The organism is Neorhizobium sp. T25_27 (assembly GCF_002968565.1).
Taxonomy (GTDB): Bacteria; Pseudomonadota; Alphaproteobacteria; order Rhizobiales; family Rhizobiaceae; genus Neorhizobium; species Neorhizobium tomejilense.
In genome coordinates, this window is the sequence record NZ_PVBJ01000002.1 from 1 (window position 1) to 224325 (window position 224325).

215 protein-coding genes, 2 tRNA genes, 1 other RNA gene and 3 pseudogenes (1 of these 221 only partly in view) are annotated in these 224325 nt (G+C 62.5%); 108 read left to right on the top strand and 113 right to left on the bottom strand.

Going from position 1 to position 224325, the window contains the following annotated elements:
- The first annotated feature begins 36 nt into the window (after nucleotides 1-36).
- Nucleotides 37-113: transfer RNA gene (locus tag C5J24_RS06750), tRNA-Met, on the top strand.
- 59 nt (nucleotides 114-172) lie between these two features.
- Here the strand turns inward: C5J24_RS06750 and C5J24_RS06755 are convergent.
- From C5J24_RS06755 to C5J24_RS31780, 3 genes are read right to left on the bottom strand one after another with little or no spacing between them, the layout of a single operon-like run.
- Nucleotides 173-1033 (bottom strand): DUF3313 domain-containing protein, encoded by an 861-nt coding sequence (locus tag C5J24_RS06755; RefSeq protein ID WP_105416731.1) that lies wholly within the window; start codon nucleotides 1031-1033, stop codon nucleotides 173-175.
- A gap of 38 nt (nucleotides 1034-1071) precedes the next feature.
- Nucleotides 1072-2241: a patatin-like phospholipase family protein gene (locus tag C5J24_RS06760; protein WP_105416732.1), complete on the bottom strand. Its 1170-nt coding sequence runs from the start codon at nucleotides 2239-2241 to the stop codon at nucleotides 1072-1074.
- 2 nt (nucleotides 2242-2243) lie between these two features.
- Nucleotides 2244-2522: a hypothetical protein gene (locus C5J24_RS31780; RefSeq protein ID WP_172723879.1), complete on the bottom strand. Its 279-nt coding sequence runs from the start codon at nucleotides 2520-2522 to the stop codon at nucleotides 2244-2246.
- A 177-nt stretch (nucleotides 2523-2699) separates the two neighbouring features.
- Between C5J24_RS31780 and C5J24_RS06765 the strand changes: the two genes are divergently transcribed.
- Entirely contained in the window at nucleotides 2700-2945 is a 246-nt protein-coding gene (locus C5J24_RS06765; protein ID WP_105416734.1) for a hypothetical protein, read from the top strand.
- Between the two features lie 33 nt (nucleotides 2946-2978).
- Here the strand turns inward: C5J24_RS06765 and C5J24_RS06770 are convergent, their stop codons facing one another.
- From C5J24_RS06770 to C5J24_RS06790, 5 genes are all read right to left on the bottom strand, one after another.
- Complete coding sequence (locus tag C5J24_RS06770) at nucleotides 2979-4346, bottom strand: HAMP domain-containing sensor histidine kinase (RefSeq protein ID WP_245446559.1); 1368 nt, start codon at nucleotides 4344-4346, stop codon at nucleotides 2979-2981.
- 38 nt (nucleotides 4347-4384) lie between these two features.
- Nucleotides 4385-5140: a response regulator gene (locus tag C5J24_RS06775; protein WP_105405012.1), complete on the bottom strand. Its 756-nt coding sequence runs from the start codon at nucleotides 5138-5140 to the stop codon at nucleotides 4385-4387.
- 144 nt (nucleotides 5141-5284) lie between these two features.
- Complete coding sequence (locus tag C5J24_RS06780; protein WP_105416738.1) at nucleotides 5285-8353, bottom strand: efflux RND transporter permease subunit; 3069 nt, start codon at nucleotides 8351-8353, stop codon at nucleotides 5285-5287.
- Complete coding sequence (locus tag C5J24_RS06785) at nucleotides 8350-9450, bottom strand: efflux RND transporter periplasmic adaptor subunit (protein WP_105416740.1); 1101 nt, start codon at nucleotides 9448-9450, stop codon at nucleotides 8350-8352. The genes C5J24_RS06780 and C5J24_RS06785 overlap by 4 nt, the downstream gene beginning before the upstream one ends.
- A gap of 222 nt (nucleotides 9451-9672) precedes the next feature.
- On the bottom strand, nucleotides 9673-10539 hold the full coding sequence (locus C5J24_RS06790) for a MipA/OmpV family protein (RefSeq protein ID WP_245437305.1): 867 nt from the start codon (nucleotides 10537-10539) through the stop codon (nucleotides 9673-9675).
- Between the two features lie 246 nt (nucleotides 10540-10785).
- On the opposite strand from C5J24_RS06790, the gene C5J24_RS06795 reads away from it, so the two are divergent.
- Complete coding sequence (locus tag C5J24_RS06795) at nucleotides 10786-11265, top strand: hypothetical protein (RefSeq protein ID WP_105416741.1); 480 nt, start codon at nucleotides 10786-10788, stop codon at nucleotides 11263-11265.
- On the top strand, nucleotides 11252-11698 hold the full coding sequence (locus C5J24_RS32265) for a hypothetical protein (RefSeq protein WP_245446561.1): 447 nt from the start codon (nucleotides 11252-11254) through the stop codon (nucleotides 11696-11698). The genes C5J24_RS06795 and C5J24_RS32265 overlap by 14 nt, the downstream gene beginning before the upstream one ends.
- A gap of 52 nt (nucleotides 11699-11750) precedes the next feature.
- On the opposite strand, the gene C5J24_RS06805 is transcribed toward C5J24_RS32265, so the two are convergent.
- The 7 genes from C5J24_RS06805 to C5J24_RS06835 all read right to left on the bottom strand — a co-directional run bounded on the left by C5J24_RS06805 (nucleotide 11751) and on the right by C5J24_RS06835 (nucleotide 18985).
- On the bottom strand, nucleotides 11751-12590 hold the full coding sequence (locus tag C5J24_RS06805; protein ID WP_105417610.1) for a MurR/RpiR family transcriptional regulator: 840 nt from the start codon (nucleotides 12588-12590) through the stop codon (nucleotides 11751-11753).
- Between the two features lie 98 nt (nucleotides 12591-12688).
- On the bottom strand, nucleotides 12689-13366 hold the full coding sequence (locus tag C5J24_RS06810) for an aspartate/glutamate racemase family protein (protein WP_105416743.1): 678 nt from the start codon (nucleotides 13364-13366) through the stop codon (nucleotides 12689-12691).
- Nucleotides 13367-13435: 69 nt separating this feature from the next.
- Nucleotides 13436-14401, bottom strand: coding sequence for an ABC transporter ATP-binding protein (locus C5J24_RS06815; RefSeq protein ID WP_371674053.1), 966 nt, complete (start codon nucleotides 14399-14401; stop codon nucleotides 13436-13438).
- A gap of 2 nt (nucleotides 14402-14403) precedes the next feature.
- Nucleotides 14404-15465, bottom strand: coding sequence for an ABC transporter ATP-binding protein (locus C5J24_RS06820; protein ID WP_105416745.1), 1062 nt, complete (start codon nucleotides 15463-15465; stop codon nucleotides 14404-14406).
- Nucleotides 15462-16355, bottom strand: a complete 894-nt coding sequence (locus C5J24_RS06825) for an ABC transporter permease (protein WP_105416747.1) — start codon at nucleotides 16353-16355, stop codon at nucleotides 15462-15464. The genes C5J24_RS06820 and C5J24_RS06825 overlap by 4 nt, the downstream gene beginning before the upstream one ends.
- Nucleotides 16356-16358: 3 nt before the next feature.
- The gene (locus C5J24_RS06830; protein WP_105416749.1) at nucleotides 16359-17312 is read right to left on the bottom strand and encodes an ABC transporter permease; all 954 of its coding nucleotides are present in this window, start codon (nucleotides 17310-17312) and stop codon (nucleotides 16359-16361) included.
- A 77-nt stretch (nucleotides 17313-17389) separates the two neighbouring features.
- Nucleotides 17390-18985, bottom strand: coding sequence for an ABC transporter substrate-binding protein (locus tag C5J24_RS06835; RefSeq protein WP_105416751.1), 1596 nt, complete (start codon nucleotides 18983-18985; stop codon nucleotides 17390-17392).
- Nucleotides 18986-19385: 400 nt separating this feature from the next.
- Between C5J24_RS06835 and C5J24_RS06840 the strand changes: the two genes are divergently transcribed.
- On the top strand, nucleotides 19386-20207 hold the full coding sequence (locus tag C5J24_RS06840) for a bifunctional allantoicase/(S)-ureidoglycine aminohydrolase (protein ID WP_105416753.1): 822 nt from the start codon (nucleotides 19386-19388) through the stop codon (nucleotides 20205-20207).
- Nucleotides 20208-20253: 46 nt separating this feature from the next.
- Here the strand turns inward: C5J24_RS06840 and C5J24_RS06845 are convergent, their stop codons facing one another.
- From C5J24_RS06845 to C5J24_RS06870, 6 genes are all read right to left on the bottom strand, one after another.
- Nucleotides 20254-21090 (bottom strand): GNAT family N-acetyltransferase, encoded by an 837-nt coding sequence (locus C5J24_RS06845; RefSeq protein ID WP_105416755.1) that lies wholly within the window; start codon nucleotides 21088-21090, stop codon nucleotides 20254-20256.
- Entirely contained in the window at nucleotides 21087-21833 is a 747-nt protein-coding gene (locus C5J24_RS06850) for an aspartate/glutamate racemase family protein (protein ID WP_105416757.1), read from the bottom strand. Before C5J24_RS06850 ends, C5J24_RS06845 begins: the two co-directional genes overlap by 4 nt.
- A gap of 5 nt (nucleotides 21834-21838) precedes the next feature.
- A complete protein-coding gene (locus tag C5J24_RS06855; RefSeq protein WP_105416759.1) occupies nucleotides 21839-22657 on the bottom strand; it encodes an ABC transporter permease in 819 nt (272 codons plus the stop codon).
- Between the two features lie 19 nt (nucleotides 22658-22676).
- The gene (locus C5J24_RS06860) at nucleotides 22677-23591 is read right to left on the bottom strand and encodes an ABC transporter permease (protein WP_105416761.1); all 915 of its coding nucleotides are present in this window, start codon (nucleotides 23589-23591) and stop codon (nucleotides 22677-22679) included.
- 147 nt (nucleotides 23592-23738) lie between these two features.
- A complete protein-coding gene (locus C5J24_RS06865) occupies nucleotides 23739-25028 on the bottom strand; it encodes a PotD/PotF family extracellular solute-binding protein (RefSeq protein WP_105416763.1) in 1290 nt (429 codons plus the stop codon).
- A gap of 37 nt (nucleotides 25029-25065) precedes the next feature.
- Nucleotides 25066-26157, bottom strand: coding sequence for an ABC transporter ATP-binding protein (locus tag C5J24_RS06870; RefSeq protein WP_105405001.1), 1092 nt, complete (start codon nucleotides 26155-26157; stop codon nucleotides 25066-25068).
- Nucleotides 26158-26397: 240 nt separating this feature from the next.
- On the opposite strand from C5J24_RS06870, the gene C5J24_RS06875 reads away from it, so the two are divergent.
- Nucleotides 26398-27126, top strand: a complete 729-nt coding sequence (locus tag C5J24_RS06875; RefSeq protein WP_105416765.1) for a GntR family transcriptional regulator — start codon at nucleotides 26398-26400, stop codon at nucleotides 27124-27126.
- On the opposite strand, the gene C5J24_RS06880 is transcribed toward C5J24_RS06875, so the two are convergent.
- The gene (locus tag C5J24_RS06880) at nucleotides 27123-27680 is read right to left on the bottom strand and encodes a nucleoside 2-deoxyribosyltransferase (RefSeq protein WP_105416767.1); all 558 of its coding nucleotides are present in this window, start codon (nucleotides 27678-27680) and stop codon (nucleotides 27123-27125) included. The two genes, C5J24_RS06875 and C5J24_RS06880, sit on opposite strands and share 4 nt — an antisense overlap.
- A gap of 228 nt (nucleotides 27681-27908) precedes the next feature.
- On the opposite strand from C5J24_RS06880, the gene C5J24_RS06885 reads away from it, so the two are divergent.
- The 6 genes from C5J24_RS06885 to C5J24_RS06910 are packed head-to-tail and all read left to right on the top strand — an operon-like array spanning nucleotide 27909 to nucleotide 32554.
- Nucleotides 27909-29000 carry an ABC transporter substrate-binding protein gene (locus C5J24_RS06885; protein WP_105416769.1) on the top strand — a complete coding sequence of 364 codons (1092 nt, stop codon included), beginning with the start codon at nucleotides 27909-27911 and terminating at the stop codon, nucleotides 28998-29000.
- A gap of 3 nt (nucleotides 29001-29003) precedes the next feature.
- Nucleotides 29004-30065 carry an iron ABC transporter permease gene (locus C5J24_RS06890; RefSeq protein WP_105416771.1) on the top strand — a complete coding sequence of 354 codons (1062 nt, stop codon included), beginning with the start codon at nucleotides 29004-29006 and terminating at the stop codon, nucleotides 30063-30065.
- The gene (locus C5J24_RS06895; protein ID WP_105416773.1) at nucleotides 30062-30823 is read left to right on the top strand and encodes an ABC transporter ATP-binding protein; all 762 of its coding nucleotides are present in this window, start codon (nucleotides 30062-30064) and stop codon (nucleotides 30821-30823) included. Before C5J24_RS06890 ends, C5J24_RS06895 begins: the two co-directional genes overlap by 4 nt.
- A complete protein-coding gene (locus C5J24_RS06900; RefSeq protein WP_105416775.1) occupies nucleotides 30820-31434 on the top strand; it encodes a hypothetical protein in 615 nt (204 codons plus the stop codon). Before C5J24_RS06895 ends, C5J24_RS06900 begins: the two co-directional genes overlap by 4 nt.
- Nucleotides 31434-32054 carry a hypothetical protein gene (locus C5J24_RS06905; RefSeq protein ID WP_105416777.1) on the top strand — a complete coding sequence of 207 codons (621 nt, stop codon included), beginning with the start codon at nucleotides 31434-31436 and terminating at the stop codon, nucleotides 32052-32054. Before C5J24_RS06900 ends, C5J24_RS06905 begins: the two co-directional genes overlap by 1 nt.
- Nucleotides 32051-32554, top strand: a complete 504-nt coding sequence (locus tag C5J24_RS06910; protein ID WP_105416779.1) for a hypothetical protein — start codon at nucleotides 32051-32053, stop codon at nucleotides 32552-32554. Before C5J24_RS06905 ends, C5J24_RS06910 begins: the two co-directional genes overlap by 4 nt.
- A gap of 4 nt (nucleotides 32555-32558) precedes the next feature.
- On the opposite strand, the gene C5J24_RS06915 is transcribed toward C5J24_RS06910, so the two are convergent.
- Nucleotides 32559-33662, bottom strand: coding sequence for an NADH:flavin oxidoreductase/NADH oxidase (locus tag C5J24_RS06915; RefSeq protein WP_105416781.1), 1104 nt, complete (start codon nucleotides 33660-33662; stop codon nucleotides 32559-32561).
- A gap of 121 nt (nucleotides 33663-33783) precedes the next feature.
- The gene (locus tag C5J24_RS06920) at nucleotides 33784-35658 is read right to left on the bottom strand and encodes an adenine deaminase (protein WP_245446563.1); all 1875 of its coding nucleotides are present in this window, start codon (nucleotides 35656-35658) and stop codon (nucleotides 33784-33786) included.
- Nucleotides 35659-35926: 268 nt separating this feature from the next.
- Between C5J24_RS06920 and C5J24_RS06925 the strand changes: the two genes are divergently transcribed.
- The 8 genes from C5J24_RS06925 to ccoP all read left to right on the top strand — a co-directional run bounded on the left by C5J24_RS06925 (nucleotide 35927) and on the right by ccoP (nucleotide 43289).
- Nucleotides 35927-36967: an ABC transporter substrate-binding protein gene (locus C5J24_RS06925; RefSeq protein WP_105416785.1), complete on the top strand. Its 1041-nt coding sequence runs from the start codon at nucleotides 35927-35929 to the stop codon at nucleotides 36965-36967.
- Between the two features lie 90 nt (nucleotides 36968-37057).
- On the top strand, nucleotides 37058-37882 hold the full coding sequence (locus tag C5J24_RS06930) for an ABC transporter permease (protein ID WP_105416787.1): 825 nt from the start codon (nucleotides 37058-37060) through the stop codon (nucleotides 37880-37882).
- The gene (locus tag C5J24_RS06935) at nucleotides 37879-38670 is read left to right on the top strand and encodes an ABC transporter permease (protein WP_037086550.1); all 792 of its coding nucleotides are present in this window, start codon (nucleotides 37879-37881) and stop codon (nucleotides 38668-38670) included. Before C5J24_RS06930 ends, C5J24_RS06935 begins: the two co-directional genes overlap by 4 nt.
- 6 nt (nucleotides 38671-38676) lie before the next feature.
- A complete protein-coding gene (locus tag C5J24_RS06940) occupies nucleotides 38677-39735 on the top strand; it encodes an ABC transporter ATP-binding protein (protein WP_105416789.1) in 1059 nt (352 codons plus the stop codon).
- A 136-nt stretch (nucleotides 39736-39871) separates the two neighbouring features.
- A complete protein-coding gene (ccoN, locus tag C5J24_RS06945; RefSeq protein ID WP_105416791.1) occupies nucleotides 39872-41497 on the top strand; it encodes a cytochrome-c oxidase, cbb3-type subunit I in 1626 nt (541 codons plus the stop codon).
- Nucleotides 41498-41511: 14 nt separating this feature from the next.
- Entirely contained in the window at nucleotides 41512-42243 is a 732-nt protein-coding gene (ccoO, locus tag C5J24_RS06950) for a cytochrome-c oxidase, cbb3-type subunit II (protein WP_105416793.1), read from the top strand.
- Between the two features lie 12 nt (nucleotides 42244-42255).
- Entirely contained in the window at nucleotides 42256-42408 is a 153-nt protein-coding gene (locus tag C5J24_RS06955) for a CcoQ/FixQ family Cbb3-type cytochrome c oxidase assembly chaperone (RefSeq protein WP_007762698.1), read from the top strand.
- Nucleotides 42409-42425: 17 nt separating this feature from the next.
- Complete coding sequence (gene ccoP / locus C5J24_RS06960; protein WP_105417612.1) at nucleotides 42426-43289, top strand: cytochrome-c oxidase, cbb3-type subunit III; 864 nt, start codon at nucleotides 42426-42428, stop codon at nucleotides 43287-43289.
- On the opposite strand, the gene C5J24_RS06965 is transcribed toward ccoP, so the two are convergent.
- Both C5J24_RS06965 and C5J24_RS31785 read right to left on the bottom strand, forming a co-directional pair.
- The gene (locus tag C5J24_RS06965) at nucleotides 43290-43706 is read right to left on the bottom strand and encodes a type II toxin-antitoxin system VapC family toxin (protein ID WP_172723880.1); all 417 of its coding nucleotides are present in this window, start codon (nucleotides 43704-43706) and stop codon (nucleotides 43290-43292) included.
- The gene (locus tag C5J24_RS31785) at nucleotides 43696-43983 is read right to left on the bottom strand and encodes a hypothetical protein (RefSeq protein ID WP_172723881.1); all 288 of its coding nucleotides are present in this window, start codon (nucleotides 43981-43983) and stop codon (nucleotides 43696-43698) included. The genes C5J24_RS06965 and C5J24_RS31785 overlap by 11 nt, the downstream gene beginning before the upstream one ends.
- A 144-nt stretch (nucleotides 43984-44127) precedes the next feature.
- Here C5J24_RS31785 and ccoG point away from each other — a divergent pair, with 144 nt between their 5' ends.
- The 5 genes from ccoG to C5J24_RS06990 all read left to right on the top strand — a co-directional run bounded on the left by ccoG (nucleotide 44128) and on the right by C5J24_RS06990 (nucleotide 49206).
- A complete protein-coding gene (gene ccoG, locus C5J24_RS06970) occupies nucleotides 44128-45708 on the top strand; it encodes a cytochrome c oxidase accessory protein CcoG (protein ID WP_105417614.1) in 1581 nt (526 codons plus the stop codon).
- Complete coding sequence (locus C5J24_RS06975; RefSeq protein ID WP_245446565.1) at nucleotides 45705-46214, top strand: FixH family protein; 510 nt, start codon at nucleotides 45705-45707, stop codon at nucleotides 46212-46214. Before ccoG ends, C5J24_RS06975 begins: the two co-directional genes overlap by 4 nt.
- Entirely contained in the window at nucleotides 46211-48505 is a 2295-nt protein-coding gene (locus C5J24_RS06980; RefSeq protein WP_105416797.1) for a cation-translocating P-type ATPase, read from the top strand. The genes C5J24_RS06975 and C5J24_RS06980 overlap by 4 nt, the downstream gene beginning before the upstream one ends.
- Complete coding sequence (gene ccoS, locus C5J24_RS06985; protein ID WP_105416799.1) at nucleotides 48502-48648, top strand: cbb3-type cytochrome oxidase assembly protein CcoS; 147 nt, start codon at nucleotides 48502-48504, stop codon at nucleotides 48646-48648. Before C5J24_RS06980 ends, ccoS begins: the two co-directional genes overlap by 4 nt.
- A 165-nt stretch (nucleotides 48649-48813) precedes the next feature.
- Nucleotides 48814-49206, top strand: a complete 393-nt coding sequence (locus tag C5J24_RS06990) for a VOC family protein (RefSeq protein WP_105416801.1) — start codon at nucleotides 48814-48816, stop codon at nucleotides 49204-49206.
- 67 nt (nucleotides 49207-49273) lie between these two features.
- Here the strand turns inward: C5J24_RS06990 and C5J24_RS06995 are convergent, their stop codons facing one another.
- Together C5J24_RS06995 and C5J24_RS07000 are read right to left on the bottom strand one after the other, a co-directional pair.
- Entirely contained in the window at nucleotides 49274-51196 is a 1923-nt protein-coding gene (locus tag C5J24_RS06995) for a PAS domain-containing sensor histidine kinase (RefSeq protein ID WP_105416803.1), read from the bottom strand.
- An 11-nt stretch (nucleotides 51197-51207) separates the two neighbouring features.
- Nucleotides 51208-51963 (bottom strand): cyclic nucleotide-binding domain-containing protein, encoded by a 756-nt coding sequence (locus tag C5J24_RS07000; RefSeq protein WP_105416821.1) that lies wholly within the window; start codon nucleotides 51961-51963, stop codon nucleotides 51208-51210.
- 119 nt (nucleotides 51964-52082) lie between these two features.
- Here C5J24_RS07000 and C5J24_RS07005 point away from each other — a divergent pair, with 119 nt between their 5' ends.
- On the top strand, nucleotides 52083-52808 hold the full coding sequence (locus C5J24_RS07005) for a response regulator (protein ID WP_105416823.1): 726 nt from the start codon (nucleotides 52083-52085) through the stop codon (nucleotides 52806-52808).
- On the opposite strand, the gene C5J24_RS07010 is transcribed toward C5J24_RS07005, so the two are convergent.
- From C5J24_RS07010 to C5J24_RS07040, 7 genes are all read right to left on the bottom strand, one after another.
- Entirely contained in the window at nucleotides 52809-53972 is a 1164-nt protein-coding gene (locus C5J24_RS07010; RefSeq protein ID WP_105416825.1) for a CapA family protein, read from the bottom strand. It lies immediately after the preceding gene.
- Entirely contained in the window at nucleotides 53969-55873 is a 1905-nt protein-coding gene (locus tag C5J24_RS07015) for a CocE/NonD family hydrolase (RefSeq protein WP_245446568.1), read from the bottom strand. The genes C5J24_RS07010 and C5J24_RS07015 overlap by 4 nt, the downstream gene beginning before the upstream one ends.
- Before the next feature lie 120 nt (nucleotides 55874-55993).
- A complete protein-coding gene (locus C5J24_RS07020) occupies nucleotides 55994-57568 on the bottom strand; it encodes an ABC transporter substrate-binding protein (RefSeq protein WP_105416827.1) in 1575 nt (524 codons plus the stop codon).
- Nucleotides 57569-57588: 20 nt separating this feature from the next.
- Nucleotides 57589-58656, bottom strand: coding sequence for an ABC transporter ATP-binding protein (locus tag C5J24_RS07025; protein ID WP_105416829.1), 1068 nt, complete (start codon nucleotides 58654-58656; stop codon nucleotides 57589-57591).
- Complete coding sequence (locus C5J24_RS07030; RefSeq protein WP_105416831.1) at nucleotides 58653-59624, bottom strand: ABC transporter ATP-binding protein; 972 nt, start codon at nucleotides 59622-59624, stop codon at nucleotides 58653-58655. Before C5J24_RS07030 ends, C5J24_RS07025 begins: the two co-directional genes overlap by 4 nt.
- 5 nt (nucleotides 59625-59629) lie before the next feature.
- A complete protein-coding gene (locus C5J24_RS07035) occupies nucleotides 59630-60529 on the bottom strand; it encodes an ABC transporter permease (RefSeq protein ID WP_037086447.1) in 900 nt (299 codons plus the stop codon).
- A complete protein-coding gene (locus C5J24_RS07040; protein WP_046638255.1) occupies nucleotides 60526-61500 on the bottom strand; it encodes an ABC transporter permease in 975 nt (324 codons plus the stop codon). The genes C5J24_RS07035 and C5J24_RS07040 overlap by 4 nt, the downstream gene beginning before the upstream one ends.
- Before the next feature lie 209 nt (nucleotides 61501-61709).
- Between C5J24_RS07040 and C5J24_RS07045 the strand changes: the two genes are divergently transcribed.
- From C5J24_RS07045 to C5J24_RS07075, 8 genes and pseudogenes are all read left to right on the top strand, one after another.
- The gene (locus C5J24_RS07045; protein ID WP_105416833.1) at nucleotides 61710-62606 is read left to right on the top strand and encodes a LysR family transcriptional regulator; all 897 of its coding nucleotides are present in this window, start codon (nucleotides 61710-61712) and stop codon (nucleotides 62604-62606) included.
- 84 nt (nucleotides 62607-62690) lie between these two features.
- Nucleotides 62691-62966 (top strand): annotated as a pseudogene (locus tag C5J24_RS32270) (IS481 family transposase); the annotation flags it as partial.
- 71 nt (nucleotides 62967-63037) lie between these two features.
- Nucleotides 63038-64849 (top strand): hypothetical protein, encoded by a 1812-nt coding sequence (locus tag C5J24_RS07050; RefSeq protein ID WP_105416835.1) that lies wholly within the window; start codon nucleotides 63038-63040, stop codon nucleotides 64847-64849.
- Nucleotides 64850-65175: 326 nt separating this feature from the next.
- On the top strand, nucleotides 65176-66708 hold the full coding sequence (locus C5J24_RS07055; protein WP_105404974.1) for an acyl-CoA carboxylase subunit beta: 1533 nt from the start codon (nucleotides 65176-65178) through the stop codon (nucleotides 66706-66708).
- Between the two features lie 87 nt (nucleotides 66709-66795).
- Nucleotides 66796-67695 (top strand): glutathione-dependent disulfide-bond oxidoreductase, encoded by a 900-nt coding sequence (yghU, locus tag C5J24_RS07060; RefSeq protein WP_105416837.1) that lies wholly within the window; start codon nucleotides 66796-66798, stop codon nucleotides 67693-67695.
- A 23-nt stretch (nucleotides 67696-67718) separates the two neighbouring features.
- A complete protein-coding gene (locus C5J24_RS07065; RefSeq protein WP_105405017.1) occupies nucleotides 67719-68096 on the top strand; it encodes a hypothetical protein in 378 nt (125 codons plus the stop codon).
- A complete protein-coding gene (locus C5J24_RS07070) occupies nucleotides 68096-70108 on the top strand; it encodes an acetyl/propionyl/methylcrotonyl-CoA carboxylase subunit alpha (RefSeq protein ID WP_105416839.1) in 2013 nt (670 codons plus the stop codon). The genes C5J24_RS07065 and C5J24_RS07070 overlap by 1 nt, the downstream gene beginning before the upstream one ends.
- On the top strand, nucleotides 70108-70506 hold the full coding sequence (locus C5J24_RS07075) for a hypothetical protein (protein ID WP_105416841.1): 399 nt from the start codon (nucleotides 70108-70110) through the stop codon (nucleotides 70504-70506). The genes C5J24_RS07070 and C5J24_RS07075 overlap by 1 nt, the downstream gene beginning before the upstream one ends.
- Nucleotides 70507-70532: 26 nt before the next feature.
- On the opposite strand, the gene C5J24_RS07080 is transcribed toward C5J24_RS07075, so the two are convergent.
- Together C5J24_RS07080 and C5J24_RS07085 are read right to left on the bottom strand one after the other, a co-directional pair.
- On the bottom strand, nucleotides 70533-70898 hold the full coding sequence (locus C5J24_RS07080) for a type II toxin-antitoxin system RelE/ParE family toxin (RefSeq protein ID WP_105416842.1): 366 nt from the start codon (nucleotides 70896-70898) through the stop codon (nucleotides 70533-70535).
- Entirely contained in the window at nucleotides 70888-71157 is a 270-nt protein-coding gene (locus tag C5J24_RS07085; protein WP_105416844.1) for a type II toxin-antitoxin system ParD family antitoxin, read from the bottom strand. Before C5J24_RS07085 ends, C5J24_RS07080 begins: the two co-directional genes overlap by 11 nt.
- Nucleotides 71158-71262: 105 nt before the next feature.
- On the opposite strand from C5J24_RS07085, the gene scpA reads away from it, so the two are divergent.
- A complete protein-coding gene (gene scpA, locus C5J24_RS07090; RefSeq protein WP_105416846.1) occupies nucleotides 71263-73401 on the top strand; it encodes a methylmalonyl-CoA mutase in 2139 nt (712 codons plus the stop codon).
- A 3-nt stretch (nucleotides 73402-73404) separates the two neighbouring features.
- On the opposite strand, the gene C5J24_RS07095 is transcribed toward scpA, so the two are convergent.
- On the bottom strand, nucleotides 73405-74343 hold the full coding sequence (locus tag C5J24_RS07095; RefSeq protein ID WP_105416848.1) for a sugar-binding transcriptional regulator: 939 nt from the start codon (nucleotides 74341-74343) through the stop codon (nucleotides 73405-73407).
- 150 nt (nucleotides 74344-74493) lie between these two features.
- Here C5J24_RS07095 and C5J24_RS07100 point away from each other — a divergent pair, with 150 nt between their 5' ends.
- The 11 genes from C5J24_RS07100 (at nucleotide 74494) to C5J24_RS07150 (ending at nucleotide 85976) form a co-directional block, all read left to right on the top strand.
- The gene (locus C5J24_RS07100) at nucleotides 74494-75819 is read left to right on the top strand and encodes an extracellular solute-binding protein (protein WP_105416850.1); all 1326 of its coding nucleotides are present in this window, start codon (nucleotides 74494-74496) and stop codon (nucleotides 75817-75819) included.
- Complete coding sequence (locus C5J24_RS07105; protein WP_105416852.1) at nucleotides 75806-76783, top strand: ABC transporter permease subunit; 978 nt, start codon at nucleotides 75806-75808, stop codon at nucleotides 76781-76783. The genes C5J24_RS07100 and C5J24_RS07105 overlap by 14 nt, the downstream gene beginning before the upstream one ends.
- Before the next feature lie 2 nt (nucleotides 76784-76785).
- On the top strand, nucleotides 76786-77706 hold the full coding sequence (locus tag C5J24_RS07110) for an ABC transporter permease subunit (protein ID WP_105416854.1): 921 nt from the start codon (nucleotides 76786-76788) through the stop codon (nucleotides 77704-77706).
- 16 nt (nucleotides 77707-77722) lie between these two features.
- Nucleotides 77723-78475: a glycerophosphodiester phosphodiesterase family protein gene (locus C5J24_RS07115; RefSeq protein ID WP_105416856.1), complete on the top strand. Its 753-nt coding sequence runs from the start codon at nucleotides 77723-77725 to the stop codon at nucleotides 78473-78475.
- On the top strand, nucleotides 78462-79988 hold the full coding sequence (locus C5J24_RS07120) for an alkaline phosphatase (protein ID WP_105416858.1): 1527 nt from the start codon (nucleotides 78462-78464) through the stop codon (nucleotides 79986-79988). Before C5J24_RS07115 ends, C5J24_RS07120 begins: the two co-directional genes overlap by 14 nt.
- 23 nt (nucleotides 79989-80011) lie before the next feature.
- Nucleotides 80012-80695 carry an HAD family phosphatase gene (locus C5J24_RS07125; RefSeq protein ID WP_105416860.1) on the top strand — a complete coding sequence of 228 codons (684 nt, stop codon included), beginning with the start codon at nucleotides 80012-80014 and terminating at the stop codon, nucleotides 80693-80695.
- Nucleotides 80696-80808: 113 nt separating this feature from the next.
- A complete protein-coding gene (locus C5J24_RS07130; protein WP_105416862.1) occupies nucleotides 80809-81942 on the top strand; it encodes an ABC transporter ATP-binding protein in 1134 nt (377 codons plus the stop codon).
- Nucleotides 81943-81984: 42 nt separating this feature from the next.
- On the top strand, nucleotides 81985-83118 hold the full coding sequence (locus C5J24_RS07135; protein ID WP_105416864.1) for an extracellular solute-binding protein: 1134 nt from the start codon (nucleotides 81985-81987) through the stop codon (nucleotides 83116-83118).
- Between the two features lie 179 nt (nucleotides 83119-83297).
- A complete protein-coding gene (locus tag C5J24_RS07140; protein ID WP_105416866.1) occupies nucleotides 83298-84119 on the top strand; it encodes an ABC transporter permease in 822 nt (273 codons plus the stop codon).
- Entirely contained in the window at nucleotides 84116-84955 is an 840-nt protein-coding gene (locus C5J24_RS07145; RefSeq protein ID WP_105416868.1) for an ABC transporter permease, read from the top strand. The genes C5J24_RS07140 and C5J24_RS07145 overlap by 4 nt, the downstream gene beginning before the upstream one ends.
- 7 nt (nucleotides 84956-84962) lie before the next feature.
- Nucleotides 84963-85976 carry a LacI family DNA-binding transcriptional regulator gene (locus C5J24_RS07150; RefSeq protein WP_105416870.1) on the top strand — a complete coding sequence of 338 codons (1014 nt, stop codon included), beginning with the start codon at nucleotides 84963-84965 and terminating at the stop codon, nucleotides 85974-85976.
- Here C5J24_RS07150 and C5J24_RS07155 read toward each other — a convergent pair.
- Genes C5J24_RS07155 through C5J24_RS07165 form a run of 3 tightly spaced genes read right to left on the bottom strand, consistent with a single transcriptional unit; the run spans nucleotide 85973 to nucleotide 88137 of the window.
- On the bottom strand, nucleotides 85973-86848 hold the full coding sequence (locus C5J24_RS07155) for an amidohydrolase family protein (protein WP_105416872.1): 876 nt from the start codon (nucleotides 86846-86848) through the stop codon (nucleotides 85973-85975). The genes C5J24_RS07150 and C5J24_RS07155 overlap by 4 nt on opposite strands.
- Before the next feature lie 25 nt (nucleotides 86849-86873).
- On the bottom strand, nucleotides 86874-87329 hold the full coding sequence (locus tag C5J24_RS07160; RefSeq protein ID WP_105402219.1) for a MarR family winged helix-turn-helix transcriptional regulator: 456 nt from the start codon (nucleotides 87327-87329) through the stop codon (nucleotides 86874-86876).
- Nucleotides 87330-87342: 13 nt separating this feature from the next.
- Entirely contained in the window at nucleotides 87343-88137 is a 795-nt protein-coding gene (locus C5J24_RS07165; protein WP_046600458.1) for a crotonase/enoyl-CoA hydratase family protein, read from the bottom strand.
- 133 nt (nucleotides 88138-88270) lie between these two features.
- Between C5J24_RS07165 and C5J24_RS07170 the strand changes: the two genes are divergently transcribed.
- The 7 genes from C5J24_RS07170 to C5J24_RS07200 all read left to right on the top strand — a co-directional run bounded on the left by C5J24_RS07170 (nucleotide 88271) and on the right by C5J24_RS07200 (nucleotide 96771).
- Nucleotides 88271-90127 (top strand): feruloyl-CoA synthase, encoded by a 1857-nt coding sequence (locus C5J24_RS07170; protein WP_105416874.1) that lies wholly within the window; start codon nucleotides 88271-88273, stop codon nucleotides 90125-90127.
- A complete protein-coding gene (locus C5J24_RS07175) occupies nucleotides 90124-90885 on the top strand; it encodes an SDR family NAD(P)-dependent oxidoreductase (RefSeq protein ID WP_105416876.1) in 762 nt (253 codons plus the stop codon). The genes C5J24_RS07170 and C5J24_RS07175 overlap by 4 nt, the downstream gene beginning before the upstream one ends.
- A gap of 6 nt (nucleotides 90886-90891) precedes the next feature.
- Nucleotides 90892-92499 carry an acyl-CoA dehydrogenase family protein gene (locus C5J24_RS07180; RefSeq protein WP_172723883.1) on the top strand — a complete coding sequence of 536 codons (1608 nt, stop codon included), beginning with the start codon at nucleotides 90892-90894 and terminating at the stop codon, nucleotides 92497-92499.
- Nucleotides 92500-92615: 116 nt separating this feature from the next.
- Nucleotides 92616-93524, top strand: a complete 909-nt coding sequence (locus C5J24_RS07185; RefSeq protein ID WP_046637950.1) for a LysR family transcriptional regulator — start codon at nucleotides 92616-92618, stop codon at nucleotides 93522-93524.
- 181 nt (nucleotides 93525-93705) lie between these two features.
- On the top strand, nucleotides 93706-95043 hold the full coding sequence (locus C5J24_RS07190; RefSeq protein ID WP_105416878.1) for an FAD-dependent oxidoreductase: 1338 nt from the start codon (nucleotides 93706-93708) through the stop codon (nucleotides 95041-95043).
- Between the two features lie 10 nt (nucleotides 95044-95053).
- A complete protein-coding gene (locus tag C5J24_RS07195; RefSeq protein WP_105416880.1) occupies nucleotides 95054-96325 on the top strand; it encodes an aconitase X catalytic domain-containing protein in 1272 nt (423 codons plus the stop codon).
- Nucleotides 96325-96771 (top strand): aconitase X swivel domain-containing protein, encoded by a 447-nt coding sequence (locus C5J24_RS07200; protein WP_105416882.1) that lies wholly within the window; start codon nucleotides 96325-96327, stop codon nucleotides 96769-96771. The genes C5J24_RS07195 and C5J24_RS07200 overlap by 1 nt, the downstream gene beginning before the upstream one ends.
- Before the next feature lie 2 nt (nucleotides 96772-96773).
- On the opposite strand, the gene C5J24_RS07205 is transcribed toward C5J24_RS07200, so the two are convergent.
- On the bottom strand, nucleotides 96774-97586 hold the full coding sequence (locus C5J24_RS07205) for an NmrA family transcriptional regulator (protein WP_105416883.1): 813 nt from the start codon (nucleotides 97584-97586) through the stop codon (nucleotides 96774-96776).
- Nucleotides 97587-97706: 120 nt separating this feature from the next.
- Here C5J24_RS07205 and C5J24_RS07210 point away from each other — a divergent pair, with 120 nt between their 5' ends.
- From C5J24_RS07210 to C5J24_RS07220, 3 genes are all read left to right on the top strand, one after another.
- Nucleotides 97707-98321, top strand: a complete 615-nt coding sequence (locus tag C5J24_RS07210; protein ID WP_105416885.1) for a TetR/AcrR family transcriptional regulator — start codon at nucleotides 97707-97709, stop codon at nucleotides 98319-98321.
- Between the two features lie 66 nt (nucleotides 98322-98387).
- A complete protein-coding gene (locus C5J24_RS07215) occupies nucleotides 98388-99128 on the top strand; it encodes an SDR family oxidoreductase (protein ID WP_105416887.1) in 741 nt (246 codons plus the stop codon).
- Nucleotides 99129-99202: 74 nt separating this feature from the next.
- Nucleotides 99203-100249 (top strand): NAD(P)-dependent alcohol dehydrogenase, encoded by a 1047-nt coding sequence (locus tag C5J24_RS07220; protein WP_105416889.1) that lies wholly within the window; start codon nucleotides 99203-99205, stop codon nucleotides 100247-100249.
- Here the strand turns inward: C5J24_RS07220 and C5J24_RS07225 are convergent, their stop codons facing one another.
- From C5J24_RS07225 to C5J24_RS07275, 11 genes are all read right to left on the bottom strand, one after another.
- Nucleotides 100250-100954 (bottom strand): ParA family protein, encoded by a 705-nt coding sequence (locus C5J24_RS07225; protein ID WP_046669009.1) that lies wholly within the window; start codon nucleotides 100952-100954, stop codon nucleotides 100250-100252. It abuts the gene before it with no gap.
- A gap of 116 nt (nucleotides 100955-101070) precedes the next feature.
- Complete coding sequence (locus tag C5J24_RS07230) at nucleotides 101071-102153, bottom strand: chemotaxis response regulator protein-glutamate methylesterase (protein WP_105416891.1); 1083 nt, start codon at nucleotides 102151-102153, stop codon at nucleotides 101071-101073.
- A 3-nt stretch (nucleotides 102154-102156) separates the two neighbouring features.
- Entirely contained in the window at nucleotides 102157-103002 is an 846-nt protein-coding gene (locus tag C5J24_RS07235; protein WP_105402231.1) for a protein-glutamate O-methyltransferase CheR, read from the bottom strand.
- 57 nt (nucleotides 103003-103059) lie between these two features.
- Entirely contained in the window at nucleotides 103060-103551 is a 492-nt protein-coding gene (locus C5J24_RS07240) for a chemotaxis protein CheW (RefSeq protein WP_105416893.1), read from the bottom strand.
- Nucleotides 103551-105473 (bottom strand): methyl-accepting chemotaxis protein, encoded by a 1923-nt coding sequence (locus tag C5J24_RS07245; RefSeq protein ID WP_105416895.1) that lies wholly within the window; start codon nucleotides 105471-105473, stop codon nucleotides 103551-103553. Before C5J24_RS07245 ends, C5J24_RS07240 begins: the two co-directional genes overlap by 1 nt.
- 181 nt (nucleotides 105474-105654) lie before the next feature.
- Nucleotides 105655-107466, bottom strand: coding sequence for a methyl-accepting chemotaxis protein (locus C5J24_RS07250; protein WP_105416897.1), 1812 nt, complete (start codon nucleotides 107464-107466; stop codon nucleotides 105655-105657).
- Between the two features lie 183 nt (nucleotides 107467-107649).
- A complete protein-coding gene (locus tag C5J24_RS07255) occupies nucleotides 107650-109356 on the bottom strand; it encodes a methyl-accepting chemotaxis protein (RefSeq protein ID WP_105416899.1) in 1707 nt (568 codons plus the stop codon).
- Nucleotides 109357-109380: 24 nt separating this feature from the next.
- On the bottom strand, nucleotides 109381-109896 hold the full coding sequence (locus C5J24_RS07260) for a chemotaxis protein CheW (protein WP_037080182.1): 516 nt from the start codon (nucleotides 109894-109896) through the stop codon (nucleotides 109381-109383).
- Complete coding sequence (locus C5J24_RS07265; protein WP_105416901.1) at nucleotides 109893-111905, bottom strand: chemotaxis protein CheA; 2013 nt, start codon at nucleotides 111903-111905, stop codon at nucleotides 109893-109895. The genes C5J24_RS07260 and C5J24_RS07265 overlap by 4 nt, the downstream gene beginning before the upstream one ends.
- Nucleotides 111902-112270, bottom strand: a complete 369-nt coding sequence (locus tag C5J24_RS07270; RefSeq protein WP_046637913.1) for a response regulator — start codon at nucleotides 112268-112270, stop codon at nucleotides 111902-111904. The genes C5J24_RS07265 and C5J24_RS07270 overlap by 4 nt, the downstream gene beginning before the upstream one ends.
- Entirely contained in the window at nucleotides 112267-112596 is a 330-nt protein-coding gene (locus C5J24_RS07275; RefSeq protein ID WP_105402238.1) for a hypothetical protein, read from the bottom strand. Before C5J24_RS07275 ends, C5J24_RS07270 begins: the two co-directional genes overlap by 4 nt.
- 335 nt (nucleotides 112597-112931) lie before the next feature.
- On the opposite strand from C5J24_RS07275, the gene C5J24_RS07280 reads away from it, so the two are divergent.
- The 6 genes from C5J24_RS07280 (at nucleotide 112932) to C5J24_RS07305 (ending at nucleotide 120178) form a co-directional block, all read left to right on the top strand.
- The gene (locus tag C5J24_RS07280; protein WP_105416903.1) at nucleotides 112932-114665 is read left to right on the top strand and encodes a hypothetical protein; all 1734 of its coding nucleotides are present in this window, start codon (nucleotides 112932-112934) and stop codon (nucleotides 114663-114665) included.
- 176 nt (nucleotides 114666-114841) lie between these two features.
- Entirely contained in the window at nucleotides 114842-115249 is a 408-nt protein-coding gene (gene rbfA, locus C5J24_RS07285) for a 30S ribosome-binding factor RbfA (protein ID WP_046611492.1), read from the top strand.
- A gap of 12 nt (nucleotides 115250-115261) precedes the next feature.
- The gene (gene truB, locus C5J24_RS07290; RefSeq protein WP_105402240.1) at nucleotides 115262-116191 is read left to right on the top strand and encodes a tRNA pseudouridine(55) synthase TruB; all 930 of its coding nucleotides are present in this window, start codon (nucleotides 115262-115264) and stop codon (nucleotides 116189-116191) included.
- A gap of 151 nt (nucleotides 116192-116342) precedes the next feature.
- Complete coding sequence (gene rpsO, locus C5J24_RS07295) at nucleotides 116343-116612, top strand: 30S ribosomal protein S15 (RefSeq protein WP_038547700.1); 270 nt, start codon at nucleotides 116343-116345, stop codon at nucleotides 116610-116612.
- A 335-nt stretch (nucleotides 116613-116947) separates the two neighbouring features.
- Nucleotides 116948-119080, top strand: coding sequence for a polyribonucleotide nucleotidyltransferase (gene pnp, locus C5J24_RS07300; RefSeq protein ID WP_105402241.1), 2133 nt, complete (start codon nucleotides 116948-116950; stop codon nucleotides 119078-119080).
- A gap of 90 nt (nucleotides 119081-119170) precedes the next feature.
- Complete coding sequence (locus C5J24_RS07305) at nucleotides 119171-120178, top strand: class I SAM-dependent methyltransferase (protein WP_105416905.1); 1008 nt, start codon at nucleotides 119171-119173, stop codon at nucleotides 120176-120178.
- Between the two features lie 7 nt (nucleotides 120179-120185).
- Here C5J24_RS07305 and C5J24_RS07310 read toward each other — a convergent pair whose 3' ends face one another.
- From C5J24_RS07310 to fabA, 5 genes are all read right to left on the bottom strand, one after another.
- Nucleotides 120186-120581: a type II toxin-antitoxin system HicB family antitoxin gene (locus tag C5J24_RS07310; RefSeq protein ID WP_105416907.1), complete on the bottom strand. Its 396-nt coding sequence runs from the start codon at nucleotides 120579-120581 to the stop codon at nucleotides 120186-120188.
- On the bottom strand, nucleotides 120578-120772 hold the full coding sequence (locus C5J24_RS07315) for a type II toxin-antitoxin system HicA family toxin (RefSeq protein ID WP_105402244.1): 195 nt from the start codon (nucleotides 120770-120772) through the stop codon (nucleotides 120578-120580). The genes C5J24_RS07310 and C5J24_RS07315 overlap by 4 nt, the downstream gene beginning before the upstream one ends.
- 79 nt (nucleotides 120773-120851) lie before the next feature.
- Entirely contained in the window at nucleotides 120852-121658 is an 807-nt protein-coding gene (gene fabI, locus C5J24_RS07320; protein ID WP_105417622.1) for an enoyl-ACP reductase FabI, read from the bottom strand.
- Between the two features lie 4 nt (nucleotides 121659-121662).
- Nucleotides 121663-122886 (bottom strand): beta-ketoacyl-ACP synthase I, encoded by a 1224-nt coding sequence (gene fabB / locus C5J24_RS07325; protein ID WP_046602824.1) that lies wholly within the window; start codon nucleotides 122884-122886, stop codon nucleotides 121663-121665.
- 47 nt (nucleotides 122887-122933) lie between these two features.
- Nucleotides 122934-123449 (bottom strand): 3-hydroxyacyl-[acyl-carrier-protein] dehydratase FabA, encoded by a 516-nt coding sequence (gene fabA, locus C5J24_RS07330; RefSeq protein WP_037080143.1) that lies wholly within the window; start codon nucleotides 123447-123449, stop codon nucleotides 122934-122936.
- Between the two features lie 316 nt (nucleotides 123450-123765).
- Between fabA and irrA the strand changes: the two genes are divergently transcribed.
- Complete coding sequence (gene irrA / locus C5J24_RS07335) at nucleotides 123766-124182, top strand: iron response transcriptional regulator IrrA (protein WP_105417624.1); 417 nt, start codon at nucleotides 123766-123768, stop codon at nucleotides 124180-124182.
- Nucleotides 124183-124187: 5 nt separating this feature from the next.
- On the opposite strand, the gene C5J24_RS07340 is transcribed toward irrA, so the two are convergent.
- Entirely contained in the window at nucleotides 124188-124844 is a 657-nt protein-coding gene (locus tag C5J24_RS07340; RefSeq protein ID WP_046637907.1) for a trimeric intracellular cation channel family protein, read from the bottom strand.
- A gap of 116 nt (nucleotides 124845-124960) precedes the next feature.
- Between C5J24_RS07340 and C5J24_RS07345 the strand changes: the two genes are divergently transcribed.
- Nucleotides 124961-125437, top strand: a complete 477-nt coding sequence (locus C5J24_RS07345; RefSeq protein ID WP_105402248.1) for a hypothetical protein — start codon at nucleotides 124961-124963, stop codon at nucleotides 125435-125437.
- A gap of 17 nt (nucleotides 125438-125454) precedes the next feature.
- Here C5J24_RS07345 and C5J24_RS07350 read toward each other — a convergent pair whose 3' ends face one another.
- The 4 genes from C5J24_RS07350 to C5J24_RS07365 form a co-directional block, all read right to left on the bottom strand.
- The gene (locus tag C5J24_RS07350; protein ID WP_105402249.1) at nucleotides 125455-126243 is read right to left on the bottom strand and encodes a YdcF family protein; all 789 of its coding nucleotides are present in this window, start codon (nucleotides 126241-126243) and stop codon (nucleotides 125455-125457) included.
- Between the two features lie 18 nt (nucleotides 126244-126261).
- Nucleotides 126262-126978 (bottom strand): YoaK family protein, encoded by a 717-nt coding sequence (locus C5J24_RS07355; RefSeq protein ID WP_046602828.1) that lies wholly within the window; start codon nucleotides 126976-126978, stop codon nucleotides 126262-126264.
- 110 nt (nucleotides 126979-127088) lie between these two features.
- Nucleotides 127089-128297: a TIGR03862 family flavoprotein gene (locus C5J24_RS07360; protein ID WP_105416909.1), complete on the bottom strand. Its 1209-nt coding sequence runs from the start codon at nucleotides 128295-128297 to the stop codon at nucleotides 127089-127091.
- 19 nt (nucleotides 128298-128316) lie between these two features.
- On the bottom strand, nucleotides 128317-131943 hold the full coding sequence (locus C5J24_RS07365) for a hydantoinase B/oxoprolinase family protein (protein ID WP_105416911.1): 3627 nt from the start codon (nucleotides 131941-131943) through the stop codon (nucleotides 128317-128319).
- 203 nt (nucleotides 131944-132146) lie between these two features.
- On the opposite strand from C5J24_RS07365, the gene C5J24_RS07370 reads away from it, so the two are divergent.
- Genes C5J24_RS07370 through C5J24_RS07385 form a run of 4 tightly spaced genes read left to right on the top strand, consistent with a single transcriptional unit; the run spans nucleotide 132147 to nucleotide 135642 of the window.
- Entirely contained in the window at nucleotides 132147-132731 is a 585-nt protein-coding gene (locus C5J24_RS07370; RefSeq protein ID WP_046602831.1) for a TRAP transporter small permease, read from the top strand.
- A gap of 3 nt (nucleotides 132732-132734) precedes the next feature.
- A complete protein-coding gene (locus C5J24_RS07375; RefSeq protein ID WP_105416913.1) occupies nucleotides 132735-134048 on the top strand; it encodes a TRAP transporter large permease in 1314 nt (437 codons plus the stop codon).
- A 35-nt stretch (nucleotides 134049-134083) separates the two neighbouring features.
- Nucleotides 134084-135064: a TRAP transporter substrate-binding protein gene (locus C5J24_RS07380; RefSeq protein ID WP_105417626.1), complete on the top strand. Its 981-nt coding sequence runs from the start codon at nucleotides 134084-134086 to the stop codon at nucleotides 135062-135064.
- A gap of 56 nt (nucleotides 135065-135120) precedes the next feature.
- The gene (locus C5J24_RS07385; protein ID WP_046600437.1) at nucleotides 135121-135642 is read left to right on the top strand and encodes a winged helix DNA-binding protein; all 522 of its coding nucleotides are present in this window, start codon (nucleotides 135121-135123) and stop codon (nucleotides 135640-135642) included.
- On the opposite strand, the gene C5J24_RS07390 is transcribed toward C5J24_RS07385, so the two are convergent.
- Nucleotides 135639-136502, bottom strand: coding sequence for an alpha/beta hydrolase (locus C5J24_RS07390; protein ID WP_245446570.1), 864 nt, complete (start codon nucleotides 136500-136502; stop codon nucleotides 135639-135641). The genes C5J24_RS07385 and C5J24_RS07390 overlap by 4 nt on opposite strands.
- Nucleotides 136503-136668: 166 nt before the next feature.
- Between C5J24_RS07390 and C5J24_RS07395 the strand changes: the two genes are divergently transcribed.
- The 8 genes from C5J24_RS07395 to C5J24_RS07430 all read left to right on the top strand — a co-directional run bounded on the left by C5J24_RS07395 (nucleotide 136669) and on the right by C5J24_RS07430 (nucleotide 144409).
- Nucleotides 136669-138294, top strand: a complete 1626-nt coding sequence (locus tag C5J24_RS07395) for an AMP-binding protein (protein WP_105416915.1) — start codon at nucleotides 136669-136671, stop codon at nucleotides 138292-138294.
- A gap of 142 nt (nucleotides 138295-138436) precedes the next feature.
- Nucleotides 138437-139573: an ABC transporter substrate-binding protein gene (locus C5J24_RS07400; RefSeq protein WP_105416917.1), complete on the top strand. Its 1137-nt coding sequence runs from the start codon at nucleotides 138437-138439 to the stop codon at nucleotides 139571-139573.
- A 9-nt stretch (nucleotides 139574-139582) separates the two neighbouring features.
- The gene (locus C5J24_RS07405; protein ID WP_105416919.1) at nucleotides 139583-140506 is read left to right on the top strand and encodes a branched-chain amino acid ABC transporter permease; all 924 of its coding nucleotides are present in this window, start codon (nucleotides 139583-139585) and stop codon (nucleotides 140504-140506) included.
- Nucleotides 140507-140519: 13 nt separating this feature from the next.
- Nucleotides 140520-141500, top strand: coding sequence for a branched-chain amino acid ABC transporter permease (locus C5J24_RS07410; protein ID WP_245446571.1), 981 nt, complete (start codon nucleotides 140520-140522; stop codon nucleotides 141498-141500).
- On the top strand, nucleotides 141493-142242 hold the full coding sequence (locus tag C5J24_RS07415; RefSeq protein ID WP_105416923.1) for an ABC transporter ATP-binding protein: 750 nt from the start codon (nucleotides 141493-141495) through the stop codon (nucleotides 142240-142242). Before C5J24_RS07410 ends, C5J24_RS07415 begins: the two co-directional genes overlap by 8 nt.
- On the top strand, nucleotides 142242-142925 hold the full coding sequence (locus C5J24_RS07420) for an ABC transporter ATP-binding protein (RefSeq protein WP_105416925.1): 684 nt from the start codon (nucleotides 142242-142244) through the stop codon (nucleotides 142923-142925). Before C5J24_RS07415 ends, C5J24_RS07420 begins: the two co-directional genes overlap by 1 nt.
- 2 nt (nucleotides 142926-142927) lie before the next feature.
- Nucleotides 142928-143440, top strand: a complete 513-nt coding sequence (locus C5J24_RS07425) for a MarR family winged helix-turn-helix transcriptional regulator (protein WP_037080105.1) — start codon at nucleotides 142928-142930, stop codon at nucleotides 143438-143440.
- A gap of 39 nt (nucleotides 143441-143479) precedes the next feature.
- Nucleotides 143480-144409: a glutaminase gene (locus tag C5J24_RS07430; protein ID WP_105416927.1), complete on the top strand. Its 930-nt coding sequence runs from the start codon at nucleotides 143480-143482 to the stop codon at nucleotides 144407-144409.
- 47 nt (nucleotides 144410-144456) lie between these two features.
- Here the strand turns inward: C5J24_RS07430 and C5J24_RS07435 are convergent, their stop codons facing one another.
- The 4 genes from C5J24_RS07435 to C5J24_RS07450 form a co-directional block, all read right to left on the bottom strand.
- Complete coding sequence (locus C5J24_RS07435; RefSeq protein WP_105402259.1) at nucleotides 144457-145974, bottom strand: tripartite tricarboxylate transporter permease; 1518 nt, start codon at nucleotides 145972-145974, stop codon at nucleotides 144457-144459.
- A gap of 21 nt (nucleotides 145975-145995) precedes the next feature.
- Nucleotides 145996-146490: a tripartite tricarboxylate transporter TctB family protein gene (locus tag C5J24_RS07440; protein ID WP_105416929.1), complete on the bottom strand. Its 495-nt coding sequence runs from the start codon at nucleotides 146488-146490 to the stop codon at nucleotides 145996-145998.
- Nucleotides 146487-147431 (bottom strand): tripartite tricarboxylate transporter substrate binding protein, encoded by a 945-nt coding sequence (locus C5J24_RS07445; RefSeq protein ID WP_046637889.1) that lies wholly within the window; start codon nucleotides 147429-147431, stop codon nucleotides 146487-146489. Before C5J24_RS07445 ends, C5J24_RS07440 begins: the two co-directional genes overlap by 4 nt.
- Nucleotides 147432-147668: 237 nt before the next feature.
- Entirely contained in the window at nucleotides 147669-148739 is a 1071-nt protein-coding gene (locus tag C5J24_RS07450; RefSeq protein ID WP_105416931.1) for an ABC transporter substrate-binding protein, read from the bottom strand.
- A 181-nt stretch (nucleotides 148740-148920) separates the two neighbouring features.
- On the opposite strand from C5J24_RS07450, the gene C5J24_RS07455 reads away from it, so the two are divergent.
- The 3 genes from C5J24_RS07455 to C5J24_RS07465 all read left to right on the top strand — a co-directional run bounded on the left by C5J24_RS07455 (nucleotide 148921) and on the right by C5J24_RS07465 (nucleotide 151600).
- The gene (locus C5J24_RS07455; protein WP_105416933.1) at nucleotides 148921-149430 is read left to right on the top strand and encodes a DUF1993 family protein; all 510 of its coding nucleotides are present in this window, start codon (nucleotides 148921-148923) and stop codon (nucleotides 149428-149430) included.
- 83 nt (nucleotides 149431-149513) lie between these two features.
- Nucleotides 149514-150191 (top strand): response regulator transcription factor, encoded by a 678-nt coding sequence (locus C5J24_RS07460; RefSeq protein WP_105416935.1) that lies wholly within the window; start codon nucleotides 149514-149516, stop codon nucleotides 150189-150191.
- Nucleotides 150188-151600: a sensor histidine kinase gene (locus tag C5J24_RS07465; RefSeq protein ID WP_105416937.1), complete on the top strand. Its 1413-nt coding sequence runs from the start codon at nucleotides 150188-150190 to the stop codon at nucleotides 151598-151600. The genes C5J24_RS07460 and C5J24_RS07465 overlap by 4 nt, the downstream gene beginning before the upstream one ends.
- A gap of 3 nt (nucleotides 151601-151603) precedes the next feature.
- Here the strand turns inward: C5J24_RS07465 and nagA are convergent, their stop codons facing one another.
- From nagA to C5J24_RS07485, 4 genes are read right to left on the bottom strand one after another with little or no spacing between them, the layout of a single operon-like run.
- On the bottom strand, nucleotides 151604-152764 hold the full coding sequence (gene nagA / locus C5J24_RS07470) for an N-acetylglucosamine-6-phosphate deacetylase (RefSeq protein ID WP_105416939.1): 1161 nt from the start codon (nucleotides 152762-152764) through the stop codon (nucleotides 151604-151606).
- Nucleotides 152761-153792: an SIS domain-containing protein gene (locus tag C5J24_RS07475; protein WP_172723884.1), complete on the bottom strand. Its 1032-nt coding sequence runs from the start codon at nucleotides 153790-153792 to the stop codon at nucleotides 152761-152763. The genes nagA and C5J24_RS07475 overlap by 4 nt, the downstream gene beginning before the upstream one ends.
- A gap of 17 nt (nucleotides 153793-153809) precedes the next feature.
- Nucleotides 153810-154574 carry a GntR family transcriptional regulator gene (locus tag C5J24_RS07480; protein WP_105402267.1) on the bottom strand — a complete coding sequence of 255 codons (765 nt, stop codon included), beginning with the start codon at nucleotides 154572-154574 and terminating at the stop codon, nucleotides 153810-153812.
- Nucleotides 154571-155458: an N-acetylglucosamine kinase gene (locus tag C5J24_RS07485; RefSeq protein WP_105402268.1), complete on the bottom strand. Its 888-nt coding sequence runs from the start codon at nucleotides 155456-155458 to the stop codon at nucleotides 154571-154573. Before C5J24_RS07485 ends, C5J24_RS07480 begins: the two co-directional genes overlap by 4 nt.
- Nucleotides 155459-155667: 209 nt before the next feature.
- On the opposite strand from C5J24_RS07485, the gene C5J24_RS07490 reads away from it, so the two are divergent.
- The 6 genes from C5J24_RS07490 to C5J24_RS07520 all read left to right on the top strand — a co-directional run bounded on the left by C5J24_RS07490 (nucleotide 155668) and on the right by C5J24_RS07520 (nucleotide 162167).
- Nucleotides 155668-156582, top strand: coding sequence for an N-acetylmuramic acid 6-phosphate etherase (locus C5J24_RS07490; protein ID WP_105402269.1), 915 nt, complete (start codon nucleotides 155668-155670; stop codon nucleotides 156580-156582).
- A gap of 25 nt (nucleotides 156583-156607) precedes the next feature.
- A complete protein-coding gene (locus C5J24_RS07495) occupies nucleotides 156608-157876 on the top strand; it encodes an ABC transporter substrate-binding protein (RefSeq protein WP_105402270.1) in 1269 nt (422 codons plus the stop codon).
- Between the two features lie 206 nt (nucleotides 157877-158082).
- Entirely contained in the window at nucleotides 158083-159033 is a 951-nt protein-coding gene (locus C5J24_RS07500; protein ID WP_105416941.1) for a carbohydrate ABC transporter permease, read from the top strand.
- A gap of 14 nt (nucleotides 159034-159047) precedes the next feature.
- Nucleotides 159048-159887 (top strand): carbohydrate ABC transporter permease, encoded by an 840-nt coding sequence (locus tag C5J24_RS07505; protein WP_105416943.1) that lies wholly within the window; start codon nucleotides 159048-159050, stop codon nucleotides 159885-159887.
- Nucleotides 159888-160077: 190 nt separating this feature from the next.
- Nucleotides 160078-161139: a Gfo/Idh/MocA family protein gene (locus tag C5J24_RS07515; RefSeq protein ID WP_105416947.1), complete on the top strand. Its 1062-nt coding sequence runs from the start codon at nucleotides 160078-160080 to the stop codon at nucleotides 161137-161139.
- Between the two features lie 26 nt (nucleotides 161140-161165).
- Nucleotides 161166-162167, top strand: a complete 1002-nt coding sequence (locus tag C5J24_RS07520) for an ABC transporter ATP-binding protein (RefSeq protein ID WP_105416949.1) — start codon at nucleotides 161166-161168, stop codon at nucleotides 162165-162167.
- Nucleotides 162168-162228: 61 nt separating this feature from the next.
- Here C5J24_RS07520 and C5J24_RS07525 read toward each other — a convergent pair whose 3' ends face one another.
- Genes C5J24_RS07525 through C5J24_RS07550 form a run of 6 tightly spaced genes read right to left on the bottom strand, consistent with a single transcriptional unit; the run spans nucleotide 162229 to nucleotide 168768 of the window.
- Nucleotides 162229-163128, bottom strand: coding sequence for a carbohydrate kinase family protein (locus C5J24_RS07525; RefSeq protein WP_105416951.1), 900 nt, complete (start codon nucleotides 163126-163128; stop codon nucleotides 162229-162231).
- Nucleotides 163125-164165 (bottom strand): ABC transporter ATP-binding protein, encoded by a 1041-nt coding sequence (locus C5J24_RS07530; RefSeq protein ID WP_105416953.1) that lies wholly within the window; start codon nucleotides 164163-164165, stop codon nucleotides 163125-163127. Before C5J24_RS07530 ends, C5J24_RS07525 begins: the two co-directional genes overlap by 4 nt.
- Nucleotides 164165-165679 carry an argininosuccinate lyase gene (argH, locus tag C5J24_RS07535; protein WP_105416955.1) on the bottom strand — a complete coding sequence of 505 codons (1515 nt, stop codon included), beginning with the start codon at nucleotides 165677-165679 and terminating at the stop codon, nucleotides 164165-164167. Before argH ends, C5J24_RS07530 begins: the two co-directional genes overlap by 1 nt.
- Nucleotides 165680-165694: 15 nt before the next feature.
- On the bottom strand, nucleotides 165695-166537 hold the full coding sequence (locus C5J24_RS07540) for a carbohydrate ABC transporter permease (protein WP_105402279.1): 843 nt from the start codon (nucleotides 166535-166537) through the stop codon (nucleotides 165695-165697).
- Nucleotides 166534-167487, bottom strand: coding sequence for a carbohydrate ABC transporter permease (locus C5J24_RS07545; protein ID WP_105416957.1), 954 nt, complete (start codon nucleotides 167485-167487; stop codon nucleotides 166534-166536). Before C5J24_RS07545 ends, C5J24_RS07540 begins: the two co-directional genes overlap by 4 nt.
- A 15-nt stretch (nucleotides 167488-167502) precedes the next feature.
- The gene (locus tag C5J24_RS07550; protein ID WP_105416959.1) at nucleotides 167503-168768 is read right to left on the bottom strand and encodes an extracellular solute-binding protein; all 1266 of its coding nucleotides are present in this window, start codon (nucleotides 168766-168768) and stop codon (nucleotides 167503-167505) included.
- Between the two features lie 250 nt (nucleotides 168769-169018).
- Here C5J24_RS07550 and C5J24_RS07555 point away from each other — a divergent pair, with 250 nt between their 5' ends.
- The 3 genes from C5J24_RS07555 to C5J24_RS07565 are packed head-to-tail and all read left to right on the top strand — an operon-like array spanning nucleotide 169019 to nucleotide 173575.
- Nucleotides 169019-170245 carry an ROK family protein gene (locus C5J24_RS07555; RefSeq protein WP_105417629.1) on the top strand — a complete coding sequence of 409 codons (1227 nt, stop codon included), beginning with the start codon at nucleotides 169019-169021 and terminating at the stop codon, nucleotides 170243-170245.
- A 19-nt stretch (nucleotides 170246-170264) separates the two neighbouring features.
- Nucleotides 170265-172667 carry a PIG-L family deacetylase gene (locus C5J24_RS07560; RefSeq protein ID WP_105416961.1) on the top strand — a complete coding sequence of 801 codons (2403 nt, stop codon included), beginning with the start codon at nucleotides 170265-170267 and terminating at the stop codon, nucleotides 172665-172667.
- Nucleotides 172664-173575 carry a DMT family transporter gene (locus C5J24_RS07565; RefSeq protein WP_105416963.1) on the top strand — a complete coding sequence of 304 codons (912 nt, stop codon included), beginning with the start codon at nucleotides 172664-172666 and terminating at the stop codon, nucleotides 173573-173575. The genes C5J24_RS07560 and C5J24_RS07565 overlap by 4 nt, the downstream gene beginning before the upstream one ends.
- A 128-nt stretch (nucleotides 173576-173703) precedes the next feature.
- Here the strand turns inward: C5J24_RS07565 and C5J24_RS07570 are convergent, their stop codons facing one another.
- The 4 genes from C5J24_RS07570 to C5J24_RS07590 all read right to left on the bottom strand — a co-directional run bounded on the left by C5J24_RS07570 (nucleotide 173704) and on the right by C5J24_RS07590 (nucleotide 175953).
- On the bottom strand, nucleotides 173704-173910 hold the full coding sequence (locus C5J24_RS07570) for a hypothetical protein (protein ID WP_105416965.1): 207 nt from the start codon (nucleotides 173908-173910) through the stop codon (nucleotides 173704-173706).
- A 524-nt stretch (nucleotides 173911-174434) separates the two neighbouring features.
- Entirely contained in the window at nucleotides 174435-175010 is a 576-nt protein-coding gene (locus tag C5J24_RS07580; RefSeq protein ID WP_051899934.1) for a Panacea domain-containing protein, read from the bottom strand.
- Nucleotides 175011-175318: 308 nt separating this feature from the next.
- Nucleotides 175319-175394, bottom strand: a tRNA-Ala gene (locus C5J24_RS07585).
- 169 nt (nucleotides 175395-175563) lie between these two features.
- Nucleotides 175564-175953 (bottom strand): TIGR02300 family protein, encoded by a 390-nt coding sequence (locus tag C5J24_RS07590; RefSeq protein WP_037080075.1) that lies wholly within the window; start codon nucleotides 175951-175953, stop codon nucleotides 175564-175566.
- A 249-nt stretch (nucleotides 175954-176202) separates the two neighbouring features.
- Here C5J24_RS07590 and C5J24_RS07595 point away from each other — a divergent pair.
- The 3 genes and pseudogenes from C5J24_RS07595 to rpsA form a co-directional block, all read left to right on the top strand.
- Nucleotides 176203-176298 (top strand): annotated as a pseudogene (locus C5J24_RS07595) (FMN-binding negative transcriptional regulator); the annotation flags it as partial.
- A gap of 11 nt (nucleotides 176299-176309) precedes the next feature.
- Nucleotides 176310-176969: a (d)CMP kinase gene (gene cmk, locus C5J24_RS07600; RefSeq protein ID WP_105416969.1), complete on the top strand. Its 660-nt coding sequence runs from the start codon at nucleotides 176310-176312 to the stop codon at nucleotides 176967-176969.
- Between the two features lie 152 nt (nucleotides 176970-177121).
- Entirely contained in the window at nucleotides 177122-178828 is a 1707-nt protein-coding gene (gene rpsA / locus C5J24_RS07605; RefSeq protein ID WP_046602871.1) for a 30S ribosomal protein S1, read from the top strand.
- A 76-nt stretch (nucleotides 178829-178904) separates the two neighbouring features.
- Here the strand turns inward: rpsA and C5J24_RS07610 are convergent, their stop codons facing one another.
- From C5J24_RS07610 to rimP, 13 genes are all read right to left on the bottom strand, one after another.
- Nucleotides 178905-180563 carry a hypothetical protein gene (locus C5J24_RS07610; protein ID WP_172723885.1) on the bottom strand — a complete coding sequence of 553 codons (1659 nt, stop codon included), beginning with the start codon at nucleotides 180561-180563 and terminating at the stop codon, nucleotides 178905-178907.
- A gap of 239 nt (nucleotides 180564-180802) precedes the next feature.
- A complete protein-coding gene (locus tag C5J24_RS07615) occupies nucleotides 180803-181846 on the bottom strand; it encodes a hypothetical protein (RefSeq protein ID WP_105416973.1) in 1044 nt (347 codons plus the stop codon).
- Nucleotides 181847-181993: 147 nt separating this feature from the next.
- On the bottom strand, nucleotides 181994-182617 hold the full coding sequence (locus C5J24_RS07620; RefSeq protein ID WP_105416975.1) for a ribonuclease D: 624 nt from the start codon (nucleotides 182615-182617) through the stop codon (nucleotides 181994-181996).
- Between the two features lie 460 nt (nucleotides 182618-183077).
- Nucleotides 183078-184067 carry an Ldh family oxidoreductase gene (locus C5J24_RS07625; RefSeq protein ID WP_105417630.1) on the bottom strand — a complete coding sequence of 330 codons (990 nt, stop codon included), beginning with the start codon at nucleotides 184065-184067 and terminating at the stop codon, nucleotides 183078-183080.
- A 51-nt stretch (nucleotides 184068-184118) separates the two neighbouring features.
- Nucleotides 184119-185105 carry an energy transducer TonB gene (locus C5J24_RS07630; protein WP_105416977.1) on the bottom strand — a complete coding sequence of 329 codons (987 nt, stop codon included), beginning with the start codon at nucleotides 185103-185105 and terminating at the stop codon, nucleotides 184119-184121.
- Nucleotides 185102-185617, bottom strand: coding sequence for a TonB system transport protein ExbD (gene exbD / locus C5J24_RS07635; RefSeq protein ID WP_105416979.1), 516 nt, complete (start codon nucleotides 185615-185617; stop codon nucleotides 185102-185104). Before exbD ends, C5J24_RS07630 begins: the two co-directional genes overlap by 4 nt.
- A gap of 1 nt (nucleotide 185618) precedes the next feature.
- Nucleotides 185619-186785 carry a tonB-system energizer ExbB gene (exbB, locus tag C5J24_RS07640; protein WP_205836932.1) on the bottom strand — a complete coding sequence of 389 codons (1167 nt, stop codon included), beginning with the start codon at nucleotides 186783-186785 and terminating at the stop codon, nucleotides 185619-185621.
- Between the two features lie 294 nt (nucleotides 186786-187079).
- Nucleotides 187080-187838, bottom strand: a complete 759-nt coding sequence (gene kduD, locus C5J24_RS07645; protein WP_105416981.1) for a 2-dehydro-3-deoxy-D-gluconate 5-dehydrogenase KduD — start codon at nucleotides 187836-187838, stop codon at nucleotides 187080-187082.
- Between the two features lie 135 nt (nucleotides 187839-187973).
- Nucleotides 187974-188105, bottom strand: a complete 132-nt coding sequence (locus C5J24_RS32550; RefSeq protein WP_256427135.1) for a hypothetical protein — start codon at nucleotides 188103-188105, stop codon at nucleotides 187974-187976.
- 38 nt (nucleotides 188106-188143) lie between these two features.
- A complete protein-coding gene (gene infB, locus C5J24_RS07650) occupies nucleotides 188144-190945 on the bottom strand; it encodes a translation initiation factor IF-2 (protein ID WP_105416983.1) in 2802 nt (933 codons plus the stop codon).
- Between the two features lie 100 nt (nucleotides 190946-191045).
- A complete protein-coding gene (locus C5J24_RS07655) occupies nucleotides 191046-191750 on the bottom strand; it encodes an RNA-binding protein (RefSeq protein ID WP_046667181.1) in 705 nt (234 codons plus the stop codon).
- Nucleotides 191747-193363 carry a transcription termination factor NusA gene (nusA, locus tag C5J24_RS07660; protein WP_046667182.1) on the bottom strand — a complete coding sequence of 539 codons (1617 nt, stop codon included), beginning with the start codon at nucleotides 193361-193363 and terminating at the stop codon, nucleotides 191747-191749. Before nusA ends, C5J24_RS07655 begins: the two co-directional genes overlap by 4 nt.
- 67 nt (nucleotides 193364-193430) lie before the next feature.
- A complete protein-coding gene (gene rimP / locus C5J24_RS07665) occupies nucleotides 193431-194021 on the bottom strand; it encodes a ribosome maturation factor RimP (RefSeq protein ID WP_038592094.1) in 591 nt (196 codons plus the stop codon).
- 240 nt (nucleotides 194022-194261) lie between these two features.
- Between rimP and C5J24_RS07670 the strand changes: the two genes are divergently transcribed.
- Nucleotides 194262-195893: an MFS transporter gene (locus C5J24_RS07670; protein ID WP_105416985.1), complete on the top strand. Its 1632-nt coding sequence runs from the start codon at nucleotides 194262-194264 to the stop codon at nucleotides 195891-195893.
- A gap of 5 nt (nucleotides 195894-195898) precedes the next feature.
- Nucleotides 195899-196354, top strand: a complete 456-nt coding sequence (locus C5J24_RS07675; RefSeq protein WP_105416987.1) for a GNAT family N-acetyltransferase — start codon at nucleotides 195899-195901, stop codon at nucleotides 196352-196354.
- Here C5J24_RS07675 and C5J24_RS07680 read toward each other — a convergent pair whose 3' ends face one another.
- Both C5J24_RS07680 and recR read right to left on the bottom strand, forming a co-directional pair.
- Nucleotides 196355-197632, bottom strand: a complete 1278-nt coding sequence (locus tag C5J24_RS07680) for a lytic murein transglycosylase (RefSeq protein WP_245446573.1) — start codon at nucleotides 197630-197632, stop codon at nucleotides 196355-196357. It abuts the gene before it with no gap.
- A gap of 203 nt (nucleotides 197633-197835) precedes the next feature.
- The gene (gene recR, locus C5J24_RS07685) at nucleotides 197836-198441 is read right to left on the bottom strand and encodes a recombination mediator RecR (protein ID WP_046638126.1); all 606 of its coding nucleotides are present in this window, start codon (nucleotides 198439-198441) and stop codon (nucleotides 197836-197838) included.
- 52 nt (nucleotides 198442-198493) lie between these two features.
- Here recR and C5J24_RS07690 point away from each other — a divergent pair, with 52 nt between their 5' ends.
- Complete coding sequence (locus C5J24_RS07690) at nucleotides 198494-199105, top strand: MOSC domain-containing protein (protein ID WP_105416991.1); 612 nt, start codon at nucleotides 198494-198496, stop codon at nucleotides 199103-199105.
- Here the strand turns inward: C5J24_RS07690 and C5J24_RS07695 are convergent.
- Nucleotides 199102-199713 carry a LysE family translocator gene (locus tag C5J24_RS07695; protein WP_105416993.1) on the bottom strand — a complete coding sequence of 204 codons (612 nt, stop codon included), beginning with the start codon at nucleotides 199711-199713 and terminating at the stop codon, nucleotides 199102-199104. The two genes, C5J24_RS07690 and C5J24_RS07695, sit on opposite strands and share 4 nt — an antisense overlap.
- A 37-nt stretch (nucleotides 199714-199750) precedes the next feature.
- Between C5J24_RS07695 and C5J24_RS32275 the strand changes: the two are divergent.
- A pseudogene (locus tag C5J24_RS32275) lies at nucleotides 199751-199951 on the top strand (MOSC domain-containing protein); the annotation flags it as partial.
- A gap of 52 nt (nucleotides 199952-200003) precedes the next feature.
- Here C5J24_RS32275 and C5J24_RS07705 read toward each other — a convergent pair.
- From C5J24_RS07705 to ffs, 4 genes are all read right to left on the bottom strand, one after another.
- A complete protein-coding gene (locus C5J24_RS07705; protein WP_105416995.1) occupies nucleotides 200004-200573 on the bottom strand; it encodes a hypothetical protein in 570 nt (189 codons plus the stop codon).
- A gap of 163 nt (nucleotides 200574-200736) precedes the next feature.
- On the bottom strand, nucleotides 200737-201060 hold the full coding sequence (locus C5J24_RS07710) for a YbaB/EbfC family nucleoid-associated protein (RefSeq protein ID WP_038547916.1): 324 nt from the start codon (nucleotides 201058-201060) through the stop codon (nucleotides 200737-200739).
- Nucleotides 201061-201077: 17 nt separating this feature from the next.
- On the bottom strand, nucleotides 201078-202964 hold the full coding sequence (locus C5J24_RS07715; protein WP_105416997.1) for a DNA polymerase III subunit gamma/tau: 1887 nt from the start codon (nucleotides 202962-202964) through the stop codon (nucleotides 201078-201080).
- Between the two features lie 86 nt (nucleotides 202965-203050).
- Nucleotides 203051-203147, bottom strand: an RNA gene (gene ffs, locus C5J24_RS07720) — signal recognition particle sRNA small type.
- 86 nt (nucleotides 203148-203233) lie between these two features.
- Between ffs and C5J24_RS07725 the strand changes: the two genes are divergently transcribed.
- The 4 genes from C5J24_RS07725 to C5J24_RS07740 all read left to right on the top strand — a co-directional run bounded on the left by C5J24_RS07725 (nucleotide 203234) and on the right by C5J24_RS07740 (nucleotide 205773).
- Nucleotides 203234-203641: an HIT domain-containing protein gene (locus C5J24_RS07725; protein ID WP_105416999.1), complete on the top strand. Its 408-nt coding sequence runs from the start codon at nucleotides 203234-203236 to the stop codon at nucleotides 203639-203641.
- Nucleotides 203638-204597 carry an NAD(+) diphosphatase gene (gene nudC / locus C5J24_RS07730; RefSeq protein ID WP_105417001.1) on the top strand — a complete coding sequence of 320 codons (960 nt, stop codon included), beginning with the start codon at nucleotides 203638-203640 and terminating at the stop codon, nucleotides 204595-204597. Before C5J24_RS07725 ends, nudC begins: the two co-directional genes overlap by 4 nt.
- Before the next feature lie 4 nt (nucleotides 204598-204601).
- Nucleotides 204602-205297, top strand: a complete 696-nt coding sequence (locus C5J24_RS07735) for a YafY family protein (RefSeq protein ID WP_105417003.1) — start codon at nucleotides 204602-204604, stop codon at nucleotides 205295-205297.
- A gap of 101 nt (nucleotides 205298-205398) precedes the next feature.
- The gene (locus tag C5J24_RS07740; RefSeq protein WP_105417005.1) at nucleotides 205399-205773 is read left to right on the top strand and encodes a VOC family protein; all 375 of its coding nucleotides are present in this window, start codon (nucleotides 205399-205401) and stop codon (nucleotides 205771-205773) included.
- A 166-nt stretch (nucleotides 205774-205939) separates the two neighbouring features.
- Here the strand turns inward: C5J24_RS07740 and C5J24_RS07745 are convergent, their stop codons facing one another.
- A complete protein-coding gene (locus C5J24_RS07745; RefSeq protein ID WP_105417007.1) occupies nucleotides 205940-206803 on the bottom strand; it encodes a prephenate dehydratase in 864 nt (287 codons plus the stop codon).
- A gap of 11 nt (nucleotides 206804-206814) precedes the next feature.
- Nucleotides 206815-207573, bottom strand: a complete 759-nt coding sequence (locus C5J24_RS07750) for a 3-deoxy-manno-octulosonate cytidylyltransferase (RefSeq protein ID WP_105417009.1) — start codon at nucleotides 207571-207573, stop codon at nucleotides 206815-206817.
- A 151-nt stretch (nucleotides 207574-207724) separates the two neighbouring features.
- Here C5J24_RS07750 and C5J24_RS07755 point away from each other — a divergent pair, with 151 nt between their 5' ends.
- Nucleotides 207725-208306, top strand: coding sequence for a cytochrome c family protein (locus tag C5J24_RS07755; RefSeq protein WP_105402304.1), 582 nt, complete (start codon nucleotides 207725-207727; stop codon nucleotides 208304-208306).
- Nucleotides 208307-208395: 89 nt separating this feature from the next.
- Here the strand turns inward: C5J24_RS07755 and C5J24_RS07760 are convergent, their stop codons facing one another.
- Complete coding sequence (locus tag C5J24_RS07760) at nucleotides 208396-209340, bottom strand: AEC family transporter (protein ID WP_172723887.1); 945 nt, start codon at nucleotides 209338-209340, stop codon at nucleotides 208396-208398.
- Between the two features lie 388 nt (nucleotides 209341-209728).
- Here C5J24_RS07760 and C5J24_RS07765 point away from each other — a divergent pair, with 388 nt between their 5' ends.
- Entirely contained in the window at nucleotides 209729-210721 is a 993-nt protein-coding gene (locus C5J24_RS07765) for an adenosine kinase (protein WP_105417011.1), read from the top strand.
- Nucleotides 210722-210739: 18 nt separating this feature from the next.
- Here C5J24_RS07765 and C5J24_RS07770 read toward each other — a convergent pair whose 3' ends face one another.
- Nucleotides 210740-211282, bottom strand: coding sequence for an SH3 domain-containing protein (locus C5J24_RS07770; RefSeq protein WP_046667197.1), 543 nt, complete (start codon nucleotides 211280-211282; stop codon nucleotides 210740-210742).
- Nucleotides 211283-211534: 252 nt separating this feature from the next.
- Here C5J24_RS07770 and C5J24_RS07775 point away from each other — a divergent pair, with 252 nt between their 5' ends.
- Nucleotides 211535-212539 (top strand): D-glycerate dehydrogenase, encoded by a 1005-nt coding sequence (locus C5J24_RS07775; protein ID WP_105417013.1) that lies wholly within the window; start codon nucleotides 211535-211537, stop codon nucleotides 212537-212539.
- Here C5J24_RS07775 and C5J24_RS07780 read toward each other — a convergent pair whose 3' ends face one another.
- Genes C5J24_RS07780 through recF form a run of 3 tightly spaced genes read right to left on the bottom strand, consistent with a single transcriptional unit; the run spans nucleotide 212540 to nucleotide 214978 of the window.
- Complete coding sequence (locus C5J24_RS07780) at nucleotides 212540-213025, bottom strand: GNAT family N-acetyltransferase (RefSeq protein WP_105417015.1); 486 nt, start codon at nucleotides 213023-213025, stop codon at nucleotides 212540-212542. It abuts the gene before it with no gap.
- Nucleotides 213025-213810: a molybdopterin-synthase adenylyltransferase MoeB gene (locus tag C5J24_RS07785; protein WP_105417017.1), complete on the bottom strand. Its 786-nt coding sequence runs from the start codon at nucleotides 213808-213810 to the stop codon at nucleotides 213025-213027. Before C5J24_RS07785 ends, C5J24_RS07780 begins: the two co-directional genes overlap by 1 nt.
- 43 nt (nucleotides 213811-213853) lie before the next feature.
- A complete protein-coding gene (recF, locus tag C5J24_RS07790; RefSeq protein ID WP_105417019.1) occupies nucleotides 213854-214978 on the bottom strand; it encodes a DNA replication/repair protein RecF in 1125 nt (374 codons plus the stop codon).
- Nucleotides 214979-215277: 299 nt separating this feature from the next.
- Here recF and C5J24_RS07795 point away from each other — a divergent pair, with 299 nt between their 5' ends.
- The 3 genes from C5J24_RS07795 (at nucleotide 215278) to C5J24_RS07805 (ending at nucleotide 217619) form a co-directional block, all read left to right on the top strand.
- Nucleotides 215278-216777 (top strand): globin-coupled sensor protein, encoded by a 1500-nt coding sequence (locus C5J24_RS07795; protein WP_105417021.1) that lies wholly within the window; start codon nucleotides 215278-215280, stop codon nucleotides 216775-216777.
- Between the two features lie 97 nt (nucleotides 216778-216874).
- Nucleotides 216875-217420 carry a cupin domain-containing protein gene (locus C5J24_RS07800; RefSeq protein ID WP_105417023.1) on the top strand — a complete coding sequence of 182 codons (546 nt, stop codon included), beginning with the start codon at nucleotides 216875-216877 and terminating at the stop codon, nucleotides 217418-217420.
- Nucleotides 217413-217619 (top strand): SlyX family protein, encoded by a 207-nt coding sequence (locus C5J24_RS07805; protein WP_105417025.1) that lies wholly within the window; start codon nucleotides 217413-217415, stop codon nucleotides 217617-217619. Before C5J24_RS07800 ends, C5J24_RS07805 begins: the two co-directional genes overlap by 8 nt.
- A gap of 92 nt (nucleotides 217620-217711) precedes the next feature.
- Here C5J24_RS07805 and C5J24_RS07810 read toward each other — a convergent pair whose 3' ends face one another.
- Nucleotides 217712-218314: a TetR/AcrR family transcriptional regulator gene (locus C5J24_RS07810; protein ID WP_105417027.1), complete on the bottom strand. Its 603-nt coding sequence runs from the start codon at nucleotides 218312-218314 to the stop codon at nucleotides 217712-217714.
- 172 nt (nucleotides 218315-218486) lie between these two features.
- Here C5J24_RS07810 and C5J24_RS07815 point away from each other — a divergent pair, with 172 nt between their 5' ends.
- From C5J24_RS07815 to C5J24_RS07825, 3 genes are all read left to right on the top strand, one after another.
- Entirely contained in the window at nucleotides 218487-218735 is a 249-nt protein-coding gene (locus tag C5J24_RS07815) for a hypothetical protein (protein WP_105417633.1), read from the top strand.
- Nucleotides 218736-218824: 89 nt separating this feature from the next.
- Nucleotides 218825-219406 (top strand): LysE family translocator, encoded by a 582-nt coding sequence (locus C5J24_RS07820; RefSeq protein WP_205836924.1) that lies wholly within the window; start codon nucleotides 218825-218827, stop codon nucleotides 219404-219406.
- Nucleotides 219407-219622: 216 nt separating this feature from the next.
- Complete coding sequence (locus C5J24_RS07825; RefSeq protein ID WP_105417031.1) at nucleotides 219623-220606, top strand: carbon-nitrogen hydrolase family protein; 984 nt, start codon at nucleotides 219623-219625, stop codon at nucleotides 220604-220606.
- 67 nt (nucleotides 220607-220673) lie between these two features.
- Here C5J24_RS07825 and dnaJ read toward each other — a convergent pair whose 3' ends face one another.
- From dnaJ to C5J24_RS07840, 3 genes are all read right to left on the bottom strand, one after another.
- Nucleotides 220674-221804: a molecular chaperone DnaJ gene (gene dnaJ / locus C5J24_RS07830; RefSeq protein ID WP_105417033.1), complete on the bottom strand. Its 1131-nt coding sequence runs from the start codon at nucleotides 221802-221804 to the stop codon at nucleotides 220674-220676.
- A gap of 97 nt (nucleotides 221805-221901) precedes the next feature.
- On the bottom strand, nucleotides 221902-223803 hold the full coding sequence (gene dnaK, locus C5J24_RS07835; protein ID WP_105417035.1) for a molecular chaperone DnaK: 1902 nt from the start codon (nucleotides 223801-223803) through the stop codon (nucleotides 221902-221904).
- A 196-nt stretch (nucleotides 223804-223999) separates the two neighbouring features.
- On the bottom strand, nucleotides 224000-224325 hold the end of the coding sequence (locus tag C5J24_RS07840; RefSeq protein ID WP_105417037.1) for a transglycosylase domain-containing protein. Its footprint extends 2152 nt past the window's final position; only the last 326 of its 2478 coding nucleotides appear in the window; its start codon lies beyond the right edge, outside the window — the gene reads right to left on this strand; the stop codon is at nucleotides 224000-224002.

A 224325-nucleotide genomic window follows, 5' to 3' on the forward strand; every position in this document is an offset into this window, starting at 1 on the left:
CGCACCGCGATAAATCCCGCAGGGATTTACGCTTAACGCGGGGTGGAGCAGCCCGGTAGCTCGTCAGGCTCATAACCTGAAGGCCGCAGGTTCAAATCCTGCCCCCGCAACCAAATTCCAAAAACTCCCGAAGCAATCGCTCCGGGAGTTTTTTGTTGTCGAGCGATATGGTCTACCGGTTCTGTGCCGGAAGCTGCTTGTCGGTCCAGGTGGGCGGCATCCCGACCTGGGAGGCCGCAAAATCCACCAGACCGGGCGACCGGCCAAATTTCTCGCAGGCAGGGTATTTCGGCTTTCCACCAAGTCCCGACTTGATCCTCTGCCCAGAAGGGATCTTGGGCAGACCCTTGAACGGCGTCTTGCCGCTGACGAGCATCCTGGAAAAATCACTGCCGAAGCTCGCCGCAAGCGAGTAGGCGTCCCCGATCTGCGAAACGCGCGCACTGGTGGTCACGAAGTTCGCTCCCTTTGCCCATACCATCGCACCGACTTGCTTGCCGTCCCTTGTGGTTGCCTCGGCCTCCACGGCAAGACCTCCAAGCCCGATAGGCAACCGCGGGACGGGCACCGGAGCGACGAAGTTGGCTCCGAGCGACGTTGCAGTCGACAGGGCCGCCACCGCGGTATTGGTCGGCACAATGCGAGTGATTGTGGCGTGAACGACGAGATCCGCTTCCTCTTTCCGCTCCACAACCATGAAACGATCGCTGGCGCCGACGCAGAGGGCGCGGCTGATCACATTCGCGACCAGGGCGCGATCGGAAGATTTGCTGATGGATAGTGCAGCACCGTCCGAAACCTTGGTTGGCTCGATGTAGATCGTTCTGGCGGATACAAGATCGGTTGATGCGACTCGATAATTTGCCTTGGTCATTCGCCCGTTGTTCGATGTCAAACTGTCATAGGACGTGAGCGAACTTGCCCGTTCGAGCGGCACGGCGGCGCAACCGCCAAGCAACAACACAAGGAGAGCGGGCGCAATCAGCCGATGGCACGGCTGGATGCCTGCCAAGCCAAGGCGGGGATGTAACATTTGGTTCTCCTATTGGATTTAGGGGGAGGTCGGCGCGGCTATCGCCACTGTGCCGTCTGTGCGGCTGTGAGCGTGTCGGCGAACGAAGGCCTGTCTTTCCACAGGTTGCCGCTCGCCATTTTTGCGTATCCGAGGTTGAAGACCGCACGCATGTAGTTGGTGTTGAACGGATCGGTCATATTGTAGGCGAGCTGCGCATCGATCGAGGCCACGCGGAACCGAATGCCGCTCCTTTGAGCATAGATGTAGGTGGCCACCAGCGCGCTACGTGTCTGCGCCTTGATGAGGGAGGAATTCGCCCTGGCCATGACCGTAAACGTGTTGTTCGTGGTGGTTGAAAATTCAGACATCAGCGCGTTGTTGATGATGATGTACATGTTCAGCTTCACGCCCTTGGGCCACTCGACCTTGTCCGAATTGGCCATCCATCCCTCCGGAATCGTCAGGATTTGGGACGCCGCGCCTCCGTCGGAATGCATTTCCTCGAAGGACTGATCGCCTGACTTTGCCTTGATGAGTACCGCCGGATAAAGGCCGGGGATGCTTGCCGAGGCGATGACAACGTCGCGGAAGAGTTTTAGGGCGTCGGGCCGACCGCTGTCGGCGATGGCGCCCATGTTCCAGATCACCGCTCTTTGGGAATCGAGGTTCGAGGTCAAGACAAGCAGGCGCCGGCCCTTGCGGTGTTCTGCGGCAATCTTCGCCAGCACCTCCTGCGTCAGGTACCGCTCGACCATCGTTCGAAGAGGCTTCTGCTTCAGGAGGCTCGCGCCGAGAAGGCCCTGGGGCAGGAAATCGGCATCGACCAATGTCTTGGCGACCCCGCTCGTGTACAAGTCGACGAGGGTATTGTCATAGCCGGGACCGAGGAAGGCGTAAGGCGCGATCAATGCGCCGGTGCTGACGCCGCTGACAATGTCGAATTCGGGCCGCTGTCCGCTATCCGACCAGGCCTTCAGCGCCCCGACGCTGAACGCGCCTCCGGCGCCACCGCCCGACAACACGAGGTAGTTGACTTCCTTGTGTCTCGGGATGGGCAGCCATGCACGTGTTTCAGGCAGGCTCCGGCTTGCATCCGCGTAGATACGGACATCGCCGAACCCCTCGATACCGGCGGTCGCGGCGGCTTTCGGCCCATAGGCAATACGGTCCGGCGCCATGCAGCCGGCGAGAAAAGCCAGCAGGAAGATAGCTACCACGTGATACACGGCTATAGCCTTGCGCCGGGCGAATATCTGGAGGGGACGTTGAAATTTCCACCGACCGTACAGCCGATGTCATCCGCGGATGTTGCCTGCGGACTCCATGATGGACCGATCGCCCAACGCGGCGGGCTCACCAGATAACCTTTGAAATTCACGGTAACTTCCTTCGGAATCGAATCTGGCGGTATCAATGCAGAGTTCGTCGTTGCCTTGGGTTTTGTAATGTTAAGAATCATTGGCCGCTGCGATCGGGTGTTCACCACCGGCTCGGCGGCGGGCTTCATGGATTGCCGACGCCTGGCAGTTGTCCATGTGGCGGCCGGCTGACGAACAACGGCCATGCATTCCCGATTGATATCCCGCAACAAAACTTCATCGATCGCCTTGGTTTCGTCCCTGTTCTGACATCGCGCGGTTGCTTGCCGCGGTTATCGATCGCGACAGCAAAACGGGAGGTCGTTATGACCGATGATGAGATGACGATTGCCGAGGTCCTGAAGGATCCTCTGATCCGGCTAATGATGCGGGCAGACCGGGTGTCTTTGAGAGAGATGGAAAAACTGCTTCGGGAGGCAGCATTGGGGATTCCGCTGGCTCTCTCCGAAGACCGCCGGGGTGACATGCACTACCTCGTCAGGCCGGCAATCCTTGAGCCCAAGTTGCCGTCGATATCGTCAGCGGCACCAGCTGATCGGCAGCGCGTGTGACCATCATCGGGGATTGCGCCAGCATGTGGTCGATTACCTCTGCTTGACGAGAGCCTCTTGAGCTAGCGCCTGTTCTTTCGCAGATGAAGCCTGGCTGCTTCGATGCGGTGCGGTCTCCACCGGCGGCAACTGTAGCGTCACCCGCAGACCATGCGGCAATACGTTTTCAAGTAGCAGCGAGCCACCGTGGCCCTTTGCAATTTCATCCGCAATCGAAAGCCCCAGCCCAAAACCGCTGCTGGAATTGAGTGACCGGGCCTCGTCAACCTTGAAGAAGGGCTCCAGGACCTTGTCCTCAAGCCCTTCTTCAAGGCCTGGGCCGTTGTCGCTCACAATTATTACCGCTCCACCCTGCGGGCTATTGCGCAACTCGACAGCTACCTTCGTGCCGAACCTTACCGCGTTCTCCACGATATTGGTGACAGCGCGTATGAGAGCCTTTTGTTGGCACACGTATCCAAACCGCTCGGGTCCGCAGTAAATTACGTCATGGCCGAGGTCACAAAATTCCGACGCGATAGTCCGCAGAAGGCTGGAAATATCAACCTTTCGAGGCGGTTCGGCTGTAACGGTGCTGCTTAAATACTGAAGGCTTTCCTCAATCATGGTGGTGAGGTTGTCAATATCCGCCAACATTGCTTCCCTGGAGGCGGGGTCCTTCGAACGCTCCACGCGCATTCGCAGTCGTGTCAGCGGCGTCCTGAGATCGTGGCTCACAGCCGTCAGCATCCGTGTGCGATCATCGACCATCTTACGGATGCGGTGGCGCATGTTGTTGAGTGCCGTCGCAAGTGTGCGAAGTTCCCTGGCGCCTTCGGCGGTAAATTGCTCTTCTTCGTTACCGTCGAGGCGCAGTCTCTTTGCCGCGTCGGCAAAGCGGACGAGAGGCGACGTGATCATGCGGCTTATATAGAGCACCAGGAGGAGCATCGGCAGCATCAGGATGTTGGCCTTGGCGATGAACTCGGCGACTGCGCTGAAAGACGAGGGGGAAACATCGGCACCGGTGAACCCGATAACGAGGGCACGGTGCGCGTCAAGGCGCACCGCAACCGTACTGTGTCCCCCGCCGTCCGAACTGTCTTTAAGAACCACCACCTCAAAATCGGCAGGCAAGACATCCTGAAGCGCGTCCGAGATGAGGGGATCACCCGTTTGACGCGCCAATTCGCTACGGACGTCGCTCCATGGCAGAACCTTCAATTCGAAATTGCCGGAGGCGCTTGCCCTCACCAGATGCTCGATTTCGTCGTCATTTCTGGCGCTTCTGACCTGATGCACAAGCAGCTCGATTTGAGCGCCTTTGCCCATAAGCATTTTTTCATTCTGGAAAATGAATGGCTCAGGGAGAACAGCGATAAGAAAGATAACGAGCAGCGGAACAATAGATGCGAACACCATGAATTGGGTTCGTATGGATGCCCTGCGCAAGCGGCCAATCATGGTGCTATCGCAACCTCCGGAGTGAAAACATATCCGCCCAGGCGCACGGTTTTAATAAATGTCGGCTCCTTGTAATTAGGTTCGATTTTCTGCCGGACACGACTGACATGGACATCAATGCTGCGTTCGACAGGTCCTGCAGAGCCTGCGTGGGTACGGGCCAGTATTTCCTGGCGGTTCATTACCTGCCGGGGGTTCTGGCAAAACACCAGCAGCACATCAAATTCCGCCGTCGTGAGCGACACATGAAAACCATCGCGGTCGGTCAATTCACGCGTGACCGGGTCGATCCGCCAGCCCGCAAACGTCATGGGTGCCTGCTGTGGCTTGACCTGCGCTGAATACGACGACCGCCGCAGAAGCGCCTTTATCCTCGCCAGAAGTTCCCTGGATTTGAACGGCTTCGTGACGTAGTCATCGGCGCCCAGCTCCAGTCCGACAACCCTGTCTATCTCTTTCGTTCGCGCCGTCAGCATGAGGATGGGTATCGTATCAGACGACCTGATTCTTCTGCATATGCTGAAACCATCCTCACCCGGCAGCATTCCATCCAGCACTATAAGGTCGAATTCCTTCTTCTTCAGGACACCGTCCATTTCAACCGCAGATCCGACCGCCTCTGCGGCATAACCCGCCTCCTTGATCAGATCGATCAGCATGCTGGCGATATCCCGATCATCCTCGACGACCAGGATTCGGGCTGACCCTTGTACAAGAACATTGGATGCGACGTTATTCATAGGCTTGGCCATTCGTGCCGGAATCCCGATTATCAGTTAGCCCGTTTCGCAGCATGGTTGTCAGCAACAATTATGCTTAATTTTGTTTTTGCGCTTCCGCCACGGACTCTGATTCGATGGGTTCGTCAGCACTGGCGGCCAGCCTCAATCTTCGGTTCATGGAGCACGGCCTCGCGGTTCTCGTCCCTCCCGAAGCTTTAGAAGCAGCAGGAAATCGTCGACAAAGGTGAAGATCACGGGAATGACGACGAGGCTGAGGACGGTGGACGTCATTAGGCCGCCGATCACGACGATCGCCATCGGTTGACGGAAGCTTGCATCGCCGCCGCTGAGGCTCAGGGCCACGGGAAGCATGCCGCCGCCCATGGCGATCGTCGTCATGACGATCGGGCGGGCGCGCTTATGGCAGGCGTCGACCAGGGCGTCGAAGCGCGAAAGACCTGCGCGTCGCGACATGATCGCATATTCGACCAGCAGGATCGAATTCTTCGTGACCACTCCCATCAGCATGAGCAGGCCGATCAAAACGGGCATGGAGAAGCTGGTTCCGGTCAGCACGAGCGGCAGCAGCGCTCCGCCGAGCGATAGCGGCAGCGCCATAAGGATCGTCAGCGGCTGGAGGAAGTCATGGAAGAGCAATACCAGAACCGCATAGATGCAGAATACGCCTATCCCCATGGCGATGGCGAAGTTGTCGAAGAGTTCCGAGCTGCGCTCCAGTTCGCCCTGTTCGACGAGCCTGACGTCGTCCGGAAGGTTTTGGAGGGCGGGCAGCGCCTGCGCTTCGCGATAGACCTCGCCGAGGATGCGGCCGTTGAGTTCGACCGACAGCGTAACGTTTCGCGAGCGGTCGATGCGGCTGATCTCGGACGGACTGCCCCCGATGCGGATGTCGGCGACCGAACCGAGATCGACGCTGCCCCTGGCACCGGCAACGCGAAGATTTGCAATGTCGTCAAGCGTCGTCCGGTTACCGGGATCGAACCGGACGCGGATGGGAAGCTGGCGCTGGGGCAGGTTGAGCTTGGCAAGCGAGGAGGAATAATCCCCGCTCGTGGCCACGCGAACCGCTTCGGAAATCGCTTCTGCCGTGACGCCGAGGGCGGCGGCGCGATTGAGGTCCGGGACGATCTGGACTTCCGGGGCCTGCCGGGAGGCGCTGGACGTCACTGCGCCGATGCCTTGAAGGCCTCGCAGCTGTTCTTCGAGTGCTCCCGCCGCCCGGTCGAGTGCTCCGGAATCGTCGCTGGCGAGCGTTATTTCCAGCGTCGTACCGCTGCCGCCCGTACCCACTTCGATCCTGACGCCTGGGAGAACCGCGAGCGCCCGTCGGATCTCGTTTTCGATCTCGGCCTGCTTGCGGCTGCGTTCGCCGATCTTCTTCAAATCGGCGACAAGCGAGGCGGTCGCCGTATCGACGGTCGTCGATGAATCGATCATGTCATCCGACGAGGCGCTTCCGACGGCGGAAAACACCCGCGTGACGTCCGGCAGGCCGGAAACGATATCCGCCGCCCGCCGCGTCATGGCGTCCGTTTGTTCAATCGGGCTGCCGGGCTGAAGCGTCAGAGTGACCTTCGTCTGCGAATCGTCGGATGCGGGCAGGAAGCCAGCGCTGAGCATGGTAATCGTCGAGAGCGAGAGCCCGAGGAATATGCAGACGCCGAGGACCGTCAACTTGCGATGGTGCAGGCAGGTTTTGACGACGGCCATGTAGGCGCGCATGATCGCGCCGTCCCTCTGCTCGATGGGACGCGCCTTCATCAGATAAGCGGCCATCATCGGCGTCAGAAGGCGTGCGACGACCAGTGAGGCGAGAACGGCCACCGCTGCTGTTATGCCGAACTGGCGGAAGATCAGGCCGGGAATACCGCTCATGAAAGCGGTCGGCAGGAAGACCGCGACGAGCGTCAAGGTCGTTGCGACGACGGCTAGGCCAATTTCATCGGCGGCCTCGAGCGCAGCCCCCTTCGGAGTTTTTCCCATTTGCAGGTGGCGCGCAATGTTCTCGATCTCGACGATCGCATCATCGATGAGGATGCCGACCACGAGCGAGAGGGCGAGCAGCGTCACCGTATTGAGGCTGAAATCCGCCAGATACATCACGAGAAAGGTCGGGACGACCGAGAGCGGCAGCGCCACCGCCGAAAGCAGGGTCGCCCGCCAGTCGCGCAGGAAGAGCCAAACCACCACGACCGCCAGGATTGCACCTTCATAGAGCATGTTCATGGAGCCGTCGTAGTTTTCGATGATCGGCCCGACCGTGCTGTAGGCCTGAACGATCTCGACATCGGGGTTGGCTGCGGCAAAGTCCTGCATGGCCGCTTCGATGGCGGCCGCGACGCCCGTATCCGAAAAGCCGTTGGATCGTTTCACCTCAACAGCGATCACGGGTTCGCCATCGAGATAGGCGATCGACGAGCGGTCGGCAAAGCTGTCCGCCACCGCGCCAATCTCGGCCAGCTGCACCAGCTCTCCGCTCGGAAGCGGGATTGCGAGCGCTTTCAGTTCCTCGACCGACGAAACCGCCCCAAGCGTGCGGATCCCCTGCTTGCCGCCGCCGATCTCAGCCCGGCCGCCCGATGTGTCCGACTGCACGGACTTGAGCTGCGAGGAAACGGTAGCAGCGCTGAGGCCGAGCGCGCTCATGATCTGGGGGGTGAGGTCGATGTGCACTTCGCGCTCGATGCCACCGATCCGGCTGGCCTCGCCGACGCCGGGTACGGAAAGCAGGGCCTTTGTCATGTCGTTGTCGACGAACCAGGAGAGTTCCGTCTCGTTGAGGCGGGCGGAGCGCACCGCGTAGGTGAGAAGGGTGGAGCCCTGCACTGTCACCTTGGTCACGCCCGGCGCCTGCATCTCGGAAGGCAGGTCGCCGCTCGCACTATCGACGGCATTGCGCACCTCGTTCAGTGCTTCCTCGCTGTCCTTTCCCAACTGGAACGAGACATTGATGATGACCGATCCGTCCGTGACCGTCGTTGTGATGTGGTCGAGGAGGCTCAGCGATGCAAGCCTGTCTTCGATCTTGCGCGCGACTTCCGTTTCGAGCTGCGCCGGCGCGGCGCCTTCAAGCGAGGCGCTGATCTTGATCGTCGGCAGATCCATGTCGGGAAAGTTCTGTACAGCGAGCCGGTCGAACGCAATGAGGCCGCCGACGGTCAGCAGGATGAACAGAAGGATGGCGGGAACCGGATTGCGGATCGACCAGGCGGAGAAGTTCATCGCGATTCTCCCTTTTCGAGCTTGACGAGCGCGTCTCCACCCACCCGGACGAAGGCCTTGTCCGAAAGGAAAGCACCACCCGTCGTCACGACGGCGGTCGAGCGGTCGAGGCCAGAGAGGATTTCCACTTCACTGCCATTGCGGCGGCCGGTTTCCACGCGAATGCGTGACGCGCGCCTGTCTGCATCCACGGTGAAGACGTAAGCGATGCCGTCACGCAGGACGAGCGCCGTCTCGGGTACGGCGAGCGCCGTGGTGGTCTCAAGCTCGATCTGGCCGGTGACGTACAGACCGATGGGCGGGCGCGCCGCCGCCGGCAGCGCCACGTAGGCGAGCGCCCGTCCGGTATCGGTGCTGACCGTCGGAGCGACAAGCCGAACGGTTCCTTTGACGCGTCGATCACCAGGACCGACGATCGTGGCTGTGAGGCCTTGCCTGATGCGAGGCAGATAGCGCGCGGACACTTCCGCCTGCCATTCGACGCGTTGCTGGCGGATCATGCGGAACAGTTCCGTGCCGGAAGAGACGACGGCGCCGAGCTGGGCCGAGCGGGATGTGATCAGTCCATCGTCCACGGCCAGGATAGTCGTCTTGGCGAGTTTGATCTTCTGGCCTTCCAGCAAGGCTTCGGCGGATCCCACCCCTGCCATCGCCGTCTGTTCGGCGATCAGGTATTCGTTGATCTTTTCATCCGACAGCACGCCGCTTCCCTGCACCTTGCGCGCCCGGTCGGCATTCGCCGTCGCCTTGGCGAGGTCCGCCCTGGCGCTTGCCAAGGCGGCCTCTTGGTTACGCAGTTCTGCACGCACGGCTTCGTCGGCAAGCCGGACGAGGGGCTGACCCTTCGAAACGACCGATCCGACATCGACAAGGACGGCGGTCACGCGCAGGCCATCGATTTCCGCGGCGATCACCGCTTCATGCCAGGGCTTGAGCCAGCCGCTGGCCGGTATCGTTTCAGGCCATCGGCGTTCTGCGGGATTGGCCACGGCGACGGTAAGCGCTGCCGCCTTGTTCTGTTGCGCAAGCACAGGCTCCGCTGCGGAAGCAAGGTTCACGCTCACGAACAGGGCGAGAAGAAGAGTTGTCGGTCGCATCGGTTGAATCTGCTTTTCTGGCATCGCGCTTACTGCCCGTAGTCATCAGCCGCGATTTCATGTCCGACCAGTTGGGCCGGCCTGCGGCTCCAGACCCGGCCAGATGGAATGCCTGCTCGCCGGGAGGGAATGACCGCGATGTGGAGTTGACTGCGAGAAGCCGAGGATAAGAGGCCGGCGAACGGAGAGGATGTCTGCGGCTTCTCTGCGCCTATTGGGTTCCTAGAACTTGTACCCGACCATCAGCATCGCAGATGGCTGAACGTCGTTCTGAACGATCGGACTATCCTTCGCATCGCCGGTCAGGAAACCGACCGCTGCCTGGCCACGAATAACCCAGTGTTCGGTCGCCATATATGTGACGGACGCCTCGATATCGAAGCGCTTCAGGCCAGCGCCTGCCTCGTATTGCCGTAATCCCGATCTCGCAGACTGGGCGGCGGTTACCCCAAAATAGCTTTCCATGTGATTGTCGTCGGCGAACGTCGCGGAAGCGCCCGCGGAAAGAATAAAGCGATCATAGTGATGCGAGACATTCGCACCGACCTGACCGATCAAGCCGTCGCTGCCCCCGATTGTCTTGTCGACAGACGCATAAAATTCCAGCGGACCCATTTCATACGAAAGCTGCGCTCCGACGACAGCCCCAGCGTCGATGTCACCCAGTCCCTTCAGGTGATCGGAATCGTCTTCATCGCGCCCGCCCCCCATGTCGTAACCGCCTTTCACCGTGAGCTTAACGCCGTTGGACTTCAGCACATCGATTTCCAGCCCGCCCGGATCGACCGTGACGCGATCGCCGAAGGTGGCGGAAATCATGGGAATGGGGACCAGTTCGAACTCGTCCGATCCTTCGAATTTAGGTGCATACATGGCTCCGGCGCCAACCATGACGTTCCAGTCGGAAAGCTTCTGGCGTATCCCGCCAAACCGTCCCTTGTCGAAATTCTCTGTCGCGGGGATAGCAGCCTCTTCACCTTCGTAAGGGTCGGCCGCGCTCGCCTGGGTAAGGGGGCAAGCGACAACCGCGAGCCCCGCAGCGATGGCGACGCGCCGCGGATGGCTTAAGAAGGACTTGGTCAATGACATTCGAATTGGCTCCTGGGATCCGGTAGAGAGTTTTTGGCGTGCAGGTGTAAGCCCGACGCGCCAGCCTCTTGCGGAGCGCACTGTCCCAGACGACGCCGTTAACTTGGGTTTTGTGATGTTAAGAAATGTTGTCCCGGTCGATACCGCTGAACCGCGGACGGCGGCTGCAACAAAATCAAACAAAACCAAACACACTCTTGCACCGGCAAAAGCTAGGTTTTCTCATCTCCGTATGAGGAACTCGCTATGTCTATCGAAACCATTCACCCCAAGAGAATTCTTGTGTTTCTGCCCGTGGCGGCGGCCAATGCGATCGTCGCGATACTGGCGGCCCACGGATATGAGTCCGTTGCGGTGTCGACGTTTCCGGAGGCTTTTACGGCACTCCGTTCGGACAATTATTCCTTCGCCATAACGACCCGACCTGAGATCGATCTCGTGCGCAATATCCGCTCCATCCCGGTGGTCAATCTCGAGGTTTTCTTCCACACGGAGCCTTCCGGCGATGGTCCGTTGATAACGTCGAAACGGTTCGACAGCAGCGCATTCATGAAACGGATCGAGTTCCTTGTTCAGCCTCTGGCAACGAGAGTTGAACACGCTGGCATCGAGCAAACAAAGAATGAAGGGATGCGAGAACCGATGGTGCCCCGATGGCGGGTGGCGTTGAAGTCCGTCTTTGGTTTGCTCCGTCGGCGAGAAGGATTGAAGGATGTTCGATCCTGAGAGGCTTGCAGCGGTCGCGCCCGGCTTCAATCCGGCGATAGAGAGAAACACCAACAGAAAAAGAATAACCGCAGCCGGACAGGAGCCTTGGACGATGGAGCTCTGGCGGATTGCAGTTCCACGGCAGGAGCAGGCTTTTTTCGGGATATGTCTTTTGGTTCACTGGCTGATAAGCGCCGCCTCGTTGAGCGGGTACATCATAGTAGTTCTGTTTCTGATCGTGGCAGTGGGCCGGCTTGTGCGGAATGCCGCGACGCTTTTTGCATCAACACTGCCAAGGAGGTCGCAACTCAGACACTATATCGTGCTGTGTACGTCAGTGGCCTTCTTTTTCCTGCTGGCCGTCCGAGGTTGTTACCTCGCTGCTGTGATCGTGGACGTCGGATTTCATTCCGATCCGTTTGAAGCCCGTGGCGATATCGGTCAGCATTGATTGGCAGCCGGATTGAGTGTCGGGGGTCTTCTCGCCATCGGCGCTGACCGCATCAGAGTTCGTCGAGCCCTTCATTCAGCGTCTCGATGTGGCGTAGCCGCTTTCTCCCCTCGACGCCTGCCTTCTCCAGGCATCGGGTGATCAGCAGATGGCAGAGGGCCATGACCGCCGTGTGGTTGAAGAGCGGGCCAGGCGCCAGGGTCTGGCATTGGAAATGCCAGGTTGCCGACGTCTCGAACGCGGCACCCTCGTCGGTGATGTAGAGGAATTTCGCTTTTGACTTCCGGAGCTGGGCGAGGATGGCGTCCACCTGAGCAATTCTTCGGCGCATGGCGAAGAACACGACCACATCGTCTTCCCGCAGGCTGACAAGATGTTCTCCAAGCGTCTGCCCCGCGCCGGGGATTGCGACGATATCCTCGATGACCTGGGTCAACTGCCATTGCAGGTAGGAGGCAAAGGGATGGCTGCTCCGGAAACCGAGCACCCAGACCTTCCGCGCCGCTATCATCGCTTCCGTCACGGCCTCGATCTGGCCCTCGGAAATGGAAAGGAACGTTGCTTCAAGATTGGCGACCCCCTGGGCGACATGCGCCTGCATCGACTGGGCGGCCGCGGCGTCGGCAGCGGCCGTCAGGAAGAGCCGGGAGCCGGTCTGCCTTTCGGCCCGGGCATGGCGACGGGCTTCCTCGTAGTTTTCGTAGCCGAGGCGCTGGATGAAGCGCGTCACCGTGGCCTTGGAGACATGCGCAAGCGCGGCAAGCTCCTGCGCCGAATAGCTGGCAAGTTCGCCGGGAAAGTCGCAGACGAACTCCCCCAGACGCTTCTCGGCAGGGTGCATCTGGGGAATTGCCTGCCTTACGCGATACAGGAACGATTTATCCTTCGGCACGGGAAGCTCCGCCAAGACATCAGCGCGCGGACTTTCCGGTGGGATGCCGCGACTTGCAACAGAAAAAACGACCTCTCCATGCCTGGGAGATGCCCCCATCAGTTCGCCCTCGATCCGGCTTCAGGAGGATGGGCGATCCGGGAAAGCAACAGTTCGACAGCGGAGCGGATAGGCGCAATCACAGGTGAAGAGAGAGCCCGCTGAAGATCGTCCGCCGCCTGGCCCAGCGGGCCGCCGCCGATGATGACGGCTTCAGCGCCATCCCGTTCGAGACATTCGCGAACCGCGATCTCAAGGGCCGCGTGCAAACGCGCGGGGTCGGAGGCAAGCACCAGCGGATCGCCGCTGGTCAGCCGCGTCCCGGTAAAGAGGTGGGCAAGGCCAAGCGTTTCAGCCTTGGCGGCGAAGCTCGCCACGAGGTCGGGGGTGACCGTTGCGATGCCGAACCGCCGGCCTCCGGCGGAGGCTTCGTACATGCTCGCCTCGCAGATGCCGACTGTCGGCAGGCTGGACAGGGCCTTCAGGCGATCGAGGCCCGGATCGCCGAATGCGCTGACGATCAGCCCATTGCTAAATTGCTCCGCGGCCAATCCCATTTCGACGACGCCGCCGGCCGATGCAGCAAGCTCCTCGCCATTCAGGATCATCGATACTCCTCTCGTGGCGGTGACCCCCTCCACGGAGAAATTTTCCGGCAGGTATTTCCGGGCGATCTCGGTCATCATGACCGTCGTCGCACGGGACGTGTTCGGGTTGATCAATGTGATACGCGTCATGTCTCGTTCCGTGCGCGATTGCACGGGCGCCCTCCCTGCCTTGTCATCGTCTCTCATCATCTTTGGCGTTCAGGCACATTGCACACAAGCGACGCTGCCGGCCCCGCCGACCGGCATCAAGGCCGGTACTTCCGTGCGGCAGAGATCGGAAACCTGGGCACAGCGCGGCGCGAAGGCGCAACCGGGCGGCATGGCGGCCAGGTCCGGCGGTGCCCCGGGGATGGTGATCAGGCGGTCGCGTCCGTGGGCCAGTTCGACGCGGGCGCCGAGCAGACCCTTGGTATAGGGGTGCCTCGGTTCGCGGATGATGTCGGCGACCCTGCCTTCCTCGACGATCCGCCCGGCATACATCACCGCGATCCGGTCCGCGACTTCCGCCGCAACGCCGATATCATGCGTGACGAAGATGACGGAGAGCCCGTATTCCTTCTGCAGATCGCGGATCAGCAGGAGGATCTGGATCTGGACCGTCGCATCGAGAGCCGTGGTCGGTTCGTCGGCGAGCAGGACCTTCGGATTGCAGGCGAGCGCCATGGCGATCATCGACCGCTGCAGCATGCCGCCGGACATTTCATGCGGATAGTTTTGCAGCCGGCGCTCCGGGGAAGGGATCTTGACCTTCTGGAAGAGGGCAAGCGCGCGCGCCGCCGCTTGCGAGCGCGATATGCCCTCATGCCGCATGATGGTTTCTTCTATCTGGCGGCCAAGCGTGTAGACCGGGTCGAGTGCCAGCCGCGGCTCCTGGAAGACCATCGAGGCGACGGCGCCGCGAAAGGCACCGAGATCCTTGGCCGTCAATCCCGTCACATCGCGGCCGGCGACGGTCATCGAGCCTTCGATCGTTGTGCCTTTTGGGTGCAGGCGCAGCAGTGAGCGCATGGTGACGCTCTTGCCAGACCCGGATTCGCCGAGCAGCGCAACGACCTCGCCCGGCTGGACCGAAAGGCTGACGCCGTTGACGGCTTTGACGGGCTTTCGGCCGCGGTTGAACGTCACCGAAAGATTGCGAATATCGATCATCGCGGCGGTTTGCATGGTCATGCCTCCATCAATGCCGGCGCACGGCTGTGGCGTGAGCCCGGTACGGACATCAGGCAGGCTGCGGACTGGCTTTCGGAAACGCTGGCGAGCGGTGGCAAATTCTCGCTGCAGATGCCCTCGGCGAACGAACAGCGGGTATGGAACCGACAGCCTGACGGCGGATCGATCGGGTTCGGCGGGTCGCCCGAGAGCGGCGGCTCGGAGGTTCTTTCGGCGGGGTCCATCTTTGGCATCGAGGCCAGCAGCGCCGCCGAATAGGGATGCCGGGTGTTCTCGAAGATCGCATCGCGGCTGCCGATCTCGGCCACCTTGCCGAGATACATGACCATCACCCGGTCGCACATGAAGCGCACGACGTTGAGGTCGTGGGAGATGAACAGGTAAGTCAGGCCGAAATCCCGCTTCAGGTCGAGGAGCAGGTTCAGGACCTGGGCCTCTACCGACTTGTCGAGCGCCGACACGGCTTCGTCGAGGATGATGAGCCGCGGTTCGAGCGCGAGCGCCCGGGCGATGTTGACGCGCTGCCGCTGTCCGCCCGACAGCTCGTGCGGATACCGGCCGGCAAAGCGCGATGGCTCCAGCCCGACCCGGTGCAGCAGGTCGTGGGCCCTGGCGATCGCCCTGCCCGCGGCAATGCCATGCACGCGCGGCGCAAAGGCGATGGATTCTTCAATCGTCAGCCTGGGGTTGAGCGAGGCGTAGCTGTCCTGAAAGACCATCTGGACCTGGCGGCGGTAGTCGGAAAGCGGCAGCGCGCCGCCAACCGTCTCACCGTCAAACAGTATATCGCCTCGGTCGGGCAAGATGAGCTGCATCAGCAGCCGCGCCGTGGTGGACTTACCGCAGCCGCTTTCTCCGACGACCCCGAGCGTCTCGCCCTTGAAGATATCGAAATCCACGCCGTCGACGGCGCGGACGACCTTCTTCGGCTTCATGAAGCCGCTGCCCTTGACCGGGAAATGCTTGATCAGGCCGCGCGCGGAGATGAGCGGCTGCGCGGGCCCGCCCCTTTCGCCGACGGGAAGATCGTAGGCGGGTTCTTCGACGATGCTGATCATGACTTCACATCCATGGCTGAGCGCAACCCGTCTGAGAAAAGGTTGAAGCAAATCGAGGTGATGAAGATCATCAGGCCGGGCAGGGCCGCGACGAACGGGTTGTTGTAGATCGCCGTGCGAAGCGTGTTCAGCATCAGCCCCCATTCGGCGTCCGGCGGCCGCACGCCGAGGCCAAGGAAGGAGAGGCCCGAGGCGAGGATCATCGAGACGGATATCAGGCTTGTGGCAAAGACGAAGATCGGGCCGAGCACATTGCCGAGGATATGGACGCGGATGATCGTCATCGGCGGGGCGCCGGAGGCACGCGCCGCGTCCACGTAGTCGAGCTTGCGGACCTGGGTGGTGACGCTTTCGGCGACGCGGGCGATCTGCGGGATGAAGACGACTGTCAGCGAAACCAGCGCATTCGTGAGCCCCGAGCCGAGTGCGCCCGACAGCGCCACGGCCAGAAGGACCGACGGAAAGGCGTAGAAAACGTCGACCGTGCGCATGATCAGCGTGTTGACGATGCCGCCGGCATAACCGGCGACGATCCCGATCGTCGAGCCGATGATGAAGGCAATCGGTACCGGAATGACGCCCATGATCAGCGAGAGCCGCGCGCCATAGATCAGCCGGGAGAGCATGTCGCGGCCGAGTTCGTCGGTGCCGAAGATATAGCCTGGCGTGCCGATCGGCTTGAGGCGACGGATGACGCTGCCCTTGGAGGGATCGTAAGGCGCGATATAGGGAGCGAAAATCGCGATCAGCACCAGGATCAGGAGAATGAAGAGGGCCGTCATGGCGACCGGGTCACGGGAGATGCGGCGCAGCACGCCGCTCCAGAAGCCGGGGGACTTGGCGATGGCGGCAGGAGAAGGGGCCGCGATGTCTGCGGTGACGACAGCCATGTGTCAGCTCCTCTGGATGCGGGGATCGATCGCGCTCTGCAGCACGTCGACGACGAGGTTGAGGAAAACGAAGAACATGGCGAGCACCAGGATCGTGCCCTGCAGGATGGGCAGATCGCGGGTGAAGATCGCGCCGTTCAGCAGGAAGCCGGTTCCCGGCCAGGAGAAAACCGTTTCGATCAGGATCGAGCCGCCGAGCAGGTAACCGAGCTGCAGTCCCATGACCGAGAGCGCGGTCGGCGCGGCGTTGCGCACCACATGGCGCAGGATCTGCGGTGTCATCAGCCCTTTGGCGGCGAGTGCCTGGGTGAAATCCTGGGAGAGGATATCGGCGACCAGCGAGCGGATGGTGCGGGCGATGATGCCCATCGGGATGACCGACATGGTGACCGCAGGCAGGATGAGGAACTGCAGATATGCCCAGCTTAAGGCTCGGCCCGACGATCCCTCCGGCCCGCCGCCCATGGCCGGCAGCCAGCCGAGGGTGACGGAAAAGGCGATGACCAGCACCATGCCGAGCCAATAATGGGGCACGCTGACGCCGAGCATCGAAACAGCCGACGCCAGGCGATCCACCCAGCCTCCGCGGAAGACGCCGGCAAGGAAACCCAGGGAAGAGCCTGCCACGAAGCCGATAACGGCGGCAGCCAGGGCAAGGATGATGGAATTGACGGATGCATCGAGGATCTCGTTCAGCACCGGCCGGCCGCTGGCGATCGAGGTACCGAGATCGCCCTGCAGCGCATGCCATGCCCAAAGGGCATATTGGACCGGAAGCGGCCGGTCGAGGCCGTAGAAGCTGCGCATCTGTGTCTGCAGTTCGGCGGAGGCATCCGAAGGCAGGATCGCTGCGAGCGGATCGCCAGGCGCGATATGGATCAGCATGAAGCATACGATGCTCACGCCGATCGTGACGGGAATGACGTGCAGAAGCCGTTTCAGGGCATAGAGCAGCATGGTGTCCTCACCGGGGAGGTTGATCGGGCATCATGAAAGGCGGCGCGCCGATCGCCCGGCGCGCCGCCTGCTCGGGATTACTCCATGGTAATCGTCGAAAAATCCTGGAACCAGTTCTGTGCCTGGACGAAGCCCTTGACCTTGGCGGTCATGGCGCGCGGGTTGACGTCATGCGTCACCATCAGGAACAGCGCATCGTTCACGTACTTCTCGTGCACCTGCTGCATCACCTTGTCCTGCTCCACGGGATCGAAGGTGTTGCGCACCTTGTCGAACAGCGCGTCCATGTCCTTGTCGCAATAATAACCCCAGTTGGTGCCGGTCGGCGGGGCGAGCTTGCACTGCGACTGGCGGATCATTGCGGTGAAGGGGTCCTGGATGAAGTAGCTGTAGTTGACCGCGGTGGCGCCCTTGGCGCTCGGATCCTTGGCACCCGCCCGCCAGATGTTGATGACGGTGTTCCAGTCGGCGACCTCGTATTCGATATTGATGCCGACTTCGGCAAGCGTCTGCTGGATATATTCGTTCATCTGCAACGGCAGCATCTGGCCAGAGCCGGACGAGGAAATGATGACCTTGGTCTTGAGCGGCTTGTCGGGGCCGTAACCCGCTTCCTTCATCAGCTTCTTGGCTTCCTCGACATTGTATTCCACCTTGAAGGTCGGCTTGCCGAACCACTGGTGCCCGGGCGGCATGTAGCCTTGCGCGGGAACGGAAAGGCCGCCGAGAAGCTCGTTGAGGCCAGCGCGGTCAACGGCAAGGTTTGCGGCCTTCCGGACGCGGATATCGTTCCACGGGGAACCGTCGATGCGCGACAGGTGCCAGGTCCAGTTATGCGGATAGGAATTGGTGATGATCTTGAGACCGGCCTCCTTCAGTGATTTCACCGAATCCGGGGCGGGAGCCTCGATCCAGTCGACCTGGCCGGAGCGAAGCGCCGCGACACGGGTATTGGGTTCCGGCAGCGGGATCAGAACGAGCTTGTCGAGCTTGGGAACGCGCGCCTTGTCCCAGTAGTCCTTGTTGGGCGTCAGTTCGGCCCGTTCGCGCGGCGTAAAGCCGCTTTCCATCTTCCATGGGCCGGTGCCGGAGGGCTTCTGGGCAACCGTATCCCAGTTCCTGCCCTGCTTTTCCCAGTTTGCCGGCGACGAAATCAGGATCCAGCTCAGCTGGTAGGGAAGCGTCGCATCCGGCGTGTTGGTGGTGATTTCGACCGTCAGAGGATCCACGACCTTGTAGGAAACGACCGCCGGAATGCGAGACTTGCCCTGGGCCGCCTGGCGCTTGTCGAACTGCGGCGCATCCGCCTTCAGAAGCTTGTCGAGGTTCCAAACGACTGCATTCGCGTCGAAGGCGCTGCCGTCATGGAATTTGACGCCGTCGCGGAGCTTGAAGGCCCATTTGGTCTTGTCGGCCGGATCGACCTGCCAGGATGTCGCAAGGCCCGGAATGAGGGCGGATGGCTTGTCGGCTTTCGAAAGGTCCCATTCGATCAGAGAATTGTAGACCGTATAACCCATGAAGCGCTGGCCTTCGCCGCCCTGGTCTGTCTGGCCGGTGGTGAGCGGGATATCGGAAGCGGTCATGCCGATGCGCAGCGTTCCAGCCGCCAGTGCGGGGGTCGCGGCGGCTGCAAGGAGTGCTGCCGCAGTCGCGCCAAATACCGTCGTCATCCGCAGGTTCCGGAAAATGCCGAGGCCGTGCCGGCTACTCGATGATGTGTTGGTCATGCTGTTCCCTCTTTATTGAAGTCGCTGGACTTTGAGCCAGTCATCAAAGGAGAAGCAGATTTCATGCCAATTTCTGTGAAACCAGGATTTCACTTATCTCCAAAAGGAATAGCGCAGATAGATGAGCTCGATTTCGAGATGCGGACGGCTCGTGCCGAATTCTGTGGCGAGAATGCGAGGCGTCTGCCGAAAAATGCCGCGCCGCTAGCCGCAGCGGTCCGATGTGTGGCGGAAATCTTGGAGCCGCGGCTTGCCGGGGCGAATTTATTGGTTGCTTAGAGGCGCGCGGCGCTTAAAGCATATGCGTATCAGACGCCGCGAAATTGGACCGCAAAACAGACCCATGACCAACAGAGATTATTATTCGAACCTCGGCGGTTTGCCGCCGCAGACCGATCTTCTTTCCAGCAAGGCTGTTTTCACGACATCCTATGCGGTCATTCCTCGAACCGTCATGTCGGACATCGTGGCCAGCCTGCTTCCCCATTGGCAGGGAACCCGGGTATGGATCATCTCCCGCCCAATGACGGGATTTTCGGAGACGTTCTCGCAATACATCGTGGAAGTTCAGCCCGGAGGCGGAAGCGACCGGCCGGAACCCAACGCACGCGCCGAGGCGGCAATCTTCGTCGTCGAGGGCGAGATGTCGATCGAGTTCGCCGGAAGCGATCATGCGCTGAGGGCAGGCTCCTTTGCCTATATCCCGGCCGGATCGCCGTGGAAGCTGCGCAATCGCGGCACGGCGCCTGTCAAGTTCCACTGGGTTCGCAAGGCCTTTCAGGCGGTCGAGGGCCTGGAAGCTCCGCCGGCGGTCTTTACCCATGAAGACGAGCATCCGATTTCATGGATGCCGGACACCGGCGACCGTTGGGGGACAACCCGTTTCGTCGACACTTCCGACGTCCGCTACGATATGCATCTCAACATCGTCACCCTGGAGCCGGGCGCGACCATCCCCTTCATGGAGACCCATGTGATGGAGCATGGCCTCTACGTTCTCGAAGGCAAGGCGGTCTACAGGCTCAATCAGGATTGGGTCGAGGTCGAAGCGGGCGACTACATGTGGCTGCGCGCCTTTTGCCCGCAGGCCTGTTATGCCGGCGGCCCCGGCCGCTTCCGTTACCTGCTCTACAAGGACGTCAACCGCCACACCGAACTGTGGTAGTCGCTGCTTAACGAGCGCGAGCGGCGTCCTCATCGGGGCGCCGCCGTCAGCCGAGTTCGAGAGTGGTAATCCCGAACACGCCCGGCATACGAACCGCCGGCACTGGCCCGCGATACATCCGCGCGGTCGTGAAGCCTTTCACGAAACGATGGGCCTCGAGATAGGCTGAAAATTCCGTCTGCAGGGCCGGGACGTCGACATGCATGGTTTCGTTGCCGATCTCCGCGGCGCAGGCGTTCAGCAGCTTTTGCGCGTCGTCGGCGGTCTGCGCAAACAACGGGCCGATCTTGTAGCCGTCATGGCATTTGCGGCAGACCGCATAGCCGCAGACATTGCCGTCACGGATGATGACCTTGGCAGCCCGCGGCGGCTTCAGCCAGGCGGTCAGGAAAGCGCCGCGCTCCGCAGGGAAGAAAGCTTGGTCATAACCAAGAATGGCGGGCACAAGATCGTCAGTGATCGCGGTTACATCGGCATCGCGGCTTCCGGCAAGGCTGCCGCTCCAGCGAAACGTCTCGTAGGCCAGCTCGAAGCCCATGCTGCGATAGTTCGCCTGCTGTTCCGGCACGCCGTCGAGGCCGATCGTCCGGCCGTCGAGATGCGCCATGCCGGCATCCCAGACCTTTCTGCCAAAACCTTTGCCGCGAAAATCGGGATGGGTGATGTACAGGCCGATAAAGCCGAAATCGGAACAGTAGCGGACCGCGGATATGCCGGCCACCATCTGCCCGTCCACAAAGCAACCGATGAAACCTTGAGGATCGGCGGCATGAAGAGCCGGCGCATCGGCAAGGCCCGGGTTCCAGCCCTCGATCCGCGCCCAGTCGATAAGCTGTTCGGCCTCGGAGGAGGTGAGTACGCGAATGGTCGAGTGAGTCTTCATTTGGCGGCGAGTTTCCCGGGCTCGAAATCTTCGAGCAGGCCTTTATAAGGTTTGCGGACCGGCGAAGCATAGGCTCCTCGTTTGGCGGTCGACAAGCCCAATGTCACCAGCGCCTCGGCCTGTTTCACCGCCGCCGCGACGCCGTCGACCACAGGCACGCCGAATTCGCGGCGCAGTTCGGCCGTGAGATCGGCCATGCCGGCGCAACCGAGCACGATCGCCTCCGCCCTATCCTCGCTGAGTGCGGCCGAGATCTCTTTGCGCAGCCGGTCGCGGGCATTGGAGGCCGGGTCTTCCAGTGACAGGACCGGAATATCGGCGGTCCGCACCTTGCATCGTCCGGCCATGCCGTAACGATGAACCAGATGTTCGAGCGGCAGGCGCGAGCGTTCCATGGTGGTGACGATGGTGAAGCGCTGGGCGATGAAGGCGGTGGTCGCGAGTGCCGCTTCGCAGATGCCGACCACAGGAATGCTGGCCAGTGCCCGTGCGGCGTCGAGCCCCGTGTCGTCGAAACAGGCGATGATCGCCGCATCGGCACCGGCCTTCTCGCCCTTGGCGATCTCGATCAGCAGGCCGGGTACCGCGAAGACCTCGTCATAATAACCCTCGATCGAGACCGGCCCCATGGAGGAGGTGACGGCAAGGATTTCGGTGCCGGCGTTGGCGACGCGCATGGCGGAATCGGCGATCGTCGCCGTCATGCTGGCGGTGGTATTCGGGTTTACGACAAGAATGCGCATTCTGTTCACGACCGCAGGCGGCGGCGATTGAGGTGGACGATCAGGCCGAGCGTGCCGGCGATGACGAGGAAGGAGAATACCGTCGTCACCGTGCCGAGCGCGTAGAGCACCGGCGTCGTGACATTGGTCGTCATGCCGTAGATTTCGAGCGGCAACGTGTTGAACGAACCTGCCGTCATCAGCGTGCGGGCGAATTCGTCATAGGACAGCGTGAAGCCGAACAGGCCTACACCGATGAGGCTCGGCGCGATCATCGGCAGCACGACATGGCGGAAGGTCTGCCAGGACGAAGCGCCGAGATCGCGCGCGGCTTCCTCGTAGGCGGGCGAAAAGCGGTTGAAGACGGCGAACATGATCAAGACGCCGAAGGGCAGCGTCCAGGTGAGGTGTGCACCGAAGGCGGACGTATACCAGGAGGGCTGGAAACCGAGCTGCTGGAAGACGACGCCGATGCCGAGCGAGATGATGATCGACGGCACGACGAGGCTCGCGACGGCGAGATAGAACAGCGCGGTCGACCCGATGAAGCGGCGGCGGAAGGCGAGGCCCGCCAGCAGCGAAACGACGACCGTGACGCTCATCACCATGATGCCGAGCATGGCGGAGCGACGGAACGAACCGCCGAAATCGCCGACCGCCTGGGTCTCGAACAGGTTGGCGAACCAGCGCAGCGACACGCCGTTCAGCGGGAAGGTGAGGCCGCCGTTCGGCCCCTGGAAGGAGAGGATCAGGATCGCTGAAAGCGGGCCGTAAAGGAACAGCACGAAGACGATGAAGAAGATGGCGAGAAGGTAGAATTCGCGGCCGCGCTTGTCGCTGTGCATCTCAGAGCTCCCCTTTTTCTTAAAGTTCTTTGCGGATGTCGACGATGCGAAGAATGCCTGCGACCATCAGGAGAACGAGGACAAGCAGCACGACCGCGTTGGCGGCGGCTGCCGGGTATTGGAGCAGCGACATCTGGTTTTTCATCATCAGTGCCACCGAAGCGCTCTGACCCCCGGACATCACCTGAACCGTCGAAAAGTCGGCCATGACAAGCGTCACGACGAAGATGGTGCCGATCGCCATGCCGGGCTTGGCAAGCGGAATGATGACGTTGGTGAGGATCTGGGTGCTCGTGGCACCGGCATCGCGCGCGGCTTCTACCAGCGACTTGTCGATGCGCATCAGCGTGTTGAAGATCGGCGTCACCATGAACAGCGTGTAGAGATGCACCATTGCGAGCACCACTGCGAAGTCCGAATAGAGCAGCCATTCGATCGGTTCCGGGATAATCCCCGCATTGATCAGCGTCGTGTTGACGAGACCATTGCGGCCGAGCACCGGGATCCACGAGATCATGCGGATGATGTTCGACGTCAGGAACGGCACGGTGCAAACGAGGAAGAGCACCATCTGCATGGCGGTGGTGCGGATGTGGAAAGCGAGGAAATAGGCGACCCAGAACCCGACGAACAGCGTGATCGCCCAGACCAGGAAGGCAAATTTCAGCGTGTTCAGATAGGTCTTCCAGGTCACCCAGGAGCCGAGCGTCTCGGCATAGTTCATCGACAGGAAATCCGGATACATCTGGGCGAAGTCGTAGTCCCAGAAGCTGACGACTGTAATCATCAGGATCGGCAGCAGCAGGAAGGCCCCGAGGATCAGCGCCAGCGGCGTCGCTTGAAGATAGGAGACCAGCGCCGGCGACAGGCGAAAGCTCCTGGGCTTGGTGTTCTCTTCGGCCGTTTCCGGCTCGGATGATGCAATCGTCGCCATGTCTTGTCTCCCTCTGGAGGCTTCAGCGGTGCAGCGGGTTTTCACTCCCCCTTGTGGGGAGGGTGGCCGGCAGGCCGGGAGGGGTTTCAGGAGAAGGCCCCTCCCTAACTCTCCCCACAAGGGGGAGGGGACAGGTCGGAGAACGCCTTACGCCGCGATGAATTCGTTCCAGCGGCGGACCATGTAGCGGTCCTCGTCCATCACCGAGTTCCAGCAGGCCACGTGGCCCATGCGTTCCTCGAAGGAGCCGCCGTCACGGACTGCGCCGGCCTTTTCCATGACCTTGCCGTCCGGAGCGACGATATCGCCCTTGGCAGCCTTGCCTTCGATCCAGTAGCCCCATTCGTCGGCAGACATGTGTGCCTTGGCGGTTTCCATCGCAGCCGAATAGTAGCCCTGGCGATTGAGATAGGCGCCGACCCAGCCGGACGTGTACCAGTTGATATACTCATAGGCAGCGTCGAGCTTGGCACCGGAGAGGTGCGCGGCAAGTCCCAGACCGCCGCCCCACGAGCGGTAACCTTCCTTGAGTGGCTGGTATTTGCAGGCGATGCCCTTGGAGCGGACGGCGGCGACGGCCGGCGACCACATGGACTGGATGACGACCTCGCCTGAGGCCATCAGGTTGACGCTCTCGTCGAACGACTTCCAGAAGGCGCGGAACTGGCCTGCCTGTTTGGCCTTGATCAGGAAGTCGATCGTCTTGTCGATTTCCGCCTTGGTCATGTTGCCCTTGTCGGCATACTTGATGTTGCCCATGGCTTCCATAATCATCGCGGCATCCATGATGCCGATCGACGGGATGTTGAGGATCGAGGCCTTGCCCTTGAACTTCGGGTCCATGATGTCGGCCCAGGTCGAGATTTCGCGGCCGACCAGGTCCGGGCGGATGCCGAGCGTGTCGGCGTTGTAGATGGTCGGAACCATCGTGAACCACTTGGTCTCTTCCTTGGCGAACGTCTTGTCGCCGGGCTTTGCGACATAACCGACCGTGTGCGGCGCAGTGCCTTGCGCGATCACGCTGTCCGGCTTCAGCTTGCCGTTTTTGAACAGCGGCACGATCTTGTCGTAATATTTGAGTTTGGTCGTATCCATTGGCTGGATGACGCCGGCCGGATAGACCTTCTTCAAGATCCAGTACTCGATATCGGCGATGTCGTAGGAGTTCGGCTGGGTGACGGCGCGCTGGGCGGCCGCGTCAGAGTCCGTCGCGGTCATTTCGAGCGTGATGCCGAGGTCGGCCTTGCACTTCTCGGCGATCGCATTGAGGTTCGAAACGCCGGTCCCGAACTGGCGCAGCGTGATCGGGTTCTGGGCCCAGATGGTCGGGAAGCCGGTGATGGCGCCGGAGCCGGCGGCAAGACCGGCGGCCGCGGACGCCGTCTTCAGAAGCGTGCGGCGCGAAATGCCCTTGGTTGGTTTTTTGGTCTCAGTCATTGCCATGTTCTCCTCTGTTGAGTTTTTGTGTTTGGCATCAGTTCTTGAGGCGGCCGAGGACGATGGCGTCCTCGCGGCCCCAGGAAAGGGGGATCGCTTCTCCGACCTTGACCGGATTGGCGAAAAATTCGGCGTCGGTCAGGATCGCGGTGAAATCCTCGATGCCCGCGCCGTTGACCGAGAGTTTTACCGAAGAACCGCGATATTCGACGTTCGAGACGGAACCGGTGAAGCCGAGGCCCTTTTCCGAAGGCTCGCCGATGCGGACATGGTCGGTGCGGATGGCGATGTCGGCCGTGTCGGTCAGCCCGGCGGCGCCGTCGTCGGTGGCGAGGAAATCTCCGCCCGCGGGCACCGACAGCATCAGCTTGTCGCCGGAACTCTGCGCCACCCGGCCGGAGATGACGTTGTGATCGCCCATGAACTTGGCGACGAAGGCGGTCGCCGGTTTTTCGAATACCACGCGCGGATGGGCGGCCTGCTCGATGCGGCCGTCGTTCATCACGACGATCAGGTCGGCGAGCGCCATCGCCTCTTCCTGGCTGTGCGTCACATGCACGAAGGTGATGCCGAGCGAGGTCTGCAGCTTCTTCAATTCCGCGCGCATGCGGATCTTCAGGAACGGATCGAGCGCCGAAAGCGGTTCGTCGAGAAGCAGCGCTTCCGGATCGGTGATCAGCGCGCGGGCAAGTGCCACGCGTTGCTGCTGGCCGCCAGAAAGCTGGGCCGGGCGGCGGGTCGCATAGGCTTCGAGCTGCATCAGCCGCAGCATGTCCATCGCCTTGGCGCGCCGCTCGTCCTTGTCGACCCCCTTCATCTTCAGGCTAAAGGCGATGTTGTCGACGAGGTCGAGATGCGGGAATAGGGCGTAGGACTGGAACATCATCGCCGTGCCGCGTTTCGCCGGCGGCAGGTCGGTGACGACGGTGTTGCCGAGGCGGACGTCGCCCGAGGAAATGCTCTCGTGCCCGGCGATCATCCGCAGCGTCGAGGTCTTGCCGCAGCCGGAAGGGCCGAGCAGGCAGCAATAGGTTCCGGCCGGAATCTTCAGGCTGATCGCATGAACGGCCGTGGTTGTCCCGTAGATCTTTGAGACTGAAGCGATGTCGATTTCGGCGGCTTTGCTCATCAGGCGCTCCCTTGCGTCTGATATGTCTATGCATCAGCCATGCCAACTCGATTAAACGTCTAGAAAGACTTGAATTTACCTGAAAGGGTCAGTGGCCGGGCTTTGCCGGTGCGCAAAAATCAGGCGATCGTTTTCGATCCATTGGGCAAATCGTATGCAATCTTGGCATTGGATCAAAAACAAGTTGCTTGGCATCCTGTAGACACTCGGGTTACAAAGGCCGTACATTGGACCGCAGCAATGAATATCAGCGAAAAAATCAATTTTACCGATACCGCGCCAGAGGATCGCTCCCAGGAAGATCGCTCCATGGCGATTCGGGAATCCTTGCGGAATGCGATCATCGACCGCCGTCTGGCGCCCGGCACAAAACTTTCCGAAAGCGAAGTCGGATCCCTGTTCGACGTCAGCCGCACGGTCGCCCGCGCCGCCCTGCAGATGCTCGCCTTCGAAGGCTTGGTGAAGACCGAGCGTAATCGCGGAGCCTTCGTCTCCAATCCGTCGCCGGAGGAGGCCCGGCAGATTTTTGCGTCCCGCCGGCTGATCGAGCCCGGCATCGTCGCGGCCGCGGTCGAGCGCATCACGCCTGAGGACATTGCGAGGTTCCGCCGTCAGCTCGACGAGGAGCAGCGTTTTCTGAACGAGCGCGGTCCGGCCGCCCGCCGCGCCGAGATCAAGGCGTCCGGCGATTTCCACCTCATGCTGGCCTCCGTTGCCGGCAATGTCATCCTGCAGCGCTTCATGGACGAGCTGGTTGCGCGTTCATCGCTGGTGATCGCGCTCTATGGCCGTTCCGGCGTATCGAGCTGTGGGCATTCGGAACATACCGCCGTTCTAGATGCCCTGGAAAAAGGCGAGGGCGAGCGTGCCGCCAAGCTTATGATCCACCACATCGACCACATCGAAGCGGATCTTGATCTTCAGTTGAAGCAGGGCTCGGGTCTCAAGGACGCCCTGTCGCTCGCCTAACCGCGCAAGTGTCGCAAGGCCTCGGTATAGGCGGCCAGGTCCCGTTCCGGGTCGGCCGGCAGTGCGGCGGCGCGAGTGACCCTGCCGCCACCTTCCTCGATGCCGATATCGATCATCAGATTGTCGGCCTTGCCGTGGTTCTCGATCGAGATGCCGTCCGGACCGCGAGGTCTCCCGCTGCTCTCATCGATCTCGAGCCCGGAATACCAGATCGACCGCACGCGCGTTCCATAGTCGTCGGGATGGTTGGTATAGGCCCACACCCGTTTGCCGAGCGCGATCATGAAGCCGATTTCGTAGACGGTACCGGGATCGGCGCTGATGCCGCGAAACGGCGTGATATTGGCGAGGCAGACATCCGCACGCCGCATCGCGCCGTCGTTGCGCTGGTAGATCGCGGCTGCCGCCAGCTGGCCTACGGGCGCCTGATTCTCATCGCTGCCGGGACCGGTCGGCTCGAAGCCGAAGCTGCGGGCGAGTCGGCGTTTCTCGCCCATGACGATCTGGGCGTCGGGCAAAAATACTTCGGGGCCGGCGAGATAGATGGTCGGCATGAAAATCCTTTGATGAATCGGTTGGTACCAATGTTCCATAGCGTCCTGTCCGATGCATTGCGAGCATGAATGCGCCGGGCGACCGGCTTGAGCCGCCGGGAGACTGTTCATTTCATCTCTTTGCGCCAGGTTGGGCGAAAGCGCATTTTAAAAGTGGAGATTTGTAGACAAGTTTAATCGCGCGCATTAGGAATGCTCCCCGACGACGTTACCGGCAGGGGATAGATCATGGTTTCGCTCACTCGTTTCGCTTCGCGCGGCCTTCTGGCCGCCGCACTTTCCAGCCTGCTGGCGCATGGCGCCGCGGCGCAGGAGATCGTCTTCAAGGATCAGGAAAACCGGGAGATAAAGCTCGCCAAGGCGGCCGAACGCATCGTTTCGATCGTCATCCCGATGGCTTCCACGGTGATCGCACTCGACGGCGGGACGAAGAGGCTCGTCGGCATGAACCCGACCGCCAAGAGCGCAGTGCTCGAGGGTATCCTGAGCAAGATCTTTCCGGAAACCAGGGACATTCCGTCCGACGTGACCGCTCCGAATTTCGTGCCGAACATCGAGGCGCTGACGGCGACCAACCCCGATCTCGTCATCCAGTGGGGCGGCCGCGGCAACGATATCGTCGCGCCGATCACCAATGCCGGCCTCAACGCCATGCTGATCCTCTACGGCACCGAGCAGTTGACCCGCGACTACATGACCATGACCTCCCGGGCGATCGGCAAGCCGGAGCGCATCAAGGAACTGGTCGAGTGGCGCGACCGGGTCCAGAAGGACATCGAGGCGAAAGCCAAGGCGATCCCGGAGGACAAGAAGCCGACCACGCTTTATATCGCCCGCGCTCTGACGGAGATTGCAACGACCGGAACCAAGGGCAGCTATAACGCCTGGTACATGGAGCTCGTCGGCGGCCGGAACGTCTCGGCCGAACTCAACGGCACGGTAACCATCAACAAGGAGCAGATTGCCCAATGGGATCCGGAAGTCATCTTCCTCAACGCCTTCGAAGCCAGGCTCAACGTCGATTGGGTCTATAACGACCCGATCCTGTCGCTGACCAAGGCGGCCAGGAACAAGCGCGTCTACAAGATGCCGCTCGGCGGCTATCGCTGGGATCCGCCGAACCAGGAATCGCCGCTGGCCTGGATGTGGACGGCCAACCTGACCCAGCCGGACGTCTTCAGATACGATCTGCGTGCCGAGATGAAGACCGCCTACAAGACGCTCTACAACTACGACATCACCGATGCCGATATCGACGGCATCCTGTGGATCAAGGAACAGAGCGGCTCGGCCAACTACGCTCAGTTCAAGGCGAAGTAGGTCATGGCGGCGCTGACTGAAAACGAGGCGGCTCCGATAGTCCGTTCGCATCTGGCCCGGCAGACGCTGGTTTTCGCAGCGTTGCTGGCGCTGTTTGCGGTCGCCTTCGTGGTCAGTCTCTGCGTCGGCCGTTTCTCGGTTCCGGCCAGCCGGGCGCTGGAGTTGATCTGGCTCGGCGCGACCGATCCATGGCGGGAACTGACCACGATCGAGGAGCGCATCGTTCTTCTGGTCCGGGCGCCGCGCGTCGTGCTGGCGGCGCTCGCAGGCGCCGGGCTCGCCCTGTCGGGTGCGGCCCTGCAAGGCGTTTTCCGCAACCCGCTGGTCTCGCCGGATATCCTCGGCATCTCGCAGGGAGCGGCCTTCGGCGGCGCGCTCGGCATCATGCTCGGCATCTGGGGTTTCCCGCTGATAGCCATGGTGTTCATCTCCGGCATGGCCGCCGTCATCCTCGTCGGCCTGATTGCGCGCGTCAACGGCCGCAGCGAAACGATCACCGTGATCCTTTCTGGCCTCGTGGTCAGCTCGATGTTCTCGGCCGTCGTCTCGCTGCTGCAATTCATCGCCGACCCGAACACCTCGCTTCCCGCCATCGTCTACTGGCTGATGGGATCCTTCGCGACCGCGACCTGGGAGCGCACCCTGATCGCAGCACCCGGCCTCATCATCGGCGGCGCGCTCCTCTGGATGCTACGTTTCCGGCTCAACATCCTGTCGCTAGACGAAGCGGAAGCCCAGAGCCTTGGCGCCAGGACGAACCGCGAGCGCTGGCTGATCTTCGGGCTGATCGCCGTCATCGTCGGCAGCCAGGTGGCCGTCTCCGGCATCATCGGCTGGATCGGCATCGTCATTCCGCATGCCTCCCGACTGCTGGTCGGCCACGACCATCGCGCGCTCTTGCCTGCCTCGGTCATGCTCGGCGCCGGCTTCATGGTGATCATCGATACGCTTGCCCGCACCGCGACTGCCGCCGAAATCCCGCTCGGGGTCATCACCGCCCTGGTCGGCGCGCCGATTTTCGCGATGCTCCTGCGCAATCACTACCGCGAAAGGAACGGCTCATGATCGGCCTCGAAGACGCCACCGTCCGCTTCGGTTTGCGCACCATCATCGAGGGCTTGAGCTTCTCGGTTCCGGTCGGCCGCACGCTCGCCGTCCTCGGTCCGAACGGACGCGGCAAGACCACGACGCTGAAGGCGATGCTCGGTTTCCAGCAGCTCGATGCCGGCCGCAGGGTCGCGCCCGATATTGTCGGTTATGTCCCGCAGACCGGCACCAGCAACCAGCGTTACCGCGCGCTTGACGTCGTGGTCATGGGCCGTGCCGCTCATCTCGGCATTTTCGGCCAGCCGGGACCGGAGGATTTCGGGATCGCCCGTTCGGCGCTGGACCGGGCCGGCGCCGCGCGTTTCGCCGATCACTATTTCGACCGCCTTTCCGGCGGCGAGCGCCAGCTCGTGCTGCTTGCGCGTGCGATCGCCACGGGGTCGCAGGTGCTGGTTCTCGACGAACCGGCGGCAGCCCTCGATCTGCATAACCAGGAACGGCTGCTGGCGCTGCTCAACACGCTGCGTCGGCCGCGCGACAAGGCGATCGTCTTCACCACCCACGATCCGAACCATGCGCTTTCGTCCGCCGACGATGCATTGCTGATGATGCCGGGCGGCCAGCCGCCGCTGTTCGGCCCGGTCGCCGAGACGATCACGCCGGAGCACCTGGAAAACCTTTACGGCGTGCCGATGCGCGTCGTCGAGCTGGCTGGCCCCTCCGGCGAAACCCATCGGGCAGTTCTGCCCGCCTTTGCAGGAATTCGTGCCGCATGACCATCCTGATGATCCAGTCGCATTACCAGGAGCCGTACTCGATGACCCCGCCGGCGTTTGCAGATGCCATCGCCTCCGGCCTCATGAAGGTCGTGCGCGAGATGGAACTGACCGGCGGCGATTTCGCGGCGGCGCGCGGGCTGATCACCACCACCCATCTCGATCAGGTCGGTTTTACGCGTTTCGCGGCCGACGTTACCGCTTTTCTCGATCGCGGCGGACGGTGGATCTATCATGGTCATATTCTCCGCCCGATCCTGGCCGAACTCGGCACCTACCGGCCGATCCCCGATCCAAAGCGGGTGGATCTCGTCCAGTCCCGGCTTTACGAGCACCCGATCTTCGCCGGCATCGACCAGAAGATGCTGGAAACCAACCATGGGGTCGCCGGCTTCTATGGCCGCGGCTACAATCCGCCGCCGGAAGGCGCTGTCGTCATCAATGCGCTCGGCCCCGCAAAAGCCCCGGTCGATTGGGTATGGGCGAGGCCTCAGGGTGGGGAATTCCTCTCCCACGCGGGCAACGAGTTCTGGGGCTGCGGCGACGATCCCGAAATCAAGAAGCAGTTGGCGAGCCGCGCCGTTGCCTGGCTTGCCGGAGAGCTGAACTGATGAGCATTCTCGCGATCCATCCCGGCGCCTATTACCATATCGAGACCCTCGAAGCGCCGCGTTACGCCCACCATTTCGACGTGCTCGTACGGCCGGAGGACCTGGCCTCCGTGGATCTTGCCGAACACGCTGTCGTCTTCATTCCCTGCCGCACGCCGGCCGATCGCCTGGCGCCGGATGCCGCGCAGCTTCGCGCCTATCTCGACCAGGGCGGCACGATCGTCTCGACCGGCGAGACGAACTGGGACGTCTTCCTGCCCGGCATCGCCTTCACGCCGCAGCCCACGAACTGGTGGTGGTGGCTGACGCCTGGTGCCGATCTCGGCGTCCGCATTGCCGCGCCCGGCCACACGCTGTTCAACCGGCTTGGACAAGACGACCTCACATGGCATCTGCATGGCTGGTTCGACCCGCCTGATGGTGTCGACGTGCTCGCCGTCAACGGCGAGGGAAAACCCATTCTCTATGTGGACGAGGTGACGACGCCCGGCCGCATGATCATCACCAGCCTCGACCCGTGTTTCCATCACGGGTCACATTTCATGCCGGCGACGACGCGTTTCCTGGACGGTTTCCTGCCCTGGATGCGCGAAGAGCTGGACGGAGCAAGGACAAAATGACAGACAAAATCAACGTTCTCGAAGACGGTAAGCCGCTTTCCTACACCTATGCGGACATGATGCATTTCCACGGCTTCGGCTATCCGGGCGGTGTCGCCCACGCCTTCAAGGTGATGCAGCGGGCCATGCCGCTCTTGAGCCCCGACGGCCCGCCGGAGCGCCGCGAGATCACCATTCGCACCGCGTTTCGCGGTCCGGGCGCCCGCGATGCCTTCGAAATGGTGACGCGCGGCCTGACCGAAGGCCGCTATACGGTCGACCACGGGTTCGAAAAGCCCGAGCGCGGCAATATTCTCGAACGCTACGTCTTCGAACTCAGCTATCGCGGCAGGACGGTGACGCTGCAGCTTAAGGAAGGCCATGTCCGCGAGGAATTCATTATCGTCAGCCGCAAACCGGACCGGACGCCGGCCGAAGAGGAACGCCTGGTTTGGCTGAAGCAGGAGATGGCCGACCGGCTGCTCCTGGCGCCGGCCGAGGCCGTTTACGAAGAGGCCTGAACCCTCAGGAGGTAAACAGGTTCCTGAGCTGCGACGGCTGGCAGCGGAGATATTGCGGTGCCGGCTTCACCTGGGCACCGAGTTCCGCTGCCGCATGCCACGGCCAGCGCGGATCATAAAGGACCGCGCGGGCGATCGCGACGATATCCGCGTCGCCGGTCGAAACGATCGCTTCCGCCTGCGTCGGTTCGGTGATCAGCCCGACGGCCACGACCGGCATCTTCACCACGGCCTTGACGGCGCGCGCCAGCGGCACCTGATAGTTCGGGCCGAGCGGGATTTTCTGTTCGATATGCAGCCCGCCGCTCGACACGTGGATCGCGTCGCAGCCCTTTTCATCCAGCATCTGGGCAAAGGCGATGGTCTGGTCGATGTCGAGGCCGCCGTCGACCCAGTCGGTTGCCGAAACGCGCACCGTCACCGCCTTGTCGGACGGAAAGGCCTGGCGCACGGCATCGAAAACTTCGAGCGGAAAGCGCGCCCGGTTCTTGAGCGAGCCGCCGTATTCGTCGGTGCGCTGGTTGGAGAGCGGCGACAGGAACTGGTGCAGCAGATAGCCATGCGCTGCGTGGATCTGGATCGCATCGAGGCCGATCCTTGCCGCCCGTACGGCGGAAGCCGCAAACGCGTCGCGCACCTTGTTCAGGCCTTGCCTGTCGAGCGCGACGGGGGCCACGTATTTCGGATTGAAGGGGATCGCCGAAGCCGATTGGGTCTGCCAGCCGTTCGGTTGGTCCGGCGCGATCTGGCTGCCGCCGAACCAGGGCGTGTCGGTCGAAGCCTTGCGGCCGGCGTGGGCGAGCTGCACCGAGATCGGCATGTCCGACCATTTGCGGATGCTGTCGATCGTGCGGCCCATCGCCTTCTCGGTGGCGTCGTCGTAGAGCCCGACATCCGCATAGGTGATGCGCCCCTCCGGGGTTACTCCTGTCGCCTCGATCGTCAGAAGCGCTGCGCCGGAAAGCGCGAGCTGGCCGAGGTGGATGAGGTGCCAGTCGGTCATGCAGCCGTCCTCGGCCGAATATTGGCACATGGGCGCAATGACGATGCGGTTCGAGAGTTCGAGATTGCGGACGCGGATCGGAGAAAAGAGAGCAGGCTGGGCCATGATTGAGTTCCTTTGCGCGATCGTTGGCGCCGAGGAGGGAGGATCGGTGACGCCTGAAATCGATCCCCGCGTTTTTGGCAAATCAACCGGGTCTCATCAAGTCACGCTGACGAGAGCGGCCCTACCAGACGACCGGATGCGTTTCGCCGGTGAGCACGTTGACGAATCCCTGCGGCGCCCGCTCCGATGGCGCCACCAGCACCCAGCGCCAGGGCGAACAGGTCAGCGTCGCAAACGACAGCCGCTCCGGGAAGCCCGGCCACCAGCGCGGCGAGAAGGTCGGCTCGTACATCCAGTCGATCGTTTCGCCGGCCTTGTAGAGCGCCTGCATTTCCGCATCGAGTTCCGCGGCCGAGCGCGCCGTCATCAGCCCGCCGACTTCGTAATGGACGCGGGCGACCACCTTGCCGCCGGAGACGAGAACCCAGCCGCCCTGCTGTTCGGCGAGCGCATTGGCCACCATTGCCATCGCCTCGTCCGAGGAGCCGACCACCCAGATATTGTGCTTGTCATGCCCGAGCGTCGAGCCCAGCGCCGTATCCGGCGTGCGCGGCCCGGTGCCGAGCCAGAACATTTTCGACACTTTCGCCTCGCCGGAGAACCGATCGACGATCGAGAATTTCGTGACGTTGCGGTCATGGTCGCGCTGGACGGCGCCATCCCTGACCGGCAGTTCCATGGTGATGAATTCGTCCGACCAGTGGAAGGGCCGCAGCAGGGCGGCATTCGCCGTGGCGCGATCCGCCGGCGCCTCGATGCGGAAATCGGCGGCGGTCACCTGCCGGTCGATCTTCACCGTCTTGATCGCCCATTCAGGCCAATCGATCTCTGGCCGCGCGCCGATAAACATCCTGCCTGCCGATACCGGCCCGCCATCCGCCCAGACCTTGGCGATCGACAGCTTTTCGACGTCGTCGAGCAGCACGACATCCGCGAAACGGCCGGGCGCGATCGACCCAACCCAGGGCGTCAGCCGCATATGCCGCGCCGGGTTGAGTGTCACGCACTGGATGGCGATTTCCGGCGAAAGGCCGTTCTCGATCGCAAGGCGGACATTGTAGTCCGTCGCGCCCATTTTCAGCGTGTCGGAGGCGCTGCGGTCGTCGGTGACGAAAGCCACCTGGGACCAGTCTGCGAGCTTCCTCTCGATGAGCCCCTGAATCACCTCCGGCAGCGAATGCGGCCGAAGCTCGATGAACAGCCCGTGCTGCAGCTTCTGCCAGATCTCCTCCAGGAACCAGCCTTCGTGATCGGAGGCAAGGCCCGCGGCGGCAAACGCGTTGATCGAGGCCAGGTCGCGCAGGCCCGCGCCATGTCCCTCGACCACGCCGCGCTGTTCGAAAGTCGCGCCGATCATGCCCCAGAGCCGGTCGTAGGAGGGGTTTGAGGGATCGGAGATCGACGGCCAGTCCATTACCTCGTCAAGGCCGGCGACCATCAGGCTTTCGCTCATGAACTGCTTCTGCTCGTCATAACCGAAATAGCCGCCGCCCCATTCATAGGCCGTCGGCGGCACGGCCGAACCCGGCAGCGGAAAGATCTTCATCGGCGACCCACGGCGGCGGGCTTCCAGCCAGAATTCCAGGTTGCGGGCACCGTTGACGTTCGAGAATTCGTGGCTCGCCTCGCAGGTCCAGGTGACCCCGTGCGGCATGACGAGAGCCGCTTCCCATTCCGGCGTCAGATGCGAGCTCTCGATATGCTTGTGCGCCTCGCCGAAACCTGGAACAGCCGAGAGATCGGGTTCGTGGCTACGTTCCGCCACCTCGCCTGCAAAACTGGCGGCCGGTCCCACATAGGCGATCCGCCGGCCCTTGATGACGATCTCCTGGTCCTCGAGCCATGTCCTGCTGTGGACGTCGAGCAGTCTGCCAACTCTCAGCAGCCGGTCCGCAGGCCGTTTGCCGAGCGCCGTCAGCACTAGGTCCTGGCGGATGCGGACTTCTTCGGCCGCGTTGATCAGCAGGTCGTCGGGGAGGCGCGGGGAAACTGTCATCGGAGGAATGCCTGTCGGTTCTGATCGCCGGACCCTAAAGACGATGCCCGGACGTGTAAACCATCGCAAACCGTGCATCGGTTATCGCCTGAGGCCCAAAATCAACCTCCGGTATAGGATGGTTCAAGCCTAAAGAAATTTGTCTCTCTAGGGGTCTATGCCTAATAATTGGGCTTGCGGCGGGACCGTTCAAAAAATAGTATCACCCCCAATTCCCGGGGGTGCCCCAGGGGAGCATCAACGCCGCTTTCGCAAAAGGACCCGCCTCATGAAGGCCATTCGTTTCACCCAATTGGCAACTCTTGCTCTCCTGGCAACGCTCGGCGGCACGGCAACGGCAAGCGCCCAGTCGAAGACGCTCACCATCTCCTGGTGGGGCTACAACGGCGAGAAGATGACCGCCAACATCATCGACCCGTTCAAGAAGATCTGCGGCTGCGACATCGTTTTCGAAACCGGCAACAATGCCGACCGCCTCAACAAGCTGAAGCTGCGTGACGGCAAGGGCGTCGATGTCATCTACCTGACCGACAGCTTTTCGCAGCTCGGCATCGAGCAGGGCCTGTTCCAGCCGGTCGATCCTGCAAAGATCCCGAACCTCTCCGAAATCTATGAGCTCGGCCGTGCGCCGCAGGGCAAATACGGCCCAGCCTATACGATCGGCCGCATCGGCCTCGTTTACGACTCGGCCAAGGTCAACCCTCCGATCACCTCCTGGAGCGATCTGTGGCGTCCGGACCTGAAGGGCTCGGTTTCGCTTCCGGGCATCACCACCACGGCCGGCCCGATGGTCGTGGTGCAGGCCGGCAAACATGCCGGCGTCGATCCCTATACCGGCACCGACAAGGCGTTCGAAGCCGTCGAAGCCCTGAAGCCGAACGTGGTCAAGAACTACAATACCGGTTCTGAACTGGTGAACCTGATCTCGACCGGCGAAGTGCGCGTCGCAATCGGCCAGGACTTCACGCTCGCCTCGATGCAGGCCGCGGTGAAGACCATGACCTGGGCAAAGCTCAAGGACGGCGATATCGCCACGCTGAACACGGTCAACATCCCGAAGGGTTCGACAAACGCCGAACTGGCCCACCAGTTCATCAACTTCATCCTGTCGAAGGACGTGCAGCAGAAGGAAGCCGAGCAGGGCGTCGATGCGCCGATCTCCACCAAGGTCCAGCTCACCCCGGACCAGGCGAAGATCTGGACCTACGGCGCCGATCAGGTTTCCAGCCTGACCCGCATCGACTACGCCAAGATGAACGCCGCCAAGACCGACTGGATCGACCGCTGGAACGAGGTTTTCGGCAAGTAGTCCCGGACGTCGCCTGACTGGTGATATGTTTGCATTGAGAACGGAGCGCCGCCACCAACGCGGCGCTCCTGCCTTTGAGAAAGACTGTCGATGAACAAGCTTGCCAGATGGGGTTTGACGATGCCGGCGACGATCGCCGTCGTCCTGCTTCTGGTCATCCCCGTCGTGCTGACGATCGCCACCACATTCGGCGAGGCGGCCGGTCCGTTTTCCACCTATATGGCCTTCTTCAAGAGCGGCTTTCGCATGGCCGTCCTCTACCGAACCCTTCAGGTCGCCCTGATCACCACGGGCATCGCGCTCGTGGTCGGCTTCATCACCGCATATGTCATCGCCCAGATGCCGGGACGTCTGAAGAGCATCATGATCGTCGCCGCGGTCTTTCCGTTGCTGACCGGCGTCGTCGTCCGCTCCTTCGCCTGGCTGATCATCCTCGGCAAGAACGGCATCATCAACAATGCCCTGATGTCGGTCGGGCTGATCGGCGAGCCCCTGTCGATGCTTTACACCCAAGGCTCCGTCATCGTCGCGATGGTCTATCTGTTCGTGCCGCTGATGATCCTGACGCTGGTCGGGGTGCTGGAGGGGATCCCGCGTGACCTGATCGAGGCCGCCGCCTCGCTCGGCGCAAGGCCGGTCCCGACCTTCCTTCAGGTCATCCTGCCGCTTGCAGCCCCCGGCCTCATCGTCGGCGCGGTGCTGGTCTTTACCGGCAGCTTCACCTCCTATGCGACCCCCCAGCTCCTCGGGGGCGAAAAGCAGATGATGATGGGCACCTTCCTCTACCAGCGCGCCATGGTGACCTTCGACTGGGTCGGCGCTTCGACGATCGCCGCCATCATGGTGGTCATAACCATCGGCGTCGTGCTCATCATGAGCCGCATGGCACGCCGGCTCAACCCGATGGCGGTCTGATGGCGACGCGTATTCACCCCCTTCTCGGCGCTTTCGCCATTCTCGTCTTCTTCTTCCTGCTCGCGCCTCTGGTAATCATCGTCGGCTCGGCCCTCAGCGACACGACATTCCTCACCTTCCCGCCGCAGGGGCTGACGCTGCGCTGGTTCGCCAACATCTTCCAGATGGAGGCCTTCCGCCGCACGGCGATCACCAGCCTGCAGGTGGCGCTTCTCGGCACCGGCCTGTCGCTGCTGATCGGCATTCCGGCCGCTTACGCACTCAATCGCTATCGGGTCGAGCTGCCACGCTGGCTCTCGACACTGTTCGTGTTGCCGATCCTGGTGCCGGAAATCGTCTTCGGCTTCGCGCTCCTGAAGTCGATCACGATAGGCCTCGGCCTGCCGGTTTTCATCAGCCTCGTCGTCGGCCATGCTCTGCTGATCCTGCCCTATTCGGTGCGCGTCGTCGGCGCCAGCCTCGCCTCCTTCGATTTCTCGATCGAGGAGGCCGCGAGAAGCCTCGGCTGCCCGCCGCTCAAAACCTTCATGACTGTGGTGCTGCCGAACATCCGCGCCGGCGTCATTGCCGCCTTTATCCTCGCCTTCATCACCTCCATCAACGACGTGTCGGTGTCGGTCTTCCTGACCGGCCCGGGCATCTCGACGCTGCCGATCCAGATTCTCGCGCATATGGAGCAGTTCTTCGACCCGACGATCGCTTCCGTTTCCGTGCTCCTGATGCTGGTGACCGTCGGCGTCATGGCGATCGTCGAAGCGACGCTCGGCCTCACATTCCTCACCAAGTAGGTTACCGTGACCGTATCCCTGACCATCGAAAACCTCTCCGCCCACTACGGAACCACGCAGGTTCTGAAAGACCTGTCGATCTCCGTTGCGGCCGGCGAACTGGTGTCGCTGCTCGGCTCCAGCGGCTGCGGCAAGACGACGACGCTGCGCCTGGTGGCGGGCTTCCTGCAGCCGACCAGCGGCCGGATCAGGCTCGGCGACCGCGATCTGACGACGCTGCCGGCCCATGCCCGCAATATCGGTCTCGTCTTCCAGAACTATGCGCTTTTCCCGCACCTGACCGTGCTCGACAATGTCGCCTTCGGCCTGAAGCAGCGTGGCCTCGCCAAGCCGGACCGGACCAGGCGGGCGATGGCGATGCTGGAACGCGTCGGCCTTGCCCCGCTCGCCGACCGCCTGCCGGCAGCGCTGTCCGGCGGCCAGAAACAGCGCGTCGCGCTTGCCCGAGCTCTCGTCATCGAGCCGCCGCTCCTGATGTTCGACGAGCCGCTCTCCAACCTCGATGCCAAGCTCAGGATCGACATGCGCGTCGAAATCCGCCAGCTGCAGCGCGCCAACGGCACGACCTCGCTCTACGTCACCCACGATCAGGAAGAGGCGTTTTCGATCTCCGACCGCGTCGCGATCATGAATGCCGGCCGTATCCTGCAGCTCGATACGCCGGAAGTGCTCTACCAGAAGCCGGCCAACGCCTTCGTCGCCCGCTTCGTCGGCTTCGAGAACCTGATCCGCATGAAGGTCGTCGATCGCCAAGCGGCAATCATCACCGCCGAGGCGACCGGCGGCACGCGGCTTCACCTTTCCCAGGATCTGTTTGGCCCGATCAAGGACGATTTCATTCTGGCCTGCCGCGCCGACGGGCTTGCGGTCCGCCGCGAGGGCGAAGGCATCCCGGCAGTCCTCGGGACGCGCACCTATCTCGGTCGCGCCTATCAATACAAATGCGAAACGGCCGCGGGCGAAATCACCGCCAACGGCCCGCTTTCCGACCCGTTGGATGCCGGTGCCCCGGCGGTGCTCACGCCGCTGCCGGAGCAGTGCTGCATCCTCGATCCGGAAAACTGAACCCGAAATAGAACACGAACGGGCCGTTTGCCGGGGGCGTTGACGCAGGTCAAACCCCCGAAGCGGCCCGTATGTCAGCACATCATGGTCACAATCCTTCAACCGGCAGCGTATTTGCGCTGTGAGGCCAAAGACCATGAATTACGTCTCAGAAACACTCTGGCTGTCGATCGGCACCTTCCTGGCGTTGCTCGCGGCCGCCTACACCCATGACAGCCTGTTTGCGGCCCATATGTGGGTCCTGTTCTTCGTGCTGCTGATCAGCACGACCGTCTTGATGCGCAGGATCTCCTTCGCGCCGCAGCCGTCCGCGATAAGCCTGCCGTCAAAATCCGAATATTTCGACGAGGTGGTGAAATACGGCACCATCGCCACGGTTTTCTGGGGTGTCGTCGGTTTCCTGGTCGGCGTCGTCATCGCTCTTCAGCTTGCCTTTCCGGACCTGAACATCGAACCCTGGTTCAATTTCGGCCGCCTGCGGCCGCTGCACACATCGGGCGTCGTCTTCGCCTTCGGCGGCAATGCACTGATCGCCACGTCGTTTTATGTGGTTCAGCGCACCTGTCGCGCCCGCCTTTTCGGCGGCAATCTCGCCTGGTACGTGTTCTGGGGCTATCAGCTTTTCATCGTCATGGCGGCGACCGGCTATCTGCTCGGCATCACGCAGTCGCGCGAATATGCCGAGCCGGAATGGTATGTGGACCTCTTCCTGACCGTCGTCTGGGTCGCCTATCTCGCCGTTTTCCTCGGTACGATCCTGAAGCGCAAGGAGCCGCATATCTATGTGGCGAACTGGTTCTATCTCGCCTTCATAGTAACCATCGCCATGCTGCACGTGGTGAACAACCTGGCGGTCCCGGTCTCCTTCCTCGGCGTGAAGAGCTATTCGGCCTTCTCGGGTGTCCAGGATGCGCTGACCCAGTGGTGGTACGGGCATAACGCTGTCGGTTTCTTCCTGACCGCAGGCTTCCTCGGCATGATGTATTATTTCGTGCCGAAGCAGGTCAATCGCCCGGTCTATTCCTACCGGCTGTCGATCATCCACTTCTGGGCGCTGATCTTCCTCTATATCTGGGCCGGCCCGCATCACCTGCACTATACCGCACTGCCCGACTGGGCCCAGACACTGGGCATGGTCTTTTCGATCATGCTCTGGATGCCCTCCTGGGGCGGCATGATCAACGGCCTGATGACCCTCTCGGGCGCCTGGGACAAGATCCGCACCGATCCGATCGTCCGCATGATGATCATCGCCATTGCCTTCTACGGCATGTCGACCTTCGAAGGCCCGATGATGTCGATCAAGGCGGTCAATTCGCTCAGCCACTATACGGACTGGACGATCGGCCATGTGCATTCCGGTGCGCTCGGCTGGGTCGGCATGATCTCCTTCGGCGCCATCTACTACATGACGCCCAAGCTATGGAACCGCGAGCGGCTCTACAGTCTCGATCTGGTCAACTGGCACTTCTGGCTCGCCACCCTCGGCATCGTCGTCTACGCCGCCGTCATGTGGGTTGCGGGCGTCCAGCAGGGCCTGATGTGGCGCGAATACGATAGCCAGGGCTTCCTCGTCTATTCCTTCGCGGAAACGGTCGCGGCCATGTTCCCCTACTACCTGCTGCGTGCGGTTGGTGGCGCCATGTACCTCGCCGGCGGGCTCATCATGGCCTTCAACGTCACCATGACCATCCTCGGTTACCAACGGCAGGAGCGGGTTCGGGGTGGTGCTTCCCCCGCCGCTCTCCAGCCGGCCGAATAAGGAGGGAACCACTCATGTCCATTCTCGACAAACATCACTACATCGAACGTAATGCGACCCTGCTTCTGGTCGGTTCGCTGCTCGTCGTCTCGATCGGCGGTATCGTGGAAATCGCACCGCTCTTCTATCTCGAAAACACCATCGAGAAGGTGGAAGGCATGCGGCCCTATTCGCCGCTCGAGCTTGCCGGGCGCGACATCTACATCCGCGAAGGCTGTTATGTCTGCCATAGCCAGATGATCCGCCCCTTCCGCGACGAGGTGGAGCGCTACGGTCACTACAGCCTGGCGGCTGAATCCATGTACGACCATCCGTTCCAGTGGGGATCGAAGCGCACAGGCCCCGATCTCGCCCGCGTCGGCGACCGCTACTCAAACGAATGGCACGTCCAGCACCTGATCGAACCGCGCGACGTCGTGCCGGAATCGGTGATGCCGAGCTACGCCTTCCTCAAGGAGACGCCGCTCAAGATCACCGACGTCTCCATGGAGCTGAAGGCGAACCGCGCGGTTGGCGTCCCCTATTCGGACGAAATGGTAGCGAGCGCCAAGGCGGACCTTTCCGCCCAGGCCGATCCGAATGCCGATACGTCCGGCCTGCTCGCCCGCTATCCAAAGGCCAAGGTCGGCGATTTCGACGGCAATGCCCAAAGCCTCACGGAGATGGATGCGCTGGTCGCCTATCTGCAGATGCTCGGCACGCTGGTCGATTTCTCGACTTATGACGACGCTGCCGGTTACCGCTGAAGGAATAAGCTCATGGAATTCTACACGGCCATGCGCCACTTCGCCGATAGCTGGGGTCTGCTTGCCATGACCCTGTTCTTCCTCGGCGTTCTCGTCTTCACCTTGCGCCCCGGCGCGAAAGCCTCTGCAGACGAGGCCGCCCGGATCCCTCTGAAGGAGGATTGAACATGCCAGAAAAACATATGGCGGAAAAACATATCGACCAATTGAGCGGCGTTGAGACCACCGGCCACGAGTGGGACGGCATTCGCGAGCTCAACAATCCGCTGCCGCGCTGGTGGCTCTGGACCTTCTATGCCTGCATCCTGTGGTCGGTCGGATATGCGATCGCCTACCCTTCCATTCCCCTCCTGACCGACGCGACGAAGGGCCTGCTTGGTTATTCGAGCCGCGCCGAGCTTGCGGCAGATCTCGATGGTGCCAAGATCGCCCAAGGCGGCATCCTGGAGAAAATCTCCAGTTCGTCGCTGGAGGAGATCGTCGCCGACCCCCAGCTTAGCCAGTTTGCAACCGCAGGGGGCGCGGCCGCCTTCCGCGTCAACTGCACCCCGTGCCACGGCACGGGTGCCGCCGGCGGGCAGGGCTATCCCAATCTCAATGACAACGACTGGCTGTGGGGCGGCGATGTCAACGCTCTTTATCAGACGATCGCCCACGGCATCCGCGATCCCGCCGACGGCGAGACCCGCATTTCGGAAATGCCGGCCTTTACGGATATGCTGAAGCCGGACGAGGTGCGCCAGGTCGCCGCCTACGTGGTGAGCCTCACTGGAACCCCGCGCGATCCAGCGATGGTCGAGCCCGGAAAACAGCTCTTCACCGACAATTGTGTCTCGTGTCATGGCGAAAAGGCAGAGGGCAACCGCGACCTTGGCGGACCGAGCCTTGCCGACGCGATCTGGCTGAAGGCTCGCGGCGAGGCGGAGATTGCCAGGCAGATCCAGGCCCCGAAACACGGCGTCATGCCGGCCTGGGGAGCCCGCCTCGGAGACGTCGCCGTCAAGCAGCTCGCCGTCTACATTCACTCGCTCGGCGGCGGGGAATGATCAGGCTTCCGCCGACAGATACCGCAGCTCGATACCGGCCGGGGCGCGAATGCCCCGGTCGTTCGTCAGGAAGACATCGCATCCGAGAGCTTCGGCGGTGGCGACGTGGATGGCATCAATGAGCTTCATGTTGAGTTCGGCGCCGAGGGCGGCGGCGCGCTTGATGGGAGCAAGACTGACGGGCGCGAGTGAGATAAACTCAGCATTGCTCAAAATGGCGAGGAAAACAGCCGAGACATCCGGGGCATCGCGAGGTACCCCGCGAAGGCATTCACCGAACGTGATCTCGCTGGAAAATAACCTCCATTCACTTCCGATGAAGGCCATCACGGCGTTTTCAGCCAGGGATTTGAACGCGGGCAAACCATCGACGTAGTAGATCAGGACATTGCTGTCGACATAGACCTTACCGGTCATATTGACGATCTTCGCGGAATTCGCGGATCTGGCGATCGATCTCTTCCGCGGATCGGCCAGGACGTCCCAGCGCATCGATCCGCGCAGACATTTCACGGAGGAAAGCCCGCCGTCTCTCTATCTCCGGCCGATCCGGCGCGTCGACGACGGCTGGGGGAAGATCCTTCAGCTTATCGACGACGACCTCTGCACGTGAACGATTGATACGAGCGGCGGCGGCATCAATCCGCGACAGCATCTCGTCATCCACTTCGATTTCCAGCTTATGCAGGCCCATGGTCTTCTCCCGGTTGCGGTGAAGAATAGTGCATTTTGCACGTCCCCGCCAGAATGTCGCGGTCTGCTGCCTTTGCTCGGGTTGACTTTGGTCAAGGGAGATTGCCTGCCCCGGTGCGAGACTATGGCCACAAAGGATTGGCCAATGAATCTCTACACCGCCTCCCATCTGCAGCAGAACGGTTCTTCCGTTGAGCGTATCGATGTCCAGCCCGTGCATTCGCCGGGCAAGCCGCTTTACGAGAAGCGCAAGAAGATATTTCCCAAAAGGGCCGAAGGGCGCTTCCGTCGCTTCAAATGGCTGGTGATGCTGATAACCCTCGGCATCTATTACCTCACTCCCTGGATCCGCTGGGACCGCGGTCCCTTTGCACCCGATCAGGCGGTGCTCGTCGATCTTGCCAGTCGTCGTTTCTACTTCTTCTTCATCGAAATCTGGCCGCAGGAATTCTTCTACGTCGCCGGGCTTCTGGTCATGGCCGGTTTCGGCCTTTTCCTGGTGACCTCGGCCGTCGGTCGCGCCTGGTGCGGTTATGCCTGTCCGCAGACGGTCTGGGTCGATCTCTTCCTTGTCGTCGAGCGCTTCTTCGAGGGCGATCGCAATGCCCGCATCAAGCTCGACGCCGCGCCCTGGAGCCTCGACAAGCTCTGGAAGCGCATCGCCAAACACGCCACCTGGCTGGCCATCGCGGTGGCGACCGGCGGCGCCTGGATCTTTTATTTTGCCGACGCACCCTCGCTCGCCTTCGATTTCGTCACCGGCCAGGCGGCGCTGGTCGCCTATTCCACCGTCGCCACCCTGACGGCCACCACCTATGTGCTCGGCGGGCTGCTGCGCGAACAGGTCTGCATCTACATGTGCCCCTGGCCGCGCATCCAGGCTGCCATGCTGGACGAGAGCTCGCTGGTCGTCACCTATAACGACTGGCGCGGCGAACCGCGCAGCCGCCATGCCAAGAAGGCTGCAGCAGCCGGCCAGCCGGTCGGCGATTGCGTCGATTGCAATGCCTGCGTGGCGGTCTGTCCCATGGGCATCGACATCCGCGAAGGCCAGCAGATGGCCTGCATCACCTGCGCGCTGTGTATCGATGCCTGCGACGGCGTGATGGACAAGATCGGCAAGCCGCACGGCCTGATCGCCTATGCGACGCTCGACGAATACGACGCCAACATGGCGCTCGCGACAAACGGCAGCACGACGCCGATCGATCCAGCCCGGGTGCGCAATCCGGACGGTTCCTTCATCGACAAAGTCCGCCATTTCGACTGGAGGGTGATCTTCAGGCTCCGCACGCTGATCTATTTCGGTGTCTGGTCGGCCGTCGGTCTCGGCCTCGTCTTCGCGCTCCTGTCGCGCGACCGGCTGGAGGTCAACGTGCTCCATGATCGCAACCCGCAATTCGTGCTGGAATCGGATGGTTCCATCCGCAACGGGTACACCATCCGGCTGCTCAACATGATCCCGGAGCCGCGCACGATCATGGTCTCGATGGAAGGCCTGCCCGAAGCGACGATGAAGATATCCGGCGTCACGGACGTACCGGGCCGCCTCTTCGCGGTGCAGGTGGAGCCCGACAAGACGCTTGCCTTGAAGGTCTTCGTGACCCTGCCCAAGGATGCCGTTTCCTCCGAGGCCGTTGATTTCCACTTCATCGCCGAAGACCGGTCGAGCCACGAAAAGGACAGCTATTCAGCCGTCTTCAACACCCCGGGAGCCAGAAAATGAGCCCGACGAAAATGAACGCGGTCCCTGCAAAATCCTTCGTCTTCACCGGCTGGCACATGGTCGGCGTGCTGGTGCTCTTTTTCGGCACCATCATCTCGGTCAATTTCTACATGGCCTATAACGCGGTTACCAGCTGGAGCGGGCTGGTGGCGGAAAACACCTATGTCGCCAGCCAGCAATTCAACGGCAAGGCGGCCGAGGCGCGGACGCTGACGGCGACCGGCATCACCGGCCGCATCACCGTCAACGGTTCCGATATCCGTTACGAGGTCTTCCACCCGAAAAACGGGCCGGTCGCGGCTGATGCGCTAACGCTGAAGTTCAAACGACCGGTCGGCGAACATCAGGATTTCAAACTCGACCTCGTTCCCGTTGGCCAGGGGATATTCGTAGCCACCCATGAAATCCTGCCCGGCCAATGGATCGTCGATGCGAGCGCCATCCGGAACGGCAAGCGCGTCCTGCATCAGGCCGAACGCATCTCGGTTTCGAGGAGGGCGGAATGAGCTGCTGCGCGCCCGGAGCCGAAGGCTATTCGGACCATCCGCTTCCGTCCTCCGAGGAACTGACGCTGTCCAGCCGGACAATTTCGCCGGGGCTGCGTCAGACCGATCTCAGCGTTCCGCAGGTCCATTGCGGCACCTGCATCGCGACGATCGAAAAGGCACTCAACGCGCTGCCGTCGGTAGAGCGGGCACGGGTCAATCTCTCCACCAAACGCGTCTCGATCGTCTGGCGGGAAAAGGCCGGAGATGTCGACACGGATCCGGTCGAGCTGGTCAGGGCGATCGTCGACGCCACCGGCTACGATGCGCATCTTTTTTCGAATGCCGAGGAGGTCGGCGAAAAGCTGCAGCGCGACCTCATCCGCGCCGTCGCGCTCTGCGGTTTTGCGGCGGCAAACATCATGCTGCTTTCGGTTTCAGTCTGGTCGGGCGCCGATGCCTCGACACGCGACATGTTCCATTGGATATCGGCACTGATCGCCGCGCCGGCGCTGATCTATGGCGGCCGTTTCTTCTATCAGTCGGCCTGGAATGCGCTCAGTCGCCGTCGCACCAACATGGACGTGCCGATCGCGCTCGCCATCACCCTTTCCTATGCGGTGTCGCTCTGGGAAACCATGCATCACGGCGAACATGCCTGGTTCGACGCAACTGTATCGCTGCTGTTCTTCCTGCTGATCGGCCGCACGCTCGACCATGTCATGCGCGACCGGGCGCGGGCTGCGATCAGCGGCCTTGCACGCCTGTCGCCCCGCGGCGCCACGATTATCGGTGCGGACGGCTCGCGCGACTATCGCCCGGTGGACGAAATACGGCCGGGCGACCGGGTGGCGATTGCGGCCGGTGAGCGGGTGCCGGTCGATGGGCTCGTCGAGAGCGGCGCAAGCGATATCGACGTCTCGATCGTCAACGGCGAAAGCGCGCCGAGGCCGGTCCGTGCCGGAGATATGATACAGGCAGGAACGCTCAACCTCACCGGCTCGCTGGTGCTGAGAGCGACGGCCGCGGCGAGGGATTCCTTCCTGTCCGAAGTCATTTCGCTGATGGAGGCGGCCGAAGGTGGACGGGCGCGCTATCGCCGGATCGCCGATCGTGCAGCGCAATATTATTCTCCGGCCGTCCATTTTCTGGCGCTCGCCGCCTTTCTCGCCTGGGGTTTCATCGGCGGCGACTGGAAACACGCGATGCTGGTGGCCATTGCCGTGCTGATCATCACCTGCCCTTGCGCGCTCGGCCTCGCGGTGCCGGTGGTGCAGGTGGTCGCGGCCGGCCGGCTGTTCCGGAACGGCATCATGGTCAAGGACGGTTCGGCCATGGAACGGCTTGCCGAAATCGACACGGTGCTCTTCGACAAGACCGGCACGCTGACCCTCGGCCGGCCGCGGCTGCTGGATGTCGAGCGGTTCGACAGGAAGCAGCTCGCCTTGGCCGCCGGCCTCGCCGCCCATTCGCGTCACCCTCTCTCCCAGGCGCTGGCGATGGCGGTGTCCGGCCCGGTTGCGCCCTTCGAAACGGTCACCGAAATCCCGGGCCTGGGCCTCGAAGCGGCGACACCCGCCGGCGTCTACCGTCTCGGCAACCGGCGTTTTGCCCTATCCGTGCCGGACGACGGAAGCCCGGGCAATAGCGTGACCGAAACGGTTCTCTCGCTCGATGCCAAGGAAATCGCCACCTTCCGGTTCGACGATTCGCTCCGCCCCGGCGCCCTGACCGCCACGGCATCCCTCGTAGCCAGCGGTTTCGAGACGGGTATCCTGTCGGGCGACCGGCGCCGGGTGGTTGCCGATCTCGCCATCCGCCTCGGCCTCGAACATTGGCAGGCGGAGCTTTCGCCGAGACAGAAGGCGGAGTTCTGCACCTCGCTCGAAGCAAGCGGCCGCAAGGTGCTGATGGTCGGAGATGGCATCAACGATGCCCCGGCGCTCGCCGCAGCCCATGTTTCGATCGCGCCGGCGACAGCGGCGGACGTCGGACGTCAGGCCGCCGACTTCGTATTCATGCGCGACAGCCTCGAAGCGGTGCCGCTGGCGATCGATATCTCGCGGCGCGCCGGCCGGTTGATCCGCGAGAATTTCGCGCTCGCCATCGGCTACAATGTCATCGCCGTGCCGATCGCGCTTGCTGGATATGCGACGCCGCTGATTGCCGCCGTTGCCATGTCCACATCGTCGATCATCGTCGTCGCCAATGCGCTCCGGCTCAGCGGATCGCGAAGCGGTGCGGAGGCCGAAGCGGCGGCGGAGAGCCACGGCGAAGCAAAATTTCCTCCCGGTGAGGCCCGCGTCGCATGAACATGCTGATCTATCTCATCCCGATTGCGCTTCTCCTCGGCGGTCTCGGCCTCTTCGCCTTTCTCTGGTCGCTGAAGAGTGGCCAGTACGACGACCTCGAAGGCGCCTCCTGGCGCGTGCTTCGGGATGATCCGCCGGAATGAACCGGCGACCCCCGACAAGCTCCGGCACGCCCTCGAGCTTCTCAGGAGTGGGCGTCGCTGGCGGTTTTCTTGCCGAGAGCACTGTCGTGAGGCATTCTTTTCGTGGAACCGCCAACAAACGGCATCTGCGCCCGCAAGGACTGCGACCTTCACGAAAGGAATTCGATGCGTTTTATCAATCCCATTCCTTTCGTTCGCGACATAAATCACTCGAAAGCGTTTTACCGAGATAGGCTCGGGCTGAGGATACTGGAGGATTTCGGGGGTTTCGTACTCTTCGAAACCGGTTTCGCAATCCACGAAGGGAGTTCGCTTGAGCAAACGATTTGGCGGCAAGGCCCTGTTGCGAACGAACCCTACGGACGGAGAAATTTGCTGCTATATTTCGAACATGAGGATGTCGATGCGGCCTTCGAAAACATCGCGCCGCATGTGGAACTGATCCATCCGGTAGAGCGGCAAGCCTGGGGACAGCGAGTCTTCCGTTTTTATGATCCCGATGGACACGCGATAGAGATCGGTGAACCACAAAGGCTAGGCCCTTCGGGTAGTTTATAGAAACTCTAAGCTCTGCAGCAGAATCTGGGGCGTTGGCCGCGGATGCATCCGTTTTATCAAACGATACTCAGTCCAGCAGTTCCCGAAGCCGCACCGCGAGTTCCCTGGCAGTATACGGCTTCTTTAGCCAGCTACCGGATTGGGCGAGCTCGCGTCCGGCAATGGCCGGTTCGGCATAACCGGAGGTGAACAGCACCTTCATGCCAGGGCGTCTGGCGCGCACTTCGGCTGCCAGTTCGTCGCCCGTCATTCCGCCTGGCATCACGATATCGGTGAAAAGAAGATGGATGCCGTCGTGCTGGCCGAGCTGGTCCAGCGCCTCCCGGCCGTTCGAGGCCTCGATGACGCCGTAACCGAGCTGCGTCAGCCGGGACACGGCGATGCGCCGGACCCGAGGGTCGTCCTCGACGACGAGGATCTTTTCGGTGCCGCCCGGAATGGTGGCCTGCTTCGAGCCGGCCTCGACGGCAAGCGGACCCGCTGCCTCCGTCTTGCGCGCCACCGGCAGGAAAATCCGCACGCTCGTGCCCTGCCCCGGCTCGCTGTAGAGCTGGATATGCCCGCCGGACTGTTTGGCGAAACCGTAGACCATGCTGAGGCCGAGGCCTGTTCCTGCGCCCAGGCCCTTGGTGGTGAAGAATGGCTCGAAAGCCTTGTCCTTGACGTCGGAAGGCATGCCGACGCCCGTATCGGTGACGGAGATCAGCACGAAATCGCCGGTGCGGACATCGGGATACATCTGCGCATAGTCGACATCCAGCCTGACGCGGGAGATCTCGATCGTCAGCTTGCCTCCACGCGGCATCGCGTCCCTGGCATTGAGCGTCAGGTTGAGAAGCGCGTTCTGGAGCTGCGATGCATCGACCAGCGCTTCGTTGGAAACGCCGGCCACGGTGGTACGAAGCTCAATCGTTTCACCGAGGGTTCGCCTGAGAAGCTCCGAGAAGCCGGAGACGAGATTGCCGACATCCGCGAGCTTCGGGTTGAGCGGCTGGCGCCGTCCGAAGGCCAGAAGCTGGCCTGTCAGTTTGGCGCCGTCTTCCGCGGCACCCTGGGCTTCATGCAGCAATTCCAGCAGGCCTGCATCCGCGACCTTGTTCTCGATCATCTCCAGATTGCCGCTGATGACGGTGAGAAGATTGTTGAAATCGTGCGCAAGGCCGCCAGTCAGCTGGCCGATCGCTTCCATTTTCTGGGCCTGGCGAAGTTCTTCTTCGATCTTGTGACGGCTGGTGAGGTCGCGGACGAAGCCGGTGAAAATGCGTTTCCCGTTGGTGACGGCCTCGCCGACCGAAAGCTCCATCGGAAACGTGCTCTTGTCCTTGCGCTGCCCAGTCACGACGCGGCCGTAGCCGATGATCCGGCGCTCGCCTGTGGTGAGGTAGCGCGAGATATATCCGTCATGGGCGTCCCGGTCGGGTGATGGCATCAGCATCTTCACATTCTGCCCGCAGACTTCGTCGGACGAGTAGCCGAACAGCTGCTCGGCCGCGGTGCTGAAGGAGGAAATGCAGCCGACCTCGTCGATGACGATCATCGATTCCGGAACCGTATCCAGAATGGAGCGCAGATGCGCTTCGCGTTCGGCAAGATCGTTCTGCACCCTTTTCATCTCGGTAATATCGTTGTTCGTTTGGATGATGATCGAAGGTCCGTCGCTCGACGGATTGACGGCCACCCAGCGGCTCGCCACGACGACGGAGTGACCGTGCCTGTGGCGATGGACGACCTCTCCCTGCCAGGTATGATAGATCTGGACATGACGGCGGATCCCGTCGAGCGGCTCGGGAAACTGCGTCGCCAGCAGCTCGTGGACGACCCTTCCGAGAGCCTCCTCCCGACGCCAGCCGTAAAGCTGCTCGCAGCCGCTCGTCCAGCGGCTGATAATGCCGTCCACGCCGTGGACGATGAGGTTGGCATCGTCGAGAAGAAGAGTGACGGCATCGAGTTGGCTTTCCGTCGTGGCTTCGGGTCCTGTCTTGCCGATCATGTCCAATCCGTCTAATGGCGCCGTCGCTCGCCGAGAGCGATCAGGTCGCGCCGCATGTCCCCACAGTCATCGTCGTCTCCGGCGAGTTGCGCAAGCATCCCCGGTCGCTCGATTCTTATGGAATGACGGGCAGCCGGGTCCAGAACATTCAACACGCCTTTGCCGATAAGCCTGGTGATAGTACGCGAAACGGTCTCGATCGTCAGTCCGAGATAGTCGGCCATGTCCTGCCGGCTCATGGAGAGCTCGACGACCGGCTGCGCATTGCGTTCGGCCATCGCGCGCTTCAGGTATCTCAGAAGGAAGGTGCAGAGCCGCTCTTCCGCGCTTTTGCTCGACAGGAGCACCATCTGGTCCTGGGCTGCGGCCATTTCGTCGCAGACGCGGGCAAAGACCTTCGGCCTCAGGCTCTCGGAATTGATGACGGCTGCCTCGAATTGCCGACGCGCCAGCCGACGGACCTTCGCCGTGGTGATGGCTTCCGCAGTGTAGATATAATTATCCCGGAACGACACGCCGATCATATCGCCGGCATGCAGAAACCCTGTAATGACCCGGCGTCCGTCCGAAATGATCCGGAAAACGCGCAGCGTCCCCTCCATGACCTCGAAGATATGCCTGGCCTCGTCGCCCTCGAAAAACAGGGCCTGGCCCGCCGACAGATATTCCACAGGCTGCTTGGCGAACAGCGAATGGAGACAATCCGGTTCGTCCAGCGGTCCTGCTGCTGCCGTGTTGAAGGTCTTCGCATAATCCGTGACAAACATGAAACTGCCCCTATCCATTTGGTTAAGGCAGTTGACCGAATCCCGGTAACGCGCGAATGCTAGCCGTGTGAAAGACGGTTCTAATTGGTAACAATCTGTAACACGCCGGTTTCCTGTTGATGTCATCCCCCGCAAGCTCAGCCAACATTCTCGTCGTCGACGACGATCCCCGAATCCGTCAAATGCTGACGCGGTATTTCGAGGGCGAAGGATATGCCGTCAGCGCGGTATCCGACGGGCAGGAAATGCGCGCTCAGCTGAAACGGCAGGAGGTCGACATCATCCTCCTCGACCTGTCGTTGCCCGGCGGCCAGGACGGTTTTGACCTTGCCCGGGAAATCCGGATGCAATCGGACGTTCCGATCATGATGCTGACGGGCCGCGATGATGTGGTCGACCGGATTATCGGGATCGAGATCGGTGCAGATGACTATATAGCCAAGCCGTTTCACCTGCGCGAAGTGCATGCGCGGCTGAAATCAATCCTCAGGCGGCGCCAGCCGGCTCAGCCGAAGCAGGAGGAAAACGAGGAGAAGATCGTCCGTTTCGAAGGATGGACGCTCAATCTTTCGAGGCGCCAGCTGCTGTCTAACGAAGATGGCGAAGTCGAACTGACGACAGGCGAATTCGACATGCTGGCGGCCTTCGTGCAGCATGCGGGCCGGGTGCTGACGCGCGATTTCCTGATGGACGCGACGAGGGGGCGGCAGCTCGATGCCTTCGACCGCACGATCGATGCCCAGATCGTCCGGCTGCGCCGCAAGATCGAGGCGGATGCCAAACATCCCCAGCTCATCAAGGCCGTTCGCGGCGTCGGTTACATTTTCACCGGCAAGCTCGGCTGATCAAAAAACGATCTGCCTGTCCGCCGCGGAAAGCCCGGCAAAGGCTCTTTCCCTGATATCGTCCGCATCGGAGCCCTGCAGCGGAACCGGCCCCAAAGGCAGGTCGTGGTCCACGGGCCTGCCGACCGAAATCGGCAGCAATTCAAGTCTCTTGCACGTACCATCATCCGCAAGCGTCAACCGGATCGCGGCGCTGCGCCAGACATCGACATGCTTTTCGTCATAGGTCGCCGGCCGCCCGGTGTGGAAGACGAAGTTGCCGAGGCCGGCGATGATCACCCGTCCGCGATAAAGGATAAGCGGCTGCATGACCGGCGCGCCGGTACCAAGCACCAGGTCGGCGCCGCAGTCGATCAGGCCGCGACAGAGATCGAGCAGCCAGTCGGGTGTCATTTTCCAGTTCGAATCCCAGTGGTGGCCGTGGAGCGCTACCGCTACCAGATCCCCTATCGCCTTTGCGGCATCGATGCCGTCGACGAGCCGCTGCATGTCCGTCTCGTCCGCCGTCCAGCGTGCGCCGATGGCGTCGCCGGCAGCGACGGGCATGCCGAAGACCTCCAGTTCCGGGCGTTCGCCGACATCATAACCCACGGCGGCACGTGCCGCGCCGCGTTTGTCGTCGCCGAGGGTCCTAACGATCCTCTTCAGCGTCTCGAATTCTTCGGCCGGCACGCTCACCGTCCGTTTCATCCGCAAGGGGGCAATGCCGCCACGCTCGGTCGAGGCATAGTTGATGTCCGGCTGCGGCCCGAGATCGACGGAGAAGATGGCGAGCGACTGCTCAGGTCCCGGCACGATGACCGGCGCAGCAGCCTGCTCGATATCCCGCCCGCTGCCGGCAAGCTTCAGCCCGGCCGCTTCCACTGCGGCGCGCGTCGACGCGATGCCCGGCGGGCCGAGGTCGAAGGCGTGGTTGTTGGCGTGCGTTACCGCGTGAAAGCCGAGTTCCCGGATGGAAATCAGCGCATCCGGGGAAGCCAGATGCAGCGTCTTCGTCTTCGTCGGCCATGCACCGGCAGTCTCCACCGTCGCCTCGAGATTGCCGAAGACCACATCCGCCTCGAGGAAATCCTGGACCTCGGCCTGTCCCTCGCCATGGAGGTCGAGGGGGCCGTGGATCAGGATTTGGCCGGTAACGGCGACGGTGAGCATGGCCTCGTTCATTTCGCGATGGGCTTCAGCGCCGCCATTGCCACTCTACCGACGATCGGCAGGCGGATGGCGGATGCACGCATATCATCGCAGAAAACGGTGTTGCGGGCCACTTGGCTTGTGCGTCCGCGGCCTTCCGGCGCATAGCTATTTGGATTGATGTCGTACTTCGGGAAGTTGGACGAGGAAATGTCCACCCGAATGCGATGACCCCTGGCAAACAAGTTGGCGGTCGCAAACGGCTCGATCGTTACCTTGAACACATCGCCCTTGACGATCGGCTCCGGCTTTTCGAAGGAGTTGCGGTAGCGGCAGCGGATGATCCCGTCGGTGATGTTGAGCGCGTAGCCGGTCGGGTAATCCTTGCTCGGCGGATAGACGTCGACGAGTTTCGCGGTGAAATCCGTGTCCGGCGCATCCGACGAGACATAAAGTTCGACCGTGATCGGCCCGACCACGGCGACATCTTCGGCGAGCGGCGCGGTCTCGAAGGAGAGCACGTCGGCACGCGCCGAAAGCGGCAGGCCCGGATGTTTCGAGCCGTAGAATTTGTCGCCCTCGCGTTGGTCGAAGCCGCCGCCTTCGAAGATCGGCTGGCCGCTCGTCAGCGATCCGCCGATGGTCGGAACCGGGTCCTTCGGGTCGAAGTCGTAGGTGAAGGGGGAAGCTTCCGCTTTCGGCCTGTCGGTCGAAAGCGAGCCGTTTTCATGGATATAGTAGTTTCGGAATTCCGTTCCCGGCAGCGGCCAGTCGGCCGCCTCGATCCAGTGCCCGCCGTGATCCAGCCGGCCGTCCGCGTTGCGCGTGCCCGACCCGCCGCCCATCACGAAGGCGCGAACCACCGGCTCCTGCGCAACCGTGTTGTCCTTGCCCTTCAGCCAGTGGTCGAACCAGTTGCGGCGGAAGGATAGCCAGCTTTCCATCACATTGCCGCCAAGCGGCGCGGCTGGCCCGAAGGAGGTGTCGCCGGCAAGCGTCGCATTGCGGTTGCCGTGCAGCCAAGGACCCATGATCAGTTGCAGCGGCCGGCTGTCCTTGCCGGAAAGCCCGCGATAGTTGTCGAGCGTCGATTTCACATAGGCGTCGTACCAGCTCGACATCAGCACGACAGGCACTTCCGGAAAAGTCTCGTAGAAACCTTCCATGTAAAGCCCGACCCGGCGCCAGCTTTCGTCGAACGTGCCGCTGCGCCACTGGTCGAGCAGGTAGCTTTCATATTCCGGCATCCAGCGCACCGGAGAGTTGCCTTCGCTCCAGGGCATGACGTTGAACCATGCGTGAAGATCCTCCGCTTCGATCGCTGCACGGGCAAACTCGTTGCCCTCGCCGATCGCCTGGTTGTAGGCCCAGGTCGCCTGCTTCAGCTCGAATGCGCCGCCCTGGCGGATGCCGCACTGATAGGCGTTCGAGAACCCGCCCGAATCCATCACCATGCAGGCCAGCCCCGGCGGGTTGAGGCAGGCGAGCGCCGCTTGCGTATGGGCCGCATAGGAAAGGCCCATCGTCCCGAACTGGCCGTTCGACCAGGGCTGTTCCACCAGCCAGCGGGCGGTATCGTAGCCGTCGGCGGCTTCTGAAATGTATTTGCTGAATTCGCCCTCGGAATTGTAGCGGCCGCGGCAATCCTGGTAGATCACGGCATATCCCGCCCGGACGAAATAGCTCGCAACCTCATGGCGCTTCATCGGCTCCGCCATGCCCACTTCGATCTCGGAACGCGAGCGCTCCGCCTTGCCGTAGGGCGTGCGTTCCATGATCGCCGGAAGCCGGCCTTCGATCGCCTTGCCGTCCTTGGCGGGCCGGTAAACGTCGGTCGCCAGCCTCACGCCGTCGCGCATCGTCACCATCACATCCCGTTCGACGACCACGTCGTCGGCAATCACCTCGAAGCGCGATGGCGTCAGAGTATCCATGTCCATATCCTCGAATTTGCAAATCAATTCCGGGCCAGCCCCACCACACGTCAGGCCGGCCCGGGACATGCCGCGGCTCCAGGAGAGAGGGCCGCAGCAAACTGTTGAGTGCGGAAAGACTTACTTGGCGATGCCGGCGAGCGTCGCGGCGGTGTCTTCCGTCATGTTGGCGACATAGGAGAGGTTTGCCTTGCCGGCCCAGTGAACCTTCTGCCAGTAGAGCGGGATGACTGGAATGTCGGAAAAGACCAGCTTGGTCGCCTTCTGCAGCAGTTCCACGCGCTTCTTGACGTCGAATTCGGCGGTGGCGGCACGCATCGCATCGTCGAAGGCCGGGTTCGAATATTTCGTCCGGTTGAACGAGCCGGTGCCCGCATCCTTGTTGGCCGTCATCAGCAGGTTGCGAAGACCCGTGGCGGAGGTTGGCGTAGAGTTGCCGAGCGAGAAGATGAAGGCTGAGAATTCGCCGGCCCCGGCGCCCTTGGTGTAGACGTTATAGGGCTGAGCGACGACGCCGTTCACCTTCAGACCGCCGCGCGCGAACATCTGGCCGAGCGCCTGCGCCACTTCCGCATCGCCCGGGAAGCGGTCGTTGGAGGTGTGGATGGTGATGCCGAAACCGTCCTTGTAGCCGGCTTCCGCAAGCAGCTTCTTGGCGTTTTCAGCGTTCATGGCGGGCGCCGCGATCGACGGATCGTTGCCGGCGACGCCCTTCGGAACCAGCTGGCCTGCAGCTTCCGCCGAACCGTCGAGAATCCGGTCGATGATCAGCTGGCGGTTGACCAGCTCGGAGAGTGCCTGGCGGACCTTGACGTCCTTCAGCGGGTTCTTGTCGAGTGGCTTGCCTTCCTTGTCGGTGATGAAGGGCGTCTTGTCGCGGGCGCTGTCGAGCGCGAGGTAGATCATCCGGGACGAGGCGATCGAGAAGACCTTGAGGCCGGAGATCCCCTGGAGGGTCTTCACGTCGCCTGGCGGCACGGCGTCGATCAGGTCGACGGAGCCGGAGCGAAGGGCTGCGACGCGCGAGGCGTCGTTCGAGATGAACTTGATGGTGACGTTGTCGAAATCCTGTTTCTTGCCCCAGAAGGTATCGTTGCGGGTGAGTTGCAGGTTGTCGCCCGGCGTCCAGGACTTGAACTTGTAGGCGCCGGTGCCGATCGCCGCCTTGCCGCTGTTGAAGTCCTCGATCGAAGCGCCTTCCGCGACCTTCTTTTCGACGATGTAGACGAAGCCGACCTGTTCGATGAAATCGGGCGTCGGCTTCTTGGTCTTGATCTCGACGGTCAGCTTGTCGATCGCCTTCATGCTGTCGATCGCCCCGACATTGCCGGAGAACGGCGCCGGGCTGTTCGGGATATCCTTGGCGCGGGTGAGCGAGAAGATCACGTCCTCTGATGTCAGCGGGTTGCCGTCATGGAATTTGACGCCGTCGCGCAGTTTGATCTGCCAGGTCAGCGGGTCGACATTGGTCCAGGAGACGGCAAGCGCCGGCTCGACATTGATTGCCGGGTCGGTCTGCACCAGGCGGTCGAAGACCTGCATGGCGATGTTCTGGTTGTTGCCGGTGCGCGAAAACTGCGGATCGATCGCCGACGGTTCGGTGGCGCTGCCGAGTATCAGGTCGGCGGCCTGAGCCGAGCTCAGCGCGATGACCGAGGCCGCAACCCCGGCCAGGAGAAATTTCATCAATTTCATTATGTCTGTTCCCTTCCTTTTTAGATGGCCGGTTCGGCCGTCGCATTTGTTGCCTGATGGGCGGCAAGATCGTTCAGGTGGCAGGCGCTGACATGGCGACCAGCGACCTTGGCCGCGTTTTCCTTCAAGACCGGCCGTTCCACGCGGCAGCGGTCGAAAGCCTTGGGACAGCGGGGATGGAAATGGCATCCAGCCGGCGGATGGAGCGGCGAGGGAATCTCGCCCTTGATCGGCGTGAACACCCGGCGGCGATCGGTGACGGACGGCAGTTCGCGGATCAACGCCTGGGTATAGGGATGTTTCGGATTGTCGAAGAGCTCGTCCGGCGTGGCGCTTTCCACCACGCGGCCGAGATACATGACCACAACCCGATCGCAGATATGTTTGACGACGCCGAGATCGTGGCTGATAAACAGATAGGTCAGCCCGAATTCCTGTCTCAGGTCCATGAACAGGTTGAGGATCTGCGCCTGGATCGACACGTCGAGCGCCGCGACGGATTCGTCGCAGACGAGCAGCTTCGGCTTTACCGCGAGCGCCCGGGCAATGCCGATACGCTGCCGCTGCCCGCCGGAAAACTGGTGCGGGTAGCGGTCCAGATAGGACGGATCGAGGCCGACACGCGTCACCAGCGCAGCCACATAATCCCGCATCTCCCGGCCCTTGACGATGCCGTGCACCTTGGGTGCCTCGCCGATGATATCGAGTACTCGCTTGCGCGGATTGAGCGTCGACATCGGGTCCTGGAAGATCATCTGGGCGGAAAGCCGCATGGCGCGTTTGTCGTCACCCTGTAGCGAGGTCAGCGGCCGCCCCTTCCAGCGTACCTCGCCGCCGCTCGCGGGCATGATGCCGGCCATCACCCGGCCGAGCGTCGATTTCCCGCAACCGGACTCACCAACGAGGCCGACCACCTCGCCCGGATAGACCGCGAGATTGACCTCGTCGACCGCATGTACGGTCTTTTCCTCGAGGCCGGCCCCGAAGAGGTTGGCGATCTTTTCCGCATAGTCGAGCTTGCGGGAAAACCGCCGGCTGACATCCACGGCTTCTACGAGGGGCGCGGCTTCCACGAGCGGGTTCGTCATGCGGCGCTCCAGAGGTGAGGGTGGAAACAGCGGAACTCGCGATCGGCGGCGATCGACCGTATCGGTTCGGTGGCGCAGACCTCGGTGGCCCGGGCGCAGCGGTCGCGGAAGGCGCAGCCGGAAGGACGCGACAGCGGCGAGGGCGCGAAACCGGGGATCGGCCGAAGCGGCTCACCGCGCGGCACCGCGGCAGGCACGGCACTGAGCAGGCCGGACGTATAGGGATGGCGCGGCGCGGTGAGCACCCCATCGACCTGCCCCGCCTCGACGATCCGGCCCGCATACATGACCATGATCCGGTCCGCGAGGGCTGCGACGACGCCGAGATCGTGGCTGATCCAGATCAGCGCCATGCCGAACTCGGCCGCCAGCCGCTTGATCTCGAACAGGATCTGCGACTGGATCGTCACGTCGAGCGCCGTCGTCGGTTCGTCGGCGATGATCAGGTCCGGCCGGTGCAGGAGTGCGATCGCGATCGCCACGCGCTGGCGCATGCCGCCGGAAAACTGGTGCGGATAGGAATCCAGCCGCTCCTCCGGCGAAGGAATGCCCACGAGGCCCAGTGCATCGCGAGCCCGGGCGCGGGCTTCCGTGCGGGAGACCCTGTCATGCGCCTGCACCGTTTCGATCATCTGGGTGGCGACCGAGAGAACCGGGTTCAGCGTCATCATCGGGTCCTGGAAGATCATCGCGATGCGCTTGCCCCGGATCGTCCGCATGGCGCCCGGCGACATCTTCAGCAGATCCTCGCCGTTGAACAGGATCTGGCCGCTGACCACCCGCCCGGGCGGGTCGACGAGACCGAGGATCGAGAACCCGGTGATCGACTTGCCGGAGCCGGATTCGCCGACCAGGCCGACGATCTCGCGCTCACCGACCGTGAAGCTCACGTCGTCGACGGCCTTCAATATCCCGCGGCGGGTCATGAAATGAGTGGAAAGGTTTTTGACTTCGAGGACGGGTGTCATCGCGCTCACCTTTCACCAAGTCGGGGATTGAGGACTTCGCGCAGCCGGTCCCCGACAATGTTGATCGAAAACACCAGTACGAGCAGAAGGACGCCCGGATAGACGCTGATCCAGTATTCGCCGGACATCAGCAGTTGATAGCCGTTTGCGATCAGCAGCCCGAGCGACGGTTCGGTGATCGGCAGGCCGATGCCGAGGAAGGAGAGGGTCGCTTCCGCCGAAATGGCGTTCGCCACCTGCAGCATGCCGATGACGATCAGCGGCGGCAGGCAGTTGGGCAGGATATGGCCGATCAGGATACGCGGCGTACCGATGCCGAGCGTCACTGCGGCCTCGACATAGTCCTTGTTCTTCTCGACAAGCGCAGCACTTCTGACGGCGCGGGCAAATGTCGCCCATTGCACAAGGATCAGCGCGAAGATCACCTTCCAGAGCCCCTGGCCCAGCAGCGCCAGCAGCATCAGCGCCACGAGGATGGTCGGAAAGCCGAGCATCAGGTCGACGACGCGCATGATCAGCGTGTCGATACGCCCGCCGAAATAGGCGGCGATCAGGCCGAGCACCGTGCCGACCAGAAGCGCGACGATGCCGGAGAATACGCCGACGCCGAGGCTGGTGCGCAGGCCGTAGATCATCGCCGAAAACATGTCGCGGCCCTGGCCGTCGGTGCCGAGCCAGTAGTTCATGCCGTCCATGCTCTGCGAGCCGGGCGGCAGCTTGGAATCGAGGATGTCCAGAACCGCGAGATCGAACGGGTTCTGGGGCGTCAGATAGGGTCCGATGACTGCGGCAAACAGCAGGATGATGCAGACGACGGCGGCAACGACCGCCTTGGGGCTGCGGCCGATGCCGGTGACCAGGCGGCCGAGCAGCATGTCTTCGGCGAAAAGAGCGCGGGCGGTCATTGGGCGCCTCCGAGCCGGACGCGGGGATCGACCAGTGAATAGAGCACGTCGACGACGAAATTGATGAAGATGAACAGGCTGACGATGACCAGCAGATAGGCGACCACGACCGGCCGGTCGAGCCGCATGATGCTGTCAATCAAAAGCTTGCCGATCCCCGGCCAGGCGAAGATCGTCTCCGTCACCACCGCGAAGGCGAGCATGCTGCCGAGTTCCAGGCCGATCACGGTGATCAGCGGGATCAGGATGTTCTTGAACACATGGACGAAGACGATGCGCCGCTCGGAAATGCCCTTGGCGCGCGCGAACTTGACGAAATCGAGCGGCATCGTCTCGCGCACGCCGGTGCGGGTGAGGCGGATCACCAGCGAAAGCTTGAACAGCGACAGGTTGATCGCCGGCAGGATCAGGTGAGTGAGGCCGTCGAGCGTGAACAGGCTGGAACGGAGCCCCAGAAATTCGCCCATCTGGCCGCGCCCGGTGGACGGCAGCCAGCCGAGCCAGACGGAAAAGATCATGATCAGCATCATGCCCTGCCAGAAGCTCGGCAGAGAGAAGCCGAAGATCGAGCCGGTCATGATCACTTCGTCGGTGGCGGTGTTCGGTTTCAAGCCGGACAGGAGGCCGAGCGGGATGCCCAGCAGGAGCGCGAAGACGAGGCCGGTCAGCGTCAGCTCCAGCGTCGCCGGCAGGCGTTCGAAGATCAGGCTGATGGACGGACGGTTGAAGACGAAGGAGCGGCCGAGGTCGCCGTGCAGCGCGTTCCAGGCGAAAGTGAAGAACTGTTCCCAGAGCGGCTTGTCGAGCCCGAGCGAGGCGACGACCTGAGCGCGTTCCGCCGGGCTTGCATCCGGCGAGATCAGCATTTCAGCCGGATCGCCGATCGCATAGATACCGATGAAGACGATAACCGCGGTCACACAGAGGACGGCAATGCTCTGCAGGAAGCGGCGAATGACGAAAACCGTCATGGCGTGCGCTCCTGCTTACCCTTCGTCCCCCAGGGACAGAGAATTCTCATGAAGACGTTCCCTTTTTTCTAGTTGTTGGGGCCGACGATAGCGGGCGGCGCGGGATGCGCAATATTATGCGCGGAATGCATGGTCCTATGCGTTTTGCGCGCGGAACCCTGTTCGATGTCTTTGCTTGTGTTCGCCGCCGCCTTCCGTAGGATCGCGGCATGAATTTCAAGCAGCTCGAAATCTTCAAGACGATCATGGATACCGGCTCCACCATAGCGGCGGCGGCACAGCTCGGCCTGTCGCAGTCGGCGATCAGCCGTCAGCTCGCATCGCTGGAGGAAGAGATCGGCCGCGAGCTTTTCCTGCGCGACAAGGGGCGCCTCATCCCGCGGCCGGAAGCGCATCTCCTGGTCGACGAGGTGGATGATGTCGCGGAGAGCGTCGCCCGGCTGCGCGTCAAGGTCGGCGACGTCCGTTCGGGTGCCTTCGGGGAGGCGCTGATCCGCGTCGCCTTCCCGCACAGCCTCGCGACCACCATGCTGCCGCCGATCCTTGCCCGCTTCAAGGCCGATCATCCGCGCGTGACGGTGGAGATCCTGAGCGGCCCTTATGATGCGATCGAACGCATGGTGCGCGGCCGCGTCGCCGATCTCGGCTTTGTCCGCCTGCCGCCGGAGGAACATTCCTTCGACACCCGCCCACTTTTCACCAGCGGCACCACCTGCGTCATGCCGGTCGGCCACCCGCTGGCCGCCAAGCAGGCCATCGACGTCAACGATCTTGCCCGCAACGACCTGATCCTGCTCGGCCGGCAGCGCGTCAACCGCAACGAACTGGAGCACGAACTGCGTCGCATGGTGCCGAGCTACCGCTGCAGCCTGGAAGTCCATTCGGTCGAAACCGCCTGCGCCTGCGCAGCCCAAGGGCTCGGCATCGCCATCGTGCCGTCGCTGATAGCCGAGTTCTTCCGCAGCGACGCAATCGCCATGCGGCCTTTCCTGCCCGACAAGCTCTCCGAATACGGGATCATCTCGATGCCCGGCACGCCGCTGTCCTGGACAGCCGAGGCGTTCATCAACATCATCAAGGCGGATTCGGGCGAAACCACGCTCTAGGTGTGAGCTTTCAGGAGGCTGTCCATTCGGAGCGGATTTAGGAGACTGGAGTTACCACACCTCAGTTTTCCAGGATCGCTCCGATTGAACATCCATAAGAATGCCCGACCCCGCTGCGTCGAGAGAAATGGCCGTCGCCGTTGCTGGCGGCGCACTCACCAAAGCGCAAGCCGCCCGCGTCTATGCCGCGGCCAAGATCGTGTCGCGCTGGATTGAACGCTTCGAACAGGATGGGTGCGCCATGGCCGCCGCTCGTCGCGGCTCAAGAACAGCTCGCGGCAGAGAGGTCAGGTTCTGAGCGAGCGCATTGTCGCTCTTCGTCGCCAGCGCCTGACCGGCAAGCATAACAGGCTAGATTCCGTAGCCTGTAGTAGCATATTTTTAAACGGCGTTTGCTAAATCTGGCCCAAATTTCGAGCTGGAAAGTCCCCATGGGAGATTTTGCGAAATCGGTTACGGATGACGTAGTTATTAAATGGCGTCCGCCTGTCTTCTGGCGGATCTTTTTGATCGTCTACATCACAGCATTGGCAATGTCCGCACTGGATATAGCAAACGGCCACCTCTTGACGGGTGATATCGACGATCGGATGCGGGCAATCCAGATACGCCAGCTCCTTTCTCCGACCGGTCACTGGTGGAGCCTTGTGCTACCGGTCGTTTCCATGCCTGAACCCTATGTTTCTCCTTGGTCGCGATTGGTCGATCTACCATACGTTGCAATTAGTATCGCTCTGTCGCCGATGCTTGGCCATAACGATGCCATCTCCTGGTCATTCCTGATTTGGCCACCCCTGATGCTCGGCATTTACAGCATACTGGTCAGTCAAATTTTACGGCGCCTGACCGAATTCCACACGACGGCAGATTATCTGCTGCTGGTCGCAACGACTATTTCCATGACCCTGGCCGTGGGCGAATTTGCGCCGGGGCGAATCGATCATCACGGCATGCAGATCCTCGCGTTGATGACGGTCGTGCTTGGCCTTGTCCGCTGGGACCGGTTCGGCGGCATTCTGATAGGACTGGGCAGCGTTACTTCCGTCGCGATAGCATTGGAGGGACTGCCTTTGGTTGTCACCGCCTTTTCGGGGCTGGTGATCTCATATCTGTGCAGAACCCGCGCATCACAACAAGTTCTCGCCGGAGCATCGGCATCTGTTTTACTTTGTACGGTGCCGGTGGCGCTTGTCCTGCTTGGCCCATCGGCTGCTATATCAACGCAATGCGACGCTTTTTCCGCTCCCTATATCTTCTTGCTCGTCGGATGCTCGGCCCCGCTGCTGTTGGTCACTACAGTTTTCCCCCGCATAACAGGGTGGGGGCAATTGGCGATCATATGTGTCGTCGGGGCGGCAGCGGTCGTTTTCGCTGCCTTGCTTTTCCCGCGATGTCTCGCAGGACCTTACGAAGTCATAGATCCCATTTCTCGTTCGCTATGGTTTGACCGTATCCTCCAGGAAAAACCGCTTTGGTCCGCGGCTGCGCACACGCCACCGGCCGTCATCTGGTGGGTTGGGCTCGCGGGGTCTCTTTTGCTGGCTGCCGTGCCACCAATGCTGGGGCCTCGCGGCCGCGAGCAGCCCGGACGGCCAGTCATCTTTGCTATTGCTGCTGCAAGCCTTTTTCTCACGATTGGAATCGCCCGCTACGTCCGTTTCCCATTTGCCTTCATTCCGTTGTTCCTGCCGATCGCCTATCACTATCTGAAGCAGGGGCAGGCAACGCCAGTTGCCTGGTGGCATACCCGCTCAATCTTTCTGGCGTCTCTTTTACTGCCGATCGCGGCCGCCCAATCAGCCAGCATGTTCATGCCACCGATCGAACTGAACTACGACGCGGCCGACTACATGGCGTTTGACGAGTGCCCGCACGGCGATTTCTCCGTACTCGGGAAGGTTACGCCGGGGCGAATTATGGCACCACAAGGATTGTCCCTTCGACTGGCTGAAGGCATGCCCGACGGTTTTTCCGTCGGGGCAATTCCTTTCCATCGGGCGTCTCCTGGCATCAGACGGGCACTGGAATTTTTTATCTTGCCTGGTGCGCATGTCAGGCAACAAGCACTCGAGTCGTTCGACTATGTCGCAATCTGCCGTTTTCCGCTAAAACCGATGCCGGGCGACGCGCCTGTGTATGCAGCGCTCGCAGGCGGCGAAGAATGGCCGGGTCTTGTGCGAATACCAGGCGATGCTTCCAACCCTTTCCAGCTTTTCCGGATTAACTACCCAGCGGTCCAGTAGGAGCCGCGTGATGCCGAACGCGATGAGCTGTAAGCCATTGGCCGCGCAGCTGCGGTCTACCGAGAGAAGGATCGCTTGGCGGTTGATGGGGGCAGAACAAGAGGAATACGAAATCGTAGGCGGCCGTTATCAACCAAAGACAGCTACGGCCGATTTGATGGTGACGAGGCCAGCCAGACCGCCGCTCTAGGCACGGTCATATGGTTTCCGGGCCTTTTTGCATTTTCCGGCCCGCGCTCTTATCAATTCGTATAGATGCGCGTTCCACGGTTTCGCGTAGGCCCGCGAGACGCTAAGTAATGCCCAAGGGAATACCGGGAGCAAACATGCGAGCAGTTCTGGGTGAGGTCGAGAAACGCCGGGCGGAGGCAAGGCTCGGCGGGGGCAAGAAGCGTATTGAGGCACAACATGCGAAGGGCAAGCTGACGGCCCGCGAGCGCCTCGAGGTCCTGCTCGACGAGGGCTCCTTCGAGGAGTTCGACATGTATGTCACGCACCGGGCGGTGGATTTCGGTATGGATAGCCAAAAGGTCGCGGGCGACGGCGTCGTCACCGGCTGGGGCACCATCAACGGCCGCCAGGTCTACGTCTTTTCCCAGGACTTTACGGTTCTCGGCGGCTCGCTTTCCGAGACACATGCGCAAAAGATCTGCAAGATCATGGATATGGCGGTGCGGGTCGGGGCGCCGGTGATCGGCCTGAACGACAGTGGCGGTGCCCGCATCCAGGAAGGGGTTTCCTCGCTTGCCGGCTATGCCGAAGTCTTTCGCCGCAATGCCGAGGCATCAGGCGTCGTGCCGCAGATTTCCGTCATCATGGGGCCTTGCGCCGGTGGTGCGGTCTATTCGCCGGCCATGACCGACTTCATCTTCATGGTGCGCGACAGTTCCTACATGTTCGTCACTGGTCCCGACGTAGTGAAGACCGTGACCAACGAGATCGTCACGGCCGAGGAACTCGGCGGCGCCGGCACACACACGAAAAAATCCTCGGTCGCCGATGCCGCGTTCGAAAACGATATCGAGGCGCTCGAAGCCGTCCGCCAGCTCTTCGATTTCCTGCCGCTCAACAACCGCGAAAAGCCGCCGGTCCGTCCCTTCCACGACGATCCGGCCCGCATCGAGAACCGCCTCGACAGCCTGATCCCGGACAGCGCCGCAAAACCCTACGACATGAAGGAACTGATCTATGCGATCGCCGACGAGGGCGATTTCTTCGAGATCCAGGAAGCCTATGCGAGAAACATCATCACCGGCTTCATCCGTCTCGAAGGCCAGACGGTCGGCGTCGTCGCCAACCAGCCGATGGTGCTGGCCGGCTGCCTCGATATCGACAGTTCCCGCAAGGCCGCCCGTTTCGTGCGTTTCTGCGACGCTTTCTCGATCCCGATCCTGACCCTGGTGGACGTGCCGGGTTTCCTTCCGGGCGTGGCCCAGGAATATGGCGGCGTCATCAAGCACGGTGCAAAACTGCTGTTCGCTTATTCCGAAGCGACCGTCCCCATGGTCACCCTGATCACGCGAAAGGCCTATGGCGGCGCCTATGACGTCATGGCCTCGAAACATATCGGCGCCGATTTCAACTATGCCTGGCCGACCGCCGAAATCGCCGTCATGGGTGCGAAGGGAGCGACCGAGATCCTCTACCGCTCGGAACTCGGCGACCCGGAGAAGATCGCGGCGCGGACGAAGGAATACGAGGAGCGTTTCGCCAATCCGTTCGTGGCGGCCGAGCGCGGTTTCATCGATGAGGTGATCATGCCGCATTCGTCGCGCCGCCGCATCGCCCGCGCCTTCGCCTCGCTGCGAAACAAGCAGGTGACGACGCATTGGAAGAAACACGACACGATCCCGCTGTGACCAGCGGAAATTCGGCTGGCCGCTCTCTATATAGGTGTCGCCCCGCTAAAACCCTTGGGCGCGCCACCTGAATGGAAGGAAGATTTCATGACCGACAAATCCCCCGCCGAGAATTTTCCAGCGGGCTACGAGCTCCCGAAGATCTGGACCTGGGAACAGGGAAACGGCGGCCAGTTCGCCAATATCAACCGGCCGATCGCCGGTCCGACACATGAGAGGGAGCTGCCGGTCGGCAAGCATCCCCTGCAGCTCTATTCGCTGGCGACGCCGAACGGCGTGAAGATCGGCATCATGCTGGAAGAGCTGCTGGCCGCGGGCCACAAGGGCGCCGAATACGATGCCTGGCTCATCAAGATCGGCGATGGCGACCAGTTCGGTTCCGGTTTCGTCGATGTCAATCCGAATTCGAAGATCCCGGCCCTGCTGGACCGTTCCACGCCCGAGCCGACCCGCGTTTTCGAAAGCGGCGCGATCCTTCTCTATCTCGCAAACAAGTTCGACGACGCCTTCCTCCCCAAGGACCACAAGGCACGCACCGAAACGATGAACTGGCTGTTCTGGCAGATGGCCTCGGCACCCTATCTCGGCGGCGGCTTCGGCCATTTCTATGCCTATGCGCCGGTCTATATCAAATATGCCATCGACCGATTCTCGATGGAGGTGAAGCGCCAGCTCGATGTCCTGGACCGGCATCTTGCCGAGAACCGGTACATGGCAGGCGCCGAATATTCCATCGCCGATATTGCCATCTGGCCCTGGTACGGCAACCTGGCGCAAGGCAAGGCCTATGGCGAGGCCGGCACCTTCCTCGACGTCCAGAGCTACAAGAACGTCCAGCGCTGGACGGCCGAGATCGCCGAACGGCCGGCCGTCAAGCGTGGCCGCATGGTGAACCGGGTGAACGGCGATCCGTCCGAACAGCTTCACGAACGCCACGACGCTTCCGATTTCGAGACGAAGACGCAGGACAAGCTCGCCAAGGCTTGAAGAACGACCGCAAGGAGACCAGCATGCCCAGACCGCCCGACATGACGAAACATAGGGGTTTCCCTTCCGGCATGCCGGGCCACGGGCATCATTTCACGATCCGGCGGGCAAACGAAAAGGGGGCGACGCCGCTGAAGCAGCTGCAGCGCCTCGCCCGCCCGGGCACGATCGAACACAAGGTGGATGCCGCCTTCCTGCATGCGCTGTGGCACCATTTCGGCTCTGAGCCGTTCGAGCGGGGCAATCTCGATGCCGGCCGGCTCAACCTTCTGTTCGGCCGCGAGGTCGTTCCGGCCGAAAACGACTTCGACCCGACCTCCTACGACGCGCTTCTCAGGATCGACGAGAAGGTCGCCCGCAGAACGTTCCCCGAATCCTTCGACGACGTCATGGAGGTCTGATGCCGGCGCTCAAGAAAATCCTCGTCGCCAATCGTGGCGAGATCGCCTGCCGGGTCATCAGGACGGCCCGCAAGATGGGCATAAAGACGGTGGCGGTCTATTCGGACGCGGATGCCGAGGCGCTGCATGTACGGATGGCGGACGAGGCTGTTCATATCGGCCCGGCACCGTCTTCCCAGTCCTATATCGTCATCGACAAGATCCTGGAGGCGATCCGGACGACCGGCGCGGATGCGGTGCATCCGGGTTATGGCTTCCTTTCGGAAAATGCCGCGTTCGCGCAAGCGTTGGAAAAGGCCGGCGTCGTTTTCATCGGCCCGCCGGTGAAAGCCATCCAGGCGATGGGCGACAAGATCACCTCCAAGAAGATCGCCGCAGAAGCCGGCGTCTCCACCGTTCCCGGCCATATGGGCCTGATCGAGGATGCCGAGGAAGCGGTAAAAATCTCCGCCTCGATCGGTTATCCGGTGATGATCAAGGCGTCCGCCGGCGGCGGCGGCAAGGGCATGCGCATCGCCTGGAATGATGCCGAGGCGCGCGAAGGTTTCCAGTCCTCCCGCAACGAGGCGAAGAATTCCTTCGGCGACGACCGCATCTTCATCGAAAAATTCGTCGACCAGCCGCGCCACATCGAAATCCAGGTGCTCGGCGATCAACACGGCACCACGCTCTACCTCGGTGAGCGCGAATGCTCGATCCAGCGCCGCAACCAGAAGGTCATCGAGGAGGCCCCGTCGCCTTTCCTCGACGCCGAAACCCGGCGGGCCATGGGGGAACAGGCTGTCGCACTCGCGAAAGCGGTCGGTTATTTCTCGGCCGGCACGGTGGAGTTCATCGTCGACGGCGCCAGAAATTTCTATTTCCTCGAGATGAACACCCGCCTGCAGGTGGAGCACCCGGTCACCGAACTCGTCACCGGTATCGATCTCGTCGAACAGATGATCCGCGTTGCGTCAGGCGAAAAACTGTCGCTCGGTCAGGACGACGTCAAGCTGAATGGTTGGGCGATCGAAAGCCGGCTTTATGCCGAGGATCCCTACCGCAACTTCCTGCCCTCGATCGGTCGGCTGAGCCGCTACCGCCCGCCCGCGGAAGGTCGGCAGGATGACGGCACCGTGGTCCGCAACGATACCGGCGTCTTCGAGGGCGGCGAGATCTCCATGTATTACGACCCGATGATTGCAAAACTCTGCACCTGGGCGCCTGATCGTCTGACGGCGATCGACGCGATGGGCAAGGCGCTCGACGATTTCGAGGTCGACGGCATCGGCCACAATCTGCCCTTCCTCTCGGCCGTCATGGATCACGACCGTTTTCGCTCCGGAAAGATCACCACGGCCTTCATCGCCGAGGAATTCCCGGAAGGTTTTTCGGGCGTGCATCCCGATGAGGCGGCCGCGAGGAAGCTCGCCGCCATCGCCGTCCTGGTCAATCAGGCCCTGCAGGAGCGCGCGGTGCAGATCTCCGGCACGATCGGCAATCATCGCCGGGTAATCGGCAAGGACTGGGTGGTGACGCTCGCAGGCTTCGAAGAGGCCGTGACGCTCAAGACCGGCCCCGACGGCGCCGGCGTCCGCTTTGCCGATGGAGCACAGCTTTCCGTCGCCAGCGGCTGGCTGCCGGGCCAAAGCCATGCCCGCTTCCATGTCGGCGGCGAGACGATGGGGGTCAAGGTCAACCTCATCGGCTCCGCAGTGCGGTTGCGCTGGCGCGGCATGGACGTCACCGCCCGCGTCCGTTCGCCCCGCGTGGCCGAACTTGCCCGCCTGATGCCGAAAAAGCTGCCGCCTGACACTTCGAGAATGCTGCTCTGCCCCATGCCCGGCGTCATTACCTCCGTCTCGGTGAAGGCCGGCGACGCAGTCGAAGCCGGCCAGACGCTCGCGACCGTCGAGGCGATGAAGATGGAAAACGTGCTGAAGGCGGAGAGGAAGGGCGTCGTCAAGCGGGTTGCCGCAAGCCAGGGCCAAAGCCTGGCGGTCGACGAGTTGATCATGGAGTTCGAGGGGTGATGGAGCGAGCGAAGTGGGCGGCAAAGTGGGTTGGCATCTATGTGATCTGCAACCTGATCACTGTCGTCATTGTCTATATTGCCGCCCATATCATCGCGCCGGGAAACCTGACTGAGGTTCAGCTCGTCCAGGCTGCTAGTCGGAAGGCCGTGGAGGATTACAAGGACAATTACATCACGAAACTAATCCACGACCCCGGCACTGTAGCCTGCGACGTTGATCGGGCGGGCGGGCCAGACACTGCGGACGTCACCTGTTCCATTTTCGACGGCGGCAAACTGGTTCAGAAGCGAACATATCTTTACGTCGCGGAGGGATTGTCCGCCGGCAGCGTGGCTGGATTTCAGGATTGGGATATTCAGAGCGAAGCAACGAGCTTGGTGGAGCAGCAGCAATGATTGTGACCTCTCCTCCGGCAAGTCCGTCAGAATCCGCCGCGGCTCGCGGCCACACCAAGACGCTCCAGCATGTGCCGCTGATGGTCCTGCCCGCCGAAGAAAACCGCGATGATCTGGACCAATTCCTGCTGCTCGTACACGTCGAAATATATGATCGCCCGCCCTTTGGTGACGTGACGCAATCCGACCGCCACTTCGGGCGTCAACGTGCCTTTGTATGGAAAACGCCCGATAGAAAATATGTCATCCTCGATCCTGCGTATGCGTGCCGTGGCTCGGGAAATAGCATCTTCGACAGCTTCGCCGAGACTAAGATGCACATCGATCAGATGATCGAAAATCAAAGCGAGGTCGTTCTCACTTTCCTCCGAAAGCCTGACCTCATAGTCCATACTGCGCCTTCTTGGCCGCAATCATCGCGTCAATACGCTGACGACTCTCGTCTTCCGACAAAAATTTGCCGCGACGGCGGCGATCGACGAGAGCCCTCAAAGCTGCAAGCTCCGCGTCCTTTATCTCCGTTTCTTCGCGGACAAGCTCCAACCCACGCTGCACGACGGCGCTCAGGCTTGCGTAACGTCCCTCCTCCACCAGCTTGCGAGCGAATGAGTCCTGTTGGTCGGAGATCGATACGGAGGCTTTCACTGACATGGCACAAGCTCCCTTTCGCGCGCCAGAATACTACTGGGTCGCATACGGGTCAATCCGGAGCGCTTTGTGGCGCCCTACAGCGTGCATCATCGGAGGCATGATCTCATGACCAATAAGAAAATCGCCGACTGGGCGTCCCTGGCGACAAAAGAAATCAAAGCCTCGCCCGACACGCTGACCTGGCACACGCCCGAGGGTATCGACGTCAAGCCGCTCTATACAGCTCAAGATCTCGATGGCATCGAGCATCTCAATTCGCTGCCGGGGATGAAGCCGTTCGTGCGCGGACCGCGCGCCACCATGTATGCCGGCCGGCCCTGGACGATCCGCCAATATGCAGGCTTCTCGACCGCCGAAGCGTCGAACGCCTTCTACCGCCGCAATCTCGCCGGCGGCCAGAAAGGCCTCTCGGTCGCCTTCGACCTCGCCACCCATCGCGGCTACGACAGCGACCATCCGCGGGTCGAGGGCGATGTCGGCAAGGCGGGCGTGGCGATCGACAGCGTCGAGGACATGAAGATCCTGTTCGACGGTATTCCCTTGAAGGAGATGTCAGTGTCGATGACCATGAACGGCGCGGTCATCCCGATCCTCGCCTCCTTCATCGTCGCCGGCGAGGAACAGGGCTGTTCGCGGGCCGAACTGTCCGGGACCATCCAGAACGACATTTTGAAGGAGTTCATGGTCCGCAACACCTATATCTATCCGCCCGAGCCTTCGATGCGGATCGTCGCCGACATCATCGAATATACGGCAAAAGAAATGCCGAAGTTCAATTCGATTTCGATATCCGGCTATCATATGCAGGAAGCGGGTGCGACGCTCGTCCAGGAACTCGCCTTCACGCTGGCCGACGGCCGCGAATATGTCCGTGCCGCACTTGCCAAGGGTCTCAGCGTCGACGAGTTCGCTGGCCGGCTGTCGTTTTTCTTCGCGATCGGCATGAATTTCTTCATGGAGGCGGCCAAGCTGCGCGCCGCCCGGCTTCTATGGTCGCGGATCATGGAGGAGTTCAAGCCGCAAAAGGCGTCCTCGCTGATGCTGCGCACCCATTGCCAGACCTCGGGCGTCTCGCTGCAGGAGCAGGACCCCTACAACAACGTCATCCGCACGGCCTATGAGGCCCTGTCAGCGGTGCTCGGCGGCACCCAATCGCTGCACACCAACGCGCTGGACGAGGCGATGGCTTTGCCGACCGATTTTTCCGCCCGCATCGCCCGTAATACCCAGCTGATCCTCAGCCACGAAACCGGCGTGACCAAGGTCGTCGATCCGCTGGCCGGCTCCTATTATGTCGAGAGCCTCACCAACGAGCTTGCGGAAAAGGCCTGGGCGCTGATCGAGGAGGTCGAGGCGATGGGCGGCATGACCAAGGCTGTCGCCGACGGCCTGCCGAAGAGGCTGATCGAGGAGGCCGCCACCCGCCGCCAGGCCGCCGTCGACCGCGGCGAAGAAATCATCGTAGGCGTCAACAAGTACCGGCTGGAAAACGAGGACGAGATCGACATTCTGGCGATCGACAATACCGCGGTCCGCAAAGGCCAGATCAAGCGCCTGGAGGAAGTGCGCCGCCAGCGCGATCCGAAGCGTGTGGCGGCGGCGCTCGCCGTCCTCGAGGAAGCCGCTGAAAGCGGCGAGGGAAACCTGCTGGAAGTGGCGATCGAGGCGGCCCGCGCCCGCGCCACCGTCGGTGAAATCTCCGACGCGATGCGGCAAGCCTTCGGCGACCACTCGGCGGTGCCGGAAGTGGTCACCGATATCTACGGACCCGCCTACGGGGACGACCCGGAATACAAGACGATCGTCTCGCGGCTTGGCAGCTATGCTCAAGCGCTTGGCAGCAGGCCGAAGATCATGGTCGCCAAGCTCGGCCAGGACGGCCATGACCGCGGCGCCAAGGTGATCGCCTCGGCCTTTGGCGACATCGGCTTCGAGGTTCTCGCCGGCCCGCTGTTCCAGACACCCGAGGAGGCGGCGGACCTCGCGGTCAGGCAAAACGTCCAGGTGGTCGGCATGTCGTCGCTCGCCGCCGGTCACCGGACGCTGGCGCCCCAACTCGTCGAAGCCCTGAAGGCGAAAGGCGCCGAAAACGTCATCGTCGTGGTCGGCGGCGTCGTGCCTCGGCAGGATTACGACTACCTGATGGACCACGGCGTCGCCGCCGTCTTCGGCCCCGGCACCAACGTTCTGGATGCCGCCAATTCCATCATCGACCTCCTGGAGGGCAAGAGGCGGAATATCTGACGGCTATTTCGCTGCCAGCATGGCCTTGGCGCTGTCGGCATCGGTGATCATCACGTTGACGAGCCCGCTCTGCGCCACCGCCTGCAGGATCTTGTGCTTGTGCGCCCCGCCCGACGCGACGATTCGGCAGCCGACTTTTCGGAAATCCTCCATCTCCGGGGCGAGAACCTGGCGGTTCAGCGGATGGTCGATTTCCTTGCCTGTCGCGTCGAGATAACGGCCCATCAGGTCGCCGACCGCGCCGGCTTTCCTGAGGATCTGCTCGTTCATGCCTTCGGGCAGGCCATAGCGCACCTGCAGCGACTGCTGCGATACGTCGCCGACGCTGAGGTAGGCGACATCCACCTCGCAGATCTGCTTGAACGTCCTCTGGAACACCGCCTGCGAAATGATCGCATCGCGCGATTCCGGGCTCTCGGCATAGATCGGCGCCACGAAATAGCGGCACTGAGCGTTCAGCACCTGCGCGAAGCCGCGGACGATCTCGAACGTGTTGATTTCAGAGCCCTGCGTCAGCCCGCCCATCATCGAGCGTACCTTGATCTGCGGTTCGTTGAGCGAGGGGATGTGCTGGATCGTCTCGCGCAGCGTCGAGCCCCAGCCGACGCCGATCGAGGCGGGCTTCTGGGTTTGGATCAGCCGGCCGAGAAAGCCGGCTGCCCCACGTCCGAGCACCGAATGCAGGAGCGCAGGGTCCGCTGGCGTCGGCACCACGACCGCATCCTGCAGGCCGAATCGCTTGCGCAATTTCGCCTCCAGCTCGACGCTTTCCGCCAGCACGGAATCGAAGCTGATCCTGACAACGCCTGCTTCCAGCGCCTCCGAGAGGATCTCGTTGACGCGCCGGCGGGTGATATTCATCCGCTCGGCGATCTGCTGCTGGGTAAGGCTTTCCACGTGATAGAGCCACGCGGCCCGCACCATCAGCTCACGATATTCCATTGTCCCCACCTTTGAAGTATCATATGTCACATGTGTGTAACATGTGTAACATAACCCATCCATGTCATGGCTAACCCAGACTGATGGAGATGGCCAGAACCGAAACAGGGCGGGTCGTGCGAAAGACCCGAATATCGAGGGATCCGAAACATGGCTTCGACATATCTGAAATCGATTACCGGCCTTCTTGCCGCAAGCGCACTTTTGATGGGCGCGACGGGAGCAACTGCCGCCGACCGCGTCAAGATCGAGTGGTGGTATGCGATCTCCGGCAAGCTCGGCGATACCGTCCAGAAGCTGATCTCCGACTTCAACAAGTCCCAGGACAAGTACGAGGTCGTCGGCACGTTCAAGGGCAATTACGAAGAGACCATGGCGGCCATGGTCGCCGCCTACCGCGTCAACCAGCAGCCGGCTATCCTTCAGTCGGCCGAGCGCGGTTTCATGACCATGCTGAATTCCGGTGCGGTCATCCCTGTCGACCAGCTGATGGCCAAGCAAGGCTACAAGATCGACTGGAGCGATTTCGTCAAGCCGGTCGCCGGCTTCTATATCGTCAACGGCAAGCCGGCGGCGCTTCCCTTCAACTCGTCGACGCCGATCCTCTGGTACAATGCCGATGCCTTCAAGGCCGCCGGCTTCGATGCGCCGTCGGATACCTGGCAGGGTCTCGAAAAGCAGCTTTATGCGCTGAAGGAGAAAAAGGTCACCGATTGCCCGATGGCGCTGCCGGGCGATTTCCAGTGGAGCCTGATCGAGAACTATTCGGCGATCAACAACTACCCCTTCGCCACCAAGGCCAACGGTTATGCCGGTCTCGATACCGAGTTCGTCTACAATAAGACCGGCGTGGTCGGTCAGGTCGCGCGGCTGAAGAAATGGGTCGATGACAGCGTGCTGAAGATCGCCGGCCAGGGCGTCGCTCCGATCAGCCTCTTCACGTCAGGCACCTGCGCCACGATCATCAACTCCACCGCCAGCCATTCCGGCGTCGAAGCGGACGCGAAGTTCAAGTGGAGCGCCGCGGTCATGCCGCACGAGGAAGGTGCGGACGTCAAGAACGGTACGATCGGTGGCGCATCGCTCTGGGCGGTCAAGGGCAAGTCGGAAGAGGTTCAGGCCGGCGTCGCCGCCTTCTTCAACTTCGTGGCTCAGCCGGCAACCCAGGAATGGTGGAGCAAGGCGACTGGCTACGTTCCGGTCACCAATGCGGCCTACCAGAAGATGAAGACCGATGGTTATTTCAAGGATCATCCGACCCGCGAAATCGCCATCGAGCAACTGTCGCGTGGCGAGCCGACGGATAATTCCCGCGGCTTCCGCTTCGGCAACCACAACCAGTCGACTTCTATCCTCATCGAGGAAATCCAGGCCGTCTGGACCGGCAAGAAGACCCCGCAGGAAGCGCTGGACTCATCCGTCAAGCGCGGCAACGAGATCCTGCGCCAGTACGAGAAGCTCCATGCCGGCAAGTGATGCCATCGTGATCAGGAACGAGGGCGCGGCGACGCGCCCCCGTTTGGCCTTGCCCCTACTCGGGACGTCGGAAGCGGGGCTCAAGGCCTCGCATTTCCGGCGGCCCTGGCTGGCGGCGGGCCTGCTCGCGCCGCAACTGCTGATCCTGCTCTTCTTCTTTTTCATCCCCACCTGGAAGGCGCTGTCGCTTGCCTTCGTGCAGGTGGATCCGTTCGGCGGCACGATGATCTTCGTCGGCTTTGAGAATTTCACCACCCTGTTTTCAAGCCCCGAATACCGTGACAGCGCCATCCTCACGCTGTGGTTCACGGTAGTGCAATGCGTCGCCACGCTCGTCATCGCCGGGTTATTGGCTTTCGCAACCGAAAACGTCATGCGCGGCAGGGCGATCTACAAGGGCGTCATCCTTCTGCCCTACGCCATCGCGCCGGCGATATCCGGCGTGCTCTGGGCCTTCCTGTTCAACCCGACCGTCGGCCCGCTCGCCCAGATGCTGCATGAGATCGGTTTCGCCTGGGACCCGAACCGTCGGCCGTTCGATGCGTTGCTGCTTGTCTCGGTCGCGGCGGTCTGGAAACATGTCTGCTACGATTACATCTTCCTCGTCGCGGCGTTTCTGGCGGTGCCGGCCTCGGTGATGGAGGCAGCCGCAATCGACGGCGCCCGTCCGGTCCGCCGCTTCTTCACGGTGACTCTGCCCATGGCGGCGCCGACGATTTTCTTCCTGATCGTCATGAACTTCGTCTACGGCCTGTTCGAGACCTTCGGCATCATCGACACGGTAACCCACGGTGGACCCGCCGGCAGCACCAACACGCTGGTCTACAAGGTCTACCAGGATGGCTTTCGCCAGCTCGACCTCGGATCGTCGGCCGCTCAGTCGGTGATCCTGATGGCGATCGCCGTGCTCTTCACCTTCCTGCAGTTCCGCGCCGTCGAGCGCAAAGTCAATTATCAGGTGTGACCATGGTCGAACGTCACACGGGCCTCTCGATCTTCTGCCACGTCATTCTGCTGATCGGCGCGGCCGCCGTCTGCATGCCGCTCTATTTCGCTTTCGTCGCCGGTTCGCTGACGGTCGGCGAGGTGCAGCAGGTGCCGTTTCCGCTGGTCCCGGGCGGCCATTTCGTCGAGAACACCGTCCTCGCCTGGAACGAAGGCCAGTTCAGCCGTCTCTACGTCAATTCCCTCATCGTCACCATCGGCATCGTCGTCGGCAAGCTGACGGTCTCGCTGATAGCCGGCTTTGCGGTCACCTATTTCCGGTTTCCCTTCCGCATGACCGCTTTCTGGCTGATCTTCATCTCGCTGATGCTGCCGGTCGAAGTGCGCATCATCCCGACCTACGAGGCGGTGGCCGATGCCGGCGGCCCGCTACGATTAATGTTCGAGGCGATCGGCCTGACCGGGTTCATCGCCGACAGGACCGGCTATCAACTCGACGCCGCGCTGCAATGGAACATGATCAACAGCTACGGTGGGCTGATCCTGCCGCTGATAGCCTCGGCGTCCGCGACCTTCCTGTTCCGGCAGTTTTTCCTCACCGTACCGGACGAGCTCTGCGAGGCGGCCAAGCTCGACGGCGCCGGGCCGTTGAAATTCTTCTGGGACGTGCTGCTGCCGCTGTCGCGCGCCAATATCGCGGCGCTGTCGATCATTCTCTTCCTCTATGGTTGGAACCAGTATCTCTGGCCGCTCCTCTTCACCACCGAAAAGGCGATGGCGACGGCGATGATCGGGTTGAAGGACCTGATCCCGGTCGCCGACGCCCAGCCGGCCTGGAACATCGCCATGGCTGCTTCCTTTTTTGTGATGGCGCCGCCGGCTCTCGTCATCCTTCTGATGCAACGCTGGTTCACCAAGGGCCTGGTGGATTCCAGCAAATAGACAAGAGGTATTTCCAATGACCAATCCCATCATCGTCGGCCATCGAGGCGCCCGCGATCTCTGGGCCGAGAACAGCCTGACTGGCTTTCGCAACCTTCTCGACCTCTCCGTCGAATCGGTCGAATTCGACGTGCATCTCAGCGCCAGCGGCGAACTCCTCGTCATCCACGACGCGACGCTCGACCGCACCACCGAGCGTTCCGGCCGCGTGGCGGATCTCGCCGCCGGCGAATACCGCTCGGTGATCCTCAAGGGCACCGATGAGCACATCCCGACGCTCGAGGACGTGCTCGAAATCTACGCGCCGACCGGCCTCGAACTGCATGTGGAACTGAAGGCCGATGCCGACGGCAAGCCCTATCAAGGCCTCGAAGCCAAGGCCGCGGCGATGATCGACCGCTTTGGCGTTGCGGACAATTCCTTCCTGACCAGTTTCAGCGGCGAAGTCCTGAAGACGATCGGGCAGGTCGCGCCGCATATCCGCCGGCTCTCATCGCTCAATCAAAAATCCGTCCAGGCTCTCGGCCTGCGCCAGTCCGTCGAAGCCATGCTGCGGGTTTCCGACGTGCTGGCGATCGAAAAGGCTCTGCTGCTCGAGGAATGGGAACTGCTCTCCGCGCTCGTCCCGGCCGAAAAGCTCGGCGTCTGGGTTCCGAACGAGGTGGAAGACCTGTCCTTCTGGCTAAAGCGCCCGCTGCGCCAGATCACCACCGACCGCCCGGACCTCGCCGTCAAGGCACGCGAAGGGCTGTTCGATGCCGCTCATTGATCGTCGAAGCCTGCTGGTGGGCGGGCTGGCGGTAGCTGCCGTCTGGCGGCCGCTCGGCTCCGCGCGTGCGGCGAGCTTCAAGACCGATCCCTTCGCTCTCGGTGTCGCCTCTGGCGCGCCGAGGGCCGACAGTGTCGTCCTCTGGACCCGGCTGATCCTCCAAGACACATCGGCCGCCACCTCCGCCGATCCTTTTGCCCCGGCGCCGAAGCAGAACCTCGATCCGATCGACGTGGAATGGATGGTTGCCGAGGACGAGGCTTTTTCAAAGCCGGTCCAGTCGGGCCTGTTCCGCGCGGTCCCGGGATTCGCCCACTCTGTGCATGTGGAAGTGACGGGTCTTCTGCCCGGCCGCTGGTATTTCTACCGTTTCCGGTCCGGCAATGCGGAAAGCCCGGTCGGCCGCACCCGCACGGCGCCGGCGGGCAATGCCGATACGCTTCGCCTCGCCTTCGCCTCCTGCCAGCAATACGAACAGGGTTTCTACAGCGCCTATGCCGACATGGCCGGCCGTGACCTCGATCTCGTCGTCCATCTCGGCGACTATATCTACGAGCGCAGTTACGGCGCGCAGCTGGTGCGCAAGCACGAGACCGGCGTGCCGTCGATGCTCTACGAATTCCGGGATCGTTATGCGCTCTACAAATCCGACCCGCAGTTGCAGGCCGCACACGCCGCCTTTCCCTGGCTCGCCGTCTGGGACGACCATGAAGTCACCAACAACTACGCCGCCGACCGTGCTCCCGACGCACCGAACCGTGACGAATTCCTCGCTCGCCGCCGTGCCGCCTACCAGGCCTGGTTCGAGCACATGCCGGTGCATCCAAGCCTCGCCGCCGGCTTCGATGCGCTACGCATCTACGACCACTACCGGTTCGGCAATCTAGCCGGCGTGACGCTCCTCGACACCCGGCAATATCGTTCGCCGGAACTCCAAGGGTCGGCAGGCGACGACCGGCCGGAGCGGACCATGCTCGGCCCGGCACAGGAACAATGGCTCGGCAATACGCTCGGTGCCAGCCGGGCGAAGTGGAACCTCATCGCCCAGCAGACGCTGCTTGCCGAGCGCGACACCAAGGCCGGGCCGGCCACGGCTTACAATCTCGACGGTTGGGACGGATATCGCGCTGCCCGCACGCGCCTGCTGGGGGCGGTGCAGACCTCGGCGGTCCAAAATCCGCTGATCATCGGCGGCGACCTGCATGCCTTCTATGCGGCGGACGTGAAGCGCGACTTCACGGAGGAGAAGGCTCAGGTCATCGCCAGCGAATTCGTCTGCGGCTCGGTCACCTCGGACGCGCCGTCAGCCGCAAGCCTTGCGACGGCGCTTGCCGAAAATCCGCACCTCAAGTTTGCCTCGGACAAGCATGGTTATGCGATCATGCGCTTGAGCGAGCGGTCGGCCGAGGTGGATTTCATCGGGATCACCGACCGCAAGCAGCAGAATTCCCCTGCTGCCGTTTTCCAGAGCTTTGCCGTCGCCGACGGTTTGGCCGGCGTCAATCGGCTTTGACGCCTCATTCAAATTGGACTTTCATGCAGATAGATCTCCTGATTTTCGATTGTGACGGCGTCCTGATCAACAGCGAGCCGATCGCCAGCCGCACGCTGGCCAAGGCCCTGCAGGATGCAGGCGCAGCCATCACCGCCGACGAAGTGCTGGTCCGCTTCACCGGCAATTCGGCCAGCGCCATCCGTCGCATCTGCACCGAAGAGCTCGGCGTCACAGATCTGGATGCGGTCTTCGAGGCCTGGCATCTCGATATCTATCCGGAATTCGCCCGCTCGCTGGAGCCGATGCCCGGCATCGAAAAGCTCGTCCATGCCCTGCCGCATCGCAAATGCGTCGCCTCCAACAGCTCGACGGACCGGCTGTCGAAAAGCCTCGGTCTTTTGCCGCTCTGGAACGCTTTCGCGCCCTCGATCTTCAGCGCCGACATGGTGGCTCGGCCGAAACCGGCGCCGGATCTCTTCCATCTCTGCGCGGAAACCCTGTCGGCCAAACCGGCCCGTTGCGTGGTGATCGACGACAGCGCCCACGGGGTCACCGGGGCGATTGTGGCGGGCATGACGGCGATCGGCTTTGTAGATCCCGCCGATCCGCGACCTGGCCGCGCGAAAATCCTGGCGGAGGCCGGAGCCGTTTTCGTGGCGACCGGAGCCGAGGAGCTTCAGGAAGCACTCGCCCGGCTCGAAGCCCCGTTCTCCGTGGACGCCTGAGCGGCCACCTCACGAGCATCCGGCAATAAAAAATTTGAGGTGTCATCCGCCTGTAAAACTCCGGCCCTAAGAAACGCCCAGCAAGATTGCACGGCTGTGCAAAAGGGGGTTCGATGGAACGGGACGGTTTTCTGGAATTGCGCGGTGTCGCCAGCCGTTATGGCGCCACGCAGGTTCTGACCGATATCGATCTGTCGATCGCCAAGGGCGAATTTGTGGCGCTGCTCGGTTCGTCCGGCTGCGGCAAGACCACGCTTCTGCGCCTGCTGGCGGGTTTCATCAGCCCGTCGGCTGGCGAAGTGAAGGTGCGCCATCGCGATGTGACTTACCTGCCACCCGACAAACGCGGCATGGCGCTGGTTTTCCAATCCTACGCGCTGTGGCCGCATATGACGGTGGCGCAGAACATCGGCTACGGGCTGAAGCTGAAGGGTATTTCTCGAACTGAGATCGCGGCTCGCGTCGCTGCCATGCAGTCGCTGCTCGGTCTCGACGGGCTGGAAGCGCGCAAGCCGCTGGCGTTGTCGGGCGGCCAGCGCCAGCGCGTCGCGCTCGGTCGGGCGCTCGCCATCGATCCGGAAATCCTGCTGCTCGACGAGCCGCTGTCGAACCTCGATGCGCGCATCCGCCTGACGGTGCGCCACGAGTTGCGGGCGCTGCAGAAGCGGCTTGGCATCACCGCCATCCACGTCACCCACGACCGCGAGGAGGCCATGGTGATGGCCGACCGGATCGTCATCCTCAATGCCGGCAGGATCGCCCAGCAGGGCACGCCGGAAGATGTCTATAACCGCCCCGCCTCGGCCTTCGTCGCCGCCTTCATGGGCGCGGAAAATGTACTTTTCCTCAACGGCGCGCCGCAGGGCGACCAATTTGCGATCGCTGCCGGCCCGGCCAATGCGGCCGGTACCGTACCGCTCCTCGGCCGTCCGCTGGCCGCCGGTTCGGTCGAGGCCCGCTTCCGCCCGGAGGCCGCCCGCCTTTTCCCGGCCGATGATATCGCCGCGATCGGTCCCGGCATCACCTTTCGGGGCGAGGTCGCCGCCGTCAGTTATCCCGGCGGCCATTGGCGCCACGTCATCAAACTCGGCGATCACGAAATCATGGCCGATGCCGACCGCGCCTTCGAGCCGGGCGCCCGCGTTGCTGTGTTCGTGCCGGCCGAGGCGCTCTTTCTGTTCAGTTCGCCGAAGGCTGCTTCGGCCTCCCCCATTTCTCGGGCGCCATCCGGGAAAGTCCACGCCTGACCCTTCGATACCTCTGCCTTTTCAACTCACGGAGAAGCACTCATGAAGAAGATGTCCTACGCAGCCTTCACCGTCGTTTTCGCAGCCCTTCCGGTCCATGCCGAAGAGCTGACGGTTGCGACTGCCGGCGACCAGAACATGGTCGACTACATTAACCAGTATCTCGGCCCGCTGTTCGAAAAGACCTATCCGGGCAACACCGTTCGCGCCGTCGGCACCGGCCCCGGCGATGCGGGCTCGCAGAAGATCCTCGAACGCTTCGACGCCCAGGCTGCGGCGAAGTCCGATAAGTGGGACGTCGACGTTGCGGTCGTCCACGAAAAATTCGTTGGCCCGATGGTGACCAAGAACTATCTCGACAAGTACCGCAGCGACATCGAAACCGGCAAGCTCGTCACCCGTGCCAACGCCAAGATGGCGCTCGGCACCAATGTCGACGGTTATGTCATGCCGATGTTCAACAGCCAGACCGCGATTGCCTACAATCCGGCGCTCGTTCCGAACCCGCCGAAGTCCTATGCGGAACTCGCAGACTGGGCCAAGGCCCATCCGAAGCAGTTCGGCTATAATGGCATCAAGGGCGGCGCGTCCGGCGTCTCGTTCGTCATGGGCTGGATCTACGCCTTCGGCGGCGGCGATGCCAACACCCTGATGAACGGTCCGTTCAAGGAAGACGAAACCAAGAAGTGGGATGCAGCTTTCAAGAGCCTCGCCGACTTCACGACCAACGCGACGCTGACGCCCGGCAATGCCGGCACGCTCGACCTTCTGTCGCGTGGCGAGATCGCCATGGGCCCGGTCTGGGTCGACATGTTCTACTCCTGGCAGGCCAACGGCCAGCTGCCGCCGACCATGAAACTCGTCCTGCCGGCTCCGGGCATGCCGGGCCAGCCGATGCATTACGTCATGCCGGAAAAGGCTGCCCACAAGGCGCTGGCCGAGAAGTTCATCGCTCTCGCCACCAGCCCCAAGGTCCAGGCCGAAGGCATCGTCAAGCGCTTCAACTGGTATCCGGGCATTGACGCCGACAACGTCAAGCGGGAACTGGACGACGCCACCTGGAACAAGCTGTTCGTCGATATCTCGCCGGCCGACCTTGCCGCCAAGGGCAAGCCCTTCCCGATCGCGCCCTACAACACCGCGATCCTCGAAGCCTATGAGAAGTCCGTGAAGTAATCCGGGATTCCCTTCTCCCCTTGGGGAGAAGGTGGCCCAACGGGCCGGATGAGGGAGCTGTGGCACGGCATACAAGGCCTTACGGCCGCGTCTGTAGCTCACCCCCCTCATCTGTCCTTCGGACATCTTCTCCCCGAGGGGAGAAGATAGTGCCCATCATCCCTCCGAACGGTCGAACCATGTCAAAACGCCTCCTCGGTCTCCTTCTCGTGCTACCGGCACTCGCGGTGATCGCCTTCCTCTTCATCCTGCCGCTGATCATGTCGGCAGTCGGTGCCTTCCAGGTGGAGGGGACGTTCGGCTGGGGCAATTTCACCAAGACTTTCGACCTTTACACCAAGGACATCATCTTCACCGTCGTGATCGTCAGCCTGTCGACGGTGCTGATCGGCATCGCCTCGATCGCGATCGGCGGCTATCTCACGCTCGGCGAACATCCGGTGGCCGTCGCCATCCTGCGCTGGCTCTATCGTTGGCCGATGTTCATTCCCTTCATCGTCGTCGGCCAGATTCTCCGCACGTTTCTGTCCAAGAACGGCATGATGAACAACACTTTCATCAATCTTGGACTTATGACGCCGCTCGATGCGGTGAGCTTCCTCGATTGGCGCGGCATCGTCATCGCCTTCGTCTGGAAGCAGACGCCATTCGTGGCGCTGCTCGTCGCCGGCGCCATGGCCTCCATGAACCGCGACACCATCGAGGCGGCCCGCAATCTCGGCGCCTCGCGGCTCCGGCTGCTCTTGGAAATCGTCGTGCCGCAGGTGGCGATGACGTTGACCGTCGGCCTCATCCTTTCCTTCGTCACCATGATGTCGGTTCTCTCGGTGCCGCTGATGATCAACGCCCAGTCGCCGACCATGCTGACCGCCGATATCGCCTTCCGGGTCAATTCCTACGGGGATTACGGCGTTGCCAACGCGCTCGGCCTGATCTCGCTCGTGCTCGCCGCCTCCGTCGCATGGATCTACCTGCGCGCCAGCCTCAAGGAGCGCGCATGACAGCCGCCCATAATCCCGCCGCCCGCAGTCCTCTCGCCGCGCTCTGGTGGGTGCCGCGCGGCATCATCTTCGGGCTGATGGCCTTCTTCATCTTCGGGCCGCTCTTCAACCTCCTGCTCTGGACAGTGGCTGAGAAGTGGTATTTCCCCCACAGCCTGCCGCTCGAATACGGCTTCAGTTCCTGGGCGCGGGTGTTTGCACCGCGCGGCGGGGCGATGGAATCGCTGACCAATTCGCTGGTCGTGGCCCTGCTGACCGTTGTCGTCTCGCTCTTGCTGGCGATCCCTGCCGGCTACGCGCTGGCGCGCCTAAAACTGCCGTTTCGGGGCCTCATCCTGCTCGCCTTCCTCATTCCGCAGGCCTTTCCGAACCTGACGGTCTACGTCAACGTGGCCCGCATCTTCTACGAGATCAGGCTCAACGGCACGATTCCCGGCGTCGTGCTGGTGCATGTCTCGCACGGCCTCGTTTATGCGGTGTGGATCGCGACGGCCGCCTTTTCGGCGATCGACGCGGAGCTTGAGCAGGCGGCGCGCAATATCGGCGCTGGCGCCTTCCGGGCCTTTCTCGACGTGACGCTGCCGTTGGCGGCACCGGGCCTGATGGCAAGCGCCATCTTCGTTTTCCTGGAATCGCTCGACGAATTCACCGGCAGCTATTTCGTCGGCGCGCCCGATGTGAACATGCTGCCGCTGCTGCTCTATACGACCGCTGCCGGCGGCAACTATCAGATCGCATCGATCACCGCCCTCTTGCTGCTCGTTCCCTCTCTGGTGTTCATGTTGATCGTGGAGCGATTCCTGAAGGCGGACGTCCTTTCGCGGGTGGGGCATTGAGGAAAGCATGAGGGACGAAAAACGGATGCGCTTTGTCAGCGCCGAACAGGTCGCCCGCCTTGCCGGTGTCTCTCGCTCGGCCGTTTCCCGCACGTTCACGCCAGGCGCCAGTGTCGCGCCGGCGACGCGCGAAAAGGTGCTGCGGGCGGCGGAAGAGCTTGGCTATCATGTCAACGACCTCGCCCGCGGCGTGCTTGCCAACCAGAGCCGGCTTGTCGGTATCGTTGCGACCAAGCCGGAACTCGGTTTCCGTGCCCATCTGACCGCGGCGCTCGCCAAGGCGCTGATCCAGCGTGGCAGCATCCCGATCCTCATCAATACCGGGCAGGCGGAAGAGGAATTGCTGGCCGCCCAGAAGATGCTGATCGGCCACCGCGCCGAGGCGACGATCATCCTTTCCGGCTCGCCTCCGGCAAGCTTCTTCGAACTCGCCCAGCGCAACGGCCAGCCGCTGGTGGTGATCGGCCGTTCGGAACCGGATGCCGATCATGTCCGCGCCGGCAATTCCGAGGCCTCGCGCAAGGCCGCCAATGCCTTTTTCGATGCCGGCCGTCGGCGCCTCGCTGTTGTCGGTTCGCAATCGGGGACGCCGAGCATCGTCGAACGCGAAAATGCCTTCACGTCGGCGGCGCGATCGCTCGGCGCCGAAGTGCAGTCGGCCGGAGGGCCGGATTCCGACTATGACAGCGGCATCGCCGCCGCACGCGAGCTGTTCGCCGGTGGCGAACGCCCGGACGCGGTGTTCTGCGCTAACGACCAGATCGCCTTCGGCCTCATGGATTTCATCCGCATCGAGAAGAAGCTGCGCATCCCGGAGGATGTCGCGGTGATCGGCTTCGACGACGTGCCGGAAGCGGCTTGGCTGAGCTACAGCCTCACCACCTTCCGCCAGGACCCGATCACCATGGCGCTGCGGGCCGTCGAGCTTCTGGAGCGGCGCCTCGAAAACCCGGACGCTTCGCCGGGTTACGAGCGGGTCATCCCCGAACTGGTGGTGCGAAAGAGTTTCGTCCCGGTTTAAAGCTTCAGCAGCTTGCGGGCGTTTTCCTTGAGGATCAGCGGCCGCACCTCGTCCTTGATCGAGATCGCTGCAAAATCCGCCATCCAGCGGTCCGGTGTGATCGCCGGCCAGTCCGAGCCGAACAGCATTTTGTGCTTCAGGATCGAGTTGGCGTATTGCACCAGGATCGACGGAAAATATTTCGGCGACCAGCCGGACATGTCGATATAGACGTTCGGCTTGTGGGTCGCGACCGAAAGCGCCTCTTCCTGCCAGGGGAAGGAGGGATGCGCGAGAATGATCGGCATGTCTGGAAAATCCGCCGCCACGTCGTCCAGATAGATCGGGTTGGAATATTTCAGCCGCATGTTCATGCCGCCGCGCATGCCGGCGCCGACGCCCGTCTGGCCGGTATGAAACAGCGTGATCGCACCCTCTTCGGCAATCGCCTCGTAGAGCGGATAGGCCATCCGGTCGTTCGGATAGAAGGCCTGCATGGTCGGGTGGAACTTGAAACCCTTGACGCCGAATTCCCGCACAAGCCGACGCGCCTCGCGGGCGCCCATCTTGCCCTTGGCGGGGTCGATCGACGCGAACGGGATCATGATGTCGCTGTTTTCGGCGGCGATCATCGCCACTTCTTCGTTGTTGTAACGCCGGAAACCGGTCTCGCGCTCCGCATCGACCGGAAAGATCACGCAGCCGATCTTGCGTTCGCGGTAATAGACGGCGGTTTCGTTCACCGTCGGCAGCATGCCCTTGTGGCCGGCCGGGTTCTTGAAATATTTGGCCATACCGGCCTGGAATTGGTCGTAGCCGTCGTCGCGCGGGCCGCAGCAGGGTTCTTCCGCATGGGTGTGGACGTCGATGGCGATCAGCTCGTCGATGTTCAAGGTTCGCTCCTCCCGATCCTTAAATTCAGCCCAGGCCTACGAATTTCCGCAGCAGGGCCGTCAGTTGTTGGCGCTCGTCACCGGTAAGGTTGGCGCCGACCGACTCTTCGTAGGTGAAGAACCATTGGCTCGCCTGCTTCACCCTGGTCACCGCTTCCGGCGTCAGCGTGATCTCCACGGCGCGGCGATCTCCATCCGGCACCTTCCGCGAAACGAGGTTCTGGTCCTCCAGCGCCCGGATCAGCTTGGTCATATGAGCCCGCTTGATCATCAGCCGTTGGCCGAGCACGCTTTGGCGGATGCCGGGATTGTGGAGAATGACCCAAAGCACGGAGAATTCCCCCGGCTTCAGATTATGCTCGCCGACCTCTTCGAAAAACCGCTCGTAGATCTTGAGCTGCGCCAGCCGCATCAGGAAACCGAGTGCTGAATTGAGCCGGTCGAGTTCGACCTGGTCTGCGGTGCGGATCGGCATGTCCATGGGCGTTCCCCCCTTATGCCGAGCCCGGCGCCTTCAGCCGCGCGGCGCGTTTTTCCAGGAAGGCGCGCAGACGCTCTTCGGCCTCCGGGCTGGTGGCGGTGAAGGAGGCGATGAAGGATTCGACGAAAAGTCCGTCTTCCTTGGCCATGTCCTGGATTCGCGGCAACGCGTTGAGCACCGCGTAGTTGGAAATTTCGGCGTTGCTGGCGGCGGCTTCCGCAAGCTCATGCGCCTTTTGCCGGGCCATGCCCTTTTCGACGACGTATTGCGCCAGGTTCCAGCGTTCGGCCTCTTCCGCAGAAGCGACGCGGCCGGTCAGCATCATGTCGGTCATGCGGGCAACGCCCATCAGCCGTGCGGCCCGCACCGAGCCGCCGCCGCCGACGAAGATGCCGCGCTGGCCTTCCGGCAGCGCGAAAAAGGCGGACTTGTCGGCAACGCGGATATGGGTGGAGGATGCCAGTTCGAGGCCACCGCCGACCACCGCCCCGTGCAGGGCCGAAATCCACGGGATCGTGCCGTGTTCGATGCCGGCAAACACCGCATGCCAGCGGCGCGAACCGCGCACGCCTTCGATCGGCGTCTTCTTCACATGTTCGGCAAGGTCGAGCCCGGCGCAGAAGTGATCGCCATGGCCGAACAGCACGACGGCTTTCGCCTCGCTTTCGGCACGCGCCACGGTCTCGGCGATCGTTTCGACGAAACGGTCGCTGATCGCATTGCGCTTTTCCGGACGATTGAGACCTATATGGGCAACATTGCCCTTGAGCTCATAGGTCACGAAGCTGGTTGCCGTCTGATCGGCCATTTTATGCATTCTCCTCCAGCAACGGACGCTCCCCAGCCCGTCATCAGTTTTTGATCGTTTACAGGGAGATTGTTTCTTTGTAAACAAATTTTGGGAGCCCGATAGGGAGCATTGACGTCTGGGAGGAGAAGTCATGAGCGGAAAACCTGTGCGTGACGTGAAGCTGTGGTCGCCTGTGGTCGGCTGGGAAGAACGGCCGAACGGCGAGTTCGTAGTCTGGCGTGAGGATCCGCTCGGACCTTATCCCGACAAGCTCAACGAGCGGCTGATCCATTGGGCAGAAACAGCACCCGACCGCACCTGGATGGCGGATCGGGAAGGGACGGCCGAGTGGCGCAGGGTGAGTTTTGCTGAGGCGCTGGATCAGGTGCGCCGCATCGGCCAGTTCCTGCTGGACATGAAGCTCTCGGCCGAAAATCCGCTTGTCATCCTTTCGGAAAACTCGATCGAGCATGCGCTGATGGCGCTGGGCGCCCAGCATGTCGGCATCCCGTCGGCGGCGATTGCGCCGGCCTATGCGACCATCTCCTCCGACTTTTCCAAGCTGCACGACATCGCCAGGCAGATCACCCCCGGCCTGATCTTCGCCGACGATGCGGGTGCCTTCCGCAAGGCGGTCGATACGGCTTTCGGGGCAGACATTCCCTTTGCCGGGATGCGCAACCTGCCCGAGGATAGGTCCGGCACCTATCTCCTCGACGACATCCTCAGGACCGAGCCGACCGAGGCCGTGGACAAGGCTTTTGATGCGGTCGGGCCGGATACGGTCGCGAAATTCCTGTTCACCTCGGGCACGACCGGCTCGCCCAAGGCGGTGATCCAGACCCAGCGCATGCTCTGCTCCAACCAGGAGATGGTGACGGACTGCTACTCCTATTTCCGCGACGAACCGCCGGTTCTGGTCGACTGGGCGCCCTGGAACCACACCGCCAGCGGCAACAAGGTGTTCAACATCGCCATCTATAACGGCGGCACCTATTACATCGACCGCGGCAAGCCGAGCCCGGCGCTGATGGCCCAGACGATCGCCAACCTGAAGGAAATCTCGCCAACCTGGTATTTCAACGTGCCTGCCGGCTATGAAATGCTGATCCAGGCGATGCGCGAGGACGAGGGGCTTCGCAAGACCTTCTTCAAGGACCTGAAGCTCCTGATGTATGCCGGCGCAGGCATGGCGCAGCACACCTGGGACGCGCTGATTGAGCTTTCCGAGATGACGATCGGCGAACAGGTGCCGCTCGGCACGGGCATAGGCTCAACGGAGACCGCGCCATTCGCGATCTTCTGCACCGAGCCGCAGGAAAAGCCCGGCAATATCGGCGTCCCCGGCCAGGGTGTCACCATGAAACTGGTGCCGATCGACGACAAATACGAACTGCGCCTCAAGGGTCCGAACGTCACCCCAGGCTACTGGCGCAACGAGAAGCTGACGAAGGAGGCCTTCGACGAGGAGGGTTTTTACCGGATAGGCGACGCGGTAAAGTTCGCCGTGCCGGGCGATCCGCGCCAGGGGTTCTATTTCGACGGCCGTACGGCTGAAAACTTCAAGCTTCAGACCGGCACCTGGGTGGCGGTCGGCGTGTTGCGGGCACAGCTCGTCAACCAGTTCGGCGGGTTGATCCGCGATGCAGTCATCACCGGCGAGAACAGGGCCGAGCTCGGGGCGCTGGCGGTGCCCTTCATGCCGGCACTGCGCGAACTGATCGGCGGCGACACTGCCCTTTCCGACGAGGCGGTGGTTGCCCATCCGAAGGTGAGGGCGGCGATCATCGAGCGGCTGAAGGAACATCAGCGCCAGTCGAGCGGCTCGGCGACGCGCGTCATGCGCATGATGCTGATGACCCAGCCGTTGCGTTTCGAGAAGGGCGAGGTGACCGACAAGGGTTCGATCAACCAGCGCGCCGTGCTCGCCCATCGCGGCGATCTCGTCGAGGACCTGTATGCGGATGCGCCGGGCGTCATCCGGGTCGGCAAGGAGCTGGCGGCATGAGGATCGAAGGAACAAGCGCTGTCGTCACCGGCGGCGGATCGGGGCTCGGCGAGGCGACGGCACGGCTGCTCGCGAAACTCGGGGCCGTGGTGCATGTCTTCGACCGCAACCAGGCCGCAGCCGAAAAGGTCGCGACCGAGATCGGCGGCGTGGCGCTCTCGGGCGACGTGACCAGCGAGGACGATGCATCCAAGGCGCTCGACGTTGCGGCGAAGGCCGGTGACGGCTTGCGTATCCTCGTCAACTGCGCCGGTATCGGCACGGCGGGGCGCATCGTCGGAAAGAACGGCCCGATGCCGCTTGCCGATTTCGAGCGGGTCATCCGCGTCAACCTGATCGGCACGTTCAACATGATGCGGCTTGCGGCCGATCGCATGTCGGGCCTGCCCGAGCGCGACGACAAGGCGCGCGGCGTGATCGTCAACACCGCCTCGGTCGCAGCCTTCGAAGGGCAGATCGGCCAGGCCGCTTATGCGGCCTCCAAGGGCGGCATCGTTTCGCTGGCTTTGCCGGCGGCGCGCGAATTCTCCCGTTTCGGCGTACGGGTCAACACTGTAGCACCCGGCATCTTCCTGACGCCGCTGCTTCATGAGCTGCCGCAGGAGGCGCAGGACAGTCTTGCCAGCGCGATTCCCTATCCGTCCCGGCTCGGCGACCCCGGCGAGTTTGCCGATGCGGTGCGGTTCGTGATCGAGAACCAGTATGTCAACGGCGAAGTGATCCGGCTCGACGGTGCGCTGCGCATGCAGCCGCGGTAACCGCCGATGTCGTTTGCGGATCAGGCCGACCGAACGCTGGACATCCTGGCTCTGACGCCGGGCTGGCACCGGCTGAAAGAGCTCCGTGAAGATTGCGACGACGAGACGGTTGCCGCGATTATCGAGGAGGCGGCAAGTTTTGCCGAGGGCGTGCTGGCGCCGCTGAATGCGGTCGGCGACCGGAGCGGCGCGAAGGTGATCGACGGTCGGGTGAAGACACCAGACGGTTTTGCCGACGCGTTCCGGCAATATGCCGAGGCCGGCTGGCTCGGCATGGACGTGGCCGAGAAATTCGGCGGCCAGGCCGTTCCGCTGACCTTGCATGCTGCCTGCGCGCCGCTTTTCGAGCGCGGCTGCGTGGCGCTGATGATGGGGGCCGGCTCGACCCGTGCGGCGGCCCATCTTCTGACGGAAGCCGCCGACGAAACGACTGCAAACGAATGGGTGCCAAAACTCAGCACCGGCGAATGGGCGGCGACGATCTGCATTTCCGAATCGGACGCGGGTTCCGACGTCGGCCGGCTGCGCACGAAGGCCGAACTCAACGATGGCGAATGGCTGATCACCGGCCAGAAGATCTGGATCTCCTTCGGCGACCACGACATGGCGGGCCGTATCGGCCACTGCCTGCTCGCCCGTACCAACGACCAGCCGGGCACGCGCGGCATCAGCCTCTTTCTCGTGCCGAACCTCATCGACGGCCAGCCGAACGGCGTTTCGGTCGATCGCATCGAGGAGAAGATGGGCCTTCACGGCTCTCCCACCTGCGCCATGCGCTTCGACAACGCCCGGGGCATCATGTTGGGCCGCGAAGGGCGCGGACTGCCGCAGCTTTTCACCATGATCGAGTTGATGCGGCTGCTCACCGGCTGCCAGGGGCTGGGCATAGCATCTGCTGCGGCCGATATCGCCGAAGACTATGCGAAGGAGCGCCGCCAGGGCGGACGGCCTGACCAGCCGCCGGTACCGATATCGAGCCATCCGGATGTGCAGCGCCAACTGCACGAGATCCGCAGCTCCACGGAAATCCTGCGCGCCGCCATTCTCGAACTCGCCACGACCATGGATATCGCCCGACTGGAGCCTGAATCCGGGCTGGAGGATTTCACCGGCTGGATGCTGCCGCTGATCAAGAATTTTGGCGCTGCGGCCGGGTTCGAGGTGGCGAATGCGGCGATCCAGGTACTCGGTGGCGTCGGCTATACTCGCGACTGGCCGCTCGAGCAATATCTGCGCGATGCCCGCATCATGACCATCTACGAGGGCACGACGGGCATGCAGGCGCTGGATTTCCTGACCCGCCGCCTCTGGCGTGACGAGGGGCGGGGGCTCACCCTTTTCCTGGAGAAGGCGCGAGACGAGATCGACGCCTACATCGCCGAACACCCGGCGGAATCGGAACAGGCTCTCGCGGTCCTGGAGGGATTCGAGCGCTTGAGCGGGCGGATGGCGGCGCTTCAGAGCGATCCGGATGCTGCCCTCTACCGCGCCGACAGCTATATGCGGGCCGCCTGGTCGGCGGTGTCCATATGGATGGCATTGCGCATCTCGGAAACCGGTGCGGTCGGGAAACTCGCGGCGGAATTCGATTTCCATAGCGCCCGTTGCGGCTGATCTATCGAGAATGATCAGGCAAATAGGACGTCGGCTATGGAACGCGGCAGGAGTTGCGAAACCCCGGAAAATATGCGCGTGATGCCGGTTCGGATTTTCTCGAAACGAGAAAGACAGTGAATATACTTCTCGATATCGGTGCATTCCTGGCAACCGCACGCGCCGGCAGTTTTTCCGCCGCCGGCCGTGACCTGGGTGTCGCGACCTCGGTCATTACCAAGCGCGTCAAGCGGCTCGAAGAGCACCTCAATACCCAGCTGTTCGTGCGCACCACAAGGCGATTGGCCCTGACGCTCGACGGAGAGCGGCTGCGGCCCCGCCTGCAGCTCCTGGTCGGCGAGATCGAGGAGACGCTGGCGACGCCGAATACCCACGAACTGGGGCTGACCGGCTCGCTGCGCATCAAGGCACCGACGACGCTGACCTCAATGTTCTTCGGTGATATCTGCGCCGCGTTCCAGGCCGCCAATCCGCGGGTGAAGATGGAGATCGTGCTGATCGACCGCTCGGTCAATCCGCTGGAAGAGGGGTTCGACGTGGCGATCGGCGCCCTGCCGCAATCCTACGCCTATGTGATCGATCATCCGCTTTGTCCCTATCCGCGGGTGCTGTGCGCATCGCGAGGTTATCTGGCGGGGCGCAAACGGCCGAAGACGCCCACCGAACTCGTCGGCCACGAATGCATCACCTTCCACACGATCGGCACGACCTGGACCTTCCAGATGGAAACGAGCACGCTCAACGTGGAGATCACTTCGAATTTCACGGCCAACGATAGCCGGGTCCTGCTCGCCGCTGCCCGGCAGGGATTGGGATTGGCGATCCTGCCGAGGTTCCTCGCCCGGTCGGATCTCGATAGCGGCGCGCTTGAAGAGGTGATGCCGGAATTTCCGGTCGAGCCGCTCTGGGTGAAGGCGTCCGTGCCCAGGATCAAGATGAACAAGGTCGTGGTGTCCGAGTTCATATCCTACGTGCAGAAGCGGTTTTCGGAAGGGGTGCCGGATCAGGTCATTCCGATGTTTTGAGAAGAAATCTGGACCTGCCTCAAGCGCGCCGTTTCGCTGACGCCAAAACCGCTGAAATCCGGCGGGACCTTTCTCGAAACAAGAAAGCTGATCGCATCACTTGCCGGGTTCAAGGCGAGGCGGCTTGGGTTACGATCATGGCCAAAGCGCCGGGAGGGCGCAGGCCGTACGGGAGGGTTCGATGGCGGAGACGCTGAGCAGGGAAACGCGGATTGTCCGGCGCGAGAAGTCGGCGCCGTTCCGCAGGCTCAAGGCGGATATCTGCGTCGTCGGCGCCGGCATCGCCGGCATTTCCGCAGCACTCGAAGCCGCGAAGCTCGGTCGCAAAGTGGTGATTGTCGATGGCCAGGCGGCACTCGGCGGGCAGGCGGTCAACTCGATCATCGCCACGTTCTGCGGCCTGTTTTCGAACGGCACGCATGGCTATCAGTTCACCTATGGCGTTGCCGACAGGTTGCTCGCCCATCTCGAAAGTCAGGACCAGTCGATCTATTACCGCCACGGGCCGAACACCACGGTCGTCTATTACGACGAGGTCGTCCTCGGCCGCTGGATGGAACAGAGTATTCTGGACGCCGGCATCGAGGTCGTGCTCGGTGCGCAGATTCTCGACGTGCATGTCGAAGGCCGGCGCGTCGTCCAGACCGATTTCATGACCCGTTACGGCGGCGTGTCGATCGAGGCGGCCGGCTGGGTGGAGGCGAGTGGCGACGCGGCGCTCGTCTGGCAGGCCGGTTTCGCCTGCCGCCAGCCGGAAAAGGGCGGCGTCTTCGGCACCCAGATGGTGGTGCTGGAAAATATCGACGAAGCGAATCAGCCGACCCGCTACGAGATCGGCGACCGGATGAAGGAAAAGGCCGCGAGCTACGGCCTGCTGCGCCGCGAAGGTCTCGGTTTCACCATTCCCGGCCGCGGCATTGCCGCCATGAACATGACCCATGTGGAAACGCCGCTCGATCCGGTCGAGGCTTCCAGGAAGGCGCTGGAAGGCAAGGACCAGGCGGCCCGCGCCGTGGAGTTCCTGAAGGCGGAATTCCCGGAATGCTTCGGCAATGCCCGCATCCGCTCCTTCGGCCTGCCGGGCATCCGCCAGACCCGCTGGATCGCCGGCAGCCATCACCTGACGGTCGACGAGATCAAGGCCGGCACCAAGTTCGACGACGCCGTTGCCCGCACCGCCTGGCCGATCGAGCTGCATGACCACGGCGACGGCCACCACTGGATCACTTTCGACGAAGAGCATGCCCACTATATTCCGCTTGGTAGCCTGACGCCGGACGAGTGCGACAACATTGCCGCCGCCGGCCGCTGCGTCGATGCGGATTCGGCAGCACTTTCGAGCATCCGCGTCATGGGGCCGTGCATCGCCATGGGCATGGCGGCCGCCAACGCGCTCGACCTTGCCGGAACAGGCAGCGTGCACCAGATCGATCGCGATGCGCTGCGCGAGCGGGTTTCCGACAACGTCGAAAAGAAGCATTATCGGTGGGCCGACGCGAAAATGCGCGCCGCATCGTGAGGAGGATGCGATGAACCTGACGGATCACGAAAAGGCGATGTATGACGGCGAGCACGGCCGCGCCAAGGCGCGCGCCATGGACCTGCTGGTTCGCTACGGCGAAGCGCTCGGCGCCGAGCGTCTGGTCGAGACCAACAACGTCGCCGGCGCTTTCAACGCCTCGACGCCCTCGGTGCAGGCGATTGCCGAAAAGGGCATGGAACACGTCTATTCCGAACTCAACCTCGACAGCGACGAAGTCGTCGAGGTGCCCCATATGGTGGCGCATACCTGCCAGCTGATCACCGGCATCGACAACGACAACTGGGAACTCCAAGGCGTCGATAAGGCGCTTGTGGACATGCAGCGCGCCAATGAGAAGTACCTGGGGCGACGCGGCGTCAACATGTTCGCCACCTGCACGCCCTATCAGGTGGGTAACGTGCCGGTGAAGGGGGAACACTGCGCCTGGATGGAATCGTCGGCCGTCATCTACTGCAACTCGGTTCTCGGCGCCCGCACCAATGTCGAGGGCAAGGAAAGCACCGGCGCCGCGGCGCTCACCGGCCGAATTCCCTACTGGGGTTTCCACATTACCGAAAACCGTCGCGGCACCCATCTGGTCGAGCTCGATATCGAGGTCGACGACATGATGGATTGGGGCCTGCTCGGTTATTATATCGGCGAAGTGATCGGTGAGGAGATCCCTGTCCTGAAGGGCACCAGCCGCCAGCCCGACCTCATCAAGCTCAAGCATTTTGGCGCAGCCGCAGCGTCCTCCGGTGGGGTGGAGATGTACCATATTCCCGGCATCACGCCGGAAGCGGACGGCATCGAGGAAGCCTTCGGCGGCCGCAAGGTCAAGGGCACGTTCCGCTACGGCGCCAAGGAACGCCGCGAGACCTATGAGAAACTGCAGAGCTCGACCGAGAAAAAGGTCGATTTCATCATGCTCGGCTGTCCGCACAATTCCATCGACCAGATGGCGCTGATCGCCCACATGCTGGAGAATAAAAAGATCCATTCGAATGTGCAGCTCTGGGTGCATACGCCACGTGCGATCAAGCAGGTCGCCGAGCGCAACGGCTATATCGATGTCATCCGCGAAGCCGGCGGGGTCGTCATGAGCGACACCTGTCCCGCCATTTCCCGCCGTTTGCCGGCTGGGACCAAGGTCATCGCCACGGATTCCGCCAAGCAGGCGCATTACCTGCCGGCGATCACCGGCGTGCAGGGCTGGTTCGGCTCGGTCAGCGATTGCGTCGATGCCGCCTTGACGGGCGAGTGGAACGGGAGAGCCTGATGGATATCGCGACCGAAGCTAAACCCGATACGATCGAGCTCAAGGGCCGCAAGGTGGTGGCCGGCCGTGCCGAGGGCGAGGCGCTGGTCACCACGGAGACGATCTCCGGGTGGGGCGGTATCAACGAGCGCACCGGCACAGTCATCGAGCGTCGCCACGAAATGCGCGGCGTCTCCTTCGCCGGCAAGATCCTGGTTTTCCCCGGCGCAAAAGGCTCGTCCGGCTGGTCGGCCTATTTCCATATGACGCGGCTGAACGGCGTCCAGCCGGCGGCGATGATCTTTACCCGGATGACCACCAAGATCGCGCTCGGCGCCGTCGTCACCCGGGTTCCGGCGATCACCGAGCTGGACCAGGACCCGCTTGACGTGATCGAGACCGGGGATTGGGTCGTGGTCGATGCGGATGCCGGCACAGTGACAGTGACCAAGAAAAAACCCGCCTGAGATCATGCCCAGGCGCCGCGGGCCGCGGCGTCTCTCGCATAATCGGCGAAGCTCCTGGCCGGCCGGCCGAGGGCGCGCATCACGCCGTCCGACAGGTATTCGTTGCGGCCGTCGAGCACGACGGTGAACAATTCCACCAACAGTTCGGCAACATCGGCGGGCACTTCGGCCTGTTTGAGACCTTCCACAAACGCCTCATCGGAAATTGTCTGGAAGGCGATGGCGCGCCCGCTTGCTTTGCCGATTTCCGCCACGGCTTCGGCAAAGGTCAGAAGCTGCGGGCCGGTCACTTCGTAGAGTTCGCCGATATGCCGAGCGTCGGTGAGAGCGGCAGTGACCACGTCGGCGATGTCGCCGGCATCGATGAACGGCTCGCGCACGGTGCTGACCGGCAGCGCCAGTTCCCCTTCAAGGATCATCGGCAAGAGTTGTCCCTCGTCGAAATTCTGGTCGAACCAGCTTGCCCGAACGATCGTCCAGTCGGCACCCGAGGCGATCATCCGCCGTTCGCTTTCCTGCGCCGCGGGTTCGCCCCGGCCTGACAAGAGAACCAGCCGCTTGACGCCCAGCGATACCGCGAGCGTCGCAAGCGCGTCGATATCGTCCGGAGCGCCCTTCACCGCGAGATCCGGGTAATAGGTGATGTAGGCGGCCGACGTTCCCTCCAGGGCCGGCGCCCAGGTGCTGCGGTCCGTCCAGTCGAAACCGGTGGAGCGCGAAGCGAAACGGACAAGCCTGTTCAATGCCTGCAGGCGCTCTGCAACCCGAGAGCCGGTCTTGCCCTTGCCGCCGATGATGAGAATGGGGTTTTCCATGGGACGCCTCCTTTGACATGAATTTTCCTCATGTTCTAAAGCGATAAATCCTCATGTTGCGCTTGTCAACAAAAAATGCGAATATTCCTCGCGTTAAAAAACTCAAGGTACGGAAAGACAATGGAGATTTCTGCATCGACGCCACGCCAGCCCCAGCAGAAGCGCAGCCGGGAGCGGGTGGAGCGGATTCTCGCGGCGGCGAAGGAGCTGATCGCCCGCGGCGGCAGCGACGTGATGAAGATGGGTGAGCTGGCGGAAAAGGCAGGCGTGCCGATCGGCTCGCTCTACCAGTTCTTCCCGGACAAGGGGTCGGTGGTCCGCACGCTCGCCGAACGCTACAACGAGGAAGGCCGCGCCTGCATTCGCGAGGCGCTGGAGCCGGTCCGGAACGAGGCTGCGTTTTCGCAAGCGTTCAGAGAGCTGATCGACATCTATTACGGCTTGTTCCTCGCCGAACCCGTGATGCGCGACATCTGGTCCGGCACCCAGGCAGACAAGGCATTGCAGGATATCGATCTCGCCGATGCCCGCGAAAACGGCGCGATCGTCGCGGCAGCGCTGGCGCATATCCAGCCCCACGCCCCTCCGGAAGAACTGTTCAACCGGGCCATGCTGGTCATGTATCTCGGCACGTCGACAATGCGGCTGGCGATCTCCGTCGAGCCCGCCCAAGGTGCAGCCATGGTGGAGACCTACAAGCGGCTCGCCCTTCGCGAACTGCTGGCAAAGGACTGATGGGCCTCGACGGCCATGCCGATCGCCGACTATAAGATGCGGCGAAACGGACAAGGAGGAGTGGACATGTCGAAAGTAGCGATCGTAACGGGCGCGGGCTCGGGCGTTGGCAGGGCCGTCGCCATCGGGCTTTTGAACGCAGGTTATAGGACCGTGCTTGCCGGCCGGCGCGAGAGCGAGCTGCGGGGCACGGCGGAACTGGCTGGCGGTGAGTCGCTGGTGGTGCCGACGGACGTCACCGATCCGGCAGCCGTCGACGCCTTGTTTGCAGCGACGCAAGAGGCCTATGGCCGCCTTGATCTTCTGTTCAACAATGCCGGACGCGGCACGCCGGCGGTTCCGATCGACGAATTGCCGCTTGAAACCTGGCGGGCTGTCATCGACCTCAACCTCAACGGCGCCTTCTATTGCGCCCGGGCGGCCTTCGGGATGATGCGGCGGCAAAACCCCGGCGGCGGGCGTATCATCAACAACGGTTCGATCTCGGCGCACGTGCCGCGTCCTTTCCAGGCCGCCTACACCGCCACCAAACACGCCATTACCGGCCTGACGCGCCAGATCGCGCTCGATGGGCGGCCACTGAACATCGTCTGCGGCCAGGTGGATATCGGCAATGCCGACACGCCGATGACGGTGCGGATGAAGGAAGGGGCGCTGCAGGCGGACCTCACGACTGCTGTGGAGCCGGTCATGGACACCAAGCACGTGGCTGATGCGGTGCTCTACATGGATGGATTGCCGCTGGAGGCCAATGTCCTGTTCATGACGGTGATGGCAAACGGCATGCCTTATGCCGGCCGTGGCTGAAAGCGGCAGATGGCTGCCTTGATCTCGCCCGGAAGCTCGGCCAGCGTCAGGAAATAATCGGAAGGAAACATCGCATGCAGCAGGCACTGGTGCTCGAGAAAAAAGGCGTTCTCGCGTTGAGGGAGATAGATCTTCCGACCGAGGTTGGGCCGAGCGACGTGAAGATCGCCATCGATACGGTCGGCGTCTGCGGCAGCGACGTCCACTATTACACCCACGGCGCGATCGGTCCCTTTGTTCTGCGGGAGCCGATGGTGCTCGGCCATGAGGCGGCCGGCATCGTCGTCGAGGTCGGTAGCGAGGTGAAGACCTTGAAGGTCGGTGACCGCGTCTGCATGGAACCGGGCGTACCGAACCTGTCGTCACGTGCCTCCAAGCTCGGTCTCTACAACGTCGATCCGGACGTCCGTTTCTGGGCGACGCCGCCGGTCCACGGGGTGCTGACGCCGGAAGTCATCCATCCTGCGGCCTTCACCTACAAGCTGCCGGACAACGTCTCCTTTGCCGAGGGCGCCATGGTGGAGCCGTTCGCGATCGGCATGCAGGCCGCCAGCCGCGCCCGTATCCAGCCCGGCGATGTCGGTGCGGTGATCGGTGCCGGCCCGATCGGCATCATGGTGGCATTGGCGGCACTCGCGGGCGGCTGCGCCCGCGTCTTCATCTCGGATCTGAGCCCCGACAAGCTGAAGATCGCCGGCCAGTACCCCGGCATCATCCCCGTCAACATCACCGAACGGCCGTTTGCCGAGGTCATCGCCGAAGCGACCGGCGGCTGGGGTGCGGATGTCGTGTTCGAGGCGAGCGGCAGCCCGAGGGCCTATGCCGGCATGTTGGACCTGGTGCGGCCCGGCGGTGCCTTCGTGCTGGTCGGCCTGCCGGTCGAGCCGGTTCCATTGGACGTCTCGAGCGCCATCTCCAAGGAAGTTCGCTTTGAGACCGTGTTCCGCTACGCCAACATCTTCGACCGGGCGCTGGAGCTGATTGCGTCCGGCAAGGTCGACCTGAAGCCGCTGATCACCGGCGTCTTCGATTTCAAGGATTCGATCAAGGCCTTCGAGCGGGCCGCCGCCGGACATCCATCCGACGTCAAGCTGCAGATCCTGATGAACGGCAAGGCGTGATCAGGCGGCGCGGACGAAGCGCTTCGAAAGCGAGGCCGGCTTGTGGAGTGGCACGCGGCGGAGCATTTCGAGCGCGAACAGGCGGGCGTTCTGCCGGGCCTTGTCGAGATTGCTGATGCGGTTTTCGTCCATCGTGTAAAGCGTGCCGCCGAGATCGAAGATATCGCGGAAGGCGGCGCGTTCGATGATCGGAGTGTCCAGCACTTCGACCTTGCGCTCGGCCAGCAGCATCTTCACCGCAAGCAGGGCACGGGTCGTCACCATTGAGTTGACGCGGGTCAGAACGACCGAATGCGGCACGCGGAGATTGGCCTTTTCTTCGAGATAGCGCAGCAGTTCCAGCACGTTTGCACCGCCCTGGGCATCCATGGCGCAGCCCTGGATCGGGATCAGTACGTGGTCGGAAAGGCCGATCGCCTTGGCAAGCAGCGGGCTTTGGGCGCCGGGCAAGTCGAGCACGAAATAATCGGTCTTGTGGCGGTTCTCGGAAATATGCCGGTCGATCGAAGCCTGCGTCACGTAGGAAATGACGTTGAGCTTGTCATCGCGCGGGGAGAGCATGTGCCAGCGGGTGATCCAGTATTGCGGATCGGCATCCAGGATCGTCACACGGTAGCCTTGCTCAACGAGTTCGGTTGCAAGAAGAAGCACAGCGGTGGTCTTTCCCGCTCCGCCCTTGGTGTTGGCAAAGGTAATGACTGGCATCTTGGGTCCCTGTCCGGCTACGAGCGTAAGATTGCTCTCTCACCGCACCCTCATGATGCGTTGCCCCATTCTTGCCAAACATGGTTAACGAGCCGTGAAAAATCCGTTGCCAGATCTTACCGCCGACGATCGGCGGCGAGGATTTCCCGGGCGATCTGTTCGAGCGAAACGACCTTGTCGACACCGCCATGGGCGATGGCTTCCTTGGGCATGCCGAACACCACGGACGACGCTTCGTCCTGGGCAACCGTATAGGCGCCCGCCTGATGCATCTCATTCATGCCGCGGGCGCCGTCGTCGCCCATGCCGGTCATGATGACGCCCATCGCATTGCTGCCGGCCGAGCGTGCGGCGGACCGGAATAGCACGTCGACGGACGGACGATGGCGGCTGACCAGCGGGCCTGAGCGGATCGAGACCTCGTAACGCGCGCCGCGCCGCTCTAGCAGCATATGCTTGTCACCGGGGGCGATCAGCACGTGGCCACGCAGCACCGGATCGCCGTCGGCCGCCTCCTTGACCTCGACTTCGCAGAGGCTGTTGAGCCGTTTGGCGAAGGCCGCGGTGAATTTTTCCGGCATATGCTGGACGATGACCATGCCCGGAGAATTGGCCGGCAGGGCTTCGAGAAGCTCGCGCAGGGCCTCGGTTCCGCCGGTCGAGGCGCCGACGCAGACGACCATTTCGGTGGTCTTCGCCATGGCGCCGGCCTTGGGGGGCGGAAGCACCGCGTCGGCCGTCAGCTTGGCGGTCGTTCCGCCTTCGGAAATGCGTGATGGGCGCAGCCGGCCGACCCGGGCGCGCGCCGCTCCCTTGACCGCGGTGCGGATTCTTTCGCCGGATTCGGCAAGGTGGTCGGCCGCGCCGATCTTCGGCTTCAGGATGATATCGACAGCGCCCGCCTCGAGCGCCTGCATCAGCGTTTCCGAGCCGCTTTCGGTCAGAGACGAGCACATCACCACCGGAATGGGATGCTGGGACATCAGCTTGCGCAGAAAGGTGATGCCGTCCATCTGCGGCATTTCCACATCGAGCGTGATGACGTCGGGGATTTCCTCGCGCAGCTTTCGCGCCGCCATGAAGGGATCGCTGGCCGCGCCTATGACTTCGATGTCCGGATCTGCCGACAGGACGGCTGTCAGGGTCTGGCGGACGCTGGCGGAGTCATCAATGATCAGAACACGAATTTTGCCGCTCATGGTTCATACTCGCTTGAACACAGTATTTGCCACCTGACGGATCGGCAGGTCGAAGCCAGTCACGGTTTCCGAATGACCGATGAACAGATAACCTCCGGGGAGCAGCGTCTGGCAAAGGCGGGACAGCACATGCTGCTGCGTCGGCTTGTCGAAATAGATCAGTACGTTGCGGCAGAAGATCATGTGCATCAGGTCGCCGACGGGGTAGGCCTCGTCCATCAGGTTCAGCCGGGCGAAACCGACGCGGGAGCGCAGTTTCGGTGAAATCCGAACGTCCTGCCGCCGGCTGTCGGACGAACGCATGACATATTTGCTCATCATGTCGGCCGGGACGGGGGCCAGGAGATCGCTCTGGTAGATGCCGCGTTGGGCCTTCTGCAGCACGTCGGTCGAAAGATCGGTGGCAAGCACGAAATAGTCACGTTCCGGCGTCGACGAGCTCAGAAATTCCGAAAGCACCATGGCTATCGTATAGGGCTCGGCGCCCGTCGAGCAGGCCGAACTCCAGGTGCGGATGCGCCGGTCCGCGTAGGTTTTCAGGATGTCCGGCAACGCCGTCTGCATCATGTAGTCGAAATGCTTCGGCTCGCGGAAGAAGTCAGTCTTGTTGGTGGTCACCGCATCGATGAGGAAGATCGATTCGGCCTCGATACCTCCGTGTTTGAAGAGGTAGTCGCAATAACTGTCGAAAGTCGGCATGGCCGTGACGCGCAGGCGCCGGCGAAGCCGTCCTTCGAGCATGGTCATCTTGCTGTGCGGCATCTTGATGCCGCTATAGTCGTAGATGTACTTCGAAAGCAGATCGAAGTTGCGCTTGCTCAGCCGGTCGTCGAGCGGCTGGCTCCTCATTGCTGCACTCACGCGCGTGCCCCCCGTACAAGAACCTATTCGGTTATGCGAATTCCGTCATGCGACCTGGGACTGCGGCCCGACATCGGCGAGCGCCGATCCGGAATCCGAAAACAGCCGTGCAAGGTCGACAACGACAACGAAGCCGCTCTCCCGGCGCACCACGCCGGCGATATAATCGGAGCGCCAGCGCACCCCGATATCCGGTGCCGTTTCGATCTGTTCCTTGCGGAACGGCACCACTTCGAAGACCCGGTCCGCGACGAGGCCGAGCACCAGGACGCGATCGGCGACCGGCACGTCGAGCACCAGGATGCGCGTATGCGGAGTCTTGACCGTCCTCGTCAGGCCGAGGCGAAGACGAAGGTCGATCACCGGCACGCCCTGTCCGCGCACATCGCGCAGGCCGAGCAGGTATTCCGGGCCGTGCGGGATCTTGAACGGTTCCTCGTGGTCGAGGATCTCGCGGACCACCTCGACGGGGACCGCGAAAACCTCATCGCCGAGGCTGAAGGTTACGAACTGGGATTCGGAGGATATGCCTGCCATTACGCGCTCTCCCTGAAATCGTCATCGTCCGCGTCGGGGCCGCCCATCGATAGGTCGAGGGCAAAACCTTTCACGCGGGCCTGTTGTGCGTTGACTGAATGACCGGCCGAATAGGCCTTGGGCGCCGGCTGGGCTCTGGATTTGGCCGGTGCGGGCTTGGCGGTTGGGACCGGCTGGCTCCGCTGCTTGGATCCCGCCCGATCGACCTTGAAGAACGCGATCGAGGCCTGCAGTTCTTCGGCCTGGGCGGCGAGTTCTTCGGACGTCGCCGACATCTGTTCGGAGGCGCCGGCATTCTGCTGGGTCACCTTGTCGAGCTGCTGGATCGCTTCGTTGATCTGGCTGGCACCGATATCCTGCTCCCGGCAGGCGGCCGAGATTTCCGAGACGAGCTCCGCGGTCTTGTGGATCGCGGGTACCAGCTTGTTCAGCATCTCGCCGGCGTCGGTCGCGACCTGTACAGTTTCGCCCGAAAGCGCGCTGATTTCGGCAGCGGCAGCCTGGCTGCGTTCGGCGAGCTTGCGCACTTCCGATGCGACCACCGCAAAACCCTTGCCGTGTTCACCGGCACGGGCGGCTTCCACCGCAGCGTTTAGGGCGAGCAGATCGGTCTGTCGGGCGATCTCCTGGACGATCGAGATCTTCTCGGCGATCGTGCGCATCGCGCCGACGGCACGACCGACGGCCTGGCCGGAGGCTTCTGCGTCTCGCGACGATTGGCGGGCGATCTTTTCCGTCTGCGCGGCGTTGTCGGCGTTCTGTTTGATGTTCGCCGCCATCTGTTCCATCGAGGCGGAGGCTTCTTCGGCTGAAGAGGCCTGTTCGGTGGCACCCTGGCTCAGCTGCTCCGAGCTTGCCGAAAGCTCCTGGCTGCCGGAGGAGACGTTGCTCGATGCCGCAAGTGCGTCGGCGACGACGCCGCGAAGGCGTTCACCCATGCTCTGCAGCGCAAGCCCGAGCGTGTCCTTGTCGGAGAGCGGTTTTGGCGAGACGGTCAGGTCGCCGTTGGCGATCTGGTCGGCGACATGTGCCGTGGTGCGCAGGTTGGCCACCATGCTCTGCATGGCGAGCCCAAGCGTATCCTTGTCGGAAAGCGGCTTGACGTCGACGGCAAGGTCACCCTCCGAGATGCGCTCGGCGATCGCCGCCGTATTGCGCAGGTTGCCGGTCATCACGTTGACGGTGTCGATCAGATCCTTGACCTCGTCATTCGTCTTGACCTCGACTTTCTGGTTGAGGTCGCCGATGGCCACTGCGTTGGCGACGGACGCGATCTTCTTGAGGCCGTTGTTGATGCCGAGCGTGATCCAGAAGGCGGCGCCGATGGCGATCAGCACGGCCGCAATCGAGGCGACGCTCAAGACCATCATCGTCGAGGCGAACAGATCCTGGTTCGCTTTTTCGGTATTTGCCATTCCCTTGCGCTGGATATCGAGGAGAACCTTGATGGCCTCGCCCATATCGGCGGTCATGGTGCGCAGATCGCCCATGGAGAGCGCCAGAGCGCCGGCCTGATCACCGCGTGCCTGAACGGCCTGCAAGTCGTTGGACTTCTGCTGGAACTGCTTGCCGATCGTCAGCAGTTTTTCCCAGTACGGCTTGCCTTCCGGAGAGGCGATCGAAAGCCCTTCCTGAACGGCCTTGAACATCAGTTCCGTGTTGTCGTCCGCTTCCTTGTGGAATTTCGCGGCATCCGCGAGATTGGTCGCAAGCAGCGCGTTTTTCTGGGCGCGCACGGCGTCCACTTCGTTCACATTGGCGGTGAGCGCAAGTTCCAGACGACGAACCGGCCCGTCGACCATCTTGACGCTGGCGTCGTTGAGGCCGCCAAGGCTCAGGCTGCCGTAGACTGCAATGCCGACCAGCAGCAGCGTCAACAGGGCGAAAGCCAATCCCAATTTCAGTTTGATTGTAAACCGCATCTTAAGTCCCCCGAATTTCTTGAAACAACCGGCAGAGCCGCTCTATCCTCAGATGCGACCGGGAAAAGTCTGGCCGAAAGGCCGGTAGGCCGACCGCCGGGACTTTTCATGGCTCGCATTAACGCAGTTACGCTGGCCATTGACGGGACCTGACGGCCCCGCTCATGTGTCTGAAAGCCGCTCAGGCACTTTCCCTGAAATCATCGTCATCCTGGTCGGGGCCACCCATCGAAAGATCAAGCGCAAACCCCTTGGCGCGGGACTGCTGTGCCTTGACGGGATGTTCGGCTGGCCGGGAAGCGGCGAACTTCGACATCTGTTTCGCGCCGGGTTTTGCCGGTGCGTGGGCTTTGGTCCCGGGCTGGGTCCGAGCCTTTGCGGTAGCGCGATCGACCCTGAAGAAGGCGATCGAGGCCTGCAATTCTTCGGCTTGCGAGGCGAGTTCTTCGGAAGTCGCCGACATCTCTTCGGAGGCGCCGGCATTCTGCTGGGTCACCTTGTCGAGCTGCTGGATCGCTTCGTTGATCTGCGAAGCGCCGATGTCCTGCTCGCGGCAGGCGGCGGAGATTTCTGAGACCAACTCAGCGGTCTTCTGGATGTCCGGCACCAGCTTGTTGAGCATCTCGCCGGCTTCCGTTGCGACCCGCACCGTTTCGCCCGAGAGCGCGCTGATTTCGGCAGCGGCAGCCTGGGACCGTTCGGCAAGCTTGCGCACTTCCGATGCGACCACCGCAAACCCCTTGCCGTGTTCGCCGGCACGGGCGGCTTCCACCGCGGCGTTCAGGGCGAGCAGATCGGTCTGGCGAGCGATTTCCTGGACGATCGAGATCTTCTCGGCGATCGTGCGCATGGCGCCGACGGCGCGGCCGACGGCCTGGCCGGAGGCTTCGGCGTCCCGTGACGACTGGCGGGCGATCTTCTCGGTCTGCGCGGCGTTGTCCGCATTCTGCTTGATGTTCGCCGCCATCTGTTCCATCGAGGCGGAGGCTTCTTCGGCCGAAGATGCCTGTTCGGTCGCGCCCTGGCTCAGCTGCTCCGAACTTGCCGAAAGCTCCTGGCTGCCCGAGGATACGTTGTCGGATGCGGCGAGCGCATCACTGACCACGCCGCGCAGGCGTTCCACCATGCTTTCGAGCGCCAGGCCGAGCGTATCCTTGTCGGAGAGCGGTTTCGGCGAGACGGTCAGGTCACCGTTGGAAATCTGGCTGGCGATAGTCGCCGTATTGCGCAGGTTCGCCGTCATCGTGTTAATCGTGTCGACCAGATCCTTGATCTCGTCGTTTGTCTTGATCTCGATATTCTGGTCGAGATCTCCGATCGACACTGCCTTGGCGACGCCCATGATCTTGGTGAGGCCCCTGCCGATCCCGAGGGCGATCCAGAACGCCGTTGCCGCTGCGGTGATGACGGCCACCACAGCGATCGCGATCATCAGGCTGCGCGTCGTCCAGTAGCTGGCTTCCGCTTCGTCGTTCGCCTTCTGCATCCGGTCGCGGTTGATCTGTACGGCCTCGTCTAGTTGCGCGGAAAGTTCCATGATCGCCTTGCGGCTTTCTCCGGCCGAGAGGGCGATCGCCTCCTGCATGTCGCCGCGCTTGACGGCGGCGTCGACCTTTTCGTTCGCAGCGTGATTGGTCGTCGAGAGTGCTCGCGTCTCATCCCAGAACTGCTTCTGGTCTGCCGATGCCGTCGAAGCCAGCTGGTCCAGCAACGTGGTGAACTGCAGCTCCAGCTTGTCGCCGTCGACGTAGAACTTTTCGATCTCCTGCGGCGAGGTGGCGAGCAGCATGTTCTTCTGTGCGCGGATGCGATTGAGTGACAGGATGTCCATCTGCTGGACGCTATCGAGGCGCTTTGCCGCGACCTCTGTCACGTAGGTCATGGAATCATGCGCGGCGCCGAGGCTGTATATCCCATAGCCGGCCGTGCCAATCAGCAGGCTGACAAGAAAGCCGAAAGCCAGTCCCAGCTTGGCCTTGATCGTAAATCGCATAGCCCTATCCCCTCGAGGCGGTGAAGTGCATCAGTCAGTGCTTCCTCCGGCGGAGGAAAGCGGTTGGAACGAGAAGACCGATACATTCACCCTTCTGCGATGGTCCGGCAGCCCGGACATTCTCCCGCTTACATGCGAGAGGCGATCCCGGATCTCTGTTGATCCGGGACCGTTTCAATTCCTTCAGGCGCTTTCACGGAAGTCCGCGTCGTCGGCATCCGGTCCGCCCATTGACATGTCGAGGGCAAAACCCTTGGCGCGGGCTTGCTGGCTGAGCACCGAATGATCAGCCTTGTGAGATGGCTGTCCCGCAGCGCGGCGCATCGGGGCCGGCTTGCCAATCGGCTTGTGGGCCGCAACGGTAGCCGGAGCCCGCTTGGTCGGCTTTTTGCCGCCGGCCTGATCGACCCTGAAGAAGGCGATCGAGGCCTGCAATTCTTCGGCTTGCGAGGCGAGTTCTTCGGAAGTCGCCGACATCTCTTCGGAGGCGCCGGCATTCTGCTGGGTCACCTTGTCGAGCTGCTGGATCGCTTCGTTGATCTGCGAAGCGCCGATGTCCTGCTCGCGGCAGGCGGCGGAGATTTCTGAGACCAACTCAGCGGTCTTCTGGATGTCCGGCACCAGCTTGTTGAGCATCTCGCCGGCTTCCGTTGCGACCTGCACCGTTTCGCCCGAGAGCGCGCTGATTTCGGCAGCGGCAGCCTGGGACCGTTCGGCGAGCTTGCGGACTTCCGAAGCGACCACTGCAAAACCCTTGCCGTGTTCGCCGGCACGAGCGGCTTCCACCGCGGCGTTCAGGGCCAGAAGGTCCGTCTGGCGGGCGATTTCCTGGACGATCGAGATCTTCTCGGCGATCGTGCGCATCGCGCCGACGGCGCGGCCGACGGCCTGGCCGGAGGCTTCGGCATCACGCGAGGATTGGCGGGCGATCTTTTCCGTCTGCGCGGCGTTGTCGGCGTTCTGCTTGATGTTCGACGCCATCTGTTCCATCGAGGCAGAGGCTTCTTCGGCCGAAGAGGCCTGTTCGGTCGCACCCTGGCTCAGCTGTTCCGAGCTTGCCGAAAGCTCCTGGCTGCCCGAGGAGACGTTGTCGGACGCGGCGAGCGCATCGCCCACGACGCCGCGCAGACGCTCGATCATCGTGTTGACATAGCCAAGCAGTTCGCCGATCTCGTCCTTGCTGGTGATCGAGGCAAACCTGGTCAGGTCACCGTCGGCGACGTTCTGAACTGCCGTTACAGCATTGCGCAGACCCCTGTTGATCGAAAGCGCGATCCAGAGCGCGGCCAGCACGGCGATCAGGAAAGCGACGCTGGCGACCGAGATCATGATCAGGCGGGTCTGGGCGTAATCCAGATCGGTCTGTTTGTCGGCCTCACTGAGGCGGCTTTCCTCGAGCTTGACTACATCCGAGAGCAGCGTGTCGATGTCGTTGGTGACAGCGCGGGCCTCATTGTTGGAAATGTGCAGCGCGGAGGCTGTGTCGCCGCCGAGCATGGAGTTGCGGATCCGGTCGTCCTGCTTGCGGAATTCTGCCGTGAAGCCGCCAAGCTTCGCCCACAGAGCCTTGCCCTGCTCGGTTGCACGGGCTTCAACCGCCTTGAGCGTCTCGTCGAAAGTGCGTCGAGCCTCATCGCCCTTGGCGATATATCCCTGCATCTCTCCAGGATTTGCAGCCAGGAGCAGGTTCTTCTGCTGACGGGTCTGCTGGAGCTGCTCGTTGTTCAGGTTCTGGGCCAGTTTCAGGCGCAGGGCCGGCCCCTGCAGCACATTCTCGAGCGTGTCGTTCATGTTGCCAAGGCTGACGATGCCGTAGGCGGCGGTCGCGAGCAGCATGATGATGATGAAACCGAATGCTGAAGCCAGCTTAAGCTTGATCGAAGCGTGCATTTTTTTCGTCCATCGAAAGGGTGATCAACCGTGGGAAGCCCCGGTCGCGGAATGGTCGTGTTGGGCGGAGAAGATCGCCTGGAGATTGGGGAGAATGATGAACTCCGCCCCCCGCTTGACGAGGCAATCGATGAAATCCGGCCGCCAGCGCATGCCCACGCTCGGCGGCGGTTCGCCGGCGGCGCGGAGCAGGGTGGTGACCTCATGCACTTTGTCTGTACGGATGCCTGCAAGAACCGGCTCGCCGCCGATGTTGATCGCGATGACGATGATCCGGCTGTCGATCGTCGGCTTCGTTGCTTCCATGCCGAATGCGAGCCGGATGTCGGCTAGCGGAATGACCTTGCCGCGGAAGTTGATGACGCTGCCGACAAAGGCTTTTGCGCCGGGAACCATGGTCTCGGGCAGGAGATCGAGGATTTCCTGTACGCTCACGGCTTCCAGCGCGAACATCTCGCCGGCGATGTCGAATGTCAGGACTTCCAGCTCGTCGCGGCCGCCCCAGAGGTTTTCGGAGATCTTTCTGACTGCTTCGTTCATCCGGCCGCGCGCAGATGCGCCTCCTGTTGTTGTCCTTCGGCCACGAGATGGCCGACATCGAGGATCAGCGCCACGTCCCCGTCGCCGAGGATGGTCGCACCCGAGAAGGTGGCGACGTCATGGTGCAGCTTCGACATTCCCTTGATGACCGTCTGGTGGTCGCCGATGATCTGGTCGACGACCAGGCCCACCCGTTCGGAACCGGTCGAGATGACGACCACCTTCTGGAAGGGATCGGGCTTGGTGCCGGTGCGGAAGAGGTCGCGAAGCCTGAGGAAAGGCACCAGACTGTCGCGCAGCGAGATGAAGCTGCGGCCGCGCGAGCGCATGTCTTCTTCGATCGGGAGCTCGAGGCATTCCTCTACCGCCGAAAGCGGAATGACATAGCGGCCGTCGCCGACCCGCACGAGCAGTCCGTCGATGATCGCGAGCGTCAGCGGGATGGCGAGCGAGATCTCTGAACCCTTGCCAACGTGGCTTGTGACGTTGATCGTGCCGCGCAAAGCGTCGATCGTCCGCTTGACCACGTCCATGCCGACGCCGCGGCCGGAGAGGTTGGTGACCGTCTGGGCCGTCGAGAAGCCGGGCTGGAAGATCAGCTGATAGAGTTCCTGGTCGGTGAGGTTGGCATTGGATGCGATGAGACCGGAGGATTCCGCCTTGGCCCGCACCCGCTCCTTGTTGATGCCGCGGCCATCGTCCTTGATGGTGATGATCACTTCGCCGGCCTGCTGGCGGGCGGTGAGCAGGATATGGCCCGCCTCCGGCTTGCCGGCGGCACGCCGTTCCTCGGGTGTCTCGAGACCGTGGTCGCAGGAGTTGCGCACGAGATGCACGAGAGGATCGGCAAGGCGTTCGATCACGCTCTTGTCGACTTCCGTCGTTTCGCCCTCGGTCAACAGCTCGATCGTCTTGCCGGTTTCACGCGCCAGATCGTGTACAAGCCGGCGGAAGCGGCCGAACAGCTGGGTGACCGGCACCATGCGCAGCACCATCATCGTATCCCGCAACTCGCCGGACAAGCGTTCCACGTCTTCCGAGACGGCCCGCAGCTGCAGGTCGCCGCTGCCGCCTGCAAGCTGGCTAAGGCGCGACTGGGCGATCACGAGCTCGCCGACGCGGTCCATCAGCTCGTCGAGCTTTTCGGCCGGTACACGGACGTTTTCAGAGGTCTTTTTCTGCTTTGCATCGACGAGTGCCGGAGCGGTCGGTGCAGGGGCTGGGGCGGTCGGTGCCGCTGCAACGGCCTGGGCTGCCGGGGCAGGCAGGGCTTCGGCGATAGGGGCTTCGGTCTTGGCCGGCGTGCCGGCGGTGAGCGGAGGCTCCACCGTGACGACGTCGAGCTGCATTTCGTCCATGACGAAGATGAACACGTCGTCGATCGCCGAACGCGGTTGGGTGGTCACGAGCTCGACTTGCCAGGAGACATGAAGATCGGTCGGGGCGAGAAGTTCGAGCGATGGGATGGCGGACCGGTTTGCCACGATCTCGCACTCGCCGAGCTCGCGCAGTTCGTCGAGAAGCGGCAGCGGATTGGTGCCGTTTGCCATCGCGTTCTGCGGCAGGCTGAAGCGGATCTTGAAATGGTTGCGGCCCGGCGTAGCCTTGGCGAGGCTGGCCGCGCCCGGGCTGTTGGCGCCATCGACGGCGGCGCGCAGATTGGCGAGAAGCGCTTCGCCCGTAGCCTCATGGTCGCCATTCGGCGTGTCGACTAGGGCACGCATGTGGTCCTTGGCTTCCAGGACCGCGGTGACCAGTTCCCGGGTTGCCGGAACTTCGCCCTTGCGAACGCGGTCGAAGGCCGTCTCGCAGTGATGGGTGAAGGCGGCAAGGGCATCGAAGCCGAACATGGCTCCCGATCCCTTCAACGTGTGGAGGCCGCGGAAGACCGCGTCCACCTGATCCTTGTCACCGAGGTTTACATTCAGGTCGAGAAGCCCTGCTTCGATCAGTTCCAGAAGCTCGGCCGCTTCTGTCCTGAAAACCGCGATAGGATCGGGAAAACTCATCTGCCAAGTACCTTCCGAACGATCTTGACCAGGCTTTCCGGGTCGAATGGTTTGGTGAGCCAGCCGGTGGCACCGGCGGCCTTGGCTTCCTGCTTGATGTCGCTGTCGGATTCCGTCGTCAGGAAGATGACCGGAACGCCCATATGGGCCGGCATCTTGCGCAGTTCCCGGATCATCGTCAGGCCGTCCATGTTCGGCATGTTGAGATCGGTGACGATCAGGTCGAACTGGCCGGCCTTGAGCTTGGCAATGCCGTCCAGTCCATCGACTGCCTCGGTGATCTGATATCCGGCATTGCTGAGGGCGACGCGCGTCGTCAGCCGGATGCTGGCGGAATCGTCGACTGTTAGGATGCTGGCGCTCATTGAATACCCCCTTGATGAAGCCAGAATTTCAGGTCTTCAGCAGACATCCCTTCGAGGAAGCCGCTGCGCTTCAGAACATCGAGCGTCGAGCCGCTGGCGGGACGGGCCAACGCGATGTGCTTTCCGGCTGTATCGGCATGAATGCGTGCCGCTTCCATGAGCTGGATGAAGCTGATGTCCACCTGGCAGTCATCGTCGAGTTCGATGGTTGCGGAGGCGGTCTTGTCGAGAAACTGCAGCATTTCCTGCTGGACGATGGTGATCGCGCGAACCGTCAGGTTCTGCGGCAGGCGAAGGCAATCTTCTTTAACATCGGAAGCAGGCATTCTTACCTCAACGTAATTCCGAAAGAGCTGAAATAGCTGGCAGAATTTGGACTTGCATCGTTAATGGGGAGTTAATCGCGTATGGCGACTTTTCGCGAAACAATACTTATAGGTTGTATTTTGGCCCACCGAGGAGGCGGAAAAATTAACCACAAGTCGCAAATGAGACCGCGGATTCTGCGAGAATTAACCCCTGGGCGCTCACAGTCCCTCTCGCACGGGACAAACCGTATCGGCGACTTGCCGATGCGGGCCGTCCCAAAACAATACAGACGAGTTCATCGTCGTTATCGTCAGCAGGCAGAGGTCCCGCGGGACCCGAAAGGTGAGGCAAAGTGGCTGTCAGGGCACCCATTTTTGACGTCGCAGACAATTCGACGGGCGTTCTGGTCTTTGTCGACCGGATGGAAACGGCACGGTCACGTATCGAGGAACGCTTTCTCGATGGCGGGGCTGCACTTCTGTCGATCCTCGACGTGCTGAACAAGCTGATCAGCTCTCTCGACCAGTTGACCGGTTCGCTGGATGAAGGAACGGCAAACGCCACGATGGCCGAACTGAAGAGCACGGTCGAGCGCCTGTCGCACCTGACCAGGCTCGAATCCGGACGCCAGATCGGCTTCCAGGAAATCGCCTGTGCCGAGCGCAAGCTCCGGCCCCAGATCGAAGAGATGCAAGAAACCCTGCGTTATCTGCGCACCTTCGCGGTGACCGCAAAGATCACCGGTGCCGGTATTGCCGATTTCGCCGGCTTCGCAGAGGAAATTCTCGCAAGAATCCAGGAGGGCTCGCGCCAGGTCAACGATCTGGCCGGCAAGCTGAGCACCCTCGGCCACGGCCTTGGACCGGTGATGGTCAAGGGGAAGGCGATCCTGGCACGCTACGATCAAACGGTGCCGCAGATCGTTGTCGGCCTCTCCAACGGCGCGGCGGAGATCGGCAAGCACCGCAAGCTGCTGGTCGAGCGCGCCGCGAGGGTGCGTACCGTTGCAGGCGGCATCCAGTCGAAGCTCGCCTCGACGCTGTCGGCCATGCAGGTCGGCGACATCACCCGCCAGCGCATCGAACATTGCCAGTCGGCCCTGCGCATCCTTTCCGACTATCTGGAGTCGCCTGCGGCCGCCAGGCTGACCGGCGACCAGCGCGAAAGCCTGTCGCTAATCATCCGCAAGCTCGTATCGTTGCAGCTCAATCAATCCGTCTCCGACTTCGATCGCGATACTGCAAAGATCGTTGCCATTGTCGCAAGCTTCCGGTCCGATCTGTCACAGATCGAGGCCCTGCGCGCGACGATGACCGACGCTGACAGCGGCGACAACGACAATGCGATCCGGCAGCTCGAGAGCGGCGTGGCCGCAGCTCGCGGTGCCGTGCGCGAAATCGAGGAGGTTGCCCACCACGCCGGTGAACTCAGCCGGTCGACCAGCGATACCGTCGGGGAACTTGTCGAGGGCATAGGCATCGTCAAGGTCGTGCGCACCGACATTCACTATATGGCGCTCAACACCAACCTGCGTTGCGGCAAGATCGGTGAGGAAGGCAGGGCGATCAATGTCGTGACCGCCGAACTGCGCAACTTCGCCGCGGTGCTCGACGAGACGGCCGAAAAGATCCTGATCGAACTCCAGACGCTTGAAATCGCTGCCAACAAGCTGACCAGCGTCCACGGCGAAGAGAGCGAACAAAGCCTCGACCAGCGTTTGGAAAACGCGCTTGAAAACATCCGCTCGGTCGGCGACCGGATGGATGCCCAGATGTTGGCACTCGGCGATCAGAGCAGGACGGCGGTCGGCGAGATGGATATCTCGCTCGCCCGGCTGAACTTCAACGCCGAGCTCGGCGAGGTGCTGCGCTCCTGCGCCAATGAGATGGAACTCGATGAAGACATCTTCGAAGCGCCGGGTCTCGAAGAAGCGCTTGCCGATGTCGGTGGCCGCATTGCCCGCCTTTATACAATGGTGAGCGAACGCGAGCTGCATGCCGCACTGCTCGGCACCCAGCCGCCGGTGGAAGCCGCTGCCGTCACGAACACCATGTCCGACGACGATATCGACGACGCTCTGTTCTGATCGGCCGTCACCTGCGGGAGCCGGGTTTGGGGGCTGCATCAGGCAGCCCGTCCTGTTAAGATAAAGCGAAGGCCGCGCCTTGACCTTTGGGCGCGCCTGGGTCATGTGACCGCCTTTGCTGACGCAGCGCTTGGAATACGGGACGAACCCCGCAAGTGCTCTAGAAGAGAAATAAAATGACCAAGGCATCATCCTCGGCGCCGTCTCAGCGCATGCTTCGCGTTGGCGAACAGGTCCGCGCCGCCATAACCCAGGTCCTCCAGCGCGGCGAAGTGCGCGACGACCTGATCGAGAAGACCGTAATCTCCGTGTCCGAAGTGCGCATGTCGACGGACCTGAAAGTCGCCACGGCCTATGTGACACCGCTCGGCGTGCCGGATCACGCGGCAGTCATCGAGGCGCTGAACCGCAACGCGAAATACATTCGCGGCCGTATCGGCGGCCAGCTCCGGCAGATGAAATACATGCCGGAAGTCCGTTTCCGCGACGATACCAGCTTCGATAACTACAAGAAGATCGATGAGCTGCTGCGCTCGCCGGAGGTCCAGCGGGATCTCGATGGCGGCAGCGAAGACAAAGAATAGTCAAGAGAACGCATGTCCAAACCCCGCAAACCAAAGGGCCGCCCGGTTTCCGGCTGGCTGATCCTCGACAAGCCGGTTGATTTCGGCTCGACCGAAGCCGTCTCCAAGATCAAATGGCTGTTCAACGCCCAGAAGGCCGGACACGCCGGCACGCTTGATCCGCTCGCTTCCGGCATGCTGCCGATCGCGCTCGGCGATGCGACCAAGACCGTGCCTTACGTCATGGATGGCCGCAAGATTTATGAATTCGCCGTCAGCTGGGGCGAAGAGCGCTCGACCGACGACCTCGAAGGCGAAGTCACGGCCGCTTCGGATATGCGTCCCGACGAGCAGTCCATCCGCGATCTGCTGCCGAAATACACTGGCACGATCAGCCAAATCCCGCCGCAGTTCTCGGCGATCAAGATTGCCGGCGAGCGGGCCTATGACCTTGCTCGCGATGGCGAGACGGTCGATATCCCTTCCCGCGAAGTGGAGATCTTCCGGCTGACGCTGCTCGGCGTCACCGCGGACAAGGCGCATTTCGAGGTGGAATGCGGCAAGGGCACTTATGTGCGTGCGCTCGCCCGCGATTTCGGCCGCGATCTCGGCTGCTATGGCCATATTTCCGAACTGCGCCGCACCTTCGTCGCACCGTTCGCCGAGGAAAAGATGGTGCCGCTCGCCGATCTCGTGGCGCTTGAGGAGATCGAGGACCGCGACGAACGCCTGGCGGCGCTCGACGAGTTCCTGATCGATACCGCCGAGGCGCTGTCCAGCCTGCCGCACCTGCCCGTCACCGACGATCAGGCGCATCGGCTGAAAATGGGCAATCCGGTCATCCTGCGCGGCCGCGATGCGCCGCTTGCTGAGGCGGAGGCCTATGCGACGGTGCGCGGCAAGCTGATCGCCATCGGCGAGATCGGCCAGGGCGAATTCCGGCCGAAGCGGGTCTTCGGCTGATCGGCGGACGCCTCTTCCAATTGCAACGTGAATGGTCTATAGGCAGCGCCAGCATCAGGAGCCTATAGGCATCCTACTGCATTCATGGCCGAAGCTGAACGACATCTCGGCTTCTGGCGTCTCGTTCTCCTCTTTACGAAAGGATCGTAAGATGTCGATCACTGCCGAGCGCAAGACTGCGCTGATCAAGGAATATGCAACCGTCGAAGGCGACACCGGTTCTCCGGAAATTCAGGTCGCAATCCTGACGGAACGCATCAACAACCTGACGGGTCACTTCAAGGATCACAAGAAGGACAACCACTCGCGTCGTGGCCTTCTGACCATGGTTTCCACCCGTCGCTCGCTTCTTGATTATCTCAAGAAGAAGGACGAGGCCCGTTACAGCAAGATCATTGCTGCTCTGGGTATTCGCCGCTAAAAATTTCCGGCGGGCGCTCTTGGGGCGCCTGCCGGTTCTTTATTCGGGCCAAGGTCCGATGAAATGTTTGCGCTACGCCCTAGTTCGCGTGGTGACTGCCCGCAGACCCGGATGGGCCGGATCTGCCAAACAAACCGTTGACCTGTCATGGGGCAGGATTGCCGGATGCTTTCGGCCAAAGCCCTCGGGGCTTTAGCCGCGGCTCCTTTTCCAGGATGCCGGTGATGCAAAGCCTCCCGTTGTCTTGCCCATGATGTGTCACATTGATTGCGGTCGACTGTGCGCTGCGCCCGATATCGGCGATGCGTGTGCTCCCGCATTGAAGGACAAGACATATGTTCAATACTCATTCCGTCGAAATCGAATGGGCAGGCCGCCCGCTGAGGCTGGAAACGGGCAAGATCGCCCGCCAGGCTGACGGCGCTGTTCTCGCGACCTACGGCGAGACCGTCGTTCTCGCGACCGTCGTTTCCGCCAAGGCTCCGAAGGCTGGCCAGGATTTCTTCCCGCTCACCGTCAACTACCAGGAAAAGACCTATGCCGCCGGCAAGATCCCGGGAGGCTATTTCAAGCGCGAAGGCCGCCCGTCGGAAAAGGAAACGCTGGTTTCCCGCCTGATCGACCGTCCGATCCGCCCGCTCTTCCCGGAAGGCTACAAGAACGACACCCAGGTCGTCGTTACCGTCGTGCAGCACGACCTTGAGAACGATCCGGACGTCTTGTCGATGGTTGCGGCTTCCGCGGCGCTGACTCTCTCCGGCGTTCCCTTCATGGGCCCGGTTGGCGGCGCTCGCGTTGGTTACATCAACGGCGAATACGTTCTGAACCCGCATCTCGACGAGATGGACGAGTCGGTCCTCGACCTCGTCGTCGCCGGTACGGGCGATGCCGTTCTGATGGTTGAATCCGAAGCCAAGGAACTCAACGAAGACATCATGCTCGGCGCCGTCATGTTCGGCCATCGCGGTTTCCAGCCGGTCATCGACGCGATCATCAAGCTCGCTGAAGTTGCTGCCAAGGAACCCCGCGAATTCGAACCGGAAGACCATTCCGCGCTCGAAGCCGAAATGCTCCAGCATTTCGAAGCCGAGCTTCGCGAAGGCTATAAGATTACCCAGAAGGCCGACCGTTACGCGGCCGTCGACGCCGTCAAGGCGAAGGTGAAGGCCCACTTCTTCCCCGAGGGTGTCGAGCCGAAATACAGCGCCGAAGTCATCGGCGCCGTCTTCAAGCACCTGCAGGCCAAGATCGTTCGCTGGAACATTCTCGACACCAAGAGCCGCATCGACGGCCGTGATCTCGAGACCGTCCGCCCGATCGTCTCGGAAGTCGGCATCCTGCCGCGCACCCACGGCTCTGCCCTCTTCACCCGCGGCGAGACCCAGGCGATCGTTGTCGCCACGCTCGGCACCGGCGAAGATGAGCAGTACGTCGACAGCCTGACCGGCATGTATAAGGAGCGCTTCCTGCTCCATTACAACTTCCCTCCCTACTCGGTTGGTGAAACCGGCCGCATGGGCTCCCCGGGCCGCCGCGAAATCGGCCATGGCAAGCTCGCATGGCGCGCCATCCGTCCGATGCTGCCGACTGTCGAGCAGTTCCCCTACACGCTGCGCGTCGTCTCCGAGATCACCGAGTCTAACGGCTCGTCTTCGATGGCGACCGTCTGCGGCACCTCGCTCGCACTGATGGACGCCGGCGTACCGCTGGCCAAGCCGGTTGCCGGCATCGCCATGGGCCTCATCCTCGAAGGTGAACGTTTCGCGGTTCTATCCGACATCCTCGGCGACGAAGACCACCTCGGCGACATGGACTTCAAGGTCGCGGGTACTGCCGACGGCATCACCTCGCTGCAGATGGACATCAAGATCGCCGGTATCACCGAAGAGATCATGAAGGTCGCACTCGGCCAGGCACAGGGCGGCCGCAAGCACATCCTCGGCGAGATGGCCAACGCTCTTTCCGAAAGCCGTGGCCAGCTGGGCGAATTCGCACCGCGCATCGAAGTGATGAACATCCCGGTCGACAAGATCCGTGAAGTCATCGGTTCGGGCGGCAAGGTCATCCGCGAAATCGTCGAAAAGACCGGCGCCAAGATCAACATCGAAGACGACGGCACCGTCAAGATCGCTTCGTCTTCCGGCAAGGAAATCGAAGCGGCCCGCAAGTGGATCCACTCGATCGTTGCCGAGCCGGAAGTTGGCGCTATCTACGAAGGCACGGTCGTCAAGACCGCCGACTTCGGCGCTTTCGTGAACTTCTTCGGCGCCCGCGACGGCCTCGTGCACATCTCGCAGCTCGCCTCCGAGCGTGTTGCCAAGACCCAGGACGTCGTCAAGGAAGGCGACAAGGTCTGGGTCAAGCTGATGGGCTTCGACGAGCGCGGCAAGGTTCGCCTGTCGATGAAGGTCGTCGACCAGGCCACCGGCCAGGAAGTCAAGAAGGCCGAAGGCGAAGCCGCCGAATAAGGCCTTCTTCCTTCCGAGACATCGAGGCGCGGAAGCTCTTCCGCGCCTTTTGTTTATCTGCTGTCACGAGACGAACCGACGAGACTAGCCATGAGCCGAGACGCCCTGAAAACCCTGTTCCACCCCTTCGACACCGAGGCTGTTCCGATGCCCGGCGAAGGCGAGCGTGTGCTCTTCCTGGGCGCCGAGGCAGGCAATGCCATGCCCGAAGGGTTCGCGGCCGAGGTCACAGCGGTGCAGCCGTTCCGACCGTTGTTCCGAGGCTTGCGCGAAGGCGCGTTTCCCGAGGCCGAGGGCGATAGCTACGACGTGGGGCTGGTGCTCTGCGGCAAGCATCGCGGCGAGAACGAGAACCGCGTTGCCGAGGCTCTGGAGCGCGTCAGAACGGGTGGCGTCATCATCGTGGCCGGCGGTAAGGAAGACGGCATCCAGCCGCTCCGCAACACGCTCCTGAAGCTCGGCATCGAACTCGACTACACTCCGAAATATCACGGCGTCGCGATATGGTTCGCCAGGCCCGCCAATGCCGATGCGGCGATCAAGGCGTTGAAGAAGTCGACCGTGGTGATCGACGCACGGTTCGAGGCAGCGCCCGGCATGTTCTCCCACGAGCGTGTGGATGCAGGCTCCGAACTGCTCGCAGGCCGTCTGCCGACCGATTTCGACGGCAACGCCGCCGACTTCGGCGCCGGCTGGGGTTATCTCTCGGTGATGCTGGCCGAAAAGTCGAAGCGCGTGAACCGCATCGATCTTTTCGAAGCCGATTATCAGGCACTGGAATTTGCTAAGCGCAATCTCGCGCGTAACTGCCCGGATCTCAACGCCCGTTTCTACTGGCAGGATCTCGGCGCCGAGCCACCGAAGGAAAAATACGACCTCGTCATCATGAACCCGCCGTTCCACGAGACGCAGGCGACGGATCCGGAACTCGGCAAGACGATGATCCGCACCGCCGCTGCGGCACTCAAGAACGGCGGTCGCCTGATGCTGGTCGCCAATCGCGGCCTGACCTATGAGCCGGTCCTGGCCGAAGGTTTCCGCCAAAGCGGCGAGACTTGCCGCAACGCCCGCTTTAAGGTTCTATGGGCGAAGAAGTAAGGCAGTCCTAAGCCGCCTCGATATCCTTGCGAGCGGCGCTGGCCAGGAAGGCTGAGCGCGTCAGCCCGCGCTCTTTTGCGACGGCGTCGATCGCGTCGAGCATGCCTTTTTCGAAAGTCACGTTGGCGCGGACGACGCGCGTATCATCCTCGATGAAGGGAATACGCGCCAGGAACGCGCCCTTGGAGAGTTCTGCGCGAATCTCGCTATGGGACATTAGTTCTTCATAGGAGGAGGGAGCCGGCAGTGCGTCATCTTCCGCCCAGAGCCGAAGCGCTTCGATCGCATTTGCAGTCAGGTCGTCCTCGATATCTGCTGCAGAAAAAACCGACGGCAGGTCGGGGAAGCTGATGCCGAAAGCGCTGTCGCTGTCTTTATGCACGAGCGCAATGAAGTATTTCATCGGTCTACCTCAACCCATCCTGCCTGCTTGGCAATCGCAAGGGCGGTCCCAACAGGCAGGTCTTTCTTCGGGTGCGGAACGATGATGGTTTGCGCACCCCTGCGGAGCTTGTGGTGTGAGCCTTTGATGGAGACGAGCTCGTAACCGTCGCGTTTCAACCTCGCGATGATCTTGTGACTGTTCCGCTCCACGGGCACACCTTTGCTATGCGAAGAACATAGCGCGGCCGAGATGAGGGATCAAGATACGCATTATTATGCGCATCTTGTTTTATTCCGAATCAGCGTTCCGCAGCCGGTCGAGGCTCGGCAGCGAGGTGATGTTGTAGCCGGCGTCCACGTAGTGGATTTCCCCGGTGACGCCGCGGGAGAGGTCCGAGAGCAGGTAGAGGGCCGAGCCGCCGATGTCCTCGATGGTCGCGGTGCGGCGCAACGGCGCGTTCTTCTGGTTCCAGGAATAGATCGCACGCGCGTCGGAAATGCCGGCGCCGGCAAGCGTGCGCACGGGGCCTGCCGAGATCGCGTTGACGCGGATATCGCGCGGGCCGTAATCGGCAGCGAGATAGCGTACCGAGCTTTCCAGCGCCGCCTTGGCAACGCCCATGACGTTGTAGTTCGGGATGACCCGCATCGAGCCGCCATAGGTCAGCGTCAGGATCGCGCCGCCGTCGATCATCAGGTCCGCCGCCCGTTTGGCGATTTCCGTGAAGGAGAAGCAGGAGATCACCATGGTGCGGCTGAAATTCTCGCGCGTCGTGTCGGCGTAGAGGCCTTTCAGCTCGTTCTTGTCGGAAAAGCCGATGGCGTGCACCAGGAAGTCGAGCTTGCCCCAGCGTTCCTTGATCGCCGCGAAGGTCGCGTCCACCGAGGCGATATCCTCGACATCGCAGGGCACGACGAAATCCGAATTGACCTCGGCTGCGAGCGGCTTTACCCGCTTGCCGAGCGCGTCGCCCTGGTAGGTGAAGGCGAGTTCCGCGCCCTGCGCGGCGACAGCTTTCGAAATCCCCCAGGCAATAGAGTGATTGTTGGCGACCCCCATGATCAGGCCGCGTTTACCCTGCATGATTTCGGTCATGGAATTACCCATTAAAGCGCTGGAAGACGAGCGTGGCATTGGTGCCGCCGAACCCGAAGGAATTGGAAAGAACCGTGTCGATCTTGGCGTCGTCGATCCGCTTGCGCACGATCGGAACGCCTTCAAATTCCGGGTCCAGGTTTTCGATATGGGCGCTTTCGCCGATGAAGCGTTCCTGCATCATCAGAAGGCCGTAAATCGATTCCTGCACGCCCGCGCCGCCGAGCGAATGGCCGGTCAGCGACTTGGTCGACTGGATATGCGGGATCTTGTCCCCGAAGACCTGGCGGATCGCGCCGATCTCCTTCGAGTCCCCGACCGGGGTCGAGGTGCCGTGGGTGTTGATGTAGTCGACATCGCCCTTCACGGTCGCCAGCGCCTGGCGCATGCAGCGCATCGCGCCTTCGCCCGACGGGGCAACCATGTCGTAGCCATCCGACGTCGCGCCGTAACCGACGATTTCCGCGTAGATCTTGGCACCGCGAGCTTTCGCATGCTCGAGTTCTTCGAGAACCAGCACGCCGGCACCGCCGGCGATGACGAAACCGTCGCGGTCGACGTCATAGGCGCGCGAGGCCCTGTCGGGGTCGTTGTTGTACTTGGTGGACATGGCGCCCATGGCGTCGAACAGGTTCGACATGGTCCAGTCGAGGTCCTCATGGCCCCCGGCGAACATCACGTCCTGCTTGCCCCACTGGATCATCTCCGCCGCATTGCCGATGCAATGCGCCGATGTCGAGCAGGCGGACGAGATCGAGTAGTTGACGCCGTGGATCTTGAACCAGGTGGCAAGCGTCGCGGATGCTGTGGACGACATCGCCTTCGGCACGGCGAACGGGCCAATCCGCTTCGGGCTGTTGTTCTTGATGGTGATCTCGGCGGCTTCGATCAGCGTGCGAGTGGAGGGGCCGCCCGAGCCCATGATGATACCGGTGCGTTCGTTCTCGCCGATGTCCTTGTCTTCAAGGCCGGAATCGGCGATCGCCTGTTTCATGGCGACATGGTTCCAGGCGCCGCCCTGGCTGAGGAAGCGCATGGCGCGGCGGTCCACCAATTCCGTCGGATCGAGCGTCGGCCGACCCCAGACCTGGCACTTGAAGCCGTGCTCGGCGAAATCGGGAGAGAAGGAAATGCCGGACTTTGCCTGACGCAAGGACTCTGTGACTTCGGCGGCGTCGCTCCCGATCGAGGATACGATACCGAGACCCGTTACAACTACCCGTCTCATCTCATCAAAACCTTTTCTGCTTGTTCTTCTTTGGCCGCGAAGCAGGATCAGGCGGCCTTTTCCTTCGACAGGCCTACACGAAGGTCTGTTGCCTGGTAAATGGTTTCGCCGTCCGCCTTGAGCCAGCCATCTGCGGTGCCAAGCACCAGACGACCGCGCATGACGCGCTTGAAGTCGATGCCATACTCGAGCAGCTTGGTGTCCGGACGGATCATGCCCTTGAACTTCACTTCGCCGGTCGACAACGCCATGCCGCGTCCGGGCTCGCCGAGCCAACCGAGGAAAAACCCGGTCAATTGCCACATGCCGTCAAGGCCAAGGCAGCCCGGCATGATGGGATTGCCTTCGAAATGACAGGGAAAATACCAGTCGTCGGGCTTAACGTCGTATTCGGCGCGAAGATAACCCTTGTCGAAGGCCCCGCCTGTTTCCGAAATGTCGGTGATGCGGTGGACCATCAGCATCGGCGGCAGCGGAAGCTGCGCATTGCCGGGTCCGAACAGCTCGCCATGGGCGCAAGAGAGAAGTTCTTCGTAAGAGAAGCTGGACTGCCTGGGTGCCATAAATTTCCGTTCCCCCCGTTGAACCTTAGACCTTTTGTTTCAGCAGCTTTAGTGCAAGATCGGTCGGAATTGAAGCGTAACGATGAACTTGCGCTCCGCCTGGGGATGGCAGCCGAGCCACTGGAACATGCGTTTGTTCTGGTCCGCATATAGGAAGCTACAGGCGCAAACCAGAGGCTTGTAGCGAAATTGCGCGTTTTTGGCGCTCTCGCGTCAGGTATCCTGCGGAAACTGTTGAAAGTCCCCGCCGTAAAAGTTATATCCGAAAGTCAAGATACCTTATATGGGCGTGAAACGGCAGGAGCTGACGGGCAATATGGCAGAAGCCATGACGGACATCGAGACGAGACTGCGCCATTGCGGCCTGCGTCCGACGAGGCAGCGCGTTGCGCTTGCCGACCTGCTGTTCGCCAAGGGTGACCGCCACCTGACCGTCGAGGAACTGCACGAGGAAGCCACCTTTGCCGGTGTCCCGGTTTCGCTCGCGACCGTCTACAACACGCTGCACCAGTTCACCGAGGCCGGCCTTATCCGGGTGCTGGCGGTCGAAAGCGCCAGGACCTATTTCGACACCAACATTTCCGACCATCACCACTTCTTCGTCGAGGGTCGCAACGAGGTGCTCGACATTCCGGTCAGCAACCTGCAGATCGACAATCTGCCGGAAGCGCCGGAAGGCATGGAAATCGCCCATGTGGATGTGATCATCCGCCTGCGCGAAAAGAAAAGCTGACGCTTCTACTCTTTCCCTTTGTTTCCCCTCATAGCCTCGTCTTGCTCCCGGCCGGGCCGTGGCCTGTAGCGCGGCAATGTCCATCCGTAGTGGATCGCGCCGCCGCGAAGGCCGAAGGCCAGCGCCGCGCCGAGGCCCGAACTCGCGTAGAGCGGCAAGCCGAGCGCATTTGCCGCGGTAAACCCGCAGGCGCCTGCCAGCGCGGCAGTGATGTAGATTTCCGGCCTCAGCAGCACCGAGGGTTCGTTGGCGAGAAGATCGCGCAGGATGCCCCCGAAGGCAGCCGTCAGCGCCCCGGTGACGATTGCGATCGTCGGTGATCCGGTGGCGGCAAGCCCTTTTGCCGCGCCGAGCACGCTATAGGCGGCGAGCCCTACCGCATCGAACCAGATCAGCAGGCGATAGCGCCATTCCACCCGATGCGCCGTGCAGAAGACGAAAGCACCGGCAATCACGCAGATCAGGATATAGGTCGGATCGAGCACCCAGAAGACCGGCATTCGTCCGAGGATGATGTCTCTGAGCGTGCCGCCGCCGAGCCCGGTGACCGCCGCGAAAAACAGGAAGCCGACGAGGTCGAGTTGTTTTCGCGAAGCCGCCAGCGCGCCGGTCGCGGCAAAAAGTGCGATGCCGGCGTAGTCGAGGATCATCAGCAGTGACATGTCAGACCTTGTGATCCAGCGTCGCGCAAGTGCAGGCCGTTAGCATAACCGCCGATCGTTGCGTGCGTCACCCTTCCGCGCGTGCCGTGAACAGATGAATTTGCAGAGGTCGGCCTGTGAAAAAGCTCTTGATCATCGTCGTGCAGACGCTCGTCCTGGCGTTTGCGCCAACACTTGCTTTTGCTCAGCAGCCGCAGCGTTTCAGCGATCCGGAAATCTACGAGAGGGATTACTTCCGCAAGGAATGCAAGATCGTCGATTTCGGACCGGCCTTCATCAAGCGCTTCGATATCAACAATGACGGCATGATTGACCTCGTTTCCAACCAATCCGAGGTCACCTGCGACGGGGTCAAGGGACCGCGCTGCGCCAGTGAAGGCTGCCGCTACAATTTTTATGTCCAGATCAAGGAAGGCGGCTACGTGATGGTCGCCACCGCCCAGCTTTATAAATACGATTTCGTTCAGTATTTCGGCAACATGGTCTTTGAATTGACGATGCATCCCCGCTTCTGCGGTCGAAACGACGCCGCGCCCTGCGAAATGCGAGTTCGGGTGCGCGGCCTTGATTTCAATATCCTGTCGAAGAAATAGAACGGCCCGGAGATGGCTCATCCCGGAAAGATCCTGGCGATCCGCCCCGTGAGGTAATAGGCGGTCAGGCTCATCCACTCCCGCGCCGCGGTCGTCGCCAGCTGCGCATTCAGCGCCGGCTGGGTGAAATCCAGCGACGGGCGGACGATGCCGCTGGTGCGGTAGTCGACCGGCCACGGCGTGACCGTGATACCGGCCGCCCGGAACAGGCCCATCGAGCGCGGCATGTGGAAGGCCGACGTGATCAGCAGGCAGTTATCGAGCCCCTGAGCCTTGAGAAGCCCGGCCGCATTCACCGTATTCTCATAGGTCGTGCGGGACGCGTTTTCCTTCACCAGCCGATCGGCCGGGATGCCGAAGGCGGAGAAGAACCGTTCCGAAGCCTGCGCCTCGCCTTCATAGGCGCCGCTGATCGAACCGTCGCCGCCAGAAATCAGAATGCGTGCTTGCGGATGATTGCGGGCGAGCCGCAGAGCCTCCACGAACCGGTCGGCCGCCTGGTTGAGCTCGATGCCGCCGCGCACCGTCGTCACCTCGTTTTCCAGCACGCCGCCGAGCACGATCATGCAGGAAACCGCCGGTGGATCCTGGGTAGGCTTCGGAAAGCGATCTTCCAGCACCTGCAGCGCCACCGTGCCCGTCGTGGTAAAAAGCGTCAGGAACAGCACCAACCCGGTTAGGAATGCGGCTACCCCGCCGAGCCTGCGCCAGCCAACGAAGACCAGAAATGTGGCGAGAGCCGCGAGCAGGAAGGCAATCGAGAGAGGCTGGACAAACACCCAGAAGAGCTTGGAAAGCAGGAACATTAAAAACTTTCGGAACGATCAGGCGCGGCGGCGGGCGGAGACGATCGGCTGCTGGAAATGCAGGTGCAGCGGGCGCGGCAGAAGCGCCGTCGCCAATGCCACCGCAAGGGCCAGAACCGAAACAATCCAGAGCGCATGGCTGCCAGCATATTTCGTCAAAAAAGCGCCGGTCACGGCACCGCATGCCATTCCGGTCCAGGGCACCGTCTGGATCAGCCAGCCGGTCGGGTTGCGGTCGCCGATTAGCCAGCGGCCGATGCCCCGGCCGAAGCGGGAAAGCGCGCCGGTCACATAGGTGAGGCCGATCGGCAGCCCTTCGATATGCTCGACCGTCGCGTTGATCATGCCCATCGACAGCACGATCAGATAGAATTGAAGCCTCGGATAACCGGCCGTGGGAACGATGGAAGCTGCGGCCAGCAGGAGCGAAACGCCTGACAGCACGACGAAGGTGCGGCGCGCCGAAACCGTATAGGCAAGCACGATGCCGAGCGCGTTGCCGAGGATGAAGACCCAGAGCGCGATGAAGAGGATGATCGCATGGCTATAGTCGCCGTCGGCGAAGGAGATGGCCGCGCGGGTCGTGTTGCCGGTCATGAAGGACACGAAGTCGCCCGAGAGCAGCAGCCCCACCGCATCCGTCATGCCCGCCACGAAGGAAATCGCGGCAACGAGCGCAAGACCCGTCACGGTCCGCCGCCTGCGGATGATGCGTCGTCGTCTTTCCCTGGTCATGGAGGTCCTTTCCTCCGCGTAAATCTGCGCGAATCACGCCTCGAGGCGTTGATCCAGGACAATGTCGGATAACTAGGAAAGAAATCGCAAATCGAGCGCCGAAGCGAGTCCTATTGCGCGCCAAGCCACGCCTTGAGGCCGTTTGCCGCGGAGCGGCCCGTCGCGAGGCAGGCGGTCAGCAGGTAGCCGCCGGTCGGCGCTTCCCAATCGAGCATTTCCCCGGCGGCGAACAGGCCGGGAAGCGGCTTCAGCATGTAGTTTTCACCGAGATCGCTCCAGGCGATGCCGCCGGCGGACGAGATCGCTTCTGAAATCGGCCGGGGACGGAGAACCGGGATCTGCAGAGACTTGATCAGGCGCGCCAGTTTCTCAGGGGACACGCGGTTGGCGTCCGGAACAAGTTCCCGAAGTAGCGCAGCCTTCACGCCCTCCAGCGCTGCTCCCTTGCGCAGGCGGTTGGAGAAACTCGCCTTGGCATCCTGCCGGGCAAGGTCGCGGCCAAGTCGCTCCAGCGTGCGGCCGGGCGCGAGATCGACGGTCAATGCCGCTTGGCCTTGCGAGAAAAGCCGGTCGCGAAGCGCTGCCGAATGGGCATAGACCAGGCTGCCCTCGATCCCGTGTTTCGAGACCACGAATTCGCCCTGGAACGTGCCGGCGTCGGAAGTGGTCGAAACAGATTTCAGCGGCTCACCGGCGAAACGGTCGCGAAATGCCTCGCTCCAGGCGACATCGAAACCGCAATTGGCCGGCTGCAGGCCAGCGATATCAACGCCCTTGGCGCTCAGCCACGGCACCCAGGCGGCATCCGAGCCGAGCCGCGGCCAGCTGGCGCCGCCCAGTGCCACAAGAGCTGCATCGGGCCGGACGGTAACCGGCCCTTCCGGCGTTTCGAACCGGTACCCGTTTTCGGCAAACCCCACCCAGCGATGCCGCGTCCTGAGCGCCACGCCCTGCGCCTCCAGCCGCCGCAGCCAAGCGCGCAAGAGCGGCGAGGCCTTCATGGCTTTCGGAAACACGCGACCGGAGGTCCCGACGAAGGTTTCCGTGCCGAGACCCGCTGCCCATGCCCGCACGTCGTCCGGCGTGAATGCATCGAGGGCAGGGCGCAGGCGCGCGGAGGCGTTTCCGAATCGCTCCGCGAACTTTGAAAAATCTTCCGAATGGGTGATGTTCAGCCCGGACTTTCCGGCGAGCAGGAATTTCCGCCCGAAGGTCGGCATCGCCTCGTAGACGGTCACGGCATGGCCGGCAGCGGAGAGAACCTCCGCCGCCATCAGCCCTGCCGGGCCGCCACCGATGATCGCGATCTGCTTTGTCATGCCTCTCGGTTACGGCAGATCAGTCCGCTTTGCCATAGCCTCCGGCGGTCGGTGTCTGAACGGTCACCGCCTCGCCCGCCTCGATCACCGTCTGGGCGCAGCCGCCAAGCTCTTCGAGCGTGCCGTCGAGGCGCCGCACCGTCGTCTTGCCGAGCTCGCCGGTTTCGCCGCCGGCAAGCCCGTGCGGCTTGATCGTCCGGTGCGAGGAAAGGATGGCGCAATCCATCTTCTCGAGGAAACGGATGGTGCGCTTCGTGCCGTTGCCGGCCGAGAACATGCCCCTGCCGCCGGAATTGTCGCGGATGTGAAAATCTTCGAGCAGCACCGGATAACGGGTTTCCAGGATTTCCGGATCGGTGAGGCGGGAATTGGTCATGTGCACATGCACCGCATCCGTGCCTTCGAAACCGGTCCCGTCGTTGAACACGCCGGCCGGCGAGCCGGAGCACAGCGTCTCGTAATACTGGTAGGTCGCATTGCCGAAGGTGAGGTTGTTCATCGAACCCTGGCTTGCCGCCATGGCGCCGAGCGCGCCGAACAGCGCATTGGTCACATGCTGGCTGGTCTCGACATTGCCGGCGACGACCGCCGCCGGATATTGCGGCTTCAGCATCGATCCTTCCGGGACGATGATGCGGATCGGCCGCAGGCACCCCGCGTTCATCGGAATGGAGCTTTCGACCATGACTCGGAAGACATAAAGCACCGCGGCCCGGGTGACCGGTTCCGGCGCGTTGAAGTTATTCTTCTTTTGCGGGCTCGTTCCGGTGAAATCGACGGTCGCCTCGCGCTTGGCCTTGTCGACGGTGATTTTCACATTGATCACGCTGCCCTGGTCGGTCGGATAGGAGAATTCGGAATTTCCGAGCTTCTCGAGGACCCGGCGGACACTCTCTTCCGCATTGTCCTGCACATGGCCCATATAGGCCTGGACCACGTCCAGCCCGAACTGCGTGATCATCTTGCGCATCTCGTGCACGCCCTTTTCATTGGCGGCGATTTGGGCGCGCAGGTCGGCGACGTTCTGGGCGACGTTGCGGGCAGGGTAGGGATGGTTGGAGAGGAGATCGGTGATGCCGGCCTCGTCGAACCGGCCGCGATCGACGAGCAGCACGTTGTCGAACAGCACGCCCTCTTCATCGACGGTGGTCGCAAGCGGTGTCATCGAACCCGGCGCCGTACCGCCGACATCGGCATGATGGCCGCGCGAGGCGACGTAAAACAGGATGTTCCGGCCCTCGGCATCGAAGACCGGCGTGACGACGGTGATATCCGGTAGGTGCGTGCCGCCGTTATAGGGGGCGTTCAGCGCGAACACGTCGCCGGGGCGGATCCTGCCCTGGTTCTGAGCGATGACGCTTTCGACCGACCGGTCCATCGAGCCGAGATGCACCGGCATATGCGGAGCATTGGCCACCAGCGCGCCGTCCGCATCGAAGACGGCGCAGGAGAAATCCAGCCGTTCCTTGATATTGACCGAAGACGCGGTGTTCTGCAGCGTCACGCCCATCTGTTCGGCGATCGACATGAAGAGGTTGTTGAACACTTCGAGCAGCACCGGATCGGCCTGCGTGCCGATGGGCTTGGCGCGGGAGAGTTCCGCAACGCGCTTCAGAACAACGTGGTTCAACCCGGTGATCTCGAAAGCCCAGCCGTCTTCGACGACGATCGTCTGGTGCGGTTCGACGATCAGGCACGGACCGTTGGCACGCGAGCCCGGCTTGATGTCGGCGCGGCGGTAGACCGGCGCCTCCCGCCAAGCTCCGCCGGAGAAGAATTTTGTCTGTTCGGCGGCCTTTGGCGCGCTATTGTCCAATTCGAATTCAGGTTCGTCGGAATCGGCACCGCCCCCGATCGCCTCGACCTCATAGGCCTCGAAAATGATCTCGCGGTTTTCGAAGATGAAGCCGAACTGCTTCGTGTGTGCCGTCTCGAAGGCAAGCGTCATCTCTGCCGCATTGGCGAGAGTTACAGGCAGGGTGGTGTCGGTGCCCTGATAGCGCAGATGAGCGCGGTGCAGCACCTCGGTTCCGGATGCGGTCACGCCCTGCGACGCCATTTCTTCCAGCACGCTGGCAGTCAGATCGTCACGGATCGGTTGAAGAGTTCCCAGCGCGGCCGCAAGCTCTTGCGATACCGTGCGCTGGCGGCTGGCGCGGATGTCGGCAAGGCCCATGCCGTAGGCGGAAAGGATGCCCGAGAACGGATGGATCATGACCGTCGAGATGCCGAGTGCGTCGGCCGTCAGGCAGGCATGCTGGCCGCCGGCGCCGCCGAAGCAGGTCAGCACGTAATGGGTGACGTCGTAGCCGCGCTGGACGCTGATCTTCTTGACCGCATTCGCCATGTTCTCGACGGCGATCGCCAGGAAGCCGTCAGCCACTTCTTCCGGCGAACGGCCGTCGCCGATCGCCTTGGCCATGTCCTCGAATGCGGCGCGCACGGCATCCGCATCGAGCGGCTGGTCGCGGTTGGGGCCGAAGATCGCGGGAAACAGTTTTGGCGAGAGCTTGCCGAGCATGACGTTGGCGTCGGTCACGGTCAGCGGTCCGCCACGGCGATAGGCCTTCGGACCGGGATTGGCGCCAGCCGAATCCGGGCCGACACGAAAACGGCCATTCTCGAAATGCAGGATCGAACCGCCGCCGGCAGCGACTGTGTGGATCGACATCATCGGCGCGCGCATGCGAACGCCCGCCACTTCGGTTTCGAACGAGCGTTCCAGCTCGCCGTCATAATGGGAAACGTCGGTCGACGTGCCGCCCATATCGAAGCCGATCATCCGGTTGAAGCCCGCCAACCGCGAAGTCTCGACCGCCCCGACCACGCCGCCGGCAGGCCCCGAGAGGATCGCATCCTTGCCCTGGAACAGCCGTGCCGCAGTCAATCCGCCCGAGGACTGCATGAACATCAGCTGCGCGCCTTGGCTGTCGGCGACGTCGAGCCCGGTTCCGAGCTCGCCGGCAACCTGCTCCACGTAGCGGCGCAGGATTGGCGACAGATAGGCGTCGACCACAGTCGTGTCGCCGCGACCGACCAGCTTGATCAGCGGCGAGACCTCATGGCTGACGGAAACCTGGGTAAAGCCGATGTCGCGTGCGATATTCGAAATCAGCTGCTCATGCGCCGGGAAGCGATAGGCATGCATCAGGACGATCGCGACGGCGCGGAAGCCCGCGTCATACTGCTCCTGCAACTGGCCGCGGATCGTCTTTTCGTCCGGTGCCGCCTCGATCGTGCCGTCGGCGCGGACCCGTTCGTCCACCTCGACCACGTGCTTGTAGAGCAGCTCCGGCTTGATGATCTTCTTGGCAAAAATGTCGGCGCGGGCCTGATAGCCGATCGCCAGCGCGTCCCGGAAGCCGCGGGTCGTCACGAGCAGCGTGCGCTCGCCCTTGCGCTCCAGCAGCGCATTGGTGGCGACCGTCGTACCCATCTTCACAGCGCCGATCGCATCGGCGGGGATGGCGGCGCCGGCGGGCACGCCGAGAAGCTCGCGGATCCCCTGCACGGCGGCGTCGCGATAGGCTTCCGGATTTTCGGACAAGACCTTATGGGCGACGAGCGATCCGTCCGGCTTTCGGCCGACGATGTCGGTGAACGTGCCGCCGCGATCGATCCAGAAATCCCACTTAGCCTCGGTCATGTTCCGCCCCTCAAATCAAATTGCGTGCACTAACGAAAACATTTCGTCGATAAAACGTCAATGATTAGTTGACAGGAAAATGCACATTGAAGCATCATGCTTGCTGAACGGGCAGGAAGCCGCCAAGAGCTCCACCCGGATAACCGGCAACCGAGGGGAGCCGACCATGCCGTTTTCGAGATCCTGTAACGGGAGGGCCATCCATGTCCTCCGTTGATCCCCGCCACAGCATATTCCCGGATTGGCTCCGGAAGGTGCTGGATGGACTTTATCTGTTTTCCGGTTATCTCGCCGGGCTTTTTCTCGTCGCCATTTTCCTGATCATGCTGGGGCTCTCGGCCGGGCGCCCGCTCGATATCGACGTGCCGTCCGGTGACGACTTCGCCTCCTGGTGCATGGCCGCAAGCGCCTTCCTCGGCCTCGCCCACACGTTCCGCTCCGGAGAGATGATCCGTGTCGGATTGCTGATCGAGCGTTTCAAGGGTCGTCTGCGGCAGGTCATCGAAATTGTTGCCTTGGCCACGGGCACTGCCGCCGCGGTTTATTTCGCCTGGTTCGCCTATGATATGACGAAGACCTCCTGGCAGTTCAACGACCTGTCGCAGGGCGTCATCGCGGTGCCCTTGTGGATCCCGCAACTCGGCTTCTGCGGCGGCCTGATCATCCTCGCGATCGCCTTCGTCGACGAACTCCTCCATGTCCTTTTCGGCGGCTCGCCGCGCTATGAGAAACCGGAGCCGCAAACGGCCGAGGAAGTCATCGAGCGCGCCATGCAGAGCGGAGCGTGATCCATGAGCACGATCGAACTCGTTGAAATCGCCGGCGTCGTTCTTGTCGCCCTTCTGGCGCTGCTGGCCGGCGGGGTATGGATCGGCATCTCGTTGCTGATCTGCGGCTTTATCGCCATGCTCTTCGTTCCGGGCATCCCCATCGGCGCCGTGCTTGCCACCAATTCCTGGAGCGGCGGCGCATCCTGGTCGCTCGCGGCCCTGCCTCTGTTCGTCTGGATGGGAGAAATCCTGTTCAGGACCCGGCTTTCGGAAGAGATGTTCCGCGGCCTGGCTCCCTGGCTCGGCTGGCTGCCCGGCCGCCTCATGCATGTCAACGTGCTCGGCTGCGGCCTGTTCGGCTCGATCTCGGGTTCGTCGGCCGCCACCACCGCCATGATCGCCAAGATCGCCCTGCCGGAATTGAAGAAGCGCGGTTACGACGAGATGGTCAGCCTCGGTTCTCTCGCCGGCGCCGGCACGCTCGGCATCCTTATCCCGCCGTCGATCACCATGGTCGTTTATGCCGTCGCGGCGAATGTCTCGATCATCCAGATCTTCCTCGCCGGCTTCCTGCCGAGCATCATCGTCATGGTGCTTTATTCCGGCTACATCATCGTCTGGTCGCTTCTGAACCCGGACAAGCAGCCGCCCGCACCGCCGAAGATGAGCTTCATGGAGAAGCTCAAGGAATCGGCCAACCTCATTCCCGTCACGCTGCTCATCGTGCTCGTCTTCGCGACCCTAATCCTCGGCTGGGCGACGGCGACGGAATGCGCGGCCTGGGGCGTGCTCGGTTCGCTCGCCATCGCGGCCTGGTCACGCACGCTGACGATAAAAGCCTTCTGGGACAGCGTCATGGGGGCGACCCGGCTCACCTGCATGATCATGCTGATCCTGACAGGCGCCGGCTTCATGTCGATTGCCATGGGTTATACCGGTATTCCGAACGCGCTCGCCGCCTGGGTCGACAGCTTCAATCTCAGCCCCTATGCGCTTATCGCGGTGCTGACGGTGATGTATATCCTGCTCGGGGCAGCGCTCGACGGGCTGTCGATGATCGTGCTGACCACGATCGTGGTGTTGCCGATGGTCCAGCAGGCCGGTTTCGACCTTGTCTGGTTCGGCATCTTCCTGGTGCTGATCGTCGAGATGGCGGAAGTCTCGCCGCCGGTGGGCTTCAACCTCTTCGTGCTGCAGACGATGAGCGGCCGCGACAGCCTGACCGTTGCCCGCGCCTCGCTGCCATTCTTCTTCCTGCTTGTGGCGACTGTCGCCATCATCACGGTCTTCCCGGAAATCGTGATGGTTCTGCCGAAAATGGCATTCCCGGGCTAACCACAGTGACAAAAAAGGGGACTGATATGAAAAGCTTGCTTTCCAATCTCGTGCGCACCGGCCTTGCGGGCGCAGCGCTGCTCGCCGCCAGCGGCGCGGCCTTCGCCCAGACCGCCTGGGTCCTTCCGTCGGCCTATCCGCCGGCCAATTATCATGTCCAGAACCTGAGCCAGTTTGCCTCGGACGTGGATGCCGCCAGCAAGGGCGCTCTCAAGATCACCATCCATCCCAACGCTTCGCTCTTCAAGGCGCCGGACATCAAGCGCGCCGTCCAGACCGGACAGGCACAGGCCGGCGAAGTGCTGATCTCGCTGCACGAAAATGAAAACCCGGTCTTCGGCATCGACGTCGTGCCGTTCCTGGCGACCAGCTTCGACGCATCGAAGAAGCTCTATGCCGCCTCCAAGCCTGCAATCGAAAAGGCGCTCGACGCCCAGGGTCTCAAGCTCCTCTATGCGACTCCGTGGCCGCCGCAGGGCATCTTCACCAAGAAGGACGTCAACAGCACGGCGGATCTCAAGGGCCTGAAATGGCGCGCCTACAACGTCGGCACGTCGCGCATCGCCGATCTCGTCGGTGCCCAGCCGGTCACGGTCCAGGCGGCCGAACTGCCGCAGGCGCTGGCAACCGGCGTCATCGATGGCCTGATGACCTCGAGCGCCACCGGCGTCGACAGCAAGATCTGGGAATCGCTCACCCACTATTACGACACCCAGGCCTGGATCCCGAAGAACGTCATCTTCGTCAACAAGGCCGCCTTCGCAGCGCTCGACCCGGCTGTCCAGAAGGCCGTCACCGATGCGGCGGCTGCCGCAGAGACCCGCGGCTGGGCGCTCGGTGCCGAAAAGACCGCCGCCTACATGGAAACCCTCAAGAAAAACGGCATGAAGGTTCTCGAACCGAGCGCCGATCTCAAGAAGGGTCTGGCCGATGTCGGCGCCAAGCTGACCGAGGATTGGTCGAAGAAGGCCGGCGCTGATGGCGCCGCCATTCTGGACGCCTACAAGAAGATGTGATTTGAGGGGCGCCGCAGGCATCCGCCTGCGGCGCACTCGTCCCGGGAGGAAAAATCATGGCATCGGAAAAGAGTGAATTCGGCCCGATCGTATCCTCCGGGCACCTGGCGAGCGGCGCATTGCCGGCGCTCTCCGAGATCGAATTCGGCATGATCATGCTGAACCACGCATTCAGCCGCTGGATGGTCCGGTGCATGTCGGCTGCCGGCGTGCCGGATCTCTCGCCGATCGATATCCTCGTGCTGCACAATATCAACAGCCGCAACAAGGCAAAGACGCTGGCCGATATCGCGCTGGTCCTCAACATCGAGGACACGCATGTGGTGACCTACGCGCTGAAGAAACTCGAACGGCTGAAACTGATCAAGTCCGGCCGTCGCGGCAAGGAAAAGCTGGTCATGGTAACGGAAGCGGGCGCCGAAGCCTGCAGGCGTTATGCGGCGGTGCGCGAGGAGTTGCTGGTCAAGTCGGTGCTGGCCACCGAGGTTTCGGGCGAAACCCTGTCGGCCATGGCGGCCCGCCTGCGCGCCCTCTCCGGCCATTACGACCAGGCCGCCCGCGCGGCGGCTTCGCTTTAGGAAAACAGCGCATCCATCAGCGGATGGGCGGGATCCTCCATGCCATCGAGGATGGTGAAGTGATGCTTGTCCGGCTCCTCGACGGCCTCCGTCTCGGCGCCCAGCCCCTTCCATATGCTCGCAAGCAGCGCGTTCTGGCGGATGAACTCGGCACGTTCGCCAGCCCCCACCCAGCAGGTCACCCGAGCGCCGGCAAGCGGCTCCAGCAGGGCAGGGCTTTCCGCTTGCGCTTCCTCGGCGTCGACCCGCTGCTTTTCGTTCATCTTCGTCTTCATGATCGGCCGCAGGTCATGCACGCCGGACAGTGAAACCGTATTGACGATGCGGCTGCGCACCGCTTCCGGCAGCGGGGAGGTGGCCGAGATCATCCGCGTCACCAGATGGCCGCCCGCCGAATGGCCGATCAGCCGGATCGGTCCCGCCACGTCCTCTGCAGCAGCCTCGATTGCCTTGCCGATTTCCAGCGTGATGCCTGCAATGCGGTTTTCCGGGGCCAGCGTGTACATCGGCATGGCGACGGCATATCCGCGCTCTACCGAACCCTTGGCGAACTGCGACCAGTAGCTGTTGTCGAGACCGATCCAGAAGCCGCCATGGACGAAAACCACGAGGCCGGCCGGATCGGTTTCAGGCAGGAAAAGGTCGAAGCGGTTGCGCGGCTTCTCGCCGTAGGAAAGGCCGAGCCTGGCGCGGCCGGCTGTGGCGAGCGCCTCGCGATAGCGTCGTGCCGGCTCCACCCATGCTGCCGGCCAGCGGTCGCCCTGGGGAATGTTGATGCCGTTGGCATAGGCATTGTCCCAGTCGCTGATACGATGACGCATCTTCACTTTCCCCTCGATACGGCTGATTTCGAACGTCATACTGTCACCGCATCAGCCGGCATGGAAGCCCGCCGGAGCTTCAAAAAAGTGTCGGAGGAAAAATTATTACAAACTTAAACTTTCTCTCTTGCAACCGAGGGAAAGCAGTGCTTTTCTGGGCGAAAGGCAAAAAGCCGCTATATAAAAAACGCTTGGGAACGAAAATATGCTGGGACCGTCAGGCCATCTGGATACGTTTGCCCGCGACAATCTTCCGCCGCCGGATCAGTGGCCGGAAATCAGACTTGATAGCTTCGATTATCCGGAATGGATGAATGCGGGCGTCGAACTCACCGACCGCATGGTCGAGCGCGGCTTCGGCGACAACACCGCGCTCATCGGCAACGGCCGCCGCCGCACCTACAAGGAATTGTCCGACTGGACGAACCGCATCGCCCAGGCGCTGACCGAGGACTACGGCCTGAAACCCGGCAACCGGGTGCTGATCCGTTCCGCCAACAACCCGGCCATGGTCGCCTGCTGGCTGGCCGCGACGAAGGCCGGCGCGGTGGTCGTCAATACGATGCCGATGCTGCGCTCCGGCGAACTCGCCAAGATCATCGACAAGGCGGAAATCTCGATCGCGCTCTGCGATACGCGGCTGATGGACGAACTGGTCGCCTGCGCCAAGGAAAGCCGGTTCCTGAAACAGGTGATCGGCTTCGACGGCACCGCCAACCATGACGCCGAGCTCGATCGGGCGGCGCTCAACAAGCCGGTCCGTTTCGAAGCGGTGAAGACCGGCCGCGACGACGTCGCCCTGCTCGGCTTCACGTCCGGTTCCACCGGCGTGCCGAAGGCGACCATGCATTTCCACCGCGATATCCTGATCATCGCCGATGCCTACGCGAAGGAAGTGCTGGACGTGACGCCGGATGACGTGTTCGTCGGTTCCCCGCCGCTCGCCTTCACCTTCGGCCTCGGCGGCCTTGCGGTCTTCCCGCTGCGTTTCGGCGCTGCCGCGACCCTTCTGGAGCAGGCGACGCCGCCCAAGATGATCGAGATCATCGAGACCTACAAGGCGACGATCAGCTTCACCGCGCCGACCGCCTATCGCGCCATGCTGGCGGCGATGGATGCCGGTGCCGACCTGTCGTCGCTGCGCATCGCGGTTTCCGCCGGCGAGACGCTGCCGGCGCCTGTCTTCGACGAATGGGTAGCGAAGACCGGCAAGCCGATCCTCGACGGCATCGGCGCCACGGAGATGCTGCATATCTTCATCTCGAACCGGCTCGGCGATTCCAAACCCGCCTGCACCGGCAAGCCGCTTGCCGGTTACGAGGCGATCGTCGTCGACGACGACATGAACGAGGTGCCGCGCGGCACGATCGGCAGGCTCGCGGTCAAGGGACCGATCGGTTGCCGTTACCTCGCCGACGACCGCCAGATGGATTACGTCAGGGACGGCTGGAACCTGACCGGCGACAGTTTCGTCGAGGACGAGGACGGTTATTTCCACTTCGCCGCCCGCTCCGACGACATGATCGTCTCGGCCGGATACAACATCGCCGGTCCGGAGGTGGAAGCAGCGCTGCTAAAGCATGAGGCCGTGCTCGAATGCGCCGTGATCGGCGTATCCGATGAAGCGCGCGGCACCATCGTCGAGGCACATGTGGTGCTGACCAAGGGTACGGAGGCGAGCGAACCGATGGTCAAGATCCTGCAGGATCACGTGAAGACTGTCATCGCCCCTTACAAATATCCGCGTTCGATCGTCTTCACCGATGCGCTGCCGAAGACAGAGTCCGGCAAGATCCAGCGCTTCCGCCTGAAGCAGAAGCCATCGGCTTAACCATGGTGATTAGCGGTTGAATTTCGCCGTATAACCAGAGTGGAAGTTTCCACGCAAATGTGGAAGACAAAGAAGACCCGGCGGATCTCCAAGTCCGTCGAAGGCATCGGGAACGACACAACAACAAACGGGAGTTCGTCACATGAAGAAAATGCTTGCTGCAGCCACTTTGGCGCTGAGCATGAGCACCGCCGGCATGGCTTTCGCCGAGCCTTTGAAGATCGGCATGATCACCACGCTTTCGGGCGGTGGGGCCGGTCTCGGCATCGACACGCGTGACGGCTTCATGCTGGCGATCAAGAATTCCGGCAACAAGGACATCACCGTCGTCACCGAGGACGATGCGCAGAAGCCGGAACTGGCCGTTCAGATCGCCGACAAGATGATCCAGAGCAATCAGGTCGACATCCTGACCGGCATCGTCTGGTCGAACCTGCTGATGGCGGTTGCCCCGAGCGCGGTGGCCCAGGGCAAGTTCTACGTCTCGACCAATGCCGCCCCGGCAGCGCTTGCCGGCGCCAATTGCAACAAGCTCTATTTCAACGCCGCCTACCAGAACGATAACCTTCATGAAGCCATGGGCGAATATGCCAACAAGGGCTACAAGAAGATGTTCATCCTCGCCCCGAACTATCCGGCCGGCAAGGATTCGCTGACCGGCTTCAAGCGTTATTACAAGGGCCAGCTCGTCGCCGAAGTCTACACGCAGGTCGGCCAGACCGATTACGCCGCCGAAATCGCCCAGATGCGCGCTTCCGGCGCCGATGGCATCTTCACCTTCCTGCCGGGCGGCATGGGTATCGCCTTCATGAAGCAGTTCGCCCAGTCGGGCGTCAAAATTCCGGTCATGGGCCCGGGCTTCTCCTTCAGCCAGGACGTCCTGCCGGCAATCGGCGATGCGGCAGTCGGCGCCAAGGCGTCCGGCCAGTGGGCCCCGGATTTCGACAATGCCGCAAGCAAGAAGTTCCTGGCGGATTTTCAGAAGGAATATAACCGCCTGCCGTCCATTTATGCCGTCCAGGCCTATGACGCAGCCCAGCTCATCCTGTCGGCCGCTTCCAAGGCAAGCGTCAAGAACGCCGATGCCTTTGGCGCCGAGCTTCGCAAGGCCGACATCCAGTCCCCGCGTGGAAAGTTCAAGTTCAACACCAACCAGCATCCGATCCAGGACATCTACCTGACGGAAGTGGTGAAGCAGAACGGCGTCATCACCAACAAGACGGTGGAGAAGATCTTTGCCGATCACGGCGATGCCTACGCCAAAGACTGCAAGATCTAAGGTCCGCCCGTGACTTTGGCACTTGCTCTCGAGCAGTTGCTCAACGGCCTGCAGCTCGGCGTCATGTTGTTTCTCATGGCTGCCGGGCTGACGCTGATCTTCGGCGTCATGGGTCTGATCAACCTCGCTCACGGCTCGCTCTACATGGTCGGCGCATTCGCCTGCGCCACCGTGGCGGCGTGGACCGGCTCGTTCTGGATCGGATTGATCGCCAGCCTCGTCGCGGCCGCCGCCGCCGGGGCGATCGTCGAGCTTGTGGTGATCCGCAGGCTCTACGACCGCGATCACCTCGACCAGGTGCTCGCCACCTTCGCGCTGATCCTGATGTTTTCGGAAGGCACGCGCTGGCTGTTCGGCTCCTTCCCGCTTTATCTCGATATCCCGCCTTTGCTGCAGGGCGCCGTCGCGCTGCCTGGCGGCACGGAATATCCGGTCTACCGCCTGGCGATCATCCTTGCCGGAGCGATCGTCGCTTTCGGCCTCTATCTGCTGATCTCCCGGACCCGCCTCGGCATGCGCATCCGCGCCGGCGAAAGCGACCGCGAGATGATCGGCGCTTTAGGCGTCGATATCCGCACGCTCTACACTGTCGTCTTCGCGCTCGGTGCGGCGCTGGCAGGCCTCGCGGGCGCCATGGTCGGCGCGCTGCAGTCGGTGCAGGTCGGCATGGGCGAACCGGTGCTCATCCTCGCCTTCGTGGTCATCGTCATCGGCGGCATCGGCTCGATCAAGGGGGCGCTGCTCGGTGCCCTGCTGGTCGGGGTTACCGATACGATGGGGCGTTTTCTGTTGCCCAAGATCCTGGCGCTGTTCGTCGCCCCGGCGCAGGCCGGCATGATCGGCGGCGCTGCGGCCTCGATGCTGATCTATATCGTCATGGCGGTCATTCTTGCGGTCAAACCGCGCGGCCTCTTCCCCGCGGCGCATGCGTGAGGCCCCTGGTTCAATGATGACCCTGACCCGCGAAAACCTCATCAACCTCATTCTGGCGGCGATGCTGCTCGCCGTGCCTTTTGCGGCGAACGCGCTCGGCCAGCCGTTCTACATCACGCTGGCGACCCGCATCGCCATCCTCGCGCTGGCCGCGACCGGCCTGAACCTGGCGCTCGGTCTCGGCGGTCTCGTCTCCTTCGGCCACGCAGCCTTCTTTGGTATCGGCGGGTATGTGGCCGGCATTCTGGCGGCCCATGCCTTTTCCGGCGATCCGCTGCTGTTCGGCCTCTCCGGCTCGAAGCAGATGTGGGTTATCTGGATCGTCGCGGTGATCCTGTCGGCCCTCGTCGGCCTGGCGATCGGCGCGATCAGCCTGCGCACCTCGGGCGTCTACTTCATCATGATCACGCTCGCCTTTGCGCAGATGGTCTATTATTTCGCGATCTCCTGGCCCGCCTATGGCGGTGAGGACGGGTTGTCGATCCTCGTCCGCAACCAGTTTCCGGGCGTCAATACCATGCGGCCGCTGACCTTCTTCCTGATCTGCTACGTTGTCCTGCTGCTGGCGCTCGGCCTTTTTGCGCTGATCCGCGCCTCGCGTTTCGGCACGGCGCTGCAGGCGGCACGGCAGAACGAGGTGCGCGTCGCGACCGTCGGCATCCAGCCCTATCGCATCCGGCTCACCGCCTTCGCGATCTCGGCGGCGGTCACGGGCCTTGCCGGCGCGCTGTTTGCCGATCTCAACCGCTTCGTCAGCCCGTCCATGCTCTCCTGGCACATGTCGGGCGAGCTGATCGTGCTGATCATTCTCGGCGGCACCGGCCGGCTGTTCGGGCCGCTCGCAGGTGCCGCGCTCTATGTGATCTTCGAATTTGCGCTCGGCGGCCTCACGGAGCGCTGGCAGTTCTTCCTCGGCCTCATCCTGCTCGCCGTTGTACTGTTTGCGCGCGGCGGTCTTCTGGGCCTGCTTGCCGGAAAGGCCAAACATGGTTGAGCCGGTTCTCCAGATCTCCAATCTCGTCAAGAATTTCGGCGCGCTCCGGGCAACCGACGGCGTGACGCTCGACCTGCGTCCGGGCGAAATCCACGCCCTGATCGGCCCGAACGGCGCTGGCAAGTCGACGCTGATCCACCAGATCTGCGGCACGCTCCGGCAGGATAGCGGCTCGATCCGTTTTGCCGGGCAGGATATCGGCAGTCTTGGAGTTGCCCAGCGCGCCCAGTTGGGCCTTGGCCGCACCTTCCAGGTCTCGTCGATCGCGCCGGAATTTTCGGGCCTGCGCAATGTCATGCTGGCGGTCCAGGCAAAGCAGGGCTCAAGCTTCCGCTTCTTCAAACCGGTCATGCGCGACAGGTCGCTGATCGACACGGCGATGGCCATGCTGGAACGCGTCGGCCTGACGGCGCGCGCCCGCATTCCTGCCGCCGAGCTTTCCCATGGCGAGCGCCGGCAGCTCGAAATCGCCATGGCGCTGGCGCTGGGTTCGAAAGCCTTCCTGCTGGATGAACCGATGGCCGGCATGGGTCCGGAAGGTTCGAAATCGCTGACCCACTTTCTCGATACCCTGCGGCATGAAGCACCGATCCTGCTGGTCGAGCACGACATGGACGCGGTCTTTGCGCTCGCCGACCGGATTTCGGTGCTCGTCTATGGCCGCATCATTGCGACCGGTACGGTGGAGGAGATCCGTCGCGACCCCACGGTGCGCACCGCCTATCTCGGAGACCATGCCTGATGCTGCTCGATGTAACGAAGATCGAAGCGTTTTATGGCGCCAGCCAGGCACTGTTCGGTGTGGACCTCTCGGTTGCCGAGGGTGAGGCCGTCGCCCTGATGGGCCGCAACGGCATGGGCAAGACCACGACGATCCGTGCCGTCTGCAACCTCAATCCCCCACGTGCCGGTGCGGTGAAGATCGGCGGCACGGATACGAAGGGCAAGCGGCCGCATCATGTCGCCAAGCTCGGCATCGGCCTGGTGCCAGAAGGCCGCCGTTGTTTTCCGAACCTCACGGTTCATGAAAACCTTGTCGCTGCCGCACGGCCCGGCCAATGGACGCTGGAACGCGTCAACGAACTCTTTCCGCGGCTTGAGGAGCGGCATGGGCAAATGGCAAGATCTCTGTCGGGTGGCGAGCAGCAGATGCTGGCGATCGGCCGTGCGCTGATGACCAATCCGCGCCTTCTCATTCTCGACGAGGCGACTGAAGGCCTTGCCCCGGTCATCCGCCAGGATATCTGGAAGGCGATCAGGCGGCTGAAAGCCGAAGGTCTGTCGATCCTCGTGGTGGATAAGACGCTTTCGGAGCTTTTGCCGGTTGCGGACCGCTGCGTCATCCTGGAAAACGGAAGAAGCGCCTGGAGCGGCAGGCCCGCGGACCTGACGACGGAACTGCAGGATCGATATCTCGGGGTATAGTCATGGAAGCGGAAGCGGCAAGCGCCGACCTGGAACTGATCGCCCATGGCCCGCATGGGAAGAACAAGCCTGAGACGCGGCTCTGGCTGCGCATGCTTTCCACCACCAAGCTGATCACCACCGAAATCCGCCGCCGGCTCCGCACCGAGTTCGGCGCGACGCTTCCCCAGTTCGATTTGATGGCGCAGCTCTATCGCGAAGCGGACGGCTTGAGGCTGGGCGAGCTTTCCAAGCGCACCATGGTGACGAACGGCAACGTGACCGGGCTGGTGGAGCGGCTGGAGACGGACGGTTTCGTGCAGCGGGTCACGCCGGACGGGGACCGCCGTGTTACCGTCGCCAAGCTGACGCCCGCCGGCACCGAGCTTTTTGTCGCCATGGCAGCCGCCCACGAAGGTTGGCTGCGCGACATCATGGCCGATGTGGACCCGGCGATGATCGCCTCGCTGTGGTCGGAGATCGGCGCGGTGAAAGCTTCTGCCAGCAACCATCTTTCCGGCAGCGCCTTCGAATAGTAAGGCTCGTCTCCGGGCGCAACAATTCGGGGTTAAGAGATGGCAGACCTGCAGGCGATCGTCGACGAGATCCATGACAAGCTGACGCCGCGTCTGGGCGAAGGCAAGGTGGCCGACTACATCCCGCAGCTCGCCCATGTCGATCCGAAGAAGTTCGGAATGGCGATCATCGGTGTCGACGGCCAGGTCTTCAAGGCTGGCGATTGCGACGAGCCCTTTTCGATCCAGAGCGTCTCGAAGGTCTTCACGCTGACGCTGGCGCTCGGCAAGCATGGCGAGACCACCTGGAACCGCGTCGGCCGCGAGCCCTCCGGATCGGCCTTCAATTCCATCGTCCAGCTCGAACATGAGGAAGGTAAACCGCGCAATCCCTTCATCAATGCCGGCGCCATTGCCGTCAGCGATCTCGTGCTTGCCGGACACACGCCGCGCGAGGCGATCGGCGAGATCGTCCGTTTTGTGCGTTACCTGGCGGATGACGATTCGATCGCCATCGATCCGGAAGTCGCGAAGTCGGAGCAGGCGACGGGTTTCCGCAATTTCGCGCTCGCCAATTTCATGCGCTCCTTCGGCAAGCTCGACCATCCCGTCGAACACGTCCTCGGCGTCTATTTCCACCACTGCGCGCTGGCAATGACCTGTACCCAGCTCGCCAAATCGGCCCTTTTCCTCGCCGCATCGGGTCGCAATCCGCTGACCGGGCACACCGTGGTATCGAAGCAGCGGGCAAGGCGCATCAATGCGCTGATGCTGACCTGCGGCCATTACGACGGGTCGGGCGATTTCGCCTACCGTGTCGGCCTGCCCGGCAAGAGCGGTGTCGGCGGCGGCATCATGGCGGTAGCCCCTGGCAAGGCCTCCGTCGCCGTCTGGTCGCCAGGCCTCAATCACAACGGCAATTCGCTGCTCGGTTCGCTGGCGCTCGAAATGCTGGCCACCAGAACCGGCTGGTCGGTATTCGGCCAATAAAAAAACCCGGCCGAAGCCGGGCTTTCAGTTTGCTGGCAGCGTTATGATCAGTCTTCGCTGGCTGCCATCTGCGAAAGAGCGTCGCCGCGTCCGCGTGCGCGCAGGACGAGCGGCAGGATGAGGGCAAGCGCTGCCACGCTCAGCAGCACGGCGGCGATCGGCGAGGTGAACAGCACCGTCACGTCACCCTGGCTGATCGCCAGCGCCCGGCGAAGCTGCTGTTCGGCAAGCGGCCCGAGGATGAGGCCGACGATGACAGGCGCGATCGGATAATCGAAGACGCGCATGATATAGGCGACCAGCCCGAAGACCAGCAGCATGCCGAGCTCGAACACCGAGGGGTTGGCGCCGATCGTGCCGAGTGTTGCGAACACCAGGATGCCGGCATAGAGCCACGGCTTCGGAATGGTCAGCAGCTTCACCCACAGGCCGACCAGCGGCAGGTTGAGCACGAGCAGCATCAGGTTGGCGATCAGCAGCGAGGCGATCAGGCCCCAGACGAGCTGCGGGTTGGTCGCAAACAGCAGCGGACCGGGCTGCAGGCCGTATTGCTGGAAGCCGGCGAGCATGATCGCGGCAGTCGCCGAGGTCGGCAGGCCGAGGGTCAGGAGCGGCACCAGCGTGCCCGCGGCGGACGCATTGTTGGCCGCTTCCGGCCCGGCGACGCCTTCAATTGCCCCGTTGCCGAATTCTTCCGGGTGTTTGGAAAGCCGTTTCTCAGTTGCGTAGGAGAGGAAGGTGCCGATCTCGGCGCCGCCGGCCGGCATCGCGCCGATCGGGAAGCCGATCACGGTGCCGCGCAGCCACGCCTTCCAGGAGCGCCCCCAATCCTGCGCCGTCATCCACACCGAGCCCCTGATCGCTTCGATCTTGTCCGGTGCGGCTTCGCCCTGGGCGGCGATATAGAGCGTTTCGCCGATCGCGAACATGGCGACCGCCATGGTGGTCACCTCGATGCCGTCGAGCAGGTCCGGAACCCCGAAGGAGAGACGGTTCTGGCCGGTCAGCTGGTCGATGCCGACGAGCGACAGCGCAAGCCCGATGAACAGCGAGGTGAGGCCGCGCAGCGTCGAATTGCCGAAGGCCGAGGAGACGGTGACGAAGGCCAGAACCATCAGCGCGAAATATTCGCGCGGACCGAAGACCAGCGCCAGCTTGACGATGTAGGGCGCGATGAAGGCAAGCGCCAAGGTGGCGATCAGGCCGGCGACGAACGATCCGATAGCTGCCGTCGCCAATGCCGGGCCGCCGCGTCCCGCCCGGGCCATCTTGTTGCCTTCGAGCGCGGTGACGATCGAGGCGCTTTCGCCCGGCGTGTTCAAGAGGATCGAGGTGGTCGAACCGCCATACATGCCGCCGTAATAGATGCCGGCGAACATGATCAGCGATCCGGTCGCATCCAGCTGGTAGGTCACCGGCAGAAGCAGGGCGACGGTGGTCGCCGGACCGATGCCCGGAAGCACGCCGACCATGGTGCCCAGCGTCACGCCGATCAGCGCATAGAAGAGGTTCATCGGCTCCATTGCCGACACGAGCCCCTGGAGAAGGAATTCGAATGTGCTCATGATCTTACTCTCAGGGTCACGTCACTGGATCAGGTGTTCGAGCGGGCCTGCCGGAAGCGACAGTTGCAGGACGCCGGCAAAAAGCCACCAGATGCCAAGACAGACGATAATGCCGACCGGAATGCTGATCCACAGCCTGCGGGCGCCGAAACCCGCTGCGGCGAGGCCGAACAGCGTGCCCGTGGCGATCGAGAAACCGGCGATCCGAATGAGGATCATCTGCGCCAGAAGGCCGGCGACGACCCAGGCGACAGGACCGAATTCCTGTTTTTCGCGCGCCGGAAAGTCACGACGAAACGCGGCGAATACGGTCCAGATGGCGAGGCCGATCAGTGCGAAGGCGATCCAGTTGGGAACGGTGGCGGGACCGACCTGGCTATAACCGCCCATGTCCCGCAGCCGGTCGACATCCAGGAAGATGACGGCAGCGACGGCGACGAGGATGGCGGCAATAACAAGCGCCGCCCAATCGGGGCGGCGCTGTTCGGTGCTCGTTTTGTTGTTGTCGAGGCTCATTTAACCAGTCCGATGTCCTTCAGGATGGTTTCAGTCGCGGCAATGTCCTTGGCAAGCTGCGCTTCGAATTCCGGACCGGAGAGATAGGTGTCGATCCAGCCCTTGGTCTTCAGGGTGTCCTGCCAGGTCTTGGACTTGGCGAGCTTTTCGACGTCGGCGGTCACAGCCTTCTTCTGCTCGGGGGTCAGGCCGGGAGCGGCAGCGACCATGCGCCAGTTCTGGATCACGACGTCAAGACCGGATTCCTTCAGCGTCGGGGCATTGATGCCTTCGAGCTTCTTGTCGGAGGAGATGGCGAGCAGACGCAACGCGCCGGCCTTGATCTGCGATTCGAACTCGCCGTAGGACGAGATGCCGGCCGTGACCTGGCCGCCGAGGATGGCGGCGAGTGCTTCACCGCCGCCGGAAAACGCGATGTAGTTGACCTTCGTTGGATCAACGCCGGCAGCCTTTGCGATCAAGCCCGCCGTGATGTGGTCCGTACCGCCGGCCGAACCGCCGCCCCAGGAAACAGCGCCCGGGTTTGCCTTCAGCTTGGCGACGAGGTCGGCAACAGTCTTGATCTCGGAGGCTGCCGGTACGACGATCACTTCGTATTCGCCCGTGAGGCGGGCGATCGGGGTGACGTCCTTCAGGGTGACCGGCGACTTGTTGGTCAGGATGGCGCCGACCATGACGTAACCGCCGACCATCAGGGCGTTTGCATTGCCCTTCTGCTGGCTGGCGAACTGGGCGATGCCGATCGTGCCGCCGGCGCCCGGAACGTTCATGACCTGAACCTTGCCGGAGATCTTCTCGGTCTGCAAAGCGGTCTGCATGGTGCGGGCGGTCTGGTCCCAGCCGCCGCCCGGCGCTGCCGGAGCCATGATCGAGTAGTCGGCCGCAGCGGCCGGAAGTGCGATTGCGCCCGCGAGAAGGGAAGCAAGGAAGAAATGTTTCAAGGGTCGATCCTCCGTTGGCGTCGTAATCCGACGCGATATGTTTGTTGGCGGAACGAGGAAGAGGGTTTGGCAAGCGGGAACCGCTTGGCCGATGTCCTCCCATCGTCAATCGGGTCCCCACCTCCAAATGGGGGCCGAATGCCCTAAGCCAGCATATGAAGCTGACATTAACCTGACATTTTCCCTGGACTTGCCATTTGGCAAGGGGTTTCCACCCGCCGCCGCCGAATTTTGTGACTATTGCAGCCTGAGGACCTCGTTCCAGCGGGAAATCAGCCGTGCCCGCTTCACCTGGTCGAGATAGACCATCAGCCCGAGGCTGACCGGAACCGGCTTCAATTGTCCGCCAAGCATCTCCCGCAATGTCGTCGCGGTGTTGTTGCCGGCGACTTCCGGGCTGACGGCGGGGATCTGCAGTTCGCGGGCCATGATCGTCTGGCCTTCCTTCGACATGAAGAATTCGAGGTAACGCTTGCCGAGATCCGGAGCGGCGGCGGCCTGCGGCACCAGGCCGATGCGCGACATCACCACGGTATAGTCCTTCGGCAGCACGATGCCGACATCCGGATGACGGGAAGCCCAGTCGGCGGCATAGGAACCGAGAATATTGTATCCGAGCAGGAACCGTCCGTCGGCGACGCGCTCCAGGATCGCCTGGCTGGTCGAGTAGAGCTTCACGCCTGCAGCACCCATCGCCCGGATCACCGACCAGATATCGCCGAACTGCTCCTGGTCGCGCGCCATGAACAGGAAACCGACCCCGGAACGCTCGATGTCGTAGGTGCCGATCCGGCCGTAGACCGCATCGCCCCGCTTCTGGAGGAAATCGACCAGTTCGGCCCGGGTCGAGGGCGGGGACGAATCCTTGAAGCTCGGCTTGTGATAGACGAACACGGCCGGTTCGAAAGTCAGTGCGTAGGCCGTATTGCGCCAGTTCGCCCAGCCTGGCCATTGCCCGCTCATCGGCAGGTCGCTGCGCTGGGCGTAGCCGTCATTGGCGAGCTTCACCTGCAGGTCCATGGCGGAGGAAAAGGCGAAGTCGGCGGTCTTGCCGCCCGCGTCCGTTTCCCTGACGATCCGGTCGTATATCTCGCCGGTCAGCATGTCCTCGTAGCGCACCGCCACATCCGGATTGGCCGTCTGGAAGCCGGCGATCATCGGCTTGGCGAGCGGCTCGTCGAGCGAGGAATAGACCGTCAGCATCGGCGCGTCGTCCCGCCCGGAAAGCGCTTGGAACAGCTTGGTATCCGCCCCGGCGAGACCTGGCGAGACGGCAAGACAGAGGAGTGAGAAAAGCAGCCTTTTCATGGGCTCACAATGCCCCACCGCGGCGGCCGCGACAAGCCGATCGGGTGAGCCGTAACATTCCCGCCACAGGCGGTTCGATGCAACCGTCTGCCGGCTTGTTTTCCGATGCCCTGCCATTACCTGTGGTCGGTCTTTCGCGCCGGAAGCCCGGCGTCCCGTCCGTCAACGAAGGTTTCGCACCATGTCGCTTACGCTCTACGATATCACGGTACCGGTTTTCATCCGCGCTTTCGGCAACCTCACGGAAATCCTCAAGAAGGGCGAAGCCTTCGCCGACGAGAAGGGCATTGCCCATAAGGAACTGCTGGAAACCCGTCTGGTCCACGACATGTACCCGCTGACCGCCCAGATCCAGCGCGCCAGCGACACGGCGAAATTCGTGCCTGTCCGCGTCGGGCAGATCGACAGCATCGCGATGGCCGACGACGAAGTCACCTTCGCCGATCTGCATGCCCGCATTGAAAAGACCGTGGCCTTCCTGAACAGCGTCGACCCGGCCAGCATGGCGGACCGTGAGGACGCCGAGGTGATCCTGAAAACCCGCAGCGGCGAGACGAAGTTCACCGGCAAGAGCTATGTCCTCGGCTTCGCGCTGCCGAACTTCTATTTCCACGTCGCGACGGCCTACGCCATCCTGCGTCACAAGGGCGTTCCGATCGGCAAGATGGACTATATCGGCCGTTCCCAATAACGGTCGCGGTAACCACCGTATCAGCGCCTCAGTGACATCGCCGCTTCCGCGTTTATAATCGTCTGCGGAAGCGGGGAGATTTCGTGCGTATTCTTCTGGTCGAGGACAATCAGGCGCTGGCCGACGGGCTGTCGAAGATCCTGCGCGGCAGCGGTTATGCGGTCGATGCGGTCGCCGACGGCGCTTCGGCGGAAGCTGTCGCCGCCGCAGAGACCTATGATCTGGTCATCCTCGACCTGAACCTGCCGGAAATGGACGGACTTGACGTCCTGCGCGCCATGCGGGCGCGGGCGAACAAGGCGGCCGTTATGATCCTGACCGCCCGTGGCACGCCCGAGGAGCGAGTGAGGGGGCTCGATCTCGGTGCCGACGACTATATGATCAAGCCGTTCGACATCCCGGAATTCGAGGCGCGCATCCGCGTGCTGCTGCGCCGTCAGGCGGGTCTCCGCAGCTCGATCGTCAACTATGGCGGCATCACCTTCGACCTGAATTCGCGGACCTTTTCGAGCCAGGGCGTGCCCCTGGACCTGCCCGCACGCGAGGTGGCGCTTCTGGAACTGCTTTTCCTGCGCGCCGGCAAGGTGGTCTCCAAGGACGCGATCATGGCTTCGCTGACCGGCTTCGACGACGACCTTTCCGCCAACGCCATCGAGCAATATGTGAGCCGCCTGCGCCGGCGCCTCGCCCCGCACGGGCTTACCGTGAAGACCGCCCGCGGCATCGGGTATTATCTCGAAACCACGGCACCGACCGCATGACATCGGTCTCTCACGGCGCCCAACCCGTCCCGCCGATCGCCGCCTATTCCCTGCGCCGCCGGCTGCTCGCCTGGCTTCTTGTCTCGACGGCGGTGATCGGCACGATCGCCATGGTCGACACCTGGGACGAGGCGGTCGATACCGCAAACGACGTGTCCGACCGCGTGCTGGCCGGCTCCGCGTTGGCGATCGCCGAGCGGGTGATCGTTGCCGAGGACGGTTCTCTCGAAGTGGACATCCCCTACGTGGCCCTGGAGATGCTGACCTCGGCGGCCCAGGACCGCGTCTTCTACCGCGTCGATGGGCCGCCTGGAAAATTCATCACCGGCTATCAGACGCTGCCGTCGATCCCGCGCCGGGAAGGCCAGGCGGCTGCGTTCGAGAACGCCACGTTCCGTGGCGAGCCGATCCGCGTCGCTGCCCTTGCCCGCTCCGCCTCCACCGGCATCAATTCCGTGCCGTTCACGGTGACCGTGGCGGAAACCACCATCGCCCGCCAGCAGCTGACGCAGACGATCCTGATCCGCTCCGCGCTGCGCCTGCTGTTCATGATCGTCGGCGCCGCGATCATCGTCTGGGTGGCGGTGACGCTGTCGCTCCGCCCGCTCTACCGTTTCAGCGAGGCGATCGCCGAACGCAGCCCGGACGATCTTCACCCGATCAGCGAACGGGTGCCGAACGAGGTGCAGGGCCTTGTCGACACGGTCAATTCCTTCATGGTTCGCCTGGAAAGCGCGCTTGAGGCGCTACGGCATTTCACTGGAAATGCCAGCCACCAACTGCGCACGCCGCTCACCATTATCCGCACCCAGCTGGCCCTCGCCGACCGCGCGACCGAACTTGCCGAGGTCAAGGAGGCAGCCCGAAAGGCGGACGAGGCGGTGGCGGATGCCGAGCATATCCTCGCCCAGCTTCTGCTGATGGCGAAGATCGATGCGGCCACCCGGTCGGCCTCGATGCAGCGGGTTGACCTGACCGCGTTGGCGCGCGGTGCGACGGCCGACAACGTGCCGCTTGGCGCCGATGCCGGTATCGATCTCGGTTTCGAAGGGGAGGGGGAAATCATGGTTTCCGCCGAACCGCTGCTGATCGGCGAACTGATGAAGAACCTGATCGGCAATGCACTGCTTTATGCCGGAAACGGCGCCGAGGTGACGGTTCGGGTCAAGTCGGAAGACGGTGCCGCCATGCTGGAGGTCGAGGACGATGGTCCCGGCATTCCGCCGGAAAAACGGGCTTCGGTGCTCAGGCGTTTCGATCGCGGCGATCGCTCGGATAAGCTCGGCACCGGCCTCGGCCTGCCGATCGTCGAGGAGATCGCCCGCCTGCACGGGGCGACGATGATCCTCGCGGACGGTCGCGAGGGAAAGGGTTTGAAGGTCGAGATACGGTTTCCCGTAGCCGGCTAAGTCTTATTGCTGGTGAACCTTCGTGCCACCGATCCAGGTGCTTTTCATGCCGAGGTCATCAGTCAACAATACAAAATCCGCGTCGAAACCGGGTTTCAGCGCACCCTTGCGGTCGGCAAGGTAAGCGGCTTCCGCCGGATAGGTGGATGCCATGCGTAATGCCTCCTCGACCGGCAGGTCGAGCGCCTCATGCGCAAACCGGACCGATGAGATCATGTCGATGTCGGCGCCGGCGAGTGTGCCGTCGGCGAGCGTCAGGCGCCCGTCCTGGCGCAGGATCTCTCGGCCATTCAGCGTAAAGCTCTTCATGTCGGTGCCGATGGTCGACATCGCGTCGGTGACGATGAAGATCTTGCCGGGTCCGTTCTTGGCCCTGAGCGCGACGTCCATTGCGGCCGGATGCACATGGATGCCGTCGGCAATGATCCCGACATAGAGCGAACCGATATCGAGTGCGGCGCCGACGACGCCCGGCTGGCGGTGGCCGAGCGGGCTCATGGCATTGAAAAGATGGGTAACGGTGCGAACGCCAGCCTCGGCATAGGCCTTGGCGGTCTCGTAGGTCGTGTCGGTATGGCCGAGGCTCACCATGAAGCCGGCCTGCGCCAGCCTCTCGGCCTGTTGCGTCGTGACATTCTCCGGCGCGACGGTGATCATCATCGCATCGAACACGCCGCGGCAGGAGAGCATCAGCTCGACGTCCTTCTCCCCCATCGGCCGGATCAGTTTCGGGTCATGCGCACCCTTGCGCGCGATCGAAAGATGCGGACCTTCGAGATGCAGGCCGAGGAAACCCGGCATGCCTTCGGCCTTCGCCTGCTTGCCGGCCTCGACCGTCCTGGACGTGATGTCGTAGGTGTCGGTGATCAACGTCGGCAGCAGCGCCGTCGTGCCGAACTTGGCATGCGCGGCGCAGATCTGCCTGAGACCCGCGACCGTCGGCTCCTCGTTCAGCAGCACTCCACCGCCGCCATTCACCTGCAGGTCGATGAAGCCCGGCACGATCAGCCCGCCTCCGGCATCGATCCTCTCGATGCCTTCCGGCAGCTTGGATGTCGATTGGATCGCTTCGACTTTGCCGTCCGCAAAAACGAGCGCGGCATCCTCGTGCCAGAAGGTGCCGTCGAAGATGCGGGCGCCGGTAATGGCTTTCGACGTGCTCATAGCGTCTCGGTCACCTTCTTGAGTGCGACAGGCGCATCGGGATTAAAGCCCTTGGCGCGCGACCAGGCTTCGACGAAACCGTAGAAGGGCAGGATGAGCGTCAGCGCATCGGTGATCGGGTGGCCGGTCGCGACGAAGGGCAGCCTGCGGGCGTCTTTGACCTTGTCGGAGGTCGCAAACGCGAGGGCGCCCTTGGCCGCCAGGTTGTCGGCAATCTCGATGGCCGAGGCTTCGGCCGCATCGCGCGCCGCGAAGGTGACGACCGGAAAACGCTTTTCGACCAGCGCCACCGGCCCGTGCAGCACTTCGGCCGCCGAATAGGCTTCCGCATGCATGTTGGAGGTTTCCTTGAATTTCAGCGCCGCCTCGCTGGCGATCGCCAGTGCCGGGCCGCGGCCGAGCATGTAGAGCGATTCCGCATCGCCGAGCTCGTTGGCAAGCGCGCTCCAGTCGAGCTTGACCGCCTTTTCGAAATGCTCCGGCAGGTTGCGAATGGCTGCTTTCAGCGCCTCGTCGCCGACCCACTCCGACAACAGCGCAAGGCCGGCAACGATCGAGTTGACGAAGGACTTCGTCGCCGCAACGGCGAGTTCCGGCCCGGCATTGATATTGATCGCGTGAGCCGAAGCGCTTGCGATCGGCGAGGGGAGCGTATTGGTGAGCGCAATGGTGACGGCGCCGGCCTTGGCCGCGGCTTCAGTCATCGCGACGATATCCGGGCTCTTGCCGGACTGGGAAATGGCAATCGCCGCACCGCCGTCGAGCTTCAGCTTGGCGCCGTAGATCGAAGCAAGCGAAGGTCCGAGCGAGGCGACCGGCCGGCCGGCGGTGAGTTCGACCGCATATTTGATGAAGGTCGCTGCATGGTCAGAGGAGCCGCGTGCAATGGTAATCAGAAAGGCCGGGTCCTTTTCGCGCAGCGCCCGGCCGGCAGCGGCAAGCTCGGCCGCCGAGCCGTCGAGCAGGCGTGCGGCCGCTTCCGGTATCTCGTCGATCTCTTTGCGCATGTTGGTCATATTGGTCAGCATAATATCGTCCTCGAAGATCAGTTTTCGCCGAGCGAAAGCTCGGCCACGAAATCATAGGCATCGCCGCGATAGAGCGAGCGGGTGAGTTCCACCACACGGCCGGATGCCAGGTATGAAACCCGCTCAATCGAAAGCCCGGCGGAACCGATCGGCACGGCCAGCAGCCCGGCATCCGGGTTCTTCATATTGCAGGCCGATATCCGCTGTATGGCGCGTACCGGCCTCGCATCCTTTTTCCCGAGCTCCGCATAGAGCGAATTGGTTACAGCCGAAGGATCCGGCAGGAAATCGGCGGAAATGCTGGCGCGCTCGATCGCAAGCGGCATGTCGTTGCCAAGGCGAAGGCGTCCTAGACGGGCGACCCTGGTGCCGGGCGCAAGGCCGAGCATCATCATTTCCTCGGGCGAGGGGTGGAAAAGCCCGCGTTCCAGCCATTCGGATCGCGTCACCAGCCCACGCCGTGCCATATCCTCGGTAAACGACGTGAGGCGGGTGAGCGGCTGCTCGACGCGCGACATCGGCTTGACCACGAACGTGCCCGAGCCGTGCTTGCGGGTGAGTAGCCCGTCCTTGACGAGATCGTCGACGGCCTTGCGCACCGTGACGCGGCTGACATTGGCGTAGTCGGCGAGATCGCGTTCCGCCGGCAGGGCGTCGCCATGCCCGAGCTTGCCGGTGCGGATCGCCTCTTCGAGGCTCTGGCGCAGCTTTCGGTAAAGCGGCCCGGTGCCGGCCGATTGCAGGCCGTCGAGCGGCAGGATGGCGGCTAGCATCTGGTTCATGCGCGAAGCTCCGCCCGCGCCCCATAGGTCTTGACCGCAAGCGCCACAGCGCCGGTCAACGCGTCGGCCAGCGGTTCGGACAACCGGGCGCGATGCCGTTCGGCCAGATATTCGGGATAAAGCGGCGCAAGCCCGCCGAGCAGGCAGAGCCGGCCTTTCCCCCTGGTGATACGGTTCACGGCGTCAAGCGCCTCGTCAATGCCCGTTGCCCCAGTCTTGAGAATGCGGATAGCCGCCTCGTCGCCCTGCCGCGCGAAGTCGAACACCTTGGGCGTATGACGCCCGAAATCGCCGGGCTTCGCCAGCCGGGCGAAATCGACCACCTTTTCCGGATTGCCGTCGAATTCGGCGAGTACGGCCTTCGACAGGCCGGACATCGGATGGATGTTGTCATAGGCAAGCAGGCTTTCCTGCAGCGCGAGCTGGCCGAGCCGAGCGCCGCTGCCGAGATCGCTCACCTGAAAGCCCCAGCCGGCGACCGAATGAAGTCTGCCTTCATGCCGGGCGATATAGACCGTGCCGGTGCCGACGATCCCGATCGCCCCATCCTCGTTGCCGATTGCTCCCTGCAGCGCGATCACGCCGTCCGACACGATATCCGACTGCTTGAAAGGCAGCCGTGCCTGCACATAACTCACTGCATCGCCGACATTGTTGCCCGCAAGGCCGAGCACGGCGGATGTGGCGGAAAGGTCCGGCTCAAGCCCGGCTTCGGCAAAAGCGAGTCGGGACGCCTCGGCGATATGCCTGAGGGCCGTGTCGGGGTCGGTCAGGATATTGGAAGCGCCGCTTTTGCCGCGGCCGAGGATCATGCCGTTTCCGTCAGCAAGTGCCGCGCGGCAGCTTGTTCCGCCGCCATCGATTCCGATAAAATAGGCCGCCATGGGTACCTCCGGGCCGAATAATACCAAAAACGTACCAATAACCAAGCATGATTTCGAAAATCTCAGGGTCGCAGGTTTCATCCTATTGATTACATGGGTATATTTTGCCGGACTTTTGTCGAAGTTATCGATCCGTTCATAAAAGTTAATTTTCCTTCTGGACAATTGGTATTTTTTTGGCATCATTTTGGATGAGAGGGAGAAACCGGATGAGCAGAACTGCCACCGAGGCAAGACATGGGAAAGCGGAAGGGCTCGATACGCTCGCGCCCGCCGAAATCCTCGTGCTTCTCGCCTCCGGCCAGCAGGCGGCAGCCAAGGCTGTCGACCATGCCGTCCCGGCGATCGCCAAAGCCGCCGATCTCATGGCCGCCGCTTTGAAATCCGGCGGCAAGGTGGTTTACGCGGGTGCCGGCAGCGCCGGCCTCGTGGCGATGGCCGATGCCATGGAACTGCCTGGCACATACGGCATACCGCCCGAACGGATCGCCATCCTGTTTGCCGGCGGTGTTCCCACCATTGCCGATCTGCCCGGTGGTCCCGAAGACGATGCCTCGCTCGGCGAACGGGATGCCGATATCGTCGATGCGGCCGATTGCATCATCTGCGTGTCCGCGAGCGGTTCGACCCCTTACACGGTTGCCGTCGCCGAAACCGCGAAACGCCGCGGCGCGAAACTCGTGGCGATGGCCAACAATGCCGGCGCAAAGCTGTTCGAGGGCGCCGATGCGGCGATCCTGCTCGAAACGCCGCCGGAAGTCGTCGCGGGCTCCACCCGCATGGGTGCCGCCACGGCCCAGAAGATCGCCTTCAACATGCTGTCGACGCTCACCGCCGTCAAACTCGGCCACGTGCATGACGGCCACATGGTCAATCTGCGTGCCGACAACGGTAAGCTGCGCGTCCGCGCCGCCCGCATCGTGGCCGATATCGCCGGCATCGGGTTTGACGCGGCCCGGATCTGGGTCGAGGCCGCCGAAGGGTCGGTGAAGGTCGCGGTTCTGCTTGCTGCGGGCGCGATCGATGTCGAGGCCGCCAAGAGCTTGCTTGCCCGTTCGGACGATATGCTGCGCGTAGCGCTTGCCGAATTGCAGGCGTCCAAGAGTTCCATGAAACGCGCCTGAAGGCGCATATAAAAGGGAGAACATCATGACACGCATATTGAAAAGCATACTTTTTGCCACGACCGTACTTGCGCCGGCGGGTCTTGTCGCGACCGGCGCGTCCGCGCAGACCGCAACGCTCACCATCGAGAGCTGGCGCAATGACGACCTGCCGATCTGGCAGCAGAAGATCATCCCGGCCTTCGAGGCCAAGAATCCCGGCATCAAGGTGAGCTTCGCGCCGATGGCGCCGACGGAATACAATTCCGCCGTCAACGCCAAGCTCGAAGCCGGCACCGCGGGTGACCTCATCACCTGCCGTCCGTTCGACCTGTCGCTCGCCATGTTCCAGAAGGGCCAGCTTGCCTCGCTGAACGACCTGCCGGGCATTTCCAATTTCTCCGACGTCGGCAAGTCCGCCTGGAGCACTGACGACGGCAAGACCACCTTCTGCGTGCCGATGGCCTCCGTCATCCACGGCTTCATCTACAACAAGAAGGCCTTCACGGATGTGGGCGTCCAGATCCCGAAGACCGAGGACGAATTCTTCGCGGCTCTCGAAAAATTCAAGAAGGACGGCAAATACATCCCGCTCGCCATGGGCACCAAGGACCAGTGGGAAGCGGCGACCATGGGCTATTACAATATCGGCCCGAACTACTGGAAGGGCGAGGACGGCCGCAAGGCACTGATCGCAGGCAAGGAAAAGCTGACCGACGCGGCCTGGGTCGAGCCTTACAAGACGCTCGCCAAGTGGAAGCCCTATCTCGGCGACGGTTTCGAAGCCCAGACCTATCCGGACAGCCAGAACCTCTTCACGCTCGGCCGCGCCGCCATCTATCCGGCCGGTTCCTGGGAAATCGCTCCGTTCAAGGCGCAGGCCGATTTCGAAATGGGCGCCTTCCCGCCGCCGGTGAAGAAGGCAGGCGATACCTGCTACATTTCCGACCATAACGACATCGGCATCGGCCTCAACGCCAAGGGCAAGAACCTCGAAGCCGCCAAGAAATTCCTGTCCTGGGTCGCTTCGCCGGAATTTGCCGATCTTTATGCCAACGCAGCACCGGGCTTCTTCAGCCTGAACTCGACGCCGGTGAAGATGCAGGACGCGCTTGCTCAGGAATTCGTCTCCTGGCGCCAGAACTGCAAGCAGACGATCCGCCCGAGCGCTGCCGTCGTCGGCCGCGGCCAGCCGAATCTCGACCTCGAAATGTGGCGTGTCTCGGCCAACGTCATCAACGGCACCCAGACCCCGGAACAGGCCGCTGCCGAAACCCAGAAGGGCCTCGACAGCTGGTACAAGCCGGCGAAGTGAGCATCTCAAAGACCCTCTCTGGCCTGCCGGCCATCTCCCCCACAAGGGGGGAGAAAACTCGCGGAACCGGCTCGTCCTTGCCGAAACGGCGAGGCAGGTTAGTCCCTCCCCGTTGTGGGGAGGGGGTTGGGGAGGGGTCTTTTTGTCTAAGCAAGACCTCCCGTAAGGGAGCATAATTCCTATACAACCCACCGGAACCCAAACCCATGAGCGATACCGAAATTGCCGATATCGAAACGGTTCCGGTGAAACGCGCCACCCGCTGGCATATCGCCGTTTTCCTGGCGCCGGCTTTCCTCGTCTATACGGCGGTGATGATCCTGCCGCTGATCGAGACGCTGCGGCTGTCGCTCTTCAACATGGTCGAGGGCCAGCTTGCCTTCGTCGGCCTCAACAATTTCAAGACCCTGTTCGGCGATCCGCGCCTTTCCGCCGATTTCTGGAACGCGCTCCGCAACAACGTGATCTTCTTCATCATCCACATGCTGGTGCAGAACCCGGTCGGCATCGCGATTGCCGCCATGCTGTCGCTGCCCGGCCTGCGGTTCGCGGCCTTCTACCGTTCGGCGATCTTCGTGCCGACGCTGCTCTCCTTCGTCATCGTCGGCTTCATCTGGAAGCTGATCCTGTCGCCGATCTGGGGCATCGCGCCGAGCCTGATGGATTTGGTCGGCCTGAAATGGGCCTTTGCGCCCTGGCTCGGCAAGGCGGAGACTGCGCTCATCGCCGTCTCGCTGATCTCCGTCTGGCAATATGTCGGCATTCCGATGATGCTGATCTATGCGGCGCTGCTCAACATCCCCGACGAGGTGCTGGAAGCCGCCGAATGCGACGGCATTACCGGCTGGAGCCAGTTCTGGAAGATCAAGCTGCCGCTGATCCTGCCCTCGATCGGTATCGTCTCGGTCCTGACCTTCGTCGGCAATTTCAACGCCTTCGACTTGGTCTACACGGTGCAGGGCGCGCTTGCCGGGCCCAACGGCTCGACCGACATTCTCGGCACACTGCTTTACCGCACCTTCTTCGGCTTCCAGAACCAGATGGGCGACCGTTCCATGGGCGCCACCATCGCGGCCGTGATGTTCCTGATCATCCTCGCCGGCGTCGCGCTCTATCTTTTCGTCATCCAGCGGCGCATGCGCCGCTACCAGTTCTGAAGGGAGCGCCAGATATGTCGAAAGCCCGCTCCGCCCCCGCCCGTGCCGCCTTCATCCACCTGGCGCTGATCGCCTATACGCTGGTGGCGCTGTTTCCGGTGTTCCTGACGCTGGTCAATTCGTTCAAGAGCCGCAGCGCGATCTTCAGCCAGCCAATGGCCCTGCCGACACCCTCAACCTTCAGCCTGATCGGTTACCAGACCGTGCTGAGCCAGGGCAATTTCGTCGGTTATTTCCAGAACAGCCTGATCGTCACCGTCGTCTCAATCGCGCTCGTCCTGCTGTTCGGCGCCATGGCCGCCTTCGCGCTGTCCGAATACCGGTTCCGCGGTAACATGCTGATGGGGCTCTATCTCGCTCTCGGCATCATGATCCCGATAAGGTTGGGCACGGTGGCAATCCTGCAGGGCATGGTCGCGGCCGGTCTCGTCAACACGCTGACCTCGCTGATCCTGGTCTACACGGCGCAGGGCCTGCCGCTGGCGATCTTCATCCTGTCGGAATTCATGCGCACCGTCTCCGACGACCTGAAGAGCGCCGGCCGCATCGACGGCCTGTCCGAATATGCGATCTTCTTCCGCCTCGTGCTGCCGCTGGTGCGCCCCGCCATGGCGACGGTCGCGGTCTTCACCATGATCCCGATCTGGAACGACCTCTGGTTCCCGCTGATCCTGGCGCCAGGCGAGGCCACCAAGACGGTGACCTTGGGCGCCCAGATGTTCATCGGCCAGTTCGTCACCAACTGGAACGCCGTGCTCGCGGCCCTGTCGCTGGCGATCCTGCCGGTCATGGTTCTTTATGTCATCTTCTCGCGGCAGCTGATCCGGGGGATTACGTCGGGGGCGGTGAAGTGATGGCGTCCGCATGTGAGGATAGGGCGCGCGCCCTCACCCGGCCTCCGCTCCGCTCGGCCACCCTCTCCCCAAGGGGAGAGGAGGGAATAGCCACGTCGCGGCATATCCTCTTCTCCCCAGCGGGGAGAAGGTGCCGGCAGGCGGATGAGGGGGTGACCCGGTACGCTGTCTCAAACAAGGAGACAAACACATGAACTCCACCCGCCCCATCCGTGTTCTTGTCGCCGGCCTTGGCAACATGGGCAGGAGCCATGCGCTCGCCTATCACGACAATCCGGGCTTCGAGATCGTCGGCCTCGTCAACCGCTCGCGGCGCGACCTGCCGGCCGAGCTCGAAGCCTATCCACTGTTCTCCGATTTCGAGCAGGCGCTGAACGAGACCAAGCCGGATCTCTGCTCGATCAACACCTATTCGGATAGCCACGCCGAGTATGCGGTCATGGCTTTCGAGGCCGGCTGCGACGTGTTCGTGGAAAAGCCGCTGGCGACCACGGTTGCCGATGCCGAGCGCGTCGTGGCGGCAGCGAAGCAGCACGGCCGCAAACTCGTGGTCGGTTATATCCTCCGTCACCACCCTTCCTGGATGCGGCTGATCGAGGAAGCGCGAAAGCTCGGCCCGCCCTACGTCTTCCGCATGAACCTCAACCAGCAGTCCTCTGGCCTCAAGTGGGACGTCCACAAGGCCCTGATGCAGACCACCCCGCCGATCGTCGATTGCGGCGTGCATTATGTGGACGTCTGGTGCCAGATCACCGATGCGAAAGCCGTCGAAGTCCGCGGCATGGGCCTGCGCATGACCGACGAGGTCGCGCCGGACATGTACAATTACGGCCATATGCAGGTTCTGTTCGATGACGGCTCGGTCGGTTGGTACGAGGCCGGCTGGGGGCCGATGATGTCGGAAATGGCCTTCTTCGTGAAGGACGTCATGTCGCCGAAGGGTTCGGTGTCTATCCTCGTCGATGCCAAGGCGAAATCCGACGATATCGACACTCACACCAAGACCTCGGTCATCCGCGTCCATTCGGCCGAGACCGGCCCGGACGGCCAGTTCGTCCGCCGCGACGAGGACTTTGCCATGACCGGCGAGCCGGATCATCAGAAACTCTGCGATCTCGAACAGGCCTATGTGCTGAAAGCGATCCGCGAAAATATCGACCTCACCCGGCACATGGACGATGCCGTCCAGTCGCTGCGCATCTGCCTTGCGGCGGACGAAAGCGTGCGCACCGGCGCACCCGTCCGCCTCTAGAAGTCCGGTTTGTAAGGAAAACGCCCTTGGGTTCGCTTCAACTGAAATCCATCCGCAAGGCCTTCGGTCCTCACGAGGTACTGAAGGGCATCGATCTCGAGGTCCAGGACGGCGAGTTCGTGATCTTCGTCGGTCCCTCCGGCTGCGGCAAGTCCACGCTGCTCAGGGTCATTGCCGGCCTTGAAGATGCGACCAGCGGCAGCGTCAGGATCGATGGTGCGGAAGTCATCAACACGCCGCCTGCCAAGCGCGGCATCGCCATGGTCTTCCAGTCCTACGCGCTTTATCCGCACCTGACGGTCAAGGACAATATGGGCCTTGGCCTCAAGCAGGCGGGCACCGAAAAGGCCGAAATCGACACCCGCGTCGCCAAGGCGTCCGGCATGCTGTCGCTCGACCCCTATCTCGCCCGCCGCCCGGCCGAGCTTTCCGGCGGCCAGCGCCAGCGCGTCGCGATCGGCCGCGCCATCGTGCGCGAACCAAAACTCTTCCTCTTCGACGAGCCGCTGTCGAACCTCGATGCCGCCTTGCGCGTCCAGACCCGCCTGGAGATCGCCGGCCTGCACCGGCGGCTGAAGGCGACGATGATCTACGTCACCCATGATCAGGTCGAGGCGATGACGCTCGCCGACAAGATCGTCGTGCTGAATGCCGGCGCGATCGAGCAGATCGGCTCGCCGATGGAGCTTTACAACAAGCCGGCTAACGTCTTCGTCGCAGGTTTCATCGGCTCGCCGCAGATGAATTTCATCGCTGCCGAAAAGCTCGGCCAAACCGGCGCTGAGACGATCGGCGTTCGCCCCGAACATATCGCCCTCTCTCGCGAAAGCGGCGACTGGAAGGGCAAGGTCATCCATGTCGAGCACCTCGGCGCCGACACCATCGTCTATCTGGAAACGGAGGCGACCGGCCTTCTGACCGTCCGCCTGTTCGGCGAACATGCCTATGCGCCCGACGACGTGGTGTTCGCGACGCCGGACAGGGCGAGCCTGCACCGGTTCGACGCCAACGACCGCGCCATCGTCTGAAGGGCTTCATTCATTCCGCAATTTCGGACGGAAAGCCGCTGCGCACTTTTCCTGGAATTGCTTAATCGCCGCTCGCGAGCAGCTTGGCGCCGCCGGCGGCCTGGACGGCGCGGCTGCCGAACCGGATGCCTGCCTTGAGGCAGGCTTCATCCGACGCCTCGTTCAGCCAGGCATCGATAAAGCCGGCATTGAAGGCGTCGCCGGCCCCGGTCGTGTCGATCACCGGCACGGTCTCCGCCGGCGCATGCAGCATCCGGCCGTTCGACATCGCCCAGGCGCCCTTCGCGCCTCCCTTCAGCAGGACCAGCGGAAAGGCCGGCGACAGTTTTGCAAGCGCGGCTTCCGGATCGGCCGAACCGGTGATTGCTTCCGCCTCTTCCAGGTTGGGCAGAAAGAGATCGACGCCCTCGCAGGCCCGCAGCAGGCCGCGGTCATAGATCAGCGTTGCGTCCCAGCTCGGATCCAGCGAAACGGTCAGGCCCTTTTCCTTGGCGCGGGAAACGAGGTCCGGAATCTCGTGCAGCGTCGCATATTCGGCGATGTGCAGGTGGCGGGCTTCGTCCCAGTCGAGCGCGGCGTCGAGCGTGGCGGGCAGGGCAGGGCCGGCGCGGCGGGTGAGAAAGGCGCGGTCCTGGCCGACGACGGCCGCGACCGTCACCTGCGGTCCGGCATCTTGCGCATGTTCGACGAAACGCAGGTCGACGCCGCTGTCGCGGATCTGCTCCTCGACGCCTGATGACAGCGAATCCGTGCCGAGTCGGGCGGCAAGCGCTACCTTGCGGCCGGCATGGGCAAGGTGGGCGGCCGCGATGAAGGCGCCGCCGCCAGCCGCGATCTCCATGCCGCTGGCATAAATCTCGCGCCCGAGCACCGGCAGGTGGCCGAGGCCCGTGAAAATCAGGTCGCAATAGATCCGCCCGATGCTGAGCACCGCGGATCTTTTCTCTGCATGCGTCATCATGAACGGCCCAGAAATCTCTCTGTGCTGGCATCGAAGAGGTAAAGGTCGCCGGGAGCGGCTTCGCAGGTGAGCGTGCTTCCGACAGTCGGCACGAATTTTTCGCGCACGGTCGCGATGATCGACGTATCAGCCACGTCCAGATGCACCAGCGTTTCCGGCCCCAACGGCTCGACGGCCGAGACCGTTCCGGTCACCGTGAAGCCGTTGCTGCCGGTAACGGTGGCATGGGCAATCAGGTCATGCGGGCGCACGCCGATCAGGATATCGCCGACCGGTGCCATTACCGCACCCGAAGCGGTGCGACGGCCGCGCACGAGGTTCATCGAAGGGCTGCCGATGAAGCGGGCGGTGAACACGTCGACCGGGGCATCGTAGAGCTCCGACGGCGTGCCGACCTGCAGGATCACGCCGTCCTTCATCACCACGATCCGGTCGGCCATGGTCATGGCCTCGATCTGATCGTGGGTGACGTAGACGGTGGTGGTCTTCAGCTTTTGATGCAGCCGCTTGATCTCGATGCGCATTTGCGCACGAAGCTGGGCGTCGAGGTTGGACAGCGGCTCGTCGAACAGGAAGGCGGAGGGGTCGCGCACCATGGCGCGGCCGATCGCGACACGCTGGCGTTGGCCGCCGGAAAGTGCGGCCGGCCGGCGATCGAGCAGGGCTTCGAGGCCGAGGATCTTGCCGGCTTCCTCGATCCGCTTGTCCTTCTCGGCCTTGTCGAGCTTTGAGGTATATAGCCCGAAACCGATGTTCTGGCGCACGGTCATATGCGGATAGATCGCATAGTTCTGGAAGACCATGGCGATATTGCGCTGCTTCGGCTCGCGCTCGTTGACGACTTCCGAGCCGATCTTCAGCGTGCCGTCGGAGATTTCCTCAAGCCCTGCGATCATCCTGAGCGTCGTCGACTTGCCGCAGCCCGAGGGGCCGACGAAGACGACGAATTCGCCATCGGCGATCGAGAGGTCGATGCCCTTGACGACCTCGACCTTGCCGTAGCGCTTCACCAGTTTTTCAAGTTCGATCGTCGCCATCAGCGGGCTCCCGTCAGGGCGGTGAATTTCTGGTTCAGCTCAGTGGCTGCCTTCGCCTCATGGTCCGCAGCCTTCTTGGCTTCGGCTTCGAAGGCGGCCAGCTTGTCGCGATAGGCAGCGATTGCGGCCTGCATCGGCTCAGGGGCAGGACCGCCGAAACGGGCGCGCACGGCGACGAAATGTTCGGGCGAAACGATCTCCTTGAACTTCTGGAGATCGATGGAAGGCTTGCGGCCGGCCGAATGTTCGAAGGCCTTGAGGAATGGCTCGTAGCCGTCATTCGGCAGATCGCCCCTGGCTGCGACGACGCTCTTTGCCGTTGCAGCGGCAATCTCATGCGCCTCGCGGAACGAAAGCCCCTCGATGCGCACCAGCGAGTCGGCAAGTTCGGTAATGGTAATGCAGGACCGGCGGATATTCTGGTCGACGCGCTCCGGATCGATGCTGATCTGGGCGATCAACGCCGCAAGCAGATCGAGCACGCGGCCGGCCGAGGCGAAGGCCTCGTAGCCCATCCCTTGCGTTTCGCCCTCGCTGTCGTTCATGTCGGTGAACGGCGTGTTGTGCATCACGTCGAGCACGGTGCGGGCCCGGCCCATCGTCTGGCTGGCGAGATGGCGCAGGTGTTCGATTGGCACCGGATTGCGCTTCTGCGGCATGATCGAGGAGATCTGCACCAGCGCGTTCGGCACGTAGATCTGCCCGACTTCGAAACTCGTCCAGAACTGAAAATCCTGGATCAGGCGGCCGAGATGCAGGAACATCAGTTCGATCGCCGAATAGGTGGACGTCGTGTAGTCGACCGCGGCGATGCAGGAATAGGAATTGCGCAGTGGCGCGGAAAAACCGAGCAACTCGGCGACCCTGGCGCGGTCGATCGGGAAACCGGACGTGGTGATCGCGGCAGCCCCCATCGGCGACAGGTCGACGATTTTCCGGGCCTCGGCAAACCGCTCGATGTCGCGGACCAGCACTTCGATCGCGGCCGAGAGATAGTGCCCGAACGTCGTCGGCTGGGCCGGCTGGCCGTGGGTATAGGCAACGATCAGCGTCGCCTTTTCGCGCTCGGCGGCATCGATCATCGTGGCCAGCAGGCGTCTCGCCTTGCCCATCAGCGCGTCGATCTTGTCCTTGAGGCCGAGCTTGAAGAGCGTGTGGTCGATGTCGTTGCGCGAGCGGGCGGTATGCAGGCGCCCGGCGATATCGACACCGATACGGGCCTTCAGCTCCTTTTCGATCAGGAAGAAGAAGTCCTCGACCTCGCCGGTATAAACGAGCGTCGAGGGATCGATTTCCGTGTCGATCGCCTCCAATGCGCCGGCGATCTTGGACGCGATTTCCGCGTCAAGGATGCCGGTCTCGACCAGCATGACGAGATGCGCGCGGTCGATCCTGCGGAACCCATCTACGTGATGGCTCTTGGCGCCGTCGAAGAGGGGGCGGAGCACGGTTTCCTTGTAGACCGGATCGGGGAACGTGCTGGTGTCGGAAAGGCGCGGGTTGATGTCCGCCATGGTTTTATCCTTGCATTATCCCTTTAGGCCCGCCAGCATCACACCGCGGACGATGTAGCGCTGCAGGACGAGGAAGACGAGAAGGGTGGGAAGGGTGGCGATCGCAGCCCCCGTCATGATCATTTCCCACTGGATGGACTGCTCGACCGCGAAGCTCGAAAGCCCGACCGGCAGCGTATAGAGTTCCTTGCTGGTGGTGACGATCAGCGGCCAGAAGAACGCCGTCCAATTGCCGAGGAAGGTGAAGATCGCAAGCGCCGAAAGCGCCGGCGTCACCAGTGGCAGTGCCACTTTCCACCAGATCTGGAATTCGTTGAGCCCGTCGACGCGGGCCGCCTCGATGAAGTCGTTCGGCACGGTTTCGAAGAACTGCTTCATCAGGAAGGTGCCGAAGGCCGTCATCATGCCGGGAAACATGATGCCCCAGTAGCTGTCCAGCCAGCCGAGCTGGCTGGACATCAGGTACCACGGGATGACCAGCATCTCGGTCGGGATCATCAGCGTCGAGAGGATCGCCAGGAAGATGAAATAGCGCCCGCGGAACTCGAATTTGGCGAGCGTATAACCGACAAGGCTGTCGAAGAAGCAGTTCGACACGGTGACGATGACCGCAATCAGCGTCGAATTGAAGAACCAGCGCATGAACCGTCCGTCGGCGAGCACCGCGATATAGTTCGCAAGCGTTGGCGCCGCGGGAATGAGGCGCAGGTCGTAGATCTGGTCCGCCGTCTTCAGCGATGTCGAGAACATGAAGGCGAGCGGCGAGACCATGATCAGGCCGCCGATGAACAGCACCGTCCAGGTGACGATCAGGCCGGGGCGAACCTTGCCGTGGCTGAGGCGAGTGGCTTCGCTCATTTCTTTTCCCTCAGGATCCAGAGCTGCAGCAGCGATACGATCAGCAGGATGGTGAACAGCACCACCGTCTGCGCAGCCGCGTAACCCATCGCATAGGAGTTGAAGGCGGTCTGGTAGATCATCAGAACCAGCGGCTTGGTCGATCCGAGCGGTCCGCCGGGATCGTTGGTGGTCATGTTGTAGACCTGGTCGAAGATGCGCAGGAAGCCGATCGAGGAGAACACCACGAGGAAGACGGTGGTGGGTTTGAGGAGCGGCAGCGTGATCTTGCGTAGGATCGCCCATTCGCCCAGCCCGTCGATGCGCGCGGCTTCGTAGAACGTGCCCGGAATGGCGCGCAGGCCCGCCATGAAGATGATGATCTGGAAGCCGAGGCCCGCCCAGATCGCCGTCACCATGATCGAGAACAGCGCCTGGTCGGTCGAGCGGATGAACGGCTGCTGCGGAATGCCGAGCATGCCGAACACGTCGTTGATGATGCCGATCGGCGGCGGCTGGTAGAACCAGCGCCAGACCCAGGCCATGGCCGCGGCGGTGGTCAGGAACGGCAGGAAATACAGCGCCCGGATGAAACTGTGCATGAAGCGGACGCGATCGAGAAAGAAGGCGATCGTGAAGGCGACAACCAGACTGATCGGCGTGCCGACGATCAGGTAAGTGAACGTGTTCTTGAACACCTTCCAGAACTGCGGGTCCTTGAAGAGCTTGATATAGTTGGCAAACCCGATGAATTTCGCCGGCCGCAGCAGGTCCCAGTTGGTGAACGACAGGTAGAAGGCCTGGAACGTCGGATAAAAGCGGATGATCGCGTAGAAGAGGATCGGCAGGGCAAGGAAACTCCAGACCCAGACGAGGCGCCGCGTCCGCATGGAAAAGCGGTCGCCAAAGGATGTCCCTGGGGATCCGCCGGGGCGGCCGGACGCCGCCCCCTGCTGTTCAATCGCTGCCATGACCGGCTCCGTACCTTACGGCTTGGCCGCGTCGATGATTTCCTGCTCGGCTGCGGCCGCCTGCTTGATCGAGTCCTCGACGGACTGACCCTGAAGCAGCACGCGGTTTGCCATGTCGATGGCGTTCTGGCGCTGGGCCTGCTCATCCATGAACAGGGTGGTGTGTGCGTATTCCAGGCCCTTCAGGAACGGTGCGTAGATCGGGTCCTTCAGGTTGGCCTCGGTCAGCGCAGCCGAGCGGAGCGCCGGCAATTCGCCGACGGTCTTCAGCCAGATGTCCATGGCGGCCGGAGAGGTGATGTAGGCCAGGAACTTCTTCGACGCTTCGAGCTCCTCGCCCTTCGCCTTGGCGCTGATGCCGTTGGCGAAATAGCTGGCATAGTTGGAGCGCACGCCTTGAGCATTGGCCGGCAGTTCGGTCACGCCCCATTCGAAGTCCTTGATGCTCTTGAAGGCGCCGAGGCGGAAGGTGCCGTCGATGGTCATGCCGGCCTTGCCGCCGCGGAAGGCCGCCTGGCCCTCGTCCATGAAGCCGGCCGCGCCGATCTTCTTTTCGAGCTGTAGGCTGGTGTAGAACTTCAGGGCCTTGACGCCCGCTTCGCTGTTATAGGCGACCTTCTGGTCGTTGTCGGTATAGGGCACGCCGCCGAACTGGCGGATCAGGACTTCACGCCACCACTGGTGGTCCTGGCCGCCCATGTCGAGCGTCGAACCTTCGACGAGGAGGTTACCCGAAGCGTCGCGCTTGGCGATCTTCTGGGCGGCGGCGACATACTCATCGAGCGTCTTCGGCGGGCTGTTCGGGTCGAGGCCGGCCTCGGTGAAGAGCTTCTTGTTGTAGAACAGGGCGAGCGAGCGCACGGCGGTCGGCAGGCCGTAATAATCGTCGCCACGCTTCATCGCCTTGACGATCGGGAAGAACTCGCTTTCGATCTTGGCATGCGGGAATGCATCCTTCGGCAGCGGGGCGAGAAGGCCGCCGGCGACGAACTTGTCGAGCCAGCCGTAGAACAGCTGCATCACGTCGGGACCGTTGCCGGCCATATTGGCGGCGATCACACGCGTCTGGTAGTCGGCATAGGGGAAGGTGACCTGCTTGACCGTGATGCCCGGATTGGCCTTCTGGAACTCGGTGATGAGCTGGTCCATCGCCTTCACACGCGTCTCGAAGACATACTGCCAGTATTCGATTTCGACCGCCTGCGCGGCATTGAATGCGAATGTGCTGAAACCGGCGACGAGACCGGCGAACAAAGTTGCCTTGCGCATGTGAGCCTCCATTTGCCCCGCCGGGTGCTCCGGTCTTGGGGACTGATTGTTCCCTGCATTCGGATGCGACCGCAGCCCGACGCGTTTATTGGTTTCCGGGGAGGCGAACCTCCCTTTGACGTGCTGCGGCGCTTTGCCCCAGCCCTACCCCTTACGGTTTCCTGAGTGAGGTCTTTTGTCAATAAGATAATTTACTTGAATTATTCTATTGCGGGATGCGGTTTCCCGGCGTTATGAATTCTGCCAACCGAAGGTGGGCGAAATGACCATACACACGATCGGCACACACCCGGTGGCTATCGGCAAGAACCCTGAACGCAGCCGCGAACACAACCGTCGCGTCGTGCTGGATGTGGTGCGCCGCCACGGTTCGCTCGGCCGCGCCCATATCGCCAAGCTCACCCATCTGACGCCCCAGGCCGTTGCCAACATCGTCGACGACCTGGCGAGCGAGGGGCTGCTGATGGAAATGGGCCGGCTGAAATCCGGCCGCGGCCAGCCGCCGATCCAGTTTGCGGTCAATCCCGAGGGCGGCGCCACCATCGGCGTCGAGATAGCTGCTGACCATATGGTGACGGTGGCGCTCGATCTGTCCGGCGGGCTGCGGGCAAAGCGCATCACGCCGCTGAAGGATACCACTCCCGGGCATATCCTGCCCGCTTTCGCAGCCGAGCTTGCCGCGGTCACGGAACTGGTCGGCGCAAAGCTGCTCGGCACCGGCGTCGTCATGCCCGGTCCGTTCGAGATCGATGGCATGACCTCGGTCGGCCCGACGACGCTGCCGGGCTGGGCAGGCCTTGACGCCGCCCAGGCGCTCAGTGAGGCCTGCGGCCATGCGGTGATCGTCGAAAACGACGCGACGGCGGCGGCCGTCGGCGAGCGGCTGTTCGGCGCGGGCCTGGCGATCTCCAATTTCTGCATGATCTATTTCGGCGTCGGCATCGGCCTCGGCATCATCCAGGACGGCGCACCCTATCGCGGCGCCTTCGGCAATGCCGGCGAAATCGGCCACGTCACCGTCGTGCCGAAGGGCAGGCCCTGCCCATCCTGCGGCCAGCTAGGCTGCCTGGAAGGCTACGTGTCGGCCTATGTATTGAAGGAAAAGCTGAGCCGCGTCGGTATTTCCGACACCGAGTTTTCCGATCTCGAGACTCTGCACGCGGATCGCCACCCGGTCGTCGAGGAATGGGTCGACGAGGCGGCGACCTATCTCGGCCCGATGGTCGCCATGCTCGAAAACATCCTTGATCCGCAGACCGTGATCCTCGGCGGCGCGCTGCCGGATGCCATTATCGAGGACATCGTCGCCCGCATGGGCAACTTGCCGACCTCGGTCGCGAGCCGCAGGCAGCGCGACCTGCCTCGCGTGCTGCGCGGCCAGACGGGGCAATTGACCGCCGCGCTCGGTGCTGCCGCCCTACCGCTTTTCGACATGGTGACGCCCAAGCTGGAAACCTCGCTTGCCGCGCTTGCCGATATTCCCGCATGACATATTGAGGAGAGTTTTCATGCTGACCGCCCGCGAACGCATCGAACGGCAGATGGCCGATCCCTCGCTCGTCCGGCTCCATCGCAAGCTTTCGCGGCTGAAGTCGACGGTCACGATGATGAACACCGGGGCCCATCCCGACGACGAGCAGAACGGCATGCTCGCCTGGTTCCGCCTCGGCCTCGGCATGCGCGTCATCATCGCCTGCTCGACGCGCGGCGAGGGGGGACAGAACGCGCTCGGCCCCGAACGTCTCGGCCCGCTCGGCGTGATACGCTCCCGCGAGCTGGAAGAGGCGGCCCGCGCAATCGACGGCGACGTCTCCTGGCTCGGCCACGGTCCCACCAACCCGGTCCACGATTTCGGCTTCTCCAAGGATGGCGACGCCACCTTCACCCGCTGGGGCGAGGCCCGCACGGTCGAGCGCCTGGTACGCGCCTATCGCCTGGAACGGCCGGACATCGTCATCCCGACCTTCCTCGACGTCCCCGGCCAGCATGGTCATCACCGGGCCATGACCCGGGCCGCGGAGACCGCGATTACGCTGGCCGCCGACCCCAATGCCTATCCAGAACATTTCACCGAAGGCCTGACGCCCTGGAAGGTCGCGAAATATTACCTGCCGGCCTGGTCCGGTGGCGGCGACACCTATGACGACGAAGTGCCGCCGCCGGACACGACCGTGACGGTTGTGGCCGAGGGCCGCGATCCGGCCACCGGCGCGGACTATGACCGGATCGGCGAATGGTCGCGTTATTACCATGCCTCGCAGGGCATGGGTCATTGGCCCAAGCGTCCGGAGAAGCATTGGCAGTTGCATCTGAAACTCTCCGCCACCGGCTCGAAGCCCGAGCAGTCGGTGCTCGAGGACCTGCCGGCATCGCTGACCGCACTTGCCGAATTCGCTGGCCTGCCCGCCAACTGTGCGGAAGCCCTGCGCTCCGCGGATGCCGCCAATGCAGTGGCGTCAGCGGCTTTCCCGGATCGCGACGCAATCATCAAGGCGCTGACCGAGGCCGCCGGCTGGCTGGATATTGCCGCCTCCTCCGCACCGGAAGAGTTCGCGACCCTGCACGGCCACCGCATCGCCCGCAAACAGACGGAAGTCGATGCCGCGATCCTGGATGCGGCCGCGATCTTCGAGCGTGCCTATGCCGATCCCTCCGCCATCTCCCCCGGCGGTGCTGCGACACTCACCGTCGAGCTCGGCGAAGGCGCTTCGGACCACAAGATCGATGTTCTCCCGATTTTGCCAGCCGGCGTCTCGTCCTCCGTTCAGTCGCTCGCCAATGACCGCATATTCGCGCTAACCGCGACGTCGGACGCAGCGCTTTCCGGCCTCTATCTGCCCGGCTGGTCGGCGCTCGGCGGCAACGGCCATGCGCATGTAAAAATCTCGGCCGAGATTGGCGGACGCACCGTCTCCGCCACTTTCGATCTCGAAGAGCCGTTCGCGGTGACGCCCGCCCAGTCGCTGACCCTGTTGCCGGATGCGCTGCTCGTACACCTCGGCACGAAGCAGACCGAATGGCCGATCAAGGCCAATATCTCCGGCACCAATGCGCCGGTTTCCTTCAAGACACCCGCTGGCTGGGTAATGAAGAAGACCGACGGCGGCTGGATCGCCTCTCCGACCGATGCGGTCAAACGCGGCCTCGTCGAGCTTGAACCGCAGATCGACGGCCACCCGGCCTTCCAGGTCACGCCGATCGCCTACCGGCATATCGGCCGCACCAGTTTCCGAGCCCCCGCCGCGCTAAAGATCCTGTCGGTCGATCTGAAACTGCCGGAAGGCGCGCGTATCGGTTATGTCGGCGGCGGTGCCGACCGCGTCGGCATGTGGCTCTCCCGCATGGGCCTCGATGTCACCGAACTCGACGCTCAGGCATTGTCCGGCGATCTGTCGCGCTTCACCACGATCGTCGTCGGCATCTTCGCCTTCGGCATCCGCAAAGACCTTGCCGCCGCCACCGAGCGCCTGCATCGCTTCGTCGAGGATGGCGGCCACCTCGTGACCCTGTATCACCGTCCGACGGATGGCTGGGATCCGAACGAGACCCCGGTCCGCCGCATCGAGATCGGTTCGCCGTCGCTGCGCTGGCGGGTTACCGATCCGAGCGCCGAAGTCACCGTGCTTGCGCCGGACCATGTTCTGCTCAAGGGACCGAACAGCATTGGCCCGGAAGACTGGCAGGGATGGGACAAGGAACGCGGCCTCTATTTCGTCTCCCGCTGGGATGACGCCTATGAGCCGCTTCTGGCCATGCACGATGCCAACGAACAGCCGCTCAAGGGCGCGCTGATCTCCGGAGCGATCGGCAAGGGCCGCCATACCCATACCAGCCTCGTGCTGCATCACCAGCTCGACAAGCTCGTTCCCGGTGCCTTCCGGCTGATGGCGAACCTCGTGCAGCCGGCGTGAGCACGGAGGCAGCGCCAGAACAGGAAGCCAGGCGGGACTCGAACGCTCGCATAGGCATCGGCTGGCTGCTTCTCGACATGACGCTGGTTTCCGGCGGCATGACCGCGCTGGTGAAGGCGCAAGGAGCGACCTATCCGGCCTTCCAGCTCGTCTTCATCCGGGCGATGATCGGGCTCCTGTTCATCCTGCCGCTGATCTGGCAGCATCGCGCCGAGATGCGCCGGGTCAAGCACCCGTGGCGCAACATTTTTCGCATTTCCTGCAATGCGGTGGCGCTCACCAGTAATTTTCTCGCCATCACCATGCTGCCGCTCGCGATGGTCAACGCGGTTGGCTTTTCCCGGCCGCTGATCACCATGGCCATGGCGGTCGCGATGCTGGGCGAGACGGTGAGCCGCATCCGCTGGCTCGGCGCCGGCCTCGCCTTCATCGGCGTGCTGATCGTCATGGCGCCCGGCACGTCGAGCTTCGATGTCGAGGTTCTGGTTGTCCTGGTCTCGGTCGTCTTCGGTTCGTTGGCGATCATCCAGACCCGGGCGCTGAGGGACGAGAACACCACCGTGATGATGGTCTTCTACACCGTCGGCCTCGCGGTCATCACCGCCGTGCCGGCCGTCTTCACCTGGCAGCCGGTCATGCCCTTCGACTGGATTCCGTTGCTCGGCATCGGGTTCCTCGCCCAGCTCGGCCAATATTGTTTCCTGCGTGCCTATCGGATCGCCGATGCCAGCGTGCTCGCGCCCGTCGGCTACCTCTCGATCGTCTTCGTCACCGTCACCGGCTACGTCTTCTTTGGCGAGGTGCCCGAGGTGAGGGTGGTCATCGGCGTGATCATCATCCTGGCCGCACTCCAGGGCGCAGCCTGGCTCGACCGCCGCCGCAGCCAAGCACTGAGTAAGACGGCCTGAGCGAAGGCCCCTTTAAGCGAAGCCCCCTTGGGGGATGTGATGCGATGTGGACGTCATCGGACTACAATCGCCGAACTTTATCCGACTCCGCACGTTATCGCGATGACAGGAGGCACTGATGGGTCGCCTTAATGTTCGTTCTGGTAGTCGTTGCGGTTCTGGCTTGCATATTCGCAGTTGTCATCCAGCAGATGGCCGGCGCGCGTCGCCGGCAATATCTGGACGAGCTTGCCGTCGATAACCTGGCCTGAACGAGCCTGCAGGGACTGGAACGAAAGGCCGAGCGCCAGAAGGCATTCCGCCGTCGCAAATGGACCATGGACTTGCTGGCCCATCACCCGCACCCGACTTTGATGGTGAAATAGCGCGAATGGCGAGCGGGAGCACGAGACGGGGTTGTTTGTAGCCGAAGGACGAGTCCGCTAGCCACATAGCCGGCAACAGACGTCACGCTGAACCCCTGTTAGTATCAGTTGCTAAACAATGAGGTTTTCGTCAGCGTATTTAATGACGCGGGGTTTCGTATCATCTGAATTCCTTATCCCATCGACGATTCGCTGAAATATTACGGGCTTCCAATCATCCTTGGTGAGATAGTAGTTGAGATCGACAAGTTTACCAATGCGATCGGCTCGCATGGTTTCTGCGAGGCGGTAGAGAACGTAGCTAGGATGTCTTATGAACGCGTGGTCACCAACATCCAATTCGCACGCTGGATCGTGATATTTCCCAGGCCTAATCGAAGTAATGTTGATAAGCAGACATTGAGAGTCCGCGCACGGATTGTTCATCACCGCAAAGAGATGATGGACCTCGTTGATAGGCCCTAGAAACGATGCTGTCTTGTAGGGAACATAGCTCATGCGGCTCTGAACGCAGCTATCATCCGCCGTTCGGTTTGGAGGTCTTCAGCTAGATCAACCGGGTCATTCTTTTCGAGCACTTGGAATATCCGTGCCAATTCGATTGGAATTGAGGAGCCCGCCGGGTCTTTCCATTCGGGACAAAATTCATGTGTCCAATCAGCTAAAGCAAATCGATCAATGTCTTTGAACTTGCCCCAGGTTTCTTCAAGCAACTTGATGTCGCCCCGGCTAAGCTCATCCAGATCGCCAATTTCGATCTGTTGTGACAGCATGAGATTTTCGTGTCGCCGAGGAGAGATGAACTCAAGCCAATCTTCTTGGCGCGTCGGCGCTGCGCCGTTCATATAGCTGTAGGTGTAAGAGTTTACCGGACCGAACTTCATAGACACATATGTGTCGTTCGTTATCGGAAAATCTCTACGCTCCAGGCTGAGACGGTCGGCAAGATAAATCAGCTTTGTAGCTTTGAGGATATTGATTTCCCCACCGGACTTCAATGCAAAAAAAGCGGTGACTTGCGCCGCTTTTCGCGTAAGAAACCAGTCCGGAATGTTCGGTACGTAAGTCATGTTCTGCTTGTCCAGGCGTAATGAGCCATGACAGCCAAATTCTCCAACGTGGTCACACTTGACCTTGATACAATTCTATATGTGATTTGCGAATCAACTGTAAAGACGCCCAAAGGTTCATATTGCGATATGGCAAGCCTGGTTAGGTGACGCTTGCTCCCACCGTACCGTACTAGCATGCATGGCAGGCGAAAGGTTGGGGATATGTCTTGAGCGCGGCGTTGTTTCCTGATGCCTCCCAGACCCATCATCGTTGATTTGCGGCAACCCTCTGGTCACATCAAACATTTGATTTCACAGTGGAAGATTGGTGGAGCTAAGCGGGATCGAACCGCTGACCTCTTGCATGCCATGCAAGCGCTCTCCCAGCTGAGCTATAGCCCCATCAGGGTGGTCCGGTATTTGCCGGTCCTGGGAAACTCCGCCGGGCGCCTGTAAGGGCTGCCCCGTTGGAGTGGCGGCTTATTACTTCCGGTTTACGGAGAGTGCAAGCCGTATTTTGTGCGCCCGGCAATTTTTATTGAATTGCCGGGCCTTAACTTGGAATATCGGATCAGACTTCGTCGTCGTCGCCGGTCACGCCGATGATGCCGGACATGTCGTCGTCGTCTTCATCTTCGTCGGCTTCCAGGAAGGTATCGTCGTCGTCATCGCCGATATCGACATCGTCGTCATCGCCGATATCCGGGATATCGTCGCCGCTGGCGGCCTCGTCGCCCTCTTCGAGCGATACGAGTTCGACTTCCGGATTTTCGGTATCGACTTCCTGGACGTCTTCTTCCTCGGCCTGTTCCATCTTCTTGGCGGCGCTGTGCTCCTCGAAGAAAGACAGCGGCCAGGATTTGCCGGAATAGGGGGAAACGACCGGATCGCGGTTCAGGTCGTAGAATTTCTTGCCGGTATCGGGGTCGGTTCGCTTGGTTCCGAGTTCCGCTTTTGCCACAGTCAGAGCCTCATGGGATGGCCGAATAGTTCGGCGCGCCGCTTGGATCGCGGCTTTATAGGGTGAAAATCTAAGCCGGTCCCCATAAGGCCTGCGCTCTTTGATGTCAAAGACAAACTTTTCATGAGCCGCATAAGAGCGAAAGCGGTGACCGCTCGCAGGCTTTATGTTAGTCACGACGGGAAATTCCCGCCGCAAGGGGCCGGCCTCGCCGTCTCTCCGGGCGGAAGCGACAAGAGGTTGAAAAACATGTACCAGCCACCGCATTTTCGCGAAGAGGATCTCGGAACTCAGCATGCGCAGATCCGTGCCCATCCGCTCGGTCTGCTGGTCACATCTGGAGCGATGCGGGAAGCATGAGTTTGACGTCCAGGCCTGCAATCGTCATCGCCATCGACGGTCCCGCAGCCGCCGGCAAGGGCACGCTGTCGCGGCTGATCGCCGACGCCTATGGTTTCCATCATCTCGACACCGGGCTGACCTATCGCGCCACCGCCAAGGCGCTTCTCGATGCCGGCCTGCCGCTCGATAATGAAGAGGTCGCCGGGAAGATGGCGCGTGAGGTCGAACTCGCCGGGCTCGATCGCGATATACTGTCCGCCCATGCGATCGGCGAGGCAGCCTCGAAAATCGCGGTCATGCCGTCCGTCCGCCGGGCTCTGGTGGAGGCGCAGCGCGCCTTTTCCCTGAGGCGGCCGGGAACGGTGCTCGACGGGCGCGATATCGGCACGGTCGTCTGTCCCGATGCGCCGGTGAAGCTTTATGTCACCGCGTCGGCTGATGTGAGGGCCAGGCGCCGTTACGACGAGATCGTCGGCAAGGGCGGCGAGGCGGATTACGGTGCGATCTTCGCCGACGTGAAGAAACGCGACGAACGCGACATGGGCCGGGCCGACAGTCCTCTGAAGCCCGCCGACGATGCGCACTTGCTTGATACCTCGGAAATGAGTATAGAGGCCGCGTTTCGGGCAGCAAAGACCATCATCGACGCCGCCCTGAAGAGACAATCGAGTTAGAATAGCGAATTAGAATAGCCCGAGGTTCGGTCCCCGCGCCGGATTGCCTCCCCCGGATAATTCCGATGAGGGAGGCGGACCTGACCCTTGGGCATGTGCAACACGAACCACCGGCGCTGTATGGGCCCGTATAGGGCACCTCAGGAGATTTCATGGCAGTATCTAACCCCACGCGGGAGGACTTCGCAGCCCTCCTCGAAGAATCCTTCGCTACCAACGATCTGGCTGAAGGCTACGTCACCAAGGGTCGCGTCACCGCGATCGAAAAGGACATGGCAGTCGTTGACGTCGGCCTCAAGGTCGAAGGCCGCATCGCGCTCAAGGAATTCGGCGCCAAGGGCAAGGACGGTTCGCTGAAGGTCGGCGACGAAGTCGAAGTTTACGTCGAGCGCATCGAAAACGCGCTGGGCGAAGCAGTTCTGTCGCGCGAGAAGGCTCGCCGCGAAGAGAGCTGGGTCAAGCTCGAACTCAAGTTCGAAGCTGGCGAGCGCGTTGAAGGCGTTATCTTCAACCAGGTCAAGGGTGGCTTCACCGTCGATCTCGACGGCGCCGTTGCCTTCCTGCCGCGTTCGCAGGTCGACATCCGTCCGATCCGCGACGTCACGCCGCTCATGCACAACCCGCAGCCCTTCGAAATCCTCAAGATGGACAAGCGTCGCGGCAACATCGTGGTTTCGCGCCGCACGGTTCTCGAAGAGTCCCGCGCCGAGCAGCGTTCTGAAATCGTTCAGAACCTCGAAGAAGGCCAGGTTGTGGACGGCGTCGTCAAGAACATCACCGATTACGGTGCGTTCGTTGACCTCGGCGGCATCGACGGCCTGCTGCACGTCACCGACATGGCATGGCGCCGTGTGAACCATCCGTCGGAAATCCTGTCCATCGGCCAGCAGGTCAAGGTACAGATCATCCGCATCAACCAGGAAACCCACCGCATCTCGCTCGGCATGAAGCAGCTCGAGTCGGATCCGTGGGATGGCATTGCCGCCAAGTATCCGGTCGGCAAGAAGATTTCCGGCACCGTCACGAACATCACCGACTACGGTGCATTCGTCGAGCTGGAGCCGGGCATCGAAGGCCTCATCCACATTTCCGAAATGTCCTGGACCAAGAAGAACGTCCATCCCGGCAAGATCCTGTCCACGACGCAGGATGTTGACGTGGTCGTTCTCGAAGTCGATCCGTCCAAGCGCCGTATCTCGCTTGGCCTGAAGCAGACGCTCGAAAATCCGTGGCAGGCATTTGCCTACAGCCATCCGGCCGGCACTGAAGTCGAAGGCGAAGTCAAGAACAAGACCGAATTCGGCCTGTTCATCGGCCTCGAAGGCGATGTTGACGGCATGGTCCACCTCTCCGACCTCGACTGGAACCGTCCGGGCGAACAGGTCATCGAGGAGTTCAACAAGGGCGACGTCGTCAAGGCTGTCGTTCTCGATGTGGACGTCGACAAGGAGCGCATCTCGCTCGGCATTAAGCAGCTCGGCAAGGACTCGGTCGGTGAAGCCGCCGCTTCCGGCGAACTGCGCAAGAATGCCGTCGTCTCGTGCGAAGTCATCGCCGTCAACGACGGTGGTGTAGAGGTTCGTCTCGTCAACCACGAAGACATCACCTCGTTCATCCGCCGCAACGACCTGGCACGCGATCGTGACGATCAGCGTCCGGAGCGTTTCTCGGTTGGCCAGGTCTTCGATGCCCGCGTCGTCAACTTCTCCAAGAAGGACCGCAAGGTCATGCTGTCGATCAAGGCTCTCGAGATCGCAGAAGAGAAGGAAGCAGTCGCTCAGTTCGGTTCGTCCGACAGCGGCGCTTCGCTCGGCGACATCCTCGGTGCGGCTCTGAAGAACCGCGGCAGCAACGAGTAATCGAAGCTTCTCTGAGAATCAAAAACCGCCGGATGCAAGTCCGGCGGTTTTTTCATGCGCAGTTTATGGATTGAATTTACGTCCAGCCGGCCATGCGCCAGTAGAGGTCGTTGGCCCGGTCTGCATCTTCGACGGCTTCCTTCGAAGCGCCGTCGCTCTCGTCGTCCTGGGCGGGGTCGTCGTCCGGGTGTTCTTCGCCGAACGCCTGCTCGCCGGCCGAATGCTGCTGTTCGCCGTCTTCGTCGGTCTCCGAAATTGCCTTGGTCTTGCGCTCCTCGGGGTCCCGCTCGCGCTCTTCCGGCGGATAGGCGACGTAGGGCAGGGCAACGCCTTCGCGAAAGGCATGCGGCATGGCGATCGGGAGAGCGAGCTGTTCGGCGAGTTCCGTCGCGGCCGTGGTTTTGCTGCTTGCGTTTGCGGAAGGACCGGTCGCGCTGCCCGTTGAACCGGTGCTGGCCGGTTCGTCGGTGGCCGGCGGCACGGATGTCGCCGCGGCGGCACTCGCTGCCTCGTTCGCCTGCATGGCGGATTTTCCGAAAAGCTCCTTGTCGGTCAGTTGCTGCAGCGCCTGCTGTTCCGGCAATTGCCTTGCCGCTACCGGCAGGCCGTCGAGCAGTTCGCTGGTGGCCTCGGCAAGCACTTCCGCAAGCCATACGGTCGTCGCCCCGTTCGCCATCTTCTCCGCGTTCGGCCCCCGAACGCCGTTTTGCTGTTCGAGGCCGCGTTGGGAAAGCCGGGCCAGGGCCGGACCATCGTAAAATACGGGCTGAGACATGCGCCGATCGCTGGCGGCGGCGCTTGCGGTTTGCCGGCCGTCGTCCGGGCGCGCCGGGGATGGGGTCTCCGCTGTCTCGTCGGCCTGGGCGGCTGCAATTTCCGGCATCTCGCTCTCCGGGAGCTCGGCCGCTTCCTGCGCGGATACCGAGGCGGGTGCCGCGTCGAGATCGTTCTCGGCGCTCATCTGAGATGCATGGTCGTCGGTTGGCGTCGGCAGGGCCTCGGCTTCCGCCGAAAGCATGGTCGGATCTGGAGTGGTGTTGAAAGTTGCCGTCGAAACACGGGGTACATCCGGGTCTTGGGCATCCGCAGCCATAGCCTCAGGCGACGCTCCGTCGATCGCAGTTTCGGCGCCGGGCTGGGCGGCTTGGCCCTCGGTCTCTGGCGCAGGCACCGAAGCCTGGCTGGATGCTGATGGCGCCGCATTCGCCGGCTGCGGCAAGGCGCTCGGCACCTGTTCCGCCCCGGCATTCTGCCGATAGGAGCTGACGACGGCCTTTGCCACGAGGTCGCGCTCGAGCAGCTGCGCGGTCTCCAGCTGTATGGCGACGCGGGCAGCTTCGGGACCTGCGGGATTGTTGAGGATTTCGGTGAGCAGGCGCAGCGAAATGCCCTTGACGAGTTGGTTGAGCGTGCGCTCGAGGGCCACCTTTTCGGCCGGGTTCATCGCCTTGACCGCCTCGGAAAGGCGTTGGGCATAATCCGCCAATGCCTCGCCTTCTCGGCGTGGGACCTTGATCAGCCTGCCGATGGTTTCGGCGAAGATGGAAAAACCCTGGGCAAGCTGGAGCTGCGCCGAAAGCGAAAGGATATCCAGCCGGCCTGCCGACATCGGCGAGGAACCGATCAACCCGCTGTTCGCCGCGGTATTGGCCATGTCGATCCGCTGGCGCAGCATCGGTTGTTGCGACGGTGTCTGGTAATCGACGAATGAACTGGTACGAACCGGGGGCAGCATCGTCCGCTCCAATGTCTGATAGAGACGATAGGACAGCTCGGCTGAACGGGTTCTTGTCTTTTCGCAACGAGCGGCGTTGCGACCGGAACGCCTCATGGCGTCGCCAGTGCCGATACACAGATATGACTGTGGGGCAAAAAGGTTAACAATTCGCTAACAGGCCCCACCTTTCGCTGACAGCTCAGCGAAAATGATCCATTCCGATGCAGATGAGGGTGGGACTGGGGGTTATTGCAATGTCACGCAGCCAACTTCTTCTTCAACAATTCATAGATGCCGATCTCGTCCACATGCACCGGCACGATGTCGGCATAGGATTGGTCGGCGTTCTCGGCTGCGAGCTCCTCGATCGCTTTCGCCGCCATTTCATTGGTCGGCGCTTCGTTTTCCGCCAGGATGGCGTCGGAGGCTTCGTCCTTGCTGGAGCTATCGTCGGAAACGAGGCTGTCGGCAGCGTCGCCGGTATCGGAACTGGCGACCTGTTCGGCGGCAGCAGCAAACAGGGCCAATAGCGCTGTATCGTCCACGGATGCCGTGTCGGTCGCGCCATCGGCAGCCGGTTCGGCATTCGCCTTGTCGTTCTTCTTTTCGATGACGTCCTGGATTTTCTGGACGTCTTCGAGTTTCCTGCCGGCTTCGGCCGCCTCGATGTCGGCCTGGCGCTCGGCGCGGGTTTCGGCATCTTCGACACGGGTCGGATCGTAGCCCTGCGGACCGAGCTTCAGCTCTTCGAGCGTCTTCGGATCGGCGACATCCTCGAGCCGTTGCACGACGCGCTCGACTTCCGTATCGAGCTTGCCGCCATTGGCCTTCCGGTTGAGGCCGTCCATCAGGCGCTGGTTGTCGTCGCCGTAAGGGTTCTTGATCGCCGAGAGCAGCGTGTCCATCGAGATGCCGATGTCTTCGAGGCCGAGATCTTCGACGAGTTCGCCGATCTTGTCCGGCATCATCTCTTTCAGCGCGTCCTCCAGCGCTCTTCCGAGCTTGTAGGACGAGCGCGCTTCGTCGGTATCGATGCCGAGCTTGGCAGCCAGGCGGTCGACGAGTTCGATCTTCAGCTCATTGGGGTCTGTCTTGGTGACGCCGAAAAGGGCGGTGGTAATCTTGTCGCGCGCGCGTCGGGCGTCTTCGCTGGCGCTGATACGAGCTTCGGTAACCGGGTCGCTCTTCTTGCCGGTCCGCTGTTCTTCGTCCTTCTTGCGCTGCTCCTCGATGCTGTCGAGCATCGACTGCATCATGTTGGTCGCGGCAAGCCCATAAGTCTGCTGGGTAGGAAGCAACATGGCCCGAAATCCGGTCTGGTCGAGAGGTATACCGCGGGCAAAATTAGATTCGAACAGTTAACGGAGCGTTACCGGACAACTAGAGGTTATACCGCTCTTTTTCAGATTCGGGCAGGCGTATATCGGGGCGGAGATCCTTCGTGGGCGTCAGCTATGGGCGAAGATATCGGCCTCTTCCCAGCCAAGCAGGTCCAGCTTCGCCCGCGTCGGCAGGAATTCGAAACAGGCCTGGGCGAGTTCGGCACGCCTGTCGCGCACCAGGCGGTAGGTCAGCTTGTCGCGGAGCGCATGCAGGTGCAGCACGTCGGATGCCGCATACTCCAGCTGCGCCGGCGAAAGAACCTCGGCTGCCCAGTCGGATTGCTGCTGCGCCTTGGAAACGTCGACATCCAGCATTTCCTTCAGATTGTCCTTCAATCCGTGCCGGTCCGTGTAGGTGCGGGTCAGCCGCGAGGCGATCTTGGTGCAGAACACCGGCGTCGTGGTCACGCCGAACGTATGGAAGAGAACGGCGATATCGAAGCGGCCGTAGTGGAAGATCTTCTGGCGCGTCGGATCTGCAAGCATGGCGACGAGGTTTGGAGCCTCGTTCTGCCCGGCAGCAATGCGGATCACGTCGGCGGAACCGTCGCCGGGCGAAAGCTGCACGACGCAAAGCCGGTCGCGGCGGGGCACGAGGCCTAGGGTTTCCGTATCGATGGCGATCGGCCCCGTATAGCGCGCCGCATCCGCTGCCGGAATATCGCCCTCGTGATACCTGATCTCTGCCATGTCCGTCTCCGTCCGTCTGTCTGCCGCGAATTCGCTATAAACCACGTTTTTCCCGAGCGATATGGCGATCTTGAGGGCGCGGTGCAGCAGGGGTCGAAAAAGCGTCCTGAGCGATCGGACCGGCTTCGGGCATTTGCTCAGCTCTGCGCTCAGTGCATTGCTGCATTGCGACAGGATGGGTTGGCGTGATTAAACGATTAGCCTATATGTTTGGTCATCGAGCGACGCACTCCTCCTCCCAGTGTTGCTCGATACGGATCGACGACATCCTCCTCCTCCCAGTTGTCGATCAAGTTTAAAGCCTGGCGCACCCTCCTCCCGCGCCAGGCTTTTTCCGTTTCTGGAGCAGGATTTCCCCTTCAAAACATTGTCTTTTGCACAGCCGCCGCCGAGCTCTTCCTGCTGGTGGCGCTCGGCATCGGTTTCCGACCGGCCACCCGCCGGCAGCGGCGCTCCGGGCCTAGACCAGCGCCTGGATTGCCGAAATCACCTCGTCCTCGACATCAAGCCCCTGCTCGATCGCCCTCCGACGCGCGTTCTGGCCGCGCCGTCCGGGGAGGCGCACGCCTTCTTCGGAGGCCATCTCGTGGGCGAGTTCTGCGATTCGCTCGGCAGCCGAAGCCGTGCCTGCGGAAGGATCGATGACGATCAGCGTCTGACCGACCGAGGGTGGCGGACCCTTCTCGTCCATGAACGAGCTTGCCTCGTAGGAGAAGTTCGAGCCGGTGAGGCCCGCCGAGAGAATTTCCACCATCAGCGCCAGCGCCGCACCCTTGGCGCCGCCTGAGGGCGCCATCAGGCCCTTGTGGGCCGCGTGCGGATCGGTGGTCGGCTTGCCGTCGGCGTCGAAGGCCCAGCCCTCCGGAATGCTTTCGCCCTTCTGGCGCGCCGCCATGATCTTGCCGGCGGCGACGGTCGAAAGCGCGAGATCGATGACCAGCGGCTCCTCGCCGGCGACCGGTGTCGCAAAGGCGATCGGATTGGTGCCGAACAGCCGCTTCCTGCCGCCCCAGGCGGCCATGGAGGCCGGCGCATTGGCAAACATCAGCGCCACGAGCCCCTGCTCGGCAAACCGTTCCACGGTCAGCGCCATGACGCCCGCATGGTGGGAGCGATGGATGGCGGCAAGCGCGATGCCTTGTTCCCGCGCGATTTTAGGAAGCTCGGCGACTGCGATATCGAAAGCCGGGTAGGCGTAACCGAGCGCCGCATCGACGACAAGCACGGCCGGGCGCGGCCGGATAGCAATGGGTCTCGCCTGGCCGTCGACCTTGCCGGTGCGTGCCTGGCCGATATAGGCGGGAACGCGGCGCAGGCCATGACCGTACTGCCCGGCAGCTTCCGCATGCACGAGCGCATGGGCGACGGATCGGGCGGTCTCGGGAAGAACGCCATTGGCTTCGAAAACGCTCTGTACCAGCGTTTCGGCTTCATTCAGAGTAATATGCATGCAGGAGATCCAGGTGAGTTCAGTGTCGAACACCGCGAGGAAATCAAGCGGTTATTCGCACTTTACCGGCTGGCTGAGTGAACTTGCAACACCCGAAGGCGGCGCAGGGATGGGCGAAGCACGCCGGACTGCCGATGCGACATAGTCATCGATAGACGAGTTGCCCGACGATCCCGCGACCGCCACGTTGCTGATGTTGCCACCGCCGTCGAAGCTGAAACGGACCGTCACCACGCCAGTTCCGTTGCCGGGGCATTTGCGGGCGTATCGAGCAATCTTTGTCCGCACACGCGTCATCCACTGCTGCGGGGAGACCGACGAAGAGAAGAGGCTCGTGGAATTCTGGCTGGCGGCGGTGCGGTCCGATTGCCTGGCCTGGATCTTCGCCTCGGCCATGTCCGGACGGGCCTGCTGCTGTTGCTTCGGCTTCTGGACCTTCTTCACCGGCTCCTTTCTGGGCTCCGGCTTTTTCGGCTGTTCCGGAGGCTTTTCCGCGACCGGCGGCGGCAGAGGCCGCATCGCCGGCAACGGCACTTCGACGTTTTCCAGCGCCGCCGTCATCTGTTCGTCGATCGGCTTGATCTCCTCGATCGGTTCCGGCGGCGGTTCGGGGATGGTTTCGGTAACCTGGGGCTCCGGCTCCGGCGGCGGTTCCACCACGGGCGGCTGCACCGGTTCAGGCTCGACCGGCTCGGCGGTTTCCTGCGGCGGCGGTTCGACCGGCTGCTCGACGGGTTCGGCAACGGGCTCCGGCTGCGGTTCTTCGACCGGTTGGGTCTCCTCGCTCACCACCTGTTCCTGCTCCTGCATGTCAGGAGAAATCTGCTCTTCCTCAGTATTGGCGGCTTCCGGCTCCGGCGCAAGCTCGATCATGATCGCCGCCGGTGGTGCGTTTTCGGCGAGCACCTCCGGTTGTTCGCGCATCAGATAGGCCGCGGCGCCGAAATGCACCGTCAGCATCAGCAGTCCGGCAGCGCCCCACAGCGCCAGCTCGCCGACGCGTCCGCCCGGACCTGTCTGCGAGACGACGAGGCTCATGGATTGCCTCCGGTCGCCGGAACGGCGGGTGCGGCCGCAGGAGCATTTCCGGCGGGCGTCATCGCGGCTGGGGCGCCTGGCGCGGCGGGTGCCGGCAATGTTTCAAGCCCGACCAGCGCGATCTTGAGGTAGCCGGAATCGCGCAGCAGGTTCATGACCTCCATGAACTGCCCGTAGTCGACCGCCTTGTCCGCACGCAGGAACACGCGGGTGTCCTTCTTGCCCTCCGTGACGCGGTCGAGGGTCGCGGCGAGCTGCTCGCGCCCCACTGCGTCATTGCCGATATTGAGGCTCAGGTCTTCCTTGACCGTCAGGTAGAGCGGCTCGTCCGGCCGTTCGGCGGGCTTTGCGGTCGATGCGGGAAGATCGACGTTGATGTCCACGGTCGCCAGCGGCGCCGCCACCATGAAGATGATCAGCAGCACCAGCATGACGTCGATGAACGGCGTCACGTTGATCTCGTGGTTTTCGGAAAGCTCGTCGCCGTGCTGTTCGCGGATGCCGCCGGCCATGTCAGCCTCCTGCCACCAGCGAGACCGGCGCCTTGCGGCTGCCCGGAGGAACCTTGCGGAAATCGAGGTCGCGGCTCACCAGCCGTTCCACACCCGCCGCGGCATCCGCCAGCAGCTGCCGGTAGCCGGTGATCGAACGGGCGAAGACGTTGTAGATGACGACAGCCGGAATGGCCGCAACGAGGCCGATCGCGGTCGCAAGCAGCGCTTCGGCGATGCCGGGCGCGACGACGGCAAGGTTGGTGGTCTGTGATTCCGAAATGCCGATGAAGGCGTTCATGATGCCCCAGACCGTGCCGAACAGGCCGACGAACGGAGCCGTGGAGCCGATCGTCGCAAGCACGCCGGTGCCGCGCGACATGCGCCGGCCGGCATAGGCCTCGATGCGGGAAAGCGCTGAGCCGACCCGTTCCTTCACGCCGTCGCCATGGGCATGGTCGAGGGCTGCTTCTGAAAGCTGCATTTCTTCTGCCGCGGACCGCAGCATCAGCGCGGCGGGACCGCCGCGGCCACCGGCGGCGCCGACGGCGTCCGAAAGCGTGCGCGAGGTGCGGATGACCTTCAGGGTGCGGGCGGCGCGGGCGCGGGCGCCGGCAAGCTCCAGCGTCTTCGCGAGCCAGACCGTCCAGGTCACCAGCGAGGCAAACGCGAGCCCGATCATCACCCCTTTGACGACCCAGTCGGCCGCCATGAACATGCCCCAGGGCGAAAGGTTGTGCGGCAGGTCCGAACGCTGCTCAGGCTCCAGGAATTGCGTGAACATGTTGATCGGCTGGCGTGCCCCCGGTGCCTGGGTGGGTGCCTGGGCCGGGCTGGCTGGCGCCGGCTGGGCGCTGTTGCTCGGCGGCGCTTGCGTCGGGACGGCGGGCTGCGGAGCAGAGGCTTCCGGCCGAGGAGCAGCGGGATTGGTCGGCTGCGCGGCGGGCGGTGCCGCAGTCGGCGAGGCTGCCGGCTCGTTCGGCGCCGTGCGGGAGGTTGTCGGGGCTGCCTGCGCGGCAGGAGCGGGGGGCGTCTGGGTCGGCTGTGCACCGGAAGGTGAGGTCGCCTGCGGCGAGGGCGGTGTTTGCGTCGACGCATCCGGTGCAGGCGTCTGTGCCATCACCGTCGAAGCCGTCAGCACCACGGCCGCGAGAACGATCGGGAACCGGCTCCTGATTGGCTGGCGCATGGAAAAGGCGGGCTTCAGGGCAGCAGGCATGGCAGGCGATACTCCGGACTGTTCGGCATCGCAGACGGCGCCCTGGGGGCGCTGGTCGACAATGACGGAAACGGGACACCGGAACGCCGCCGGCGACTGCCGCCGGGTTCGCGATGTTGCAGCTACCGGATAATAAACATGAGTAGAAATGGCAACTAATAAATCTGCGGGATGCCGATCAAATTTATGCGTGTTGGGGCAATTGCCCCGTTCGCGTATGGAAGGAGCGTTCCGTTACCCGGAGAACCAAGCGGTCGGACGCCCTCAGCGCGCCAGCCAGCCTCCATCGACCGGCAGCACGACACCATGCACATAATCGGATGCCGGCGAGGCAAGGAATACGGCGGCTCCGCCGAGTTCTTCCGGCTGGCCCCAGTGTCCGGCTGGAATACGGCTGAGGATCGCTGCATTGCGGTCCGGATCGTCGCGCAGCGCCTCGGTGTTGTTGGTCGAGAAATAGCCGGGCGCAATGGCATTGACGTTGATGCCCTTGCTTGCCCATTCGCAGGCGAGCAACCGGGTCAGGCCGGCAAGACCGCTCTTCGAGGCCGTATAGGAAGGGATGCGGATGCCGCCCTGGAAGGAGAGCAGCGAGGCGATGTTGACGATCTTGCCGCCCTTGCCCTCGGTGATCAGCCGGCGTGCGAACGCCTGGGAGAGGAAGAACACGGTCTTCAGGTTCACGTCCATCACCGCATCCCAGTCGGCCTCGCTGAAATCGATCGCGTCGGCCCGGCGGATGATCCCGGCATTGTTGACGAGAATGTCGGCACGCCCGGTCCAGGCGACCGTTTCGCTGATGATCCGATCGACCGGTTCGAGCGTCGAAAGGTCCGCTTGGATCGACAGGCTGCGGCCGCCCGCCGCGCTGACCGCTGCTTCCGTCTCGGCCATCGAGGAGCGTCCGACCAGCGCCACATCCGCGCCGGCCTGTGCCAGCGCCACGGATATCGCCTGGCCGAGGCCCGTATTGGCGCCGGTGACGATCGCCGTCTTACCCGTCAGGTCGAATGAAATCGGCATGCTGTCCTCCTCGGAAACTGAAAATGCGGATATGGGTAGATGCTTACCGTTGCGAACTCTCCGATAGAAGCTGAAAATTTTTGCCACAGCACAAGTCGACGCCGAAAGCGGATAAAGCGCTGGATCCACGGCGCGCTAACGGCGGCGTATTAGGCCACGAACATAGCTGATGTCACGTCCGGCGGTATCGCAAAGATCGATGCCGTCCTCGAGTTCCGTATCGGAAAGCACTTGGTCAAAATGCCAGGAGCCGTCCGTGAATGTCACGGACGGCTCCTGTAATTGTTCGGGCTGCTCGCCGGAGGTCACAGCGTGCGCGTGATATGCTCCACGCGGAAGCATTCGATGACGTCGCCTGCGCGCATGTCTTCGTAATTCTCGAACGCCATGCCGCATTCCTGGCCCATCGGCACTTCGCTGACTTCGTCCTTGAAGCGCTTGAGCGTCTTGAGCTTGCCTTCGTGGACGACGACGTTGTCGCGGATAAGGCGGACGCCCGCTCCACGCTCGACCTTGCCCTCGACGACACGGCAACCGGCGACCTTGCCAACCTTGGTGATGTTGAACACTTCCAGGATCTCGGCATTGCCGATGAAGGTTTCGCGGCGTTCCGGAGACAGGAGGCCCGACATCGCCTGCTTCACGTCATCCACCAGATCGTAGATGATGTTGTAGTAGCGGATCTCGAGGCCTTCGCGTTCCGCAGAGGCACGTGCCTGCGGGTTGGCGCGGACGTTGAAGCCGATGATCGCCGCGTTGGATGCCTCGGCGAGCGAGATATCCGATTCGGTGATGCCGCCGGCACCCGAATGAACGATGCGGGCACGGACTTCGTCGGTGCCGAGCTTGTCCAGTGCGCCGATGATCGCTTCGATCGAGCCCTGCACGTCACCCTTGATGACCAGCGGGAATTCCTTGAAGCCGGTATTCTGGAGCTGCGACATCATCTGTTCGAGCGAACCGCGCTGTCCGGACTGGCGGGCAGCCGCCTTGTCGCGGGCAAGCCGCTGGCGATATTCGGAAATCTCGCGAGCGCGGCTTTCGTTTTCGACCACGGCGAACCTGTCGCCGGCAGCCGGCGTGGCGGACAGGCCGAGCACTTCGACCGGCATGGCCGGGCCGGCTTCCTTCACATGGTCGCCCTTGTCGGTGACGAGCGCGCGCACACGGCCCCACTGGTCGCCGGCAACGATGATCTGGCCGGGCTTCAGGGTGCCCTTCTGGACAAGAACGGTGGCCACGGAACCGCGGCCACGGTCGAGCTGGGCTTCGATGACGATGCCTTCGGCCGTCCGGCTCGGATCAGCCTTGAGGTCGAGGATTTCGGCCTGTAGCAGGATGGCTTCGAGCAGCTTGTCGAGATTGACCTTGTTCTTGGCCGACACTTCGACGTCGAGCACTTCGCCACCGAGCGATTCTACGAACACTTCGTGCTGCAGAAGCTGCTGGCGAACCTTGTCCGGATTGGCTTCGTGCTTGTCGATCTTGTTGATCGCCACGATGATCGGAACACCCGCTGCCTTGGCATGGGCGATCGATTCGATCGTCTGCGGCATCACGCTGTCGTCGGCTGCGACCACCAGGATGGCGATATCCGTCGCCTGGGCACCACGGGCACGCATGGCCGTGAAGGCGGCGTGGCCGGGGGTGTCGATGAAGGTGATCTTCTGGCCGTTATGCTCCACCTGATAGGCGCCGATATGCTGGGTGATGCCGCCGGCTTCGCCGGAGACCACGTTCGCATGGCGGATTGCGTCGAGCAGCGAGGTCTTGCCGTGGTCGACGTGACCCATGATGGTGACGACCGGCGGGCGGGAAACCATTTCGCCTTCGTCGTCGGCAACGTTGAAGATGCCTTCTTCGACGTCGGATTCCGAGACGCGCTTGACGGTATGGCCGAATTCGCCGGCGATGATTTCGGCGAGGTCGGCGTCGATGACGTCGCCCGGCTTCATCATCTGGCCTTCCTTCATCAGGTACTTGATGACGTCGACGGCGCGTTCGGACATGCGCTGCGACAGTTCCTGAATGGTGATGGTTTCAGGCAGGATGACTTCACGCATGACCTTTTCGCGCGTTTCCTGCATCTGGCTGCGGCGGAACTTCTCCTGCCGGCGGCGGGTCGCGGCCATCGAACGGCCACGGGCATTGCCGTCCTCGTCCGTGCTGACCGTGGTCACCGTCAGCTTGCCGCGGCGGCGTTCGTCTTCGGTCTTCGGGCGGGCCGGAACCTTGGCGGGAGCAGCGACGGGGACTCGGCCACGGCCGGGTGCGCCACGCGGCGGGCCGCGATCTTCGTCTTCTTCGTCAGCGCCCTTGCGGCGGCCGGCAACCGGCAGTGCCGCAGGTGCGGCGCCGGGAGCTGCAGGCCGGGGAGCCTGGGGACGTGTTTCGCCGGGACGGCCGGCAGGGGCGCCAGCGGCGCGCTCGGCCGGCTTTTCGGCGGCTACGGGTGCAGTTGTCTCGGCCGGGGCCTCGACCGGTTCGACCTTGGGTTCGGCAGCGCGGCGGGCAGCCTCGGCGGCTTCCTCGATTTTGCGGCGTTCTTCCTCGACCAGGCGACGTGCCTCGTCTTCGGCGCGTTGCTTGGCCTCGATGACTTCGCGCGCCTGCGCTTCCATCAAAGCGCGGCGACGGGCTTCCATCTCGCCGGCGGAAAGGTCGTGCAGGACGGCGCCGCCCTGGCGCTGCTGCGGACGCTGCGGCTGGCTGGATTGCTGCGGACGCTGCGGCTGGTTGGGCTGCTGCGGGCGCTGCGGCTGATTGGATTGCGGCGGGCGCTGGTTCTGCTGCGGCCGTGCGTTCTGAGAGCCCGGCTGGTGGACGCGCGCTGCCGGAGCGGCAGGCTGCTGCGGTACCGGGCGCTGGGGAGCGGCCGGCTGTGCGACAGCCTCTACCACCCGCGGCGCGGGCGCCGGGGCTGCGGGCGTGATTGCCGGCTTTTCGTCCAGCGGCCGGGTCGGCCGCCGCTTGACTGTTTCGACGACGACGGCCTTGGTGCGGCCGCGACCCATGTCCTGGCGGACGGTACCCTGGCTCATCCCAGATGGCTTCAGTGTAAGGGTCTTCTTTACGCCGAGTGTCTTATCGTCTTTGTTGTCGGTCATTCCGTTCCTGTTCCTTCGGACAGGAACGGATGGAAGCCATCAGAACCCGTCGTTTAATCCGTACATATCGATGTGCGTCCGGCTAAAGCCGGTGACCGCGTCATTGTTTCGGCATGTCAGCGACACCTTTTGTCTGGGACAGACCGCCCATGCGGTACTGTTCAAGTAGGTTTGCGCGCTTCACTACACCCTCACCCGCCTGCCCCGCAAGCGCGCAGGCATGGATAAAAGCATTCTGGCCCATCACTTCGTCCAATTCAGCGCTCGTGAAGAGCGAAAAGGACGGAATGTCTTCCCCGGTATTCGAACCGAGCTTCCAGGCCTTGCGGGCCTGGTCTATTTTTCTCACTCCGTCGGCGGCCGCATCGGCCGCATGGAACACTGCAAGTGCTGCACCCGAGCGCACGGCGGCATCCACCTTCGTGGCGCCGGTGACGAATTGGCTCGCCTTGCGGGCCATATTCATCATGCCGACGAGATCGGCGGCGAGCAGGCGATCCACCAGCGCGCCGAGATCTGCATCCGCCTTCGCCTCGGCCTTGAGGGCCCGGGCGAAAAGCTTTTTCTGGACCGCCCGGTCGACGAGCGACCGTTCGGCCTTGATCCAGCAGCCACGGCCCGGAAGCTGGCGCTTCAGGTCGGGCACGACCTGGCCGTTCGGGCCGGCCACGAAGCGGATCAGCGTTTCCGGTGATCCCGCCTCGCGGGTGACGATGCAGGTACGGTCGTTCACGACGATCTCGCCCAGGTCATCATCGACATGTCCGTCTTCGTTCTCGTCCGGCTCATTCGCGAGCGGGATCATTCCTGCTCGACGGCGTCCGCCTCCTCCGCTTCAGCTTCCGGCTCGGGGGCACCCTTTGCGAGATCTTCCTCGGTGATCCAGCCTGCGGACAGGCGGGCCTGGACGATCATGTTTTCAGCTTCGACGCGGGAAACGTCGAACTTCGAGAACAGGCCCTCGAACTTCTTCGTCACGCCGTCCTTGCGTTCGCTCCAGCCGACGAGGTCGTCTGCGGCGCAGCCGGCAAAGTCCTCGATCGTCTTGATGCCGTCCTCGCCGAGCGCGACGAGCATCTGGCCGTTCAGGCCGTTGATCTGGCGCAGTTCGTCTTCGACGCCGAGCTCCTTGCGCTTGGCGTCCATCTCGCCTTCGATCCGCTCCAGGTATTCGCGGGCGCGGGTCTGGATTTCGGTGGCGGTGTCTTCGTCGAAACCGTCGATCGAGGAGATTTCGTCGAGATCGACGTAAGCCAGTTCCTCGACCTGGGCAAAACCTTCCGAAGCCAGCACCTGGCCGACCATTTCGTCGACGTCGAGCGCGTCCATGAAGAGGTTGGTTCGCTCGTTGAATTCCTTCTGGCGGCGCTCCGACTCCTCGGCTTCCGTCATGATGTCGATGTCCCAGCCGGTCAGCTGCGAGGCGAGGCGGACGTTCTGGCCGCGGCGGCCGATGGCAAGCGACAGCTGCTCGTCCGGAACCACGACTTCGATCCGCTCGGCATCCTCGTCGAGAACCACCTTGGCGACTTCAGCCGGCTGCAGCGCGTTGACGATGAACGACGCCGGATCCTGAGACCACGGGATGATATCGATCTTCTCGCCCTGCAGCTCGCCGACGACCGCCTGGACGCGCGAACCGCGCATACCGACGCAGGCGCCGACTGGATCGATCGACGAGTCGTTCGAGATCACGGCGATCTTGGCGCGCGAACCCGGATCGCGGGCGACAGACTTGATCTGGATGATGCCGTCGTAGATTTCCGGCACTTCCATGGTGAACAGCTTCACCATGAACTGCGGATGGGTACGCGACAGGAAGATCTGCGGGCCGCGCTGTTCGCGACGGACATCATATACGTATGCGCGGACGCGATCGCCGTAGCGCATGTTTTCGCGCGGGATCATTTCGTCGCGGCGGATGATGCCTTCGCCGCGGCCGAGATCGACGATGACGTTGCCGTATTCGACGCGCTTGACGGTGCCGTTGATGATTTCGCCGACGCGGTCCTTGAACTCGTCGAACTGGCGGTCGCGCTCGGCTTCACGCACCTTCTGGACGATGACCTGCTTGGCCGACTGGGCGGCGATGCGGCCGAAATCCATCGGCGGCAGCGGATCGGCGATGAAGTCGCCGATCTTGGCATCGACGTTGCGGTCGAGCGCCAGTGCCAGCGGGATCTGCGTGCCGTAGTCCTCGGCGTGATCGACGACTTCCAGCAGGCGCTGGAGCCGGATTTCGCCGGTCTTGGAATTGATGTCGGCGCGGATATTGGTTTCCGAGCCGTAGCGGGAGCGGGCAGCCTTCTGGATGGCGTCGGCCATCGCGGCCAGCACGATCTCGCGGTCGATGACCTTTTCGCGCGCCACTGCATCCGCGATCTGCAGAAGTTCAAGCCGGTTCGCACTCACTGCCATTGTCGTTGGTCTCCGTAGGTCAAACGATGAGGCCTTTCCTGGGGAAAGGCACAAGTCTCTGTTCGGTTTATTCGTCTTCTGCTTCTTCGTTCTGGTTCGCGGCCTGCGCCTTGGCGAGCTTGTCGGCCCGAAGCGCGTCGCGGATCAGATCGTCGGTCAGAATGAGCTTTGCCTCGGCCAGTGCCGAAAACGGGATCGTTACCCGTGGTTCCTCGCCATAGGCGACCTGATCCCGCTCGATCGTGAAACCGTCCGCATCGCTTTCGGTGATCCTGCCGCGGAACCGCTTGCGGTTGTCGATCATGATCGACGTTTCGCATTTGACCAGATGGTTCAGCCAGCGGGTAAAATCCGACTTTCGAACCATCGGACGGTCGATGCCCGGCGAGGACACTTCCAGATGATACTCCCGATCGATCGGATCTTCTACATCCAGGACCGGCGAAATCGCCACGGATACGGCTTCGCAGCCTTCGACATCCATGGTTCCGTCGTTGCGCTCGGCCATGATCTGCAGCGTCGCGCCGTTCTGGTTCAGCATCCTCACACGCACCAGGCGATAGTCCATGGCGGTCAGGACGGGCTCGATGATTTCGGCGACCCTCAGGTCAAGCCCGGTCTCGATGATGAGCCGCGGCTCGTATTCGGTTTGCGGCATAAGCTCTCCGGCAATCATTGCCCCATAGCTGGGCCCAATGTCTGGGTTACAGTGATCGCCTAACAAAAAAGAGCGGGTCCGGTGGGGCCCACTCTTCATCGGACGATCAAGAATATGGGGTGCATATACGCTTTCAGGCCCCCGAATGCAAGATCGCATATTCTGAGGCTCCAGCGACTGGAATTTGCTTCTGCCGGGTCTATAACCGTTTGGTACGACGCACGAAAGAACGAGGACAAAGTGCCCGATCGGATATCGACCCTGGCTCCCTTCAGGCACCAAACCTTCAGAACGATCTGGATCGCCAGCCTCGCCTCCAATTTCGGCAGCCTGATCCAGGCGGTCGGTGCGGCGTGGATGATGACCTCGATCACCGATTCCGAGGACATGGTCGCGCTGGTCCAGGCTTCGACGGCGTTGCCGATCATGCTCTTTTCGCTGATCGCGGGTGCGCTTGCCGATAACGTCAACCGCCGCACCCTGATGCTGACGGCGCAGTTCTTCATGCTGGTCGTGTCGTTGACGTTGACGCTGTTTGCCTATCTCGATCTCCTGACGCCCTGGCTGCTCTTGGCATTCACCTTTCTGCTCGGCTGCGGCGTGGCGCTCAACAATCCTGCCTGGCAGGCCTCGGTCGGAGACATGGTCCCCCGCGAGGTCCTGCCGGCGGCGGTGACGATCAACAGCGTCGGTTTCAACATCACCCGCAGCGTCGGCCCCGCGATAGGCGGCGTGATCGTTGCGGCTGCGGGCGCCGCTGCCGCGTTCGCTGCCAATTCCATGAGCTATTTCGCTCTGATCTATGCATTGATCCGCTGGAAGCCGGAAGGCCGTGACAATGCACTGCCGCGCGAGACGCTTCTGCGGGCGCTTTCGGCCGGTCTCGGCTACGTCGTCATGTCGCCGAACATTCTCAACGTGCTGTTCCGCGGTCTTGTTTTCGGTCTTTCGGCAAGCGCCGTGCTGGCGCTTCTGCCGATCGTCGCCCGCGACCTAGTCTCTGGCGGCCCGTTGACCTACGGCACCATGCTCGGAGCCTTCGGGGTCGGCGCGATCGCCGGCGCAATGGGCAATTCGCGGCTGCGCGAAAAGCTGTCGAGCGAGTCGATCGTCCGCCTGTCGTTTCTGGGTTTTGCGGCGAGCGCTGCGATCATCGGCATGAGTTCAAGCACGCTGCTGACCGCGTTCGTCCTGCTCGTGCCCGGCGCCTGCTGGGTGCTGGCATTATCGCTGTTCAACACGACGGTGCAGCTTTCGACACCGCGATGGGTGGTAGCCCGCGCGCTTTCCTTCTACCAGACGGCGACGTTCGGGGGCATTGCCGGCGGCAGCTGGGTGTGGGGTATCCTGTCCGATACGTTCGGCGTCTCGATCGCGCTGACCCTGTCGAGCCTGGTCATGTTGCTTGGCGCCGTGGTCGGCATGCGCCTGCCGCTGCCGCAGTTCAGCGATGCCAATCTCGATCCGCTCAACCGCTTCAACGTGCCGATGCTGAGCCTCGACCTGCAGCCACGCAGCGGACCGATCGTCTCCTTGGTGGACTACACCATCGCCGACGAGGACGTGCCGGAGTTCCTGGCGCTGATGTCGCAGCGGCGCCGTATTCGCATCCGCGATGGTGCGCGGCAGTGGGCGCTGATGCGCGATCTGGAACATCCGGAAATCTGGACGGAGACCTATCACACCGCCACCTGGGCCGACTACGTGCGCCACAACCAGCGCCGCACCCAGGCGGATGCGGAGGTCTGGGACGCGATCCGCATTCTTCATCGCGGCGAAGAAGGCCCGCGCGTCCACCGGTTGATCGAGCGTCAGACGATCCCGCCGAGCGACGACATTTTCCATAAATCGTCGCCCGACCTGCACCACTAGATCCCATGGTTTCTTTCCGAAAATCCCGCCGCTCCGATCTCCTCGCCATTGTCGAACTGCTCGCGGACGATGCGCTTGGCCAGGCTCGCGAAGTCGTGTCCGATCCGATCGATCCGCGTTACGAGCAGGCCTTTGCAGCGATCGAGGCTGACGGAAACCAGCTTCTGGCAGTCGCGGTGAACCGGGAAGACAAGGTGGTGGGCTGCCTACAGCTCTCCTTCATTCCCGGCCTGTCGCGCGCCGGCATGTGGCGTGGCCAGATTGAAAGCGTGCGGATCGCTGCAAGCGAGCGCGGTAGTGGACTGGGATCGCAGTTCATCGAATGGGCGGTGGGAAAGTGTGTCGAGCGCGGCTGCAAGCTGGTGCAACTCACCTCCGACAAGGCGCGGCCGGATGCAATCCGCTTCTATGAGAAGCTCGGGTTCACCTCGAGCCACGAGGGCCTGAAGCGCAGCCTCTGACTAGCGGATCTTTCCCTTGAGCGACGGATCGGGAAAACACGTTGGAGCAAGGCCGTTCTTTGCCTGCCAGTCGCCGAGCGAACGGCGGGTCTTGTAGCCCGGCAGGCCATCGACATTGCCCACGTCATAACCCTTGGCGACCAGCGCCTTCTGCATGGTGAGCACGTCGGAGCGCAGCATCTTGCCGACATCGCCCCAGGGTGCCTGGAACGGTCCCGCGCCCGACGCGATCCGGTCGGCGAGATTGCCGATGAACAGCGCGTAGAGGTCGGAATTGTTGTATTCCTTGATCACGTAGAAATTCGGCGTCACGACGAATTCCGGTCCGCTGCGCCCGGCTGGCACCAGCATCATGCCGTCCGCCTTGAGATCTGCCGCGGGAAACGCCTTGCCGGAAATGCGGGTGATGCCGGTTGCCGCCCAGGCCGAGATCGGCTTGGCGAGATCCGGCCCTTCCTGCGCGCAGGAAACTTTTGCGGGGATCGTCACTTCGAACCCCCAGTCGCGGCCGCGTTGCCAGCCTTCCTTCTGCAGGTAGTGGGCGATCGAGGCAAGCGCATCCGGCACCGAGTTCCAGATATCCGGGCGACCGTCGCCGTCGAAGTCGACCGCATATTTCAGGTAGCTCGACGGCATGAACTGTGGCTGACCGAGCGCACCCGCCCAGGAACCCTTCATCGTCGCCGCATCGACATCGCCCCGTTCGATCATCTTCAACGCTGCGATCAGCTCCTCGCGGAACATGTCCTTGCGGGTCGACATGAAGGCCTTGGTCGCCAGCACCTGCACGGCGGAATAGGGCATCCGCGCCTTGCCGAAACCGGATTCACGCCCCCAGATGGCGACGACGATCTCGCCCGGCACGCCATAGGCCGCCTCGATCTTCTTCAGCGTCGCCGAGTAGGTCGCCGCAAGCCCGCGGCCGGTGGCGGCCAGCCCCTGCAGCCGCTTTTCGGAAAAATAGGCGCCGGGAGAGGAAAACTCCGCCTGACTCTGGTCCTGCTGCTTCGGCGGCTCCGAACCCGGCGGCACCAGGTCCGGCAGGTCCCAGTTGAGCGTCACGCCCTGGAAGGCAGCCTTCAGCGTCCGCTCGGAAATACCGGCTTTTTTGGCCACCGGAGCCAGATCGCTGCCGATCCACCGCTGAAACAGCTTCTCGACGTCGGGGCGATTCTGGGCGAGCGCGGGGAGGGGGAGGAGGGTTATGAATATGGCGAAAAGAAACGCTGCAATGTACCTGAAGGCACCCCCCTCTGCCCTGCCGGGCATCTCCCCCACAAGGGGGGAGATCGACGTGTTGCGACGCCTCGACCACCTTGAACGCTGCGATTGAAGTGATGCCGGTGCCTCTGGCCGATCTCCCCACCCGTGGGGGAGATGGCCGGCAGGCCAGAGGGGGGCGAGCTTGCTCAACGTTATCCTCATCAAGGTTCTAACCAGCGAGGCAGATGGGTACGCTTCCACATACTCAATGCCTTCCTCTAAATCACCGTCCGCGCCCGAAGCGCCGCCGTCAGTGTGCCCTCGTCGAGATAATCGAGCTCCCCGCCGACCGGCACGCCATGCGCCAGCCTTGTGATCTTCACATCAATGCCGGAGAGCTGGTCGGTAATATAGTGTGCCGTGGTCTGCCCCTCGACCGTCGCGTTGACGGCGATGATGATCTCGCGGATGACGCCCTCGTTCACCCGGTCGATCAGCCCGCGGATGTTGAGGTCGTCCGGGCCGATGCCGTCGAGCGGCGAGAGCGTACCGCCGAGCACGTGATAGGCGGTGTTCATCGCGCCCGTCCGCTCCAGCGCCCAGAGGTCGGAGACGTCTTCGACGACGATCAGCATCGTCTGGTCGCGGCGGATATCGGTGCAGACCGTGCAGGGATCGACGGTATCGACATTGCCGCAGCGCGAGCAGATCTTCACCTTGTCATAGGCCTCGCCCATGGCGCTCGAAAGCGGCCCCAGCAGCTGTTCCTTCTTCTTGATCAGATGCAGCGCCGCCCGGCGCGCCGAGCGCGGTCCGAGACCGGGGACCTTTGCCAGAAGCTGGATGAGTTTTTCGATTTCGGGGCCGGTGACTCGCTTTGCCATTTTCTCCCTTTAGCCCATATGCTCAAAAAACGGAATCGCTGAAGGGCCGCTTATGAAACTTCTCGCCGTCTGCCTCGGACATCCGGAAAGGCTGCCGGGCAAGAGCTTCAAGACCGGCATCTACAAGTCGGTCGTCAATGCCGCCGTCATGGTCGACAGCCTCGGCCTCGTCGGCGATGCGGTCTGCAATACGAAGCACCACGGCGGCGAGGACCAGGCGATCCTGCTTGAGGGCTCGCTGACGCTGGACTGGTGGGCGGACGCGCTCGGCCGCGATTTCCCGCCCGGCACGTTCGGTGAGAACCTGACCGTCGAGGGTCTCGACAACCGCGATGTCGCCGTCGGCGACCGTTTTCACATAGGCGAAGTCGTGCTCGAGGCGACCTGCGCACGCTCTCCCTGCAACACGCTTGCGGTGAAGATGGGTGATCCGAAATTCCTGAAGACCTATACCAACGCTGGCCGCCCCGGCATCTATTGCCGCGTCGTCAAGCCCGGAATGGTCTCGCCCGGCGATCCCGTTCGGCACGAACTTTATACCGGCGACCGGGTCATGATCGCGGAAATGCTGGCGGCGGTCGGCAGGAACCTGTCGGAAACCGAAAAAGCCCGCTTCCTGGCCGCACCCATCGGCCGCCGCTGGAGGCCGACGTTCGAGAATTAGCGGGTCGCGATCGCTGCTGCCGCACTCGCCATGGCGCCGGCCGAAACCCGGTTGGCGATCTTCACGGCCCGAGGGCTCTTCAGGAACTGGCGGGCCTTTGCGGCAAGCAGCACCCAGGCAAGATCGACGACCACCAGCACCACGAACATCGCGGCGACCAGTTCCAGCCAGCCGGTCAGCGTCACGCCCCCGAGATCGATGATCGAAGGCAGCAGCGCCACATAGAACATCATGATCTTCGGGTTGCCGAGCGTCACGGTGAGGCCGGCGAAAAACATCTTCAGCACGGAGCGATTTTCCGGAAGGTCTTCGCCGGAGCCGGCAGGTTCGGTGAACCACATCTTCCATGCGAGATAGAGGAGGTAGGCGACGCCGATCCACTTGATGGCCACGAAGACGGCATGGAAGCTCTCGGCGATGGCGGCCAGACCTGCGACCGCAAACGAAAGCCATATGGCCTCGCCGACCCACATCGCTGCGAGAAACGGCAATACGTCGCGATACCCCTTGGACAGAACGCGCGCCACGAGCGCGGCTATGCTGGGACCAGGCGAACCTGCCGCGACAAAAAGTGCCGCCGCGAAAACCAGAAGTGATGTCAACGTCATCGGAACCTCCCTATTCCTTCGGACCCAGGATCAGAACGGCATCTATTGCCGGGGCGTCACGGATGGCGTGGCCGAAGCCGGGACGCCGGTGGAATACCAACCTTTTCCCGGAGAAAGGGTGACGATGCCCGAGCTAATGGAAACCTTCGGCCGGCGGCTTTCGGAGTCGGACCGGGCGCGATATCTCGCTGCTCCCATCCACTACAAGCTGCGGGCGATGTTGGAGCCCGGAATATAACGGCAATGCACAGCGACAATGACGCTCCGTACTTACGCTGGCGAACGGCGATCTATTCCTGGCATGAATCTAGCCGAACAAAAGGCGGCAACAGAAAGCCATTTTTCCGCTCGTCCTTGGTTAGCAGATCCTTCCGCTTAACTTGGACGGCCATGTGCTTGCTGCAGGCAATGGAGAGGGCGGTCAAATTACCGAAGGCAATGTACGGCGTTTGATCACCGGAGGAAATGTCGGTGACCGGGATTAGGAACGGTGCCATCTGCTCATTGGATGTAGCCGGATCATTGACTTCTTTAAAGCATTCGTAAGCGACGGATTTGTCACTATTTTTCTTGACGGTAGGCAAGTCTAAATTGCACATGGGTATCACATCGCTGCATATGACAACGCCATCGATAGACCAAACCAGTTTGGACTTTCGCCAAGTTTCAAATCTTACCAGCTCCGCGTAGAATGGGTGTTCTCCAGCGCGCACCTTATAGAAGATTTTAGTGTCGTCGCCCGTATTAGACTGATCAAAGACATAAACACGCTTGTTACGATCGCACTGGCTCGCATTGACAACCGTCGGCGCGAATAGAGTAGCTGCGAGGCAAAGGCGAAAAACGCCGGCGATCTTCATGAAAAACCTTATGAGATCTGTGGAACTACTGGGTGAAATATGAGAGCAATTCCAGCAAAAGTATGGCGCTGTTTTGCGCCGGGAATTGCTTGAAAACAAAGAGATAGAGCCTTTCCGCAATTCGAAGAAAGCAGGAATGCCTTAAAGACCGAATTGCGTGCTTTCAGAACGGCATCTTGAAGCCGGGCGGGATCGGCAGGCCGGCGGTCAGTTCCTTGGTCTTTTCGGCGGCGATCGCCTCGGCGCGTTCCTTGGCAGCCTTGTGGGCGGCGACGATCAGGTCTTCGAGGATCTCGACGTCGTCTTCCTTGAACAGCGACGGATCGATCTTGAGGCCGAGCATGTCGCCCTTGCCGTTGAGCCGCACGGTCACCAGTCCGCCACCGGATGTGCCTTCGACGTCGAGAGCGGCGATTTCCGCCTGCATCTGCTCCATCTTGGCCTGCATTTCCTTGACCTTGCCCATCATGCCCATGATGTCGCGCATCTGTCTGTCCTCTTCTCTTATAGCTCGATGTCGTCGCCGGGCAGGATGTCGCCCTCTTCGGATTCCGCGGTCGCCGGTGCCGGCAGGTCCTCGGTCTCGCTTTCATCCTCTTCACTGGCGCGAATGCGCACGTCGGTGATCCTGGCGCCGGGGAACTGGGCAAGGATCGCCGCCACATCCGGATCGGCGCGGGCGTCGGTAAACTGCGCTTCCCGCACGCTCTTTTCGGATTCGACCAGCGTCGGCTCGCCGGCCTCGTTGCTGAGCGTCACCCACCAGGTGATCCCGGTCCATTCCTCCAGCCGCGCCTTCAGGTCGCCGGCAATGGTCTTCGGCGCGTCGCCGGACAGATTGATCTCCAGCCGGCCCGGCTCGATCTTCACCAGCCGCACGAAATTGCGCAGCAGCGCCTTCAGCCGCGGATCGCGGTTCTTGGAGCAGAGATCGGCGATATCCGAGATCGAATTGACCGGGACCTTCGGCACCGGCTTTTCGGCCGGCTGTTCTTCGGTACGGCCGACGGGTATTTCCCGCGGCGCGGTATTCGGCACGGCCTGCAGCATCGCGGTCGGCCCGCCAGCCGGAATCCGCGGGCTCGACATTTCGGTGCCGCGCGCATTGACCGGCGATTGCGGCGGCGAAACGGGGCGTCCGCCGCCATTGCCGCTCGGAACCGCCGCACGCTGGCCGTCGCCACCGGAAAATTCGGCGAGACGGCGGGCGGCATCTTCCGGCGAGGGAAGATGGGCCGCGTGCGTCAGCCGGATCAGCACCATTTCGGCCGCCCCTGCCGGGCGCGAGGAATTTTCGACTTCCGGAATGCCCTTCAGGAGCATCTGCCAGATGCGCGACAGCGTACTCACCGCGACGCCCTCGGCAAATTCGCGGCCGCGCAAGCGCTCCACTTCGCTGATCGAAGGATCGTTGGCGGCGTCCGGGATATATTTGAAACGGGTGGTCAGATGGGTGAAATCGGCAAGGTCGGTCAAAACCACGACCGGATTGGCGCCGGCCTCGTATTGCTCCGTAAATTCCGAAAGCGCCGCCGTCACGTCACCGCGCAGGATATGTTCGAAAAGGTCGACGATGCGGGCGCGGTCGGCAAGTCCCAGCATGCCGCGCACGGTCTCCGTGATCACTTGGCCGCCGCCATGGGCGATCGCCTGGTCGAGCAGCGACAGCCCGTCGCGCGCCGACCCTTCTGCTGCACGGGCGACCATGGCAAGCGCTTCCGGCTCGGCCGGAATGCCTTCCTTTTCCAATATTGAGGTGAACAGGTGAACCAGGTCCGCGGCGCTGATGCGGCGCAGGTCGAACCGCTGGCAGCGCGACAGCACGGTGATCGGAACCTTGCGGATTTCGGTCGTCGCGAAGATGAATTTCACGTGCTCCGGCGGCTCTTCGAGCGTCTTCAACAGGCCGTTGAAGGCCTGTGTCGAGAGCATGTGCACTTCGTCGATGATATAGACTTTGTAGCGCGCCGAGACCGGACGGTAGCGCACCTGCTCGATGATCTCTCTTATATCGTCGATGCCGGTATGGGAGGCGGCGTCCATCTCGATCACGTCGACATGCCGGCCTTCCATGATCGCCTGGCAATGTTCGCCGGGAATCCTGAGGTCGATGGTCGGTTTGTCGATATCGGATGTCTTGTAATTCAGCGCGCGGGCGAGAATGCGGGCGGTCGTCGTCTTGCCGACCCCGCGAACGCCGGTCAGCATGTAGGCCTGGGCGATGCGGCCGGTCTCGAACGCGTTGGTCAGGGTGCGGACCATCGGCTCCTGGCCGACCATCAGGTCCGAGAAATCCTTGGGACGGTATTTGCGGGCGAGCACCCGGTATCCGCTGCCTGCGGCGGGATTGGCGGCGGAGGTGCTTGAAGATGTGGGCCCGGTATCGCTCATTCAGTCCTGCCAGCCTGCGCGGGCCAATCCTGAGCACGGTCTTGACCGGGCCGGAAGCTGACCAAGATGGTAGTACAAGTAAAAGGGTGGGAGGCTGGCACGGCGACCCGTGCCTGGCTCGTTAGGGCTGCTTCCTTCCGGACCTGACCCGGTTGGCGAGTGGCTCGTCCACCACCAACCTCCCGCTTTCCATATCGTCAATAACGCTTCCAAATGCAAGCCAACCCTGTAAAAAACTGCTATCGAACAGAAAAACAAGGGAGGAAAGTTTGAGCGAATTCGAACTGGATGGCAGGATTGCCCGCGATTCCGATCTTGTGACGGTGCTCACCCTCTGCCAGTTGCGCATCCAGAACGACAGCCGCTGGCCGTGGCTGGTCCTGGTGCCGCAACGCGCCGACATGACCGAGATCTTCGATCTTTCGCCCGCCGAACAGGCGCTGCTCTCGGGCGAGGTCAACAGGGTGGCCGCTGCCCTGAAGACGGTAACCGGCGCCACCAAGATCAATGTCGGCGCACTCGGCAATATCGTCCGCCAGCTGCATGTCCATGTCATCGCCCGGTTCGAGGAAGATCCGAACTGGCCCGGCCCGATCTGGGGTTTCGGCCAGTCGGTGCCCTATGGCGGGCAGCAGAAACAAGATTTTCTCAACAAACTGGTTGAAGCCCTTTCATGACAGCGAACCTTTTCGACACCGACGCACCCCATCCCGAACCGAGCAAGCTGACGGCTTTTTCCGGCAATAAGCTGGACCGCCGCGCCGAATACCGTGAGGACGATTGCGTCGAGAAGGCGCTTGCCGTGGAGGGCGCCCACATCCTCGCCTTCACCGGCAGCCGGCTGATCCTGAAGCACGACAGCCAGATCCTCGACCCGCTGTTTTCGCCCTACGAGCTCGCGGAACTCACGCCGGATTTCGACAACGCCGTGCTGCTCGGCTATCGCGAGACCGGCGAGCCGCGCATCGCCGTGCCGATGCTGATCCCGGCGGAGGAACTGGCAAGCCACTACAAGCCGACCGAGGCGCGGGCGCTCTTTCGCGACCAGCTCATCGAAGGCGAGCTGCAGGGCGAGGTGGCGCAAGCCGTTGCACTGCTCAACTGGAATGCCGCCAACAAATTCTGCGGCAAATGCGGCTCGCCGACCGAAACCAGGATCGGTGGCTACAAGCGGGTCTGCACCCAGTGCCAGCACATGACCTTCCCGCGCACCGACCCGGTGGTGATCATGCTGACCGTCGACACGGAGCGCGACCGCTGCCTGCTCGGCCGCAGCCACCATTTTCAGGAGGGCATGTATTCATGCCTCGCCGGTTTCGTCGAGCCGGGTGAAACGATCGAGGATGCGGTGCGCCGCGAAACCTTCGAGGAATCCGGCATCGAAACCGGCCGGGTCCGCTATCACGCCTCGCAGCCCTGGCCGATGCCGCATTCGCTGATGATTGGTTGTTACGCCGAGGCAAAATCCACCGAGATCAAGATCGATCCGCAGGAAATGGCCGATGTCCGCTGGTTCGAGCGGGCCGAGGCCGAGGCCATGCTCGATGCCGGCCCGGACGCTCCGGTTTTCGCGCCGGTCAAGGGGGCGATCGCCCATCGCCTTCTGCGCGACTGGATCGAGTGGAGCCGGTAGAACCATGACCGTCGCGCGGTCGGAGCGCTTGCTGGCTCTTCTCCAGACGCTCAGGCGCTACCGCCAGCCCGTTAGCGGCGCCAAGCTCGCCGCCGAGACCGGCGTCAGTCTGCGCACGCTCTACCGCGATATCGCCAGCCTTCAGGCTCAAGGTGCCTTCATCGAAGGCGAGGCGGGTCTCGGCTATGTGCTCAGGCCCGGTTTCATGCTGCCGCCGATGATGTTTTCGGAAGAAGAGATCGAGGCGCTGGTGCTCGGCTCCCGCTGGGTCGCAAAGACTGCCGATCCGCGGCTTGCCGCCGGCGCGGTCGATGCGCTCGCCAAGATCGCCGCCGTCCTGCCGGCAGATCTCAGGCAGGAACTCGACAGTTCGACGCTGCTTGTCGGAGCGCCGCGGCGAGGTGAGGATAGGGCCGATCTCGGCCTGATCCGAAAGGCGATCCGCGCCGAGCATATCCTTGAACTCGCATATGAGGACGAAAAAGGGGCGCTGACCCATCGAAAAGTCTGGCCCTTCGCCCTCGGCTTCTTCGACAGCGTCAGGGTGATGGTTGCCTGGTGCGAACTCAGGCAGGACTTCCGGCATTTTCGCACCGACCGCATCTCCTCTGCGGCTTGGACGGAAACACGTTATCCGCGCCGCCGGCCGGTCTTGCTCAAGGAGTGGCGAGAGGCTGAAGGAATTCCGGCCCAGCCATGAATGCTACTGCCATTATCTGACAGTAGGCTGCGATAATCTCCGGTCAGTCCCAACCAGGAGCAATTCCCGGAAGAGGGAATTGCGTCACAAGGAGAACTGACATGGTCCACCCCGATTTCACCATCCTCTTCGTCGACAACCCGCTCGCCAGCGCGGATTTCTACCAGGCCCTCTTCGGCGTCGAACCCGTGGAAAAGTCACCGACCTTTGCGCTCTTCGTGTTGAACACCGGCATGAAGCTCGGCCTGTGGTCACGCCACACAGCTGAACCGTCGGTGAAGGGCGAGTGCGGCGGCGGCTCGGAAATCTGCTTCCGGCACGGTGATGCCGCCAGCGTCGACAAGGTTTATGCCGACTGGTCGGGCCGCGGCCTGCGGGTGCTGCAGACGCCGGTAGAAATGGATTTCGGCTACACGTTCGTGGTCACCGATCCGGACGGGCATAGGCTGCGGGTCTATGCGATGAGCGCACAGTAAGCGCAAACAGCCGTGGGGGTTGGGCGGGTGTGGCACCCGCTCCGCCCCGCCGGGCATCTCCCCCTCGAGGGAAGATTGCAACCCGACGTGTCCAGGCCGATCCTCGGGTTCAACACGAAGGCATAGCGTGTCCCGTTTTCTACGGCCGCTCCCAGGCCGTCGCCTCTCACCCCTTCTGCAACGCTCCGCGCATCGGGTGGCCCTTATACGTGCCGAGAACCCGCACCTTTTCCGAGAAGAACCGCAGTTCTTCCAGCGCCCGGCGCACGGGGGCGTCGTCCGGATGGCCCTCGATATCCGCATAGAACTGGGTCGCCACGAACTTGCCGCCGAGCTGGTAGCTCTCGAGCTTCGTCATGTTGATGCCGTTGGTCGCAAAACCACCCATCGCCTTGTAGAGCGCGGCGGGGATATTGCGGACGTTGAATACGAAGGTGGTCACGAGCACCTCGTCCGGATCATTCCGCTGTACCCATTTTTCGTCGCGGGAGAGCACGACGAAACGGGTGACGTTGTCGTCCCGGTCCTCGACATTCTCCGCCAAGATCTCGAGACCGTAGAGATCGGCCGCAAGCCGCGGCGCCAGTGCCGCCATCGTCCGGTCGCCCTTTTCCGCCACCATCTTGGCGGAGCCGGCCGTGTCGCCGGCGACGACGGCCTTCCAGCCGTTCGAGCGGATGATCTTGCGGCACTGGCCGAGTGCATGGATATGGCTGTGGACGGTGCGGATTTCCTCGTGGGTCACGCCCGGCAGCACCATCAGCTGGAAGCGGATCGGCATGAAATATTCGCCGATGATATGCAGCCGCGATTCCGGCAGGAGGTGATGGATATCGGCGACGCGTCCGGCGATCGTGTTCTCGATCGGGATCATCGCCAGGTCCGCATCGCCGTTTTCGAGCGCCTGGAAGGCGTCCTCGAAAGTCGGGCACGGAAGCGGTTCCATGGTCGGGAACATGTCGCGGCAGGCCATGTCGGAATTGGCGCCGAAATCGCCCTGGAAGGCGATGCGATTGGTGAGTGCGTTCATGGGGTTATCCGTTACGAGGAGGCACGGGCAAACAGGATCGCACGGGCTTTTTCAAGGTCGGCGGGAGTATCGACGCCTAACGGAACCGAGTCAACGATCTCGGCATCGATGCGCATGCCGGCTTCGAGCGCCCTCAGCTGTTCGAGCGATTCGCGCTTTTCGAGCACGGACGGCCCGAGCGACACGAATTTTTCGAGTGCAGCGCGGCGATAGGCGTAGAGCCCGATATGGTGGTAGAGCGGCCCATTGCCGTAAGGCGCGGTGGCGCGGGTAAAATAGAGCGCCTTCAGCCGCGTTGCGGAAATCGGCGAGCCGACGATTTTCACCACGTTCGGATTGGTCTTTTCGTGTTCGTCGGTGATCTCGACGGTGAGGGTGGCGATGTCGGTCGACGGATTGTCGAGCGGGCGCAGCGAGGCGCGCACCGCTTCCGGCTCGATCGTCGGCAGGTCGCCCTGAACGTTGATCACGAAGTCTATCTGCGCGTCCGGATCGGCCTTCTGGACGGCCTCGAAAATCCGGTCCGAGCCGCTTTGATGGTCCTGCCGGGTCATCACCACGTCGAAGCCCGCAGCGGCCACGGCGTCGTAGACGTCCTGGTGGTCGACGGCGACGATGATTCGCCCGACTTGCGCTTCCTCGGCGCGTTTTGCTACCTGCACGATCATCGGCAGGCCGGCAATATCAGCCAGAGGTTTCCCCGGCAGGCGGGTCGATGCCATTCGCGCCGGGATCAACACCAGCGTCCGGTCAAAAGCCGAATTCTTCATGAGAGACCCTTCTATTCCCGCGTAAACAGTGTCAAAAAGTCTCACGCGCGGGACGATAATCGTGTTGCAACAACCATGCAAAAGACATAGGTTCCGCGCGATTTCAAGATGGTCCGCTTTCCCACAGGCGGTTGCGAAGGAGCTTTTGCGGATGAACCCCAATGTCAACATGGCGGCAGGCGCCCTGCTTGCTACTGTTTTCGTCTTGATGTCGGTGTCCATTGCCTCGGAAGGCATTTTCCACTCGGAGGTACCCGAGAAGGCAGGTTTTGCCATCGTCGCCGCCGAAGAGCCCGCAGCCGGTGAAGCCGCTGCACCCGCTGCCGCCGCCGTTCCGATCGCGCAGCTGCTGGCGAAAGCCGACGCCAAGGCCGGGGAAGCCGCATTCAAGAAGTGTCAGAGCTGTCATTCCGGGGAGAAGGGCGGACCGAACAAGGTCGGCCCCGATCTCTGGAGCATTGTCGACCGTCCTATCGCCGGACACGAAGGCTTTTCCTATTCGGCCGGCATGAAGGAGTTTTCCAAGGGCGGTGCCGAGCACTGGACCTTCGACAACCTCAACCATTTCCTCGCCGCTCCGAAGGCTTTCGTGAAGGGTACGGCGATGGGCTTCGCCGGTCTGAAGAACGATGCCGAGCGCGCCAACCTGATTGCCTACCTGCGCACGCTGGCTGATTCGCCGGTCCCGCTTCCGGACCCGAATGCAGCCGCTCCGGCGCCCGCCACCAACTGATCGGCAAGTCCCACGAATTCCAATTGAAATGCCCGGCGTCAGTCGGGCATTTTTGTTTTGGGCTTTCGTAATCGGAGATGCGGCTTGGCTCAGCCGAGCAGCCATGCCCAGAAGCCGACGGTGAAGACGCCGAATGCGGTGGTCATGCTGATCACCGAGGCGGCAAGGCTATGGCCGGAGCGGAAACGCTGGGCGATCAGCCAGGCATTGATGCCGGTCGGCACTGAGGCGGTCAGCACCAGCGCCGCGGTCCAGTCCTTCGGCAGGGCAAACAGATAACTCATCAGGAAGACGAGCGCCGGCAGCACCAGCAGCTTCAGCACCGCAGCGGCCCCTGAAAGGCCGATATCGCCCCGGATCGGATATCTGGTCAGCGCCATGCCGATCGATATCAGTGCGACTGGGCTCGCCGCGGCGGAAATCTGATCGACGACGATGGCGGCCGCCGACGGGAGATGCAGGCCGAGGAAATTGAAGCCGACGCCGACGATGAGCGCGATCACCAGGGGGTTGCGGGCAAGGTTGGAGCCTACCTGCCCGAGGACCGCTACGATGCCGCGCTTTTCGCCGCCGTCGACCTTGGCGGCCGCGCCCTCCATCAGGATCGTGCCGGCCACCATCATCAGCGGCAGGTGGATCGCAAGCAGGATGGAGATCGCCACTAGGCCATCCTTGCCGACGACTTGGGCGACCAGCGGCAGTCCGATGAAGACGTTGTTGGCGAACGAGCCGGACATGCCGGCGATCACGCCGATCTTCGCATCCCGGCCAAAAACGCGGGTGGTGAGCATATGACCGATCCCCCAGGTCATGGCGACCCCGAGAAAATAGACGGTCCACAGCCGGAACGGCGAGGCTCCTTCGAAATGCGCATCCGCCAGCGTCCGGAAGATCAGCATCGGTACGGCGATCTTGAACACGAATTCGCCGAGCGCGTCGCCTGTCTCCTCCTTCAATATCCCGGTTTTCGCTGTCATCCAGCCGATCAGGATCAGGATGAAGAGGGGCACGACATTCAGGAAGACGGAGGACAAGGGGCAGGCTTTCTGTGGAGACGTTTTTATGCGTCTAACGCATGTCGCGGCTTGCGACAAATGTGTTTGGTGCAGAGAAGCTATTTGGCTGGAAGTCGCGGCGACGGGCGCGCAACAAAAAAGCGGGGCAATCCCCGCTTTCCCTCCTGGTTTCGTCCAGGACATCCGGTGGTCGGCCGCCAGTTCATCCGTGGTCGGCAACACAACCGGATCGTCGAATGTATAACCTGTGATCGTGACAACAGAGTGACGGCCCAGGGTCGGCCTTGTGAGAGTTGGGGCAAAATACCCCGGATTGCGGGCATTGCGGTTATTTTCCCTTCCAATCGGTCCAAAACCCGAATACCGGTTTTCGCGACAAACTGCTTCCCAAGAGGATCAAGACCGGATGCCCAAGTTCGACGTGCTCACCATCGGCAATGCCATCGTGGATATTCTCGCCCGCTGCGACGACAATTTCCTGAGCGACAATGCGATCACCAAGGGCGCGATGAACCTGATCGATGCCGAGCGCGCCGAACTCCTCTATTCCAAGATGGGTCCCGCAGTGGAAGCGTCTGGCGGTTCGGCCGGCAACACGGCAGCCGGCATTGCCGGTTTCGGCGGCAAGGCCGCCTATTTCGGCAAGGTTGCGGAAGACCAGCTCGGCAACATCTTCCAGCACGACATCCGTGCCCAGGGCGTGCACTATCAGACCAAGCCGGAAGGCACCCACCCGCCGACCGCCCGTTCGATGATCTTCGTGACGCCGGATGGCGAGCGTTCGATGAACACCTATCTTGGCGCCTGCGTCGATCTCGGCCCGGAACACGTCGAAGAGGATGTCGTTGCCGAGGCCAAGGTCACCTATTTCGAAGGGTACCTCTGGGATCCGCCGCGCGCCAAGGAAGCGATCCGCGAATCAGCCCGCATCGCCCACGAGCATGGCCGCGAAGTGTCGATGACGCTGTCTGACCCCTTCTGCGTCGGCCGCTACCGTGCCGAATTCCTCGACCTGATGCGTTCCGGCACGGTCGACATCGTGTTCGCCAACAAACAGGAAGCGCTGTCGCTCTACGAGACAGAGGATTTCGAACTGGCGCTGAAGAAGATTTCTGAAGACTGCAAGCTGGCGGCGGTGACGCTCAGCGAGGAAGGCGCGATCATCATTCGCGGCGATGAACGCGTGAAGATCGACGCCTATCCGATCAGGGAACTGGTCGATACGACCGGCGCCGGCGACCTCTTCGCGGCCGGCTTCCTGTTCGGCTATACCCAGGACCGTTCGCTCGAGGATTGCGGCAAGCTCGGCTGCCTTGCTGCCGCCATCTGCATCCAGCAGATCGGCCCGCGACCGATGGCGTCGCTCATTGAAGCTGCGAAGAAGCAGGGCCTCCTTTGAGGCCTCGCAGGGAAGAGCTTATTTAAAGGCCTCGCCGGGATAGGCGCCCCAGATTTCGGCCTGGGCGATCCAGCCCTCGGCGCCGTTGGTTTCGGCGCGGCACCAATCGCCGTTGCATTCCTTGATCTGCAACACGACACCCGGCTCCAGCTTGGCGAGGATGGCTGCCGTCGCCTGCGGGTCGCGGCGCATGTTGACGTAGATATCCTTGCCCTTGCCGCGCATCCACGGGGCGGCCACCGCAGTCCGGTCGCCCGAGAGCAGGGCCTGGTTCACCCAGCCCTCTGTGCCCTCGGCGTCGCGAACCCGCCGCCAGTTTTCGTATTCCTGGATGATTTCCATCGGCGTGCCGGACTTCATATACATCCAGGAAACCGCATAGTCGGTGCTCGGGCCGATGCGGATATTGACCTTCCTCGACTTGAGGCTGACGAAACGCGGCAGCGGCAGGCCGCTCGGACCCTTGGCGGCGCCCTGAGCATAGCTCGGGGCGGTTGCGGAAAGGGAGGCGACAAGCCCGAAGGAAAGAGCGATGAAGGAGGAAAGAATGGCGCGACGCATGTGTTTGGTTCCGGCTGAGCGATCTCGGGCTTTCGGGAACCTCGCGAGGTTTTGTTTGTCTTCGCTGACGGGTCTGGTAGAAAACGCCCTGGATGAATTGAATATCGCGCGACTTGGTTAAGGACCTCCTAAAGCAGGTCGCCCGAAAGCGGGTGCCGGTTTCGGGATAACGACATATGTCGAACAAAGCTTGAAGCACGAACCCCGGATACGTTCAGGTTTCGTGCTTCAAGGCGTCAGGCAGAGAGTTTCATGACGGCGAAGAAGAAACCCAAGGTCTATATCACCCGTAAGCTGCCGGATGCGGTGGAAACCCGCATGCGCGAGCTGTTCGAGGCCGAACTCAATATCGACGACACGCCGCGTTCGCGCGACGAGCTGGCGGCCGCCATGAAGTCTGCCGACGTGCTGGTGCCGACGGTGACCGACCGTATCGACGAGGCGCTGATCGAGGAGGCCGGGCCGCAACTCAAGTTGATCGCCAGCTTCTCCAACGGCTTCGACCATATCGACGTCGATGCCGCCGCCAGGAAGGGCATCACCGTCACCAACACGCCGAACGTGCTGACCGAGGACACGGCAGACATGACCGTGGCGCTGATCCTCGCCGTCAACCGGCGGCTCGCGGAGGGAGCGCGCATCCTGACCGACAAGCCGGGCGAGTGGACGGGCTGGAGCCCCACCTGGATGCTCGGCCGACGAATCTGGGGCAAACGTATCGGCATCGTCGGCATGGGCCGCATCGGCACAGCCGTCGCCCGCCGTGCCAAGGCTTTCGGCCTGTCGATCCACTACCACAACCGCAAGCGCGTCAGCCCCGCGACGGAAGAAGAGCTGGAGGCGACCTATTGGGACAGCCTCGACCAGATGCTCGCCCGCGTCGATATCGTCTCGGTCAATTGTCCCTCGACACCGGCGACGTTCCATCTCCTGTCGGCGCGGCGCCTGGCGCTGATGCAGCCGGGCTCGATCATCGTCAACACCGCCCGCGGCGACATCATCGACGAGGCGGCGATGATTCAGCTTTTGCGCGATAACAAGATCGCCGGCGCCGGCCTCGACGTCTACCAGAACGAGCCGGCGATAAACCCGAAACTCGTCAAGCTCGCCCATCAGGGCCGGGTCGTGCTGTTGCCGCATATGGGCTCGGCGACAATCGAGGGCCGGATCGACATGGGCGACAAGGTGATCATCAACATCCGCACCTTCTTCGACGGCCACCGCCCGCCGAACCGGGTGCTTCCGGGCCGCAACTGATCAGTCGAGACGCTTCTGCATCTCGATCGAGGTTGTGCGGGTGAAGCCGGGATGAGAGTTTTCCGCCGTCCTGGCGAAACCCCATCTTGCGAAGGCCGCGTGATTGGCGGTCAGTTCGATGCGGGTTTCGAGCCGCAGCGCCGGCAGGCCTCTTTCCCGGGCAATCGCTTCCGCCACAGACAGCAGCCGGCGGCCGATGCCTTTGCCCTGGCTGGCCGGGGCGACGGCGAGCTTGCCGATATAGAGGAAGCCCGGCTCCGGCTTGCAGAAGACGCAGCCGGCGAGCCTGCCGCCTTCGATCGCCGCAAACGCGATCTCGTCGCGGGCCTTCCGGGCGAGCGAGGCGAGCGTCAGCCGATGCGCCGAGGAGGGCGGGTCGATGACGCCGTCCATATAGGCGAAGGAGGAGAGGATGAGCCCCAGAAGTTCGTCCCAGCGCCCGAAATCCTCGTCGATGCGAACAATCTTAACCGCGGCGGGCTCCATCACTCGGCGGCAGCCTTGGCCGTGCGGCGCTTGTATTTGATCATGTCGAAGCGGGCCGACAGCGAATCGTAGAGCATCAGTCGCCCGACCAGCGGTTCGCCGACGCCGGTCACGAGCTTGATCGCCTCCATCGCCATCAGCGTGCCGACCACCCCCGTCAGTGCACCCAGGACGCCGGTCTCGGCGCAGGACGGGATCAGTCCCGCCGGCGGCTTTTCCGGAAAGAGATCGCGATAGCCGGGATTGAGAACGCCGTCCGGTCCTGTCTCGTAGGGCTTCATCACCGTCACCGAACCGTCGAACCGGCCGACTGCGCCGGTTACCAGCGGGATCCGGGTGGTTTCCGCGGCATCGGCGGCCGCATAACGGGTGTCGAAATTGTCGGAACCGTCGATCAGCAGGTCGAACAGGGCGAGTTTGCGGGCCGCCCATTCTGCCGAAAAACGCTCCTCGAAATCGACGACCCGGACATGCGGGTTGAGCCGGGCGATCGCCTCGCGGGCGCTCCGGGTCTTCATCTCGCCGATCGTGCCGGTATCATGGATAACCTGCCGCTGCAGGTTGGAAAGGGAAACGCGGTCGTCGTCGATGATCCCGAGCGTGCCGATGCCGGCGGCCGCCAGATATTCGAGGATCGGCGCGCCGAGCCCGCCGGCGCCGATCACCAGCACGCGGGCATTCTTCATCTTCTGCTGCCCCGCGCCGCCGATTTCCGGCAGCAGGATATGACGGCGGTAACGCTCAATCTCGTCTTGGCTCAATTTTTCCGGGGTCAGGCTTTCCATGGTGCAATCATATCACCGGCTGCCGGGCCGCGTAAGGTGGATTTCAAACGCTGATCCCGCCATGCGCGACGGTAAAGAACTGTGCTCGGTCGGCCAGCGCGGAAAACATCGCCTGGTCCGTGCCGGTCATGAAGGACTGGCCGCCGAGACCGTGAACGAGATCGAAGAGAGCCGCCCGCCGGCCTTCATCGAGATGGGCGGCGATCTCGTCGAGCAGCAGGATCGGCGCGTAACCGGTCATGTCGGCGGTGAGCCGCGCATGGGCGAGCACGAGGCCGATCAGCAGCGCCTTCTGCTCCCCGGTCGAACAGCGTGCGGCGTCCATGTCCTTCTCGCGATGGCGCACCAGCAGATCGGAACGGTGCGGGCCGTCGAGCGTGCGGCCGGCGGCGGCATCGCGGCCGCGGCCGTTGCGCAGCATGTCGAGATAGTCTTCCTCGAGATCGGCCGACGGGCGGTCCATCGCGCCATCCATGAAGCCTTCGAGCGCCAGCACCGGCGTCGGGAACGGCGTCTCGCCGGAACTTGCCGATAGCCTTCTCAAAAGCCCGAGCATCTCCTGCCGGGCCGCGGCCATGGCGATGCCGAGACCGGCCATCTGCGCCTCGATGGCCGACAGCCAGGAAGGGTCGAAACGGCCTTCCGACAATAGCTTGTTACGGCTGCGCATGGCGCGCTCGAAGTCGCTCGCCCGCCGGCCATGGGCGGGATCGAGCGACAGGACGAGACGATCGAGGAAACGGCGGCGGTCCGATGAGGCACCGGTGAACAGCCCGTCCATCGCCGGTGTCAGCCACAGGACGCTCAGGTGGTCGGTAAGCTCCTCGGTCGATTTGGCCGGGGTGCCGTTGATCCTGAGCTTGCGGGTAACGCTTTCGCCTTCGCCGGGCTCGATGCCGGTGCCGATCGAGACCTCGCCATCCATGCCATCGACATCGGCAAAGATAGTGAACCCGCCGGCGGCGCCGACGCGCGTCACGTCGGACAGCACGGCGCGGCGCAGTCCGCGGCCGGGCGACAGGAAGGAGACGGCTTCCAAGAGATTGGTCTTGCCCGCGCCGTTCTCGCCGGTCAACACCACATGGCGCCCGTCGAGCGGCAGCGCCGCTTCCGCATAATTGCGGAAATCGGTGAGCTTCAGCCGGGAAAGGGAGGTCTTCTGCGCCATCGGGAATCTTAAGGTTTCGTGAAACAGGAGCTAAGGACTCGAAGCCCGGATGGCAAGCTCTTGCTTGGGGAGACTGATGCCCCTCAGCCCTGAACAGAGCTTCGGCGCCCAATTGCGAACGGCTGGTGAGGCCTCCCGCCCGAATGTCGTTTTTCAATGCAGTCCAATTTATAATTATTCAAAAACTAGGAGGCATGGCTAACAGCGCGTTAAAGCTTCACTCCTAGAAGTGCCGATGCACGCATACGCATCTCATATCCGGATGGCCGTGTGGACCCCTTCAATCTCCGGAGACCTCCATGAAAGACCAGAACCACAAAGCCGATCTCGCTGAACGCCTTGAATTCATCGGCCTTGGCCAAGAGCAGCGCCGGTCTCTTGCCGAGGTCCGGCCCGTCATCAAGGAAACGGTCGGCGGCGCGCTCGATGCCTTCTACCGGAAGGTCAAGGGCAATCCGCAGACGGCGAAGTTCTTCTCCAACGATGGCCATATCGCCCATGCCAAGAGCCGCCAGGCTGCCCATTGGGAAGGCATCGCATCCGGCAAATACGATGACAATTATGTGGAGGCGGTTTCCGCGATCGGCCGCACTCATGCCCGGCTCGGTCTCGAGCCGCGCTGGTATATCGGCGGTTATGCGCTGGTTCTCGATGGCATCATCCGCGCCGTGGTGGCCCGTGAGATGAGCGGCTTCTTCCAGGAGAAGAAGGCGAAGGTGCTTTCCGAACATCTTTCCTCCGTCGTCAAGGCCGCCCTGCTGGACATGGACTACGCCATTTCGGTCTATCTCGAGGCGCTGGGCGACGAGCGCAGAGAGGTCGAAGTCAGGCAGGAAAAGGCCAAGGCCGAGCAGGACGCAGCGCTTGCGGCGCTCGATGGCGCCCTGAAGAGCCTTTCCGATGGCGATCTGACATCCGAACTCTGGCAGGAACTGGCACCGAATTTCGCCAAGCTGCGGCAGAACTACAATTCCTCCGTTGCCGAGCTCGACGCGGCGATGCGCGAGATCAGCACCTCCGTCGAACAGGTGCGCGCCGAGGCGGGCGGCATTTCGTCGGCTGCAGAAAACATGGCCCGGCGCACGGAACAGCAGGCTTCCGCGCTCGAACAGACGGCGGCGGCATTGGAAGAGATCACCACGATTTCCGGCCAGGCCGCGCAGCGGACCCGCGAAGTGCAGGTGATTGCGCGTGAATCCGCTTCGGAGACTGTCCGCTCCGGCAAGGTGGTCGAGGAAGCGATTGCAGCGATGGGCGATATCGAGCAGTCCTCGCAGAAGATGACCCAGATCATCGGGGCGATCGACGAGATCGCCTTCCAGACCAATCTTCTGGCGCTCAATGCAGGTGTGGAAGCGGCCCGCGCGGGCGAACAGGGCAAGGGTTTTGCGGTCGTCGCGCAGGAAGTCCGCGAGCTGGCGCAGCGATCCGCGGCGGCCGCCAAGGAGATCAAGGAACTGATCGACCAGTCTTCGAACGACGTCCACCGCGGCGTCGAGCTCGTCAACAGGACGGGACAGGCGCTGGTCGGCATCGGCGATCGCGTCAAGTCTATCGATGACCATATCTCGTCGATCGCGCGCTCGGCCCAGGAACAGGCTTCCGGCATCGAGGAGATCAATTCCGCGATCCGCAGCATGGACCAGATCACCCAGCAGAACGCCGCGCTGATGGAGGAGACCAACGCCTCGACCCGGAGCCTCGTCGGCATCAGCGGCCGGCTGGCGGCGCTGCTCGGCCACTTCAAGACAAAGGCGGTGCGTGAGACCCGCACCGAGCGTCCGCGCCTGCGTGCCTGATCTTCGGCCCGGAATCCGGTCCAGAATTCGGCCAGAAACATGGACCGGGCGGCGGCGGTCGGCTAGTGTCCTGTGGTTTTCCGAAGGAGGCCGCGACATGACCGACAGAAACCGCCCGTCCTGCATCGCCCATTGGGCCGAAGTGGAAAAGCCCGAGGAAGGGCATTACCGCGGCGACGACGAGCTGATGGGGTTCGGCGCGCCGCTGGCCCGCCATTTTGGCCTGACGCGGCTCGGCATCCATCATGAGCGGTTGCCGCCGGGGCGACGCACTTCCTTTCCGCATGCCGAAAGCGCCGAGGAGGAGTTCGTCTACGTGATCGAGGGAACGCCGGAAGCCTGGCTGGATGGCGAGGTCTATCCGCTGAAGCCGGGCGACTCGGTGGGCTTTCCGGCCGGCACCGGCTTGGCGCACACCTTCATCAACAATACCGATGCGGAAGTACGGCTGCTGGTGGTGGGCGAGGCTTCCACGCATGCGAACCGTATAGTTTATCCCAAGCATCTCGACATGAAGCCGATCCGCTCCGACTGGTGGGACGATGCGCCGGTGCGGCCGCTCGGACCCCATGACGGCATGCCGGACGCGGTTCGTGCCGAAAAAACGGCCAGGAAGGCCGCGAAGGAAGATTCAGGTGAGTGACGAACAAAGACTGGTCAAGCTCGAGGAGCTGGCCGCCCATCAGGCCAAGGTGATCGAGGAATTGTCCGATCAGCTCGCCGAGCAATGGAAGGTGATGGAACAGACACGCGCCAAGCTCGACCGGCTGACCGAGCGGTTCCTGTCGCTGGAGGAGACCTCGCTGGAAGCGCCGGCCGTCACCAGGCCGCCGCATTATTGACCGCCCGGTTGCCGCTCAGGCGGCGCGGGGCATGCGCCGCTTGAGCGCGACATATTTCCTCGGCCGATTGGACGGGCGGATGTTCCGGAGACCTACTGTGCCTTTAAGCCGTGCACGAGGTGGCGAACCACGAGGCGCAGCTGTTCCGGCGCAATCTCCAGCCGGTCGGTGAGCAGCCGTTTCCACACGAAACTCGTTATGATCTCCATGGCAAGCTCGGGTACGACCCAATCGGCCACCTCGTCTCGGGCCTTTGCCCGGCGGAATATCTCGCCGCCCTGCTGGTATCGCTCGGCCATGTAGGCCGCGAGCGCCTTGCTGGCCGCCGGGTCGGTCTGGGCCTCGGCGATGACGGAGCGGAAAACCGCGCCTCCATGGCCGGTGTTCCAAAACTCGAGCAAGTCGCTCAGGAGCTGGAAGATATCCGTCTCGATCGCGCCGGTATCGGGTGCGATATCGACGAATTTCTGGCGGTGGTAGACATCCAGAAGCAGGATCGTACGCGTCGGCCACCATCGATAAATCGTCGGTTTGCCCGCATGGGCTCGCCGGGCCACGGCCTCGATCGAAAACGATCCCAGCCCGCCCTCGACAAGAATTTCCTCAGCAGCCTGGAGAATGGCCTCCTGGCTGGCGGGGTTGCGCTGGGCGCCGATCGACATGCGGCGCGCCTCCGCCGCCTTTTTCCCCGTCATGCGGACCCCCCAAGCAAAATTTTATTCGACATCACAAGAGTCCTACTTGAACGAAACGGCTCGTTTCGTTATATGAGCTCCATGGAAACGGACCGTTTCTATGGAGCTCATAGTGACCACAGCAACTTTAACCCTCAGTTCCGATAGCAGAAATCAAGCCATGGAGGCGCAATTGCAGACCGTACCCGCTCGCGTCAACCCTTCGAAGGCGCGTCTCGCCCTCGTAATGATCCTCGCCATCTATCCGTTGATCACCGTACTTCTCTATATCCTCGCGCCGCTCACCGAAGGTTGGGCCGTGTGGCATCGAACGATCCTGATCGCGCCGATCATGGTGCTGTCGATCGTATTTGTCGTCTCGCCGGCAATCCAGAGATATTTCGGCTGGTTCGTGGCCCGCATGCCTTCGCCGACAAAATAAGCCGGTTTGACGAGTGTCAATCGGCATGCTGAAAATGCTGATAGAGAGGAAGCGGCCGGACCATGCCGGCCACTTCGACAGGCAGTTGCATGACCCTTCCGGAATTCACCCTCGCCACCCTCCTGCTTCTCTGCACGCCGGGGCCGACCAATACGCTGATGGCGCTTGGCGGGTATGCGCGCGGCTGGCTGAGGGGCCTGCCCCTGATCGCCGGTGAACTCGGCGGTTATCTGCTGGTGATCGTGCCGGCGGCAACGCTTGCGGCGCCTTTCTTCGATGCCTATCCGCAGGCGCTGGTCTGGGCGAAGCTCGCGACGGGTATTTGGGTTCTTTATCTCGGCTATCGCCTGTGGATGTCCGAAAAGCAGGCGAAGGAAGCGGTGGAAGTTTCCGTCCGCCAGGTCTTCGTCACGACGGTGCTGAACCCCAAGGCGCTGATCATCGCGCTCGTCATCATGCCGCATGGCGGCCTGCAGGAACTTGCGCCCTGGCTCGCGCTGTTTGCGGGACTGGTAATCTGTGCCGCCAGTGGCTGGATCGCCTTCGGCAGCCTGATGCGGCGGACGGAACGTTTCGAGGTGAAGCCGATCGTCGTGCGCCGCGCCGCCGCTGCCTGCCTCGTCCTCTTCGCAATGATCCTCGCCAGCGGATCGATCCAGTCGCTGGCCTGAAATAGACGGCCTGAAATCGGGGCCTGGTCCCAGTTGACGAATCAAGGCGGGACCGGCATTTTTTGTTTGGCGTAGCCTGCGCCGAACCTCCCCGGACCTTCTCCAGCATGGTCCTGAAACGGAGGCAAAGGGACTTTAGTCTCGGGTCGTTATCTTGGTCCGACCGTTTCGGATGTGGTTGCTGGGGAACTCCGTCCGGGACGTGAAAGGCTCAAGATGACGCAAAACGGAAATTTCAAACGCCGTGTCCGTGCCCGTGCTGCAAAGACAGGCGAATCTTATACCGCCGCCCTCAGCCACATCCGCGAAAGTGCCCCGAGCGATCCAGGGCCGCAGGCCAGATCGGTGCGCCTGGCCGTGGCTCAGACCACTCCCTATGTCGATCCCCGCAGCGTGGCCGAGCTTCGTACAAGCGGCGAGGAGATGCGGCGCCTCATGCGCGAGGCGCGACAGGCGGGCGCGAGGGTGATCCACTTCCCCGAAGGTGCGACCTGCTCTCCCGACAAGCGTATCATGTCGTCGACCGGCCGGGATCCGGTCGGGCCGTCCGACTGGAGCCGGTTCGAATGGGCCGTGCTGCGCGAGGAACTGGAGGCCACGCGGGCGCTGGCCCGCGAGTTCGGACTGTTTGCGGTCATCGGTTCCGTGCACCAGCTGACGGAGCCGCATCGGCCGCATAACTGCCTCTATATCATCTCCGATCGGGGGGAGCTGGTGACGCGCTACGACGAGCGCCTGCTGTCGAACACTAAGATCTCGTTCATGTACACGCCCGGTTCGACCCCGGTGACCTTCGAGGTCGATGGCGTCCGCTTCGGCTGCTCGCTCGGCATGGAGACGCATTTTCCCGAGATCTTCCGGGAATACGAGCAGCTCGACGTCGATTGCGTCCTGTTCTCGACCACCGGCGCAACGCCGGCCTTTGCCGCGGAGGTTCTGGGACACGCGGCGGCCAACCGCTACTGGGTGAGTTTCTCGGTTCTCGCCTATCCCGGCTTCATGCCTCCGTCCGGGATCGCCGGCCCGAGCGGCGAATGGGCGGTACAATGCCCGGCGGATGCCACCTCCTCGTTTGCGGTCGTCGATGTCGCTCACAATCCGGGAGAGATCGCCCGCCCCTGGAGGCGAACCGCGCGGGCCGGCATCTATGAGCCGCATATGGTGAGCGATCCGCGCAGCGGTGTCCACGACACCTTCTAGCGGCCCAACGAAAAAGCCGCCCGCAACGGCCTGTTGCGGGCGGCTTCAAAATTTAGGATCGAGAAGCTCAGCTCTCGAAGAATTCCTTCATCCGGGCAAAGAAGCCCGTCGATTCCGGATTGTTGTCCTTCGAGGACAGTTCCTCGAATTCCTGCAGCAGCTCGCGCTGCCGCTTGGTGAGCTTCTGCGGCGTCTCGATCTGGATCTGGATGTAGAGATCGCCCGTCTGGCTGGACCGCAGCACCGGCATGCCCTTGCCCTTCAGGCGGAACTGCTTGCCCGGCTGGGTGCCTTCCGGCACCGTCACGCGGGATTTGGTTCCATCGAGAGTGGCCACGTCGAACGTGCCGCCAAGGGCGGCCGTCGTCATCGAGATCGGCACGGCGCAATAAAGATCCGCGCCGTCGCGTTGGAAGAACTGGTGCGGTTTCACCGACAGGAAGATGTAGAGATCACCCGCAGGCCCGCCGCGCGTACCGGCTTCGCCTTCACCCTGAAGGCGGATGCGGGTGCCGTCTTCGATGCCGGCCGGGATGTTGACCGACAGCGAACGCTCTTCGGTGACGCGGCCCTGGCCGTGGCACTTGCCGCAGGGATCGGTGATCGTCTGGCCGCGGCCGTGGCAGGTCGGGCAGGTGCGCTCGACCGAGAAGAAGCCCTGGGATGCGCGCACGCGGCCGGAGCCCTGGCAGGTGCCGCAGGTCTTCGGCTGGGTGCCGGGCTTGGCGCCCGAACCCGAACAGACGTCGCAGGTGATCGAGGTCGGAACCCGGATCTGCGCCGTTTTGCCGGAAAAGGCTTCTTCCAGAGTGATTTCCATATTGTAGCGAAGATCGGCGCCGCGTTCGCGACCGCCGGTCGAGCGCCGGGCACGACCGCCGCCCATCATTTCGCCAAAGATATCTTCGAAGATGTCGGAGAAACCGCCGGCGCCCGCGCCCGAGAAGCCGCCGCCACCGCCCATTCCGCCCTGTTCGAAGGCGGCATGGCCGAAGCGGTCGTAGGCCGCGCGCTTTTGAGGATCCTTCAAGGTCTCGTAGGCTTCGCCGAGCTCCTTGAACTTCTTTTCGGCTTCTGCGTCGCCCGGATTCTTGTCGGGATGATATTTCATCGCGAGCTTGCGGAAGGCGCTTTTCAGCTCCTTCTCATCGGCTGTCCTGCCGACACCCAGCGTTTCGTAAAAGTCTGCTTTTGCCATGGAGGTAACCGGCTCCGGAAAGGATTCCGGCTGCACGAAGGCAGCCGGATACTCTAGTCAACTATGGTCGAGGTCTGGCCATCAGGCAACCGGCGGATCAGGCGGACTTCTTGTCGTCCTTGACTTCTTCGTAGTCGGCATCGACGATATCGTCCTTGCCGCCCTCGGAGCCTTCGCCGCCTTCGGCCTGCTGGGCCTCATAAATGGCCTGCCCAAGCTTCATCGACACTTCCATCAGGACCTGCGTCTTCGCCTGGATGTCATCGGCGTCCGGCTCGGAGGCTTCGATGGCAGTCTTCAGCGAAGCGATCGCATCCTCGATCGCCTTGCGGTCGGTCTCGGAAACCTTGTCGCCATATTCCTTCAGCGACTTCTCGCTGGAGTGAACGAGGCTTTCGGCCTGGTTCTTGGCTTCGACGCCGGCGCGGCGCTTCTTGTCGGCTTCGGCATTGGCCTCGGCGTCCTTGACCATCTTCTCGATCTCGGCGTCGGAAAGACCACCGGAAGCCTGGATGCGGATCTGCTGTTCCTTGCCGGTGCCCTTGTCCTTGGCCGAAACCTGGACGATGCCGTTGGCGTCGATGTCGAACGTGACTTCGATCTGCGGCATGCCGCGCGGCGACGGCGGCAGGCCGACGAGGTCGAACTGGCCGAGCAGCTTGTTGTCCTGGGCCATTTCGCGCTCGCCCTGCGATACGCGGATCGTCACGGCCTGCTGGTTGTCCTCGGCGGTCGAGAAGACCTGGGACTTCTTGGTCGGGATCGTCGTGTTGCGGTCGATCAGGCGGGTGAAGACGCCACCGAGCGTTTCGATGCCGAGCGACAGCGGGGTCACGTCGAGCAGCAGAACGTCCTTGACGTCGCCCTGCAGAACGCCGGCCTGGATGGCGGCGCCGAGAGCGACGACTTCATCCGGGTTGACGCCCTTGTGCGGCTCCTTGCCGAACAGCTGCTTGACGACTTCCTGGACCTTCGGCATGCGGCTCATGCCGCCGACGAGAACCACTTCGTCGATTTCGGCTGCGGTAACGCCGGCATCCTTGAGGGCTGCCTTGCACGGCGCGATGGTGCGCTGGACGAGATCGTCAACCAGGCTTTCGAACTTGGCGCGGGTCAGCTTCAGGGTCAGGTGCTTCGGACCGGAAGCGTCGGCCGTAATGAACGGCAGGTTGATTTCGGTCTGCTGCGAGGAGGAGAGTTCGATCTTGGCCTTTTCGGCAGCTTCCTTGAGGCGCTGCAGGGCGAGCTTGTCGTTCTTCAGGTCGATGCCCTGGTCCTTCTTGAACTCGTTGGCAAGATATTCGACGAGACGCATGTCGAAGTCTTCACCGCCGAGGAAGGTGTCGCCGTTGGTCGACTTCACTTCGAAGACGCCATCGCCGATTTCGAGGACCGAGATGTCGAACGTGCCGCCGCCAAGGTCGTAGACGGCGATCGTCTTGCCGTCCTTCTTGTCGAGGCCATAGGCGAGAGCGGCTGCCGTCGGTTCGTTGATGATGCGGAGAACTTCGAGACCTGCAATGCGGCCGGCATCCTTGGTTGCCTGGCGCTGCGCGTCGTTGAAGTAGGCAGGAACAGTGATGACGGCCTTTTCGACCTTTTCACCGAGGTAGGATTCAGCGGTTTCCTTCATCTTCTGAAGGATCATCGCGGAAACCTGTGCGGGGGAATAGTTCTTGCCCTGGGCCTTGACCCATGCATCGCCATTGTCGCCCTTGACGATATCGAAAGGAACGAGGCCCTTGTCTTTTTCAACCGTCGGATCTTCGTAGCGGCGGCCGATCAGGCGCTTCACGGCGAAGAGGGTATTGGTGGGATTGGTGACCGCCTGGCGCTTGGCCGGCTGGCCGACGAGGCGTTCGCCGTCATCGGAAAATGCGACCATGGAGGGCGTGGTACGCGCGCCTTCGGCGTTCTCGATCACCTTCGCATCTTTGCCGTCCATGATGGCGACGCAGGAGTTGGTGGTACCGAGGTCGATGCCAATTACTTTTGCCATTTTCTTCTCTCTCCTTTAAGCGAACCATCGGAACCCCTCAAAGGCATTCCACTGACAGTTCCTCGACTGGGATGGTACGCAGCATCGGCTGCGGTCATGCGGCGTATATAAGGACGGGTTTTTAGGACTGCAAGGCGAGAAATCGCCCGGATCCTAGCAAAAAGAACAGTTTGCCGAGCAATACTGTCAATACGCTTCACTGCCCCATGATCAGGTCGAAAAGCGTTGTCTGCCGCGGCTGGTCTCTGGAGCCCGCAACGCCTACGTCGCCGGGCGGAACGGGGCCGCCGCCGATGGCTCCCGGGGGCACCGGAGCGGACGAATCATAGGGACCGCGATACTGGCGATAATCACGGACCGGAACGTCGCCGGGCGGTATTACATCGCCACGGCGGCCGCGGTCGCCATAGACCGGCCTGTTGTCGTAAATCTGTCTGCCGTCCCTGTTGTCGTATCCCTGGTTGTCGCCATAGACGGGCCGCACGCGGGCGGGTTCCCGTTCGATCGAGGCGGAATCCTGGG

Excerpts from the sequence above, each read along its gene's own strand:
- C5J24_RS06755 (WP_105416731.1), bottom strand. The coding sequence starts at position 1,033 with ATGTTACATCCCCGCCTTGGCTTGGCAGGCATCCAGCCGTGCCATCGG.
- C5J24_RS31780 (WP_172723879.1), bottom strand. The coding sequence starts at position 2,522 with ATGAAGCCCGCCGCCGAGCCGGTGGTGAACACCCGATCGCAGCGGCCA.
- C5J24_RS06765 (WP_105416734.1), top strand. The coding sequence starts at position 2,700 with ATGACCGATGATGAGATGACGATTGCCGAGGTCCTGAAGGATCCTCTG.
- C5J24_RS06770 (WP_245446559.1), bottom strand. The coding sequence starts at position 4,346 with ATGGTGTTCGCATCTATTGTTCCGCTGCTCGTTATCTTTCTTATCGCT.
- C5J24_RS06775 (WP_105405012.1), bottom strand. The coding sequence starts at position 5,140 with ATGGCCAAGCCTATGAATAACGTCGCATCCAATGTTCTTGTACAAGGG.
- C5J24_RS06780 (WP_105416738.1), bottom strand. The coding sequence starts at position 8,353 with ATGAACTTCTCCGCCTGGTCGATCCGCAATCCGGTTCCCGCCATCCTT.
- C5J24_RS06785 (WP_105416740.1), bottom strand. The coding sequence starts at position 9,450 with ATGCGACCGACAACTCTTCTTCTCGCCCTGTTCGTGAGCGTGAACCTT.
- C5J24_RS06790 (WP_245437305.1), bottom strand. The coding sequence starts at position 10,539 with ATGTCATTGACCAAGTCCTTCTTAAGCCATCCGCGGCGCGTCGCCATC.
- C5J24_RS06795 (WP_105416741.1), top strand. The coding sequence starts at position 10,786 with ATGTCTATCGAAACCATTCACCCCAAGAGAATTCTTGTGTTTCTGCCC.
- C5J24_RS32265 (WP_245446561.1), top strand. The coding sequence starts at position 11,252 with ATGTTCGATCCTGAGAGGCTTGCAGCGGTCGCGCCCGGCTTCAATCCG.
- C5J24_RS06810 (WP_105416743.1), bottom strand. The coding sequence starts at position 13,366 with ATGACGCGTATCACATTGATCAACCCGAACACGTCCCGTGCGACGACG.
- C5J24_RS06815 (WP_371674053.1), bottom strand. The coding sequence starts at position 14,401 with ATGCAAACCGCCGCGATGATCGATATTCGCAATCTTTCGGTGACGTTC.
- C5J24_RS06820 (WP_105416745.1), bottom strand. The coding sequence starts at position 15,465 with ATGATCAGCATCGTCGAAGAACCCGCCTACGATCTTCCCGTCGGCGAA.
- C5J24_RS06825 (WP_105416747.1), bottom strand. The coding sequence starts at position 16,355 with ATGGCTGTCGTCACCGCAGACATCGCGGCCCCTTCTCCTGCCGCCATC.
- C5J24_RS06830 (WP_105416749.1), bottom strand. The coding sequence starts at position 17,312 with ATGCTGCTCTATGCCCTGAAACGGCTTCTGCACGTCATTCCCGTCACG.
- C5J24_RS06835 (WP_105416751.1), bottom strand. The coding sequence starts at position 18,985 with ATGACGACGGTATTTGGCGCGACTGCGGCAGCACTCCTTGCAGCCGCC.
- C5J24_RS06840 (WP_105416753.1), top strand. The coding sequence starts at position 19,386 with ATGACCAACAGAGATTATTATTCGAACCTCGGCGGTTTGCCGCCGCAG.
- C5J24_RS06845 (WP_105416755.1), bottom strand. The coding sequence starts at position 21,090 with ATGAAGACTCACTCGACCATTCGCGTACTCACCTCCTCCGAGGCCGAA.
- C5J24_RS06850 (WP_105416757.1), bottom strand. The coding sequence starts at position 21,833 with ATGCGCATTCTTGTCGTAAACCCGAATACCACCGCCAGCATGACGGCG.
- C5J24_RS06855 (WP_105416759.1), bottom strand. The coding sequence starts at position 22,657 with ATGCACAGCGACAAGCGCGGCCGCGAATTCTACCTTCTCGCCATCTTC.
- C5J24_RS06860 (WP_105416761.1), bottom strand. The coding sequence starts at position 23,591 with ATGGCGACGATTGCATCATCCGAGCCGGAAACGGCCGAAGAGAACACC.
- C5J24_RS06865 (WP_105416763.1), bottom strand. The coding sequence starts at position 25,028 with ATGACTGAGACCAAAAAACCAACCAAGGGCATTTCGCGCCGCACGCTT.
- C5J24_RS06870 (WP_105405001.1), bottom strand. The coding sequence starts at position 26,157 with ATGAGCAAAGCCGCCGAAATCGACATCGCTTCAGTCTCAAAGATCTAC.
- C5J24_RS06875 (WP_105416765.1), top strand. The coding sequence starts at position 26,398 with ATGAATATCAGCGAAAAAATCAATTTTACCGATACCGCGCCAGAGGAT.
- C5J24_RS06880 (WP_105416767.1), bottom strand. The coding sequence starts at position 27,680 with ATGCCGACCATCTATCTCGCCGGCCCCGAAGTATTTTTGCCCGACGCC.
- C5J24_RS06885 (WP_105416769.1), top strand. The coding sequence starts at position 27,909 with ATGGTTTCGCTCACTCGTTTCGCTTCGCGCGGCCTTCTGGCCGCCGCA.
- C5J24_RS06890 (WP_105416771.1), top strand. The coding sequence starts at position 29,004 with ATGGCGGCGCTGACTGAAAACGAGGCGGCTCCGATAGTCCGTTCGCAT.
- C5J24_RS06895 (WP_105416773.1), top strand. The coding sequence starts at position 30,062 with ATGATCGGCCTCGAAGACGCCACCGTCCGCTTCGGTTTGCGCACCATC.
- C5J24_RS06900 (WP_105416775.1), top strand. The coding sequence starts at position 30,820 with ATGACCATCCTGATGATCCAGTCGCATTACCAGGAGCCGTACTCGATG.
- C5J24_RS06905 (WP_105416777.1), top strand. The coding sequence starts at position 31,434 with ATGAGCATTCTCGCGATCCATCCCGGCGCCTATTACCATATCGAGACC.
- C5J24_RS06910 (WP_105416779.1), top strand. The coding sequence starts at position 32,051 with ATGACAGACAAAATCAACGTTCTCGAAGACGGTAAGCCGCTTTCCTAC.
- C5J24_RS06915 (WP_105416781.1), bottom strand. The coding sequence starts at position 33,662 with ATGGCCCAGCCTGCTCTCTTTTCTCCGATCCGCGTCCGCAATCTCGAA.
- C5J24_RS06920 (WP_245446563.1), bottom strand. The coding sequence starts at position 35,658 with ATGACAGTTTCCCCGCGCCTCCCCGACGACCTGCTGATCAACGCGGCC.
- C5J24_RS06925 (WP_105416785.1), top strand. The coding sequence starts at position 35,927 with ATGAAGGCCATTCGTTTCACCCAATTGGCAACTCTTGCTCTCCTGGCA.
- C5J24_RS06930 (WP_105416787.1), top strand. The coding sequence starts at position 37,058 with ATGAACAAGCTTGCCAGATGGGGTTTGACGATGCCGGCGACGATCGCC.
- ccoN (WP_105416791.1), top strand. The coding sequence starts at position 39,872 with ATGAATTACGTCTCAGAAACACTCTGGCTGTCGATCGGCACCTTCCTG.
- ccoO (WP_105416793.1), top strand. The coding sequence starts at position 41,512 with ATGTCCATTCTCGACAAACATCACTACATCGAACGTAATGCGACCCTG.
- C5J24_RS06955 (WP_007762698.1), top strand. The coding sequence starts at position 42,256 with ATGGAATTCTACACGGCCATGCGCCACTTCGCCGATAGCTGGGGTCTG.
- ccoP (WP_105417612.1), top strand. The coding sequence starts at position 42,426 with ATGGCGGAAAAACATATCGACCAATTGAGCGGCGTTGAGACCACCGGC.
- C5J24_RS06965 (WP_172723880.1), bottom strand. The coding sequence starts at position 43,706 with ATGACCGGTAAGGTCTATGTCGACAGCAATGTCCTGATCTACTACGTC.
- C5J24_RS31785 (WP_172723881.1), bottom strand. The coding sequence starts at position 43,983 with ATGGGCCTGCATAAGCTGGAAATCGAAGTGGATGACGAGATGCTGTCG.
- ccoG (WP_105417614.1), top strand. The coding sequence starts at position 44,128 with ATGAATCTCTACACCGCCTCCCATCTGCAGCAGAACGGTTCTTCCGTT.
- C5J24_RS06975 (WP_245446565.1), top strand. The coding sequence starts at position 45,705 with ATGAGCCCGACGAAAATGAACGCGGTCCCTGCAAAATCCTTCGTCTTC.
- C5J24_RS06980 (WP_105416797.1), top strand. The coding sequence starts at position 46,211 with ATGAGCTGCTGCGCGCCCGGAGCCGAAGGCTATTCGGACCATCCGCTT.
- ccoS (WP_105416799.1), top strand. The coding sequence starts at position 48,502 with ATGAACATGCTGATCTATCTCATCCCGATTGCGCTTCTCCTCGGCGGT.
- C5J24_RS06990 (WP_105416801.1), top strand. The coding sequence starts at position 48,814 with ATGCGTTTTATCAATCCCATTCCTTTCGTTCGCGACATAAATCACTCG.
- C5J24_RS06995 (WP_105416803.1), bottom strand. The coding sequence starts at position 51,196 with ATGATCGGCAAGACAGGACCCGAAGCCACGACGGAAAGCCAACTCGAT.
- C5J24_RS07000 (WP_105416821.1), bottom strand. The coding sequence starts at position 51,963 with ATGTTTGTCACGGATTATGCGAAGACCTTCAACACGGCAGCAGCAGGA.
- C5J24_RS07005 (WP_105416823.1), top strand. The coding sequence starts at position 52,083 with ATGTCATCCCCCGCAAGCTCAGCCAACATTCTCGTCGTCGACGACGAT.
- C5J24_RS07010 (WP_105416825.1), bottom strand. The coding sequence starts at position 53,972 with ATGAACGAGGCCATGCTCACCGTCGCCGTTACCGGCCAAATCCTGATC.
- C5J24_RS07015 (WP_245446568.1), bottom strand. The coding sequence starts at position 55,873 with ATGGATACTCTGACGCCATCGCGCTTCGAGGTGATTGCCGACGACGTG.
- C5J24_RS07020 (WP_105416827.1), bottom strand. The coding sequence starts at position 57,568 with ATGAAATTGATGAAATTTCTCCTGGCCGGGGTTGCGGCCTCGGTCATC.
- C5J24_RS07025 (WP_105416829.1), bottom strand. The coding sequence starts at position 58,656 with ATGACGAACCCGCTCGTGGAAGCCGCGCCCCTCGTAGAAGCCGTGGAT.
- C5J24_RS07030 (WP_105416831.1), bottom strand. The coding sequence starts at position 59,624 with ATGACACCCGTCCTCGAAGTCAAAAACCTTTCCACTCATTTCATGACC.
- C5J24_RS07035 (WP_037086447.1), bottom strand. The coding sequence starts at position 60,529 with ATGACCGCCCGCGCTCTTTTCGCCGAAGACATGCTGCTCGGCCGCCTG.
- C5J24_RS07040 (WP_046638255.1), bottom strand. The coding sequence starts at position 61,500 with ATGACGGTTTTCGTCATTCGCCGCTTCCTGCAGAGCATTGCCGTCCTC.
- C5J24_RS07045 (WP_105416833.1), top strand. The coding sequence starts at position 61,710 with ATGAATTTCAAGCAGCTCGAAATCTTCAAGACGATCATGGATACCGGC.
- C5J24_RS07050 (WP_105416835.1), top strand. The coding sequence starts at position 63,038 with ATGGGAGATTTTGCGAAATCGGTTACGGATGACGTAGTTATTAAATGG.
- C5J24_RS07055 (WP_105404974.1), top strand. The coding sequence starts at position 65,176 with ATGCGAGCAGTTCTGGGTGAGGTCGAGAAACGCCGGGCGGAGGCAAGG.
- yghU (WP_105416837.1), top strand. The coding sequence starts at position 66,796 with ATGACCGACAAATCCCCCGCCGAGAATTTTCCAGCGGGCTACGAGCTC.
- C5J24_RS07065 (WP_105405017.1), top strand. The coding sequence starts at position 67,719 with ATGCCCAGACCGCCCGACATGACGAAACATAGGGGTTTCCCTTCCGGC.
- C5J24_RS07070 (WP_105416839.1), top strand. The coding sequence starts at position 68,096 with ATGCCGGCGCTCAAGAAAATCCTCGTCGCCAATCGTGGCGAGATCGCC.
- C5J24_RS07075 (WP_105416841.1), top strand. The coding sequence starts at position 70,108 with ATGGAGCGAGCGAAGTGGGCGGCAAAGTGGGTTGGCATCTATGTGATC.
- C5J24_RS07080 (WP_105416842.1), bottom strand. The coding sequence starts at position 70,898 with ATGGACTATGAGGTCAGGCTTTCGGAGGAAAGTGAGAACGACCTCGCT.
- C5J24_RS07085 (WP_105416844.1), bottom strand. The coding sequence starts at position 71,157 with ATGTCAGTGAAAGCCTCCGTATCGATCTCCGACCAACAGGACTCATTC.
- scpA (WP_105416846.1), top strand. The coding sequence starts at position 71,263 with ATGACCAATAAGAAAATCGCCGACTGGGCGTCCCTGGCGACAAAAGAA.
- C5J24_RS07095 (WP_105416848.1), bottom strand. The coding sequence starts at position 74,343 with ATGGAATATCGTGAGCTGATGGTGCGGGCCGCGTGGCTCTATCACGTG.
- C5J24_RS07100 (WP_105416850.1), top strand. The coding sequence starts at position 74,494 with ATGGCTTCGACATATCTGAAATCGATTACCGGCCTTCTTGCCGCAAGC.
- C5J24_RS07105 (WP_105416852.1), top strand. The coding sequence starts at position 75,806 with ATGCCGGCAAGTGATGCCATCGTGATCAGGAACGAGGGCGCGGCGACG.
- C5J24_RS07110 (WP_105416854.1), top strand. The coding sequence starts at position 76,786 with ATGGTCGAACGTCACACGGGCCTCTCGATCTTCTGCCACGTCATTCTG.
- C5J24_RS07115 (WP_105416856.1), top strand. The coding sequence starts at position 77,723 with ATGACCAATCCCATCATCGTCGGCCATCGAGGCGCCCGCGATCTCTGG.
- C5J24_RS07120 (WP_105416858.1), top strand. The coding sequence starts at position 78,462 with ATGCCGCTCATTGATCGTCGAAGCCTGCTGGTGGGCGGGCTGGCGGTA.
- C5J24_RS07125 (WP_105416860.1), top strand. The coding sequence starts at position 80,012 with ATGCAGATAGATCTCCTGATTTTCGATTGTGACGGCGTCCTGATCAAC.
- C5J24_RS07130 (WP_105416862.1), top strand. The coding sequence starts at position 80,809 with ATGGAACGGGACGGTTTTCTGGAATTGCGCGGTGTCGCCAGCCGTTAT.
- C5J24_RS07135 (WP_105416864.1), top strand. The coding sequence starts at position 81,985 with ATGAAGAAGATGTCCTACGCAGCCTTCACCGTCGTTTTCGCAGCCCTT.
- C5J24_RS07140 (WP_105416866.1), top strand. The coding sequence starts at position 83,298 with ATGTCAAAACGCCTCCTCGGTCTCCTTCTCGTGCTACCGGCACTCGCG.
- C5J24_RS07145 (WP_105416868.1), top strand. The coding sequence starts at position 84,116 with ATGACAGCCGCCCATAATCCCGCCGCCCGCAGTCCTCTCGCCGCGCTC.
- C5J24_RS07150 (WP_105416870.1), top strand. The coding sequence starts at position 84,963 with ATGAGGGACGAAAAACGGATGCGCTTTGTCAGCGCCGAACAGGTCGCC.
- C5J24_RS07160 (WP_105402219.1), bottom strand. The coding sequence starts at position 87,329 with ATGGACATGCCGATCCGCACCGCAGACCAGGTCGAACTCGACCGGCTC.
- C5J24_RS07165 (WP_046600458.1), bottom strand. The coding sequence starts at position 88,137 with ATGGCCGATCAGACGGCAACCAGCTTCGTGACCTATGAGCTCAAGGGC.
- C5J24_RS07170 (WP_105416874.1), top strand. The coding sequence starts at position 88,271 with ATGAGCGGAAAACCTGTGCGTGACGTGAAGCTGTGGTCGCCTGTGGTC.
- C5J24_RS07175 (WP_105416876.1), top strand. The coding sequence starts at position 90,124 with ATGAGGATCGAAGGAACAAGCGCTGTCGTCACCGGCGGCGGATCGGGG.
- C5J24_RS07180 (WP_172723883.1), top strand. The coding sequence starts at position 90,892 with ATGTCGTTTGCGGATCAGGCCGACCGAACGCTGGACATCCTGGCTCTG.
- C5J24_RS07190 (WP_105416878.1), top strand. The coding sequence starts at position 93,706 with ATGGCGGAGACGCTGAGCAGGGAAACGCGGATTGTCCGGCGCGAGAAG.
- C5J24_RS07195 (WP_105416880.1), top strand. The coding sequence starts at position 95,054 with ATGAACCTGACGGATCACGAAAAGGCGATGTATGACGGCGAGCACGGC.
- C5J24_RS07200 (WP_105416882.1), top strand. The coding sequence starts at position 96,325 with ATGGATATCGCGACCGAAGCTAAACCCGATACGATCGAGCTCAAGGGC.
- C5J24_RS07205 (WP_105416883.1), bottom strand. The coding sequence starts at position 97,586 with ATGGAAAACCCCATTCTCATCATCGGCGGCAAGGGCAAGACCGGCTCT.
- C5J24_RS07210 (WP_105416885.1), top strand. The coding sequence starts at position 97,707 with ATGGAGATTTCTGCATCGACGCCACGCCAGCCCCAGCAGAAGCGCAGC.
- C5J24_RS07215 (WP_105416887.1), top strand. The coding sequence starts at position 98,388 with ATGTCGAAAGTAGCGATCGTAACGGGCGCGGGCTCGGGCGTTGGCAGG.
- C5J24_RS07220 (WP_105416889.1), top strand. The coding sequence starts at position 99,203 with ATGCAGCAGGCACTGGTGCTCGAGAAAAAAGGCGTTCTCGCGTTGAGG.
- C5J24_RS07225 (WP_046669009.1), bottom strand. The coding sequence starts at position 100,954 with ATGCCAGTCATTACCTTTGCCAACACCAAGGGCGGAGCGGGAAAGACC.
- C5J24_RS07230 (WP_105416891.1), bottom strand. The coding sequence starts at position 102,153 with ATGAGCGGCAAAATTCGTGTTCTGATCATTGATGACTCCGCCAGCGTC.
- C5J24_RS07235 (WP_105402231.1), bottom strand. The coding sequence starts at position 103,002 with ATGAGGAGCCAGCCGCTCGACGACCGGCTGAGCAAGCGCAACTTCGAT.
- C5J24_RS07240 (WP_105416893.1), bottom strand. The coding sequence starts at position 103,551 with ATGGCAGGCATATCCTCCGAATCCCAGTTCGTAACCTTCAGCCTCGGC.
- C5J24_RS07245 (WP_105416895.1), bottom strand. The coding sequence starts at position 105,473 with ATGCGGTTTACAATCAAACTGAAATTGGGATTGGCTTTCGCCCTGTTG.
- C5J24_RS07250 (WP_105416897.1), bottom strand. The coding sequence starts at position 107,466 with ATGCGATTTACGATCAAGGCCAAGCTGGGACTGGCTTTCGGCTTTCTT.
- C5J24_RS07255 (WP_105416899.1), bottom strand. The coding sequence starts at position 109,356 with ATGCACGCTTCGATCAAGCTTAAGCTGGCTTCAGCATTCGGTTTCATC.
- C5J24_RS07260 (WP_037080182.1), bottom strand. The coding sequence starts at position 109,896 with ATGAACGAAGCAGTCAGAAAGATCTCCGAAAACCTCTGGGGCGGCCGC.
- C5J24_RS07265 (WP_105416901.1), bottom strand. The coding sequence starts at position 111,905 with ATGAGTTTTCCCGATCCTATCGCGGTTTTCAGGACAGAAGCGGCCGAG.
- C5J24_RS07270 (WP_046637913.1), bottom strand. The coding sequence starts at position 112,270 with ATGAGCGCCAGCATCCTAACAGTCGACGATTCCGCCAGCATCCGGCTG.
- C5J24_RS07275 (WP_105402238.1), bottom strand. The coding sequence starts at position 112,596 with ATGCCTGCTTCCGATGTTAAAGAAGATTGCCTTCGCCTGCCGCAGAAC.
- rbfA (WP_046611492.1), top strand. The coding sequence starts at position 114,842 with ATGACCAAGGCATCATCCTCGGCGCCGTCTCAGCGCATGCTTCGCGTT.
- truB (WP_105402240.1), top strand. The coding sequence starts at position 115,262 with ATGTCCAAACCCCGCAAACCAAAGGGCCGCCCGGTTTCCGGCTGGCTG.
- rpsO (WP_038547700.1), top strand. The coding sequence starts at position 116,343 with ATGTCGATCACTGCCGAGCGCAAGACTGCGCTGATCAAGGAATATGCA.
- pnp (WP_105402241.1), top strand. The coding sequence starts at position 116,948 with ATGTTCAATACTCATTCCGTCGAAATCGAATGGGCAGGCCGCCCGCTG.
- C5J24_RS07305 (WP_105416905.1), top strand. The coding sequence starts at position 119,171 with ATGAGCCGAGACGCCCTGAAAACCCTGTTCCACCCCTTCGACACCGAG.
- C5J24_RS07310 (WP_105416907.1), bottom strand. The coding sequence starts at position 120,581 with ATGAAATACTTCATTGCGCTCGTGCATAAAGACAGCGACAGCGCTTTC.
- fabI (WP_105417622.1), bottom strand. The coding sequence starts at position 121,658 with ATGACCGAAATCATGCAGGGTAAACGCGGCCTGATCATGGGGGTCGCC.
- fabB (WP_046602824.1), bottom strand. The coding sequence starts at position 122,886 with ATGAGACGGGTAGTTGTAACGGGTCTCGGTATCGTATCCTCGATCGGG.
- fabA (WP_037080143.1), bottom strand. The coding sequence starts at position 123,449 with ATGGCACCCAGGCAGTCCAGCTTCTCTTACGAAGAACTTCTCTCTTGC.
- irrA (WP_105417624.1), top strand. The coding sequence starts at position 123,766 with ATGGCAGAAGCCATGACGGACATCGAGACGAGACTGCGCCATTGCGGC.
- C5J24_RS07340 (WP_046637907.1), bottom strand. The coding sequence starts at position 124,844 with ATGTCACTGCTGATGATCCTCGACTACGCCGGCATCGCACTTTTTGCC.
- C5J24_RS07350 (WP_105402249.1), bottom strand. The coding sequence starts at position 126,243 with ATGTTCCTGCTTTCCAAGCTCTTCTGGGTGTTTGTCCAGCCTCTCTCG.
- C5J24_RS07355 (WP_046602828.1), bottom strand. The coding sequence starts at position 126,978 with ATGACCAGGGAAAGACGACGACGCATCATCCGCAGGCGGCGGACCGTG.
- C5J24_RS07360 (WP_105416909.1), bottom strand. The coding sequence starts at position 128,297 with ATGACAAAGCAGATCGCGATCATCGGTGGCGGCCCGGCAGGGCTGATG.
- C5J24_RS07365 (WP_105416911.1), bottom strand. The coding sequence starts at position 131,943 with ATGACCGAGGCTAAGTGGGATTTCTGGATCGATCGCGGCGGCACGTTC.
- C5J24_RS07370 (WP_046602831.1), top strand. The coding sequence starts at position 132,147 with ATGTCCTCCGTTGATCCCCGCCACAGCATATTCCCGGATTGGCTCCGG.
- C5J24_RS07375 (WP_105416913.1), top strand. The coding sequence starts at position 132,735 with ATGAGCACGATCGAACTCGTTGAAATCGCCGGCGTCGTTCTTGTCGCC.
- C5J24_RS07385 (WP_046600437.1), top strand. The coding sequence starts at position 135,121 with ATGGCATCGGAAAAGAGTGAATTCGGCCCGATCGTATCCTCCGGGCAC.
- C5J24_RS07390 (WP_245446570.1), bottom strand. The coding sequence starts at position 136,502 with ATGACGTTCGAAATCAGCCGTATCGAGGGGAAAGTGAAGATGCGTCAT.
- C5J24_RS07395 (WP_105416915.1), top strand. The coding sequence starts at position 136,669 with ATGCTGGGACCGTCAGGCCATCTGGATACGTTTGCCCGCGACAATCTT.
- C5J24_RS07400 (WP_105416917.1), top strand. The coding sequence starts at position 138,437 with ATGAAGAAAATGCTTGCTGCAGCCACTTTGGCGCTGAGCATGAGCACC.
- C5J24_RS07410 (WP_245446571.1), top strand. The coding sequence starts at position 140,520 with ATGATGACCCTGACCCGCGAAAACCTCATCAACCTCATTCTGGCGGCG.
- C5J24_RS07415 (WP_105416923.1), top strand. The coding sequence starts at position 141,493 with ATGGTTGAGCCGGTTCTCCAGATCTCCAATCTCGTCAAGAATTTCGGC.
- C5J24_RS07420 (WP_105416925.1), top strand. The coding sequence starts at position 142,242 with ATGCTGCTCGATGTAACGAAGATCGAAGCGTTTTATGGCGCCAGCCAG.
- C5J24_RS07425 (WP_037080105.1), top strand. The coding sequence starts at position 142,928 with ATGGAAGCGGAAGCGGCAAGCGCCGACCTGGAACTGATCGCCCATGGC.
- C5J24_RS07430 (WP_105416927.1), top strand. The coding sequence starts at position 143,480 with ATGGCAGACCTGCAGGCGATCGTCGACGAGATCCATGACAAGCTGACG.
- C5J24_RS07435 (WP_105402259.1), bottom strand. The coding sequence starts at position 145,974 with ATGAGCACATTCGAATTCCTTCTCCAGGGGCTCGTGTCGGCAATGGAG.
- C5J24_RS07440 (WP_105416929.1), bottom strand. The coding sequence starts at position 146,490 with ATGAGCCTCGACAACAACAAAACGAGCACCGAACAGCGCCGCCCCGAT.
- C5J24_RS07450 (WP_105416931.1), bottom strand. The coding sequence starts at position 148,739 with ATGAAAAGGCTGCTTTTCTCACTCCTCTGTCTTGCCGTCTCGCCAGGT.
- C5J24_RS07455 (WP_105416933.1), top strand. The coding sequence starts at position 148,921 with ATGTCGCTTACGCTCTACGATATCACGGTACCGGTTTTCATCCGCGCT.
- C5J24_RS07465 (WP_105416937.1), top strand. The coding sequence starts at position 150,188 with ATGACATCGGTCTCTCACGGCGCCCAACCCGTCCCGCCGATCGCCGCC.
- nagA (WP_105416939.1), bottom strand. The coding sequence starts at position 152,764 with ATGAGCACGTCGAAAGCCATTACCGGCGCCCGCATCTTCGACGGCACC.
- C5J24_RS07475 (WP_172723884.1), bottom strand. The coding sequence starts at position 153,792 with ATGCTGACCAATATGACCAACATGCGCAAAGAGATCGACGAGATACCG.
- C5J24_RS07480 (WP_105402267.1), bottom strand. The coding sequence starts at position 154,574 with ATGAACCAGATGCTAGCCGCCATCCTGCCGCTCGACGGCCTGCAATCG.
- C5J24_RS07485 (WP_105402268.1), bottom strand. The coding sequence starts at position 155,458 with ATGGCGGCCTATTTTATCGGAATCGATGGCGGCGGAACAAGCTGCCGC.
- C5J24_RS07490 (WP_105402269.1), top strand. The coding sequence starts at position 155,668 with ATGAGCAGAACTGCCACCGAGGCAAGACATGGGAAAGCGGAAGGGCTC.
- C5J24_RS07495 (WP_105402270.1), top strand. The coding sequence starts at position 156,608 with ATGACACGCATATTGAAAAGCATACTTTTTGCCACGACCGTACTTGCG.
- C5J24_RS07500 (WP_105416941.1), top strand. The coding sequence starts at position 158,083 with ATGAGCGATACCGAAATTGCCGATATCGAAACGGTTCCGGTGAAACGC.
- C5J24_RS07505 (WP_105416943.1), top strand. The coding sequence starts at position 159,048 with ATGTCGAAAGCCCGCTCCGCCCCCGCCCGTGCCGCCTTCATCCACCTG.
- C5J24_RS07515 (WP_105416947.1), top strand. The coding sequence starts at position 160,078 with ATGAACTCCACCCGCCCCATCCGTGTTCTTGTCGCCGGCCTTGGCAAC.
- C5J24_RS07525 (WP_105416951.1), bottom strand. The coding sequence starts at position 163,128 with ATGATGACGCATGCAGAGAAAAGATCCGCGGTGCTCAGCATCGGGCGG.
- C5J24_RS07530 (WP_105416953.1), bottom strand. The coding sequence starts at position 164,165 with ATGGCGACGATCGAACTTGAAAAACTGGTGAAGCGCTACGGCAAGGTC.
- argH (WP_105416955.1), bottom strand. The coding sequence starts at position 165,679 with ATGGCGGACATCAACCCGCGCCTTTCCGACACCAGCACGTTCCCCGAT.
- C5J24_RS07540 (WP_105402279.1), bottom strand. The coding sequence starts at position 166,537 with ATGAGCGAAGCCACTCGCCTCAGCCACGGCAAGGTTCGCCCCGGCCTG.
- C5J24_RS07545 (WP_105416957.1), bottom strand. The coding sequence starts at position 167,487 with ATGGCAGCGATTGAACAGCAGGGGGCGGCGTCCGGCCGCCCCGGCGGA.
- C5J24_RS07550 (WP_105416959.1), bottom strand. The coding sequence starts at position 168,768 with ATGGAGGCTCACATGCGCAAGGCAACTTTGTTCGCCGGTCTCGTCGCC.
- C5J24_RS07555 (WP_105417629.1), top strand. The coding sequence starts at position 169,019 with ATGACCATACACACGATCGGCACACACCCGGTGGCTATCGGCAAGAAC.
- C5J24_RS07560 (WP_105416961.1), top strand. The coding sequence starts at position 170,265 with ATGCTGACCGCCCGCGAACGCATCGAACGGCAGATGGCCGATCCCTCG.
- C5J24_RS07570 (WP_105416965.1), bottom strand. The coding sequence starts at position 173,910 with ATGGGCCAGCAAGTCCATGGTCCATTTGCGACGGCGGAATGCCTTCTG.
- C5J24_RS07580 (WP_051899934.1), bottom strand. The coding sequence starts at position 175,010 with ATGACTTACGTACCGAACATTCCGGACTGGTTTCTTACGCGAAAAGCG.
- cmk (WP_105416969.1), top strand. The coding sequence starts at position 176,310 with ATGAGTTTGACGTCCAGGCCTGCAATCGTCATCGCCATCGACGGTCCC.
- rpsA (WP_046602871.1), top strand. The coding sequence starts at position 177,122 with ATGGCAGTATCTAACCCCACGCGGGAGGACTTCGCAGCCCTCCTCGAA.
- C5J24_RS07610 (WP_172723885.1), bottom strand. The coding sequence starts at position 180,563 with ATGCTGCCCCCGGTTCGTACCAGTTCATTCGTCGATTACCAGACACCG.
- C5J24_RS07615 (WP_105416973.1), bottom strand. The coding sequence starts at position 181,846 with ATGTTGCTTCCTACCCAGCAGACTTATGGGCTTGCCGCGACCAACATG.
- C5J24_RS07620 (WP_105416975.1), bottom strand. The coding sequence starts at position 182,617 with ATGGCAGAGATCAGGTATCACGAGGGCGATATTCCGGCAGCGGATGCG.
- C5J24_RS07625 (WP_105417630.1), bottom strand. The coding sequence starts at position 184,067 with ATGCATATTACTCTGAATGAAGCCGAAACGCTGGTACAGAGCGTTTTC.
- C5J24_RS07630 (WP_105416977.1), bottom strand. The coding sequence starts at position 185,105 with ATGAGCCTCGTCGTCTCGCAGACAGGTCCGGGCGGACGCGTCGGCGAG.
- exbD (WP_105416979.1), bottom strand. The coding sequence starts at position 185,617 with ATGGCCGGCGGCATCCGCGAACAGCACGGCGACGAGCTTTCCGAAAAC.
- exbB (WP_205836932.1), bottom strand. The coding sequence starts at position 186,785 with ATGCGCCAGCCAATCAGGAGCCGGTTCCCGATCGTTCTCGCGGCCGTG.
- kduD (WP_105416981.1), bottom strand. The coding sequence starts at position 187,838 with ATGCCGATTTCATTCGACCTGACGGGTAAGACGGCGATCGTCACCGGC.
- infB (WP_105416983.1), bottom strand. The coding sequence starts at position 190,945 with ATGACCGACAACAAAGACGATAAGACACTCGGCGTAAAGAAGACCCTT.
- C5J24_RS07655 (WP_046667181.1), bottom strand. The coding sequence starts at position 191,750 with ATGATCCCGCTCGCGAATGAGCCGGACGAGAACGAAGACGGACATGTC.
- nusA (WP_046667182.1), bottom strand. The coding sequence starts at position 193,363 with ATGGCAGTGAGTGCGAACCGGCTTGAACTTCTGCAGATCGCGGATGCA.
- rimP (WP_038592094.1), bottom strand. The coding sequence starts at position 194,021 with ATGCCGCAAACCGAATACGAGCCGCGGCTCATCATCGAGACCGGGCTT.
- C5J24_RS07675 (WP_105416987.1), top strand. The coding sequence starts at position 195,899 with ATGGTTTCTTTCCGAAAATCCCGCCGCTCCGATCTCCTCGCCATTGTC.
- recR (WP_046638126.1), bottom strand. The coding sequence starts at position 198,441 with ATGGCAAAGCGAGTCACCGGCCCCGAAATCGAAAAACTCATCCAGCTT.
- C5J24_RS07690 (WP_105416991.1), top strand. The coding sequence starts at position 198,494 with ATGAAACTTCTCGCCGTCTGCCTCGGACATCCGGAAAGGCTGCCGGGC.
- C5J24_RS07695 (WP_105416993.1), bottom strand. The coding sequence starts at position 199,713 with ATGACGTTGACATCACTTCTGGTTTTCGCGGCGGCACTTTTTGTCGCG.
- C5J24_RS07705 (WP_105416995.1), bottom strand. The coding sequence starts at position 200,573 with ATGAAGATCGCCGGCGTTTTTCGCCTTTGCCTCGCAGCTACTCTATTC.
- C5J24_RS07710 (WP_038547916.1), bottom strand. The coding sequence starts at position 201,060 with ATGCGCGACATCATGGGCATGATGGGCAAGGTCAAGGAAATGCAGGCC.
- C5J24_RS07715 (WP_105416997.1), bottom strand. The coding sequence starts at position 202,964 with ATGAGCGATACCGGGCCCACATCTTCAAGCACCTCCGCCGCCAATCCC.
- nudC (WP_105417001.1), top strand. The coding sequence starts at position 203,638 with ATGACAGCGAACCTTTTCGACACCGACGCACCCCATCCCGAACCGAGC.
- C5J24_RS07735 (WP_105417003.1), top strand. The coding sequence starts at position 204,602 with ATGACCGTCGCGCGGTCGGAGCGCTTGCTGGCTCTTCTCCAGACGCTC.
- C5J24_RS07740 (WP_105417005.1), top strand. The coding sequence starts at position 205,399 with ATGGTCCACCCCGATTTCACCATCCTCTTCGTCGACAACCCGCTCGCC.
- C5J24_RS07745 (WP_105417007.1), bottom strand. The coding sequence starts at position 206,803 with ATGAACGCACTCACCAATCGCATCGCCTTCCAGGGCGATTTCGGCGCC.
- C5J24_RS07750 (WP_105417009.1), bottom strand. The coding sequence starts at position 207,573 with ATGAAGAATTCGGCTTTTGACCGGACGCTGGTGTTGATCCCGGCGCGA.
- C5J24_RS07755 (WP_105402304.1), top strand. The coding sequence starts at position 207,725 with ATGAACCCCAATGTCAACATGGCGGCAGGCGCCCTGCTTGCTACTGTT.
- C5J24_RS07765 (WP_105417011.1), top strand. The coding sequence starts at position 209,729 with ATGCCCAAGTTCGACGTGCTCACCATCGGCAATGCCATCGTGGATATT.
- C5J24_RS07770 (WP_046667197.1), bottom strand. The coding sequence starts at position 211,282 with ATGCGTCGCGCCATTCTTTCCTCCTTCATCGCTCTTTCCTTCGGGCTT.
- C5J24_RS07775 (WP_105417013.1), top strand. The coding sequence starts at position 211,535 with ATGACGGCGAAGAAGAAACCCAAGGTCTATATCACCCGTAAGCTGCCG.
- C5J24_RS07780 (WP_105417015.1), bottom strand. The coding sequence starts at position 213,025 with ATGGAGCCCGCCGCGGTTAAGATTGTTCGCATCGACGAGGATTTCGGG.
- C5J24_RS07785 (WP_105417017.1), bottom strand. The coding sequence starts at position 213,810 with ATGGAAAGCCTGACCCCGGAAAAATTGAGCCAAGACGAGATTGAGCGT.
- recF (WP_105417019.1), bottom strand. The coding sequence starts at position 214,978 with ATGGCGCAGAAGACCTCCCTTTCCCGGCTGAAGCTCACCGATTTCCGC.
- C5J24_RS07795 (WP_105417021.1), top strand. The coding sequence starts at position 215,278 with ATGAAAGACCAGAACCACAAAGCCGATCTCGCTGAACGCCTTGAATTC.
- C5J24_RS07800 (WP_105417023.1), top strand. The coding sequence starts at position 216,875 with ATGACCGACAGAAACCGCCCGTCCTGCATCGCCCATTGGGCCGAAGTG.
- C5J24_RS07810 (WP_105417027.1), bottom strand. The coding sequence starts at position 218,314 with ATGACGGGGAAAAAGGCGGCGGAGGCGCGCCGCATGTCGATCGGCGCC.
- C5J24_RS07820 (WP_205836924.1), top strand. The coding sequence starts at position 218,825 with ATGACCCTTCCGGAATTCACCCTCGCCACCCTCCTGCTTCTCTGCACG.
- C5J24_RS07825 (WP_105417031.1), top strand. The coding sequence starts at position 219,623 with ATGACGCAAAACGGAAATTTCAAACGCCGTGTCCGTGCCCGTGCTGCA.
- dnaJ (WP_105417033.1), bottom strand. The coding sequence starts at position 221,804 with ATGGCAAAAGCAGACTTTTACGAAACGCTGGGTGTCGGCAGGACAGCC.
- dnaK (WP_105417035.1), bottom strand. The coding sequence starts at position 223,803 with ATGGCAAAAGTAATTGGCATCGACCTCGGTACCACCAACTCCTGCGTC.